Source organism: Roseovarius aestuariivivens (assembly GCF_004761875.1).
GTDB classification, from domain to species: Bacteria; Pseudomonadota; Alphaproteobacteria; order Rhodobacterales; family Rhodobacteraceae; genus Roseovarius; species Roseovarius aestuariivivens.
In genome coordinates, this window is sequence record NZ_SJEY01000004.1 from 1 (window position 1) to 221,845 (window position 221,845).

General features: G+C 63.2%; 221 protein-coding genes and 1 riboswitch (1 of these 222 cut by a window edge). Of the genes, 107 read left to right on the plus strand and 114 right to left on the minus strand.

Annotation, left to right across the window (positions count from 1 at the left end; translation table 11 throughout):
• Positions 1–317 precede the first annotated feature (317 nt).
• The 3 genes from EZV60_RS07510 to EZV60_RS07520 all read left to right on the plus strand — a co-directional run bounded on the left by EZV60_RS07510 (position 318) and on the right by EZV60_RS07520 (position 2,694).
• Positions 318–911 carry a hypothetical protein gene (locus EZV60_RS07510; protein WP_135503927.1) on the plus strand — a complete coding sequence of 198 codons (594 nt, stop codon included), beginning with the start codon at positions 318–320 and terminating at the stop codon, positions 909–911.
• Positions 912–1,015: 104 nt separating this feature from the next.
• A complete protein-coding gene (gene yghU / locus EZV60_RS07515) occupies positions 1,016–1,891 on the plus strand; it encodes a glutathione-dependent disulfide-bond oxidoreductase (protein WP_135503929.1) in 876 nt (291 codons plus the stop codon).
• 83 nt (positions 1,892–1,974) lie between these two features.
• Positions 1,975–2,694 carry an NYN domain-containing protein gene (locus EZV60_RS07520; protein WP_135503931.1) on the plus strand — a complete coding sequence of 240 codons (720 nt, stop codon included), beginning with the start codon at positions 1,975–1,977 and terminating at the stop codon, positions 2,692–2,694.
• 230 nt (positions 2,695–2,924) lie between these two features.
• Here EZV60_RS07520 and dapA read toward each other — a convergent pair whose 3' ends face one another.
• Complete coding sequence (gene dapA / locus EZV60_RS07525; RefSeq protein WP_135503933.1) at positions 2,925–3,800, minus strand: 4-hydroxy-tetrahydrodipicolinate synthase; 876 nt, start codon at positions 3,798–3,800, stop codon at positions 2,925–2,927.
• A gap of 40 nt (positions 3,801–3,840) precedes the next feature.
• Here dapA and EZV60_RS07530 point away from each other — a divergent pair, with 40 nt between their 5' ends.
• Positions 3,841–5,922, plus strand: a complete 2,082-nt coding sequence (locus EZV60_RS07530) for a lytic transglycosylase domain-containing protein (protein ID WP_342588781.1) — start codon at positions 3,841–3,843, stop codon at positions 5,920–5,922.
• 11 nt (positions 5,923–5,933) lie between these two features.
• On the opposite strand, the gene EZV60_RS07535 is transcribed toward EZV60_RS07530, so the two are convergent.
• Entirely contained in the window at positions 5,934–6,800 is an 867-nt protein-coding gene (locus tag EZV60_RS07535; RefSeq protein WP_135503935.1) for a DMT family transporter, read from the minus strand.
• A complete protein-coding gene (gene mnmC2, locus EZV60_RS07540) occupies positions 6,797–7,495 on the minus strand; it encodes a tRNA (5-methylaminomethyl-2-thiouridine)(34)-methyltransferase MnmC2 (protein WP_135503937.1) in 699 nt (232 codons plus the stop codon). Before mnmC2 ends, EZV60_RS07535 begins: the two co-directional genes overlap by 4 nt.
• A 38-nt stretch (positions 7,496–7,533) precedes the next feature.
• On the opposite strand from mnmC2, the gene EZV60_RS07545 reads away from it, so the two are divergent.
• Both EZV60_RS07545 and EZV60_RS07550 read left to right on the plus strand, forming a co-directional pair.
• Positions 7,534–8,562 (plus strand): NAD(P)/FAD-dependent oxidoreductase, encoded by a 1,029-nt coding sequence (locus tag EZV60_RS07545; protein WP_135503939.1) that lies wholly within the window; start codon positions 7,534–7,536, stop codon positions 8,560–8,562.
• Between the two features lie 4 nt (positions 8,563–8,566).
• A complete protein-coding gene (locus EZV60_RS07550; protein ID WP_135503941.1) occupies positions 8,567–9,019 on the plus strand; it encodes a hypothetical protein in 453 nt (150 codons plus the stop codon).
• A gap of 26 nt (positions 9,020–9,045) precedes the next feature.
• Here EZV60_RS07550 and amrB read toward each other — a convergent pair whose 3' ends face one another.
• Positions 9,046–10,434, minus strand: a complete 1,389-nt coding sequence (gene amrB / locus EZV60_RS07555) for an AmmeMemoRadiSam system protein B (protein ID WP_135503943.1) — start codon at positions 10,432–10,434, stop codon at positions 9,046–9,048.
• Between the two features lie 37 nt (positions 10,435–10,471).
• Between amrB and amrS the strand changes: the two genes are divergently transcribed.
• Complete coding sequence (gene amrS, locus EZV60_RS07560) at positions 10,472–11,560, plus strand: AmmeMemoRadiSam system radical SAM enzyme (protein WP_135503945.1); 1,089 nt, start codon at positions 10,472–10,474, stop codon at positions 11,558–11,560.
• On the opposite strand, the gene EZV60_RS07565 is transcribed toward amrS, so the two are convergent.
• Positions 11,557–12,096, minus strand: a complete 540-nt coding sequence (locus EZV60_RS07565) for an NADPH-dependent FMN reductase (RefSeq protein WP_135503947.1) — start codon at positions 12,094–12,096, stop codon at positions 11,557–11,559. The two genes, amrS and EZV60_RS07565, sit on opposite strands and share 4 nt — an antisense overlap.
• Positions 12,097–12,268: 172 nt before the next feature.
• Positions 12,269–13,174 (minus strand): LysR family transcriptional regulator, encoded by a 906-nt coding sequence (locus EZV60_RS07570; RefSeq protein ID WP_135503949.1) that lies wholly within the window; start codon positions 13,172–13,174, stop codon positions 12,269–12,271.
• A gap of 200 nt (positions 13,175–13,374) precedes the next feature.
• Between EZV60_RS07570 and EZV60_RS07575 the strand changes: the two genes are divergently transcribed.
• Positions 13,375–13,818 (plus strand): DUF4399 domain-containing protein, encoded by a 444-nt coding sequence (locus tag EZV60_RS07575; protein ID WP_135503951.1) that lies wholly within the window; start codon positions 13,375–13,377, stop codon positions 13,816–13,818.
• A 6-nt stretch (positions 13,819–13,824) separates the two neighbouring features.
• Here the strand turns inward: EZV60_RS07575 and EZV60_RS07580 are convergent, their stop codons facing one another.
• From EZV60_RS07580 to EZV60_RS07600, 5 genes are all read right to left on the minus strand, one after another.
• Entirely contained in the window at positions 13,825–15,852 is a 2,028-nt protein-coding gene (locus EZV60_RS07580) for an NADPH-dependent 2,4-dienoyl-CoA reductase (RefSeq protein WP_135503953.1), read from the minus strand.
• A gap of 236 nt (positions 15,853–16,088) precedes the next feature.
• Complete coding sequence (locus tag EZV60_RS07585) at positions 16,089–18,461, minus strand: trimethylamine N-oxide demethylase (RefSeq protein ID WP_135503955.1); 2,373 nt, start codon at positions 18,459–18,461, stop codon at positions 16,089–16,091.
• 63 nt (positions 18,462–18,524) lie between these two features.
• Positions 18,525–20,519 (minus strand): ABC transporter permease, encoded by a 1,995-nt coding sequence (locus EZV60_RS07590; RefSeq protein ID WP_135503958.1) that lies wholly within the window; start codon positions 20,517–20,519, stop codon positions 18,525–18,527.
• Between the two features lies 1 nt (position 20,520).
• A complete protein-coding gene (locus EZV60_RS07595) occupies positions 20,521–21,549 on the minus strand; it encodes a quaternary amine ABC transporter ATP-binding protein (protein WP_135503960.1) in 1,029 nt (342 codons plus the stop codon).
• Positions 21,550–21,674: 125 nt separating this feature from the next.
• On the minus strand, positions 21,675–22,613 hold the full coding sequence (locus EZV60_RS07600) for an ABC transporter substrate-binding protein (protein WP_245306255.1): 939 nt from the start codon (positions 22,611–22,613) through the stop codon (positions 21,675–21,677).
• Between the two features lie 205 nt (positions 22,614–22,818).
• Between EZV60_RS07600 and EZV60_RS07605 the strand changes: the two genes are divergently transcribed.
• The 4 genes from EZV60_RS07605 to EZV60_RS07620 are packed head-to-tail and all read left to right on the plus strand — an operon-like array spanning position 22,819 to position 25,368.
• Positions 22,819–23,748 carry a LysR substrate-binding domain-containing protein gene (locus EZV60_RS07605; RefSeq protein ID WP_135503964.1) on the plus strand — a complete coding sequence of 310 codons (930 nt, stop codon included), beginning with the start codon at positions 22,819–22,821 and terminating at the stop codon, positions 23,746–23,748.
• A gap of 33 nt (positions 23,749–23,781) precedes the next feature.
• Positions 23,782–24,195: a universal stress protein gene (locus EZV60_RS07610; protein WP_135503966.1), complete on the plus strand. Its 414-nt coding sequence runs from the start codon at positions 23,782–23,784 to the stop codon at positions 24,193–24,195.
• Between the two features lie 12 nt (positions 24,196–24,207).
• Entirely contained in the window at positions 24,208–24,888 is a 681-nt protein-coding gene (locus EZV60_RS07615) for a formylglycine-generating enzyme family protein (protein ID WP_210115070.1), read from the plus strand.
• Between the two features lie 45 nt (positions 24,889–24,933).
• Complete coding sequence (locus tag EZV60_RS07620; RefSeq protein ID WP_245306248.1) at positions 24,934–25,368, plus strand: ion channel; 435 nt, start codon at positions 24,934–24,936, stop codon at positions 25,366–25,368.
• Positions 25,369–25,400: 32 nt separating this feature from the next.
• Here EZV60_RS07620 and EZV60_RS07625 read toward each other — a convergent pair whose 3' ends face one another.
• Both EZV60_RS07625 and EZV60_RS07630 read right to left on the minus strand, forming a co-directional pair.
• Positions 25,401–26,309 (minus strand): PhzF family phenazine biosynthesis protein, encoded by a 909-nt coding sequence (locus EZV60_RS07625; RefSeq protein ID WP_135503970.1) that lies wholly within the window; start codon positions 26,307–26,309, stop codon positions 25,401–25,403.
• 2 nt (positions 26,310–26,311) lie between these two features.
• The gene (locus tag EZV60_RS07630; protein ID WP_135503972.1) at positions 26,312–27,238 is read right to left on the minus strand and encodes a histone deacetylase family protein; all 927 of its coding nucleotides are present in this window, start codon (positions 27,236–27,238) and stop codon (positions 26,312–26,314) included.
• A 105-nt stretch (positions 27,239–27,343) separates the two neighbouring features.
• Here EZV60_RS07630 and EZV60_RS07635 point away from each other — a divergent pair, with 105 nt between their 5' ends.
• Entirely contained in the window at positions 27,344–28,702 is a 1,359-nt protein-coding gene (locus EZV60_RS07635) for a mechanosensitive ion channel family protein (RefSeq protein WP_135503974.1), read from the plus strand.
• A 33-nt stretch (positions 28,703–28,735) separates the two neighbouring features.
• Positions 28,736–29,404, plus strand: a complete 669-nt coding sequence (locus tag EZV60_RS07640) for an FAD-binding oxidoreductase (RefSeq protein WP_135503976.1) — start codon at positions 28,736–28,738, stop codon at positions 29,402–29,404.
• A 27-nt stretch (positions 29,405–29,431) separates the two neighbouring features.
• Here the strand turns inward: EZV60_RS07640 and EZV60_RS07645 are convergent, their stop codons facing one another.
• Together EZV60_RS07645 and EZV60_RS07650 are read right to left on the minus strand one after the other, a co-directional pair.
• Positions 29,432–29,641, minus strand: coding sequence for a helix-turn-helix domain-containing protein (locus EZV60_RS07645; protein WP_135503978.1), 210 nt, complete (start codon positions 29,639–29,641; stop codon positions 29,432–29,434).
• Positions 29,641–30,165 carry a hypothetical protein gene (locus tag EZV60_RS07650; protein WP_135503980.1) on the minus strand — a complete coding sequence of 175 codons (525 nt, stop codon included), beginning with the start codon at positions 30,163–30,165 and terminating at the stop codon, positions 29,641–29,643. Before EZV60_RS07650 ends, EZV60_RS07645 begins: the two co-directional genes overlap by 1 nt.
• Positions 30,166–30,237: 72 nt before the next feature.
• Between EZV60_RS07650 and EZV60_RS07655 the strand changes: the two genes are divergently transcribed.
• The 6 genes from EZV60_RS07655 (at position 30,238) to EZV60_RS07680 (ending at position 35,856) form a co-directional block, all read left to right on the plus strand.
• Positions 30,238–30,789, plus strand: coding sequence for a hypothetical protein (locus EZV60_RS07655; RefSeq protein WP_135503983.1), 552 nt, complete (start codon positions 30,238–30,240; stop codon positions 30,787–30,789).
• A gap of 103 nt (positions 30,790–30,892) precedes the next feature.
• A complete protein-coding gene (gene rsfS, locus EZV60_RS07660) occupies positions 30,893–31,300 on the plus strand; it encodes a ribosome silencing factor (RefSeq protein ID WP_245306256.1) in 408 nt (135 codons plus the stop codon).
• Entirely contained in the window at positions 31,301–31,771 is a 471-nt protein-coding gene (rlmH, locus tag EZV60_RS07665) for a 23S rRNA (pseudouridine(1915)-N(3))-methyltransferase RlmH (protein ID WP_135503985.1), read from the plus strand.
• Between the two features lie 101 nt (positions 31,772–31,872).
• A complete protein-coding gene (gene gpmI, locus EZV60_RS07670) occupies positions 31,873–33,384 on the plus strand; it encodes a 2,3-bisphosphoglycerate-independent phosphoglycerate mutase (RefSeq protein ID WP_135503987.1) in 1,512 nt (503 codons plus the stop codon).
• Positions 33,381–34,508 (plus strand): murein hydrolase activator EnvC family protein, encoded by a 1,128-nt coding sequence (locus tag EZV60_RS07675; protein ID WP_135503989.1) that lies wholly within the window; start codon positions 33,381–33,383, stop codon positions 34,506–34,508. Before gpmI ends, EZV60_RS07675 begins: the two co-directional genes overlap by 4 nt.
• 7 nt (positions 34,509–34,515) lie before the next feature.
• The gene (locus EZV60_RS07680) at positions 34,516–35,856 is read left to right on the plus strand and encodes a S41 family peptidase (RefSeq protein WP_135503991.1); all 1,341 of its coding nucleotides are present in this window, start codon (positions 34,516–34,518) and stop codon (positions 35,854–35,856) included.
• A 136-nt stretch (positions 35,857–35,992) separates the two neighbouring features.
• Here EZV60_RS07680 and EZV60_RS07685 read toward each other — a convergent pair whose 3' ends face one another.
• Both EZV60_RS07685 and EZV60_RS07690 read right to left on the minus strand, forming a co-directional pair.
• Complete coding sequence (locus tag EZV60_RS07685) at positions 35,993–38,029, minus strand: NADH:flavin oxidoreductase (protein ID WP_135503993.1); 2,037 nt, start codon at positions 38,027–38,029, stop codon at positions 35,993–35,995.
• 4 nt (positions 38,030–38,033) lie between these two features.
• Positions 38,034–38,903 (minus strand): branched-chain amino acid aminotransferase, encoded by an 870-nt coding sequence (locus tag EZV60_RS07690; RefSeq protein ID WP_135503995.1) that lies wholly within the window; start codon positions 38,901–38,903, stop codon positions 38,034–38,036.
• A gap of 160 nt (positions 38,904–39,063) precedes the next feature.
• On the opposite strand from EZV60_RS07690, the gene EZV60_RS07695 reads away from it, so the two are divergent.
• Positions 39,064–40,089, plus strand: coding sequence for a PAS domain-containing protein (locus EZV60_RS07695; RefSeq protein ID WP_135503997.1), 1,026 nt, complete (start codon positions 39,064–39,066; stop codon positions 40,087–40,089).
• 9 nt (positions 40,090–40,098) lie between these two features.
• Here the strand turns inward: EZV60_RS07695 and EZV60_RS07700 are convergent, their stop codons facing one another.
• The 3 genes from EZV60_RS07700 to EZV60_RS07710 all read right to left on the minus strand — a co-directional run bounded on the left by EZV60_RS07700 (position 40,099) and on the right by EZV60_RS07710 (position 41,858).
• Entirely contained in the window at positions 40,099–40,584 is a 486-nt protein-coding gene (locus EZV60_RS07700) for a VOC family protein (RefSeq protein WP_135503999.1), read from the minus strand.
• Positions 40,585–40,700: 116 nt separating this feature from the next.
• Entirely contained in the window at positions 40,701–41,039 is a 339-nt protein-coding gene (locus EZV60_RS07705; protein WP_210115072.1) for an H-NS histone family protein, read from the minus strand.
• A gap of 237 nt (positions 41,040–41,276) precedes the next feature.
• Entirely contained in the window at positions 41,277–41,858 is a 582-nt protein-coding gene (locus EZV60_RS07710) for a VOC family protein (RefSeq protein WP_135504001.1), read from the minus strand.
• A 74-nt stretch (positions 41,859–41,932) separates the two neighbouring features.
• Here EZV60_RS07710 and EZV60_RS07715 point away from each other — a divergent pair, with 74 nt between their 5' ends.
• Positions 41,933–43,003 (plus strand): PLP-dependent cysteine synthase family protein, encoded by a 1,071-nt coding sequence (locus tag EZV60_RS07715; RefSeq protein ID WP_135504003.1) that lies wholly within the window; start codon positions 41,933–41,935, stop codon positions 43,001–43,003.
• A 45-nt stretch (positions 43,004–43,048) separates the two neighbouring features.
• On the opposite strand, the gene trpS is transcribed toward EZV60_RS07715, so the two are convergent.
• Positions 43,049–44,068, minus strand: coding sequence for a tryptophan--tRNA ligase (gene trpS / locus EZV60_RS07720; RefSeq protein ID WP_135504005.1), 1,020 nt, complete (start codon positions 44,066–44,068; stop codon positions 43,049–43,051).
• Positions 44,069–44,139: 71 nt separating this feature from the next.
• Here trpS and EZV60_RS07725 point away from each other — a divergent pair, with 71 nt between their 5' ends.
• Positions 44,140–44,838, plus strand: coding sequence for a rhomboid family intramembrane serine protease (locus tag EZV60_RS07725; RefSeq protein WP_135504007.1), 699 nt, complete (start codon positions 44,140–44,142; stop codon positions 44,836–44,838).
• A gap of 37 nt (positions 44,839–44,875) precedes the next feature.
• Here the strand turns inward: EZV60_RS07725 and EZV60_RS07730 are convergent, their stop codons facing one another.
• The 4 genes from EZV60_RS07730 to EZV60_RS07745 all read right to left on the minus strand — a co-directional run bounded on the left by EZV60_RS07730 (position 44,876) and on the right by EZV60_RS07745 (position 52,105).
• Complete coding sequence (locus tag EZV60_RS07730) at positions 44,876–46,393, minus strand: phospholipase D family protein (RefSeq protein ID WP_135504009.1); 1,518 nt, start codon at positions 46,391–46,393, stop codon at positions 44,876–44,878.
• Positions 46,394–46,398: 5 nt separating this feature from the next.
• The gene (gene murJ, locus EZV60_RS07735; protein WP_135504011.1) at positions 46,399–47,937 is read right to left on the minus strand and encodes a murein biosynthesis integral membrane protein MurJ; all 1,539 of its coding nucleotides are present in this window, start codon (positions 47,935–47,937) and stop codon (positions 46,399–46,401) included.
• Between the two features lie 185 nt (positions 47,938–48,122).
• Entirely contained in the window at positions 48,123–50,888 is a 2,766-nt protein-coding gene (locus EZV60_RS07740; RefSeq protein WP_135504013.1) for a [protein-PII] uridylyltransferase, read from the minus strand.
• Between the two features lie 29 nt (positions 50,889–50,917).
• Complete coding sequence (locus EZV60_RS07745) at positions 50,918–52,105, minus strand: penicillin-binding protein activator (RefSeq protein ID WP_135504682.1); 1,188 nt, start codon at positions 52,103–52,105, stop codon at positions 50,918–50,920.
• An 86-nt stretch (positions 52,106–52,191) separates the two neighbouring features.
• Here EZV60_RS07745 and rsmI point away from each other — a divergent pair, with 86 nt between their 5' ends.
• Genes rsmI through EZV60_RS07765 form a run of 4 tightly spaced genes read left to right on the plus strand, consistent with a single transcriptional unit; the run spans position 52,192 to position 55,413 of the window.
• Positions 52,192–53,055, plus strand: coding sequence for a 16S rRNA (cytidine(1402)-2'-O)-methyltransferase (rsmI, locus tag EZV60_RS07750; RefSeq protein WP_135504015.1), 864 nt, complete (start codon positions 52,192–52,194; stop codon positions 53,053–53,055).
• A gap of 52 nt (positions 53,056–53,107) precedes the next feature.
• On the plus strand, positions 53,108–53,509 hold the full coding sequence (locus EZV60_RS07755) for a YraN family protein (protein ID WP_135504017.1): 402 nt from the start codon (positions 53,108–53,110) through the stop codon (positions 53,507–53,509).
• A 60-nt stretch (positions 53,510–53,569) separates the two neighbouring features.
• On the plus strand, positions 53,570–54,505 hold the full coding sequence (gene gshB, locus EZV60_RS07760) for a glutathione synthase (protein WP_135504019.1): 936 nt from the start codon (positions 53,570–53,572) through the stop codon (positions 54,503–54,505).
• The gene (locus tag EZV60_RS07765) at positions 54,502–55,413 is read left to right on the plus strand and encodes an alpha/beta hydrolase fold domain-containing protein (RefSeq protein WP_135504021.1); all 912 of its coding nucleotides are present in this window, start codon (positions 54,502–54,504) and stop codon (positions 55,411–55,413) included. The genes gshB and EZV60_RS07765 overlap by 4 nt, the downstream gene beginning before the upstream one ends.
• On the opposite strand, the gene EZV60_RS07770 is transcribed toward EZV60_RS07765, so the two are convergent.
• The 4 genes from EZV60_RS07770 to cobU all read right to left on the minus strand — a co-directional run bounded on the left by EZV60_RS07770 (position 55,379) and on the right by cobU (position 59,044).
• A complete protein-coding gene (locus EZV60_RS07770) occupies positions 55,379–56,893 on the minus strand; it encodes a YifB family Mg chelatase-like AAA ATPase (RefSeq protein ID WP_135504684.1) in 1,515 nt (504 codons plus the stop codon). The two genes, EZV60_RS07765 and EZV60_RS07770, sit on opposite strands and share 35 nt — an antisense overlap.
• A 132-nt stretch (positions 56,894–57,025) precedes the next feature.
• On the minus strand, positions 57,026–57,904 hold the full coding sequence (locus EZV60_RS07775; RefSeq protein ID WP_135504023.1) for a glutathione S-transferase N-terminal domain-containing protein: 879 nt from the start codon (positions 57,902–57,904) through the stop codon (positions 57,026–57,028).
• Positions 57,905–57,962: 58 nt separating this feature from the next.
• On the minus strand, positions 57,963–58,535 hold the full coding sequence (locus EZV60_RS07780) for a histidine phosphatase family protein (RefSeq protein ID WP_135504025.1): 573 nt from the start codon (positions 58,533–58,535) through the stop codon (positions 57,963–57,965).
• The gene (cobU, locus tag EZV60_RS07785) at positions 58,532–59,044 is read right to left on the minus strand and encodes a bifunctional adenosylcobinamide kinase/adenosylcobinamide-phosphate guanylyltransferase (protein ID WP_245306249.1); all 513 of its coding nucleotides are present in this window, start codon (positions 59,042–59,044) and stop codon (positions 58,532–58,534) included. Before cobU ends, EZV60_RS07780 begins: the two co-directional genes overlap by 4 nt.
• Positions 59,045–59,162: 118 nt before the next feature.
• Here cobU and EZV60_RS07790 point away from each other — a divergent pair, with 118 nt between their 5' ends.
• The 9 genes from EZV60_RS07790 (at position 59,163) to EZV60_RS07830 (ending at position 69,601) form a co-directional block, all read left to right on the plus strand.
• Positions 59,163–60,041, plus strand: coding sequence for an RNA polymerase factor sigma-32 (locus tag EZV60_RS07790; protein ID WP_135504030.1), 879 nt, complete (start codon positions 59,163–59,165; stop codon positions 60,039–60,041).
• Positions 60,038–60,856 carry a ChaN family lipoprotein gene (locus tag EZV60_RS07795; RefSeq protein WP_135504032.1) on the plus strand — a complete coding sequence of 273 codons (819 nt, stop codon included), beginning with the start codon at positions 60,038–60,040 and terminating at the stop codon, positions 60,854–60,856. Before EZV60_RS07790 ends, EZV60_RS07795 begins: the two co-directional genes overlap by 4 nt.
• Before the next feature lie 69 nt (positions 60,857–60,925).
• Positions 60,926–62,119, plus strand: coding sequence for a bifunctional phosphopantothenoylcysteine decarboxylase/phosphopantothenate--cysteine ligase CoaBC (coaBC, locus tag EZV60_RS07800; RefSeq protein ID WP_135504034.1), 1,194 nt, complete (start codon positions 60,926–60,928; stop codon positions 62,117–62,119).
• Between the two features lie 46 nt (positions 62,120–62,165).
• Positions 62,166–62,621: a dUTP diphosphatase gene (gene dut, locus EZV60_RS07805; protein ID WP_135504036.1), complete on the plus strand. Its 456-nt coding sequence runs from the start codon at positions 62,166–62,168 to the stop codon at positions 62,619–62,621.
• Positions 62,621–63,685: a HesA/MoeB/ThiF family protein gene (locus tag EZV60_RS07810; RefSeq protein WP_135504038.1), complete on the plus strand. Its 1,065-nt coding sequence runs from the start codon at positions 62,621–62,623 to the stop codon at positions 63,683–63,685. Before dut ends, EZV60_RS07810 begins: the two co-directional genes overlap by 1 nt.
• Positions 63,686–63,711: 26 nt before the next feature.
• Positions 63,712–65,724: a M3 family metallopeptidase gene (locus EZV60_RS07815; protein ID WP_135504040.1), complete on the plus strand. Its 2,013-nt coding sequence runs from the start codon at positions 63,712–63,714 to the stop codon at positions 65,722–65,724.
• Positions 65,721–66,203 carry an RNA pyrophosphohydrolase gene (locus EZV60_RS07820; RefSeq protein WP_135504042.1) on the plus strand — a complete coding sequence of 161 codons (483 nt, stop codon included), beginning with the start codon at positions 65,721–65,723 and terminating at the stop codon, positions 66,201–66,203. Before EZV60_RS07815 ends, EZV60_RS07820 begins: the two co-directional genes overlap by 4 nt.
• Positions 66,200–66,676: a hypothetical protein gene (locus tag EZV60_RS07825; protein WP_135504044.1), complete on the plus strand. Its 477-nt coding sequence runs from the start codon at positions 66,200–66,202 to the stop codon at positions 66,674–66,676. Before EZV60_RS07820 ends, EZV60_RS07825 begins: the two co-directional genes overlap by 4 nt.
• A 48-nt stretch (positions 66,677–66,724) precedes the next feature.
• Entirely contained in the window at positions 66,725–69,601 is a 2,877-nt protein-coding gene (locus EZV60_RS07830) for an error-prone DNA polymerase (RefSeq protein WP_135504046.1), read from the plus strand.
• Between the two features lie 72 nt (positions 69,602–69,673).
• On the opposite strand, the gene EZV60_RS07835 is transcribed toward EZV60_RS07830, so the two are convergent.
• From EZV60_RS07835 to EZV60_RS07860, 6 genes are all read right to left on the minus strand, one after another.
• Positions 69,674–71,170: a phosphomannomutase/phosphoglucomutase gene (locus tag EZV60_RS07835; protein ID WP_135504048.1), complete on the minus strand. Its 1,497-nt coding sequence runs from the start codon at positions 71,168–71,170 to the stop codon at positions 69,674–69,676.
• A 21-nt stretch (positions 71,171–71,191) separates the two neighbouring features.
• Positions 71,192–72,025: a 3-deoxy-8-phosphooctulonate synthase gene (gene kdsA, locus EZV60_RS07840; RefSeq protein WP_135504050.1), complete on the minus strand. Its 834-nt coding sequence runs from the start codon at positions 72,023–72,025 to the stop codon at positions 71,192–71,194.
• A gap of 4 nt (positions 72,026–72,029) precedes the next feature.
• Positions 72,030–73,694 (minus strand): KpsE/RkpR family capsule polysaccharide export protein, encoded by a 1,665-nt coding sequence (locus EZV60_RS07845; protein ID WP_135504052.1) that lies wholly within the window; start codon positions 73,692–73,694, stop codon positions 72,030–72,032.
• The gene (locus tag EZV60_RS07850; RefSeq protein ID WP_135504054.1) at positions 73,672–74,331 is read right to left on the minus strand and encodes an ABC transporter ATP-binding protein; all 660 of its coding nucleotides are present in this window, start codon (positions 74,329–74,331) and stop codon (positions 73,672–73,674) included. Before EZV60_RS07850 ends, EZV60_RS07845 begins: the two co-directional genes overlap by 23 nt.
• A 201-nt stretch (positions 74,332–74,532) precedes the next feature.
• The gene (locus tag EZV60_RS07855; RefSeq protein ID WP_135504686.1) at positions 74,533–75,564 is read right to left on the minus strand and encodes a permease; all 1,032 of its coding nucleotides are present in this window, start codon (positions 75,562–75,564) and stop codon (positions 74,533–74,535) included.
• Positions 75,557–75,901: an ArsR/SmtB family transcription factor gene (locus EZV60_RS07860; protein WP_135504057.1), complete on the minus strand. Its 345-nt coding sequence runs from the start codon at positions 75,899–75,901 to the stop codon at positions 75,557–75,559. Before EZV60_RS07860 ends, EZV60_RS07855 begins: the two co-directional genes overlap by 8 nt.
• 152 nt (positions 75,902–76,053) lie before the next feature.
• Here EZV60_RS07860 and EZV60_RS07865 point away from each other — a divergent pair, with 152 nt between their 5' ends.
• The gene (locus tag EZV60_RS07865) at positions 76,054–77,076 is read left to right on the plus strand and encodes an aspartate-semialdehyde dehydrogenase (RefSeq protein ID WP_135504059.1); all 1,023 of its coding nucleotides are present in this window, start codon (positions 76,054–76,056) and stop codon (positions 77,074–77,076) included.
• A gap of 198 nt (positions 77,077–77,274) precedes the next feature.
• Entirely contained in the window at positions 77,275–78,906 is a 1,632-nt protein-coding gene (locus EZV60_RS07870; protein ID WP_135504061.1) for a DUF4139 domain-containing protein, read from the plus strand.
• A gap of 6 nt (positions 78,907–78,912) precedes the next feature.
• Here the strand turns inward: EZV60_RS07870 and EZV60_RS07875 are convergent, their stop codons facing one another.
• From EZV60_RS07875 to EZV60_RS07885, 3 genes are read right to left on the minus strand one after another with little or no spacing between them, the layout of a single operon-like run.
• Positions 78,913–79,224: a P-II family nitrogen regulator gene (locus tag EZV60_RS07875; RefSeq protein ID WP_135504063.1), complete on the minus strand. Its 312-nt coding sequence runs from the start codon at positions 79,222–79,224 to the stop codon at positions 78,913–78,915.
• 1 nt (position 79,225) lies between these two features.
• The gene (locus tag EZV60_RS07880) at positions 79,226–80,203 is read right to left on the minus strand and encodes a sodium-dependent bicarbonate transport family permease (RefSeq protein ID WP_135504065.1); all 978 of its coding nucleotides are present in this window, start codon (positions 80,201–80,203) and stop codon (positions 79,226–79,228) included.
• A 48-nt stretch (positions 80,204–80,251) separates the two neighbouring features.
• Complete coding sequence (locus EZV60_RS07885; RefSeq protein WP_135504068.1) at positions 80,252–80,902, minus strand: carbonic anhydrase; 651 nt, start codon at positions 80,900–80,902, stop codon at positions 80,252–80,254.
• 157 nt (positions 80,903–81,059) lie between these two features.
• Here EZV60_RS07885 and EZV60_RS07890 point away from each other — a divergent pair, with 157 nt between their 5' ends.
• The 5 genes from EZV60_RS07890 to EZV60_RS07910 all read left to right on the plus strand — a co-directional run bounded on the left by EZV60_RS07890 (position 81,060) and on the right by EZV60_RS07910 (position 85,566).
• Complete coding sequence (locus EZV60_RS07890; RefSeq protein ID WP_135504070.1) at positions 81,060–81,440, plus strand: hypothetical protein; 381 nt, start codon at positions 81,060–81,062, stop codon at positions 81,438–81,440.
• A gap of 76 nt (positions 81,441–81,516) precedes the next feature.
• Complete coding sequence (locus EZV60_RS07895; RefSeq protein ID WP_135504073.1) at positions 81,517–82,896, plus strand: leucyl aminopeptidase family protein; 1,380 nt, start codon at positions 81,517–81,519, stop codon at positions 82,894–82,896.
• Positions 82,893–83,747, plus strand: a complete 855-nt coding sequence (locus tag EZV60_RS07900; protein ID WP_135504075.1) for a C40 family peptidase — start codon at positions 82,893–82,895, stop codon at positions 83,745–83,747. The genes EZV60_RS07895 and EZV60_RS07900 overlap by 4 nt, the downstream gene beginning before the upstream one ends.
• A complete protein-coding gene (gene speB, locus EZV60_RS07905; RefSeq protein ID WP_135504077.1) occupies positions 83,744–84,703 on the plus strand; it encodes an agmatinase in 960 nt (319 codons plus the stop codon). The genes EZV60_RS07900 and speB overlap by 4 nt, the downstream gene beginning before the upstream one ends.
• Positions 84,700–85,566: a class I SAM-dependent methyltransferase gene (locus tag EZV60_RS07910; RefSeq protein ID WP_135504079.1), complete on the plus strand. Its 867-nt coding sequence runs from the start codon at positions 84,700–84,702 to the stop codon at positions 85,564–85,566. Before speB ends, EZV60_RS07910 begins: the two co-directional genes overlap by 4 nt.
• On the opposite strand, the gene EZV60_RS07915 is transcribed toward EZV60_RS07910, so the two are convergent.
• From EZV60_RS07915 to dapE, 4 genes are all read right to left on the minus strand, one after another.
• Positions 85,544–86,875, minus strand: coding sequence for a lytic murein transglycosylase (locus EZV60_RS07915; RefSeq protein WP_135504081.1), 1,332 nt, complete (start codon positions 86,873–86,875; stop codon positions 85,544–85,546). The genes EZV60_RS07910 and EZV60_RS07915 overlap by 23 nt on opposite strands.
• A gap of 101 nt (positions 86,876–86,976) precedes the next feature.
• Positions 86,977–89,241 carry a ribonuclease R gene (gene rnr / locus EZV60_RS07920; RefSeq protein WP_135504083.1) on the minus strand — a complete coding sequence of 755 codons (2,265 nt, stop codon included), beginning with the start codon at positions 89,239–89,241 and terminating at the stop codon, positions 86,977–86,979.
• Between the two features lie 42 nt (positions 89,242–89,283).
• Positions 89,284–89,877 (minus strand): TIGR04282 family arsenosugar biosynthesis glycosyltransferase, encoded by a 594-nt coding sequence (locus EZV60_RS07925; RefSeq protein ID WP_135504085.1) that lies wholly within the window; start codon positions 89,875–89,877, stop codon positions 89,284–89,286.
• Positions 89,874–91,031, minus strand: a complete 1,158-nt coding sequence (dapE, locus tag EZV60_RS07930; protein ID WP_135504086.1) for a succinyl-diaminopimelate desuccinylase — start codon at positions 91,029–91,031, stop codon at positions 89,874–89,876. The genes EZV60_RS07925 and dapE overlap by 4 nt, the downstream gene beginning before the upstream one ends.
• Positions 91,032–91,331: 300 nt before the next feature.
• On the opposite strand from dapE, the gene EZV60_RS07935 reads away from it, so the two are divergent.
• On the plus strand, positions 91,332–92,909 hold the full coding sequence (locus EZV60_RS07935; protein WP_135504088.1) for a Hint domain-containing protein: 1,578 nt from the start codon (positions 91,332–91,334) through the stop codon (positions 92,907–92,909).
• Positions 92,910–92,911: 2 nt separating this feature from the next.
• Positions 92,912–93,985, plus strand: coding sequence for a Hint domain-containing protein (locus tag EZV60_RS07940; RefSeq protein ID WP_135504090.1), 1,074 nt, complete (start codon positions 92,912–92,914; stop codon positions 93,983–93,985).
• 3 nt (positions 93,986–93,988) lie between these two features.
• Here EZV60_RS07940 and EZV60_RS07945 read toward each other — a convergent pair whose 3' ends face one another.
• The 4 genes from EZV60_RS07945 to dapD form a co-directional block, all read right to left on the minus strand.
• Complete coding sequence (locus tag EZV60_RS07945; protein WP_135504092.1) at positions 93,989–94,315, minus strand: hypothetical protein; 327 nt, start codon at positions 94,313–94,315, stop codon at positions 93,989–93,991.
• On the minus strand, positions 94,308–94,856 hold the full coding sequence (locus EZV60_RS07950; RefSeq protein WP_135504094.1) for a hypothetical protein: 549 nt from the start codon (positions 94,854–94,856) through the stop codon (positions 94,308–94,310). Before EZV60_RS07950 ends, EZV60_RS07945 begins: the two co-directional genes overlap by 8 nt.
• Positions 94,857–94,990: 134 nt before the next feature.
• On the minus strand, positions 94,991–96,025 hold the full coding sequence (locus EZV60_RS07955) for a sodium:calcium antiporter (RefSeq protein WP_135504096.1): 1,035 nt from the start codon (positions 96,023–96,025) through the stop codon (positions 94,991–94,993).
• Positions 96,026–96,126: 101 nt separating this feature from the next.
• Positions 96,127–96,954 (minus strand): 2,3,4,5-tetrahydropyridine-2,6-dicarboxylate N-succinyltransferase, encoded by an 828-nt coding sequence (gene dapD, locus EZV60_RS07960; protein ID WP_135504098.1) that lies wholly within the window; start codon positions 96,952–96,954, stop codon positions 96,127–96,129.
• A gap of 173 nt (positions 96,955–97,127) precedes the next feature.
• On the opposite strand from dapD, the gene EZV60_RS07965 reads away from it, so the two are divergent.
• Positions 97,128–97,955, plus strand: coding sequence for an LOG family protein (locus EZV60_RS07965; RefSeq protein ID WP_135504100.1), 828 nt, complete (start codon positions 97,128–97,130; stop codon positions 97,953–97,955).
• A 39-nt stretch (positions 97,956–97,994) separates the two neighbouring features.
• Here the strand turns inward: EZV60_RS07965 and EZV60_RS07970 are convergent, their stop codons facing one another.
• The 3 genes from EZV60_RS07970 to EZV60_RS07980 form a co-directional block, all read right to left on the minus strand.
• Positions 97,995–98,534, minus strand: coding sequence for an adenine phosphoribosyltransferase (locus EZV60_RS07970; protein ID WP_135504102.1), 540 nt, complete (start codon positions 98,532–98,534; stop codon positions 97,995–97,997).
• A 73-nt stretch (positions 98,535–98,607) separates the two neighbouring features.
• Positions 98,608–99,237: a LysE family translocator gene (locus tag EZV60_RS07975; RefSeq protein WP_135504104.1), complete on the minus strand. Its 630-nt coding sequence runs from the start codon at positions 99,235–99,237 to the stop codon at positions 98,608–98,610.
• 83 nt (positions 99,238–99,320) lie between these two features.
• Positions 99,321–100,280 carry a LysR substrate-binding domain-containing protein gene (locus tag EZV60_RS07980; protein ID WP_135504106.1) on the minus strand — a complete coding sequence of 320 codons (960 nt, stop codon included), beginning with the start codon at positions 100,278–100,280 and terminating at the stop codon, positions 99,321–99,323.
• A gap of 117 nt (positions 100,281–100,397) precedes the next feature.
• Here EZV60_RS07980 and EZV60_RS07985 point away from each other — a divergent pair, with 117 nt between their 5' ends.
• Complete coding sequence (locus EZV60_RS07985) at positions 100,398–101,039, plus strand: glutathione S-transferase family protein (protein ID WP_135504107.1); 642 nt, start codon at positions 100,398–100,400, stop codon at positions 101,037–101,039.
• Positions 101,040–101,053: 14 nt separating this feature from the next.
• On the opposite strand, the gene EZV60_RS07990 is transcribed toward EZV60_RS07985, so the two are convergent.
• On the minus strand, positions 101,054–101,926 hold the full coding sequence (locus EZV60_RS07990; protein WP_135504110.1) for an S-methyl-5'-thioadenosine phosphorylase: 873 nt from the start codon (positions 101,924–101,926) through the stop codon (positions 101,054–101,056).
• Positions 101,927–102,139: 213 nt separating this feature from the next.
• Between EZV60_RS07990 and EZV60_RS07995 the strand changes: the two genes are divergently transcribed.
• Entirely contained in the window at positions 102,140–102,793 is a 654-nt protein-coding gene (locus tag EZV60_RS07995; RefSeq protein WP_135504112.1) for a hypothetical protein, read from the plus strand.
• Between the two features lie 109 nt (positions 102,794–102,902).
• Entirely contained in the window at positions 102,903–103,721 is an 819-nt protein-coding gene (locus EZV60_RS08000; RefSeq protein WP_135504114.1) for a methyltransferase domain-containing protein, read from the plus strand.
• 5 nt (positions 103,722–103,726) lie between these two features.
• On the opposite strand, the gene EZV60_RS08005 is transcribed toward EZV60_RS08000, so the two are convergent.
• The 5 genes from EZV60_RS08005 to rlmN form a co-directional block, all read right to left on the minus strand.
• Complete coding sequence (locus EZV60_RS08005) at positions 103,727–104,680, minus strand: homocysteine S-methyltransferase family protein (RefSeq protein ID WP_135504117.1); 954 nt, start codon at positions 104,678–104,680, stop codon at positions 103,727–103,729.
• Between the two features lie 171 nt (positions 104,681–104,851).
• Entirely contained in the window at positions 104,852–105,046 is a 195-nt protein-coding gene (locus tag EZV60_RS08010; protein ID WP_135504119.1) for a hypothetical protein, read from the minus strand.
• A gap of 233 nt (positions 105,047–105,279) precedes the next feature.
• Positions 105,280–106,017, minus strand: coding sequence for a gamma-glutamyl-gamma-aminobutyrate hydrolase family protein (locus EZV60_RS08015; RefSeq protein ID WP_135504689.1), 738 nt, complete (start codon positions 106,015–106,017; stop codon positions 105,280–105,282).
• Positions 105,992–106,957, minus strand: coding sequence for an amidoligase family protein (locus EZV60_RS08020; protein ID WP_135504121.1), 966 nt, complete (start codon positions 106,955–106,957; stop codon positions 105,992–105,994). Before EZV60_RS08020 ends, EZV60_RS08015 begins: the two co-directional genes overlap by 26 nt.
• Positions 106,954–108,135 (minus strand): dual-specificity RNA methyltransferase RlmN, encoded by a 1,182-nt coding sequence (rlmN, locus tag EZV60_RS08025; RefSeq protein ID WP_135504123.1) that lies wholly within the window; start codon positions 108,133–108,135, stop codon positions 106,954–106,956. Before rlmN ends, EZV60_RS08020 begins: the two co-directional genes overlap by 4 nt.
• 265 nt (positions 108,136–108,400) lie before the next feature.
• On the opposite strand from rlmN, the gene EZV60_RS08030 reads away from it, so the two are divergent.
• The 3 genes from EZV60_RS08030 (at position 108,401) to EZV60_RS08040 (ending at position 109,601) form a co-directional block, all read left to right on the plus strand.
• Positions 108,401–108,607: a cold-shock protein gene (locus tag EZV60_RS08030; protein WP_135504125.1), complete on the plus strand. Its 207-nt coding sequence runs from the start codon at positions 108,401–108,403 to the stop codon at positions 108,605–108,607.
• 153 nt (positions 108,608–108,760) lie between these two features.
• Entirely contained in the window at positions 108,761–109,000 is a 240-nt protein-coding gene (locus tag EZV60_RS08035; RefSeq protein ID WP_135504127.1) for a hypothetical protein, read from the plus strand.
• A 169-nt stretch (positions 109,001–109,169) separates the two neighbouring features.
• Positions 109,170–109,601 carry a nuclear transport factor 2 family protein gene (locus EZV60_RS08040; RefSeq protein ID WP_135504129.1) on the plus strand — a complete coding sequence of 144 codons (432 nt, stop codon included), beginning with the start codon at positions 109,170–109,172 and terminating at the stop codon, positions 109,599–109,601.
• Between the two features lie 15 nt (positions 109,602–109,616).
• Here the strand turns inward: EZV60_RS08040 and EZV60_RS08045 are convergent, their stop codons facing one another.
• Positions 109,617–110,183: a DNA-3-methyladenine glycosylase I gene (locus tag EZV60_RS08045; RefSeq protein ID WP_135504131.1), complete on the minus strand. Its 567-nt coding sequence runs from the start codon at positions 110,181–110,183 to the stop codon at positions 109,617–109,619.
• A gap of 111 nt (positions 110,184–110,294) precedes the next feature.
• Here EZV60_RS08045 and EZV60_RS08050 point away from each other — a divergent pair, with 111 nt between their 5' ends.
• The 3 genes from EZV60_RS08050 to phbB all read left to right on the plus strand — a co-directional run bounded on the left by EZV60_RS08050 (position 110,295) and on the right by phbB (position 113,329).
• A complete protein-coding gene (locus EZV60_RS08050; RefSeq protein ID WP_135504133.1) occupies positions 110,295–111,134 on the plus strand; it encodes an EAL domain-containing protein in 840 nt (279 codons plus the stop codon).
• A 129-nt stretch (positions 111,135–111,263) separates the two neighbouring features.
• On the plus strand, positions 111,264–112,439 hold the full coding sequence (locus tag EZV60_RS08055) for an acetyl-CoA C-acetyltransferase (protein WP_135504135.1): 1,176 nt from the start codon (positions 111,264–111,266) through the stop codon (positions 112,437–112,439).
• A gap of 167 nt (positions 112,440–112,606) precedes the next feature.
• Positions 112,607–113,329, plus strand: coding sequence for an acetoacetyl-CoA reductase (phbB, locus tag EZV60_RS08060; RefSeq protein WP_135504137.1), 723 nt, complete (start codon positions 112,607–112,609; stop codon positions 113,327–113,329).
• A gap of 170 nt (positions 113,330–113,499) precedes the next feature.
• Here phbB and EZV60_RS08065 read toward each other — a convergent pair whose 3' ends face one another.
• The 3 genes from EZV60_RS08065 to EZV60_RS08075 all read right to left on the minus strand — a co-directional run bounded on the left by EZV60_RS08065 (position 113,500) and on the right by EZV60_RS08075 (position 114,762).
• Positions 113,500–113,670, minus strand: coding sequence for a YdcH family protein (locus tag EZV60_RS08065; protein WP_135504139.1), 171 nt, complete (start codon positions 113,668–113,670; stop codon positions 113,500–113,502).
• A 116-nt stretch (positions 113,671–113,786) separates the two neighbouring features.
• Positions 113,787–114,554 carry a tRNA1(Val) (adenine(37)-N6)-methyltransferase gene (locus EZV60_RS08070; protein ID WP_135504141.1) on the minus strand — a complete coding sequence of 256 codons (768 nt, stop codon included), beginning with the start codon at positions 114,552–114,554 and terminating at the stop codon, positions 113,787–113,789.
• Positions 114,544–114,762, minus strand: a complete 219-nt coding sequence (locus EZV60_RS08075) for a putative signal transducing protein (protein WP_135504143.1) — start codon at positions 114,760–114,762, stop codon at positions 114,544–114,546. Before EZV60_RS08075 ends, EZV60_RS08070 begins: the two co-directional genes overlap by 11 nt.
• Positions 114,763–114,817: 55 nt before the next feature.
• Between EZV60_RS08075 and EZV60_RS08080 the strand changes: the two genes are divergently transcribed.
• Positions 114,818–115,819, plus strand: a complete 1,002-nt coding sequence (locus EZV60_RS08080) for a polyprenyl synthetase family protein (protein ID WP_135504145.1) — start codon at positions 114,818–114,820, stop codon at positions 115,817–115,819.
• 45 nt (positions 115,820–115,864) lie between these two features.
• Here the strand turns inward: EZV60_RS08080 and EZV60_RS08085 are convergent, their stop codons facing one another.
• From EZV60_RS08085 to EZV60_RS08095, 3 genes are all read right to left on the minus strand, one after another.
• Positions 115,865–116,698 carry a 4-(cytidine 5'-diphospho)-2-C-methyl-D-erythritol kinase gene (locus EZV60_RS08085; RefSeq protein WP_135504146.1) on the minus strand — a complete coding sequence of 278 codons (834 nt, stop codon included), beginning with the start codon at positions 116,696–116,698 and terminating at the stop codon, positions 115,865–115,867.
• A complete protein-coding gene (locus tag EZV60_RS08090; RefSeq protein ID WP_245306250.1) occupies positions 116,688–118,403 on the minus strand; it encodes a tetratricopeptide repeat protein in 1,716 nt (571 codons plus the stop codon). The genes EZV60_RS08085 and EZV60_RS08090 overlap by 11 nt, the downstream gene beginning before the upstream one ends.
• A 116-nt stretch (positions 118,404–118,519) precedes the next feature.
• Entirely contained in the window at positions 118,520–120,166 is a 1,647-nt protein-coding gene (locus EZV60_RS08095; protein WP_135504151.1) for an electron transfer flavoprotein-ubiquinone oxidoreductase, read from the minus strand.
• Between the two features lie 275 nt (positions 120,167–120,441).
• Between EZV60_RS08095 and greA the strand changes: the two genes are divergently transcribed.
• Together greA and EZV60_RS08105 are read left to right on the plus strand one after the other, a co-directional pair.
• Positions 120,442–120,912, plus strand: coding sequence for a transcription elongation factor GreA (greA, locus tag EZV60_RS08100; RefSeq protein WP_135504153.1), 471 nt, complete (start codon positions 120,442–120,444; stop codon positions 120,910–120,912).
• A gap of 15 nt (positions 120,913–120,927) precedes the next feature.
• Positions 120,928–121,944, plus strand: coding sequence for a hypothetical protein (locus tag EZV60_RS08105; protein WP_135504155.1), 1,017 nt, complete (start codon positions 120,928–120,930; stop codon positions 121,942–121,944).
• 123 nt (positions 121,945–122,067) lie between these two features.
• On the opposite strand, the gene EZV60_RS08110 is transcribed toward EZV60_RS08105, so the two are convergent.
• Complete coding sequence (locus EZV60_RS08110) at positions 122,068–122,898, minus strand: class I SAM-dependent methyltransferase (RefSeq protein WP_135504157.1); 831 nt, start codon at positions 122,896–122,898, stop codon at positions 122,068–122,070.
• 393 nt (positions 122,899–123,291) lie between these two features.
• Positions 123,292–124,197, minus strand: a complete 906-nt coding sequence (locus tag EZV60_RS08115) for a LysR family transcriptional regulator (protein ID WP_135504159.1) — start codon at positions 124,195–124,197, stop codon at positions 123,292–123,294.
• Between the two features lie 113 nt (positions 124,198–124,310).
• Between EZV60_RS08115 and EZV60_RS08120 the strand changes: the two genes are divergently transcribed.
• The 7 genes from EZV60_RS08120 to EZV60_RS08150 all read left to right on the plus strand — a co-directional run bounded on the left by EZV60_RS08120 (position 124,311) and on the right by EZV60_RS08150 (position 130,599).
• Positions 124,311–125,240 (plus strand): VOC family protein, encoded by a 930-nt coding sequence (locus tag EZV60_RS08120; protein ID WP_135504161.1) that lies wholly within the window; start codon positions 124,311–124,313, stop codon positions 125,238–125,240.
• A gap of 12 nt (positions 125,241–125,252) precedes the next feature.
• The gene (locus EZV60_RS08125) at positions 125,253–125,879 is read left to right on the plus strand and encodes an alpha/beta hydrolase (protein WP_135504163.1); all 627 of its coding nucleotides are present in this window, start codon (positions 125,253–125,255) and stop codon (positions 125,877–125,879) included.
• Positions 125,876–126,127, plus strand: coding sequence for a DUF1427 family protein (locus EZV60_RS08130; RefSeq protein ID WP_135504165.1), 252 nt, complete (start codon positions 125,876–125,878; stop codon positions 126,125–126,127). The genes EZV60_RS08125 and EZV60_RS08130 overlap by 4 nt, the downstream gene beginning before the upstream one ends.
• A gap of 26 nt (positions 126,128–126,153) precedes the next feature.
• Positions 126,154–126,858, plus strand: a complete 705-nt coding sequence (locus EZV60_RS08135; RefSeq protein ID WP_135504169.1) for a hydrolase — start codon at positions 126,154–126,156, stop codon at positions 126,856–126,858.
• Positions 126,859–126,920: 62 nt separating this feature from the next.
• Positions 126,921–128,648 carry an amidohydrolase gene (locus tag EZV60_RS08140; RefSeq protein WP_135504172.1) on the plus strand — a complete coding sequence of 576 codons (1,728 nt, stop codon included), beginning with the start codon at positions 126,921–126,923 and terminating at the stop codon, positions 128,646–128,648.
• 54 nt (positions 128,649–128,702) lie between these two features.
• Positions 128,703–129,002, plus strand: coding sequence for a GNAT family N-acetyltransferase (locus tag EZV60_RS08145; protein WP_135504175.1), 300 nt, complete (start codon positions 128,703–128,705; stop codon positions 129,000–129,002).
• A complete protein-coding gene (locus EZV60_RS08150; RefSeq protein ID WP_135504178.1) occupies positions 128,986–130,599 on the plus strand; it encodes an MFS transporter in 1,614 nt (537 codons plus the stop codon). Before EZV60_RS08145 ends, EZV60_RS08150 begins: the two co-directional genes overlap by 17 nt.
• Positions 130,600–131,061: 462 nt before the next feature.
• On the opposite strand, the gene EZV60_RS08155 is transcribed toward EZV60_RS08150, so the two are convergent.
• The 3 genes from EZV60_RS08155 to EZV60_RS08165 all read right to left on the minus strand — a co-directional run bounded on the left by EZV60_RS08155 (position 131,062) and on the right by EZV60_RS08165 (position 133,589).
• Entirely contained in the window at positions 131,062–131,487 is a 426-nt protein-coding gene (locus EZV60_RS08155) for an ester cyclase (RefSeq protein ID WP_135504181.1), read from the minus strand.
• A 215-nt stretch (positions 131,488–131,702) separates the two neighbouring features.
• A complete protein-coding gene (locus EZV60_RS08160) occupies positions 131,703–132,533 on the minus strand; it encodes an alpha/beta fold hydrolase (protein WP_135504183.1) in 831 nt (276 codons plus the stop codon).
• A 354-nt stretch (positions 132,534–132,887) separates the two neighbouring features.
• Positions 132,888–133,589 (minus strand): DUF1326 domain-containing protein, encoded by a 702-nt coding sequence (locus tag EZV60_RS08165; protein WP_135504186.1) that lies wholly within the window; start codon positions 133,587–133,589, stop codon positions 132,888–132,890.
• A gap of 531 nt (positions 133,590–134,120) precedes the next feature.
• Between EZV60_RS08165 and EZV60_RS08170 the strand changes: the two genes are divergently transcribed.
• The 5 genes from EZV60_RS08170 (at position 134,121) to EZV60_RS08190 (ending at position 137,342) form a co-directional block, all read left to right on the plus strand.
• Positions 134,121–134,708 carry a VPLPA-CTERM sorting domain-containing protein gene (locus EZV60_RS08170; protein ID WP_245306251.1) on the plus strand — a complete coding sequence of 196 codons (588 nt, stop codon included), beginning with the start codon at positions 134,121–134,123 and terminating at the stop codon, positions 134,706–134,708.
• Positions 134,709–135,174: 466 nt separating this feature from the next.
• A complete protein-coding gene (locus tag EZV60_RS08175; protein WP_135504192.1) occupies positions 135,175–135,630 on the plus strand; it encodes a universal stress protein in 456 nt (151 codons plus the stop codon).
• 174 nt (positions 135,631–135,804) lie between these two features.
• Positions 135,805–136,368, plus strand: coding sequence for a NifU family protein (locus EZV60_RS08180; protein WP_135504194.1), 564 nt, complete (start codon positions 135,805–135,807; stop codon positions 136,366–136,368).
• Positions 136,355–136,936, plus strand: coding sequence for a tRNA (adenosine(37)-N6)-threonylcarbamoyltransferase complex dimerization subunit type 1 TsaB (gene tsaB / locus EZV60_RS08185; RefSeq protein ID WP_135504196.1), 582 nt, complete (start codon positions 136,355–136,357; stop codon positions 136,934–136,936). Before EZV60_RS08180 ends, tsaB begins: the two co-directional genes overlap by 14 nt.
• A complete protein-coding gene (locus tag EZV60_RS08190; RefSeq protein ID WP_135504198.1) occupies positions 136,926–137,342 on the plus strand; it encodes a GNAT family N-acetyltransferase in 417 nt (138 codons plus the stop codon). The genes tsaB and EZV60_RS08190 overlap by 11 nt, the downstream gene beginning before the upstream one ends.
• Before the next feature lie 3 nt (positions 137,343–137,345).
• Here EZV60_RS08190 and hemN read toward each other — a convergent pair whose 3' ends face one another.
• The gene (gene hemN, locus EZV60_RS08195) at positions 137,346–138,701 is read right to left on the minus strand and encodes an oxygen-independent coproporphyrinogen III oxidase (protein WP_135504200.1); all 1,356 of its coding nucleotides are present in this window, start codon (positions 138,699–138,701) and stop codon (positions 137,346–137,348) included.
• A gap of 60 nt (positions 138,702–138,761) precedes the next feature.
• Here hemN and fnrL point away from each other — a divergent pair, with 60 nt between their 5' ends.
• A complete protein-coding gene (gene fnrL / locus EZV60_RS08200; RefSeq protein WP_135504202.1) occupies positions 138,762–139,517 on the plus strand; it encodes a transcriptional regulator FnrL in 756 nt (251 codons plus the stop codon).
• Between the two features lie 49 nt (positions 139,518–139,566).
• Here the strand turns inward: fnrL and EZV60_RS08205 are convergent, their stop codons facing one another.
• Positions 139,567–140,409: a universal stress protein gene (locus EZV60_RS08205; RefSeq protein ID WP_135504207.1), complete on the minus strand. Its 843-nt coding sequence runs from the start codon at positions 140,407–140,409 to the stop codon at positions 139,567–139,569.
• Between the two features lie 218 nt (positions 140,410–140,627).
• On the opposite strand from EZV60_RS08205, the gene ccoN reads away from it, so the two are divergent.
• From ccoN to ccoP, 4 genes are read left to right on the plus strand one after another with little or no spacing between them, the layout of a single operon-like run.
• Positions 140,628–142,232, plus strand: coding sequence for a cytochrome-c oxidase, cbb3-type subunit I (ccoN, locus tag EZV60_RS08210; RefSeq protein ID WP_135504210.1), 1,605 nt, complete (start codon positions 140,628–140,630; stop codon positions 142,230–142,232).
• Positions 142,233–142,251: 19 nt separating this feature from the next.
• On the plus strand, positions 142,252–142,980 hold the full coding sequence (gene ccoO / locus EZV60_RS08215; protein ID WP_135504213.1) for a cytochrome-c oxidase, cbb3-type subunit II: 729 nt from the start codon (positions 142,252–142,254) through the stop codon (positions 142,978–142,980).
• A 15-nt stretch (positions 142,981–142,995) separates the two neighbouring features.
• Positions 142,996–143,202: a cbb3-type cytochrome c oxidase subunit 3 gene (locus tag EZV60_RS08220; protein WP_135504215.1), complete on the plus strand. Its 207-nt coding sequence runs from the start codon at positions 142,996–142,998 to the stop codon at positions 143,200–143,202.
• On the plus strand, positions 143,195–144,061 hold the full coding sequence (gene ccoP / locus EZV60_RS08225) for a cytochrome-c oxidase, cbb3-type subunit III (RefSeq protein ID WP_135504217.1): 867 nt from the start codon (positions 143,195–143,197) through the stop codon (positions 144,059–144,061). The genes EZV60_RS08220 and ccoP overlap by 8 nt, the downstream gene beginning before the upstream one ends.
• A 254-nt stretch (positions 144,062–144,315) precedes the next feature.
• On the opposite strand, the gene EZV60_RS19060 is transcribed toward ccoP, so the two are convergent.
• Complete coding sequence (locus EZV60_RS19060) at positions 144,316–144,465, minus strand: hypothetical protein (RefSeq protein WP_167853483.1); 150 nt, start codon at positions 144,463–144,465, stop codon at positions 144,316–144,318.
• A 100-nt stretch (positions 144,466–144,565) separates the two neighbouring features.
• Between EZV60_RS19060 and EZV60_RS08230 the strand changes: the two genes are divergently transcribed.
• From EZV60_RS08230 to ccoS, 5 genes are all read left to right on the plus strand, one after another.
• On the plus strand, positions 144,566–145,450 hold the full coding sequence (locus tag EZV60_RS08230; RefSeq protein ID WP_135504219.1) for a LysR family transcriptional regulator: 885 nt from the start codon (positions 144,566–144,568) through the stop codon (positions 145,448–145,450).
• A gap of 97 nt (positions 145,451–145,547) precedes the next feature.
• Entirely contained in the window at positions 145,548–147,116 is a 1,569-nt protein-coding gene (locus tag EZV60_RS08235) for an RdxA/RdxB/FixG family protein (protein ID WP_425353559.1), read from the plus strand.
• Complete coding sequence (locus EZV60_RS08240; RefSeq protein ID WP_210115073.1) at positions 147,116–147,571, plus strand: FixH family protein; 456 nt, start codon at positions 147,116–147,118, stop codon at positions 147,569–147,571. The genes EZV60_RS08235 and EZV60_RS08240 overlap by 1 nt, the downstream gene beginning before the upstream one ends.
• A 6-nt stretch (positions 147,572–147,577) precedes the next feature.
• On the plus strand, positions 147,578–149,758 hold the full coding sequence (locus EZV60_RS08245) for a heavy metal translocating P-type ATPase (protein WP_135504226.1): 2,181 nt from the start codon (positions 147,578–147,580) through the stop codon (positions 149,756–149,758).
• 6 nt (positions 149,759–149,764) lie between these two features.
• Positions 149,765–149,923, plus strand: coding sequence for a cbb3-type cytochrome oxidase assembly protein CcoS (ccoS, locus tag EZV60_RS08250; RefSeq protein ID WP_135504228.1), 159 nt, complete (start codon positions 149,765–149,767; stop codon positions 149,921–149,923).
• Positions 149,924–150,037: 114 nt separating this feature from the next.
• Here ccoS and EZV60_RS08255 read toward each other — a convergent pair whose 3' ends face one another.
• The gene (locus tag EZV60_RS08255; RefSeq protein WP_167853491.1) at positions 150,038–151,519 is read right to left on the minus strand and encodes a D-alanyl-D-alanine carboxypeptidase family protein; all 1,482 of its coding nucleotides are present in this window, start codon (positions 151,517–151,519) and stop codon (positions 150,038–150,040) included.
• Between the two features lie 289 nt (positions 151,520–151,808).
• On the opposite strand from EZV60_RS08255, the gene EZV60_RS08260 reads away from it, so the two are divergent.
• Complete coding sequence (locus tag EZV60_RS08260) at positions 151,809–152,465, plus strand: potassium channel family protein (protein ID WP_135504230.1); 657 nt, start codon at positions 151,809–151,811, stop codon at positions 152,463–152,465.
• 1 nt (position 152,466) lies between these two features.
• Positions 152,467–153,813, plus strand: a complete 1,347-nt coding sequence (locus EZV60_RS08265; protein WP_135504232.1) for a TrkH family potassium uptake protein — start codon at positions 152,467–152,469, stop codon at positions 153,811–153,813.
• Positions 153,814–153,870: 57 nt separating this feature from the next.
• On the opposite strand, the gene EZV60_RS08270 is transcribed toward EZV60_RS08265, so the two are convergent.
• The 7 genes from EZV60_RS08270 to EZV60_RS08300 all read right to left on the minus strand — a co-directional run bounded on the left by EZV60_RS08270 (position 153,871) and on the right by EZV60_RS08300 (position 160,730).
• A complete protein-coding gene (locus tag EZV60_RS08270; RefSeq protein ID WP_135504234.1) occupies positions 153,871–154,863 on the minus strand; it encodes an ABC transporter substrate-binding protein in 993 nt (330 codons plus the stop codon).
• A gap of 30 nt (positions 154,864–154,893) precedes the next feature.
• Positions 154,894–155,739 (minus strand): ABC transporter permease, encoded by an 846-nt coding sequence (locus tag EZV60_RS08275; RefSeq protein WP_135504237.1) that lies wholly within the window; start codon positions 155,737–155,739, stop codon positions 154,894–154,896.
• Positions 155,739–156,611, minus strand: a complete 873-nt coding sequence (locus EZV60_RS08280; RefSeq protein ID WP_135504239.1) for an ABC transporter permease — start codon at positions 156,609–156,611, stop codon at positions 155,739–155,741. Before EZV60_RS08280 ends, EZV60_RS08275 begins: the two co-directional genes overlap by 1 nt.
• Positions 156,612–156,650: 39 nt before the next feature.
• Positions 156,651–157,457 carry an ABC transporter ATP-binding protein gene (locus tag EZV60_RS08285; protein ID WP_135504241.1) on the minus strand — a complete coding sequence of 269 codons (807 nt, stop codon included), beginning with the start codon at positions 157,455–157,457 and terminating at the stop codon, positions 156,651–156,653.
• A 142-nt stretch (positions 157,458–157,599) separates the two neighbouring features.
• Positions 157,600–157,935, minus strand: a complete 336-nt coding sequence (locus EZV60_RS08290) for a hypothetical protein (protein ID WP_135504243.1) — start codon at positions 157,933–157,935, stop codon at positions 157,600–157,602.
• A 1-nt stretch (position 157,936) separates the two neighbouring features.
• Complete coding sequence (gene hydA, locus EZV60_RS08295; protein WP_135504245.1) at positions 157,937–159,400, minus strand: dihydropyrimidinase; 1,464 nt, start codon at positions 159,398–159,400, stop codon at positions 157,937–157,939.
• Positions 159,401–159,479: 79 nt separating this feature from the next.
• Positions 159,480–160,730, minus strand: a complete 1,251-nt coding sequence (locus EZV60_RS08300) for a Zn-dependent hydrolase (protein ID WP_135504247.1) — start codon at positions 160,728–160,730, stop codon at positions 159,480–159,482.
• Between the two features lie 219 nt (positions 160,731–160,949).
• Between EZV60_RS08300 and EZV60_RS08305 the strand changes: the two genes are divergently transcribed.
• The 3 genes from EZV60_RS08305 (at position 160,950) to EZV60_RS19065 (ending at position 162,180) form a co-directional block, all read left to right on the plus strand.
• Positions 160,950–161,576, plus strand: a complete 627-nt coding sequence (locus EZV60_RS08305) for a TetR family transcriptional regulator C-terminal domain-containing protein (protein ID WP_135504249.1) — start codon at positions 160,950–160,952, stop codon at positions 161,574–161,576.
• A 157-nt stretch (positions 161,577–161,733) separates the two neighbouring features.
• Positions 161,734–161,916 carry a hypothetical protein gene (locus EZV60_RS08310; protein ID WP_135504252.1) on the plus strand — a complete coding sequence of 61 codons (183 nt, stop codon included), beginning with the start codon at positions 161,734–161,736 and terminating at the stop codon, positions 161,914–161,916.
• A gap of 90 nt (positions 161,917–162,006) precedes the next feature.
• Positions 162,007–162,180, plus strand: coding sequence for a hypothetical protein (locus tag EZV60_RS19065; protein ID WP_167853484.1), 174 nt, complete (start codon positions 162,007–162,009; stop codon positions 162,178–162,180).
• A gap of 248 nt (positions 162,181–162,428) precedes the next feature.
• Here EZV60_RS19065 and preA read toward each other — a convergent pair whose 3' ends face one another.
• From preA to cobW, 16 genes are all read right to left on the minus strand, one after another.
• Complete coding sequence (preA, locus tag EZV60_RS08315; protein WP_135504254.1) at positions 162,429–163,733, minus strand: NAD-dependent dihydropyrimidine dehydrogenase subunit PreA; 1,305 nt, start codon at positions 163,731–163,733, stop codon at positions 162,429–162,431.
• 11 nt (positions 163,734–163,744) lie between these two features.
• Positions 163,745–164,530, minus strand: coding sequence for an Fpg/Nei family DNA glycosylase (locus tag EZV60_RS08320; protein ID WP_135504256.1), 786 nt, complete (start codon positions 164,528–164,530; stop codon positions 163,745–163,747).
• 1 nt (position 164,531) lies between these two features.
• A complete protein-coding gene (locus EZV60_RS08325) occupies positions 164,532–165,857 on the minus strand; it encodes an NAD(P)-dependent oxidoreductase (RefSeq protein ID WP_135504259.1) in 1,326 nt (441 codons plus the stop codon).
• Positions 165,858–165,964: 107 nt separating this feature from the next.
• Positions 165,965–166,732: a FadR/GntR family transcriptional regulator gene (locus tag EZV60_RS08330; RefSeq protein ID WP_135504262.1), complete on the minus strand. Its 768-nt coding sequence runs from the start codon at positions 166,730–166,732 to the stop codon at positions 165,965–165,967.
• A gap of 82 nt (positions 166,733–166,814) precedes the next feature.
• On the minus strand, positions 166,815–167,183 hold the full coding sequence (locus EZV60_RS08335) for a Lin0512 family protein (protein WP_135504264.1): 369 nt from the start codon (positions 167,181–167,183) through the stop codon (positions 166,815–166,817).
• The gene (locus tag EZV60_RS08340) at positions 167,183–167,527 is read right to left on the minus strand and encodes a Lin0512 family protein (RefSeq protein ID WP_135504266.1); all 345 of its coding nucleotides are present in this window, start codon (positions 167,525–167,527) and stop codon (positions 167,183–167,185) included. The genes EZV60_RS08335 and EZV60_RS08340 overlap by 1 nt, the downstream gene beginning before the upstream one ends.
• Before the next feature lie 77 nt (positions 167,528–167,604).
• Positions 167,605–168,258, minus strand: a complete 654-nt coding sequence (locus tag EZV60_RS08345) for a hypothetical protein (RefSeq protein ID WP_135504268.1) — start codon at positions 168,256–168,258, stop codon at positions 167,605–167,607.
• 4 nt (positions 168,259–168,262) lie between these two features.
• Complete coding sequence (locus EZV60_RS08350) at positions 168,263–169,663, minus strand: selenium-binding protein SBP56-related protein (RefSeq protein WP_135504270.1); 1,401 nt, start codon at positions 169,661–169,663, stop codon at positions 168,263–168,265.
• Between the two features lie 172 nt (positions 169,664–169,835).
• Positions 169,836–170,378: a PRC-barrel domain-containing protein gene (locus EZV60_RS08355; protein ID WP_135504272.1), complete on the minus strand. Its 543-nt coding sequence runs from the start codon at positions 170,376–170,378 to the stop codon at positions 169,836–169,838.
• A 128-nt stretch (positions 170,379–170,506) separates the two neighbouring features.
• Positions 170,507–171,115, minus strand: coding sequence for a cob(I)yrinic acid a,c-diamide adenosyltransferase (cobO, locus tag EZV60_RS08360; protein ID WP_135504274.1), 609 nt, complete (start codon positions 171,113–171,115; stop codon positions 170,507–170,509).
• A 12-nt stretch (positions 171,116–171,127) separates the two neighbouring features.
• On the minus strand, positions 171,128–171,847 hold the full coding sequence (locus EZV60_RS08365; RefSeq protein WP_135504276.1) for an LrgB family protein: 720 nt from the start codon (positions 171,845–171,847) through the stop codon (positions 171,128–171,130).
• A complete protein-coding gene (locus EZV60_RS08370; RefSeq protein WP_135504278.1) occupies positions 171,844–172,206 on the minus strand; it encodes a CidA/LrgA family protein in 363 nt (120 codons plus the stop codon). The genes EZV60_RS08365 and EZV60_RS08370 overlap by 4 nt, the downstream gene beginning before the upstream one ends.
• Before the next feature lie 510 nt (positions 172,207–172,716).
• Positions 172,717–173,100 (minus strand): GFA family protein, encoded by a 384-nt coding sequence (locus EZV60_RS08380; protein WP_135504282.1) that lies wholly within the window; start codon positions 173,098–173,100, stop codon positions 172,717–172,719.
• Complete coding sequence (gene cobN, locus EZV60_RS08385) at positions 173,097–176,822, minus strand: cobaltochelatase subunit CobN (RefSeq protein WP_135504284.1); 3,726 nt, start codon at positions 176,820–176,822, stop codon at positions 173,097–173,099. Before cobN ends, EZV60_RS08380 begins: the two co-directional genes overlap by 4 nt.
• Before the next feature lie 75 nt (positions 176,823–176,897).
• Positions 176,898–177,350 (minus strand): GNAT family N-acetyltransferase, encoded by a 453-nt coding sequence (locus EZV60_RS08390; protein WP_135504287.1) that lies wholly within the window; start codon positions 177,348–177,350, stop codon positions 176,898–176,900.
• Positions 177,350–178,438 carry a cobalamin biosynthesis protein CobW gene (gene cobW / locus EZV60_RS08395; protein ID WP_135504289.1) on the minus strand — a complete coding sequence of 363 codons (1,089 nt, stop codon included), beginning with the start codon at positions 178,436–178,438 and terminating at the stop codon, positions 177,350–177,352. The genes EZV60_RS08390 and cobW overlap by 1 nt, the downstream gene beginning before the upstream one ends.
• Before the next feature lie 71 nt (positions 178,439–178,509).
• Between cobW and EZV60_RS08400 the strand changes: the two genes are divergently transcribed.
• The gene (locus EZV60_RS08400; protein WP_135504291.1) at positions 178,510–178,836 is read left to right on the plus strand and encodes a DUF1636 family protein; all 327 of its coding nucleotides are present in this window, start codon (positions 178,510–178,512) and stop codon (positions 178,834–178,836) included.
• Positions 178,837–178,840: 4 nt separating this feature from the next.
• Here EZV60_RS08400 and EZV60_RS08405 read toward each other — a convergent pair whose 3' ends face one another.
• Genes EZV60_RS08405 through EZV60_RS08415 form a run of 3 tightly spaced genes read right to left on the minus strand, consistent with a single transcriptional unit; the run spans position 178,841 to position 180,190 of the window.
• Positions 178,841–179,335: a hypothetical protein gene (locus EZV60_RS08405; RefSeq protein WP_135504293.1), complete on the minus strand. Its 495-nt coding sequence runs from the start codon at positions 179,333–179,335 to the stop codon at positions 178,841–178,843.
• Between the two features lie 6 nt (positions 179,336–179,341).
• On the minus strand, positions 179,342–180,022 hold the full coding sequence (locus EZV60_RS08410; protein ID WP_135504295.1) for a CbtA family protein: 681 nt from the start codon (positions 180,020–180,022) through the stop codon (positions 179,342–179,344).
• A gap of 3 nt (positions 180,023–180,025) precedes the next feature.
• Complete coding sequence (locus EZV60_RS08415; protein WP_135504297.1) at positions 180,026–180,190, minus strand: CbtB domain-containing protein; 165 nt, start codon at positions 180,188–180,190, stop codon at positions 180,026–180,028.
• A 35-nt stretch (positions 180,191–180,225) separates the two neighbouring features.
• A riboswitch (cobalamin riboswitch) is annotated at positions 180,226–180,450 on the minus strand.
• Positions 180,451–180,688: 238 nt separating this feature from the next.
• Between EZV60_RS08415 and EZV60_RS08420 the strand changes: the two genes are divergently transcribed.
• Complete coding sequence (locus EZV60_RS08420; RefSeq protein ID WP_135504299.1) at positions 180,689–184,144, plus strand: chromosome segregation SMC family protein; 3,456 nt, start codon at positions 180,689–180,691, stop codon at positions 184,142–184,144.
• Between the two features lie 128 nt (positions 184,145–184,272).
• Here EZV60_RS08420 and EZV60_RS08425 read toward each other — a convergent pair whose 3' ends face one another.
• The 3 genes from EZV60_RS08425 to EZV60_RS08435 all read right to left on the minus strand — a co-directional run bounded on the left by EZV60_RS08425 (position 184,273) and on the right by EZV60_RS08435 (position 187,441).
• Entirely contained in the window at positions 184,273–185,397 is a 1,125-nt protein-coding gene (locus EZV60_RS08425) for a THUMP domain-containing class I SAM-dependent RNA methyltransferase (protein WP_135504302.1), read from the minus strand.
• Between the two features lie 106 nt (positions 185,398–185,503).
• Positions 185,504–186,670 (minus strand): lytic murein transglycosylase, encoded by a 1,167-nt coding sequence (locus tag EZV60_RS08430; RefSeq protein ID WP_135504693.1) that lies wholly within the window; start codon positions 186,668–186,670, stop codon positions 185,504–185,506.
• Positions 186,671–186,757: 87 nt separating this feature from the next.
• Positions 186,758–187,441 carry a FadR/GntR family transcriptional regulator gene (locus EZV60_RS08435; RefSeq protein WP_245306252.1) on the minus strand — a complete coding sequence of 228 codons (684 nt, stop codon included), beginning with the start codon at positions 187,439–187,441 and terminating at the stop codon, positions 186,758–186,760.
• Between the two features lie 209 nt (positions 187,442–187,650).
• Here EZV60_RS08435 and EZV60_RS08440 point away from each other — a divergent pair, with 209 nt between their 5' ends.
• The 8 genes from EZV60_RS08440 (at position 187,651) to EZV60_RS08475 (ending at position 195,569) form a co-directional block, all read left to right on the plus strand.
• Entirely contained in the window at positions 187,651–189,135 is a 1,485-nt protein-coding gene (locus EZV60_RS08440; RefSeq protein WP_167853485.1) for a glutamine synthetase family protein, read from the plus strand.
• A gap of 82 nt (positions 189,136–189,217) precedes the next feature.
• A complete protein-coding gene (locus EZV60_RS08445; protein ID WP_135504312.1) occupies positions 189,218–190,153 on the plus strand; it encodes a class II glutamine amidotransferase domain-containing protein in 936 nt (311 codons plus the stop codon).
• A complete protein-coding gene (locus tag EZV60_RS08450; RefSeq protein ID WP_135504315.1) occupies positions 190,141–191,010 on the plus strand; it encodes a GltB/FmdC/FwdC-like GXGXG domain-containing protein in 870 nt (289 codons plus the stop codon). Before EZV60_RS08445 ends, EZV60_RS08450 begins: the two co-directional genes overlap by 13 nt.
• A 57-nt stretch (positions 191,011–191,067) precedes the next feature.
• The gene (locus EZV60_RS08455) at positions 191,068–192,432 is read left to right on the plus strand and encodes an FMN-binding glutamate synthase family protein (RefSeq protein ID WP_135504318.1); all 1,365 of its coding nucleotides are present in this window, start codon (positions 191,068–191,070) and stop codon (positions 192,430–192,432) included.
• Positions 192,433–192,507: 75 nt separating this feature from the next.
• Positions 192,508–192,921, plus strand: a complete 414-nt coding sequence (locus EZV60_RS08460; RefSeq protein ID WP_135504321.1) for a hypothetical protein — start codon at positions 192,508–192,510, stop codon at positions 192,919–192,921.
• 4 nt (positions 192,922–192,925) lie between these two features.
• Complete coding sequence (locus EZV60_RS08465; protein WP_135504323.1) at positions 192,926–193,774, plus strand: carbon-nitrogen hydrolase family protein; 849 nt, start codon at positions 192,926–192,928, stop codon at positions 193,772–193,774.
• Entirely contained in the window at positions 193,771–194,361 is a 591-nt protein-coding gene (locus EZV60_RS08470; RefSeq protein ID WP_135504325.1) for a hypothetical protein, read from the plus strand. Before EZV60_RS08465 ends, EZV60_RS08470 begins: the two co-directional genes overlap by 4 nt.
• A gap of 23 nt (positions 194,362–194,384) precedes the next feature.
• Complete coding sequence (locus EZV60_RS08475; RefSeq protein ID WP_135504327.1) at positions 194,385–195,569, plus strand: cytochrome P450; 1,185 nt, start codon at positions 194,385–194,387, stop codon at positions 195,567–195,569.
• On the opposite strand, the gene cueR is transcribed toward EZV60_RS08475, so the two are convergent.
• The 5 genes from cueR to EZV60_RS08500 form a co-directional block, all read right to left on the minus strand.
• Positions 195,554–195,952, minus strand: coding sequence for a Cu(I)-responsive transcriptional regulator (cueR, locus tag EZV60_RS08480; RefSeq protein WP_135504329.1), 399 nt, complete (start codon positions 195,950–195,952; stop codon positions 195,554–195,556). The genes EZV60_RS08475 and cueR overlap by 16 nt on opposite strands.
• Positions 195,949–198,411 carry a heavy metal translocating P-type ATPase gene (locus EZV60_RS08485; RefSeq protein ID WP_135504332.1) on the minus strand — a complete coding sequence of 821 codons (2,463 nt, stop codon included), beginning with the start codon at positions 198,409–198,411 and terminating at the stop codon, positions 195,949–195,951. The genes cueR and EZV60_RS08485 overlap by 4 nt, the downstream gene beginning before the upstream one ends.
• A gap of 81 nt (positions 198,412–198,492) precedes the next feature.
• The gene (locus EZV60_RS08490; protein ID WP_135504334.1) at positions 198,493–198,924 is read right to left on the minus strand and encodes a PaaI family thioesterase; all 432 of its coding nucleotides are present in this window, start codon (positions 198,922–198,924) and stop codon (positions 198,493–198,495) included.
• Positions 198,921–199,940, minus strand: a complete 1,020-nt coding sequence (locus EZV60_RS08495) for a phosphotransferase family protein (RefSeq protein WP_135504336.1) — start codon at positions 199,938–199,940, stop codon at positions 198,921–198,923. Before EZV60_RS08495 ends, EZV60_RS08490 begins: the two co-directional genes overlap by 4 nt.
• On the minus strand, positions 199,937–201,580 hold the full coding sequence (locus tag EZV60_RS08500) for a long-chain fatty acid--CoA ligase (RefSeq protein WP_135504338.1): 1,644 nt from the start codon (positions 201,578–201,580) through the stop codon (positions 199,937–199,939). Before EZV60_RS08500 ends, EZV60_RS08495 begins: the two co-directional genes overlap by 4 nt.
• Positions 201,581–201,657: 77 nt before the next feature.
• Here EZV60_RS08500 and rpe point away from each other — a divergent pair, with 77 nt between their 5' ends.
• The 3 genes from rpe to EZV60_RS08515 all read left to right on the plus strand — a co-directional run bounded on the left by rpe (position 201,658) and on the right by EZV60_RS08515 (position 204,359).
• Complete coding sequence (rpe, locus tag EZV60_RS08505) at positions 201,658–202,359, plus strand: ribulose-phosphate 3-epimerase (protein ID WP_135504340.1); 702 nt, start codon at positions 201,658–201,660, stop codon at positions 202,357–202,359.
• Complete coding sequence (gph, locus tag EZV60_RS08510; RefSeq protein WP_135504342.1) at positions 202,356–203,012, plus strand: phosphoglycolate phosphatase; 657 nt, start codon at positions 202,356–202,358, stop codon at positions 203,010–203,012. Before rpe ends, gph begins: the two co-directional genes overlap by 4 nt.
• A gap of 63 nt (positions 203,013–203,075) precedes the next feature.
• Positions 203,076–204,359, plus strand: a complete 1,284-nt coding sequence (locus EZV60_RS08515; protein WP_135504344.1) for an acetylornithine deacetylase/succinyl-diaminopimelate desuccinylase family protein — start codon at positions 203,076–203,078, stop codon at positions 204,357–204,359.
• 80 nt (positions 204,360–204,439) lie between these two features.
• On the opposite strand, the gene panC is transcribed toward EZV60_RS08515, so the two are convergent.
• Both panC and panB read right to left on the minus strand, forming a co-directional pair.
• Complete coding sequence (gene panC, locus EZV60_RS08520) at positions 204,440–205,282, minus strand: pantoate--beta-alanine ligase (RefSeq protein WP_135504347.1); 843 nt, start codon at positions 205,280–205,282, stop codon at positions 204,440–204,442.
• Entirely contained in the window at positions 205,282–206,121 is an 840-nt protein-coding gene (gene panB / locus EZV60_RS08525; protein ID WP_135504350.1) for a 3-methyl-2-oxobutanoate hydroxymethyltransferase, read from the minus strand. Before panB ends, panC begins: the two co-directional genes overlap by 1 nt.
• A gap of 123 nt (positions 206,122–206,244) precedes the next feature.
• Between panB and EZV60_RS08530 the strand changes: the two genes are divergently transcribed.
• The 6 genes from EZV60_RS08530 (at position 206,245) to EZV60_RS08555 (ending at position 212,384) form a co-directional block, all read left to right on the plus strand.
• Positions 206,245–207,069 carry a hypothetical protein gene (locus EZV60_RS08530; RefSeq protein WP_135504353.1) on the plus strand — a complete coding sequence of 275 codons (825 nt, stop codon included), beginning with the start codon at positions 206,245–206,247 and terminating at the stop codon, positions 207,067–207,069.
• Positions 207,066–208,232, plus strand: a complete 1,167-nt coding sequence (locus EZV60_RS08535; RefSeq protein WP_210115074.1) for a winged helix-turn-helix domain-containing protein — start codon at positions 207,066–207,068, stop codon at positions 208,230–208,232. The genes EZV60_RS08530 and EZV60_RS08535 overlap by 4 nt, the downstream gene beginning before the upstream one ends.
• An 84-nt stretch (positions 208,233–208,316) precedes the next feature.
• Positions 208,317–209,057, plus strand: a complete 741-nt coding sequence (locus EZV60_RS08540) for a glucose 1-dehydrogenase (RefSeq protein WP_135504356.1) — start codon at positions 208,317–208,319, stop codon at positions 209,055–209,057.
• Between the two features lie 155 nt (positions 209,058–209,212).
• Positions 209,213–210,271: a GDP-mannose 4,6-dehydratase gene (gene gmd / locus EZV60_RS08545; RefSeq protein ID WP_135504358.1), complete on the plus strand. Its 1,059-nt coding sequence runs from the start codon at positions 209,213–209,215 to the stop codon at positions 210,269–210,271.
• Positions 210,268–211,200 carry a GDP-L-fucose synthase family protein gene (locus EZV60_RS08550; protein ID WP_135504361.1) on the plus strand — a complete coding sequence of 311 codons (933 nt, stop codon included), beginning with the start codon at positions 210,268–210,270 and terminating at the stop codon, positions 211,198–211,200. Before gmd ends, EZV60_RS08550 begins: the two co-directional genes overlap by 4 nt.
• A complete protein-coding gene (locus EZV60_RS08555; RefSeq protein ID WP_135504363.1) occupies positions 211,197–212,384 on the plus strand; it encodes a DegT/DnrJ/EryC1/StrS family aminotransferase in 1,188 nt (395 codons plus the stop codon). Before EZV60_RS08550 ends, EZV60_RS08555 begins: the two co-directional genes overlap by 4 nt.
• Here EZV60_RS08555 and EZV60_RS08560 read toward each other — a convergent pair.
• Both EZV60_RS08560 and trhO read right to left on the minus strand, forming a co-directional pair.
• Entirely contained in the window at positions 212,381–213,337 is a 957-nt protein-coding gene (locus EZV60_RS08560) for a KpsF/GutQ family sugar-phosphate isomerase (RefSeq protein ID WP_135504365.1), read from the minus strand. The genes EZV60_RS08555 and EZV60_RS08560 overlap by 4 nt on opposite strands.
• 76 nt (positions 213,338–213,413) lie before the next feature.
• Positions 213,414–214,328 carry an oxygen-dependent tRNA uridine(34) hydroxylase TrhO gene (trhO, locus tag EZV60_RS08565; RefSeq protein ID WP_135504369.1) on the minus strand — a complete coding sequence of 305 codons (915 nt, stop codon included), beginning with the start codon at positions 214,326–214,328 and terminating at the stop codon, positions 213,414–213,416.
• A gap of 98 nt (positions 214,329–214,426) precedes the next feature.
• On the opposite strand from trhO, the gene pncA reads away from it, so the two are divergent.
• Genes pncA through EZV60_RS08580 form a run of 3 tightly spaced genes read left to right on the plus strand, consistent with a single transcriptional unit; the run spans position 214,427 to position 216,384 of the window.
• Positions 214,427–215,023 (plus strand): bifunctional nicotinamidase/pyrazinamidase, encoded by a 597-nt coding sequence (pncA, locus tag EZV60_RS08570; RefSeq protein WP_135504373.1) that lies wholly within the window; start codon positions 214,427–214,429, stop codon positions 215,021–215,023.
• Positions 215,016–215,612 carry a uracil-DNA glycosylase family protein gene (locus EZV60_RS08575; protein WP_245306253.1) on the plus strand — a complete coding sequence of 199 codons (597 nt, stop codon included), beginning with the start codon at positions 215,016–215,018 and terminating at the stop codon, positions 215,610–215,612. Before pncA ends, EZV60_RS08575 begins: the two co-directional genes overlap by 8 nt.
• The gene (locus EZV60_RS08580; protein ID WP_135504378.1) at positions 215,605–216,384 is read left to right on the plus strand and encodes an SseB family protein; all 780 of its coding nucleotides are present in this window, start codon (positions 215,605–215,607) and stop codon (positions 216,382–216,384) included. The genes EZV60_RS08575 and EZV60_RS08580 overlap by 8 nt, the downstream gene beginning before the upstream one ends.
• Before the next feature lie 261 nt (positions 216,385–216,645).
• Here the strand turns inward: EZV60_RS08580 and EZV60_RS08585 are convergent, their stop codons facing one another.
• The 5 genes in view from EZV60_RS08585 to mreC are tightly spaced (at most 13 nt apart) and all read right to left on the minus strand, a layout consistent with a single transcriptional unit that may run on beyond the window.
• A complete protein-coding gene (locus EZV60_RS08585) occupies positions 216,646–217,578 on the minus strand; it encodes a 2-hydroxyacid dehydrogenase (RefSeq protein ID WP_135504380.1) in 933 nt (310 codons plus the stop codon).
• A 4-nt stretch (positions 217,579–217,582) separates the two neighbouring features.
• Positions 217,583–218,722 (minus strand): rod shape-determining protein RodA, encoded by a 1,140-nt coding sequence (rodA, locus tag EZV60_RS08590; RefSeq protein WP_135504382.1) that lies wholly within the window; start codon positions 218,720–218,722, stop codon positions 217,583–217,585.
• A gap of 13 nt (positions 218,723–218,735) precedes the next feature.
• A complete protein-coding gene (gene mrdA, locus EZV60_RS08595) occupies positions 218,736–220,679 on the minus strand; it encodes a penicillin-binding protein 2 (protein WP_135504385.1) in 1,944 nt (647 codons plus the stop codon).
• Positions 220,676–221,215: a rod shape-determining protein MreD gene (locus tag EZV60_RS08600; RefSeq protein WP_135504388.1), complete on the minus strand. Its 540-nt coding sequence runs from the start codon at positions 221,213–221,215 to the stop codon at positions 220,676–220,678. Before EZV60_RS08600 ends, mrdA begins: the two co-directional genes overlap by 4 nt.
• On the minus strand, positions 221,208–221,845 hold the 3' portion of the coding sequence (gene mreC, locus EZV60_RS08605) for a rod shape-determining protein MreC (protein WP_135504390.1). Its footprint extends 286 nt past the window's final position; only the last 638 of its 924 coding nucleotides appear in the window; its start codon lies off the right edge, out of view — the gene reads right to left on this strand; its stop codon occupies positions 221,208–221,210. The genes EZV60_RS08600 and mreC overlap by 8 nt, the downstream gene beginning before the upstream one ends.

Below are 221,845 nucleotides of genomic sequence, written 5' to 3' on the forward strand. Positions count from 1 at the left end.
GACCCGATGATCACCCACAAGCTGAAACTCGAGGAGATCAACGAGGGCTTCCACCTCATGCACGAGGGCAAATCCATCAGAGCCGTCGTGGAGTTCTGATCGCTTTCGCAGGCCGGGCATCGGCTCGGCCTGCGACCTGCACTCAAAACGCCGGAAATCTGCAGTTTTTTTGAAGAAGAGTGCACCGGATGTCCCGGTTCGTGAGAGACACGCGGCCGCCCAGTCACAAGACGGTCATCGCCGCGCCATGTGTCTCGACATTTCCGCCCTGAGACGTTAGCGGTTGGTTAATATTTTCGACTACTGCATCCGGACCCGTGACGCTTCTCAAACGCCTCGCCCTTCTGCCCATCCTTGCCCTTCTCGTTGCCTGTGGACAGCCTGTGCCGACACAGGCCCCGGACGAGGTGGCGCGGCTTGCGCAGGGCATCATGGCGCTGTCGTCCGACATCGACCCCGAGGAGGCGCGCCGCGCCGCGGATATCGCCGTCAACTATCCCAAGCACCTGCGTCGGCAATACGAGGTCGAGGACCCGCCCCTCATCCACAACATGAAGGTGAATTCCGGGCGCAAGCCGCGCGGGCTGTGCTGGCATTGGGCGCAGGACATGCAGACGCGTCTAGCGCGCGAGAACTTCCAGACGCTGGATCTACACCGCGCCATCGCCAATGCCCATACGCGCCTTCTGATCGATCATTCCACGGTGATCATCTCGGCCAAAGGCGACGACATGTTCGATGGCATGGTGCTCGATCCGTGGCGTTTCGGCGGCGTGCTTTACTGGTCGCCGACCCTGGGGGACGAGAAATACGACTGGGTGCCGCGGCAAACGGTTTTCGCCATGAAGCGCGCCTGGCGTGAAGGCCGCGACTTCGATCCCTCGTCCGAACCGGTGCCCGCCGGGCTCTGACCCCGCGCGCAGAGGCCTGTGCAGGTCTGCAGCTTGTCTCGCGCCGTCCGCCCTATAGGTAATGGTCCGAACCGCGCACATGCGCAGCAGATGACGGAGGCCGTATGACCGATCAAGACTACACCCCGCCCAAGGTCTGGACCTGGGAAAAGGAAAATGGCGGGCAGTTCGCCTCCACGAACCGGCCCATCGCCGGGCCGACCCATGACGCAGACCTGCCCGTGGGCGCGCATCCCTATCAGCTCTATTCGCTGGCCACGCCCAACGGGCAGAAGGTGTCCATCCTCTTCGAGGAATTGCTCGAGGCCGGGTATGACGCCGAATACGACGCCTGGCTCATCCGGATCGGCGACGGCGACCAGTTCGGCTCGGGCTTTACCGAGATCAACCCCAATTCCAAGATCCCCGCGATGGTGGATCGCACCGGGGACACCCCTCTGCGCGTCTTTGAGTCGGGGTCCATCCTGATGCATCTCGGGGACCGCTTCGGCGCGTTCCTGCCAGCCGACGGACCGGCGCGGACCGAAACGATCAACTGGCTGATGTGGCAGATGGGTTCCGCGCCTTATCTCGGCGGCGGATTCGGGCATTTCTACCATTATGCGCCGGAAAAGCTCGAATACCCGATCGACCGCTTCGCCATGGAAACCAAGCGCCAGCTTGACGTGCTGGAGCGCGAGTTGACGCAGAAGCCCTTTATCGCAGGGGACGATTATACCATTGCCGATATCGCGATCTGGGCCTGGTACGGCAATCTTGTTCTTGGCCGGCAATATGGCGACGCCGCCACGTTCTTGTCGGTCGACGAGTATCCGCATGTGATGGCCTGGGCCAAGAAGATCGACGCGCGCCCGGCCGTGCGTCGGGGCCGCATGGTCAACCGCGTCTCGGGGCCGCCGGAAGAGCAATTGCACGAACGCCATGCCGCATCGGATTTCGAAACGCGGACACAAGACAAGATCGGCGACACCGCCGCCTGATCGCCGCGGACGGCGCGGGCGCGACAATCGACTGTTTCGCCCGCGCGCCCGATGCGGCATACCGGTCTGCAAAGGAGACCGCCATGCCCGACGATCGAAGCCGCCTTCTGGCCGTCCTGATCGACGCCGACAATGTGCCCGCGAAATACGCAGACGCCATCCTGCAGGAGGTGACCAGCTACGGCGAGCCGGGCTTGCGGCGGGTCTATGGCGACTGGTCCAACCAGCAGCTGGCCGGCTGGACCGCGACCGCACGCAAGCTCGGCCTCGTGCAGCACCAGGAAACGGCGAACACGAAGGGCAAGAACGCGTCCGATATCGGGCTAGTCATCGACGCGATGGATATTCTGCACGCCGGGCATTTCGACGGCTTCGTGCTGGTCTCGTCGGACAGCGATTTCACCCGCCTGGCCAGCCGGATCCGCGAACAGGGCCTGACCGTGGTGGGCATCGGCGAGGCCAAGGCGCCGGACGCGCTCAAGAATGCCTGCAATCGCTTCGTGGCGATCGAGAACATCGTCGGCGAGACGGGCGCGCCATCGAAGGGCAAGGACGGGGCCAAGCTTGACACCCGCAAGGTCAGCGACGCCAAGTCGCTCATCATCACGGCGATGGAAAAGATCGACGTGGATGGCGAGTGGTACCCTCTGGGCCGCGTCGGCCAGCAGATCCAGGCGGACAAGCCCGATTTCGACACGCGCAGCTTCGGCAAGAAGAAGCTGTCGGATCTTGTGGCCGAGCTGAAGGTGTTCGAGCTCAAGCCCGGCCCGGGCAACCAGATGCTGGTGCGGCGCGTCGACTGAGCCGGTGATCCGAAGGAGCGCCTTGCGGCGCGCCTGTCATCTCGGCGTCGCGGGGCGCGCCGCCTCGGGCGTGGGGCAACGCGCCGCGTTCGATCTGGCCTTTGCGCGGATAATGCGCCCGGGCGCCTTCGGCGCGAGTGGTCATCCCAAGAAAATAGAAAGGCGCATCAGCGGCTTCTTCTTGGGTCGCAAACTCAGACTCCGGCCGTTGAAGCCGGGCAGCGCCGCTCTCAGTTCATGAGGCCCGCGTGCCGCAGCCCGTCATCCACCATCGCCTTTGTCTCGTCGCTGAGACCGGTCAGGGGCGAGCGTACCTCTTCGCTGCATAGTCCGAGACGTGACATGGCGTATTTCGCGCCCACGAGGCCCGGTTCGGTGAAGATGGCCTTGTGGAGCGGCATCAGCCGGTCCTGGATTTCCAGCGCCTTGGCGTAATCCCCCGCAAGCGTGGCGTTCTGCACCTCGGCCACCATGCGCGGCGCGACATTGCCGGTGACGGTGATGACGCCGACGCCGCCCTGCGCGTTGAAACCGTGCGCCGTGGCGTCCTCGCCCGAGATCTGCACGAACTCCTTGCCGCAGGTCATGCGCTGGTAGCTCACCCGCGCCAGATCCCCGGTGGCGTCCTTGACGCCGATGATGCGCGGCAACTTGGCCAGTTCGCCCATTGTTTCGGGCAACATGTCCACGACCGACCGGCCGGGAATGTTGTAGATGATGATCGGCAACTCGCAGCAATCGTGCAGCGCGGTGAAATGCGCGATCAGCCCGCGCTGTGTGGGCTTGTTGTAGTAGGGCGTGACCACGAGCGCCGCACTCGCGCCGACCTCTTCGGCGTGCTTCATGAAGCGGATCGATTCCAGCGTGTTGTTCGATCCCGCGCCCGCGATGACCGGGATCCGCCCGGCGGCGGCCTTAACCACCTCCGAGACGACCATCTCGTGCTCTTCATGGGTAAGCGTCGGGCTTTCGCCCGTCGTACCCACAGGCACAAGGCCATGGCTGCCTTCTTCGATATGCCACTCGACGAGGGATTTGAGCGTGTCCACATCCACCGCGCCGTTTTTCAGCGGCGTGACTAGGGCCGGAAATGATCCCTTGAACATGTGACGCTCCTTTCGTTCTTGCGCGCGGCCGGGGTGGCCGATGCGCGACGCGACCCTAGCGGCCTGCCGCCCTCCTGCCAAGCTTGTGAATGGACGCGGGGGGCTGGCCTGCGTAGGCTGGCGCCGTCTAGCCCTTCTCACCCGGGAAATGCAAGAGATGTTGCGCATCCTATGCCTTGTTTTGGCGGCTTTCGCCCTGTCGTTGCCGGATATGGCAGCCGCTGACGCGCCCCGAATCGCGCCCCGACCGATGGCGAGCGCGTTCGACGCGATGCAGGCGGGCCGCTGGGAGGTGGCCGCACGTCTGGCCGCACGGGCCGGTCCTGCGGGCCCGGCCCTCATTGAATGGCACCGCCTGCGCGCCGGGCGCGGCACGCCGCAGGAGGTGCTGGCCTTTCTTGAAACGCATGGCGACTGGCCGGGGCTCGATTACCTGCACAAGCAAAGCGAGGAGGCGATGGTCGCGGCCACGCCAGACGCGGTCATCGCCTTTTACGAGGATCGCCGCCCGCAGACCGGGCTTGGCGCGCTCAACCTGGCGCGCGCGTTGCGGGCCGTCGACCGTGCCGCGGATGCCGATATCGCGGTCGTGCTGGCCTGGCGCACACTGGATCTTTCCACCGCCGAGCACGACGCCTTCATGCAGGCGTTCCCGGATCTTCTTGCCGCGCATCACGAGGCGCGGCTGCATATGACGCTGTGGCGCGGCCTGCGCGACGTTGACCAGATGCTGCCGCTCGTCGACGCGGACACCCGCGAACGCGCCCTTGTCGCGCGGATGATCGAAACCGGCGCGGCGCAGGCCGATGCCCGGCTCGACGCGTTGCCCGAGGCGGCGCAGAGCGATCCGCATATCGCGCATGCGCTTTTCAACCGGCACATCCAAAAGGGCCGCACCGCCGAGGCAATCGAGCTGCTTTTGCGCCAGAGCCGGCTTGAAAACGGGTTGGGAGAGCCGGCGCGGTGGTCCGGCTGGCGGCGAGAGCTGACGCGGTCGCAGATGCGGGCGGGCGCGGTGCGCACGGCCTATGACATCGCAGCGGTGCACGGGCTTGTCGAGGGCTCGCACTTTGCTGATCTGGAATGGCTTTCGGGCTACCTCGCGTTGACCTATTTCAAGGATCCGGCGCTGGCGCTGATCCATTTTCAGCGTTTCCTGGCGGCTGTCGAGACGCCGATTTCGCTTGGCCGCGCGGGCTATTGGATCGGCCGCGCGCAAGAGGCGGCCGGCAATGCAGAGGCCGCCGCCATCGCCTATGAGCTGGGGGCGTTGCATCAGACCTCGTTCTACGGGCTGCTTGCGGCGGAACGTGGCGGGCTTCCGTCCGACCCGGCGTTGCGGGGCGAGGATCCCGGGCCCTGGCGGGACGCGGAGTTTGCGTCGGGCGACGTGTTTCAGGCCGGGGTGCTGGCGCTGGCCAGCGGGCGGCTGTCGCTGGCTGAACGGTTCTTCACCCACCTCGCTGAAAACCTGGACCGGGCCGACCTTGCACGGCTCGGCAAGGCGATGAAGGATCTGGGCGAGCCGCACCTGGAGGTGATGGTCGGCAAGGCCGCCGCCGGGCGAGGCATCACCCTGCCTGCGCCCTATTACGCGCTGCACCCGCTGGCCGAGATGGATCTGGCCGTGCCGCCGGAACTGGCGCTTGCCATCGCCAGGCGCGAAAGCGAGTTCGACACCAGCGTGGCAAGCGGCGCGGGCGCAATGGGACTGATGCAGCTCATGCCCGGCACCGCCGAAGAAATGGCCCGCGCCATCGGCGCCTCGGGCCACACCCGCGCCAAGGTTTTCGCCGACTGGACGTATAACGCCCGGCTGGGCGCGGCCTATCTGGCGCGCATGGCGCGGCAGTTCGACGGCAATATCGTGATGATGTCGGCGGCCTACAATGCCGGGCCCGCCCGCCCGCCGCGCTGGATGTCGGATTTCGGCGATCCGCGCACCGGTGCGGTCGATGTGGTGGACTGGATCGAACACGTCCCCTTCAACGAGACACGCAATTACATCATGCGCGTCGCCGAAAGCCTGCCAGTCTACCGCGCCCGTCTGGGGAAGGATCCCCATCCGGTGCCGTTTTCCCAGGAACTGGTAGGCGACACGTTCCGCCAACCCTCGGACTGACCGCGTCCGCCTCAGCCTTTCACCCGCTGCCGCCATAGCGTGAAAAGCCCCGCCGCCACGACAAGCCCCGCGCCGATGGCCACGTTGGGCCGGATCGTCTCGGAAAAGACGCTGATCCCGATGGCACTCGCAAAGACAAGCTGGAGATAGGCAAAGGGCTGCACCGCGCTCGCCTCAGCCACCTCGTAGCACTTGATCAAGGTGAAATGCCCGAGCGCCCCGGTAATGCACAGCGCCCCCATCCACGCCCAGTCGGAGGCCACCATCGGTTCCCAGAACCAGACGCCGACCACGGTCATCGCCACCGATCCCACCGTGCCGGTCCAGAAAAACGTCGTCGCCGCCGTGTCCTTGCGCGCCACGAACCGTGTCAAAAGGCCGTAAAGCGCGAACATCAGCGCCGCCAAAAGCGGCACCACCGCCTCGATCCGGAAGACGCCCGCGCCGGGTTCGAGAATGATGATGACGCCCACGAAGCCCACCGCGATGGCCGCCCACCGCCGCCAGCCCACATATTCGCCCAGCACAGGCCCCGACAGCGCCGCGATCAGCAGCGGGTAACAGGCGAACACCGCGTGGCTTTCCACCAGTCCCAGCAGGATGAAGCCCACGATCATCACGCAGACCTCCACCACCAGAAGCAGCGCGCGAAAGGCCTGCATCACCGGTTGTTCCGTCGCCGCCGCGGCGCGCACGCCGCCCGCCTTGCGCGTGGCCACGGTGATGACGAAGGCGGCAAAGAACCAGTAGCGGATCATCACCACCATCAGCACATTGTATTCGGCTGCCAGATGGCGAGAGATCCCGTCCTGAACGGCGAAGATAAAGGTCGTCGCCACCATGAGCAGGATGCCCAGCCTTGTGTTCTGTTCGGTCATGCGCGGGCTTTCCGGGCGGTGGTCATGTGCCGCTTGCGGCCATAACCGGGCACACGCGTCACCTCGAACCCGGCCTCGGCGAGGCCGCGCCGCACGAATCCCGCCGCCGTGTAGGTCGCCGCCGTGCCGCCCGGCGCGGTATGCCCGCCCACCTCGGCCAAAAGGTCGGCCTCCCACAGCTCGGGGTTCTTCGCGGGCGAAAACCCGTCAAGATACCAGGCGTCGGCCAGGCCATCCCAGCCCGGAAGCGTCTGCCGCGCGTCGCCGGTAATCAGCTCGAACCGAAGGTCGTCCAACTCGATCACAGACCGGCCCCACTGCGGCGACAGCTCTGCGGCGAGCGCGTTCAGCCCGGCAAATCCCGCCTGGGCGCGCACCATATCCTCCGGGGCCATCGGATAGGCCTCGAAGCTCGTGTATCGCAGCACGCCGGTCACCCCGGTTTCCCGCCACGCCTGCAGGCTTGCCAGCAAGTTCAGACCGGTGCCGAACCCAAGCTCGGCCACCTGAAACCCATCCCGATAGCGCCCCGGCAGACCGTTGCCGCCAAGAAAGACATGCCGTGTTTCCTCCAGCCCGTTCTCAAGGCTGAAATACGGGTCGTCGAAGCGCCGCGACACGGGCACATCCCCTGCGCGCCAGTCCAGCGCAGCGCGGTTCGTCTCGTCATGGGAAGCGGGTCGACTATGTGTCATAACGCGGGACAACATCGCGCCACGCCAAGGGAAAGACAATGGCCGAGATCACGATCTACGGGGCCGGCATCTTCGGCCTCTCCACCGCCTTCACCTGCCTGCGCCGTGGCGCGCGGGTGACCGTGATCGATCCCTTCGGCCCGGGTGCGGGGGCGTCGGGCGGGGTTGTCGGCGCGCTTGCGCCGCACGTGCCGGAAAACTGGAACGACAAGAAAGCGTTCCAGCTCGATAGTCTCCTGATGGCCGAACGTTTCTGGGCCGATGTGGCCGAATGCGCAGGTCAGGATCCCGGCTATGCCCGCACCGGGCGGCTGCAACCCATCGCCGACGACCGCGCCCTCGCCCTTGCCAAGGACCGCGGGGTAACCGCGCGCGACCTTTGGGGCGATCACGCCACGTGGCAGGTGGTCGAGGCGACGGCGGACTTCGCCCCGCTGACGCGGACCGGCCTTTTGATTCACGACACGCTTTCGGCGCGCCTGCATCCGCGTCGCGCCTGTGATGCGCTCGCCGCCACCGTCACGGCGCTCGGCGGCACCATCGCGCCGGAAGGCACCCCGCGCGGCATTGTGCTTTACGCCACCGGTGCGGCAGGTCTGTTGGAGATGTCGGAACATTTGCCCCGCGCCATCGGCACCGGGGTCAAAGGCCAGGCGGCGCTGCTCGATTTCGCCGCTCCGGACCAGCCACAGCTTTTCGCCGATACGCTGCATATCATTCCGCATGGCGATGGCACCACCGCCATCGGCTCCACGTCAGAGCGCGACTATGACGATCCCGCCGCCACCGACGCGCAGCTTGACGGGATCATCGCCCGCGCCCGGGTTGCCGTGCCGGCCCTCGCCGATGCGCCGGTCCTTCAACGGTGGGCGGGTCTGCGTCCGCGCGCCCGCTCCCGCGCGCCGATCCTCGGGCGTCATCCGCTTCAGAATGACGCTTTCATCGCCAATGGCGGCTTCAAGATCGGCTTCGGCATGGCGCCCAAGGTGGCCGCGGTCATGGCCGATCTGATGCTCGACGGGAAGGATCGCATTCCGAAAGATTTCCGACCGGAGGCGTCGCTCTAGATCCATGCAACCGCTTCTATCCCTTCTCTTTGTCTGCGCGTTCCCGGACTACTTCGGTGATCTCTGCGACCTCTATCTGCGCCCGGCCCCGCGCGAACTGAAGATCGAAGGGTCCGACCGCCCGCCCAGTTCGGCCATCGACCGGCAGCCGCGCGTGTGGCGGGCGCTCTCCGGCGACCGGGTCGAGCTCGATGGTACCGCCTATGATCTCAAGGGCGTCGTCTGCCCCGATCCGGGTGGGGCGGAGGGACGGCGCGCCAAGGCGCTTCTGAATACATTCCTAAGAGGCGGGTCGATCACCTGCCGGATCGAGGGCAACACAGCCACCTGCCGCAAGGAAGGTCGCGACATGGCGACCGGCCTGATCGCGAGCGGCCTGTGCTTTCCGCGCGTGCCGCAATCCGAGGCCGCGACACGTCGTCGGGACGATGTACAATTTGTACAATCGGCCTTTTGAAGATGCTGCAAATTGTACAAAACACGTCACGCAGTCTCGGCAAAGCTCTCCGCGCAGAATCGCCGGATCTCGACCGTGTCGCTCCAGTGATCCTTCGGCAGGCCGGCCTTGACCTTCAGCCCGGTCAGGAACTGATCTGCGGTGGGCAGGCTCTCCCAGACCATGGGCAGGAACACGCCGCGCTTGCCACCGTCCGACAAAATCAGGCCGTCGCGACCGGCAACAAGCTGATCCAGAAGGGACTTTTCGTCGCCAAAGGTCATGGGGGCGGACGGCGATAGCACTGCGATCTTGATCCTAAGATCCGGGATCTCGGCCGCCGTAATGGGTTTGAACCGCGGATCCTGAAAGCCGGATTTCACCGTGTTTTCAACGACATCTGCGATCAGGGGCTGATGGGCGGTCAAGGATCCGATACAGCCCCGAAGCCGTTCGTCCTGCTGCAGCGTGACGAAACTGGCCCCGAACCCGTGTAGCGCGGGGGCGAAACTCGACGTTTCGATTTGCGGGGGTTTTCCCTTTTTTGCACGGGATATCAAAGCTTTGCGCGCTACACCAAGCAGCACGTCCCGGTGCTGTGGCACGATCATGTCGTCGGCCGGCCCGAACGCGGCCCAGGCCCCGTATCCCACCGTCCGGTTTGTGTCCCCGGTCACATCGGCGCTGTTGGCCATCGCCAGTCGCTGCACCTTGCACCCCTGCCCATAGCGCGACGCGAAGAACCCCTTGATCGCCATCGCGCCACAGGCATGCGCCCCGGTCAGCCGCCCGGTCTGCGCCGTCTCGATCAGTTTCGCGGTTTCCGCATCGTGATCCCGCGCCTTATCAAGAGGAAGGAAATGACTGAGATCACTTGATAAAATGAACAACGGCGGGGTGCCGTCCCGCGCTGCGAGATGGTCGATGACGGCCGCCACCTGTGCAGGTGTGCTTTGCCCGATCACTAGCGGAACGATCCTGGCTTCGGGATGCAGGCGGTGCAGAAATGCCAGCTGCGTTTCGATACCGTGTTCCTGATCGTGGGCCGCGTCCTCGATCTTTGCGAGTTCTTCCATCACGAGGCTGTTCGTTGCGCCCCGGTCGATCCGCAGTTCGAAGCCGGGCATCGCATAGCCCCGCTGCGAGGGTAGCGCGATCCCGTCGAAGGCATGCCGGTGTGACGGCGACAAAACCACAACACTTTCTGGTCTGCCGCGCGCTGTTGCTCTCCATGATGTGCCGCTGAGCCATCCGGAAAAGGCGTAGCCCGCATGTGCCGAGATCACCGCGCGTGGCACCGATCCCTCGGGCCGCCAGCCTGCGCGCCCCTTTGTGATGCAGGCTTCGGCCTCCTGCGACAGCGCGTCAGGCTCGCCGGGAAAGAACTTTCCGGCGGTTGCAGGGTAACGCAGAGTGGTGTCGGTTTCATTTTCCATCACCCGTCACCATATCACATGCACAGGTGGCAAGATCATGAATGAAAACGGACAAAAGACGCACCGGGCACGATTTTGGCGGGCAGAAAATGATGGTCGCCTGACATGTACGCTTTGCCCAAGGTTTTGCGCGCTGCGCGACGGGCAGCGCGGCATGTGCTTTGTCCGTATGCGCCAAGGTGATCACATGGTGCTGGACACCTATGGGCGATCCACCGGCTTTTGCATTGATCCTATTGAGAAAAAACCACTCAACCACTTTCTGCCCGGCACTGCGGTGCTCAGCTTCGGCACGGCGGGGTGCAATCTTGCCTGCAAGTTTTGCCAGAACCACGAGATTTCCAAGAGCCGTGAAACCGACAGCCTTGCTCATAGCGCCAGCCCAGAGCGTATCGCCGCTGTCGCTCGCGCGGAAGGCTGTGCGTCGGTCGCATTCACCTACAATGATCCGGTGATTTTTCACGAATATGCCGTCGACACGGCGGCGGCCTGTCATGAGGTGGGTGTGAAAAGCGTCGCTGTAACAGCCGGTTATATCTGCGAAGAGCCCCGCGCCGAGTTCTTCCGGTCGATGGATGCGGCCAATATTGACCTCAAGGGTTTCACCGAGGATTTCTATCGAAAATTGACCGGTTCACGTATTGGTCCCGTTCTGGACGCAATCCGCTTCGCTGTGCAGGAGACGACCTGCTGGGTGGAACTGACAACGCTTCTGATCCCCGGTGAAAACGACAGCATCGGCGAAATCGAGGCGCTCAGCGCATGGGTCTATCACAACTGCGGACCGGATGTGCCGGTGCATTTCACCGCGTTTCATCCGGACCACCGGATGCAATCACACCAAAGAACGCCGCACGACACGCTATTGCGCGCTCGTAACATTGCCCAGGCCAATGGGCTGAACCACGTCTACATCGGCAATGTTCACGATGTCGCAGCACAGTCGAGCTATTGTACGGGGTGCGGGACACGGGTGATCGAGCGGGACTGGCATCAGCTATCCGACTGGAAACTAGACGATTTTGGCGGGTGTTTGACCTGTGGTACGCGCTTTCCCGGCGTGATCGACGGCCCCCCGGGAACGTGGGGCCGTCGTCGTCAACCTTTGCGCATGGCCGAAGTCTAGCCCAGCTCGGCGCGCAATTCGTCCATTCGGGTCTGCAGAAGCTCGCGATACGTGTCTGTGGTCAGACTGCCGTTCTCGTCGAAATGGTTCGAGGCGGCGGCGACCATCACGCCTTGACCAAGAATGAACCGAACCTGGAATTGCGAGAGGCAGTGCTGGGCCATGAAGAGCGCGGTTTCACCGCCCGTGCGCCCAGCAGATGCGGAAAGCAGAACCGTCGGCTTGCCCTTGAAGGCGGGCATGTCGACACGGCTGGCCCAGTCGAGCGCGTTCTTCAGAACACCCGTGATACCCTTGTTGTACTCTGGCGAACCGACGATCAGAGCATCCGCTTCGGCCACTTGCGCGGCTAGCGTCTTGGCTTTCTCCGGTACGCCCTCGCTTGTTTCAACATCACCGTTATAGAGCGGCAGGTTGAGATCGGCCTCGGTCACGTCCGCAGGGCCGAACATCCGGGCGGCTTCGCGCACGAGCATTCGATTGAACGAGCCTTCGCGCAGCGAGCCGGTGATCAGAAGTAGCTTGGGGTTGGACATCGGTGCCTCCGGATACGTTGTATGTGTTTCAACGCCTTATGTGCGGCTTAGACCGCGCAGGGCAAGGCGGCAGCATCGCACAGCCCCTGTGTGCGCGCGCTCAAGGCGCGAAAAAACCCCGGACAGCGTCTGTCCGGGGCAAGGTAGCCTTGGCGGCTGAGGAAATTCGTGTCTACCAGTCGGTCGGACCTTTTTCGGCGAACGCATGCACGAGGAAGTCGATGAAGGCGCGCACTTTTGGCTGGGTGAATCGGCCCGGGGGATAGACGGCGTAGATACCTTGCGTTTCAACCGGCAGATCGGGGATCACATCCACGACCTTGCCCTCTTTCAAGGCCCCCGCGTAGAGAAAGCTGGGAAGATAGGCGATGCCGAGACCCGAGATGGCAGCGTTGAGCAAGGACTGCCCGTCATTGACGGACAGGCCACCGGCGGTTCGAACCTGCCGTTTTTCGCCGGACGGCGCGGTCAGCTTCCAGACAGATCCATTCGACTGGCTGGAATAATGCAGAAGCTTATGTTCGTTCAGGTCGTCGATCTTGGTGGGCCGGCCGAATTTCTGAAGGTAGCTCGGACTGGCGATCATGCGCTTGGTGGTTTCGGTCAGCTTGCGCGCCCGAAGCGTGCTGTCTTCCAGCTCGCCAATGCGGATCGCCATGTCGAACCCTTCCGAGATAAGTTCGACATAGCGGTTGTTAAGCACCATGTTCACGGTGATGTCCGGATAGTCGTCGAGAAACTGTCCCAGGACCGGGCTCAGATGGTTAACGCCGAAATCGGTTGCCACGGAAATGCGCAAAAGGCCTGAAGGATCGGATTGCATAGAGCTGACAAGCGCGTCGGCCTCACCGGCATCGTTGAGCACGCGCAGGGCGCGGTCATAATACGCCAGACCGATTTCCGTCGGGCTGACGCGGCGTGTCGTTCGATTTAGCAGGCGGGCACCAAGGCGGGCTTCAAGTGACGAGACATGCTTGGAGACGGCAGATTTGGAGATCCCCATCTTGCGAGCAGCGTCTGTGAACCCTCCTTGGTCCACGACCGTCGCAAAGGCCTCCATTTCGGTCAGGCGGTCCATTCTCGATCCCTCTGTGCATTTCCTTCTTTCGCCGTTTATCGACGCAAAATCAGGCGCAACTTGGGCGTATGCCCGACAATATCTAGGTTTTGTGTGGGATCGTTCGTGTCGGGGAAACACGTTTACACAGCTATATGAAGTGGAATTCCGGCTTGTCCGGGTTATCGTTATTTTTTCACGTACAACCGGGAGGAGAAGAAATGAGACAAGTTTTGGGCAGCGCGATCTTCGCGCTTGGATTGATGGCCGCGCCGCTGATGGCCGGCGACACACCGGCGCCTGAAGGCGCAAAAGTTTACTTCGTCAATCTTGAGGACGGCGCCACGGTCACCAGTCCGGTCACGGTTGTCTTCGGCCTTGAGGGCATGGGCGTGGCGCCTGCCGGTGTCGAAAAGGAAAAGACAGGGCACCATCATATCTTCGTCAATCGCCCGCCCTTAGGCGAAGGACCGGACGGTGACGAGGAACTGTCCAACAGCATTCCCTCGGACGAAAACCACCGGCATTTCGGCGGCGGTCAGACGCAGGTGACGCTGGAGCTTGAGCCGGGCGAGCACACGCTGCAACTCGTGCTTGGAGACCAGAACCATGTGCCGCACGATCCGCCAGTGGCTTCGGAACAGATCACGATCACTGTTGAATAAAAGCTGTCAGAGGGACGCGGCCAGCCGCGTCCCTTGGTCTATGGCCCGCTTCGCGTCGAGTTCGGCCGCCACATCGGCGCCGCCTATGACATGCACGGTCCTACCTGCGTCCTCAAGAGCACCTGCAAGTCTGCGCTCGCTCAGCTGGCCGGCGCAAAGCACGACAGTGTCCGCCGCGACCAGCCGGGGATTTTCCCGCGCGTCGCCCTCCGTCACATGCAGGCCATCCGCGTCGATCCGTTCGTAATTGACGCCCGCGACCATCTCGACGCCCTTCATGCGAAGGGCGGCACGGTGGATCCAGCCTGTTGTTTTGCCCAGACGCTTGCCGGGGCGCTCGTTTTTGCGCTGCAGAAGGATCACCTTGCGGGCGGGCGGCTCGGGCCGGGGGCCTTCTTCGGCCAGTCCACCGGGCGTGTCCGCCGGGTCGCCCACGCCCCATTCCTCTTTCCACTCCGTAAGGTCTCCTGTGGTCGATCCGCCGTCCTGCACAAGGTATTCCGCGACGTCGAACCCGATGCCTCCGGCGCCGACGATCGCCACCCTTTTTCCGACCTCGGCCTTGCCGCGCAGCACATCGATATAGGACAGGACGTTCGGTGCGTCCTGCCCGGGAATCGCAGGGTCGCGGGGAATCACGCCGGTCGCAAGGATCACCTCGTCATAGGTCTTGAGCATGTCGACCGAGACCTCGGTGCCCAGCCGAAGCGTGATCGGAAGTTCGGCGACCATTGTCTCGAACCACTGAACGAGACCGTGAAATTCTTCCTTGCCCGGAATTTCCCGCGCCATGTTGAGCTGTCCGCCAAGCCGTGTGTCGCGGTCGAATAATGTCACGGCATGTCCCCTTTCCGCGGCGGTCATCGCAGCCGATAATCCGGCCGGTCCCGCCCCTACGACCGCAACGGTTTTCGGAGCGTCGGTTTTCGTGATCCGCAATTCGGTTTCGTGACAGGCCCGCGGGTTGACGAGGCAGCTTGAGATCTTGCCAGAGAACGTGTGGTCCAGACAGGCCTGGTTGCACGCAATGCAGGGCGCGATCGTGTCAGCCCGACCGGCCTCGGCCTTGGCCACGAAATCGGCATCCGCCAGGAAGGGCCGCGCCATCGACACCATGTCGGCGCACCCATCGGCCAGCACCTTTTCGGCCACGTCGGGCATGTTGATCCGGTTCGAGGTGATAACCGGGATTCCCACCTTGCCCATCAGCTTTTTCGTCACCCATGCGAAGGCCGCGCGCGGCACCGAGGTGGCGATGGTGGGTACCCGCGCCTCGTGCCAGCCGATACCTGTGTTGATGATCGACGCCCCCGCCTTTTCGACCGCCTGCGCCAGCTGCACGACCTCGTCATGGGTGGATCCGTCCGGCACCAGATCGATCATCGATAGGCGATAAATCATAATGAAATCAGGGCCGACGGCCTCGCGAACGCGGCGCACGATCTCGACGGGCAGGCGCATGCGGTTTTCGTAGGATCCGCCCCAACGGTCGGTGCGGTGGTTGGTATGTTTCACCAGGAACTGGTTGATGAAATACCCTTCCGACCCCATGATCTCGACCCCGTCATAGCCGGCTTCACGCGCACGCGACGCGGAGGTGACGATATCCGAGATCTGTTTTTCGATGCCATCTTCATCCAACTCCTTGGGTGGAAAAGGAGAAATCGGTGACTTGATGGGCGAGGGGGCCACGCAATCGGGGCTGTAGGCATAGCGGCCCGCATGCAGGATCTGCATCGCGATGAGCCCGCCCGCCTCGTGCACACGGTTCGTCACCACGCGGTGATTCTCGATATCCTGCACGGTGTAAAGCCCTGCGGCGCCTGGGAAAACGCCGCCTTCCTTGTTGGGGGCCATGCCGCCTGTGACCATCAGGCCAACCCCACCCCGCGCCCGGGTGGCGTAGAACTCGGCCACGCGGTTCCAGTCCTTGGTTTCCTCAAGGCCTGTGTGCATCGAGCCCATCAAAACACGGTTCTTGAGCGTTACGTGACCGAGGTCCAGCGGGCGCAGCAGGTTGGGATAGGCGGTCATCGGATCCTCCTCGTCTTTGAGGCATTGATGCCTGTTGCGCCGGGGCTTGTCACGTCGAACGCTGCGTTAGGATGTCTCCCAAACCCCCCGGTGACATCCGTACACATCCTGTACACAACCCGTACACCGGCGAAACCGTTAACGTCCCGGCTTCATCTGGCGAAAAATACCCAAGGGGGTGTAGGGGACAGCGTCCCCCATCTGACTGACATGTGCGGCGCAACCGCTCCGCCGGATCAGGTGTAGTTCCCTTTCACCCGTTCTTTCGTCGGGTCGAAATGCGGGTAGGGGACGACATGGGCGCGCAGGCGTTTTTGCAGGCCGTCAAGCTGGCCCACCTCGATCTCGGTGCCGGGCTCGGCGTGGGTCACGTCCACCCGCGCCAATGCGATGGTCTTACCGAGGATAGGAGACTTCATCGCGCTGGTTACCTCGCCGACCTGCGCCTTGCCGATGCGGACGCAATCGCCGGCGCCGGGCACCAGCCCGCCGTCGATCTCAAGCCCCACCATCTTGCGGTGCGGATGCGCCTTGCGCTCTTCCAGCGCCTTGCGGCCGATGAAATCGTCCTCTTTGGATTTGAGCGGCACGGTAAAGCCGATGCCGGCCTCGAACGGGTCGGTCTGGTCGTTGAATTCTGACCCGGCAAAGATCAGCCCCGCCTCGATGCGCACCATGTCGAGCGCGGCCAGTCCCAGCGGCACCATGCCCTTGGGTTCCCCGGCGGCCCAGATGGCGTCGAACACTTCCGGCGCATCCTTGGGGTGGCAAAAGACCTCGTAGCCGAGCTCGCCCGAATAGCCCGCGCGACCCAGCACCACCGCCGTGCCGTCGAAATCGCCGAGACGCGCGACGGTAAAGCGGAACATGCCAAGTTCCTCGACCGTCGGGGATGCAGGCGCGGTCCAGAGCACCTCTTTCAGGATGTCGCGCGACAACGGGCCTTGGACGGCCACGTTATGAAGCTGATCGGTGGAGTTGCGCACCCAGACGTTCAGGCCCAGTTTTTGCGCCTGTTCGCGCAGCCAGAGACCGGAAGTGTCATTGCCGCCGATCCAGCGGAAATTGCTCTCGCCCAGCCGGAAGAGCGTGCCGTCGTCGATCATGCCGCCATGCTCGTAGCAGATCGCGGTATAGGTCAGCTGACCCACCGCCAGTTTCTTGACGTTGCGGGTCACGCAATACTGCATCAACTCTTCGGCGTCGGGTCCCGTGACCTCGTATTTCCGCAAGGGCGACAGATCCATGATCGCGGCCTTCTCGCGGCAGGCCCAGTATTCGGCGATGGGGCCGTGATCGGTAAAGCTGTTGGGCAGCCAGTAGCCATTATACTCGGTGAAATCCCGGGTCATCTTGGCGAAACAGTCGTGAAAGCCGGTTTTCTTGGTCAGTTCCACTGGGGCCTCCGCAGATTTCCTGTATCCCATGGCGCGGTCGAACTCCTCTGTCGCGCCATAGGTGCGCACCTGAATGTCGGTGGGATTCCACCCGTTGGCCGGGTCCACGTCACAGGGACAGGCCGTCGAGATGCAGACAAGGTCGGTGAGCGCGCGCAGAAGCACGTAATCGCCCGGGCGCGACCACGGGTCATCCATGCCGATGGCGTTGGTCTCATCCAGCATGGTGTTGAAGAAGAAGTTGATCGCGGGCCAGCCCCCGCGCGGGGTGATCCCGTATTGCTGCAGGTCGGCATTCATGTTGTCCGAACAGTTCACGTGACCGGGATAGCCCAGTTCCTCGTAATATCGGGCGGTGCAGGCCAGCCCGAACGTGTCGTGCCGCCCGCAGGTGTCCTGCACGATCTCGACCAGCGGTTCATGATCCACCGTCCAGTATTTCGAGAAGATGCCCGGTTGGGGATAGAGCGTGCCCATCAGCGCGCGGGTCGTCGTCGGGTCGATCTCGCGCTCGCGGCCCTTGTCCAGCGCCCGGGTGGAAAACGCCTGAAAGTCCGAGCATTCGCGGCCCTGCACGTCGAGGATCTGGATGAATTCGCCCTTCTTCACCTGGTAGGAGATCGCCTGACCGGGCTGGATATTGATGTCCGCGATCGGGTCGGCCAGCGGATCCGGCGGGGTGTGGCCGCCCTTGGCCATGGCCGGGTCGGCACGGCGGAGATAGAGGATAAGTTCCGTGGGCGGGGATTGTTCGCCGGGGTGCATCGGACCGCCCGGCGCGGCGGCGATCAGCAGCCCGTCGCACTCGGCCACGAAATGGGTCATGTCGCCGGGACGCGAGCCGTCGCCGAGCGTACGGATCGCCTGCGCCTCTCCCAGCCGAAAGCCCGCCTTGTCGAGCGCTGCGGCCACCCGCGCGCCCGAGGGCGCGCCGCCGGCCAGCACCGAGATTATCCCGTCGGGCCGGCCCGCGCCGCGCGCGCCGAGCCGGCCCGGATCGCTTTTGCCGTCGGGGGTGAAGAAGACCAGTTCGCAGACCTGCAGCCCTTCGCGGTCCAGCACCGAGATTTCGTCGCCGCGATAGACGGGCAGGGCGCGGGAGCCGCCGCCGGGGATGGGATGGCGTTCGGTGCCGTGCGGCAGGATCGGCAGGCCCGGTGTGACGATGCCGGCGCGTTCATAGGGGGTTTCGAAGACGGGCTTGATATTCATCGGGTGTGCCTTGCGGTCAGGTCGGTCTGCGGCGGCCCGCGCCAGAGGTGTATAAATGTGCCATCAGGCCAATCCCAGCGCTTTGCGGCGGCGGTTGGCCCAGCTCATGATCGCCAGATCGAAGGTCAGCGCCATCAGCGAGACGTTGATGCCCAGCACGAAGTTCTTGCCCAGATCGGTGCCCGCCAGCGTGCGCTGCAGTTCCTGGCCCAGATCCTGGGTGCCGATGAAGGCGGCGATGATCACCATGAAGAAGGCGAACATGATGGCCTGGTTGAAGCCGATGGCGAGTGTCGGCATCGCCAGCGGCAATTGCACGGAGGTCAGCTTTTGCCAGCGGGTGCAGCCGGACATGTCGGCCGCCTCGCTCATCTCGATCGGCACTGCGCGCAGGCCCTCGATGGTGTAGCGCGTCAGCGGCACGGTGGTGAAGATCACGATCGACAGGACGACGGTGGTGTCGGTGATCCCGAAAAGCATGATCGCCGGCAGCAGGTAGATGAAGCTGGGAAAGGTCTGGGCCGTGTCGCACACGAGAAGGATGCGGTTGGCCCATTTTTCGGACCGGGCGGCGAAAATGCCCAGGGGAATGCCGATCAGCGTCGAGATGAATACCGCCGAGATTACCGAGTAGAGCGTGATGATCGCGCGGTCCCACCAGCCGGTGAGCGCCACGAGGCCGAAGAAGACGCCCGCGTAAATGGCCGGGCGCTTGCCGCCCAGTGCGTAGGCGAAGGCGATCATGAAGAGGATGAAGGCGGGGGTCGGCACCCACAAGAGCGCGTCGCGGAAGGGCACCAGCACCCAGACATTGAGAATGTAGCGGATGAAGCCGGTTGTGGCCTGCACCGCGTCGATGTTGAGGAAGCCCTTGATCACGTCGTCGATCTCGCGGCCCATCGACAGCGACTGACGGCGGCCGACCTCGTTGAAATATTCGACGAACTGGGCCAGCACGAAGAAGAAGACGAAGCCCACCACGCCGGCCAAAAGATACTTGTGCCGGATGTACCACAGCGTGCCCTTCTCGTGGTGCTGGGGCAGCTTGTGGACCCAGGCCTTGGACATCTGGTCGAGCATGATGGCGACAAGGACGATGGTGACGCCGATCTCGAAGGAACGGCCCAGCTTGAAGCTGTTCATCATCGCCAGAAGCTTACCACCCAGACCCGGCATGCCGATGAAGGCGGTGAGAACGACCATGGCGAGCGACAGCATGATCACCTGGTTCACGCCGACGAGGATCTCGGTGCGGGCCGACGGGATGTAGACCTTGGTCAGCATCTGCCAGCGGGTGCAGCCGGACATCTTGCCGGCCTCGATGATCTCCGGCGAGACCTTCTTGAGGCCCAGTGCCGTCATCAGGATCATGGGCGGCGTGGCGTAGATGGTGGTGGCGATGGCCCCCGCAGTGGGGCCCACCTTGAAGAAGATCACGGCAGGCAGGAGGTAGGTGTAGAAGGGCAGGGTCTGCATCACCGCGAGGGCGGGCTTGATCGCGGTGTCGAATGCCTTCCACTTCCAAGCGGCGATGCCCATCACCAGGCCGATGAGAAAACCCAGGGGTGCGGCCACGGCCAGCACCGAGAGCGTTTCCATCGTGATTTCCCACTGCCCCATCGCGGCGGTCCACACGAAGGTGCCGCCCGCCAGAAGCGCCATTTTCCAGCCGCCGAGATAGTAGCCGAGGACCGCGCCCACGACGGCGACGGCGGACCACGGGATCGGATCGGAAAGGAACGGCCAGCGATATTTGCCCTCGAGCAGGTTCGCGGTGAAGCCCAGCAGGAAGTCGAGCGGGCCTTCGGCGAACCAGCGGGTGAGGGTCATCAGGCCAAAGCGCCCGGTCGCCGGATCGCCCTTGATGAATTCGAAAAACGCGTCGAGCCACGCCGCAAAGGGCGGGATCCAGGCCTCGGGGAGGCGGATGAGCATGTCTGGCAGAACCGGCTTGAGCGCGGTCAGCACCACCGCCGCGACAAGCAGAACCTGCAGCACCCGGTCGCGCGGCGGGCTGGAGGGCTGTGACGGCAGGGCGGTGGTGGCGATATCGGCCATGTCACGCGCCCCCGAGCAGCACGTCGAGTGCCTTTTGCCGTTCGATCACGCCGATCACCTTGCCGGACTTGTCGGCGACGGGCAGATGCGCGCGCTCGTCATTGACCAGTTGGCGCGCGAGTTTCTGGATCGTCTCATGCGCGGCCACGGGCGGACCGTCGACCGCATGACCGTTGACCGGGGTCAGCAGCGTGCCGGCATGCACCACGCGGGCCTTGTCGATATCCTCGGTGAACTTGCGGACATATTCGGTCTGCGGGTCGAGCACGATGCGGTCGGGCGTATCGCATTGTTCGATCGCGCCGTCCTTCATGATGGCGATGCGGTCGGCGAGGCGCAGTGCCTCGTCGAAATCATGGGTGATGAAGACGATGGTCTTGCCCAGCATGCCTTGCAGCCGCAGGAATTCGTCCTGCATTTCGCGGCGAATGAGCGGGTCGAGCGCCGAGAAGGGTTCATCGAGAAACCAGATGTCGGGTTCGATGGCGAGGCTGCGGGCGATGCCGACGCGCTGCTGCTGGCCGCCTGACAATTCGCGCGGGAAATATTCCTCGCGTCCGCCGAGGCCGACCAGTTCGATCACCTCCATCGCGCGGGCGCGGCGGGCGTGCTTGTCCTGGCCGCGCATTTCCAGCGGGAAGGCCACGTTGTCGAGCACGGTGCGGTGCGGCAGAAGGCCAAAGGACTGGAACACCATGCCCATCTTGGAGCGTCTGAGTTCGATCAGGTCCTTTTCGGCGAGCGCCATGATGTCCTGGCCCTCGACCTCGATCGTGCCGCCGGTGATGTCGTGCAGGCGCGAGAGGCAGCGGACGAGAGTGGATTTGCCGGAGCCCGACAGACCCATGATCACCAGCATTTCGCCCCGCGCCACGTCGACGGTCACGTCCTTGACCCCGGCGATATAGCCGTCGGCGCGGATTTCGTCATAGCTGCGCCCCGGGGTCATGGCGGCGAGATACGCGCGCGGGTCGGGTCCGAAAAGCTTCCAGATATTGCGGCAGGAAATGACGGGCTGGTCCGTGGACATGGGGGGCGACGCTTTCATTTGTGCGGTCTGGCCGTGCGGCGCCTTGGTTTACGAAAAGCGGCCGCGGTCGTCTGGCAGGCCGCCCGGCGCGGATGGGCGCCGGGCGAACTCTTGTCGGGGTCGGATCAGGTGGCGCCGCCGGGCATCCAGCCTTTCCAGATCTCCTCGTTCTCTTCGAGCCAGATCTCGGCCGCCTCTTCGGGCTCGTAATCCTCGATATCCACGAGGCGGGCCATTTCGGCGATCTGCGCGTTGGTGAAGGAAATCTTGGTCAGCACCTCGTAGGCGTTGGGCCACTTGTCCTTCATCCCGTCCCAGGCGGCCTTTTTCAGGTAGCCGTCGGCGGGATTGCCGCAGTCATAGAGCTTGTCCGGGATCGGGCCCTTGGCCGGATCGGTGTCGCAGCCGTCTTCCCAGGCCGGGAATTCCACGAACTCGCCCGGCCAGACGGCCTCGGCGAAGTTGGGGGTCCAGTTGAACACAAGAACAGGCTTCTTGTCGGCCTCGGCCGCGCCGATATGCGCCCAGAGCGCGGCGGCAGAGCCCGCGTTTTTCACGACATAGTTCAGACCCAGCGCTTCGGCGCGTTCCTTGCCGTGCTTGAGCCAGTCGACGGGACCATCGAGGAAGAGGCCCTGATCGCCGGTCTCGGCGGTGGCGAAGAGATGCGCGCAGTCATTGAGCGCCTTCCAGTCGGGCAGGCCCGGGCAGGCGTCCTTGGTCCACATCGGGTACCACCAGTCTTCGCGGGTGACGGCGTTGTGGTCGCCCGCGTCGTGCAGGCCGCCCTTTTCGAGCGCGGTGCGGAAGGAGGCCCCGAAGGCGCCTTCCCAGACTTCGAGTTCCAGCGTCACGTCGCCGAGGCGCACCGATTCGTATACGGCCTGGCTGTCGGTGGTGACGTATTCGACGTTGTTGCCCATCATTTCGAACATCTGTCCGACGACATTGCTCATGACGATCTGGCTGGACCAGTTATGGATCGGAATGACGATCGGATCCGAGCTGTCCTCGGCGGACCAGGCGGATGTGGTGGTGGCCAGGGCCAGGGTGGCCGCGGACATCAGGTGTGACAGTTTCATGTTTTCTCCCCGTTGGAATGTTTCTGCCTGCCCTTTTGGTGGGTCAGGTCTGTCCAAGCAGGTCGAGTATGACAAAGGCGGGCCGTGGTTTTGATTATAAAGTCTTTGCGCTTTGCCCCTAAAAAAGTTTGGCAAAACCCGGGCATGTCGACTACGCTTTACGCAGGGTAAGAAGTTCAGGGGCTGGATGCTTAAAAACAGGGCGGCCTTACCACGGCTTGATTACTTGGTGGCCTTTGAAGTGGCGGCCGAGATGGAAAGCTTTGCGGCGGCGGCGCGGCAGCTCAATGTCAGCGAAACCGCCGTGAGCCGGAAGATTCGGCTGCTGGAGGAGCATTACAACTGCCAGCTTTTCGTGCGCGGGCATCGGTCGGTGACGCTGACCGATCACGGGCGCAAGCTTTTGGGGGGAATCGCGCCGGCGCTGAAATCGCTTGAGCGGGTGTCGATGGGGCTGCTGAGCGAGCAGGCGCGGGGCACGGTGCGGCTGGCGGCGACGAATTCGGTCGCCTCGCTGTGGCTGATGCCGCGGCTGCATGCCTTTCGCCGGGAAAACCGCACGATCACCATCAGCCTGCTGTCGTCGGACAGCGACGCGGAATGCCTGTCGGAGGACGTGGAGCTGACGATCCTGCGCGGCGAGGGCGACTGGCCGGGGTTCGAGGCGCAGCTTTTGTTCGGCGAGACGGTGTTCCCGGTCTGCGCGCCGGATTACCTGGACTCACAAGGCCCGATCGAGGATGTGGCCGCACTGACGCGGCACGCGCTGATCGAGGTGAGCAACATCCATACCGAGTGGCTCAACTGGCCGACCTGGCTGGCGCAGAAGGACGTGGACCCCGACCGGGTGCCGCGCTCGACGCTGGTCAACACCTATCCGCTGGCGATTCAGGCGGCGGTGGACGGGTTGGGCGTGGCGCTGGGCTGGGGGCATCTGGTGGACCGGCATCTGCAGACCGGGCGGCTGGTGCGGCCGCTGGGCCGGGCGCATGTGCGCACGCATTCGGGATATTACCTGTTGTGTCGCAAGGATGCTCCGCGGCACCCTGAGCGGGACCTGGTCGCTGTATGGCTGATGCAGGAAAGCGCGGCGCGCACCCGATACGCCGCGGAATAGACGCAAGATATACCAACCTGAAAGGAGGCCCCTTTGGCCCGTGAAACCAAACTGATCCTTTGCCCCGTCAATCTTCGCCACACCGAGGTGGACGACGCGGCCTTTCATGAGGCCGTCGCGATGGCGAAACGGCGGGGGGCGGACCTTCTGGTGACCACCGTCGCACCGGAAATGGAGCGAAACCTGAACATTCGGGACGCCAAGGGGTTCTGGGGGGATCAGCTCAAGGCGTTTCTCAAGGCACGGCCGGTCGAGGATCTGAAGATCGAGGCGGTGGTGCGCATCGGCGCGGTGCATCGCCAGATCGTCAAGCTGGCCGACGAGCGCGATGTGGATGTGATCGTGATGGAATCCGCCAACCCCAAGGTGAAAGACTATCTTCTTGGCACGACGGCCAGCCATGTGGTCACGCATGCGAAATGCTCGGTCTTCGTGGTGCGAAGCTAGGACCTGCGGCGCGTGCCGAAGGGTAAGGGACTTCTGGCCGCGCTTGCGGCGGTCTGCGCCGCGCCGGCCTTTGCGCAGCCCGTGGATTTGGGCGCGTTCCGCATCGACCCCACAGAAGTGACCGTTCAGGCCTTCGCCGCCTTTGCCGAAGAGACGGGTCTTGTCACCCAAGCGACGCGCGAGGGCGGCGGTTTCGAATGGGGTGCGGGCTGGCAGCGGCGGCCGGGCTGGACCTTTCGCACGCCCTATGGCGCGCCCGCCGCGGGAACCGAGCCCGCGGTGCATGTCAGCTGGCAGGAGGCGCGGGATTTCTGCGCCCACGCGGGCGGGCGTCTGCCCACGCGAGAGGAATGGGCGACGGCGGCCTATACCGAGACGCGGACCGATCCGCCGCAGGGGTTCGAGACCGGCAGGACCTATCTCTATCCGGTGGGCGAGACGCCCGGGGCCATGCATGTCAACGGCGCGCGGCACGTGCCCGTCGCCACCACCGATCCGGGCGTGAACGGGCTTTTCGATATGGGCGGCAATGCCTGGGAATGGCTGGCCGACCGGCGGGACGAGGACGCGCTGACCGCCGGCGGCAGCTGGTGGTACGGTCCGGCGCAGACGAAGGCCGGCGGGATGCAATGGAAGCCCGCGACGTTCTACGCGGTCTATGTCGGGTTTCGCTGCGCCTATGATCCGGGATAGGACGGGGCCGGGCGCGCCGCGCCGGGCTTTGGAAAGGCGGAACTGATGCTCGAACAGCTTTTTATGGGATCGCTTGTCACGCTCGTCTCGCTGACCGGCGGGTCGATGCTTTGGTGGGCGCTCAATGAGGTGCTCTTGCGCATCGAGCCGTGGCTGCGCCGCCCGCCGCATCCGATCAAGTTCTTCGGCGTGCTGCTGCTGGTGGTGCTGGCCACGATGTCGATCATGACCTTCGGTGTCTGGCTTTGGGCCATCACGTTTCGGGTGATCGGGGTTTTTTCGACATTCGAAGAGGCGGTGTATTATTCGCTTGTGGCCTACACCACCCTCGGCTTCGGTGACGATCTGGTGCCGCAATCGCAGCGCCTGCTGGGCGGCATGACGGGCGCGAACGGCTTTCTGATGTTCGGCCTGATGACGGCGATGATCACCGATACGCTGCGCCATACGCGCCGGGTGCAGCGCAACCTGCGCGACTGAGGCGCTCGGTCCCGTCCCCGTCGGAGGCGGGGTCAGGGCCGGCGCAGGCGACCGCTGGATATCGGCACCGCCGCGCCCTCGATCCGGACCCGGGTCACCTTGGCGCTATCGGTGGAGATGAGCGCGCGGATGCGCGAGGGGCGGCCCATTTCGACGCCTTGGTGAATATCGATCTGCGTCTGAGCCGCGCCGCACCGGCCATGATGTGCCAGCAGGCCGGCAAAGGTCACGACCGCCGAGCCTGTTGCGGGATCCTCTGGCGTGCCGCCCGCCGGGGAGAACATGCGCGCGCGAAACCCGCCCTGCCCATCGGGAACAAAACACCAGGCGCTGATGCACTCCGCGCGGCCTGTCAGGCTGGCCCAGTCTGCGCCCGAGGGCCACGCGCGTTCCAAGGCCGACAGAGAGGCGAGGGGCACCAGAATATAGTCGGGACCCGCCTGCCAGACCTCTGCCGCAGGGCAGACGGCGTTGCCGATATCGTGCATTTCGAGGCCGAGCCCGGCGGCGGTGAGGCCCATGTCGATGTCGACGGGCCGACATTGGGGCAGGACCGGTGCGGTGAAGCATGCGGACACACAAGCCCCGGTTTTGGTGACCGTGACGGGAACCGGGCCTGCCGCCTCTTCCAGGACCATGTCCATCGTGGTGTCCCCGGCAGCCGCTCGGCTTGCGTCGAGCAGGCCCGAAAGATGAATGGCACAGCCGATCGTCGGATGCCCGGCGAAGGGGATCTCGGCGGTGGGAAAAAAGATCCGCACCTTGGCGGTATGCGCCGGGTTCTCGGGCAGCATGACGAAGATCGTCTCGGAAAGGTTCATTTCCCGCGCGATGCTTTGCATTTGCGCGGTGGTCAGGTCCGCCGCGTCCAGAACGATCGCCAGTGGATTGCCCTGGTATGGCGTGTCGGTGAACACGTCGTAGGTGACGAAGTTCAGCACCGTCAGCCGTTGCGCGCGATCAGCTCGTCGAGATGCGCAGCCCCGCTGGCCGCAAGCGCGTCGAGGTCGTAGCCGCCTTCGAGATAGGAGACGAGGCGGCCCTCGCAATGCTCGGAGGCGATCTCGCAAAGCTTGCGGGTGACCCAGGCGAAATCCTCTTCCACCAGCGCGAGATTGGCGAGCGGGTCGTCGACATGGGCGTCGAACCCGGCGGACACCAGGATCAGCTCGGGCCGGAAGGCGTTGAGCGCGGGAAACACCTGCCCCTCGTATTCCTGCCGGAAAAGGGCGCCGCCGGTGCCGGGCGCAAGGGGGATGTTGAGCACGTTGTCATGCGCGCCGCGTTCCGAGGGCGCGCCCGAGCCGGGCCAGAGCGGCGACTGGTGCGAGGAGACGAAGAGCGTGCGCGCCTCGGACCAAAGAAGGTCCTGCGTGCCGTTGCCGTGGTGAACGTCGAAATCGACCACCGCGACGCGATTAAGGCCGTGGCGTTGCAGCGCGTGCTTGGCGGCGATGGCGACCACGCCGTAGATGCAAAAGCCCATGGGCGTCGCGGTTTCCGCATGGTGCCCGGGCGGGCGCATGGCGACGAAGGCGTTCCTCGCCTCGCCGCCAAGTACCATGTCCACGCCTTTGATCGTGCCGCCCACCGCGCGGTGCACGCAATCGAGCGTGCCGGGCGAAAGATAGGTGTCGCCGTCGAGCTGCACGAAGCCTTCCTCGGGCGCGGCCTTGTTGATCGCGTCGACATAGGCCTGCGGGTGGCAGAGCAGGATGTCCTCGGGCGTGCAGAAGGGCGCCTCGACCCGCGTGACGTTCTTGCCCTCAAGCGCGGGCATGAGCGCCTCGAGCCGCGCCACACGCTCGGGATGGCCGGGGGGCATGAGATGCTTGAACCCGTCCTCGTGGTGAATGAGCGCGGTGGTCATGGCGGCCCTGTCCTTTCATTCTTGTCAGGGCCCGAGCCTACGCCTTCACGCCCGGGTGTCCAGAGGCGTCTTGTACCTCCACCGGGGGTGGGGCAATCTCTTGTCATGGAAAACGAAAACCTGCCTCTTCCCGAAAGTATTCAGTCGCTGGTGCAGACCCTGCTGGAGCAGGCAGAAGTGTTTGTGACCGGGCTGATGCGGCCCTGGAACGCCTATCAGATCGGCATCGCGCTGGGCCTTTTCATCCTGGCGCATGTGGCGGCTCGGCTGATCGAGCCGCATATGAACGAATGGCTGCGCACGCGCGAGGGCTGGCCCAAGTGGCGGATGCGCTTTGCCGTGCTGATCCGGCGGCGGATGCGGCTGATCCTGTTCGTGCTGATGATCTGGCCCGTGATCTGGACCATGCAGCAGATGACCTGGCCGAGCCGGTCCTACCTTCTGGGGATATTCGGGCAGCTGGCGGTGGCGTGGCTGGTCATCGCCATTGTCACGCGGCTGATCGGCAACGCCTTCCTGCGCGGCGTGGTGCGCTATGCCGGCTGGACGTGGGTCACGCTGTCGATCCTGGGGCTGACCGAGGAGACGAAGCAGATCCTCGACAGCGCGGCGGTCGATATCGGCAGCATGCATATCTCGCTCTGGACGGTGATCCAGGCGATCACGGTCATCGCCCTTTTGATGTTCGGCGCGCGGTTCATCTCGACGACCTCGGCGGCGCGGATCCGGTCCAACACCGACATCTCGCCGTCGATGCAGGTGCTGGCGGTCAAGATCCTGCAGATCATCCTTTACGGCTCGGCCTTCTTCATCGGGCTGAAGGCGGTGGGCGTGGATCTGACCGGTCTTGCGGTGCTGTCGGGCGCGATCGGTGTGGGCCTTGGTTTCGGCCTGCAGAAGGTGGTGTCGAACCTCGTCTCGGGGGTGATCATCCTTCTGGACAAGTCGATCAAGCCCGGCGACGTGATCAGCCTTGGCGAGACCTTCGGCTGGATCAACAGCCTTGGCGCGCGCTATGTCTCGATCACAACGCGGGACGGCAAGGAATACCTCATCCCGAACGAGGATCTGATCACCGGTCAGGTGGTGAACTGGTCGCATTCCAACGATTACGTGCGGCTCGATATCTATTTCGGCACTGCCTATGGCGACGATCCGCATGTGGTGCGGCGGGTGGCCATCGACGCGGCGGCGGGTGTCACCCGCGTGCTGGCCGAGCGTCCGCCGGTCTGTCACATCGTCGGCTTCGGCGATAGCAGCGTGGACTATATCCTGCGATTCTGGATCCGGGACCCCACCGGCGGCCTGACCAATATCCGTGGCAATGTCTATCTTGCGCTTTGGGACGCATTCAACGAACACGGCATTTCCATTCCGTTCCCGCAGCGCGAGGTGAAGGTGCTCAAAGGCTCGGAACTGGACACAAGGTCGCTGGGTGCGGCCGATGCGGAACATGGCGCTTGATCCGGGCGTTACCGGGATCAAAGGAGATGTTTCATGACCCGTACCCTGATCCTGCAATCGCAGGACGCCGTGACCCACGACACGTACCGCTTTGTCTTCGACCGCCCCGAGGGGTTTGACTTTGAGCCCGGCCAAGCCGCCGAACTGGCCATGTGCCGGGAGGGCTGGAGGGACGAGGGGCGGCCCTTCACATTCACCTCCCTGCCGGACGAGGATCACCTGGAATTCGTGATCAAGAGCTATCCGTCCCATGACGGCGTGACCGAACAGTTGCCGACGTTAAAATCGGGTGAGAAGGTCACGCTTGATGGCCCGTTCGGCGCGATCACAGACAAGGGCGCCGGTGTTTTCCTTGCGGCAGGCGCAGGGGTGACGCCCTTTATCGCCATTTTGCGCGCGCGAGCGCGGCAGGGCGATCTCGCGGGTTGCCAGCTTATCTTTTCCAACAAGACCGAGGCCGACATCATTCTGCGTGATGACTGGCGCGGCATGGACGGGCTGAAGGTTGAGCATGTGTTGTCGGAGGAAAAGGCAGACGGGCTGCATCATGGGAAGGTCGACGCGGCGTTTCTTGACCGCCATGCCGATCTGTCCGGGCAGATCTATATCTGCGGGCCGCAAGGCTATGTGGACGCGATGCGAGACGCGGTGAAGGAATTGAGTGTGCCCGATGACCGCGTTCACACCGAGGACGGCTGGTAAGGCGGGGATCGTGGCAGCGGGCGCGGATTACTCGTCGGGGGCGGCCTCGAGCAGGTCGCCCGGCTGACACTCCAGAACCTCGCAAAGCTTTGCCAGTGTCTCGAACCGCACGCCTTTGACCTTGCCCGACTTCAAGAGGCTCAGGTTCTGTTCGGTGATTCCAATCTCTGCCGCCAGCTCGCGCCCCCGGATCTTTCGCCGGGCCATCATCACGTCCAATCGGACGATGATCTGCATCAGATGAATTCCCGATTCTCGGCGGCAATCCGCTGAGCCTCGGCCATTGACCAGCCGATCAGCGTGAGCAGTCCCGCGACGAGGACAAAGCCGATATCCGAGCTCCCGATGGTCAGCGAGATGAGGCGTTCGCCGGGCGGATTGGAGAGCGTCAAGAGCGGTGAGGAGACGGGTTGCAGCAGCAGGCCGAGTCCTGCCGCGCAAAGCAGGTTGGACCCGATCGACTGAATGAGTGGGCCGGTTTCGGGGGCGAGGGGATCGCCCGTGCGATACACGCCGAAAAGCCGCCGCATCGCGCCAAGCGCCTGCATCGCGAAGATGAAGGGGATCAGCACGACGCCGACGCCGACCCAGGTGTAAAGCGTCCATTCACCTTCGGGCAGGTCGCGGAACGCGCCCGGCGGTCCCGGAAAGTGCCCGGGCGCGAGCACCGCCCAGATGAGCAAGGGCGGTGTCAGCAGAAGCGTAAGAGTGGCCAGCCCTTGCAGAAAGGCGGCAAAGCGGGGCAGGCGAGAGAGCGGCATGACGGCGTCCTTATTGCAATACGATAAAATTTACTGTTTTACATTAAGAAATATTTGTCAAAGGAGAATCACATGATCCGCCGTCTTTTGTCTGCCTGCGCGTTTCTGGGGCTGTCGGCCTGCTCTGGCCTGGTGCCCGCGACCCTTATCGAGATGGCCCGTCTCGACCCGTTCAGCGCCGACCCGGCGGGGTTCGCCGTGGGTATCGATACCGCGTCGGGCATCGCGCCCGCCGCCGGTACGGCGCAACTGACCTTTACCGCCACGCACAGTCCGCGCGGCGATATCCGCCGGTTTGACGCGCGCCTGATCGAGCAGGATGCCGGGCCAGACCGCGTGATCTATCGCCTTGCGCCCGGGGATGTGGGCGCGCTGCGGGCTTATCAGCAGGAGATTGCCGGCTGGAGAGACACCTCGGACGGCAACAGCACGCTGGCCCTGACGGTCAGCGCCGAGGGCTGCCGCACGCGGGCGACCGGCCTGCCAGAAGACCCGCGGATATCGGTCTTTATCCGGCTGACGCCCGAGGGTCGGATGCGGCCGCTTTTGCGCAAGGCGCCGGCGCTGCCGTTTTTCGAGGCGCAGAGCCCGGGCGACCTGCCGCTATGTGCAGGCACGCGTTGAATTTGGGCGCGCTCGTTGCTAGATTTGTTGTATGCCCGGCACCGGGGATGATCGGTGTGCAATGAAGGAGGACTATGTCCTGTCTTTTACGGCAAATGCGGCAATGGCCGCCGATACGGGTGCGGGGGTGACCGCGACCCGAATGAACGCAGGCAGCGACGCGCAACTGGCGCGTATCCTGAGCTCTCTGGAAGAAGACAAGGCGCTTGATATCGTGCAGATCGATCTGCGCGGCAAGACGGCTATCGGCGATTACATGGTGATCTGCTCTGGTCGGTCGACACGTCAGGTGACCGCGATTTCCGAGAAGCTGGCCGAACGGCTCAAGTCCGAGCTGGGCGTGCTGGCCAAGATCGAGGGCAAGGAGACGGGCGACTGGGTGCTGATCGACACGGGCGATATCATCGTTCATGTCTTCCGCCCCGAGGTGCGCGAGTTCTATCAGCTTGAGAAGATGTGGCTGCAGGGCAAGGATGCCGCTGCCGCCGCGCCGGCGACACAGCCGAGCTGAATGCGCGTTCAGATCTGCGCGGTGGGCCGGATGAAGACCGGCCCCGAAGCCGCGCTGTTCAACGACTACCAGACCCGGTTCGACCGGACCGGACGTGCATTGGGTCTTGGTCCGCTTACGCTTCAGGAGATCGATGATCGCAAGGGGGGCGGCATGGCCGGTGAGGCCGCGCTGTTGCGGCGGGCGGTGCCGGAGGGCGCGCTGCGAGTGGTTCTGGACGAGCGGGGCCGGGTGATGTCCTCGCCGGAGTTTTCCGACAAGCTTGCGGCGTGGCGCGATGCGGGGCGCGGCGACGTGGCCTTTGTCATCGGCGGCGCGGACGGGCTTGATCCGGACGTGCGCAACGAGGCGGAGGAGGCGCTGTCTTTCGGCAGGATGGTCTGGCCGCACATGCTTGTCCGGGTGATGCTGGCCGAGCAGCTGTACCGCGCGGCGTCGATCCTGGCGGGCAGCCCCTATCACCGGGTATGACGGGCCGGGTGCGGGGAATGCCGGGGCGCGGCAAAAAGGCGGTTCACGTCCCCGGCCGAAGGGGCTAAACCGCCCCTCAAGACAGGCAGGAGGCAAGACCGATGCCCAAACCCGTGGTGCTGTGTATTCTCGATGGCTGGGGCCTGAGCGAAGAGCACGTGGCCAATGCGCCCTTTCTGGCCGAGACCCCGAATTTCGACCGGCTGATGTCGAACTGTCCGCATGCGACGCTGGTCACCCATGGCACCGATGTGGGCCTGCCCGCCGGGCAGATGGGCAATTCCGAGGTGGGACATCTCAATATCGGCGCGGGCCGGGTGGTGGAGATGGATCTGCGCCGGATCGACCGGGCCATCGAGACCGGCACCTTCGCCGAGTTGCCGGGACTGGTGCGGTTCATCGAGAAGATGAAGGCCTCGGGCGGGACAGCGCATCTTTTGGGGATTCTGTCGGACGGCGGCGTGCATAGCCATATCGGTCACATGATCGCCACCGCGAAGGCGCTGACCGATGCGGGCATTCCGGTGGCGATCCATGCCTTCACCGACGGGCGCGACGTGGCGCCGGTGTCGGCGCGGATCTATCTTGAGGCGCTGGGCGCGGCCCTGCCCGCCGGCGCGCGGATCGCGACGGTGTCGGGGCGCTATTACGCGATGGACCGCGACAACCGGTGGGACCGGGTGCAGCTGGCCTATGAGGCCCTGGCGCAGGGCAAGGGCTATACCGCGCGCACCGCCCCCGAGGCGATCGACAATGCCTATGCCAAAGGCCGCACGGATGAATTCATCAAGCCGCGCGTGCTGGGCGATTACAAAGGGATGCAGGACGGCGACGGGGTCCTGTGCCTTAATTTCCGCGCCGACCGCGCGCGCGAGATCCTCGCCAGCTTCGCCGATCCGGAGTTTTCGCATTTCCCCACCGGCGACCGGCCCCGCTTTGCGGTCGTGAGCGGTTTCACCGAATATTCCGAGCGTCATTCGAACTACATGGACTGCATCTTTCCCGACGAGCAGCCCGAGAACACGCTGTCGGCCTGGGTCGCCGCAAAGGGCCTGCGGCAGTTCCATGTCGCCGAGACCGAGAAATACCCGCATGTCACGTTCTTTCTTGCCGGCGGGCGCGAGGCCCCAGAAGAGCGTGAGGAGCGGTACATGGCGCAATCGCCCGACGTGCCGACCTATGACCTGCAGCCCGAGATGTCGGCCGAAGAGGTCACCGACAAGCTGATCTGGGCGATCGAGCACTGGTTCGACCTGATCGTCGTGAACTACGCCAATCCGGACATGGTCGGCCATACTGGCGACCTGCAAGCGGCCATCGCCGCCTGCGAGGCGGTGGACAAGGGGCTGGGCCGCGTGATCGCCAAGGTCCGCGAGATGGGCGGCGCGCTGGTGGTGACGGCGGATCACGGCAATTGCGAGACGATGATCGATCCGGTGTCGGGCGGGCCGCACACGGCGCACACGACGAACCCGGTGCCGGTGATCGTGATGGGCGCGCCTGAGGGCACTGCGCTGCGTTCTGGCCGGCTGGCCGATCTGGCGCCCACCGTGCTGGAGCTCATGGGGCTCGACCAGCCGCCCGAGATGACCGGACAGAGTTTGCTGGCATGAGGGCGCTTTGTCTTGCGCTGGGGCTGGGCCTTGCGACACCGGGTCTTGCCGCCGAGGACCCGGCCTCCGCCGCGCAGGCCGCCGCCGCGCGGCTGTCCGAGGCCAGCGCGCAGCTTGACCGGGCCGAGGGCGCGCGCAACCGGGTGCGCGCGCTGACCGAGACGATCCTTGCCTTCGAGGACGGGCTAGAGGCGATGCGCGACGGGCTGCGTCGCGCCGCGATCCGGCAGGAAACGCTGGCCGGCGAACTGGCCGCGCGCGAGACCGAGATCGCCCGCCTTCTGGGCGCCCTGCAGACCATCGGTCAGAGCGAGGGGCCGACGCTTCTGCTGCATCCGGCGGGGCCGTTGGGCACGGCGCGCTCGGGCATGATTCTGGCAGACGTGACGCCCGCGCTGGAGACGCGCGCGGCGGCGCTGCGCGAGACGCTGGACGAGGTGAAGGTGCTGCGCGCGTTGCAGGAAAGCGCGGCGGACACGCTGCGCGAAGGCCTGCGGGGCGCGCAGGCCGCACGCAGCGCGCTGAGCCAGGCCATCGCCGACCGTACCGATCTGCCGCGCCGCTTCACCGAGGACCCGGTGAAGACCGCGCTGCTTCTGGCGTCGACAGAGACGCTGGAAGGCTTTGCCAGCGGGCTGAGCCAGATCGCGGTGGACGAGGCGCCGGGGTCCTTGCCGGGGATCCGCGCGCGCAAGGGCACGCTGCCGCTGCCGGTCGAGGGGCGGATCCTGCGGCGCGCCGGCGAAGCGGATGCCGCGGGCATCGCGCGGCCCGGCCTGGTGATGGCCACGCGGGCGCGCGCGCTGGTGACCACGCCCGCCGCCGCGACGGTGCGCTACCGTGGTCCCTTGCTCGATTACGGTAATGTGATCATTCTCGAACCCGAGGCGGGAATTCTGCTGGTCTTGGCGGGGCTCGATGTGGTCTATGGAACTACCGGTCAGGTCCTGCCTGGCGGCAGCCCTGTCGGCCTGATGGGCGGCACGGCACCGGGCGCCGACGGGCTCTTGACCGGGAATTCGCCAAGCCCGGGTGCAGAGCGCAGCGAGACACTCTATATAGAAGTCCGAGAGACCAATACGCCCGTCGATCCCGAGACGTGGTTCCAGACAGACGAAGGATGACGATCATATGAAGAAATTTCTGATGGCCGCCGCCGTGGGCACGCTGACAGGCGCGATCGTGACCACCCAGGTCGCCGCGCCCCTTTTGGCGCAGGAACAGGCGCGGACCACCAATGTCTATGAGCAGCTCGATCTTTTCGGTGACATTTTCGAGCGGATCCGGTCGCAATATGTCGAAGAGGTGGACGAATCCGAGCTGATCGAGGCCGCGATCAACGGCATGCTGACCTCGCTCGATCCGCATTCGAGTTACCTGTCGCCCGAGGATGCCGCCGATATGCGCGTGCAGACGCGCGGCGAGTTCGGGGGTCTGGGCATCGAGGTCACGCAGGAAGAGGGCTTCGTCAAGGTGGTGTCGCCCATCGATGGCACCCCTGCCGACACCGCCGGCATCGAGGCGGGCGATTTCATCACCCATGTGGATGGCGAAAGCGTTCTGGGCCTGACGCTCAACGACGCGGTGGAAATGATGCGCGGGCCGGTGGGTTCGGAAATCGTGATCACCGTGGTGCGCGAGGGCGAGCCCGAGCCGTTCGACGTCTCGATCATCCGCGACACGATCAAGCTGACGGCGGTGCGCGCGCGCACCGAGCAGGAAACCGTGGTGCTGCGGGTGACGACCTTCAACGACCAGACCTTCAAGAATCTCGAGGCCGGCTTGGCCGAAGAGGTCGAGGCCGCGGGCGGTATGGACGCGGTGCGGGGCATCGTGCTCGACCTGCGCAACAATCCAGGTGGCCTCCTGACGCAGGCGATCAAGGTGTCGGATGCGTTCCTTGAAAAGGGCGAGATCGTCAGCACTCGGGGCCGGGAGCCCGAAGATGGCGAACGCTTCAACGCCACGCCGGGCGACATGGCCAATGGCAAGCCCATCGTGGTGCTGATCAACGGCGGGTCGGCGTCGGCGTCGGAAATCGTGGCGGGCGCGCTGCAGGATCACCGCCGTGCCATCGTGGTGGGCACCAAGAGCTTCGGCAAGGGGTCGGTGCAGACGGTCATGCCGTTGCGCGGGGATGGCGCGATGCGTCTGACGACGGCGCGCTACTACACGCCGTCGGGCCGCTCGATCCAGGCGCTGGGCGTGAGCCCTGACATCGTGGTCGAACAGCCCCGCCGCGCACAGGAGGAAGAGGACGAGACGGATGTCTCGGCGCGCCCGACCCGGTCCGAGGCCGACCTGCGTGGACGTCTCGATAATGACAGCCTCTCCGAGGACGAGATCCGCCAGATCGAGGAAGAACAGGCCGAGGCGGAAGAGGCCGCCAAGCTGCGCGAGGATGACTACCAGCTGGCCTATGCCATCGACATCCTCAAGGGCCTGACGGCGCTGCAGCCCGGCGAGCAGTAAGCAAGCTCACAGCAAAATCTGAAAGGCCGCCCCCTGACCCGGGCGGCCTTTTTCATCTGGCGAAAAATACCTCAGGGGGCATGGGGGACAGCGTCCCCCACCTGACTGATATGCGCGGCGCAGCCGCTCTGCCGGATCAGAGATCCTTCACCAGCCTGAGCGCGTCGAAAATCGCCGCGTGGGTGTTGCGCGACGACACCGCGTCGCCGATCCGAAAAAGCTGAAAGCCGTCGGGGCCGCCGCGCGTGGTTTGCGGGCGGCCCGCGATCAGATCGTCGTAATCCATCGCGCCGAGGTTCGAGGAGGCGGGCTTCAGCTCGAAATAGAGATCGTCGAGCGGCAGGGTGCCGTGATTGACCACGACCTGGTCGACGAGCCGCGCGCGCCGCTCGTCGCGGGCGTAATCCGAGCCGAGCACCGCGCGCAGACGGTTGCCCTCGCGGTGCACCTCGGTCACGCGCCAGGTCACGGTGAAGCGTACGTCGCGCGCCTGCAGCTTGCGCATGAAGGGCACCAGCGTGATGCCCGAGACATCCGTGCTCGCCCCGGAATAGGGCGTCACGATCTCGACCTCGGCGCCCGCGTCGGTCAGCTTCTCGGCGGCCTGCAGCGCGGCGTAATCGCCGGTCTCGTCGTGGATCAGCACCTGCTCGCCCGGTTTCACGTCGCCCGACAGGATGTCCCAGGGCGTGACCGCAAGGTCGTTGCCGGCCTCCAGCGTTTCGGTGTTGGGCAGCCCGCCGGTGGCGATGATCACCACGTCGGGGTCCGTGCCGGTCACGTCCGAGGCGTCGGCGAATGTGTTGAAGTGAAAGGTGACGCCCATCGCCTGGCATTGCGCCATGCGCCAGTCGATGATGCCGATCATGTCGGTGCGCAGCGTCGTCTGAGCCGAAAGCCGCACCTGTCCGCCGGGCTGATCGGCCGCCTCGAAGACCGTCACATTATGACCGCGCTCGGCGGCCACGCGTGCGGCTTCGAGACCTGCGGGGCCAGCACCCACCACAGTCACCCGGCGGGGCGTGTCGGCGCGGGCGATCTTGTGGGGCATGGTCTCTTCACGGCCCGTCGCCGGGTTGTGGATGCAAAGCGCGGCCTTGCCGTAATAAATTCGCCCCAGACAGTAGGTCGCGCCCACGCAGGGGCGGATCTCGTCCTCGCGCCCCTCGCTGAGCTTCTCGACGATATGGGGATCGGCGATATGGGCGCGGGTCATGCCCACCATGTCGAGTTGCCCCGTGGCCACGGCATGGCGCGCGGTGGCCACATCGGCGATCTTGGAGGCATGGAAGGTGGGCAGGCCCACCTCGGTGCGCACGCGGCCCGCGAAATCGAGATGCGGCGCCGAGCGCATGCCCTGCACCGGGATCACGTCGGCCAGCGCCGCATCGGTGTGGATGCGCCCGCGAATGACGTTGATGAAATCGATGAGGTCCGCGTCCTTGAGGTGCCGCGCGAAGGCCACGCCTTCTTCCAGCGTTGTGCCGCCTGGCTCGTCCTCGTCGGCCACGAACCGCATCCCGATGATGAACTTTGGACCTGCGCGTTTGCGGCAGGCCGCCAGCACCTCGGTGGCAAAGCGCATGCGGTTGGAAAAGTCGCCGCCCCAAGGCGCGGGCTGCGTGTTGGTCAGCGGGCTGAGGAACTGGTCGAGCAGGTGGCCGTAGCATTCGATCTCGACGCCGTCGAGACCGGCGGCCTGCATGCGCTCGGTGGCGTCGGCGAAATCCGTGATGATCCGCTCGATATCCCAGTCCTCGGCGACCTTGGGAAAGGCCCGGTGCGCGGTTTCGCGGAAAGGCCCGGGCGCCACGGAGGGCAGCCAGTCGCCGCCGTCCCAGACCGACCGGCGCCCGAGATGCGTGAGCTGGATCATCACCGCGCAACCATGTTCGTGACAGTCATCCGCGAGCTTGCGCATCCACGGCACGACCTCGTCGGTATAGGCCAGGATATTGCCGAAGACCGGCGGGCTGTCGCGCGACACCACCGCCGAGCCGGCGGTCATGGTCATGGCAAGCCCGCCCTTGGCGCGTTCAAGGTGATAGAGGCGATAGCGGTCCTTTGGCATGCCGTCCTCGGTATAGGACGGCTCATGGCTCGACATCATCAGGCGGTTCTTCAGCGTCAGGTGCTTGAGCTGGAATGGCTGCAGCAGCGGATCTTTGGACATGGGCCTACCCCTTGGCGCTGGCGGCCCAGTCCCAGTACATGTCGCGGATGCGGCGGGTCATGGGGCCGATCTGATAGTTGGTGTCGTCAAAGGCGGTGACGGGGATCACCTTCATCATGTTGCCGGACAGGAAAACCTCGTCGGCATCGTGAAAATCATCGTAGGACATCACGCATTCATGCACCGTCACGCCGTCGGCGCGCAGGTTGGTGATGTGGCGCGCGCGGGTGATGCCGGCCAGAAACGTGCCGTTGGGCATGGGCGTGAAAACCTCGCCGTCGCGCACGGCAAAGATATTGGCGGTCGCGGCCTCGGCCACATTGCCGAGCGCGTCGGCGACGATGGCGTTGGTGAAGCCCTTGGCGCGCGCCTCGGCCAGCATGCGGGCGTTGTTGGGATAAAGGCACGCGGCCTTGGCGTTGACCACCGCATCCTCGAGCACCGGACGGCGAAAGCGTGTGCGGGTGATCGTCGCGGAATGCTCAGGCGGGGCCATGGGCATTTCCTCGAGGCAGATGGCGAAGCCGGTCTCACCGTTCTCTTTCGGCACGATCGCGGACATGCCGCCTTCGATCGCCCAGTACATGGGCCGGATATAGACGGCGGCGTCGGGCCCGTAGGGTTCCAGACCCTCGCGGATGATCTCGACCATATCCTCGGCGGGAACGGTGGGCGTGACCATAAGCGCGCGCGCCGAGGCGTTGAGCCGTTCACAGTGCCGGTCGAGATCCGGGGTGAGGCCGTAGGCGAGGCGCGCCCCGTCAAACACGTTGGAGCCGAGCCACATGCCGTGATCCGCGGCGCGCATCACGGGCGTATCGCCTTCGTGCCAGGACCCGTTGTGATAGGTGCGGATATTGGTGCCGGTGGCCATCTCTGGTCCTTCGCCTTGATCCAGTGCGGCGAGCCTAGGGCGACGGGCTTGGGGCGTCCAGAGGCGATAGACGCCCGGCCGCGCGCGAAGGTGTTCCAATCCGGACACCGTGTGTTTATTATAAAGGTACAATCATAAGGGTCCGGAGCTGGTTTGAACCTTGGACAGAAGCACATCTTTAAAACCCGGTGACATCAGCGACGAAGACGCCGCCGCCATTTTCAGCGATTCCGGGGTCTCTATGGTGCTGACCAATCCGCGCCTTGAGGACAATCCGATTGTTTACGTCAATCGTGCGTTCGAAAAGCTGACGGGGTATTCCTCGGAGGTGGCGCTGGGTCAGAATTGCCGCTTTTTGCAGGGTGAGAACCGCGATCAAGCGCCCCTCAAACCGCTGCGGGAGGCCATTGAGAAGCAGGAGGAAATCGCCGTTGTTCTGGAGAATTACCGGGCAAATGGCGATGCGTTTCTCAACGCGCTTTTGATTTCGCCGGTTTTCGACGAACAGAGCGGCGAAATTGCCTATTTCATTGGGCTGCAAAGCGAGATCGAGAAGGATCATCAGACCGAAAAGCTTGAGCAGTTCGAAAAAGTGGTGGCCGAGCTTCAGCACCGGGTAAAAAACCACCTGTCGATGATCATCGGGCTTATCCGTATCAAGGCGCGCGAAAGCGGCGACACAGACAGCATGCGCGATCTGTCGCGGCGAATCGAAAGCCTTCAATTGCTTTACGAGGAAATGGCCTCCGCCCGGGCGGAAACCAACGAGGATAAAATCCAGCTGGGGTCCTATCTGGGCCGTGTTGCCAATGCGATCGCGCATCTGGACGGACGGCCCGGGGTGCGCATGAATGTGAGCGTCGAGCCACTTATGGTGCGGACGGAAACGGCAGTGCGCATCGGGCTGATCGTGTCGGAGGTTCTGACGAATGCGATGCAGCACGCCTTCAAGGATCAGAATTCCGGCCTTGTCGAATTGCGCGTGACGCGGACCGATGGCGGAGGCATGCGCGCGATCATCACCGACGATGGCATGGGGCTGCCCGAGGGTGTCGACTGGCCCGATGAGAGCGGCCTGGGCGGACGCATCGTATCGGGCCTGTGCGAGGGTTTGGGGGCCACGCTGCACGTCGCGCGGGGTGCGGTGGGCACCATCGTTTCGCTGGACGTGCCAGACGCGGGCTGACGCAATCTGTTACGGCGCCTCGGCCAGAAGCGCGTGCAGGTCGAGCGGTTTGTTGACCATTGCCAGATCACCGTTGGCATCGCGGGGCCATTCGGTCGACGGGCGGTCGCGGTAAAGCTCGACCCCGTTGCCGTCTGGATCGGTCAGGTAGATCGCCTCTGACACGCCATGATCGGCGGCGCCGTCGATCTCGATCCCGGCCTCGACCACGCGGCGCAGCGCATCGGCGAGCTGCGTGCGGTCGGGATAGAGGAATGCGGTGTGATAGAGGCCGGTATGGCCCGGTGGAGGTGGTGTGCCGCCCTGCGACTCCCACGTGTTCAGGCCGATATGGTGGTGGTAGCCCCCCGCCGACAGGAACGCCGCGCGGCTACCGTATTTCTGCTGTAGCTCGAAGCCGAGCACATCCTGATAAAAAGCGATCGCGCGATCGAGATCGGCGACCTTCAGATGAACGTGGCCGATGGTGACGGCGGGATGAACGGGATGGGTCATGGCATATCGTCCGGAGTTTCTGCGTGTCCCGAACATATGAGACGCAAAAAGAAAAGCGCAACTCGATGAGAATTGCGCCCTTCTGTGCGATTTTGCACGATACCGCGTTAGCGGGTTTACTTGATCAGGAAGTCGTCCAGCGACTTGCCGGCGGCAAGGCCGTCCTTGATCCATTTGGGCTGACGTCCGCGGCCGGTCCAGGTGACGGTCGGATCGTCGGGATGCTGATATTTCGGGGCGGCCTTGCTGCGGGGACCAGAGGATTTGCGCCCGCCGGATTTGAGCGACAGAAGCTCTGCCAGCGTAAAGCCGAGTTTCTTGGCCTCCGATTCCAGCTTGTCCAATGCTTCCTTGCGTTCGCGTTTCTCCGCGCGGTCGATGGCCTTCGCGACATCTTTCTCAAGGGTCTTCAATTCCGAAAGACTCAGCGCATCGAGATTCATTTTCTTCGCCATGGTCTGTCCTTTTGAGCCGGTTACCGAATTTTCGTTCCGGTCGTTTTTTCGTTACGACTTTGTTTAACTGAATACCCCACTAGCAGGACCACTTAGACGATTAATTGACGAAGATTGATATCCCTTTTTGTGTCACGCGGATAAAAAATACGGAAATCTGGGTAAACCGGCTACAAAATACACCGTATCGGCAATTCGGAAAAAGAAATTCGCATTCTGCGTGTGCTTGGATTTACCTCAATATGGATCTTTTGCCGCCCGATCTGATGACAGGCTTTTCTGAGTTGCGTGCACGAGTTCCTCTATGGCATCGGCCAGATGAATTTCGGCGATATTGTAATCGCCGCGTTCCACGCGAAGGCGGTGCGCGGTTATCATGACATCGGCATGGCTGCATCCCATTGGCGGCTCGAACCGGTAGCAGGCCAATTCAATCAGTAAACCGAGCGGATCGGTGAAATAAATCGAATCCATGAATCCGCGGTCTTTTGGCCCCGAATGAGAAATGCCGCGTTCATCGAGACGTGCAACGGCCTGTGAAAAAGTCGCCTTGCTGACATTGATGGCAAGATGATGCACGCAGCCGGGATCCGTGGGCGTGCGGTCATGGACCGGCTTTCGCTTTTCATTGGTGAATATTGTGATCAGCCGTCCGTCGCCGGGATCGAAATAAAGATGCCCTTCATCCGGATCATCAAGATTGGGCTGATCGAAAATGAACGGCATGCCCAGAACGCCTTCCCAGAAATCAATGCTGGTCTGGCGGTCGGCCCCGGTGAGGGTGATGTGATGGATACCCTGAGCTTGAAGTTTGCGCATGAAAGACCTCTGTTGCGACGGCTGTGCCGTGTTAGGGTAAGGCGAAATCCGCATTTGCACAGGGGGAGAGACTCATGGCCGGACGAACGACGCAAGGGCGCGGCAAGCGGTACGACAGCGTGCTGGACACGATTGGCGATACGCCGGTCATTCGCGTGAACAACCTCGCGCCAGACGGGGTGGAGGTTTACGTCAAGGCCGAGGCGTTCAACCCGGCGGCGTCGGTCAAGGACCGGCTGGCGGTGTCGATCATCGAAACGGCGGAGGCGAACGGCACGCTCAAGCCCGGGCAGACGGTGGTCGAGGCGACATCCGGCAACACCGGGATCGGCCTTGCCATGGTGTGCGCGCAGAAAGGCTATCCGCTTGTGGTGACGATGGCCGATAGCTTTTCCATTGAGCGGCGGCGGCTGATGCGCATGCTGGGCGCGAAGGTGGTTCTGACGCCCAAGGCCGAGAAGGGCTTTGGCATGTACAAGAAAGCGGTGGAACTGGCCGAAAAGCATGGCTGGTTCCTGGCGCATCAGTTCGAGACCGAGGCCAACGCGGCCATTCACGAGGCCACCACCGGCCCTGAGATCGTGGCGGATTTCAAGGATCACAGGCTGGATTACGTGGTGACGGGCTATGGCACGGGCGGCACGGTGACGGGGATCGGCCGGGTTTTGCGGAAAGAGAGGCCCGACACCAAGATCATTCTGTCCGAGCCCGCGAACGCGCAGCTGATCGGCAGCGGCCATAGCCAAAAGCGCAACGACAAGGGTGAGCCTGATGAGAGCCACCCGGCGTTCGAGCCGCACCCGATCCAGGGCTGGACGCCGGATTTCATTCCTCTGGTGCTGCAGGAAGCCATCGACAAGGCGCTTTACGACGACCTGATTCCGGTCGCGGGGGCGGACGGTATCGCCTGGGCCAAGCGGCTGGCGGCGGAAGAGGGGATTTTCACGGGTGTTTCCGGTGGCTCGACCTTTGCGGTGTCGATGGAGCTGGCCAAGACCGCGCCGCAGGGCACGGTGATCCTGTGCATGCTGCCAGATACCGGCGAGAGATATCTGAGCACGCCGCTGTTCGAGGGGATCGAAGAGGGGATGAACGCCGAGGAACAGGAAATCTCGGCCTCGACCCCGGGCTATCAGGTGGAATAAGGCGCGTCTGCCCGGCGCGGCCGTTGATGCCGCGCCGGGCGGGTCTCAGGCGCCGACCATGCCGACGATGCGATAGGTTTCCTGCAGGATCGGCGTGGCGATAGCGCGGGCGCGCTGGGCGCCATCGGCGAGGATGCGGTCGATCTCGGCTGGGTCCTGCATCAGGCGGGACATCTCGGACGAGATCGGCGCGAGTTTTTCCACCGCGAGATCGGCCAGCATCGGCTTGAACTCGGAAAACGGCTTGCCGCCCATCTCGTCCATGACCTGCGCCACCGTCCGATCCGAGAGCGCGGCGTAGATGTTGACGAGGTTGCGGGCCTCGGGGCGCTCTTCAAGGCCATCGACGCTCTCGGGCAGCGGCTCGGGGTCGGTCTTGGCCTTGCGGATCTTCTTGGCAATGGTGTCGGCATCGTCGGTGAGGTTGATGCGGCTCATGTCCGAGGGATCGGATTTCGACATCTTCTTGGACCCGTCGCGCAGGCTCATGACACGGGTGGCCGCACCTTCGATCACCGGGGCGGTGACGGGGAAGAACTCGACGCCGTAGTCGTTGTTGAATTTGATCGCGATGTCGCGCGTCAGCTCGATATGCTGTTTCTGATCCTCGCCCACCGGCACATGCGTGGCGTGGTAGGTGAGGATGTCGGCGGCCATGAGGGCGGGATAGGCGAACAGGCCAAGCGAGGCGTTCTGCGCGTTCTTGCCGGCCTTGTCCTTGAACTGGGTCATGCGCTGCATCCAGCCCATGCGGGCCACGCAGTTGAAGATCCAGGCCATCTGGGTGTGCTCGGGCACCTGGGATTGGTTGAAGAGGATGGACTTTTTCGGATCGAGGCCGGAGGCGATGAAACCCGCGCACAGCTCGCGCGTGGCGTTGGCCAGTTTCGCGGGGTCCTGCCAGACGGTGATGGCGTGCAGATCGACCATGCAATAGATCGACTCGATGCCGTTCTCCTGCGCCTCGGCAAAGCGTTTCAGCGCACCGAGATAGTTGCCGAGCGTCAGGTTGCCCGAGGGCTGAATGCCCGAGAAAACGCGAGGTGTGTGGACCGCCTCACTCATGGCTCTCTCCGTCTGGATTTCCGTCGACGCCTCGCTTACTGGTGGGCCGCAGCGCCGTCAAGGAGAGCCGCATGAGCGACGATCAGGACTATATCCGCGAGCCGAGCCCGTTCAACGCGGTGCCGCCCCTGGTCGTGGTCGTGGCGCTGGCGATCTTCGTCATCGAATGCCTGTTCGCGCTGGGCGCACGGGGCATGGTGGGCGGCCCGCAGGCGGTGGGATGGCGGCTGGAGGCGATCCAGGATTTCGCCTTTTCCAACCGCGCGCAGGCCTGGATGATAGAGAACGGGGTGCTGCGGGTCGACTTCCTGTGGCGGTACCTGACCTATCCCTTTGTCCATGGCAGTTTCCTGCATGCCGGGTTCGCCGCCGCGATGGTGCTGGCGCTTGGCAAGTTCGTGGGCGAACGGATGGCCGGATGGGCGGTGATGGCGGTCTTTTTCGGCGCGTCGATGCTGGGCGTGGCGATCTACGGGCTGCTCTTTCCCGATGGGCCCGGCTATTACGGGGCCTATCCCGGGGTCTATGGCCTGATCGGTGGCTTTACCTATCTGGTGTGGCTGCGGCTGGGGCAGATGGGCGAGAACCAGATCCGGGCCTTCACGATGATCGGCTTTCTGCTGGCGATCCAGCTTGTCTTTGGCCTGATGTATGGCGGCGGCAGTGGCTGGGTGGCAGACGTGGCGGGCTTTGCGGCGGGCTTTGGCCTGTCCTTCGTTCTGGCGCCGGGCGGCTGGGCCAAGATCCGCGACCGGTTGCGCCAGCGCTGAGTCCTGGGGCGCGCCTCTCGCCACGCCGGAACGCGTTTCAGAACATGTCGGCGGGCAGAACCGGCAGATAGGCGGAAAACTTGCGCGTGGCCTTTTCCGGGTAGGGCATGAGAAAGCCCTTGCGCGCGTCATGCGCGCGGTCCGCATTGCGCTGTGCGGCGCGGTTCCATGTCTCGGCAAGGGTGATCTCGCCCTCGGGCGCCTCGGCCCCGAACCAGACCTGGGCAAGGCGCGTGCGCAGGTCGGTCACGGTCCCGGGGTCCGTGAACACAAGCGACGCCTCGGTATCCCAGTGCATCGACCGGCCGTTGAGATTGGCCGAGCCGACCATGCCCCAATGGTCGTCGATCAGCGAGACCTTGGAATGCACATAGACGATGGGATCGTGCGTCACGTGGTCGGTCGTTTCGCCCGGGACCGGCGCGCGCGGCTGCACCGGCGACACGAGCGCCAGGCGGGATCCGAACGCGCGGTCGAGATGCGCCAGGCAGCGCAGCTGCAGCGCCTGGGCGTGACGCACGTCGAAGCCGGACTGCCCCTCAAACGCGACGCGTTCGGGCGTCGCGGGCATGAGCAGAATGAGGTTCAGATCCGGATGATCGCGCCCGGCCTGCGCCAGCGCGCGGGCGAGCGGCAGATGCCGGAAGAACTGTGTCTCGAGATAGATCGACCGGCGTGCGGTCATCAGCGCCTCGGTCAGCGCCTCGAGGTGCTCGGTGACATGCCGGCGGGGCGCCAACGCGCCCGGCCAGTGGCGCGGCATCGATACCGTGCGCTTGAGCGCCGGGCCGCTGCCGGGTCGGTGGGGCAGCAGGCCGCCGGGCTCGTCCAGCTTCGTTCCCTCGCCCAGAACGGCGGGCGCGCCATAGCTGAGCGCGGTGTTCCAGGTGTCGATGAAATGCGCCCGCACCGCCTTGCAGACGGGGCCATGGGCGGCCAGGCTGACATCGTGCCAGGTGTCGTTGGCGGGCCGGTCGTGATCGGGGTCGTCCCAGCGACGCTCGTCGACATCGAGCCCGCCCAAGACGGTCTGCGCGCCATCGGCGACGGCGAATTTCTGATGGATCGTGACCGGCCGCAGGATCGGCAAATGACGCAGCAGCTGCGCCTGGACCGGTGTCAGCGCCTCGGCGGGGTCGGTGCGCAACCGGGCCAGGATCCGCCGGATGCGCCGCCGCATCGCAAGGTGCCAGAGCCTGCCGGCCAGTTGCCCGTGCGGGGCGCAGAGAATCTGTGCGTCGGGCGCGCCGGTCATCGCCTCGGTAAATCCGCGTGCGGCGCGCCATGCGCCACGGTGCAGGTCGCTGGTGAACAGGGGATCGAAATCCGAAATGATCAGGCGCAAGCGCACACCGCGCGACGCCACATCGGCCAGAAGATCGGCCCAGCTTTGCAGGCCGCGCGACCGCAGCGCCGCGCCGCGCAGGCGGGTGCGGGGGTCGAAAATGCGAAAGCAAAGGAACAGCTCTTCCTGCGCGCTGTCACACAGGGTTTCGAGTTCGGGAAAGATTTCCGCCGCGGTGATGAGCGGCCTGAGATCGGTCGATGCTGGCATGCCCGTCACCGTCGAAAGCTTTCGCGCAGTTCGCGCATCCGGAAGGCGCCCAGGATCTGCCCGGCCAGACCGTAGACAAGCGTTCCGGAGAGGATCAGTACCAGCAGCGCCAGCCAGCGCCAGCCGCCCATGCCGAAGAACGGCGTGAGCAGGACCGACAGGCCCCAAAGTGCGGCACCCATGATGGCCGAGGCCAGCAGGATCCGCCACAGCCGGGCGCGGAACCGGGCGTCGAACCGCGCGGCGTCGCCGAAACCCCGCGCGCCGCGCGTCAGTTGCCAGACCATCACCCAGGCCGCGAGCGTGGTCGCGATGGCGGCGGCGATCCAGCCGATGGCATAGGCCAATCCCACCGCGATCACGGCGTTGATCGCCATCGCCACAAGCGCATACTGGAACGGGCGGCGGGTGTCCTCGCGGGCGAAGAACAGCGGTTGCTGGATCTTCTGCAGGACAAAGGCCGGCAGACCCAGCCCGTAGATGGCCACGGCCAGCGCCGTGGCCGCGGTGTCGTCGGTGCCGAAGGCGCCACGCTCGAACAGGACCGAGACGAGCGGCAGCGGGATGACGACGAGCGCCACCGCGCAGGGCACGGTCAGCGCCAGCGCCACCTCGCCGGCGCGCGACAGTGCCAGCCGTGCGCCCGCGTCGTCCCCGGATTTCAGGCGGCGCGACAGATCGGGCAGAAGCACGATACCCACCGCGATGCCGACCACACCGAGCGGTAGCTGGTAAAGCCGGTCGGCGGCGTAAAGCCAGCTGACCGCGCCTTCGGTGTTGGAGGCGACGAGCTGTCCCACCAGCAGGTTGACCTGCACCACGCCCCCCGCGAGGGCCGCGGGGACCGCCACGCGCACCAGCCGTGCCATCGCTGGCGTCCAGCGCGGGCGGGTCGGGCGGATGCGCAGGCCCGCGCGGTCGGCGGCCGCCCAAACGAGCGCGAGCTGCGCCACCCCGGCCGCCGGGATCGTCCAGACCAGTGCGGCGGCCACGTCGCCGCCCAGCCACCAGGCCAGCGACATGGCGCTGACGAGCAGCACGTTGAGCAGCACCGGCGCGGCGGCGGCGGCGGCGAACCGGCCCGCGGCGTTAAGCACCCCGGAAAAGAGCGCCGCCAGCGAAATGAAGAGAACGTAGGGAAAGACGATGCGCCCGTACTCGACGGTCAGATCGAAGCGGGGATCGCCGTAAAACCCCTCGGCCGTGGCCCAGACCAGCGCGGGCATGAAGACCATCGCGAGCCCGGTCAGCGTCAGAAGCACCAGCGCCAGCCCCGACAGCGCCAGACGGGCGAACCCGATGGGATCGTCGTCTGCCTCCAGCCGCTTGGAGAACATCGGCACGAAGGCGGCGTTAAAGGCCCCTTCGGCGAAGAAGCGGCGGAACATGTTGGGCAGGCGGAACGCGGCGACGAAGGCGTCCATCAGAAGGCCGGGGCCGAGGAATCCGGCGATGAGCACGTCGCGCACGAAACCCAGAACGCGGCTCAGAAGTGTCCAGCCGCCAACGGTCAGGATCCCGGAAAGCAAGCGGACAGGTCTCATTCGGACAAGAACTCCAACAGGATGCGCTGCGAGCAGTAGCTGAAAGACCCTTCTTGGAAAAGGTCTGACGGTGCGGGCGCCGTTCCGTCGGCAAATGCCGGGCATTGAACCGCCGACCGGACGCGGCACGGTCGTCCTCTGGCCGAAAATATCTGGGGGGGCCGGGGGTAGAGCCCCCGCCCGGATCAGCTTGTCGCGCGCTCCACGCCCTTCTCGATCGCCTCGCGCAGCTTGCGCTCCAGCGCCTTCTGCTTGGACTGCGAATAGAATTTCAGCCCGAACATGTCCTTGACATAGAAGGTGTCGACCACCTGCTCGCCATAGGTCGCGATCACTGCCGAGTTGATATAGACATGCTGGCTGGCGAGGGTGCGCGTCAGGTCGTAAAGCAGGCCGGGCCGGTCGCGGGTGTCGACCTCGATGATCGTGTAGATCTCTGACCCGGTGTTGTCGAAGGTGATATGGGTGGGCACGCGGAAGGCGCGTTCGCGTTTCTTGACCTTGTCGCGCGACTTGATCGCCTCGGTCGCTTTCACCTCGCCCTTCAGCGTCTTGTTGATCATCTGGCTGAGACGCGGCAGGCGCGCGGCCTCGAACGGGCTGCCGTCGGCATCCTGGATCCAGAAGGCCGCCGTGGCGAAGCCGTCTTTCGTGGTGTAGGTCCGCGCGTCGACCACGTTGGCCCCCACCAGTGCCAGCGCGCCCGCAAGCCGCGAGAAGATGCCCGGATGATCGGCCAGCGCGAAACAGGCGCGCGTGGCGTCACGGTCCTCGTCGATGGCCAGATCAATGGCGATGTCGTCATCCTTCAGGTCGCGCAGCAGCCGGGCAAAAACCACATGCGCGGTCACGTGCAGACCCTGCCAATAGGGCGGGTAGTGCCGGGTCGTTTCGGCCTTGAGCGCCTTTTGATCCCAGTCCGACAGCGCCTCGCGCAGATTGCGCTTGGCGTCTGTGCCGCGCTGCTCGCGGTTGAGCGCCTCGAGCCCGCCTTCCATGGCGCGCCGGGTTTGCCGGTAAAGCGCGCGGATCAGCGAGGCTTTCCAGTTGTTCCACGTGGTCGGCCCCACGCCGCGGATGTCGCAGACGGTGAGCACGCAAAGCAGGTCGAGCCGCTCGCGCGTCTGCACCGCCTTGGCGAAGTCACGAACCGTGCGCGGATCGGCGATGTCGCGTTTCTGCGCCATGTCCGACATCAGCAGGTGATAGCGCACCAGCCATTCCACCGTGTCGCATTCGGCCTGCTTCAGGCCGAGGCGCGGGGCCACGACACGCGCGATCTGCGCCCCCAGAATCGAATGGTCCTCGTCGCGTCCCTTGCCGATGTCGTGCACCAGCAGCGCCACGTAAAGCACCCGGCGGTTCACGCCCTTGTCGAGGATTGACGAGGCCACCGGCAGATCCTCGGTCAATTCACGCCGCTCGATCTTCGAGAGCTGGCTGATGCACTGGATGATATGCTCGTCCACGGTGTAGCTGTGATACATGTTGAATTGCATCATCGCGCGGATCGGCTCGAATTCGGGGATGAAGGCCGACAGGACGCCCAGCTCGTTCATCCGCCGCAACGCGCGTTCAGGATTGCCGTGCTTGAGCAGCAGGTCGAGAAAGAGCTTGCGCGCGGCGGGCAGATTGCGGAACCGCTCGTCTATGAGGTTCAGGTTGGCGGTGACCAGCCGCATCGCGTCGGGATGGATCAGCAGCCCGGTGCGCAGACCTTCCTCGAAAAGCCGCAAAAGGTTGAGCGGATCGGACAGGAAGGCGGTGTCGTCCTCGATCGCCAACCGGCCATGCACCTCGACATAGCCCGGCTTGAGCTTGCGCTTGCGTCCGAACAGCCGTTGCAGCAGGGGCTCGGATTTCACGTGATCCGCTTCGAGCTTGGTCAGGAGGATCCGCGTGAGATCGCCGACGGCGGTGGCGTGGCGGAAATAGTCCTGCATGAAAACCTCGACGGCGCGCTGTCCGGAGCTGTCGGCATAGCCCATGCGCTCGGCCACCTCGACCTGCATGTCGAAGGTCAGCTGTTCCGTCGCCCGTCCGCTGGCCAAGTGCAGATGACAGCGCGTCGCCCAGAGAAAGGTCTCGGCCTTGGCGAAAGTGGCGAATTCCTCTTTCGTGAACAGCCCGCGTCCGACGAGTTCCTGCACGTCGTCCACATGGTAGACGTATTTGGCGATCCAGAAGAGCGATTGCAGGTCGCGCAGACCGCCTTTGCCTTCCTTGATGTTGGGTTCGACCACATAGCGTTCGCCGTACTTCTCGTGGCGGCCGTCGCGTTCTTCAAGCTTGGCCTCGACAAAGGCCTTTTCGGTACCGGTGAAAAGCTCCTTGCGCAGCTTGCTGTCGAGCTCTTCGGCCAAGGCCGCGTCGCCGAAGAGAAACCGTTTTTCCAGAAGCGCGGTGCGGATGGTGAAATCCTCTCCGGCCAGACGCAGGCAATCGCGGATCGTGCGGCTGGAATGCCCGACCTTCAGCTTGACGTCCCAAAGAACGTAAAGCGTGCTTTCGATCACGCTTTCGGCCCAGGCGGTCAGCTTGTACGGGGTGAGAAACAGCAGGTCGACATCCGAAAAAGGCGCCATTTCGCCCCGGCCGTAGCCGCCGACCGCCAGAACCGAAATCCGCTCGGACTCGGTTGGGTTGGGCCGCGGATGCAGGTAGCGGCACGCGAGATCCAGCGCCGTGATGACCACCTGATCGGTAAGCCAGGTATAGGCGCGGGTCGCCGGGCGGGCTTCGAACGGGCGTTCGCCAAGGCCCTGCGCGATGGCCGCGCGCCCGTCGCGCATCGCCTCGCTCAGGATCGCGACGACTGCCTTACGCAGCGCCATGGCTTCGCCACCGGCGGCGGTGTTCGCCGTCTCGACGGCCTGCGCGACGGCGGAGGCATCGAAAATGCGTTCTGCCGGGCAGATCAGGTTGTCCGGGAGAGGGGGGTGGTCTTTCATCGGATCCTTTGCACGGGACGGGCCGGCGATCAGAAGCCGGCGCCGCCGAAGCTTTGCGGGGCGGGCGAAAGCAGGACCACCTGCTTGTTGCGGATCGTGGCCACGGCAAGCCCACGCTCGGCCGTACCTTCGGCAGTGAGGCGGAAGATGCCGCCGACACCCTGGAACCCCGCGCTTTGCGTCAGCGCCGCGCGCGACAGCGGGTCGTTGCGCCGGGACGACGCCAGCGCGCCGATCGCGGCGATGCCGTCATAGGCCAGTCCGGCCAGCGCGTGGGGGCTGTTGCCGTTTGCGGCCTCGAAACGACTGCGGAACTGCGCGGCGCGGGCCGGATCGGGCAGCGCGAACCAGCCGCCCTGCACGCCCGGCAAATCAAGGGTTTGGGGCGGCGTATCCCAGCGGGCCAAACCGATATACTGCATCTGCTCAGGGGTGAGCCCCGCCTCGGGCAGCATCTGGCTGAAGAGCGGCAGCGCGCCCGCGGCATTCGCGGTCATGAAGATCGCGTTGGCGCCGTTGGTTTCCGCCGCGGTCTTGATCTGCGGGACGGCCGCGACGACGCCCTGTTGGGAAAACTCGTAGCCGACGCTGCCCGCGGCGGTGGCGCCGTTGGCGGCGATGGCGCTTTCGATGGCCTGCCGGCCCACCTGACCCGCGAGATTGTCGGAATAGACCGTTAGGATCCGGTCGCGGCCCTGGCCGACGGCGTAGCGTGTCAGACGGTCGGCGGTGTTTCGGAACGTCTGTCCCAGCACGAAAAGATTGCCGCCCGCGATGGTGGGATTGTTGGAAAAGGCGAGTACGTTGATGTTGCGCGGCGCCATGGCGACGGCCACGGCATTGGCGGATTCCGCGTGCAGCGGGCCGACGATGATCTTGGCGCCCTCGTTGGCGGCATTGAGCGCGGCCTGCTGGGCCTGCGCCGCGTTGCCGGCGGTGCCGTAGACCCGCAGGTCGATCCGCACTCCGCTGAGATCCGCCGCGGCAAGCCGGGCGGCGTTTTCCAGATCGCGCGCGAGTTTCTGTTCGTTCGGGCTTGCCGAGCCGTGCGGCACCAGAAGCGCCACCTGAAGCGGCTGTCCGGGGGTGACGCGCTGACCGGCGCCGCCGCCTGTACCGGCGGGCATTACGGTGTCGCAGGCGGCCAGGGCCACCACGGTGGCAAGCAGGGCAAGCGCCCGCAGCGGCTTGCGGAGGGCGGCAAAAACGGCAAACATCGTCAAGATCACTCCCTTTTCGGCGCGGCGCGGGACGGTCGCGCGCGTCAGGGCAATCATAAACGTCCAGAGAGGCGGGTCCAGAGATGATTCCTCAGAAGCGCGAACTTGCGCCGGGGCTGTACCTCGTGGCGACGCCCATCGGCACGGCGCGCGACATCACGCTGCGCGCGCTCGATCTTCTGGCTTCGGCCGATCTGCTTGCCGCCGAAGACACGCGCAGTCTGCGCCGGCTCATGGAGATCCACGGCGTGAGCCTCGAGGGGCGCGAACTGCTGGCCTATCACGACCATAACGGCGCGCGGGCGCGGCCGCGGATCCTGGCGGCGCTGGAGGCGGGAAAATCAGTGGTTTACGCCTCAGAAGCCGGCACGCCGATGGTGGCCGATCCCGGATACGACCTCGCGCGGGCGGTGGTCGAGGCGGGGTATCCGCTGATCTCGGCGCCCGGTCCGTCGGCGGTGATCACCGCGCTCACGCTTTCGGGGCTGCCCACCGACCGGTTCTTTTTCGCAGGTTTCCTGCCGGCGACCGCGGCCAAGCGGAAAACCGCGCTGCGCGAGATCGCCGGCGTGCCGGGCACGCTGGTGTTCTACGAATCGCCCAAGCGCGTGGCGGCGATGCTGGCGGACGCGGCGGAGGTGCTCGGCGGGGCGCGGCAGGCGGTGCTCTGCCGTGAGCTGACCAAAAAATTCGAGGAAGTCCTGCGCGCGCCCCTGTCGGAGCTCGCGGACCTGGCGGCGGCACGGTCCTTCAAGGGCGAGATCGTGGTGCTGGTCGACAGGGGAGATTCGGAAAATCTTAAGGAATTCGACTTAGACAGGGCGTTGCTGACGGCGCTAGAAAGCCATTCCGTCCGTGATGCAACGGATCTTGTGACCGGGGCGTCGGGGCTCAAACGACGGCAGGTCTACCAGCGGGCGCTCGCGCTTGCGAAGAGCGCTCCCTGAGCGATGGCCTTGCCGCGACAGGGGCGGCCCTGTCGAGACAAGGAGGATCGTCATGCTGGATTTAATCGACACTGGCGCAGTGGCCGAGCGGCGGCGTGAGCGTGGACAGCGTGCCTGTCTGAGCGGTGCGGCGGCGGAAAGATCGGTGATTGCGCATTACGCCCAGCACGGTGCCGGTCTGCGCGACCAACGCTGGCGGGGCGGGGGCGGTGAGATCGACCTTGTTCTCGACACTGGCGACGAAGTGGTCTTTTGCGAGGTGAAGCGCGGTGCCACCCACGCGGCGGCGGCGGAACGGCTGCGCCCCGCCCAGATTCGCAGGATCATTGCGGCGGCATCGGCCTACATGGACAGCCTGCCGGCAGGTCAGCTCAGCGCGGTGCGCTTCGACCTGGCCACCGTAGACGCCCGCGGGCATGTCGAGGTGCTGGAGGCGGCTTTCGGGCATTTCTGATTTGCGCTCGCCCCGGTCATGCCGCATGTAGAAGCGTGACGCAGCCCGCGGGGGAATTCGATGAAGATTGCTTTTCAGATGGACCCGATCGGGCCTATCGACATCAACGGCGACAGCACCTTTCGTCTGGCCGAAGAGGCGCAGGCGCGTGGACATACGCTATTTTATTACACGCCGGATCGCCTGGCCTACGATCAGGGGCGCATCACCGCGCGCGGCTGGCCTCTCGAGGTGCGGCGGGTCAAGGGCGACCATTACAGCCTCGGCGCCGAGACGACCGTCGATCTGGGAGAGTTCGACGTGGTCTGGCTCCGGCAGGATCCCCCCTTTGACATGTTCTACATCACCACCACGCACCTGCTGCAGCGGCTCAGCCCCGGCACGCTGGTGGTGAATGATCCGTTCTGGGTGCGCAATTACCCCGAAAAGCTGCTCATCCTCGATTTTCCGGAATTGATGCCGCCCACCGCCATCGCGCGCGACCTCGATACGATCAAGGCGTTCCGCGCCCGGCACGGCGACGTGATCCTCAAACCGCTCTACGGCAATGGAGGCGCGGGCGTTTTTCACCTGCCCGAGGATGACCGCAATCTCAGCAGCCTGCACGAGCTCTTCACCGGGTTCAGCCGCGAGCCGCTGATCGTGCAGAAATACCTGCCCGAGATCAAGGATGGCGACAAGCGGGTGATCCTTGTCGACGGAGAGCCCGTCGGCGCGATCAACCGCATGCCCGGCGCCGGCGAGGTGCGGTCCAACATGCATGTGGGGGGCAAGCCGGAGAAGGTGGCGCTGAGTGCGCGGGACCGCGAGATCTGCGCCAAGATCGGTCCGCTTTTGCGCGAGAAAGGTCAGATCTTCGTCGGCATCGACGTGATCGGGCAGTACCTGACCGAGATCAACGTGACCTCGCCCACCGGGATCCAGGAGCTGGAGCGGTTCGACGGCACAAATGCCGCTGGCCTGATCTGGGATGCAATCGAGACGCGCCGGGCATGAGCCTGATGCGGCCCATCCTCAACGCATATCTGCGGCTGACGGAAAAACCCTATCTGGCGCGGGTTGCCCGCCCCATCTCGTTACGTCAGTCGTTCGAGGCCAAGGCGCGGCTTTTCTTTCATCCCCCGCTCGGCACCCGATTCCGTCAGGGCGAGATCGCAGGCGTGCCGGTCACCTCGGTGCGCGCACCCTGGGTGGCCGAGGCTGACGGTCCGCTGATCCTTTACTTTCACGGCGGCGGCTATGTCTTCGGCTCGCCGCGCACGCACCGGGCGATGCTGGCCTGGCTGTCACGCGCCGCTCAAGCGCCCGCTTGCCTGCCAGATTACGCCAAGGCACCAGAACACGCCTTTCCGGCTGCCGTCGAGGATGCGCTGGCAATCTACCGGGCGGTGATGGACCGCCCCGGCGGGGTCGTTCTGGGCGGGGACAGCGCGGGCGGCGGTCTGGCGCTGGCACTTCTGGGCGAGATCTGCCGGTTGAATCTGCCGCGGCCTCTGGGATGCTTTGGCCTGTCGCCCCTCACCGATCTGGGACACGGCGGCGAAAGCCTGATGCGCAACGCGCAGGCCGAAGTCCTCCTGCCCGCCGCGCGGGCGGCGGAGCTTGCGGAGATGTATCTGCAGGGCGCAGATCCCGACGACCCGCGGGCCTCGCCCTTGCGCGCAGGTTTCGATGGCGCGGGCCCGGTCTGGTTGACCGCGGGGGATACCGAGATCCTGCTCGACGACACCCGTCGGATGACGTCGCATCTGCGCGATCAGGGCATCGAGGTGACCGAGGTCATAGAACGCGACCTGCCGCATGTCTGGCCGATCTTCCACAACACCCTGCCAGAGGCGCGCGAGACGCTGACGGCGATCGCGGCCTGGATCAGTTCTCTTTCGCCAGTGACAGACGATAGCTGACCGCCTCGGCGACATGCGGGCGGCGCAGATCCGTCGACCCGTCGAGATCGGCGATGGTCCGTGCCACCCGCAGGATACGGTGATACCCGCGCGCCGAAAGGCCGAAACGGTCCGCGACCCGCGCCAGAAGCTCGCGCCCCTCGGCATCGGGCGTCGCGATTTCTTCGAGCGTCTCGCCCTCGGCATCGGCGTTGAGACGCATGTCCGGCCGCTGCGTAAAGCGTTCCGCCTGCACCTCGCGCGCCGCCGCCACCCGTGCGGCAACCTCGGCCGAGCTGTCGCCCGAGGGCGGCAGGTCGAGATCGGTGAAGGCCACGGGTGGCACTTCGATGCGCAGATCGAAGCGGTCCATCAGCGGCCCCGAGATGCGGCCCATATACTCCTCACCGCAGTGGGGCACGCGCGCGCAGGCGCGGGCGGGATCAGGCAGGTAGCCGCATTTGCAGGGGTTCGCGGCGGCCACCAGCATGAAACGGCAGGGATATTTCACATGCGCATTGGCCCGCGCGACGACGACCTCACCGGTCTCGATGGGCTGGCGCAGAGTTTCGAGCACCGCGCGGGGATATTCGGGGAACTCGTCCATGAAGAGAACACCGTTATGGGCAAGGCTGATCTCGCCCGGGCCAGCCCGCCGGCCCCCGCCGACGATGGCGGCCATGGAGGCGGTGTGATGCGGCTCGCGGAAGGGCCGCGTGCGGTTGATGCCGCCCTCGTCCAGAAGTCCCGCGAGGGAATGGATCATCGAGGTCTCCAGCGCCTCGGGGGCGGTGAGGGGCGGCAGGATGCCGGGCAGGCGCGCGGCGAGCATGGATTTGCCCGAGCCCGGCGTGCCCACCATCATCAGGTGATGCCGCCCCGCGGCGGCGATTTCCAGTGCGCGCTTGGCGCGTTCCTGTCCCTTCACATCGCGCAGGCAACGGCCTGGACTGTCCGACAGAACCTCGCCGGGTTCCGCCGGCGGCAGAGGCGACTGCCCGGTATAGTGTCGCACCACATCGGCGAGTGTAGTGGCGCCTATCACCTGCGTCGCCCCGACCCAGGCGGCCTCGGCGCCTGAGCCCTTGGGGCAAAGCAGCGTGCGCTCGGCGCGCGCGGCGGCCATGGCGGCGGGCAGTGCGCCGATTACCGGGATCAGCGTGCCGTCGAGGGACAGCTCGCCGAGGCTGCAGGTGCCTTCCACGGCGTCGCGCGGAATGATGTCGAGGGCGGCCAGCAGGGCCAGTGCGATCGGCAGGTCGAAATGGCTGCCCACCTTGGGCAGGTCGGCGGGCGACAGGTTGATCGTGATGCGCTTCGAAGGCAGTGCGATGGCCATGGAACTGAGCGCGGTGCGGACCCGGTCGCGCGCCTCCGAGACGGCCTTGTCCGGCAGGCCCACGAGGGAAAAGGCGGGCAGGCCGGGGGTGACGGCGCATTGCACCTCCACGCTGCGCGCCTCGACCCCTTCGAAGGCAACGGTATAGGCGCGCGCGACCATGGTTTCGTTCCTCACGTTAAGCTCGGTTAACCAGTATCGCGCGCGAGGTTAGGAAATGGTTAACCGGCCCGGGCGGGTTCGGCGGGGTCACATGAGTGTTCTGGGCAGGAAGAAGACGGGGCGCGGGTGGTTTCAGGCCGCTGTGCGCAGGGCGGTGAAGGCGGGCCAGGCATCCGGATCGGCCATGGTCTTGTCCCGGCAGAACGCGTTGCAAAAGCCGAAGACGCGCCCGTCGGTTTCAAGATAATGCGTGACCGGCTCGCCCGAGTAGGGACAGGCCGCGTTCTCTGCCGGGCCGTGATCCACCGCGCGGGCCGGGCGCGGCGCAGGGCCGGGCCAGGCAACCGTGGCGTAATCCCGGGCGTAACGTGCGAGCGTGGCGCCGCGGGCGAGGCCCATGGCGCGAAACCGGCGGAAGGCGGGATCGGCCAGATGCGCCGCCACATAGGCCGCCGCGCTGTCGGCAACCGCGAGGTCATAGCCCGCGATACGGGCCGCGACGGGGGCGAAGAACGCGTCAGCCACCGAGTAGTGCCCGCAAAGCCAGGGCGTGTCGCTGCCCGTGACGGCGCGCGCGTGATCCCAGATCGTCTCGAGCCGCCGCAGGTCGGCGATCACGGGCTCGGGCACCGGCACGTCGCGATAGGCCGTGCGCAGGTTCATCGGGCAATGGTCGCGCAGCGGCCCGAAGCCCGCGTGCATTTCCGAGGCGAGGCTGCGCGCGGTGGCGCGGGCCGCGGGATTGGCGGGCCAGAGGCCGGCCTCGGGATGGCGGCTGGCCAGTTCTTCGGCGATGGCGAGGCTTTCGGAAACGATCGCGCCCTCTGGCGTCACCAGCGTGGGAACGGTGCGCGCCGGGACGAGAGACGCCAGTTGCTGCGCCACCGGCACGGGATCGTCGAAATCCAGCAGATGCAGCCGGCGGGGCAGGCCGGCGCGTTCGAAAAGCATCCAGGCCCGCAGGGACCAGGAAGAATAGCTGTAATCGCCGAGATAGAGATCGTAGGTCATGGCCGCAGCATAGAGCCGTGCCGGCGCGCCGCGAAATTCTGTTTTGGCGGCAGGATCATCACGGGCGGTGATTGATCGCTGCCGCCCGCCACACGTCGCCATGCCGGTGCAGTTCCGTCACCGAGAGGTTGTCGATGCGATGGGCGAAAGTGTCATAGGCCGAAAGCCCGAGCGCCTTTTGCACCTGTGTCAGGATCACGCCCATATGCGCCACGACGACAAGGTCGCGCCGGGGATGCGCCGCGACCAGGCGGGCCACGGCACGGTCAACGCGGGTCGATACCTCGTGCCAGCTTTCGCCGCCCGGCGGGCGGATATCGCCGGGATCTTCCCAGAAGGCGCGCAGATGCTCCTGATCCTCGATCGTGTCGAAGCCCTGCAGCTCCCATTTGCCGAAATGGATCTCGCGCAGGTCAGGGTCATGCGGCAGGCGCGGGCGCGCGCCGGCGATGGCATCGGCAGTGGCCGCCGCACGGCTGAGGTCGGAGGAGACGACCGCCGCCGTGTCGGGCAGGTGCGCATGTAGCCGCGTGAGCGCGGCGGTATCGGACAGATCGGCGGGCAGGTCCGACCAGCCGACCATGGATTTCGCGTGGGTCGGTCCGTGACGCACCCAGAAGAGGCGGCTCATGCCGGCAACTCTCCCTTGAGCGCCTGCGGCAGACCGGCGACGACATTGACGACGAGGCCCGCCTTGGCCGCGAGTTTCTGGTTGAGCGTGCCCTGCGCGTCGCGAAACCGACGGGCAAGCGCGTTCTCTGGCACTACCGACAAACCCACCTCGTTGGTCACAAGGACGACCGGCGCGGCGCAGAGCGCGAGCCCGGCCATCAGTTCGGCCTGTGCCTCTTCGGGATCGGTTTCGGCCAGAAGGTGATTGCTGAGCCACATGGTGATGCAATCCACCAGCACCGCCGTGTCGCCGCCGATGGCAGCCAGCGTGCGCCCCAGATCGAGCGGCTCCTCGATGGTGCGCCAGTCCGGGCCGCGCCGCGCGCGGTGCCGATCCAGCTTCTGGCGCATTTCCTCGTCAAAGGCCTGAGCGGTGGCCAGATACACGAGCGGCCGTCCCATCCGGCGGACAAGGTCCTCTGCGTAAAGCGATTTTCCGGAAGCAGCGCCGCCGATCACGAGGGTCATTGCGGGCAACATTATTTCACGTGTGCATTTTTTTTGGATCCAAACTTAGGCATCGCGCGTATCTCCCACATAATTACCTCGCAAAGAGCATATAACACGTTGGCCAGGGGGATAACGTATGGCACTGGACGGAAGTTACAACACGGATATGTCGCGTGCCGCCATGCAGGCGGAACTCTTGGATGCGGAGACCGAGCGGACGCTCGCCTACGCATGGCGCGACCAGAGGTGCGAGCAGTCCCTGCACCGCCTGATCACCGCATATATGCGTCTCGCGATATCGATGGCGGCCAAGTACCGCCGCTATGGCGCGCCGATGAACGACCTCATCCAAGAGGCCGGTCTTGGGTTGATGAAAGCCGCCGACAAGTTCGATCCCGACCGGGGCGTGCGTTTTTCCACCTACGCGGTCTGGTGGATCAAGGCGAGCATTCAGGATTACGTGATGCGCAACTGGTCGATGGTGCGCACAGGCTCCACCAGCAGTCAGAAGTCCCTCTTTTTCAACATGCGCCGTGTGCAGGCCAGGCTGGAGCGCGAGGCGATGTCGCGCGGCGAAGAGCTTGACCGTCACCAGCTGCGCGAGATGATCGCCATCGAGGTCGGCGTGCCGTTGCGCGACGTTGAGATGATGGAAGGCCGGCTGTCTGGCACGGACTTTTCGCTCAATGCCACGCAGGCCGCGGACGAGGACGGGCGCGAGTGGATCGACACGATCGAGGACGAGGGCAAGCGCGGCGACGAGCTTGTCGAGGATGACCGTGATCGCACCACGCTGCGCAACTGGCTGGCCGGCGCTATGTCGAACCTCAACGAACGCGAACGCTTTATCGTCGCCGAGCGCAAGCTGCGGGATGAGGCGCGCACCCTGGAAAGCCTCGGCGAAGAGCTGAGCCTGTCCAAGGAGCGGGTCCGGCAGATCGAAGCGGCGGCATTCCAGAAGATGCGGAAGTTTCTCGAAAAGCAGGGCGGCGAGGTGCAAAGCCTCTTGGCATGATGCGCCTGCTGTCGTTGTGTCTGGCCATTCTGGCCTGTGGCCGCGCCCTTGCCGGGGACGCGGCCAATACTTTTGAGGCCGACGATCTGGCGCGCCTCGACGCGGCGCAGGTTGTCATCGTGGGCGAGGTGCATGACAACCCGGCCCATCATCAGGTTCAGGCGGAACTTGCGCAGCGGCTGTCGCCGGCGGCGATCGTCTTTGAGATGTTGAGCGAGAAGCAGGTGACGGCGATCACGCCCGAAATCCGTACGGACGAAGCGCGCTTGCGTGCCGCGTTGGACTGGGAAGATTCCGGCTGGCCGGATTTCGCGATGTACTATCCGATCCTCGCGGCGGCTCCGGACGCAAAAATCTATCCGGGCCTGATGGATCGGGCACAGGCGCGTGCCGCGATGGAAGACGGGCTTGCCGCTGCGTTCGGGTCAGAGGCGGGTGCCTATGGTCTCGACACCGCGCTTGCGGCGACTGAACAAAATGCGCGCGAGAGGCTGCAGGCCGATGCCCATTGCGGCGCCCTGCCAGAGGAGATGTTGCCGACGATGGTGGCCATACAACGACTCCGCGACGCGGTTTTGGCCCGCGCGACGCTACAGGCGCTCGAAGAAACCGGAGGGCCGGTTCTTGTGATCACCGGAAACGGTCATGCGCGGGCGGATTGGGGCATGCCGGTCTTCCTGGACAAGCAGCGCCCGGATCTGCGGGTCGTCGTCGTGGGGCAGGGCGAAGACGGGCGCGCGCCGGATGGCGGGTTCGACATCGTGCTGGACGCCCCCGCGCCAGAGCGGGGCGACCCGTGCGAGGCGTTCCGATAGGCGCATCACGCGGCCTTGTCTCTGTGCGACGGGACGCCTAGGCTCGCCGCGGTCAAGAAAGAGACGGATATGCTGGCATCGACGCGGATATTGCTGATCATCGGCGGCGGGATCGCGGCCTACAAGGCGCTCGACCTGATCCGTCGTTTGCGCGAACGGGGTGCTGCGGTGACACCAGTGCTCACGCGGGCGGGCGCAGAGTTCGTGACGCCGCTGTCGGTGTCGGCGCTGGCGGGGCAGAAGGTCTATGGTGATCTCTTCGATCTGACCGATGAGGCCGAGATGGGCCATATCGAGCTGAGTCGCAGTGCCGATCTGATCGTCGTGGCACCGGCCACCGCCGATCTGATGGCCAAGATGGCGACGGGTCAGGCCGATGATCTTGCCTCTACCCTCCTTCTGGCCACCGACACAGACGTGCTGCTCGCACCGGCGATGAACGTGCGCATGTGGGAGCATCCCGCGACCCAGCGCAATATCGCGGTCCTGCGCGCCGACGGGATCGGCATGGTCGGGCCCAATTCGGGCGACATGGCCTGCGGCGAGTACGGCCCGGGCCGCATGGCCGAACCGCTGGAAATCGTCGCGGCGGTCGAGGACAAGCTGGCGGCGGGGCCACTGGCGGGCAAGCGGATCGTCGTCACGTCCGGTCCCACGCACGAACCGATCGACCCGGTGCGATACATCGCCAACCGATCTTCGGGCGCGCAGGGGACGGCGATTGCCCGGGCACTGGCCGCGCTGGGGGCCGAGGTGGTGTTCGTCAGCGGCCCGGCGGACACGCCGCCGCCCGGCGGGGTCGAGGTGGTTCGGGTGCAAAGCGCGCGCGACATGTTGGCCGCGGTCGAGGGCGCTCTGCCCGTCGATGCAGCGGTCTTTGCGGCCGCCGTGGCGGACTGGCGCGTGAAATCCGCCTCCGACCGCAAGCTGAAAAAGACGCAAGGCGCCTTGCCGGTTCTGGAATTCGAGGAAAATCCCGACATCCTTGCCACCGTGGCGCAAAGAGAGACGCACCGGCCCCGGCTTGTCGTGGGCTTCGCAGCCGAGACCGATGATGTGATTGACAACGCCACCGCCAAGCGCGCGCGAAAGGGCTGCGACTGGATCGTGGCCAATGACGTGCGTCCCGAGACCGGGATTATGGGCGGCACGGACAACGCAGTGACGCTGATCACGGCCGATGGCGCCGAGGCATGGCCGCGCATGACCAAGGTCGAAGTGGCGGCCCGCCTCGCGCAGCGCGTGGCCGAGGCGCTGGCCTGAGGCGTTGCATGGTGGGAAGGTCCGGAACGGGGAAAGAGCGCGGCGCATGGTGACCATCAGCCTGACCTGGGATGAGGGCGCGGATCGCGATCTTGGCCTGCCCGCCTATGAAAGCGCGGGCGCGGCGGGGGCGGATCTGCGGGCGAATTTCCCGGATCGCGCGGCGGTGACGGTCGCGCCGGGTGACCGAGTGCTGGTGCCGACCGGCCTTCGCATGGCGGTGCCGGAGGGCTACGAGGTGCAGTTGCGGCCCCGTTCCGGCCTCGCGCTCAAACATGGGATCACCTTGCCGAACAGTCCCGGCACGATTGACTCGGATTACCGCGGACCGGTCGGCGTGATCGTGATGAACGCCGGATCCGAGCCTTTCGTGATCGACCATGGCGCGCGCATCGCGCAGATGGTGGTTGCGCCGGTCTTGCAGGCGCGGTTCGACGTGGTCGACACCCTGGACACGACGGCGCGCGGCGCGGGCGGCTTCGGCTCCACGGGGGTGTCCTGATGCTGCTGGTTCTGGTCCTTGCCGCCGCTCTCTGGGGGCTTGGTGCGCTGATGGGCACGCCGCGCCGGATGCGCTGGACCATGATCGGTGTGCTGTGGCTGGGTGTCGTGCTTTTGCACCTGATCCTGCCGGTGGGCCATCCGCTGCGCCTCGCCACCGGCGAGGCGGCGGCGCCCTGGCTTTTGCTGGGCGGGTTCGCGGCCCTTTTCATGGGGTATCGCGCGGTGCTGCGGCGGGTCAGGCACCGGATCGATGCGAAACGCGACGTGCCCGAGACCGGCGGCGGCCCCTTCCGCCCGGCCGAGCTTGAGCGGTACGCCCGGCATATCGTGCTGCGCGAGATCGGCGGGCCGGGGCAAAAGCGGTTGAAGGACGCGGGCGTGCTGGTGATCGGCGCGGGCGGGCTTGGCTCTCCGGCGATCCTGTACCTCGCGGCGGCGGGTGTGGGTCGGATCGGCATCGTGGACGATGACGTGGTCGACAATTCCAATCTGCAGCGCCAGGTGATTCATACCGATGCGCGGATCGGTATGCCCAAGGTCTTTTCCGCCAAGGACGCGGTCACCGCGCAGAACCCTTATGCCGAGGTGCTGCCCTACAAGCGGCGCCTTGATGAAGAAACCGCCGAGGGGCTCTTCCCGGATTATGACGTGATCCTCGACGGCACCGACAATTTCGAAACGCGATATCTGGCCAACCGCGTGGCGGCCCGCCTGGGCAAGCCGCTGATCTCGGGCGCCCTGTCGCAATGGGAAGGGCAGCTGAGCGTCTTTGATCCCGCGCGCGGCACGCCCTGCTATCAATGCGTCTTCCCCGAAGCGCCGGCCGACGGCCTTGCGCCCAGCTGTGCCGAGGCGGGCGTACTGGGGCCGCTGCCGGGTGTGGTCGGCGCCATGATGGCGGTCGAGACGATCAAGGTTATCACCGGTGCCGGCGCGGTTCTGCGTGGCGAAATGCTGATCTACGACGCGCTTTACGGCGAAAGCCGCAAGATCGCGCTGACACGGCGCGCCGAGTGCCCGGTCTGCGGCGACGCCATTGCCGGGAGCCGAACCGACGCTTAGGTAAGGGTCAAAGGAAAGTTGCCCCCATGACGAACCCGCTTCTGACCGATTGGTCCACGCCTTTCGACATCGCCCCCTTCGACCAGATCACCGACGCCCATTTCGAGCCCGCGCTGGAAGAGGCGCTGACCGAGGCCCGGGCCGAGATCGCCGCCATCGGCGCCAACGACGCCCCGCCCAGTTTCGGCAACACCATCGAAGCGCTGGAGGCGGCGGGCAAGACGCTGGACCGGGTGCTGTCGGTTTTCTTCACCGTGGCGGGCGCGGACAGCAACCCCAAGCGACAGGAACTGCAGCGGGCCTTTTCCCCCAGGCTCGCGGCCTATTCCTCGGAAATCTACGGCAACAAGGCGCTGTTTGCGCGCATCGAGTCGCTCTGGCAGAACCGCGAGGCGCTGGACCTCACACCGGAACAGGACCGGCTCTTGCTGCTCACGCGGCGGTCCTTCGTGCGGGCGGGGGCCGCGCTGGAAGGCGAGGCGGATACGCGCATGCGCGAGATCCGCTCGCGGCTGGCCGAACTTGGCACGGCCTTCACGCAGAACCTGCTGGCCGACGAATCCGACTGGTTCATGGAGCTGTCCGAGGAGGATTTGACCGGTCTGCCTGATTTCCTGATCCGCTCGGCTCGCGCGGCGGGCGAAGAGAAAGGCGCGGACGGTCCTGTGATCACGCTGTCGCGCTCGCTCATCGTGCCGTTCCTGCAATTCTCGCCCCGCCGGGATCTGCGCGAAATAGCGTTCCGCGCCTGGACCTCGCGCGGGGCCAATGGCGGCAAGACAGACAATCGCGAGATCGCCGCCGAGATCCTGGCCCTGCGCGAAGAGCGCGCGAAACTGCTGGGCTACGAGAATTTCGCGGCCTTCAAGCTGGAAACCGAGATGGCCAAGACGCCCGAGGCGGTGCGCAAACTGCTGTATGACGTGTGGACCCCGGCCAAGGCGCAGGCCGAGGCGGATGCCGCCAAGATGACCGAGATGATGCAGGCCGATGGCGTCAACGGCCCGCTCGAGGCGTGGGATTGGCGCTATTACGCGGAAAAGCGGCGCAAGGCCGAGCATGATCTGGATGAGGCGGGCTTGAAGCCATACTTGCAGCTTGAGCGCATGATCGAGGCGGCTTTTGCTTGCGCCAATCGTCTCTTCGGGCTCGAATTCACGCCCATCGACGTATCGCTTTACCACGCGGACTGCCGCGCCTGGGAGGTCACCCGTAACGGACAGCACGTCGCGGTTTTCATCGGCGACTATTTCGCGCGCGGTTCCAAGCGTTCGGGGGCGTGGTGCAGCGCGATGCGCCAGCAGGCCAGGTTCCCCAAGGTCCAGGGGCCGATCGTTATCAATGTCTGCAACTTCGCCAAGGGTGATCCGGCCCTTTTGAGCTATGACGATGCGCGCACCCTGTTCCACGAATTTGGCCATGCCCTGCATCAGATGCTGTCCGACGTGACATATGAATCCATGTCCGGCACCAGCGTGGCGCGCGATTTCGTGGAACTGCCCAGCCAGCTTTACGAGCATTGGCTGGAAGTGCCAGAAGTCCTGGCCGAATTCGCCACCCATGCCGAGACCGGCGAGGCGATGCCCAAGGACATGCTGGACAAGGTGCTGGGGGCCGCGAATTTCGACATGGGCTTCCAGACGGTGGAATACGTCGCCTCGGCGCTTGTCGATCTGGAATTCCACGACGGCGCGCCTCCCGCCGACCCGATGGCGAAACAGGCCGAGGTACTGGACAGTCTGGGCATGCCCCGCGCCATCGTGATGCGCCACGCCACGCCGCATTTCGCGCATGTGTTTTCCGGCGACGGATATTCCTCGGGCTATTACAGCTACATGTGGTCGGAAGTGATGGATGCGGATGCCTTCGCCTCGTTCGAGGAAGCCGGCGGTGCATTTGACGCGGAGCGCGCGAAGGCGCTGGAGGAGAATATTCTCTCCACCGGCGGCAGCCGCGAGGCGCAGGATCTCTATCTCGCGTTCCGGGGCAAGATGCCCGGCGTCGAGGCGTTGCTGAAGGGCCGGGGGCTGGCGGCGTGACACCCGAAGAGATCGCAAAGCTGCCCTATCGGCCCTGCGTCGGCGTGATGCTCGCCAACGAGGCGGGTCACGTCTTTGTCGGGCAACGCATCGATACCGACGCGCCCGCCTGGCAAATGCCGCAAGGGGGCGTGGACGAGGGCGAAGACGCCAGAACCGCCGCTTTACGCGAGCTTTGGGAGGAAACAAGCGTCCCCGCCGATCTGGTCACGGTCGAGGCCGAGACCGAGGGGTGGGTGACCTACGACCTGCCGCACGATCTTGTGCCGAAGGTCTGGAAGGGCCGGTTTCGCGGGCAAAAGCAGAAATGGTTCCTGCTGCGGTTTCACGGCACCGATGACCAGGTGAACATCCAGACCGACCAACCGGAGTTTTCCGAATGGCGCTGGTTGCCGCCGGCGGACCTGCCCGCGGCCATCGTGCCTTTCAAGCGCGCGGTCTACGAGGCCGTGCTGGACGAGTTGGGAGAGCGGATATGAAGGCGCTTTTCGCCGCCGCGCTTGTTCTCTGCGCCGGCCCGGCGCTGGCGCTCTCGTGCATGCGCCCGACCGTGGCCGGCAGCTTTGTCCGTGCGGACGCAGCCGAGCAGATCTATGTGGTCGTGCACGGCCGGCTGCAATTCGACGAGGCTCTGATCCCGGAGCCCGACTTTTCCCGGCAGGACCCGCCCGACACGCTGATCCCGGCGCGCCTGACCGGCACCGTTTTGTCGCGGGCCGGCTTTGAGACGGCGTTCGACCGTGACGTCACGCTAAAGCTGCAGTGCTTCGGCCCGTGGTGCGGCGGCGCGTCCGCGGGCACGGACTATCTTGTTTTCGTGGAAAAGACCGGCACGGAGTATGTCGTGCCCGCCGATCCCTGCGGCAGCATGATTTTTGCCGATCCGACGCCGGCGCAGCTGGATCAGGCTCTGGCCTGTCTGCGGGGCGAGGCGTGCGAGCCTGCGTTCTGATCTTTCGACTCGAAATAGAACAAAACGTGAATATAATGATGACTCGCCATGTTTGCCGAGTTGTCCATCACCTCCAACTTCACTTTCCTCACCGGGGCGTCCCACCCCGAGGAGTATGCCGAGCGTGCCGCGTGGCTTGGCCTGGGCGCTTTCGCCATCGCCGATGACAACACCGTGGCGGGCATCGTGCGGGCGCATACCCGGGTGCGCGAGATCGCCCGCCAGGTCAAAGAGCGGCAGGACTGGGAGGCCGCGCATGGCCCCGTGGGCCCGCCCGCGCCGGACCCGCAGCCGCCCGCCTGGGCGCATGTGCCGAAATTCCTGCCCGCCGCGCGTCTTGTTTTGACCGAGGGCGTGCGGCTGACCGCGCTGCCGCGCAGCCGCACGGGCTGGGGGCGGCTGTGCCGGTTGCTCAGCACCGGGCGGCTGCGTGCCGAGAAAGGCGACTGCCAGCTGGGCGTTGCGGACATGCTGACCGGCGCCAGTGAGATCACGCTCTTGCTGCATCCGCCCGCTCGGGTGACGCGCGCCTGGCGCGATCAGGCCGCGCGCCTCGTGGACAGGCTGGGCCGCGACATGCATCTGCTCATGGCGCCACGCTATGACGGGCGCGATGCGCCGCGGTTCGACCGGCTGGCGGGGTTGGCGGACGATCTCGGCCTGCCTACCGTCGCCTCGGCCTGCCCGATGATGCACCATGCGCGCCGCCGCCGCCTGGCCGATGTTCTGAGTGCCATCCGCCTTGGGTGCCGGGTCGAGGAGCTGGGCCGCGCCGCGTTGGCCAATGGCGAATGCCGCCTGCGCGCCGAGGTCGAAATGCGCCGGCTCTTTCAGGGCCACGAGGCCGCGGTCGACCGGGCCGCTGCGCTGGCCGCGGATCTCGACTTTTCGCTCGACGCGCTGCGGTATGAATACCCGTCCGAGGTGGCGGAGGGTGAAAGCCCCACCGACCGGCTGCGACGACTGGCGCAGGAGGGGCTCAAATGGCGCTACCCGGGCGGCGCCAGCGACCGGGTGCAGAAGATGATGGCGCATGAGCTCGACCTTATCGCCCGGCTGAACTACGAACCCTACTTCCTGACCGTGCGGGACGTTGTGCATTTCGCGCGCTCGCGCGGTATCCTCTGCCAGGGGCGCGGCTCGGCCGCCAACTCGGTCGTGTGCTATTGTCTGGGCGTCACCAGCGTCAGCCCCGAGATGGGCACCATGGTCTTTGAACGTTTCGTCAGCGAGGCCCGCGACGAGCCGCCCGATATCGATGTGGATTTCGAACACGAACGCCGCGAGGAGGTGATCCAGCATATCTACGAGCGTTACGGGCGGCATCGCGCGGGCCTCTGCGCGACGGTGATCCATTATCGCGGCAAGCGGGCCATCCGCGAAGTGGGCGCGGCGATGGGCCTGAGCCAGGACACGATCGGCGCGCTCAGCTCTCAACTTTGGGGGTTTTTCTCGTCCGGGCAGGTGGTGCGCAAGCGCCTGCGCGAGATCGGGCTCGACCCGGATGACCGGCGGCTGCAGCAGGTGCTGGATTTGGTGGCCGAGATCGAGGGCTTTCCGAGACACCTGTCGCAGCATGTGGGCGGGTTCGTCATCACCGAGGGGCGGCTTGACGAGCTGGTGCCGATCGAGAACGCCACGATGGAAGGGCGTACGGTCATCTGCTGGGACAAGGACGATATCGACAGTCTTGGTATTCTCAAGGTCGACGTGCTGGCGCTGGGCATGCTGAGCTGCCTGCGCAAGGGGTTCGACCTTCTGGCGCAGCACCACGGTATTCGTCATACGCTGGCCAGCCTGCCGCCCGAGGATCCGAAGGTTTACGACATGCTCTGCCGCGCCGACAGCGTGGGCGTTTTCCAGGTGGAAAGCCGGGCCCAGATGAACTTCCTGCCGCGGATGCGCCCGCGCACCTTCTACGACCTGGTGATCGAGGTGGCGATCATCCGGCCCGGGCCCATTCAGGGCGACATGGTGCACCCCTATATCCGGCGGCGCAACGGCGAGGAACCGGTAGAGTTTCCGTCGGACGAGCTGGGCCGGGTTCTGGGCAAGACGCTGGGCGTGCCGCTGTTTCAGGAACAGGCGATGCAGATCGCCATCATTGGGGCGGGCTTCACCCCCGAGGAGGCCGACCGCCTGCGTCGGGCGCTGGCCACATTCAAGAAGCTCGGGCATGTGGGCGAATTCCGCACGCGCTTCCTGCGCGGCATGGCCAGGAACGGCTATGATGCGGCGTTCGCCGAGCGGTGCTTTTCCCAGATCGAGGGCTTCGGCAGCTACGGCTTTCCGGAAAGCCACGCGGCGTCCTTCGCGCTCTTGGTCTATGCAAGTGCATGGATCAAGTGCCATCACCCCGGCATCTTCGCCTGCGCGCTGCTGAATTCGCAACCGATGGGCTTTTACGCGCCGGCCCAGATCGTGCGCGACGCGCGCGAGCACGGGGTCGAGGTGCGGCTCGTCTGCATCAACGCCAGCTTCTGGGACAACGTGATGGAACCCGACGAGCAGGGCGGTCTGGCGCTACGGCTGGGCTTTCGGCAGGTCAAGGGCATGAGCGAGGAAGACGCCAGCTGGATCGCGGCGGCGCGCGGCAACGGCTATCGGGCGGTGCGCGACGTCTGGCGGCGCGCCGGCCTGTCGCCCCCGGCGGTGGCGTGCCTGGCCGAGGCGGACGCGTTTGCCGGGCTGGGTCTCACGCGCCGCGCGGCGCTGTGGGAGGCGCGCGCGCTGGAGGGCGACACGCCGTTGCCGCTCTTCTCCGGCGACATGGAGGGCGAGGGGGTCGCAGAGCCCGCCGTGCATCTGCCCGAGATGACGCTGGGCGAGGAGGTGGTGGAGGATTACGTCGCCACCCGCCTCTCGCTCAAGGCGCATCCGCTGGCGCTCTTGCGCGATGTGCTGACGCCGCCCCCGGCGCGGTGAGGGCCGCACACACCGCGGATGTCAGATGCCTCCGGTGGAAGTATTTTCGCCAAGAAGAAGCTGGGCGCGCCTTCAGATCTTTTGGTCGTATTCCCCCACCGACGGCTCGGTCCGGATGACCGCGTCCAGTTCGGCGAAGATCGTCCGCATCTCGTCCTCGGAGGTCGCACTTTCGCAGACCACCACAAGGTTCGGCGTATTCGACGACGCCCGCACCAGACCCCAGGAGCCGTTTTCGAGAATGACGCGCGCACCGTTCACGGTGACCACCTCCTTAATGGGCTGCCCCGCAAAGTTCTCGCCCGCGTCATGCTTGGCCACCAGCTTGTCCACCAACCGGGCCAGCACGTCGTATTTCTCTTCATCCGCGCAATGGGGCGACATGGTGGGGGTCGACCACGTGGTGGGCAGGGCGCGGCGCAGGTCAGACATCGACTGATCCGGGTTGCGGTCCATCAGCTTGCAGATCTCGACCGCCACGCGCATGCCGCAGTCATAGCCTCGGCCCACCGGTTCGGCGAGAAAGTAGTGCCCCGACTTCTCGAACCCGGCCAGTGCGCCGATTTCCTTGACCCGGCGCTTCATGTGGGAATGCCCGGTTTTCCAGTAATCCGCCGTGACGCCGTTCTTCTGCAATTCGGGGTCGGCCGCGAAAAGCCCGGTCGATTTCACGTCGGCCACAAAGGTGGAGTTCGGGTAAAGCTTGGACAGATCGCGCGCCATGATGACGCCCACCTTGTCGGCGAAAATCTCCTCGCCCTCGTCATCCACCACGCCGCAGCGGTCGCCGTCGCCGTCGAACCCAAGCGCAAGATCCGCGCCGCTCGCTTTGACGCTGGCGGCCATGTCATGCAGCATTTCCATGGCTTCGGGGTTCGGGTTGTAATTGGGAAAGGTATAGTCGAGCGCATTATGGGACGGCACGATCTCGACGCCGATCCGCTTGAAAAGCTCGGGCGCAAAGGCCGAGGCAGTGCCGTTGCCGGTGGCGCAGACGACCTTGAGTGGGCGGGTCATTTTGAAATCGCCCACGAGGTCGTCGAGATAGGCCTCCTTGACCCCGTCGACGAACTCATACGAGCCGCCATCGCGGGTCTCGCCTTCGCCGTTCAGCACGATATCCTTCAGCTCGCCCATTTCGTCGGGGCCGTGGGTGAGCGGGCGCTCGAACCCCATCTTGACGCCGGTCCACCCATTGGGATTGTGCGACGCGGTCACCATCGCCACCGCCGGCGCATCCAAGTGGAACTGCGCGAAATAGGCCATGGGCGAGAGGGCGGGGCCGATATCCTTGACCTGGATGCCCGCCTGCATCAGCCCGAGAATGAGCGCGTTCTTGATCGCAAGCGAATAGTCGCGGTAATCGTTGCCGACCGCGATCACCGGCGCAATGCCCCGGCGATGCATCTGCGTGCCCAGGCCCAGACCGAGCGCCGTCATGCCCGGCAGGTTGATCTCTTCGGGATATTTCCAGCGCGCGTCGTATTCGCGAAAGCCCGTGGGCTTGATCATCGGGTCTCGCAGAAAGGACCAGGTGTTAGGCGTCACGTCGGCGGCGGGTTTCGTCACGAATAAGTCCTCTTGTTCACGTCAAAGTCTGATCGGATCGGTCTTGGCCAGTCTATCAAAGGCCATCAGCGTGTCGATCAGGGCTGGCATATCGGTCAAGGCAATCATATTGGGCCCGTCCGAGGGCGCGGTGTCGGGCGCCTCGTGGGTTTCAATGAAAACGGCCGCGATGCCAAGGCTGACGGCGGCGCGGGCCATGACGGGGGCGAATTCGCGCTGTCCGCCGCTGCTGCCGCCCTGTCCGCCGGGCTGCTGCACCGAATGGGTGGCGTCCATCACCACCGGATATCCCGTGGCCGCCATCTGCGGCAGGCTGCGCATATCGGCGACAAGCGTGTTGTAGCCAAAGGACGTACCGCGCTCGGTCAGAAGCAGGCGCGTGTTGCCGGTGCTTTCCAGCTTGGCCACCACGTTCGGCATATCCCACGGCGCCAGGAACTGGCCCTTTTTGACATTGATCGCGGCGCCGGTCGCACCGGCGGCCAGCAACAGGTCGGTTTGCCGACACAGGAAGGCGGGGATCTGCAGCACGTCCACCACCTCGGCCACCGGGGCGCATTGCTCGGGCAGATGCACGTCCGTCAACACCGGAAGGCCAAGCGTGTCCTTGACCGATTGCATGACCTTGAGACCCTCGTCGATGCCCAGCCCACGCTTGCCCGACAGCGAGGTGCGGTTTGCCTTGTCGAAGGATCCCTTGAAGACAAGCTGCGCGCCCGCGCCGGCGCAGATTTCCTGCAGGCGGCCGGCGATCATCTGCGCGTGATCCGCGCTTTCAAGCTGGCACGGACCGGCAATCAGCGTGAGGGGCTGATCGTTGCCGACCTGCAGACCGGAGATGTTGACGGTTTTCATCTGTTCAGGACGAGACCTGTTCCTTGAGCACGGACGCGGTGAGCGACAGGAGAAGGTAGATACCCGCGAAGATCAGAAACGCAAGCAATGTATTCTCGAAGGCCCGGGGATAAGAGGGATCCTGCGAGGCCACGGGTTTGACCGAGACAGTCAGATATCGCACCTGCTTGTTGGCCTCGATCTCGGATTGGCGCTTGGTCTCCAGCGCGGCCTGCAGCACCATGTCGGCGGTGGCCAGATCGGCCTGCGCCATCTGAATCTCGGCGGCTTGGCTGGCCAGCGAATCTGAGCTTTCCGTCGCGCGATTGAGCCGCGCGTTCTGCTTGTCGAGCTCGTTTTGCAGGATCGACATCTCACTGCGCAGCGCCGCCACCCGGGCCTGATTGGGCCGCGAATTGCTCAGCAGCGTCTGCAGCGCGATCTGCTTTTCCTGCAGCTGGATTTCGACATTGCCGATCAGCTGGCGGATATTGGCGACCTCGCCCTCGGGATCGAGGATCGAGTTCTCCTGCAGCTCCACAAGCCGCAACTGCGCCGCGCGGCGCTCGTCCTTGGCGTCCTGAAGGCTTTCCGCGGCGGTCTTCACCGCGTCCTGCCGCTTTTCCTGGCTCAGCTGGTCCACCCGCTCTTCCGCGTAATCGATCAGCTTTTCGGAGAAGATCCGGCTAGTTTCCGGATCGGCGGTCGACAGCTCCATCCGGATGACGCCCTCGGTCGGGTCGTAGCCCAGCTTCACGTATTTCTTGTAGACCTTATAGGCGGCCTCGTTCGTGGCGTCGGGATCAAGCCGCTGGATCGGGTCGATCCGGTCCTGGCTGAAATGGTCGCGAAACCCCACGTCCTTGTCGAGCCGCAGCATCGCGTCCTTGGATTGCAGGTAGGATTGCGTGGCGATCGAATCCTGCCCCGTGGCGAACTGGCTGGGAATGAGCCCGCCCAGACCGCCGCCGCCCCCGCCCCCGCCATCGGCGGTCAGGATCAGGAATTCCGACTTGGTTGCGTACATCGGCGTCGCCACGGCGTAAAAGTAGTAGCCCGCCACAAGCGTCGGCAAAAAGACAAACGCCGCCAGCCGTGAAATCAGCAGGAAGATCTTGCGCCGGCGGCGCGCGGCGATGTCGCGCTGGATGGCCTGGATTTCGCGCGCGCGGCGGTCGGCCGGGCTCATCTCGGTCGCGGGCAGGGCGACCCGGCTGACCGGCACCGTTTGCGGTAACTGCACCTTGTCCTGGGCGTCCTCGTCGGTCATGCCCGCGCCCTGGCTTTTGCCCGAGGACACCAGTTCGACGATGTTCGAGCGCTGGAACGGGTCGATGCCGCGCGCCCGCAACAGACGCATGGCGTCAAAATCCGAGGTCGGCGCCAGCCCGTGTTTCTGCGCCATGCGCCGCGCCATGCGAAGCTGCCGCCCGGTCAATCCCTCGCGGCGGATGCCGTCGATATCCTGCGAGGCGGTCATTTCGCGGGCCGAGCTGACCTCGCCGTCGCGCGGCGTCTCGCGGGGCGTGTCCTGCGCGCCGTCCGATCCGGCCTGCGCCGCGGCGTCGGTGCGGTGCATCTGCGGCGTCTCCGTTTCCGTGCCGGGACGTGCGGTTTCTGCGCCCGGTGCCGTGCTTGTCGGGCTCGTGCGGCGGATGCGGAATTTTCTAGCCTTGGGTTTCGTAGTCATAAAGCTCTCTCGCCTCTTCCAAGGTGTCGAACATATACAATTGGCCGTTCATCAGAACGGCCGCCTCGCGCACAAATTTTTCCAGCACCTGCGCCTGATGAGAGACGATGATCACCGTCGTCGTGCGCAACCGCTCTTTCAGGATATCGCCGGCCCGGCGGTTGAACTCCACGTCGGTCGAATTCGGCATGCCCTCGTCGATGAGATACATATCGAAATCAAGCGCCAGCATCAGCGAAAAGGTAAAGCGTGACCGCATGCCCGAGGAGTAGGTGCCGAGCGGCTGGTCGAAATATTCCCCCAGATTGCACACATAGCGGCAATAGGCCTCGACGTAGTCCGGGTCGAGCCCGTAAAGCCGCGCGATGTATCGGGCGTTTTCCTTGGCCGAGATCCGCGGCACCACGCCCCCCATGAAGCCCAGGGGAAAGCTGATGCGGCAGCCGCGCCGGATCTCGCCCTCGTCGGGTTTCTCCAGCCCTGCCATCATCTTGATCAGCGTCGTCTTGCCGGTGCCGTTGGGGGCGAGAATGCCAAGTGAGCGACCCAGTTCGACGCGAAACGACACCCGATCAAGAATGACCTTGCGCTGCGTTCCGGTCCAGAACGACTTGCTCACATTGTCGAACTCGAGCATCGAAAAGGCTCCAGGGCTGCTCTGTTCTACCCTCTTTAGCGGGGCATCTTTAAGACTGTATTAGCCGTGTTTCCCGGCATTATCCTCAATTCCCCGATCTTGTCACAGTAAAACAGGGCGATTTTATGCCCCTTTTCAATAAATTTCCGAAAATCCCGGACATTGACGTGCCCGCGTCGCGCCAATCCAGCCGGTCCCGGTTCAGGCGACGGCCTGCCAGACCAGACCGGCCAGCACCGCCCCGGCGAAGCCGAAGGCGAAATAGGCGGCGAAGATGCGCGGCTTCACCAGCGCCCAGACCGCGACCGCAGCGGGAATGCAGCTGACCCCGCCCGCGATGACAAAGCTCATCGCGGCGCCCTGGCTCATGCCCTGCGCCAACAGCGCGTCGATCAGCGGGACTGCGGCATAGCCGTTGAGATAGGCCGGCGCGCCCACCAGCGCACCAAGCAGGATCGTCCCGATCCCTTGCCCCCCAAGCACGGCGCCCACAGCCTCTGCCGGCACATAGTGCAGCATCAGCGCCTCGATGAGATAGGCCAGCGCAAGCCATTTGAGCAGGAAATGCCCGTTCTGCAGGCTGGTCGCGCGGAACGTGCTCAGCCTGTCCGCGTCCTGCCAGAAGCGCCAGACCGGCTTGCCCTCGAAGGGGCGCTTGGCGCTGCAACAGCCGCCACAGCCCTGCGGCGCGGTGCGCAGCGGATCCGCGAAAAGCGGACCGCGCGCGAAAAGCATGGTGATGCTCCCGCCCAGAATGCCGATCGACACTGCGGCGACGGCCTTGGCGATGGCGAAATCCCAGCCCAGCGTGCCCGAGGTGATGGCGAACATGGCCGGGTCCATCAACGGCGAAGCCAGCCAGAACGCCATGACCGCGCCCAGCGGTGCCCCGATCGCCAGCATCGCGGCGATGAAGGGGATCACCTCGCAACTGCAAAAGGGCGACAGCCCGCCCAGCAGGGCTGCCACGACGATCATCCGGCCCTGCGGTCCCTCAAAGGCCCTCGCCAGCAGGGATTCCGCCCCGGTCGCCTTGAGATAGGCCACCGCCAGAACGGCGAAGAGGATGAAGGGGGCGGTGTGCCACAACGCCTCGGCAGTGAAACGCAACATCGGCCAGACCTGCCCGGGGTCGAACAGCGCCAGAATAACGAGGATCGCCGCGAAGGCCGCCCACGCCTTGTCGAGGCGCCGCCACAGCTCGCGGGATTGCGGGATCGGGATCTCAACCATGGTCATGGCCCTCGTGCGGGGTGGAGGCGTCGGCGCAGCATTCGCGCAGCAGAAACTGCGACAGCGCCTGCAATTCGTCAAAGGCGACGGCGGCACACAGGATGCTGCGCCCCTGCCTTTGCTGCCGTACAAGACCGGCCTGCGACAGGATCTTCATGTGATGCGTCAGCGTAGAGCCGGTCACCCCGGCGCGTGCGCCAAGCTCTCCGATCCGCAGCCCTTCGGGCCCGGCACGCACCAGCGTGCGCAGCACCTCGAGGCGCTGTTCGCTGCCAAGCGCGGCGAATGTCGAAGCGGCCTGTTCGAGGCTCAGGCTGGGGTTGGTAATATTTTTCATATTTCTATAATTCTAGAAATATAGCCGAGTCGCAAGTATAATTTCGAAAGATCTCGAAATATCATGGATCGGGATCTTCGGCAGCCCTTTCATCTCTTCCGGCGCTGGGGTAAGGACGCGCCGTCGAAACCTTTACGGAAGGATTCCTTGAGATGGGGTACAAAGTTGTCATCGCCGGCGCCACGGGCAATGTGGGCCGCGAAATGCTGAACATCCTGGCCGAACGCCAGTTCCCGGTCGACGAGATCGCGGTGCTCGCCAGCCGCCGGTCGCTGGGCACCGAGGTCAGCTTTGGCGACAAGACCCTCAAGACCAAGGATCTCGACGCGTTCGATTTCACTGGCTGGGATATCGCGCTTTTCGCCATCGGCTCTGACGCGACGAAGAAATACGCACCCATCGCGGCCAAGGCGGGCTGTATCGTGATCGATAACTCCTCGCTCTATCGCTACGATTCCGAAGTTCCGCTGGTGGTTCCGGAAGTGAACCCCGAGGCGGTCGACGGCTATTCTAAGAAAAACATCATCGCCAACCCCAACTGCTCGACCGCGCAGATGGTCGTGGCGCTGAAACCGCTGCATGACCGCGCGAAGATCAAGCGCGTCGTCGTCTCGACCTACCAATCGGTGTCGGGCGCGGGCAAGGAAGGCATGGACGAGCTCTGGGAGCAGACCAAGTCGGTCTACAACCCCACCTCCGACGTGCCGCCGAAGAAATTCCAGAAAGAGATCGCCTTCAACGTGATCCCGCATATCGACGTCTTCATGGAAGACGGCTCCACCAAGGAAGAGTGGAAGATGGTGGCGGAGACCAAGAAGATCGTGGATCCCAAGATCAAGCTGACCGCGACCTGCGTGCGCGTGCCGGTCTTCGTGGGGCACGCCGAGGCGATCAATATCGAGTTCGAGGAGTTCCTCGACGAGGACGAGGCGCGCGATATCCTGCGCGAAGCGCCGGGTCTGATGGTGGTCGACAAGCGCGAGGACGGCGGATACGTCACGCCCAAGGAATGCGTTGGCGATTACGCCACCTTCATCAGCCGGATCCGCCAGGATGCCACCATCGAGAACGGCCTCAACCTCTGGTGCGTCAGCGACAATTTGCGCAAGGGTGCCGCGCTTAACGCGGTGCAGATCGCCGAAACACTTGGCAATCGCGTGCTCAAAAAAGGCTGATCCCGCCGCTTTTGACGCGACCAGTCGCATCGGTCTTTCAGGTTCGCGCCGTCCAATCCATTGGGCGGCGCGTTTTTCTGGGCGGCGCGTGACGGGCGATGCGCGGGTCACGACGTTTTCAACCTGCGCGGCAATGCCGGGCTTGGCGTTCCGCGCCCGATCCCGCATCATTCCCGGACCGCTGCAGGAGACATGCCCATGCGATCCCTCGCCCTCATTCTTTTCGCCATGCCGTTCGCGGCGCTGGCCGACGACATCCCTCTGACAAGTCAGGTCACCGCCGTCACGCTCTTTCCGCAGGGCGCTACGGTCACCCGCAATGTTCCCTTCGACATGCCTGCGGGGCAGCATCGGCTTATCCTGCGCGATCTGCCCCGGTCCACCCCGCTGGAACAGGTCCGGGTCGAGGTTACCGGCGCGACGCTTGGCGGCGTGACGGCCCGGCGCGATGACGTGCCGCCGCGCGACGCGCCCGAACGCCCGGATATCGCCGAGGCCCGCGACGAGCTTGAGCGGCATGAGGTGGCCCTGCGCGAGGCGCAGGGCGCGGTAGAGGCGATCCGGCTTGAGGCCGAGGCCGCGCAGGCGCGCGTGCGCTTTCTTGATCGGCTCGGCGACAACGACGGCGCCGCGCAGATGGATGTCGGCGCGCTCAGGGCGTTGACCGAGATGATCGGGGACGAGACGCTTCAGGCGCTGCAACAGGCACAGGCGGCAACACGCCGCGCCGAAGAGTCCAGTCGCGATCTGGCACCCTTGATAGAGGCCCGCGACAGCGCCGAACAGGCGTTGAACGCTCTTCTGACCGAGGAACAGACGCGCGCCTCGCTGGCGGTCGAGGTGACGTCGGACACCGCCGCGCAAGGCACGCTGACAATTACTTATGTGACGCCTGCCGCCTCGTGGACGCCAGTTTACGATCTGCGTCTGGTCCGGGATACCGGCGCGCTGACGGTCGCGCGCGGGGCGTTCGTCGCGCAATCCACCGGCGAAGACTGGCGTGATGTCGCCGTCACGCTGTCGACCGTGCGTCCCGCGGGACAGATGGCGCCAAGCGTGCTGTCTCCGCGTGGCCTGCGCATCTACGAGGAAGACAAGATGCCCCGGCCTCTGACCCTGCAACGCCGTTCGGGCCTGGAAATGGCCGATGCGGCAGCCGCGGCGCCGATGGCGGAAGAGGTCCGCGTGACCACCGCCGCCGCCGCGTTCGATGGGATCGCCGTCACCTATACGTACCCCGCCGCCGTCACCATCGCCACCGGCGCCGACCGGGTTCGCCTCGCGCTCGGCACGCTCGATCTCGCGACCGATCTGCGCGCCCGGGCGGTGCCCTTTTACGATGATACCGCCTATCTCGTGGCCGAGATCACAAACGACACGGGCGAGCTGATCCTGCCCAGCGACGAGGCAAGCTTTTATCTCGACGGGCGCTATATCGGGCAACGGTATCTAGACCTAATCCCGTCGGGCGCCACGGCGGCGCTGTCCTTTGGGCCTGTCGACGGGCTGCAGGTGACGCGCGTGGTGCTCGACCGTTCGGGCGGCGACCGTGGCGTGATCAGCCGCTCCAACGCGCTGGAAGAGACCGTGCGCATCACGGTCGAGAACCTGACCCAGAGCACCTGGCCCCTCGTAGTGATCGACCGCGTGCCCTTCACCGAGCAGGAAGATCTGGAGATCGACTGGCGCGCCACGCCCGCCCCGGCAGAGCAGAATATCGATGATCAGCGCGGAATCCTGGCCTGGCGGTTCGATCTCGCCCCCGGCGCCACGCAGGAGATCCGCCTGTCCAAGACGATCACCTGGCCGGACGGCTGGGTGCTGCAGTAAGGAGGGTCAGAAGCGTTCGGCGCGCAGCACTTCGCAATCGGTCACGCACACGACGCCGATATGGCGTTCGACGACGGCGAAAGCCGCCTCGAGCAGGGTATCGAGCCGATCGGGCCTGATGATGCAGACAACCTGCACCATGCCTTCGGCGCGGCTGATCTGACCCGACCGGGACCATTCCCCGGACCGGCCCGATCCGGCCCGGACCGGCAGCACGGTATAGCCCGTCACGCCCGCGCCGCGCAGGGTGCGCGTCAGCCGGGTCTGCATGACCTGCTCGATGGTGATTTCGACGCGCTTGGCCTTGTGGGTTTGCATGTCAGCCTCCTGTCACGGTTTGCGCCGCCGCCAGATAGATCGGAATGCCCAGCGTCAGGTTGAAGGGGAACGTCACGCCAAGCGAAAGGGTCAGGTAGATCGACGGGTTCGCCTCGGGCAAGGCCACGCGCATGGCGGCGGGTACGGCGATATAGCTCGCCGAGGCCGATAGCGTCATCAGCAGGACGGCGCCGCCCGTGGACAGGCCCAGCAACAGCGCGGTCAACAGTCCCGCCGTGGCACCCAGAAGTGGCATCAACAGCCCGAAGGCCACCGCACCAATCCCCAGCGCGCCGCGCCCCTTTTGCATGCCGCGCCCCGCCACCAGCCCCATATCCAGAAGAAAGAGGCACAGCACGCCTTTGAAGGGCGCGACGATGAAGCTGCTGATCTCTTCCAGGCCTTCGGGTCCGGTTATGAACCCGATCAGAAACGCGCCCACCAGAAGCACGATCGACCCGTTGAGCAGGATTTCGCGCCACAGCCCCGAATCCATCCGCGCGTTCTTTTCCCCGCGCGATACCAGCCACAGCGCCGACAGGATCGCGGGCGCCTCCATCGCCGCGGCGACGGCCACCATGTAGCCCTCTGCGGCGATCCCGCTGCTTTCCAGCACGGATGTGGCCGCGACGAAAGTCACGATCGAGATCGAGCCGTAATGCCCGGCCACCGCGGCGGCGTTGAGCCGGTCCATCGGCGACATCATCCGCAACAGCATGAAGGCCAGCAGCGGCAACAGCGCCGAGAGCGCGACGCCCCCCAGAAGCGACAGGCCCAGCTTCAGGTCGATGCCGTGATCGGCCACGCTCACCCCGCCCTTGAAGCCGATGGCGAACAGCAGATAGATCGACAGCGCCTTGGCCGCCGCCTCGGGCACCGACAGGTCCGAACGCGCCAGCGCGGCGGCAAGTCCGAGCGCGAACGACAGCACGATAGGCGAAATCAGGTTGTCAGCGGCCAGCGCCAGGATGTCTGTCATGGTCGTTCTTACCTCGGAACCGCGCGCAAAGGCGGAAAAAACTCGGCCTCAGACCGGGACGAACGTGTCTGTTTCGGCATTGTAATGCTCGATGACGCCTTCGCCGATATCGTGCCAAAGCCCGTGCACGGTCAGATTGCCATCGGCGATGGCGTCCTTGACGAAGGGAAACGACATCAGGTTTTCGAGGCTCACCACCACGGCCTGACGTTCCAGCGCGGTGACGCGCGCCTCCTTGTCCTTGATATCCTTCACCCGCTCATAGCCGGGGCGCAGGATATCCATCCAGCGGCCCACGAAGCTCGTCTTGTCCTCAAGTTGGGGCGCGTCGCCCGAACACATCTCCTCGCATCCCCGCACGCCACCGCAATTGGAATGCCCGAGGATCAGCACATGCGCCACCTTCAGGGCGGTCACCGCGTATTCGACCGCCGCCGAGGTGCCGTGCTGCTGCCCGTCGGGATTGAAAGGCGGCACGAGGTTGGCGATGTTGCGATGCAAGAAGAACTCGCCCTGGTCGGCGCCGAAGATGGCGGTGACATGCACGCGGCTGTCACAGCAGCAGATGATCATCGCGCGCGGATGCTGCCCTTCCTGTGCCAGGTGCCGGTACCACGCCTGGTTGTCCTTGTAGCTCGTCGCCTTCCAGCCCCGATAGCGCTGGACGAGATAGCTGGGAAGCGGGCGCACCCTTTTCATCGGAAAGCCTCGTATGACATTCGTGTCGCGCAAGCGTGATAGTCGGAATTCTCCGAGAATTCGAGACAGAAAATCAAATCCGCGCAACCGATTGGAAAGGACGGGGGGCAATAGTGCGTCAGAGCCGCATGGTGGGCGCATCGAAGTGGGTGAGAGAGTGGAACGTATAACGCTTTTGAAACAGACCGAGGCTGTGAAGCTGGATTCCGCCCGGCTGGAACAGCTTTATCTGCAGTTGGGCACCGCCGGGGCCGAGGACGTGGTGTGCCGCGCGCTCGAGGATCTGGCCGCGCGCCTGTCGCATACTGAACGCTGCTACCGCGAGGGGCGTTTGTCGGATTTGCGCAAAAGCGCGCGCAGCCTCATCGCGATCGCCGAGCAGGTCGGCATGGCGGCCGTGGCGCATGTTGCGCGCGACGTGACCCGCTGCATCGACGATCACGACCGGGTGGCGCTTGCCGCGACGCTGTCGCGGCTTCTGCGGATCGGGGAACAGTCGCTGGAAGAGATCTGGGATCTGCAGGATTATTCGCTCTAGGGCCGGTCTGAACGCTTGCAGGTGACGCTGGGCAAGGTACGCTGCCGGCGACACAGAACACAAGCCGGAGATCCCGATGCCCCCCGTATTCGCGCCCGCCGAAACACAGGCCGTGCCGCTGCATATAGTCGAGCAATCCGCCTGCGAGGCCTGGCTCGACTCGCAGGACGCTGCGGTCGCGCGCTGGGTGCGCGGCACTGGCTTCACGGGTGCGCTGGGGCAGGTGACACTGGTACCGGACGACACCTGCGGCATCGCCATGGCGGTGGCGGGCTATGGCACAGGTGAGACCCGTGCGCGCGGGCGCTTTCACGTGGCTGGTGCGGCCGCGCAATTGCCAGAGGGCGACTGGCGGATCGAGGGCCTGACCGGCACGGATCTCGCCATCGAGGCGCTGGGCTGGCTTTTCGCGGGCTACTGCTTTGACCGCTACAAGGATCAGAAACCGCTCAAGGCCCGGCTGGTCGCTCCCGCCGGTGTCGATGCCGCGCGGCTCGAGGCGCTGGCCGCCGGAGAGGCGCTGACCCGCGATCTGATCAACACGCCTGCCTCCGACATGGGCCCGGTAGAGCTTGAGGCCGCCTGCTCCAGCCTCGCCGAGACCTGTGGCGCGCAGATCGAGGTCATCCGAGGTGAGGCGCTGCTCGACCGGAATTTCCCGATGATCCACACCGTGGGTCGCGCCGCCGCGCAGGCCCCGCGCCTCATTGACATGCGCTGGGGCGACGAGGGGCCCAACCTTACGCTGGTGGGCAAGGGGGTCTGCTTCGATACCGGCGGTCTCAACCTCAAGCTAGGGGCGAGCATGGGGCTGATGAAAAAGGACATGGGCGGCGCGGCGACTGTTCTGGGCCTTGCGCGGATGATCATGACGCTGGGCCTGAAGGTCCGGCTGCGCGTTCTGATCCCCGCCGTGGAAAACGCCGTGTCCGGCAACGCCTTTCGCCCTGGCGATATCCTGACGGCGCGCAATGGCAAGACCGTCGAAATCAACAACACCGACGCCGAAGGGCGCCTCGTGCTGGCCGACGCGCTGGCCTACGGGGCCGAGGATACGCCCGATCTCATGGTCTCGATGGCCACCCTCACCGGGGCCGCGCGTGTCGCGGTGGGGGCCGATATCGCGCCCTATTTCACCGATGACGCGGCCCTTGCCGCCGCGCTCGACGCAGGCGGCGCGGCAATGGCCGATCCGGTCTGGCGTCTGCCCTTCCACACCGCCTACGAGACGCTGATCGAACCGGGCATCGCCGATCTGGACAACGCGCCCAAGGGTGGCTTTGCGGGGGCGATCACCGCCGCGCTCTTCCTGCGCCGCTTCGTCGGCCAGACACGCTATGCGCATTTCGACATTTACGCCTGGAGCACCGGCAACGGCCCCGCCCGCGCCAAGGGCGGTTTCGGCATGGGTGCGCGCGCCCTTTTGGACGCGCTTCCCAAGGTGCTTGACCTGTGACCGACCCGCGCCGCCTGCATGCCAACGGTCGCGTGGCGCACGCGTCGCTGATCGGCCGGGTCGATGCGGCGCTCTTTGTCGAGGGCGAGGACCGGCAGGTGGTCGTGCCGGTCACGACGCTCTGGAACAAGCCCGCTGGCCGTCGGGAACGTGAATTGCTGCTGGGTGACGGCTTTTGCCTCTTGGAAGAGCGGGACGGCCATGTCTTTGGCTACGCCCTGCGCGACAACCACGCGGGATATATCGAATCCGCCCATCTTGCCGCGCCGGCCCGTCCCGTCACCCATGTGGTCCACGCCCGGCTCACCCACGCGCTGCCCGCCCCGGATTTCAAGACCCAAGGCGCGCATCTGCCGCTCAGCCTGGGGTCCCGCGTCACGGTCACCGGGAAGACGGGCAAATGGGCCGAGGTTTTGATCGCGGGTGATACGCTCTACCTGCCGGCCTGTCACCTCAGACCGGAAGACACGTCCGAGACCGACCCCGTTGCGGTGGCCGAGCGTCTGATCGGCACGCCCTATGTCTGGGGCGGCAACTCGGCGATGGGCATCGATTGTTCCGGCCTCGTCACCGCCGCCTGTCTTGCATGCGGCGTCCCGTGTCCCGGCGACAGCGACCTGCAAGAGGAAGAACTTGGCCATGCCTTGCCGATGGACGCGCCCCTGCAGCGGGGCGATCTTCTCTTCTGGAAGGGCCATGTTGCGTGGGTCGCCGACCCTGACACATTAATCCATGCAAATGCATATCACATGGCCGTGGCCTACGAGCCTTTGCAGAACGCCATAGCCCGGATCAAGGCGCAAGGCGATGGCCTCGTCACCGCCCGCAAAAGACTGGAGTTCCGCCAATGACCGACAGTTTCTTTCACCCTGTTTCGGGCTTCGACCTGCCGCGCTTCGCGGGCGTACCGACCTTCATGCGCCTGCCGCTGGTCACGCCCGAGCATCCCCGCTTCGCCGAGGTTGACGTGGGCCTGATAGGCGTGCCGTGGGATTCGGGAACCACCAACCGCCCCGGCCCGCGCCACGGCCCGCGCCAGTTGCGCGATGCGTCTACCATGATCCGCGCGCAGCACGCGACCAGCGGCATGCGCCCCTTCGAAGCGCTCAACTGCGCCGATCTGGGCGATGTGGGCCCGAACCCGGCGGATATTCCCGACAGCATGGCGCGTATCACCGCCTTCTACGATGGCGTGAAGGCGGCGGGCATCCGGCCCCTGACGGCGGGGGGCGATCACCTCACTTCGCTGCCGGTGCTGCGCGCGTTGGCCAAGGACGCGCCCCTTGGCATGGTGCATTTCGACAGCCATACGGATCTCTTTCACAGTTACTTCAACGGCACGATGTATACCCACGGCACCCCCTTCCGCCGCGCGGTGGAGGAGGGGCTTCTCGACCCAAAGCGCGTCGTGCAGATCGGCATTCGCGGCACGATGTACGACGCGGAAGATCGCGATTTCGCCGCCGCCAACGGCATCCGCCTGATCCTGATCGAAGAGTTTCACGCCCGTGGGCCCGAGGATGTCATGGCCGAGGCGCGCGAGATCGTGGGCACGCAGCCCATCTATGTCAGCTATGACATCGACTTCGTCGATCCCACCTTCGCGCCGGGCACCGGCACGCCCGAGGTGGGTGGACCGACCTCCTACCAGGCGCTGCAGGTTTGCAGGGAATTGAGCGGTCTCAATATCGTGGGCGCCGATATGGTCGAGGTCTCGCCACCCTTTGATCCCTCCGGCGGAACCGCCTTTCTGGGTGTCTCGATCCTCTTCGAGATCCTTTGCATCATGGCGGAGAAAGGCCAGTGACCGACGCGGCACCCGACGCGCCCAACGCCGATCAGGCCGAGTTCTGGTCCGGCACGACCGGGCAGGCCTGGGTCGCGCGGCAGGCGCAGTTCGACGCGATGATGACGCCCGTGCTTGACCTGCTGATGGATCACGCGCAGCCCGCACCGGGCGAGGCCGTGCTCGATATCGGCTGCGGCACCGGTGCCAGCCTTCTGCGCGTGGCCACGGCGGTGGGGCCGGACGGCCATGTCACCGGCGTCGACATCTCGCCGCCGATGCTGGATCTCGCCCGCCGACGCGTGGCGCAGGCGGGGCTGGACCATATCGAGACCTATCTGGCCGACGCCCAGACACACGCGTTCACGCCGCGCTTCCACGCAGCGCTATCGCGGTTCGGGGTGATGTTTTTCGACGATCCCGTCGCGGCCTTCGCCAATATCCGCACCGCGATGCGCCCCGGCGGGCGGCTCACCTTCGTCAGCTGGGCCGGCATGCCCGACAATCCGTGGTTCCGCTTTCCCTCCAAGGTGGCACAGGCGCGGCTTGGCTCCGTGCCGCGCCCCGACCCGCGCGCGCCGGGTCCGATGGCCTTTTCCGAACAGGATTACGTTCTGGATATCCTCCAAAGCGCCGGATGGGACCGCCCGCGCGCCGAAATCGCCACGCTCGATCTCACGCCCCCCGGCACTGTCGCCGAGGTGGCCGAGTTCATGGGCCGCGAAGGCCCCGCAAGCCGCGTTGTCGCCCATCACGAAGGGACCGAGGCGGATATCCAGGCCATCATCGCAGGCATCGCGACGCTCATCGAGGATTGCAAGACGCCCGAAGGCGTCCGCATTCCCGCGCGGCTCAATGTCTTCAGCGCTGCCGCAGCTGGTTGAGCAGCGTGCGCGACGGATACCCGTCGGGCTTCACGCCGATGCTCTGCTGAAATCCCATGATCGAGCGTTGGGTGTTCGGGCCGATGATCCCGTCGATCTTCTCCAGCGGATAGCCCTTGCGCTTCAGCCGGCGCTGGATTTCCTTGCGCTCGTCGAAGCTGACCGGCTCGTAGCCGCGCGGCCAGCTGGCCTGAATCGGCGGGCCGCCCCCGATCCGGTCGGCGAGATGCCCGACGCCGATCGCATAGGCGTCGGCGTTGTTGTAGCGTTTGATCACATCGAAATTGGCGAACACCATGAAAGAGGCGCCCGACGGTCCCGCCGGCTGCAGGATCCGCGCCGAGCCATAGTTGCGCACCGGCCGCCCGTCGACGCCCACGACGCCGCGCTGCGCCCAGTCCGACGGCATGCGCGAGCCGCCGGTGGACACCCCGCGCGGCACCCGCACCTCGACGCCCCAGGGCATGCCCCTGCGCCAGCCGAACCGCTTGAGATAGGCCGCCGTCGAGGCCAGCGCATCGGTGGGATCTTTCGACCAGATATCGCGTTTGCCGTCACCGGTGAAATCCACCGCGTAGGCCTCGTAAGAGGTGGGGATGAACTGCGTATGGCCCATCGCCCCGGCCCAAGAGCCAAGAAAGTTGCGCGGGGTCACATCGCCATTCTGTAGAATTTTCAGCGCCGCGATCAGCTGTTTTTCGAAAAACGGCCCGCGCCGCCCGTCGAAGGCCAGCGTGGACAGCGCCTCGATCACCGGGATGTCGCCCATCCGGGTGCCATATTTGCTTTCCAGCCCCCAGACGGCGGTCACAACCTCTTTTTCGACGCCGTAATACTGCTCGATCCGGTTGAGCGCGCGATTGTGCCGGCGCAGCGCGCGCTGGCCCATCTGCACCCGTTCTGGTGAGGCGGCGCTGTCGAGGTAATCCCAGATCTGGCGCTTGAACTCGGCCTGGTTGCGGTCCTTGTTGACGACCTCGGGGTTGTACCCGATCCCCTGAAAGGCCCGGTCATAAATCGCGCCGCTGATCCCGTTGGCGGCCGCCCGGCTGCGAAAGCCGCGCACCCAGCGGTCATAGGCGGGGTTCGACACCCGCGCCGGTGTGATCTTTTCAGGCGCGTCAACCGAAAGCCCTTCGGGCCGAAGTTGCGGGCGCAGCGACCGCGACGTCGCCGTCATCACCTCAAGCGGCGCGGTGACGGCGGCGGCGGGCCGGATCTTGGGTCGCAGCGACGTGTCGGGCGACACGGCCCCGGCCATGCCGGACACCGAAAGACTGCAAATGGCAAGGATGGTTGCGCGGATCATGAGTGCTCGGCCCCTTATGGTGGGTTTTGCCCGAGTCTAGCGCGAAACCGTGCCGTTCGGAAGCGCCATCCTGCGCACCCGCGACGCCTTGCCGATCACATTCAGCGGCGCTGGCGTTTTACCTTGCGCTTCACCTTGTCCGCCTTTTTCTTCGCCTTGGTCAGCTTGCGTTTGACCGGCTTGCCGCCGCGCCCGCGCTTGCCCGAATGCCCCGCGGGCATGGCCTTGCCGTCGATGCTGACCAGATCAAGCGCGAGCCCCCCGGTCACCGGCGCCGCCTCGGCCAGACGCACGGTCACGCGCTGGCCCAGCCCGATCACCGTGCCTGTCTCGGCGCCCATCAGGGTCGCGTTGTCGCGGTCGAAATGGAAATATTCCCGCCCGATGGCGCGCATCGGGATAAGGCCGTCCGCGCCGGTCTCGTCCAGCCGCACGAAGGCGCCGAACCGTGCGACGCCGCTGATCCGCCCAGTAAATTCCTCGCCCACGCGCTCGGACAGGAACGACGCGAGATAGCGGTCGTTTGTGTCTCGTTCGGCGGTCATCGACCGGCGTTCGGTCTCGGAAATATGCTCGGCCGTGCCATCGAGCCGCGCCTCGTCATCCTTCGACAGGCCATCATCGCCCCAGCCATGCGCCGAGATAAGGGCGCGATGCACGATCAGATCGGCATAGCGCCGGATCGGCGAGGTGAAATGCGCATAGGCCTGCAGCGCAAGGCCGAAATGCCCAAAGTTTGCCGGCGCGTAGTAGGCCTGCGTCATCGACCGCAGGGTCGCCATGTTGATGACCTCGGCATGATCCGTTCCCGCCGCGCCATGCAACAGCTGGTTAAGATGCGCGGTCTTCAGAACCTGTCCCTTGGCCAGCGTCAGACCGGCGGTCTCGGCCACGTCGCGCAGAGTATCAAGCTTTTCGGGCGGTGGTTCCTCGTGCACCCGGAAGAGAAGCGGGGATTTCTTCGCGATCAGCGTCTCGGCGGCCGCCACATTGGCCAGCACCATGAAGTCCTCGATCAGCCGGTGCGCCTGCAGCCGGTCGGCGAAATTGACCGACAGCACCTTGCCTTCCTCCGAGAGCACGACCTTGCGCTCGGGCAGGTCCAGGTCCAGCGGCTGTCGCCGCGCGCGCGCCTGGGTCAGCGCGTCATGCGCGGCATAAAGCGGCGCGATCACCTCTTCCATCAGCGGGCCGGTCTTGTCATCCGGCTGTCCGTCCTGCGCCGCCTGTACCTGCTGGTAGGTCAGCGAGGCCGCTGACCGCATCAGCCCGCGCACAAAGCGATGCCCGACCTTCTCGCCATGGGCATTGATCTGCATCCGCACCGCGATACACGCACGCGGCACGCCTTCGTGCAGCGAACACAGATCGCCCGACAGGCGGTCGGGCAGCATCGGCACCACGCGGTCGGGGAAATAGCTTGAATTGCCGCGCTTGCGCGCCTCGGTATCGAGCGCCGAGCCCGACCGCACATAGGCCGCCACATCGGCGATCGCGACCCAGATCACGTGGCCACCCTCGTTCTTGGGGTCGTCATCCGGATGCGCCCAGACCGCATCGTCATGGTCGCGCGCATCCGCCGGGTCGATCGTGACCAGCGGCAGGTCGCGCAGGTCCTCGCGCCCCTTGAGGCCCGCGGGCTTCTGCCTGTCGGCCTCGGCGATCACCTCGTCGGGGAAATCATCCGGGATCCCGTGCTGGTGAATGGCGATGAGCGACACCGCCTTGGGCGCGCTCGGATCGCCTAGACGGTCCAGAACCCGCGCGCGGGGCAGGCCCATCCGGTCCTTGGGCCCGGCCTGTTCAGCCTCGACCAGTTCGCCGTCCTTCGCGCCGCCCGTAGCTTTTTCGGCCACCAGCCATTCCTTGCCGTCGCCCTTGTCGATGGGCACGATCCGCCCGCCCTCGGCGGTCTTGCGGAAGATGCCCAGCACCTTGCGCGGGTTCGTCCCGATCCGCCGGATCAGCCGTGCCTCATAGTGATGCGTCTCGCCCTTCACCTCCTGCAGACGCGCGAGGATCCGGTCGCCTTCGCCCATCGCCGGGTCAGAGGCGCGCGGCATCACCATCACCACCGGTTCCTTGCCCTCGCCCTGCCATTCCATCGGCCGGGCCAGCAGCTCGCCATCCGGCGTCTGGCCGCTGATTTGCAGCACGCTCACGGGCGGCAGCTTGTCAGGATCGCGATAAGTCTTCTTGCGCTTTTCCAGATGCCCCTCGGCCTCGAGCTCCTTGAGCATACGCTTGAGGTCGATCCGCGCCGCGCCCTTGATACCAAAGGCCTTGGCGATATCGCGTTTCGAGGTCAGGGTCGGGTTGTCCTCGATCCATTGCAGGATCTCGGCTTTCTGGGGCAGCTGGCTCATGGCCCTTGGCTAACACGAAGCCGGGAGAGGCACCATCGCGATTCAGCGGCGCGCAAGCCGGGCCAGATCCTGCGCCGTGTCCACGTCATTTAGCGTGTCGATCCGCGCCACGGACAGGCCGGGCAGGGTGGCCAGACTGTCGGAGAGCGCGTGTTCGGTCGACCACCGCACGCCCTCGAAAAGACCCACCGGCAGCGCCCGTATCCGCTTCAGCCCCACCAGCCAGAAGCCCCCGTCAGACGCCGGGCCAAAGACCGCGTCATGACGCCCCAGCGCCTCAAACGCCCGCGCGACCTGCGCCTTTCCGATCCCCGGAATGTCCGCGCCGATCACGCAGACTGGACCGGTCGGCGCGGCCCGCAGAAGTCGCGCCATCCGCGCGCCCAGATCGCCTGAACCTTGCGCGACGCGTGGCAGGTGCGCGGGCCAGGCACGGCTTTGCAGTCCTTCGCAGTCGGGCGACACCGCCAGCCACAGCCGCCAGCGCGGATCCTCCAGCCGACGCAAGAGCCGCGCCGCCTGATGCCGGAACCACCATGCCGCCGCGACAGGCCCGATGCCCCGCGCCAGCCGGGTCTTCACCCGGCCCGGGCGCGGCTCCTTGACCATCACGATCAGGTGCCGCTGGCGCGTCATCCGTTGAAATAGTCGCGCAGGATCCGGGCGTAGATCGCCTTGAGCTGGCCGATCTGGGCCACCTCCACATGCTCGTTCACCTGGTGCATGCTTTGCCCCACCAGCCCCACCTCGACCACCGGGCAGTGATCCTTGACAAAGCGCGCGTCGGACGTCCCTCCCGAGGTCGACATAACCGGTCGCACCCCGGTTTCCGCCTCGACCGCGCGCACCACCATGTCCGACAGGTCTCCCGGCGGCGTCAGGAAACTTTCGCCGGAGTTCTTCACGGTCATCTCGGCTTTCACCCCGAACTGCTCGGCCACGAGGTCCAGCGCGCCCCGCAGCCACTCGGTCAGGCTCTGACCGCTATGGGCGTCGTTGTAGCGGATATTGACCGTCGCGCGGCAGCTGGCCGGGATCACGTTGGTCGTGGGGTTTCCGGTGTCGATCGTCACCACCGCCAGCGTCGAAGGATCGAAATGCTCGGTGCCGCGATCAAGATCGTGACTCGACAGCCGGTCGATCAGCCGCGCCATGGCGGGCAGGGGGTTCACCGCGCGATGCGGATAGGCCGAATGGCCCTGCACCCCGGTCAGCGTGATCCAGGCCGACAGCGATCCGCGCCGTCCGATCTTGATCATCTCGCCCATGGTCTCGGGGCAGGTCGGCTCGCCCACAAGGCAGACATCCATCGCCTCGTCGGTCTCTTCCATCCAGTCCAGCAGCGCGCGCGTGCCGTCGACCGCGTCGCCCTCCTCGTCGCCGGTGATGGCCAGGATCACCGCGCCGTCCGCGGGCGGGGTTTCGGTCACGAAATCGATGGCGGCGGCGGCAAAGGCCGCCACGCCCGATTTCATGTCGACCGCGCCGCGCCCCCAAAGCGTGCCATCGCGCGTGACCGCGGCAAAGGGCGGATCGGTCCATTGCGCCTCGTCGCCCACCGGCACCACATCGGTATGCCCGTTGAAGCCGAACCGCCGGCCAGCGTCCTTCGCCCCCCAGCGGGCATAGAGATTGGCGATGCCGTTGCGGTCCACCCGGGTGCAGTCAAAGCCCGCCGCGCTCAGCCGGTCGCGCAAAAGCCCCAGCGCGCCGCCCTCTTCGGGCGTGACGGACGGACAGCGGATCAGGTCTTCGGTCAGGGCGACGGGATCGGTCGGAAACGGGGGCATGGGGCAAACCTCGATGGCGATGTCCGCTCAGGTAGCGCGGACGCAAGCCGGACGCAAATGCCCTCGCGCGGAAGTTGACGGCGCATCACCCCACACAGGCGTTAATAGTAGTTAACAAGTCGTGAAACTTCTGGTACAGATATCCTAAATAAATGACCTGAGGCAGGGCAGAACGTACAGACAGGTCTCCGACAGCCGCCGCGCGGCATCGGCACATTTCCATGAGGATCAGGCCCTCATGTCGCCGGACGACCCACCTTGCGCGACTCTCCCTCGGTATAATGACAGGGCAGAGCGGGTATGGTTGCAGGCGTCGAACTTCCCATCAATAGATTTGCGTCCGCCACTCAGATGGCGCAGACGATTTTCGGCGACGGCGTTTCGGTGGTCGGCGCCTCCTATACCGGGGATCGGGACTCTTCGGGGATCTACACCAATGGCGACGCGATCGCGCCGGGCGTGACGCCCTCGGACACCGGTGTGATGTTCTCCACCGGTGATCTGCGCGGCTTTACCAACAACAATCCGTTTCAGTCGAACCAGTCCGCCAGCACCACGACCGGGTCGAGCGGGCCGAACAACCAGGCCGATTTCAACGCCGCGGCGGGCACGAACACCTATGACGCGGCCTATCTCGACGTCGACTTCATTCCCACCGGCGACGTGATGACCCTGCGCTTTGTCTTCGCCTCCGAGGAATTCCCCGAATACGCCACCGGCGCATTTCAGGATTTCGTCGGCGTCTGGATCAATGGGGCCCTCGTGCCGATGTCGGTCGGGGACGGCGATATCGACCCCAACAACCTCCATGCGGGCGCGGCGCCGAACCTCTTTGTCGATAACACGGCCGATCAATACAACACCGAGATGGATGGCTTCACCGTCACCGTGACGCTGACCATTCCGGTGAATGCCGGCACGGTCAATTCCATCCGCATCGGCATCGCGGACGTGACCGACAACCGCTACGATTCCACCCTGCTGATCGCGGGCGACAGCGTGCATACCACGCTGATTGCCACAGATGACAGCTCAACCCTCTTTCCAACCGGCTCCCGTACGCTCGATCTGCTGGCCAATGACATCAACAGCACCGGCGGCACGCTGAGCATTACGGCGATCAACGGCCAGCCGGTCGTCGCCGGAAGCACGGTCGTGCTCAATTCCGGCCAGACGATCACGCTCAACCCCGACGGCACCATCACCGTGCTGGGCGATGGTGATCAAGAGACCGTCAGCTTCACCTACGATATCGCCAGCAGCACCGGCGCCACCGACACCGGGTTTGTCACGCTCGATTCCATCCCGTGCTTTACCAAAGGCACCCGGATCGAAACCGATGCCGGTCCCGTCGAAGTCCAACATCTGCAACCGGGCATGCGTATCCTGACGCGCGATAACGGGCCGCAGCCGCTGCGCTGGATTGGCAACCGCGAGGTCGCGGGTCAGGGCGATTTAGCCCCGATCCGCATCCGCGCGGGCACGTTCGGCGATCACGGCGCCCTCTGCCTGTCCCCGCTGCACCGGATCCTGATCAATGACCCCGTGTCCGAGCTTTTCTTCGGCGAGCCCGAGGTGCTGGTCGCGGCGCGTGATCTTGTCGACGGGGCGCGGGTGACCCGCGCGCCCTGCGACACGGTAGAGTATTTTCACCTGCTCTTTGACCGCCACCAGATCGTTTATTCCGAGGGCCTCGCCACCGAAAGCTTTCTGCCCGGTCCGCAGATCAGCCACAGCTTCGAGGCCGAGATCCTGAGAGAGATCTGTGCCCTCTTCCCCGAAATTGACCCCACGACCGGCACGGGCTACAGCGCGGCGGCGCGCCCGATGCTCAAGCGGTTCGAGGCGCATGTGCTGATGCGCAGGAAGGTGGCGTAACGATGGCCTGGCTCGGAACCAAGCAGAAAACCACGGGCTGGACCGATCTTCCGGCCGCCTCGGGGCATCGCTCCGATCCCGCGCGCATTCTGCGGCGCGGGACAATCGTGGCGGAAACCCGTCTCTCGGCCAACCGCCGCCCGCAGATCCTTGTCGATTTCATACGCCGCGCGCCGGTGTCCGGGCGCTTCAGCCTGCAGGCCGTGCCCGGCGGCGGGATCGTGCTGGTCGATGCGCTGGGCGACGACATGCGGCACGCGACGCTGCCGCATGCCGCCGAAAGCCGGCTCGACCTTGTGCGGCTCAGCTACGCGTGGGACGCCGACAGCGGCTGGGCGCGGCTGACGCTCGAAGATCCCACAAGCCCGGTGACAGAAACCATTCCGGTCGCGGATCCTCTGCCGATCGCCCTCGATGATGTTGTGCAGGGTTTGCGCCACGGCTTGGGCTGCGACCCGCTTGGCGATCGGGATTTCATCGCGCTCTCCGACGAGATCGAGCCGGTGGGCCCGATGCCGACCCTGACCGCGCAGGTGCCCGTGCTGACGACCAAGGGTGAGATCCCCGCCAGCGAGGTGCGCCGCGGCGATATCGTCATCACCGACGAGGACCAGCACGTACCGGTCCTGCAGGTCGTGTCGCGCGCCGTGCCCGCGCTGGGCAGTTTCCAGCCCATCCGCCTGCGCGCGCCCTATTTCTCGCTCAAGCGCGATATCGTCGTCGCCCCGGCCCAGCGGCTCGTGATGCGCGGCAGCCAGGTCGAATACATGTTCGGCCGGGAAGCGGTGCTCGTGCCCGCGCGCCACCTGATCAACGACCGCTCCGCGTTCTTTGCCAAAGGGCCCGATCTCGTCACCTATTACCACCTGCTGCTGCCCGGGCACGAAAGCCTTCTGGCCAGCGGTTCCCCGATCGAAAGCCTGTATCTGGGGCGGCTGCGTCGCAATGCCGACGCGCTCTGTCACAGCGTGCTGGCCGGACTCGACCGCACCCGGCTGCCCGAACACGCCCGGCCGATCTGGCCGGTGCTCAAACCTTTCGAGGCTGTGACTCTGGCGACAAGCCGCGCCGCCTGAGCGTCATTCGAAGAACGGCGTCATCTGAGCGACGATCACGGCGTTTTCGTCGAGGGCGCGCTGCATCAGCGCCCGGTCTTCCGGGCCGATATCGTGGCCTTCCGCCTCGCGTTCGTCCAGCGTGCCGTAGCCGGTCACGTCCAGCGGCGCGGTATCCGCCTGCTTGAGGATCGCCACGGTCTCGCGCACCGCCTCGGCCTCGTCCACGCCCGAGGCGTAGACAACCAGCGCCGCCCCGGTCGCACCTTTAGGCAGGCCATCGCCGGACTTACGCCCGATTTCCACGAGAAGGGTAAAGACCTTCTGGCTCGACTTCTTCTTCTCAGCCATCCCCTGTGTCCTTTGCGCCGAGCACCCGCCGCGCGACCGTTTTGACTTTGTCTCGCAGCCGTTGCATCACTGTTTCCCTCTGCCAGAACTGCCATTCAAGCTCGGACATGTCCGCATGCAACGCCTCGAAACCGTCCAGCAGCGGGTCCCTGAACCCGTCCGGCAAGGCACGAAACCAGGCCTCTCCGGGGGTTTTGAACCAGCGAAACGCCATGTGGCCCTGCGCGTCATCCTCCAATTCGGCGATCATCAACAGCGCGTTGCACACCACTTGCGACGTGCGACTGTGGCCGTCCGAAGCATAAGAGATCAGTTCGATCGGTTCGCGCGGATACCAGCTGTTGTCCGATTGACGTGTCAGGCGACAGTCGTAGGTGTCGATCAGGTCATTCAGCGCAGCGAGATGCTTGCGATCATCCCCTGCGGCGGCTTGGCTGTCGCCTTCCGCGATTTCAGTCCGCAGATCCGGTGTCGCCGCGTCACGAACCAACCTGACAAGCGTTTCCGTCGTCGCCCTGCGCCGTGGATCGCGTTCAGCCACGCAAGAACCCTCCAGGACCGGTGCCGATGCGGCACCCGGTCCCGGCCAGACGCAAGGCTGCGTTATGTATGTATGCGCGGCAAGGCATGACGGCCTGATGCCCGCCGCCGCCGTGGAAGTCAATCTGTCCGGCCTCAGCCCCGCAGCCAGACTTCGACGCTAACGGCGGTGGCATAGACAAGCATCATAAGCACCGATTCCACGCCGATCCGCGCCGGTCCCTCGCGCTGCCGCAAAATCAGCCCCGACAGCAGGATCACGGTCATCAAAAGCCCCGTCGCCATCCAGAATAGATCGGTCGGCCCCGCCGCGTGGTAGATCGATCCGTCGCGATAGGCGATATCGGAAAAGACCAGGAACAGCGTGTCGAATGTGTTGCCGCCGATGATGCCGCCCACCGCCAGCTGCAGCGCCCCGCGCCGGACCGCGGTCAGCGTGGTCACCAGCTCGGGCAGCGACGTCACCACCGCCGTGCCAAGCGCGCCCACAAGGCTCGACGACAGACCGAACCGCGCGATGAAGACGGCGCCAGACTGGCTGATCACCCAGCCGCTCAGCCCCATCAGCGCCACCAGCCCGGCGAATTGCAGCGCGGCGCGGCCCACCGGCTTGCCCGCCTCGGTCTCGTCCTCTGGCGCATCCTCGCGCGTGGCCGAGGTTTTGACAGGGCGCCACATCGGCTGGTCTCGCATCGCCGTGGTCAGTTTGATGCCCACGACATAGGCGACCGCCATCACGACAGAGACGGGATGCACGCCCCAGACCGCCGCCTCGGGTCCGGCCATCGCGGCGATGGGCAGGCTCAGGAACCCGATCAGAAGCACGGTCTGGAACAGGTTGGCAGGCTCGGCGGCGGCATGTTCAAGGTTCGGCCCGCGATAGAACAGATCCGCCACCGCCAGAAACAGCGTCTGCGCCGCGATCCCGCCCACCGCGTTCGACACCGCATAGCTGGCGTCGCCCTGCGACGCCGCGCTGACCGAAACAACGATCCCGGCAAGAGAGGTCGCCGCCCCCAACACGATGGCCCCGGCCACCGCCTCGCCCATGCGGGTGCGATCGGCGATGATATCGGCCAGTTCCGTCGCCTTGATCGACGCCAACACAACGACGCTGGCCGCGCCCAGCGACACGACAATAAGCCAGAAAGTGGACAGCGTGGCTAGCATCTCAGCCGGGCCCGCCCCGTGTGTCGGTCCGATTCATGCGCGCCCCTTTCGCATCGCCGGGTTCAGGTCGGAAACGCCGCGACGGCGGGGCGGTTCCGCGCTCAGTCGCGCAACAATTCGTTGATCCCGGTCTTCGAACGTGTCTGCGCGTCCACGCGCTTGACGATCACCGCGCAATAAAGATTGAGGTTGTTCTTTGTGGGCATCGATCCCGAAACCACGACCGAATAGGGCGGCACCTCGCCCATGAAGACCTCGCCGGTCTCGCGGTCGACGATCTTGGTGGACTTGCCGATATAGACCCCCATGCCGAGAACCGAGCCCTCGCGCACGATGCAGCCCTCGACCACTTCCGAGCGCGCGCCGATGAAACAATTATCCTCGATGATCGTCGGGCCCGCCTGCATCGGCTCCAGCACGCCGCCAATGCCAACGCCGCCCGACAGGTGCACGCCCTTGCCGATCTGCGCGCAGCTGCCGACCGTCGCCCAGGTATCCACCATGGTGCCCTCGTCCACATAGGCGCCGAGGTTCACAAAAGACGGCATGAGAACGACGCCCGGCGCGATATAGGCCGATTTGCGCACGACGCAGTTGGGCACGGCCCGGAACCCGGCGGCTTTCCAATCGGTCTCGCCCCAGCCCTTGAACTTGCTGTCGACCTTGTCCCACCAGCCAGCGCCCTGCGGGCCGCCATCCTGCAATTCCATATCCTTGATGCGAAAGCCCAGAAGCACGGCCTTCTTGGCCCACTGGTTGACGTGCCAGTCACCGTTCTCCTGCCGTTCGGCCACGCGAAGCTGGCCGCTGTCCAGCGCCTCCAGCGTGGCCTCGATGGCCTCGCGCGTCTCGCCGCCGGTGGTGGGGGTGATCTGGTCGCGGGTCTCCCACGCGGCCTCGATGGCGGTTTCAAGCTGTGCGTTCGACATGGCATTCTCCCAAGGGCTCGTTGCGGCGTTCACTGGCCTATAAAAGCCCGCGCGAGCGCGCGCAAGCGAGCCGCGTGGCCAAGAGAGCGGCGCGCTCCCCGTGCAACTCGCGCTGGTCAAGCCGGTCGCGACCCATTACGGCTTTGAAAAAGACCAGCAAGGATCGCACCCGCATGAAAGACGACCGCCACAGCCGGTTCCGCGACGCCGGCACGGATCGCAGCACCGCCGAACAGGTGCCCGACACGCCCCAGACCCGCGCGCCCGCCTACCGCCTCGCGTTCGCCGATCCTGAGTTTCTTTGCCGGGACGAACTGCGGCCGGTGCGGCTGCAGCTCGAACTGCTCAAGCCCGAGATGCTTCTCAACGAGGCCGGCATCGAAAGCACCGTGGTGCTTTTCGGCGGCGCGCGCATCCCCGAGCCCGCGCAGAAGGACAGCGCGGCGACCGAAACGCTCAAGAGCCTGTCGCGCTACTATGACGAGGCGCGCAAATTCGCCCAACTCATGACCGAACGATCAAATCAAAGCGGCGGCCGTGATTTCGTCGTCGCCACGGGCGGCGGTCCGGGCGTGATGGAGGCCGGCAATCGCGGCGCGGCCGAGGCCGGCGGCACGTCCATCGGGCTCAACATCGTGCTGCCCCACGAACAGGCCCCGAACGCCTATGTCACGCCGGGGCTCTGCTTCAACTTCCACTATTTCGCCATCCGCAAGATGCATTTCCTGATGCGCGCCAAGGCGATCTGCTGCTTCCCCGGCGGCTTCGGCACGCTCGACGAGCTCTTCGAGTCGCTCACACTGGTTCAGACCGACCGGATGAACCGCATGCCCTTCCTGCTCTTCGGGGCCGAGTTCTGGCACCGCATCATCAACTGGGAGGCGCTGGCCGATGCCGGCACGATCTCGCCCGAGGATCTCGAGCTTTTCCAGTTCGTCGAAACGGCGGAAGAGGCTGTCGCGATCATCGACTCCTTCTACGAAAAGGCAGAGCCGGAATAGGGAGAAAGCCTGGCGCCCTGCCGCGCGCGGGGCCTTGCCTTACGCGCCCCCGAAGGCACAGAGGGCGTGCACGTCCATGCCCAGCTTTTCAAGCCGTGCGCGCCCGCCCAAATCCGGCAGATCCACCACGAAGGCGCAGCCGACGATCTCGCCGCCCAGCCGTTCGACAAGCCGGATGCCCGCCTCTGCCGTGCCGCCGGTGGCCAAAAGGTCGTCGACGATCAGGATCTTCTCGCCGGCTGTGATCGCGTCGTCATGCACCTCGACCACCGCCTCGCCGTATTCCAGCGTGTATTCCTCGGAAATCACCGCGCCGGGCAACTTGCCCTTCTTGCGCACCGGGACAAATCCCACCGACAACTGGTGCGCCACCGCGCCGCCCAGGATGAAACCCCGCGCCTCCAGCCCGACCACCTTGTCGATGCGCAGACCCGCATAGGGGTTCAGCAGCTGGTCGATCGCCATCCGGAACCCGCGCGGATCGGCGAAAAGCGTGGTCACATCGCGGAACATGATCCCCTCATGGGGAAAGTCCACGATGGTGCGGATGTAATCCTTGACGGTCTTCGGCTCTGGCATGGCGGGACCTTTCGCGGCTTGGATCTCACTCTATGACTGTGTGGCGCATGCCCGGTTTCTTGGCAAGCGCGGCTCAGCCCGCGCGGCGCAGGCTGGCCGTCATGACCCCCATTGCGATCAATGTGCCGCCGCCCGCCCGCGTCAGCCACGCGACGACCCCGGGCCGTGTGATCGTGCGGCGCAGCCTGTCGGCCAAAAGCGCGTAGGCCAGCGCATTGACCGTCGCAAGTCCAACGAAGGTCACAACGAGGATCGTGAATTGCGGCAAAAGCGGCGCCGAGGGGGTCACGAATTGCGGCACGAAGGCGATGAAGAAGGCGATGGATTTGGGATTGAGCGCGGTGACCGCCGCATTATGGGCAAAGACGCTGCGCGCGGTAACATCCCCGACGATCCGTGCGTCGCTCAGGCCCGCGGACGGCGCCGAGAGGATGAGCTTGATCCCCAGCCAGACGAGATAGACCGCGCCCGCCCACTTGAGCACCGTAAAGGCCGTGGCCGAGGCCAGAACCAGCGCCCCCAGACCGGCCAGCGAGGCGCTCATCGCGATGAAATCCCCAAGCGCCACGCCCGCGGCACTTGCCACGGCGACGCTGCGCCCTTTCGACAGCGCATAGCTCAGCACCAGAAGGACAGTGGGTCCCGGGATCAGCAACAGCGCGGTAGAGGCAGCGACGAAGGTTAGCCAAAGATCAAGGTTCATGCGGTCATCTCCGGCTGGCCCGGCCCATCAGCGGACCGCGCCCCATAGTGCCAATGCCGGCCCGCTGTGCAAGGGGCCTTGTGTCAGGCGCGTGATGCATCCCGGTCATCGGCCTCGAAAAGCTGGTCCACCGATGCCCGGAACCGCGCGGCCTCTTCGGTCAGCCAGTCGATGAACCCCTCCTGCACCGCGCTGCGCCGTGTGCGCGCCGGCCAAACTAGGCGGTAGCGAAAGGAGGTGGGGCAGCTTCGCGACAACCCGAACGGCGCCACAAGCTCGCCCCCGAGAAGTGCGTCATGCGCCTCGACGAGACCCGCCAGAACCAGCCCCTGTTCGAGCCGGGCCGCACTCAGGCCCGAATTGACCTCCTGATAGCGCAGGTCGCCCCCGGCATTGGCCGTCGACACGCCAAAGGCGCTGGCCCATTTGGGCCAGTCGGCCCACCTGTCGTCCGGGGTGCGATCGTCCAGATGCACGAGCGGTACACCGTCCAGCGTGACACGGTCGGACGCCAGGCCATGGCGCTGGGCAAGGCGCGGGGTGCAGACCGGCAGGACGAAATCCCCGAAAAGGTCGACCGTGTCCACCTCGCCACCCTGCGGGCCGCAAAAGCGAAGGGCGAAATCGAACGCTTCTTTCTGAAGGTCAATCATCCGGTTCGACGCGTTCAGTCGCAGGTCGATATCGCGATGCGCCTGCCAGAAAGCGGGCAGGCGCCGCGTGAACCAGTTTTCCGCAAAGGACGCCGGCAAAGTCAGGCTCAGCCGCGCCTCATCGGTGGCGTCCTGCAAATCGGCCAGAACATCGGCAAGGCCCGCCATGTGAAAGCTTAGCCGTTCGCGCACGCGCTGGGCGGCGTGCGTGGCTTCCACGCCGGTCTTGCCGCGGTCGAAAAGGGCCGTGTCCACCCGCGCCTCCAGGGCACGAACCTGCTGGCCCACGGCGGCAGGCGTAACGCCAAGTTCCTCGGCCGCCTTCGTGAAACTGCCAAGGCGCAAGGTGGCCTCCAGCGCCTTGAGCGCGTTCAGATGGGAAAGTCGCATGAAACAAGTAAAGAAAAACTATGAAGATAATCAAGATAATCCCGCGTGACAGAACGGATCGAGGGCCGAAGGATAACAGCGACCGGACCACACCTTCAGCCATCGGAGATAAACGGGATGTACAGGCTTTACTGGGAAAAACTTTCGGGCTCCATCGGCCCGCATGTCATGCTGGAAGAGATCGGCGCCAATTACGAGCTTAAGTATATAGATATGGGAAATTTCGAGCATCGCAGCCAAGCTTACAAGGCCATCTGTCCCAGCATGCGAATTCCCGCGCTGGAGCTTGAAGACGGCCCCGTGATCGGCGAAACCGCCGCGATCATGCTGACCCTCGGGGACCGGCATCCGGACGCGGGTCTGGTGCCTGCGCTCGACGATCACGACAGGCCAGAATTTCTTTACTGGCTCTTACACATGGCGACGCAGGGCTATCCCGTTTTCTCGCGCACGTGGCATCCCGAGCAATTCACCGACGACCCGACTGCCGAGGCCGGGATCAAGCGGATCGCCGAGCAGAATCTCGCAACCATCTTCGCCTCTTTCGAGGCTGGGATCAAAGGCAGAACCAGCTTTCTGAAGCGTGGGTTTTCCTGTCTCGATATCTACCTGACGATGCTCACCCTCTGGATCCCGGACAGGCCGGCGTTCCTGTCTCGGCATCCGCGGATCGCGGCCGTCTGCCACGCCGTCGCGGGGCGGCCCTCCTTTGAAAAGGTGGTTCGGATGCACGGGTTGCTTGATCCGGCCGAGGCTTGAGGGGCGGCTCGGCCTCAGCCCAGAACGCGCCCCGCCACCGCGTCAAGCCGCGCCACGAGTTCCGCGTTGCGGGCCTCGGGTGCGGTCAGGATGGCGTGCTCCAGCGCCCGGTCGCAGCCATGCCGGCAGGGCTCGCGGTCGGCGCCAAGCAGGGCCGGCAGGCGGCGGACAAGATCGCGGGCCTTGTCGGCATTGCCCAGAAGGGTGGCGACGATTTGCGTCACATCCACCTCGCCATGCTCGGGGTGCCAGCTGTCGTAATCGGTGACCATGGCGACGGAGGCATAGCAAAGCTCGGCCTCGCGGGCGAGCTTGGCCTCGGGCATGTTGGTCATGCCGATCACATCGGCGCCCCAGCTTTGGCGGTACATCTTCGACTCCGCCAGCGTGCTGAATTGCGGACCTTCCATGGCGAGATACGTGCCGCCCTCGTGCACCGTCACCTGCGCATCCCGCGCCGCCGTGGCGCAGGCCGCGCCGAGGCGCGGGCAGGTCGGGTGCGCAACGCTTACATGCGCGACACAGCCGGGGCCGAAAAAGGATTTGTCGCGTGCAAAGGTGCGGTCGATGAACTGGTCCACGATCACGAAATCGCCCGGCGCTATCTCTTCGCGGAAGGATCCGCAGGCCGAAAGGCTGATCACGTCCGTCACGCCGAGGCGCTTGAGCGCGTCGATATTGGCGCGATAGGGCACCGAGGTGGGCGTATGCACATGGCCCCGGCCATGGCGCGGCAGAAAGGCAATGGGCATCCCCTCCAGCCGCCCGGTCAGGATCGCGTCCGACGGGGCGCCGAAGGGGCCTTTGACCTCCACCCATTCGGTCTTTTCCAGCCCGTCGATCTCGTAAAGCCCCGATCCGCCGATAATGCCCAGATAGCTGTCCATGCGCCTCGCCCCTATTGCTGCGCCCGAAGCCAAGCGCGACAGCGCCGGGATTGCAAGCCTTCCCGCGCACAGGGATACTCGGCGGCTCGAAAACCCGGTGAGATGCGGCGCGCGATTGATCTGCATCATGGGTCAGGTGGCCGCCACGGGCTTTCATGACCTCCGGCCGGGGCCTCGCCTCGGCAAACTTAGCAAGGGCGGACGACAAAGGACATGCTCACGCTTCTGACCCTCGTTATCGGCGGCTTCTTCGCCGTCTGCCTTTTGATGCATCAGCCGCTCTATTTGCTCTGGCCGCCGCCGCTTCTTCTGGTTTTCGCAGGCGGGCTGATCGTGGCGTATTGCCTCAAGTGGCGGGGATGGGCTGCCTATCTGGCTCCGCGCGTCACCGTGTTGCAGGGCGGGCTGGCCGTTCTGGCGGCGCTTGTCGCGCCGGTTCTGATCGGGATGGCGCTAACCTTCGGTGCGCTGCAGCGCCTCGACCTGCCCGAGGACCGCGTGGACCTGTCCCGCTCGATCGGTCCGGACATCTTTCACATCACATTTCTGTCGCCCATGGGCATTGATGCCCTAAGGGCGCATTTCGCTGCGCATCACGACATCCGATACTGGCGCGACGTGCCCACGCCGGACAACTCCGACGACCCGGCGGCGCTTTTGCAAAGCGTGACCCCGTCGCAATCTCAGGCCTATTGGATCCTGCTCAGCAAGCGCGACGAGGAGACATTCGTGGAGATCGGCGGACCCTATGACCGGCCCGCACCTGTGCTCCTCATCGCCTTGGCGGGGGGGCTCGTCCTGGCCGTAATGCTCCTTCTCGGGCCGCCCCGCAGCCATGCGCCCGGCCAAAGGCACGACGGTCCGTGATCCGGTTGCCGGGCGCGGCCCGAGCGACATCGTGGCCGATATCTGCTATCGATGAGAGGAAAGCCCGACGGCGTGACGCGGTGCGTCCAGCGGGGAAGGAGGCGCGCTCATGGCCGATGATCCATACCGGATGACCGATCAGGTCGATGAAGAGATGCTTGGCATGATGATCTCGCGCCTGGAAGAACGCGGGCGGGATGCGCGGTTCGCAGGTATGATCGACGACTACCTGCGCGCGGTCTCCATCGACAAGGCGAAAGAGGTGCTCGATCTGGGCTGCGGCACCGGTGTTGTGGCCCGGAAAATTGCCAGTCTGCCGGATTTTCAGGGCAGGGTCACGGGCATCGACCTCAGCCCTGCCTTGATTGCCGAGGCGCGCGAACGGGCGCGCGCAGAGGGGTGCGCGGAGAAACTGCGCTTCGACACGGGCGATATCCGCGCGCTCGGGGTGGAAGACAGCCGTTTCGACGTGACCATCCTGCACACCCTTGTCAGCCATCTCGAGGATCCGGCCGCGGCCCTCGCCGAGGCTGCGCGCGTGACGACCCCCGGCGGCGCGATTGTTGTGTTCGACGGGGATTACGCCTCTTCCACGCTTGAGACGGCCGATCCGGACCGCGCCGCCGAAATCGACTTGGCGATGATCGAGGCCACGGTGACGCAGCCCCGGGTCATGCGGCGCCTGCCGCGCATGGCGAAGGCGGCCGGCCTCAAGGTGGAGCGGTGTTTTTCATACCTCATCGCCGAGGCCGGACGCCCCGATTTCTTCGCCGGGCTGCTCGACTCGATCGGTCCGATGCTCGTCAGCGCGGGCGTTGCGTCCGAAGACGCCGCCGCCGCAATTGCCGACGATCTCAGGGCGGCGGCGGCGGACGGCACGTTTTTCGGCGCGTGCAACTACTACGGCTACGTCCTGCGCAAGGGATGAGGCGGTCAAACCTTGGCGGCCCCGCGGCAGGCGTTGACGTTCTTGGCAATTTCGCCCAGGTGCCGCTCATCCGTGCCACAGCATCCGCCAAGGATGTCGGCGCGGGGAAACCGGCGCGCGACATCGCCCATCTGCCTACCCAGTTCGACAGGATCGCCGTCTTCAAGATGGCCCAGTTTGCACAGCGCGATCTGATCCATCTGCACGGCATTCGGGCGGATATACCGAAGCCGGTCCAGCCACGGGCCGTCGTCGGCCAGTGCGGTCGCGAATTCCAGGGGGTGCGCGCAGTTCGTGCCGAACCACGCCGCAGCCCCGTTGGTTTTTTCGTCGATTTCCTCGATGGCCTCGCGCAGGCTTGGTCCCGACCGCAATCGTCCCTCGGTCGTCAGGGTCAGGCTGATGCCGATGGGGATGCCGATGGCCGCGGCCGCGCGCACGATGCCAATGGCCTCGGGGATGTTGTTGAGCGTCAGTGAGATTGCCATATCGGCCGAGGTGCTCTTGAGCGTGCTAAGCTGAACCGCGTGATAGTCTTCCGCCTCGCTCTCCGTGATCCCGCCGCCGGTGCCATAGGCATCGCCACGCGGGCCCACGCACCCGGCGATATAGACGTCCGAGACCCGGCCCTCGTATTCGCGACGCAGATCTTCGAGAAAGCCGATGGTGCGCCGTTCCATCTCGGCCAGGCCCTCGGGGGTATAGCCAAGCTTGGCGCCCCAATCCGGGCTGGCCCGGTAGTCATGCCCGAGGACGAGCATCCCGGTCTGGTGTTTTTCCGCCACGTCAAAATAGCGGCGATAGAGATCCCGGATCACCTTGTCCGCTTCCGGGTCGTCCAGCAGCGGAAACATGGCGAACTCTGGAAGCTCGAAACCGTAATTGTAGAGCACGTCCGTTTCCGTCCCGCCCTCGGTCAGGTAGAACTTGTTTTCCAACCGCGGCGGAAACTCCGGCATGGCACTCTCCCGTTTTGCCCCAAGGTATCACGGGTCCGGCCACGCCCCAAATCCGGGCCATTTTTTTGGCTCAGGCGATCTCGAATTCATCGAGCGTGCCGCTGCCTCCGGGGTGCGGCCATGCGCCGAACCCGCAAGGTGTCGGTCGTTGATTTCGATCGCGAAGTCGGATCAGGCGTGCTGTGCGCTCAGCCGGCAGATCTCACGCCCGCCCAGAAGCGAGGTCACGATCCGGCCCTCCTGCGTGTCGCGGATTCCGTAGCCATAGCCGCGCAGGCGGAATTTCCACTCCCGCTCCGAGACGGCGCGGCTGCGCTCGCGAATCACGAAGTCCCGGATCTCGAGTGCTGTGCTGTTGCGTTCCATTGTTTCCTTCCTTCCCACACTGTGTCTTTGGATCCGGGATAATTTACGTCTATGGCAGCAATCTGCCCGAACCGGGGCGGGCAAAAGAACATTTGGCGGCAGGCCCGGGCGGCAGACCGGGGTTTCGCCGCGCTGTGCGCGCCGACCGGCCGGGGGCTTTGCCCCCAAACCCCCAGAGAAATTTTGACTAAGAAGAAACCAGGGCCGGGTCGCCACCCGGGGCCGGGCGCGCCTCAGGCGTCGCGGTCCACCCGCGCAAGCTGTGGCGCCCTGTCGCGGCGGGCGCCTGCGGCGGTGACCAGCGCGCGGAACAGCTGTTGCTGGCGATGCGCGTAAAAGAGATGTTCGGGATGCCACTGCACCCCGATCGCAAACGGGTCCCACATCCGCTCGATGGCCTGCACCATGCCACCGGGATCGCGCGCGGCGACGCGCAGGCCCTCGCCCAGGGTCGCCACCGCCTGCGAATGCAGCGCATTGACCCGCATCTCGTCCTCGCCCACCAGCCCGGCCAGCCGCGTGCACGGCTCGATATGGATTGTCTTGCGCGGCAGGATGGTGCGGTATTTCCGGCTGGCCTCGTGTGTGGCATAGGCATCCTGATCGAGCGTGCCGCCCAAGGCCACGTTGAGCATCTGGCTGCCACGGCAGATCCCAAGCACCGGCGTGTCGCGGGCAAAGGCCTCTTCGACAATCGCCCGCTCCATGGCGTCGCGGTCGGGGTCGAGCCGGGCCGAGCGCGTGATCTGCCCGCCGTAGAGATCGGGCGAGATATCGTCGCCACCGCCGATGATCACCCCGTCGATCGCGCCCATGTCGATGTCTCGGGCCGTGTCCCATCGCAGCGCGCTGGCGCCGGCCAGCCACAGGTTCAGCCGGACCAGCGGAAAGATCCGCCAGCCCGACCGGCGCGAGACCGTGACCGCGATGCGCGGGCGGCCCGGCTCAGGATCCGGCGTCGTCAAGGTCATGATGGGCAAGTAGCGCGCCCGCGGCGCGGGCCCAGTGCCCGCGCGTCAGCGTCACCGGCCCGTGCTCTTCCGTCCAGGCAGTGGCGAGTTCCGACAGAAGGGCCGGCCGCGCCGCCACCCGCTCCACCGTGCGCCAGCGCCGCCATTCATGGTCGAGCGACCAGTCTGCCGCGTCGATCCGGCAATCGGGCAGGCGGAAATGAAAGGCGGGCCGCGCCGTGGTCGCCTCGCTGAGGGCGGGCGCGATCATGTCGGGATGCAGATGTGCGAAGATCGGCAGCATGTCGAGGCCATGGTTCCGGCTGGCCGCATGTTCGAGATAGGCGTCCATCACCGCCGGCAGTCCCGCCTCCGGTCCCAGCACGATGAGCGCGCGCACCAGCGCCGTGGCGTAGGGCGCGGTGAAGGGCAGCACGCGGCGCGTCTGGTCGATCGGATTGGCCTCGCGCAGCCAGTCTTCGAGAAGCGCGTAGGACAGAAGCGGGCGCACAACGTCCGCCGCCGCGTCCGAGGCGATTTCTATGTTGAGATGCACGCCGAAGCCGAAGAAAAGCCCCCCGCCCGAGCCGACCGCGCCGGCCGCCCGCAGCGCCGCGCGGAGCCCGTCGAGCGCGATCAGACCGTCACGGTCGAGCGGCTCCGTCACGATCTCGACGGGGATCACCTCGCGCCCCAGCTTGAGCGCGGCATCGCGAAGCGCTGTCTTGTCGGCCTCGCGCAGGGCGGTGTCGAGATAGACCTTGAGAGGCCCGAGCGGCGTGCCCGTCACCGCCCAGATCGCGCTGTCCTTCTGGGCGGCGGTGCCGCCGAGGTGACCGGCGCAGATCTCCGCAACCTGCGCTTCGCTGAGGCCGCCCAGCTCAATCTCCACTCCGGTGCGACGGGGGCGGCCTTCGGCGGTCAAAGGCGTCGGAAGCGGCGCAAACGCGCGCCCGCTCACAGACCCGCCTCGGCCTCGATCTCCTTGCGGGATTTGCGCGCGCGTTGGGTCGCGGATTTGAGCTGACCGCAGGCAGCCATGATATCCTCGCCGCGGGGCGTGCGGATAGGCGAGGCATAGCCCGCCTTGTAGACGATATCGGCAAAGCGCTCGATCCGCTCCCAGTCGCTGCGCTGATGCGGGGCGCCGGGCCATTCGTTGAAGGGGATCAGGTTGATCTTGGCCGGGATGCCCTTGATCAGCTGCACGAGACGGCGGGCGTCCTCGTCGCTGTCGTTGACGTCCTTGAGCATCACGTACTCAAAAGTGATCCGCTCGGAATTGGAGGCCTTGGGATAGGCCTTGAGCGCGTCGAGAAGCGTGGCGATATTCCATTTCTTGTTGATCGGCACCAGCTTGTCGCGCACCTCGTCGGTGGTGGCGTGGAACGACACGGCGAGCATGCAGCCGATCTCCTCGGCGGTCTTGGCGATTTCGGGCACGACGCCCGAGGTCGAAAGCGTGATGCGGCGGCGGGAAAGCGCGATCCCCTCGCCATCCATGGCGATCTTCATGGCATCCCGCACATTGTCGAAATTATAAAGCGGCTCGCCCATGCCCATCAGCACGATATTGGACAGAAGGCGCGGCCCGTCCGTGCCCATGCCGACGCCGGGTTTGGGCCATTCGTCCAGATCGTCGCGCGCCAGCATCACCTGGCCGATGATCTCTCCGGCGGTGAGGTTGCGCACCAGCTTCTGCGTGCCGGTATGACAGAACGAACAGGTCAGCGTGCAACCGACCTGGGACGAGATGCACAGCGTGCCGCGATCCGTCTCGGGGATATAAACGGTCTCCACCTCGTGCCCGTCCGCGATCCGCACCAGGTATTTGCGGGTGCCGTCGGCGCTGATCTCCCGGTTCACGATTTCCGGGATCTCGATCACGAAATGCTCGGCCAGCTCCGCGCGATAGGCCTTCGACAGGTTCGTCATCGCGTCGAAATCCCGCACGCCCCAACCATAGATCCACTGCCAGATCTGGATGACGCGCATCTTGGCCTGCTTTTCCGGCGTGCCATGCGCGATCAGCACCTCGCGTAGCGCGGTCCGCGTGAGACCGACAAGGTTGATCGGCCCCTCCGGCAGCTTGCGGGGGATCGTGACAAGGTCTTGCGTGATCGGCGCGGTATCAGTCATGGGGCTCACAATCGGTTGGCTGATTGCGGCTCATATAGGAGATGCGCCGCGATTCCAAAACATTCGTCGGGTGGACGTGGCGGCGCGCCGCCGCACCGGGCCTTCGGAAAGATAAGCCTTGTAAAGCGGCGCGCAAAGCCCCATGTACGTCTGGCGACGTTACCGCTATCGGCCTCACTGCTCCTCACGGCTCAGTTTTTTCGATTTTGCAAAAACTTAGCCGACATGCCGCATTTCGCGGGCATCACAGACAGGAGACAATGACATGGCCACTGGCACAGTCAAATGGTTCAACGCAACTAAAGGTTTCGGCTTCATCGCCCCCGATGGCGGCAGCAAAGATGTGTTCGTACACATCTCGGCCGTCGAACAGGCGGGCCTGACCGGTCTTGCCGATGATCAGAAGGTGACCTTCGACATCGAAGCAGGCCGCGACGGGCGCGAAAGCGCCGCCAACCTCGCGCTGGCCTAAGCCTTCGGTCCCCCGACGAGGGGACCTTTTACAGCATATCGGACGGGCGTCTCGGAAACGAAGCGCCCGTTTTTCTTGCCGGGTCCCGCGTTGGCGCCCTGCTGCAAGACCCGGCGCGACCGGCGCCGGACGTCCAGTTTAAGGAGTATTTCCATGGCACGACCGACCAAAGAAACACTTTTCAAGGCGCAGCCGCCGCGCGCCGAAACCGCGATGGAAAAGACCACGCGCGTCGTGCGGGGCATGCTCGACGAAGAAACCGAAAAGCGGCAGCTCAAGATGAAGCGCCTGCGCGCCGCGCGACTGGAGCGTGAGGCCAACACCCCGGCCGAGCCGCCGAAAGCCGCCAAAAGCCGCAAGAAAGCCCCCACCAAGACGACGGCAAAAACCTAAGACCACCGAAGCGCGAACGTCATTTCAGCCGCGCCACCGCAGCGTGACAGCGGCAAGGAAACGAGATCTCGGGTGACCGGCGCGGGCCATCAGGCCGTGCCTGCCTGCCATTTTGGGCAGAGCACCAGACGGTGTATGATGATGCATCGTTTGGGGAGAGGGGGACACCATGGATGACGAAAGCCAGATCCGCGATCTGATCGGCAACCATTTCGAGCCCATGCGCTGGAGCGCCGACAGCGAGCCTGACTGGGACAGTTTCCGCGAGGATTTTCTTGAGGGAGCTGTGGTTTGCGGTGCGGCCCGTCCGGCGCAGCCGCGCGGGCTCGAGCCGTTCATCGAACGCATGGAAACCGTGGCGCGGCAGAATCTCAACAGTTTCGAGGAACATACGCGCGGCATGAAGATCCTGCGTTTCGGTAATATCGCCGTGGTTCTCGCAATGTCGGAGCTTCTCGAAAACGGAACGGATGTGTGCCACGACATCAGCGGCTACCTGCTTGTGAAATCAGAGGGGCGCTGGTCGATCCTCGCGCATGCGTGGGATCAGGCCTCTGACGCGAACCCGGTTCCCGGGGACCTGCAGCCACCGGCCGCCTGAAATTGGCGGCCTGCGCTAGCCCAGCCGTGCCACAGGAACATGGCAGGGGCAGGTCACAAGATGGTCGTTGACCATGCCCACCGCCTGCATGAAGGCGTAGACGATGGTGGGGCCGCAGAACTTGAATCCGCGTTTCTTCAAATCCTTCGAAATTTCGCGCGAGATTTCCGTCTCGGTCGGCACCTCGGCCAGCGTGCGCCACGCGTTCTGGATGGGCCGTCCGCCGACGTGGTCCCAGAGATAACTGTCAAAGCCCTGCTCGGCCTCGATCGACTGCCAGACGCGGGCGTTACCGATCGTGGCCTCTATCTTGCCGCGGTGGCGGATGATACCGGGATCGGCCAGCAGGCGCGTCACCTCTGCCTCGCCCCATGTGGCGATGATATCGGGGTCAAACCCTTGAAATGCCGCGCGAAAGTTCTCGCGCTTGCGCAGGATGGTGATCCAGCTCAGACCGGCCTGAAACCCGTCGAGAACAAGCTTTTCCCACAGCGCGCGGCTGTCGTAATCGGGGACGCCCCACTCGGTATCGTGATAGGCAAGGTAGATCGGATCCTGCCCCGCCCAGCCGCATCTTTCCATCCTCGGGCCTCCCGTTTTCCGCCAATCCGCGCAATCTGACTCAACTGCGCTGTTTAACAAATAATTAGCAGCCGTGGCCGACCTTCGCCATCAAAGCGAGCGGAGATTTTCATGGGGCAGAAACTGAACAAATGGGCGGATGTCGAAGCGGGTCATCACAACCCGCTGGCCTATGCCGTAACGGCGCGGGACCAGTCGATCATCAACATGGTCGACACCGCGGTCCGCCACAAGGACGTGATGCTGGCCTACCAGGCGGTGGTGCCCGCCGGGCGCCAGACCCGGCCCGCCTTCTATGAGGGGCTGGTGCGGGTGCTCGACGAGACCGGGCGCATCATCCCCGCGCGCGATTTCATTCACGCCATCGAAACGACCGAGACGGGCCGCATCATCGACTGCCTCGCGCTGGAAAAGGGCCTGCGCGCATTGCACAAGTTCCCGGGTCTGCGGCTCTCGATCAACATGTCGGCGCGCTCTATCGGTTACGGGCGCTGGATGCGCTCGCTCAAACGCGGGCTGGGGCAGGATCCCACCATCGCCGAACGGCTGATCCTCGAGATCACGGAAAGCTCGGCCATGCTGGTGCCGGAACTGGTGGTCAGCTTCATGACCGACCTGCAGCGCAAGGGGATCAGCTTTGCACTCGACGATTTCGGCGCGGGCTTCACCTCTTTCCGGTATCTGCGCGATTTCTACTTCGACATCCTCAAGATCGACGGGCAGTTCATTCGCGGCATCGCCAACGATCCCGATAATCAGGTGCTGACCCGGGCGCTGGTGGGCATCGCCGAACAGTTCGACCTCGTCACAGTCGCCGAAAGCGTCGAACGGCCCTGCGACGCGGCCTATCTGGAACGGATCGGTGTCGATTGCCTGCAGGGCTATTTCTTCGGCGCGCCCACGGTTCATCCGCCGTGGGAGGAAATCAGCGAACAGGTCGCCTTCGCCTAATGTGACAACGCATCGTTGCCGCCCGTCTCTGCCTGAGGTAAACCCTCGGGCAACGGCGGGAATCCGAACGCCGCGCCCCGGCGTGGCCGCTCTGCCCCGCCATGAATGGAACTTATGGTGGAGGATACCATGACCAACGTAGTTATCGCATCGGCAGCGCGCACCGCTGTCGGCTCCTTCTCTGGCGCATTCGCCAGCACGCCCGCCCACGACCTGGGCTCGGCCGTGCTCGAGGCCATCGTCGACCGCGCGGGCATCGAAAAATCAGAGGTGTCCGAAACCATCCTCGGTCAGGTCCTGACCGCCGCGCAGGGCCAGAACCCCGCGCGTCAGGCCCATATCAATGCTGGCCTGCCCATCGAAAGCGCCGCCTGGGGCATCAACCAGGTCTGCGGCTCGGGCCTGCGTGCAGTGGCGCTGGGCGCGCAGCACATCCAGCTGGGCGATGCCGATGTCGTCGCCGCCGGCGGTCAGGAGAACATGTCGCTCTCGACCCATGCAGCGCATCTGCGCGCCGGCCACAAGATGGGCGATGTGAAATATATCGACACCATGATCCGCGACGGCCTGTGGGACGCCTTCAACGGCTACCACATGGGCCAGACCGCCGAGAACGTCGCCGAAAAGTGGCAGATCAGCCGCGAGGCGCAGGACGAATTCGCGCTCGCCAGCCAGAACAAGGCCGAGGCCGCGCAAAAGGCCGGCCGCTTCGATGACGAGGTGATCCCCTTCACCGTCTCGACCCGCAAGGGCGACATCGTCGTCGACAAGGACGAATATATCCGCCACGGCGCGACCATCGACAACATGACCAAGCTGCGCCCGGCCTTCACCAAGGACGGCTCGGTCACCGCGGGCAACGCGTCGGGCATCAATGACGGCGCCGCCGCCGTTCTTCTGATGAGCGCCGAGAACGCCGAGAAGCGGGGCATCACGCCGCTCGCGCGCATCGTCTCCTACGCCACCGCCGGTCTCGATCCGTCGATCATGGGCGTCGGCCCCATCCACGCCAGCCGCAAGGCGCTGGAAAAGGCCGGCTGGAAGGCCGAGGATCTCGACCTTGTCGAGGCCAACGAGGCCTTCGCCGCGCAGGCCTGTGCGGTGAACAAGGACATGGGCTGGGATCCGGAGATCGTGAATGTGAACGGTGGCGCCATCGCCATCGGTCACCCGATCGGCGCCTCGGGCTGCCGGATCCTCAACACGCTCCTGTTCGAGATGCAGCGCCGCGACGCCAAGAAGGGCCTCGCCACGCTCTGCATCGGCGGCGGCATGGGTGTCGCCATGTGCCTCGAGCGTCCGTAACCGAACCAGGGCACAGGCGGGGCGCATGCCCCGCCTTGGTCCCTTGATCCAGCGGACCGGACACAGCTTTCCGCAGACACCTGTAATGTGATTGCGCAATAAAGTTGCGCATCTGGACGGTGGACTGTAACAGACTTTCAAACATATTCAGCCAATCGGAGGATTTCATGGCACGAACAGCACTTGTTACCGGCGGGACCCGGGGCATCGGCGAGGCGATTTCAAAGGCGCTCAAGGCCGAGGGCTACACCGTGGCCGCCACCTATGCCGGCAACGACGAAAAGGCCGCGGCCTTCACCGAGGCGACCGGCATCAAGACTTACAAGTGGAACGCCGCCGATTACGACGCCTCCAAAGAAGGTATCGCATCGGTCGAGGCCGATCTCGGCCCGATCGACGTGGTCGTCGCCAACGCGGGCATCACCCGTGACGCGCCCTTCCACAAGATGACCCCGGACCAGTGGAAAGAGGTCATCGACACCAACCTCACCGGCGTCTTCAACACCGTGCACCCGGTCTGGCCGGGCATGCGCGAGCGCGGCTTTGGCCGGGTCGTGGTGATCAGCTCGGTCAACGGCCAAAAGGGCCAGTTCGCCCAGGCCAACTATGCCGCCACCAAGGCGGGTGATCTCGGCTTCGTGCGCAGCCTCGCGCAGGAAGGCGCCTCCAAAGGCATCACCGTCAACGCCGTGTGCCCGGGTTATATCGCCACCGAAATGGTCATGGCGGTGCCGGAAAAGGTCCGCGAATCGATCATCGGTATGATTCCGACGGGCCGTCTGGGCGAGCCGGAAGAGATCGCGCGCTGCGTGACCTTCCTCGTGTCCGACGACGCGGCCTTCATCAACGGCTCGACGATCTCGGCCAATGGCGGTCAGTTCTTCTCCTGATCGGGGTTTGACGACCAAATCGACAAGGGCCGGTCCGCGCGACCGGCCCTTTTTCGTGCCCCCTTCAGGATCTCGCGCGCGGGACTTTTCGCCCCAAAGAAAAGGGGCTGGTCATGCGACCAACCCCGTCTTTCCGTTTGCTGCGGGAAGGCACCCAAGCGCCCTCGGTATCAGGCCGATACGGACAGCTTTTCGATCTCTTCCTTCAGCCGCAGCTTTTGTTTCTTGAGTTCGGCGATTTCAAAGTCACTGGAACCTGGCGACCTTTGGGCCGTTTCAACCTGTTCCGAGAGGGATTTGTGTTTCTTCTTCAGTTCCTCGACATGTGAACTCAAGCTCATTAGATGCGTCTCCTCTCATGATGTTGAATGACATCTTCGAGTGCAGCACAAAAAATGGATTCTGTCACGCCGCACGCGCACGGTCGGCGATCCTTTAATCCGGACAAGTTGAAATTTCAGGCAGGAAAGGGCAGGGCGGCCCCAAGACGAAGCACCGCCGTCGTCGCCATCGTATAGCTGTCGCCGTCCTTTTCGTGCCGGTCGCCCGCGTGCAAAACCCACCCGTTATGAAGCTTGAAAGCCGCCCGCCCGCCGCGCCGCCCGCGCAGCAGGACCAGGCGCGCCGGCTGCCCCGCGCGTGGGACAAGCGGCAAAACTTCAAGACTTCCAAGGTGTTGCGCGGCGTGGCCCAAAAGCTCGGGTAGGCGCTCGGCGCGCTGGATAAAGGTGACGGTGCCGCGCGGGGCCGTGCGTTTCGCTGCCGCCGCGACCCAGGCGGCAAGCGGCGTCGATTCGCCAAGCGCGGTTTCCCGACCCGAATCCGTGGCCGGGGTCGAGGCCGCGCGGTCGAAATAGGGCGGGTTCGCCATCACGTGATCGAAATGCCGCGTGCGCAGGTCAGCGGGCAGATTGGCAAGGTCGCCGGTGATCACCTCCAGATCGATGCGATTGCATGTTGCGTTGTCCCGCGCCAGATCGGCGTAACCGGGCTGGATCTCCAGACCCGTCAGATGCACCCCCTGCACCCGGCGCCCAAGGCACAGCGCCGCCACGCCCGCACCACAGCCCAGCTCCAGCACCCGCTCTCCGGGTCTCGCGGGCAGGCTCGCGGCGAGCAGAACCGGGTCGATGCCCGCGCGATAGCCCGCCTTCGGCTGTGCGATCTGCAAGGCCCCGCCAAGAAAGGCGTCGCGCGTGACATCGGCGTCCGCGCTATCGCTCATTCACTGAGATCCCGTTGTCGGTCATCACCTGTTGCGCGTCTTCCAGATCGTCGTCGACAACCATCAGGCGGCGCGGAAAAATTCCGATCCCGCCTTCGAGGATGCTCATATTTACGTCCATTTCAAAGCAGTCTATACCCTCGCCCTGAAGCAGGGCCTTGGCAAAGGCGATCACGGTCGGGTCGGTGGTGCTGAGAAGCTGTTTCATGGGGATGACTTAAGGACACAGGGCTTTATTTGTCGAGCCATGTGACAGGAGTTAGATGGGATTGGATCACGCCGCCACCAAGCCGCACGAGGCCTTGGCCGCGCATCTTGAGGCCAAGATGCGGGACGTGAACGCGCTCATTCGCGATCGCATGGCCTCGCGCCATGCCCCGCGCATCCCACAGGTCACCGCACATCTGGTCGAGGCCGGCGGCAAGCGCCTGCGCCCGATGCTGACCCTCGCAGCAGCCGATCTTTGCGGCTACGACGGCACCTTCGACGTGCATCTCGCCGCGACGGTGGAATTCATTCACACCGCCACGCTTCTGCACGACGATGTCGTCGACGAAAGCGCGCAACGCCGCGGACGGCCCACCGCCAACCTGCTCTTCGACAACAAGTCGAGCGTGCTGACCGGCGATTATCTCTTCGCCCGCGCCTTTCAGCTGATGGTCGAAACCGGCTCGCTCCGGGTGCTCGATATCCTCGCCAACGCCTCCGCCACCATCGCCGAGGGCGAGGTGCTGCAGCTGACCGCGGCGCGCAACCTCAAGACGGACGAGGCCATCTACCTGCAGGTGGTGCGTGGCAAGACCGCCGCGCTCTTTTCCGCGGCGACCGAAGTGGGCGGCGTGATCGCCGGGGCCGATCAGGCCCAGATCGGCGCGCTTTTTTCCTATGGCGACGCGCTCGGTATCGCCTTCCAGATCGTCGACGACCTGCTCGATTATCAGGGCGACACCAAGGCGACCGGCAAGAATGTCGGCGACGACTTCCGCGAACGCAAGCTGACCCTGCCGGTGATCAAGGCGGTTGCGGCGGCAACCGAATCCGAGCGCGCCTTCTGGGCGCGCACCATCGAAAAGGGCGATCAGCGCGACGGCGATCTCGAAGAGGCGCTGCACCTGCTGGACAAGCACGGCGCGCTCGACGCGACGCGTCAGGATGCGCTCAGCTGGTCGGCCAAGGCCCGCGCGCAAATGGCGGCGCTGCCCGATCATCCGGTGCGCGACATGCTCGACGATCTGGCCGATTACGTGGTGGCCCGCGTCACCTGACGCGCGGCGCTATTCCCTCGATGCAAGATAACCTGCCGACCTGGCTCAGACCGGCGCGTTGAGCTTGGCTTTCTTGACCCACCAGGCCGGAAAGCCCTCGCGCAGGCGCCCCGCCGCCGATCCGGCGGTTTCGGCGTTGCGATAAAGCCCGAAACAGGTTCCCCCGGACCCCGACATGCGCGCAAGGCGGCAGCCCCCGGTGACCTCGATCGCGTTCAGCACCTGCGCAATGCGCGGCTGCAGCTCGATGGCGGCCTCTTCGAGATCGTTGCGCATACCCCGGATCCACTCGGCCAGTTCGGCGCCGCTCATCTTCTCCGGGATCGCCTCGGGCATCGGTGGGTTTTCCCGCGATTTCAGACGCGCGAACACCTCTTTCGTAGGCACCGCGAGGCCGGGATTGACCAGCACGGCATAAAGCGCGGGCAGTTCGCGCATCGGCGTGATCTCGTCGCCGATATTGCGCATCCGCGCCGCTCGGTTGCCAAGGCAGACCGGCACATCGGCCCCAATTTCGGTCAGATCGTCGGGAATGGGCTTGCCCGTCAGCCGGCTGATCAGGCGCAGCGTCGCGGCGGCATCTGCCGATCCCCCGCCAAGTCCGGCGGCATGCGGCAGGATCTTCTTCAGCGCGATCTTCGCATCCGTGTCCATCATCTGTGCGGCCTTCCAGACGAGGTTGCTCTCGTCCGTGGGCACGCCCTTGGCCATCGGGCCGGTCACCTGCAAGCTGGTTTTATCGGCCAGGCTCACGCGCACCGTGTCGCCCACATTGGCGAACATCACCAGCGAATCAAGCAGGTGATAGCCATCCTCGCGCTGACCCGTGACATGCAGGGTCAGGTTGACCTTGGCCTGTGCCAGCGCCTCAGCCGTCATCGTCTGCGACCTTCAGCGGCGGCGCGCCCTCTTCGGCCAGAACCTCGTCCAGCCCGACCTCAAGCTTGCGGCGGATTCGGTCCGGGTCGATATCGGGCGACGGGTCGTCCTCGTCCACGAAGGACAGCGCGCGTTTCCACTGAAACCGCGCCTCGGTCTTGCGTCCCACGGCCCAGAGCACGTCGCCCAGGTGATCGTTCACCACCGGATCCACCGGCATCAGTTCGGCGGCGCGCTCCATGTGGCCGATGGCCTCGTCATAGCGGCCCAGCCGGTAGAGAACCCAGCCGAGGCTGTCGACGATATAGCCGCTGTCGGGCTGCCGCTCGACCGCCTCCTCGATCATCGCCAGCGCCTCGTCGAGCTTGATCTGCTTTTCCACCAGCGAATAGCCGAGATAGTTGAGCACCTGCGGATGTCCGGGGTTCAGCTCCAGCGCCTTGCGGAAATCCGCCTCGGCCTCCTGCCAATTGCCCTGCCGCTCGTGGCTGATGGCGCGGGCGTAGCGCACGAACCACTGGTCGCTCTCCAGCGCCGTGTACCGTTCCAGCGCCGCGTCATAGGCGGCGACGGCGGCGGCGAAATCCTCGGTCTGGCGATAAAGATCGCCGGCGGCGACATGCACCAGGGGCAGGTCGGGATTGGTCTCGCGCAGCTGCGCCAGAACCTCGATGGCCGCGTCGGTCTTCTCCGCCCGGCGCAGCGATTCCGCGCGGCCCATCTCGGCCGCGGCAAAGGACGGATGATCGCGCGGCACGCGCTTGTAGGTCTCGACCGCAAGCTCGTAGCGTTCCAGCGATTCCAGCAGTTCGGCCGCCATGATGATCGCGTCCACATGTCCCGGATGCAGGTACTCGGCCATGCGTGCATAAAGCAGCACGTAATCCTCGCTCGCATCGTTCAACAGCGCCTGACCGATGGAGTAATACACCTCCGCCAGCCCCTCCTTGGCCCCCGTGATCAGGCGGAAGGGCACCGGCAGGCCGCTTTCCAGCTCTGCGCGCAGCGCCGCGATCTCGGGGTCGAGCGTCGTGCCAAAAGCATCGTCGAGCACCGCGACCGCTTCGTCGTTGCGCTCCAGCTGGCTCAGAACCTCGGCCCAGGCGATGGTGCCCCGCCGCGTGCGCTGCAGCGGCGCTTCGCCATTGCCGGAAAAGATCGCCTCTGCGGCCTCGAAATCCCCGACCGAGGCCAGCGCGAGGGCCTTGTGATAAAGCGCGAAACTGCGCAGCCCGCGTTCCTCGGCGACAGCATCGAAGGCGACAAGGGCCGCGTCCACATCGCCCCGGCCCAGTTGGACCCAGGCCCGGGTCAGCCCGTCGGCCAGCTGCCCGATGCCGCGCCCCGCCTCCAGCCGCTCCAGCACCGCGTCATAATTGCCGGCTTCGATGTCCTCGACGATCAGCGCCATGAAGGCGACCTGGCTTTGCAGGCCTTCCGCATCGATCTTCTGCGCCACCGTCGCGGCCCGGTCGATATCGCCCAGCGCCATATAGGCGATGACGGCGTTTTCCAGCAGGGCGGGGTTGGAACTGTCCCGCGTGATCGCCTCGCTCAGATACCGCGCGGCGGCGGAAAAGTCATTGGCATAGCTTGCCTGCCGCGCCGCCAGATAGGCGCCCACGTCTTCGGTCGCCGTGGCGGGGATCGCGGTCGCGGCGAGGGTGGCCGTAACGGCCCCGGCTTTCAGGAATCTGATGGTCACGGTCTGCCTGCCTGTGTTCTGAAGATTTGGCGCAGAGCCTAGTATGCAGCGCCGCCCAACGCAATGAGGGCGGCCCATTTGCCGCCCTCCTGTAAACCCTAAACGGATCTGCCGCGTCACATGTTGGGGTAATTCGGCCCATCCCCGCCCTGCGGCGTGGTCCAGTTGATGTTCTGGCTCGGATCCTTGATGTCGCAGGTCTTGCAATGCACGCAGTTCTGGAAGTTGATGACGAACTGCTGTTCCCCGTCCTTTTCCACGAACTCATAGACCCCCGCCGGGCAGTACCGCGCCGACGGTCCGGCATATTTCGGCAGGTTGACGCTGACCGGGATGCTCTCATCCTTGAGCTTGAGATGCGCGGGCTGGCTTTCCTCGTGATTGGTCATCGAGAAGCTCACGTTGGTAAGCCGGTCGAAGCTCAGCTTGCCATCGGGCTTGGGGTACTGGATTTCCTTGTGGTTCTTCGCCGGTTCGGTCGCCTCGGCGTCCGACTTGCCGTGGCTCATAGTGCCGAAGGCCGAAAAGCCCAGCGTGTTGGTCCACATGTCGAATCCGCCCAGCGTCAGCGACGCCGCCAGGCCGTATTTCGACCACATCGGCTTGACGTTGCGCACCTTCATCAGGTCCTTGCCGATGGCGCCCTCGCGCACCTCTTTTTCGTAGGCGCTCAGCTCGTCGCTGGCGCGGCCCGCCTCGATGGCGGCATGCGCGGCCTCGGCCGCTGCCTTGCCCGACAGCATCGCGTTGTGGTTGCCCTTGATGCGCGGCACGTTGACCATGCCGACCGAACAGCCCAGAAGCGCCACACCGGGCGCGACCATCTTGGGCATCGACTGATAGCCGCCCTCGCTGATCGCCCGCGCGCCATAGGCGACGCGCTTGCCGCCCTTCAGAAGCTCGGCCACCATGGGGTGATGCTTGAACTGCTGGAACTCCATATAGGGGTAAAGATGCGGGTTCTTGTAGTTCAGGTGGACGACGAAACCGACATAGACCTGATTGTTCTCAAGGTGATAGATGAACGATCCGCCCCCGGCCTTCTTGCCCAAGGGCCAGCCCATCGTGTGCGTGACCGTGCCCTCGCGGTGCTTGGCCGGGTCGATTTCCCAGATCTCTTTCATGCCAAGGCCGAATTTCTGCGGCTCCTTGCCCTTCGACAGGTCGAATTTCGCGATCACCTCTTTCGACAGGCTCCCGCGCACGCCCTCGCTCAGGAACACGTACTTGCCATGCAGCTCCATCCCCGGCTCATAGCTCGGCCCGGGCGTGCCATCGGGGTTGCGCCCGAACTCACCTGCCACAACGCCCTTCACCTCGCCGTTCTCGCCATAGACGATCTCGGAACACGCCATGCCGGGAAAGATCTCGACCCCCAGCTCTTCGGCCTGCTCGGCCATCCAGCGGCACACATTGCCCATCGACACGATGTAATTGCCGTGATTGTTCATCAGCGGCGGCATCGGCCAGTTCGGCACGCGCAACTTGCCGGCCTCGCCCAGCATGTAGAAATTGTCTTCCTTCACCGGCACGTTCAGCGGCGCGCCCTTTTTCTTCCAGTCCGGGATCAGCGCATTTAGGCCGCAGGGGTCAAGCACCGCGCCCGACAGGATATGCGCCCCCACTTCCGAACCCTTTTCCAGCACCACGACCTCGCGGGACGGGTCAAGCTGCTTGAGCCGGATCGCCGCCGAAAGGCCCGCCGGGCCCGCGCCGACGATGACGACGTCGTATTCCATGGTTTCGCGCTCTGTGTCGGACATGCTGTCCTCCTTCGTTCGGGTCCACCGGGGGCGTCGCCCGGACATCAAATTTCGCATCTGGTTAGCGTGAGGTCTTGCGCGCCGTCAATTGGAACACGACGTTACACCCGCGCAACAGCGGCAAAATTACGCGCTCTGCCCGGCCATTGTGCCCCCGGAGGGCCGCGCGCCACTTGCAATCGTCGCGCGGCTCGGGGCACTCTGCCGCGCAGTTCGATGACCATGACAGACGGGGCCGTGATGCGCGGCCCCGCATTGACGAAGGGACACGCGGGATGGAAAAGATTCCCATGACCAAGGAAGGCTTCACCGCGCTCGAGGCGGAGCTGAAGCACCTCAAATCGGAAGAACGGCCCGCCATCATCCGCGCGATTTCCGAGGCGCGCGAACATGGCGACCTGTCGGAGAACGCCGAATACCACTCGGCCAAGGAAAAACAGTCCTTCATCGAGGGCCGCATCAAAGAGCTCGAGGGCGCCATCAGCCTCGCCGACGTGATCGATCCGAAAAAACTCAACGGTTCGATCAAGTTCGGCGCTACCGTCACGCTCGTGGACGAAGACACCGACGAGGAAAAAACCTATCAGATCGTCGGCGAATACGAGGCCAATATCGAAAAGGGCCTGCTGAACATAAAGTCGCCGATCGCCCGCGCGCTTATTGGCAAGGAAGAGGGCGATAGCGTAGAGGTGCGCACGCCGGGCGGCGAAAAGTCCTACGAAGTGCTGAAAGTCGCCTACATCTGATCGGGTCCCGCGCTCATGTCCGACCGTCCCAAGACGTCGCCTCCGCAGCCGCCGCTTTACGACAAGGGGCAAAAGGCGCGGGTCACGTCCGTTGAAATCATCGCGCTGTCGCTCTCCGTGCTGTGGCTGGCGGGCACGGCGGTGTTTTTCGTCGTGCTGGCGCCTTCCGGCATGTTCGCCGAGAGCGGCGGCGCGCTGCAGTTCATCATTGTTCTGCTGGCGATCTTCATGCCGGTGGCGGTGATCTGGGTCGCCGCCGTGGCCGCCCGCGCCGCCCGTGTGATGCGAGAGGAAAGCCAGCGCCTGCAGACCGCGATCGACGCGATTCGCCACGCTTATGTGCAACAGGCTCAGGCCGGCAGCGCCGCGGTGACCGAACCTTCGGTGGCCAAGAAGCTTGACGAGATCGCGGCGGCGCAGCGCAAGACTGAAACGGCGCTCGCGACCTTCTCCACGTCGCGAGAGCCGATCCGCCCCCGCTTGGCGCCGACCCCGGCGCCGGTCGCCACCGGCGATCAGGTCGTGCTGCCCCTCGGCACCTCCGCCGAGGATATGGCCCCGCCGCTCGAAACCGCCGATTTCATCAAGGCGCTGAACTTCCCCGAGAACGCCGAGGACAAGGCCGGGTTCGCCGCGCTGCGCCGCGCGCTGAAACACCGGCCCACCGCGCAGCTGGTGCAGGCCTCGCAGGATATCCTCACGCTGATGTCGCAGGATGGCATCTACATGGACGACCTGCGCCCCGACATGGCCCGCCCCGAGGTCTGGCGCCGCTTCGCCGCTGGCGAGCGGGGCCGCGCTATCGCGCCCCTGGGCGGTATCCGCGACCGGTCCTCGCTGGCGCTGACGGCGGCACGGATGAAAAAGGACACGATCTTCCGCGACGCGGCGCATCACTTCCTTAGGCTCTTCGACCGCACGATCTCCGGCTTCTGCGAGACGGCGACCGACGCCGAGATCTCCGAGTTCTCCGACACCCGCACGGCCCGCGCCTTCATGCTTCTGGGCCGCGTGGCGGGCACGTTTCACTAGCGACGGGGTGGGGGGCTGCCATCGCCCCAGATCACGGTCCGGTCACAGATGTCGACACACCGGCGGCGCGACCGGGTGAACGTGTGCGAAGGCGGACCTTCAGTTCGACGTTCGGAAGCCAACCTAGCCGGGCTTGAAACAGACAATTTGAACAGGGTGTGTTCTGCGTTCTTCGATGTTCCGCGCCGCATTTCGCACAATCTGCGGCGTCAGGTCACCCAGCAGAATGTGCGTGCCGAATGCCGGAACCTCACCCTTCTCGGCGAGGTCGATGGCACGTTTGTAACCCTGTAGATATCTTTCGCCTGTGTCTCTGACCTCGATGTCGGCGAAACCTGCCTTTTTCAGCGCGGCAACCGTATCGGACGGTCGCATCAGGTAGGCGCCGGTTCCATCCTCTGACCACGGCACGGGATGATGGGGGTCGCCCAGCTCTCCCAGTCCGTGCTCAGTCAGCGCAAAAAATGCACCGGGTTTCAGCACCCGGAAGGCTTCACCGAAAAACACGTCTCGGTCCGGGACGTTCATCGTGACGTGCTGCGTGTAGCCGCCATCGAATGTTTCACCTTGATAAGGGAGTTTTTGGCCATCTCCGTGCTGGCACTTCACGGCATCTTCCATCCCCACGAGCACACTCAGCTTGTTGGCGGCATCTACGAACGGGGCCGTTATGTCGATGCCGTCAACATGGCACTTGAAACGTTTCGCAAGATACCGGGCGGGGCCGCCAAGACCACAGCCGATGTCGACAAGGCGATCACCTTCTTTGATGGGAAGAACGTCAGCAAGCTCAACGGTTGCCGGGAAACTTCTGGCATGGAAATGATCCACAGGTGCGAGCTGCTCGACCGTGACAGAAGTGGGATCGAGGCCCGCCGTTTCCATCGCGTCCAGGATCCGGGAATATACGTCTCCCTTGCCCCAATGATCCGAAATAGCCTGGGCATCTGTCATCTGAGCGACTCCTACCTTCGAGGCCAAGGTATCACACCACCGAGCAACTTGTTGTACAGGTTCATTCTGTCAGCTTCGGGTTTCCGGTCATCAGCTGCAACAAGCGCCACGTTTTGCTCCGCGGACCTATCAGTCATTCAAAAAAGCCCGTTGATTGGCGACACTTTACTGGATAGCGGCCGTTTGACGGAGGCCACGGGACTGACTTCCAACCGTCTCCTCACAGACATCTATCACTGACTGTAATGTACAGCGAACTCAACATTGAGGTTGAACTGTTGTAAGTTGAGACTTGGTTGGCACACCTTCCGGAGATGATGGTCGCCTTTAGCGCCGGAGCGGCTCTACAAAAACCTATCAGCCATTGGCCATGGCCAGTTGCGGCCATACGGTTTAAAATTCAAAGCCATCAAGATCCTTGAGGTACGCTTCGAAAAAGTCCGTAAAGGTGGCTACCAGCGGTGGCAAGGCTTCATAGGGTGGGTAAAAGAGTGATAACCAGAGTGGCGGTAGTGACCAATCCTCAAGTACTTGAATGACCTCTCCGGACGTGATCCCGCGAGCAACATGGAATTCCGGCAACATAACCATGCCAGCACCTGATCGCGCAAACTGGTATAGAAGATCACCGTTGTTGGTGTGGATAGATCGACCAGCGGTAAACGGTCGTTTCAAAGCGCCTTTCTCGAACCGCCAGACCTCTGGAATATCTTCCACGCCGTATGAAAGGCAAATATCCTGGTTAAGGTCCTCGGGTGTCCTTGGAATCGGGTGACTATCGAACAGCGATGGTGCCGCCACAATCTGCATTGGCACCTCGCATATCTTTCGCCAAATTGTCGATTTGTCAGTCGGAGCGCTAGACACACGTATGGCGAGATCGCACGACTCCGAAACGATGTCGACAAGCCGATCCGTCAGGCGGATATTCAAATCGACATTTGGATAGGCCAACCGAAAACTCTCAACGAATCTCGGCATGATCCTCAGGCCAAAGGACATGGGCGCGTTGATCGACAACCTTCCCCGGTGAGGTTGTATCTCTCGCTCTAGGTCCTGTTCGACCTTGTCAAAAGCTTCCACCAGCGGACGGTACCGAGCGGCAACGAGCGCTCCGGTTGACGTGAGCGATACTTGTCGTGTCGTGCGTAGCAAGATTTGCTGACCGAGATCTTCCTCGAGTTTGGCGACGATGCGGGTCACGGTCGCAGGCGTCATCCTTAAGGATTTTGCCGCTGCAGCAAAGCTTTGGAGACGTGCGACTTCGAGGAATACGCGGACTGATTTGAGATCTTGCATGCCGAAATCGTTATCATAAATGCAATAAAATATGCAATTCAGTTATTATAGTTTTTGATAACCGCATCGCTATCTTTATCCCAATGCAAACAACAACGGCCTGGAGGCGGACCATGGAAAAGCTGATCAAAGGCTTGCATCACGTCACTTCGATGGCGGCGGATGCCAAGGAAAACAACCAGTTCTTCACGCAGGCGCTTGGGCTACGCCGGGTCAAGAAGACCGTGAACTTCGACGCGCCTGAGGTCTACCACCTCTACTATGGTGACGAAGTCGGGACGCCCGGATCGGTGATGACATACTTCCCATTAGGCCGGATGCCGCGCGGCAAGCGTGGCGTCGGCGAGGTTGGAGTGACGGAGTTCGCCGTCCCCAAGGGTACACTTGATTTCTGGCAAGAGCACCTCGCCGAGAAGAGTGTCATTGGCCTAAAGGCCGACAGCTTCCTTGGCGAAAATCGTATGGAATTTGATGGCCCCGATGGCGAAAGTTTTGCGCTGGTCGAAGCCGATCCTGAAGGTCGCACTGCCTGGACCGGCGATGGCATCGGCAGCGGTGAGGCCATTCTGGGCTTACACGGCGCGCGGTTCCGGCTGCGCGATGCGGCGGCGACGGGCGAGCTCCTCCAATTCATGGGCTATGAAAAGGAGGACACGGCAGGTTCAGTCATCCGCTACCGGATCGATGGCGGCAATGCGGCCCGGACCGTGGATCTGGAAGAGCTTCCAGACGCGCGCCACGCCAATCAAGGCGCCGGTTCGGTCCACCACATCGCGTTTGCGGTAGAGGATCGCGTCGCGCAACTGGAGGTGCGCGAAGCGCTCATGGACACCGGCTATCAGGTCACACCTGTGATCGACCGCGATTACTTCTGGGCGATCTACTTCCGCACGCCGGGTGGTGTGCTTTTCGAGATCGCCACCAACGAACCTGGATTCGACCGCGACGAGGACACCGCGCATCTCGGCGAAGCCCTGAAGCTTCCCGAGCGCTATCGCCCCTGCCGCGATCAGATCGAAAAACGTCTGCCTGAAATCGCCTGAGGAGGGCCGAATATGTCAGTCGAAAGCTACAAAGCCCTGACAAAAGTACCAGAACGCGATGCGCCGCTCGTCTTTGCCTTCCACGGCACTGGCGGAGATGAACAACAGTTCTTTGGTCTTGCGCAAGAGCTGGTCCCCGGCGCGGGCGTGATTTCGCCCCGGGGCGACGTTTCGGAAATGGGTGCTGCGCGTTTCTTTCGCCGCACGGGCGAGGGTGTCTACGACATGCACGATCTTGCCCGGGCGACGGCCAAGATGGCGAGCTTCGTAGAGGCTTGGAAAGAAAGATATCCTGACCGGCCCGTTTATGGGTTTGGGTATTCCAACGGCGCGAATATCCTTGCGTCCGTGATGATGGCACGCCCGGATCTTTTTGATCGCGTGGCCTTGCTGCATCCTCTTGTTCCTTGGGAGCCCGCATCGGTATCGGGGCTGAAGGGTCGTCAAGTTCTGATCACCGCTGGGCGACACGATCCGATCTGTCCCTGGCCGATGACCGAACGCCTCGTGTCCTGGTTCAAGGCACAAGGCGCGCAACTGGCCACCAGCTATCACGATGGTGGCCACGAGATGCGCCGGGAAGAGCTGGCCGCCATGGCGCAGCTTCTGCGGGCCCACCCTCGGGCGGATGCAGCATGAACTGGGCGCCGTATCTGCTCTCACTGGGCGTCGGTGTCGGCGTGGGTGTGATCTACGGGCTTGTGTCCTTGCGGTCTCCTGCGCCGCCGATCATCGCATTGCTCGGCCTCCTGGGCATGCTCGCCGGAGAGGCCGCCGTGCACTGGCTGAAAGGCCATGCCCAACCAATCGCCCATGCGCTGCACCTGAAATCCTTCGAGGTTGGTCAGCAAAAGCCACCCTCGGACACCACCAAAAGCGAAACCTGAACCCGAACCAAGGAGCAACCAACCCGATGTCCAAACTTGACGTTCTCACCCCCGAAAACAGCCAGGTGATCTTCATTGATCATCAGCCTCAGATGGCATTCGGCGTGCAGTCGATTGACCGGCAAACGCTGAAGAACAACACCGTGGCGCTGGCCAAGGCAGCCAAGATCTTTGGCATCCCGACCATAATCACAACGGTCGAGACCGAAAGCTTTTCCGGCCACACCTATCCCGAACTGCTGGACGTGCATCCCGACGCTCCGCTGCTGGAGCGTACATCAATGAACTCGTGGGATGACCAGAAGGTGCGTGATGCCCTGGCCAAGGGGGCCGCCGAAGGCCGCAATAAGATCGTTGTCTCAGGGCTTTGGACCGAGGTGTGTAACCTAACCTTTGCGCTCAGCTGCATGGCCGATACGGAGTACGAGATCTACATGGTCGCCGATGCGTCCGGCGGCACGTCCGAGGACGCACACAACTATGCCATGGATCGCATGGTGCAAGCGGGTGTCGTACCCGTGACCTGGCAGCAGGTGCTGCTGGAATGGCAGCGTGACTGGGCCCGCAAGGAAACCTATGACGCGGTCATCGCGCTGGTACAGGAGCATTCCGGCGCCTACGGCATGGGCGTCGATTACGCGTACACCATGGTGCATAAGTCGCCTTCGCGAACCCAGCACACCGGGAAAACGCTGGAAGCTGTGCCCGCCGCGCCCCTCGCAATCGAGTAGGCACACCGCCGCGCCCGTCAGCCGGGCGCGGCCCCTGTCCCCTTTGCATAACGGAGGCTGCCATGGCCGATACCATCCTTTTCAACGGGAATATCACCACGATGGACCCCGACGCGCCCGAAGTGACGGCCGTCGCCCTGTCCGGTGGCCTCATTCAGGAAGTCGGTTCCGATGGAGACATCCTGCGCCTCAAGACGACCGAAACCGATGTCATCGACCTTGGCGGCCAGCGCGTCATTCCGGGCCTGATCGACAGCCACACCCATATCATCCGGCAGGGCAACAACTTTGCCATGGAGTTGCGCTGGGACATTGTGCCGTCGCTGTCTGACGGTCTTCGCATGTTGAAGCAGCAGGCCGAACGGACGCCTGCGGGCCAATGGATCCGCGTGGTGGGCGGCTGGTCCGCCGATCAATTCGCCGAACGCCGTCTGCCGACGATCGACGAGATCAATGCTGTCGCCCCTGACGTTCCGGTTTACGTGCTGCACCTCTATGATCGTGCCTGGCTGAACAAGGCGGCCCTGCGCGCCCTTGGGATCGATAAGCATTTCTATGAACCCTTCGTCTCTGGCCGTCTTGAACGTGACGACAAGGGTAATCCGACCGGCCTTGCGATGGCACGCCCGAATGCGCAACCGCTGTATGCGCTTTTGGATATGGCGCCAAAGCTCGATTTTGAGGAGCAGGTCATATCGACCAAGCACTATTTTCGTGCGCTCAACGGCCTTGGTCTGACCTCTGCGCTCGACTGTGCGGGCGGGTTCCTTAACTACCCTGACGATTACGGCGTCATCTCCGAGCTCAATAAGCGCGGCGAGCAAACCGTCCGCATCGGCTATCAGCTGTTTGCGCAGCGCCCGCTGTTCGAGCTCGACGATTTCAAGCGCTGGAATGACATTGTGAAGCCGGACGCGGGGGATGACTACCTGAAATGCGTTGGCGCGGGCGAGATGCTGGTGGCTTCAGCCTACGACTTCGAGGATTTCAGTTATCCGCGCCCCGAGCTGCCAAAGCGGATGGAGGGTGACCTCCGCCCAGTGCTCGAGTTTCTGTTCGATAATCGCTGGCCGATCCGTTTCCATTGCACCTACGAGGAAAGCGCGCACCGGTTGCTCGACGTTGTTGAGGAGGTGGGTCGTGATCGGGGGCTCGATGAGCTGAACTGGATTTTCGACCACGGAGAGACGATTACCGAGGCCACGATGGAGCGTGTCGCGCGCCTCGGTGGCGGGATCAGCTACCAGAACCGCATCGCGTTTCAGGCCACGGCCTATGAGGACCGTTATGGCGAGGCCGCATTGAACGATGTGATGCCGGTCAAGAAGATAATGGCCTCCGGCGCGCCACTGGCCGCGGGGACAGATGCCACGCGTGTCTCGTCTTACAATCCGTGGCTCGCCATCCATTGGGCGGTCTCGGGCAAGGGCCGTGGCGGCGATGTAATATGGCAGGCGGCCAACCGTCTGGACCGGCACGACGCGCTACGCCACTGGACGGCGGCAGGCGCCTGGTTCAGCCGCGAGCAGGGGAAGAAGGGTCAGATCAAGGCAGGCCAGTTCGCTGATCTTGCCGTGCTCGACCGAGACTACTTTGCGGTGCCCGAGGACGACATCGTCAACATCGAGGCCGACCTGACCTTCACCGGCGGCAAGGTCGTGCACGCCAACGGGGCCTTCGCGGCCCGTGCACCTGCGCCCCTGCCGGGACTGCCCGACTGGTCTCCTGTGCCCGTCTTTGGCGCACCCGGGGCGACCATAAACCAGAAGACGTCGCAGGTTGCGGAATGATACCAAGCGGACCGGGCCGAACCTGGCTCGCACCTTACCTTCAGAGAGACGACAATGGCTGACGTTACGATCACTCGCACCGATACAGGGACCAAGGCGCGCTATGTCGCGACCATCGAGGGCGTCGAAGGAGAGGGCGAGCTGACCTTGTCCAAGGTGTCCGATACCCTGATCATCGCCGATCACACTGGTGTGCCGGACACTATGCGCCGGATGGGCGTGGCGGGCACCCTGGCCGAGCGCTTGTTCGCGGATGCACGCGCTGCAGGTCAGCGGATCGTTCCCCTGTGTCCGTTCGTTCGCGGCTATGCGCAAAAGCGCAAAGAGGAGACCTCTGATGTCACCCAGTGGTAATCCGGCCGCCGACCCGGCCCCCATTGCTCCAACCGGGCCGTTTTCGCCCTTCATGCACCGCGCCTTTGCGCTTTTGTGGACGGCCACGCTGATTTCTAATGTGGGCACCTGGATGCACGATGTCGGCGCGGGCTGGTTGATGATCACTCTCAACTCGTCCCCTGCCGTTGTGTCACTGGTGCAGGCTGCAACTACGTTACCTGTGTTCTTGTTTGCGCTTTACGCAGGCACTCTCGCGGATCGGCTGGACAAACGCAGGATGCTCATAACAGTCAATGTTGTCTTACTTGTGCTCATCTCGTTACTCACGCTTCTTGTCCATTTCGAGTTGGTCACACCGGTCATTCTGATCCTCTTCACGCTCGCCATCGGCACAGGTACGGCCTTCATGGCGCCGGCATGGCAGGCGATCGTTCCCGCGCTCGTTCCGCGTGACGCGTTACAGCCCGCGATCGCACTCAATTCCATGGGCATCAACATCAGCCGTGCGATCGGCCCGGCCCTTGCTGGGGTTCTGATTGCATCTGTAAGTCTGTCTGCCCCGTTTGCGGTAAATGCCGCCAGCCATGTGGTGATCATCATTGCGCTGGTGCTCTGGCGATACGATGGAACGGTTACCAAGACCTCGCAGCCGGTGGCCAATGCTATGCTCACGGGCCTCCGGCATGTTGCACATAACGCACCGCTCAAGGCGACGTTGATGCGGTCATTTGCCTTTTTCATCTTTGCGTCGGCGTATTGGGCACTGTTACCACTGGTCGTGCAGGGCATCGAGGGTGGCGGCGCGGAGTTGTACGGACTGCTCCTGACCCTGATCGGCACGGGCGCAGTGGCTGGCGCTCTCACAATGCCGAAGTTCCGCGCCAGGGTAGACGGCAGCACGATGGCTCTGCTTGGAACCCTGGGCACCGCAGCCGCCATGGTAATTCTGGCGACCGCCGCGGTGCCCTATCTTGCCGCCGCGGCCGCGTTGCTTGGCGGTTTCAGTTGGATCGCTGTGCTGACGACGTTCAATGTTTCTGCACAAACTGCCCTGCCCAACTGGGTGCGTGCACGGGGTCTTGCGATAAACCTGATGGTCTTCTTTGGCTCAATGGCCTTGGGATCCACCGCATGGGGGCAAGTGGCGACAGCCACATCAACGACGACAACAATGTTGATTGCCGCCGCGGGGCTGATCGTAGGAGCCGTTTTGACCCGCAACGTCAAATTGGGTCAGGGCGAACAGCTTGATCTGACACCGTCTATGCACTGGCCCGCACCTGAGGTCGCCCTGCCCGAAGATGGCCTGGCAGCGCGCGGCCCTGTGATGGTTACCGTTGAATATGTCATCGATCCTTCACAGGCCGAAGCCTTCCTTGCTGCATTGATGGACCTGTCTCAGGAACGCTGGCGGGATGGCGCGTTTGAATGGCGGTCCTATCAAAATGTCGAGGAGCCAGAGCTGTGGATTGAAGCCTTCAGCATCTCAAGCTGGGAAGAGCATCTGGCGCAGCATGCTCGGGTTTCGAACGCCGACAAGGTGGTTCAGGACAGGGTAAGAGCTTTCGACAAGCGAGAGAACGGGCCGATAGTCAAGCACTTTATCGCGCCATGATGGAACGGCATGAACACATACGAGCGTAGGCCCTGAAAACGCTCGTCGTCGCAGGGTTGCTGCTGCCTACCCATCTGTCGACAGCCTGGTCGGCTGGAAAGTACCCATTCTGCGCGCGGAAATACCCTTGAAGTTCAACGGAATGACGGGAGGTGTGCGCGGCGATTGTGGGGAGCCAGAGCCAAGTTTCTCGGGAAGCGTGCGCACCGCTGATCTCGCCAGCCGCTCAGCCAGATCGTCACGAGAACCGCGCACCGTGCCGCTGTGAAGTATTGCGAGCAAAAGGTCCGAAGTGGCGAGCAAACCGGTCCATTCCGGCTGCTGCGAGTTGGTCCGCCTTGGGCTCGTTCCGGTCGTTAGCTGCACAATGCGCTAAGGTCTAGTGTGCGGACTTAATGTATCCCGCCCGATGCTTGGCTTGCCACCTGTGAAACTCACGCTGCGACAGGGTTATCTCTTTGGTCAGCTGATTAGTCCCAGCTGCCGAGCGATGGTTGCGCTGTCGTAATAATCCCGGCCCTCGACCACCATGCCGTCTTTGACGCGCATCACTGAACAATACCGGACTTCAGCTTTCTTGCCGGTTGGCTGAAAATTTCCAAGGCTGGAGCGCAGAACGCCGGTATGTGTGCCAGTGTTCCGAAACTCGACCGTAGCCCATTGCCCGTCTTGGCTGACAATGACGTTTTCGACTTTGCAAAGCCCGTCAGGGAATGCCTCTCGCCAGCGATAGTAGTCAGATTTGTAGGCTTCCTTGCCGGGAAGCTTCTCGCCTCGGGCAATATCCTCAAAAGCACAGTCTTCAGCGATGACCTCCGCGCCGCGATCTGGATCGCGCATATCCCACGACTCGTGAAATTGTCGAACTACCTTTTCAGTAGGGTGCATGTTCCTGGCCCCTTATGGGTGTTGGTTCGGCGAGATTAGCAGCCGGCCTTCACAAGTCCACTGGAATGGCTATTCGGGGCTCTTTCCGGTCATCAGCTGCAACAAGAGCCAAGGTCCGCTCCGCGGGCACAGAAGTCTTTCACTGCGGTGCCGCGCTCGAAAGCTCATTGAAGGATCGCGCCGAGGAAAATGCTATCACCGGCCAGTTCAATGCATCAGTTAAGAACCGATCTGGAAAACGCAGCGAGTTCGTCATTAAAACGGTTAGCATCCTCACAAAACGGAGCGTGCCCCACACCCTTGTACTCCGAAGATTGGCCATATGGTACATGCGCGATGATCGTTTCAGCCATCTTGGGCAAAACGATGCTGTCTCTGTCGCCGAAGGATACCAGAGAGGGTTTTTGCAAACGCTCCAATTCAGGGGTGAAGTCATCTTCGCGTTGAATGAGACTGGCGCGCACAAAGGGCTGCACAAGCATGTTCCATCCCATCGCCAATTCCATGTCTTTGGCGTCTAAGGGTTGTTCGAAGCAGACGTGCAGAAATCTCTGGATTGCTTGGAGCGCGACCACCTGATCATCCGAACAGGCCGGCGGTGCGTTCTCCAAAAAGCCAGGCCCTATATGTGAACCAAACCACTTTGGACCTATGCCAACAGCCGCTCCGACAAAATTGATGCCGCTGATGTCCTCGTCACCGTAACGTCGAAGGTAATCGCTTATTACCAAGCCGCCATACGACCATCCAACCAGGACCGGCCTTTCTAGTTCGAGCGTTTTTATAATGCTGTTGATGTCTTCGGCCCAAAGATCGCCGTGCGAGTAGCTCTCAGCGTCCTTTGGTGTATCAGACTGGCCATGGCCTCGAAGGTCGACCGCGACCAGCCTGTGGCTGTCAGCAAGCGCGCTCTCGAATTGCTTTGCCCAACACATATGATGTTGTGACCAACCATGAATGAACAGTATTGGCATACCCGTGGAGAGACCAGTTTCCCGCGCGTGAATCTTTATGCCACCGCCACCTTCAACAAAATGCGCGTCCATTTTCTGGCCTTTCTCAAGTCTTCAGGATGGAGCCGAGCATATCACAGATCGCTCGGTATTTCTGAACTGCACGAGAGGAAGCCCATCAATCGTTTGCACTTGCATGCCCGCTGCCTACTCCTCGCAAACGGTGCTGCCCAATTCCCAACGAAGAAGGCCGTAAGCGGTTGTTCGTCCCGCTTGGCGCGAAGGTCCGCGATGCGGACTAATCGGTCTTTCGCCCGAATGGGTCATGCCGGCGCTATCGGCCCAAACCTGCCGTTAACAGTCGCATGTCCCTGCCGCGTTGCAGTCAGTCAAGGCCGCCATTCGACACGCGCCTGAAACGAAGAGGCCATGCTCATAACGCAGCTGTCAAAAAACGTCTGACCCGCGCCAGTCAAACGGGCAATGCTTGGAAGAACTTACATTCCACTCGAACTCAAGGCCGAAGGCGTTCACCTTGCAAACCGTGGATTTCCCCCAGGTGACAATCTGACCGGGGCCGACCTCGCAGCCAGGCGCGCTGCTCAGTCTTGGCGGTTCGTCAGGGGCGCTTGTGGGACCGATAAGTGCGTTCGCCCACGCTTTGACTTTGCCAGGGATATCGACCCCCCATCGAGACTGGTTGGGCGCAATCTCGAAGGAAAATGCACCACGTTCAGACCCAAGAGATTCTCTTCCGCGCCCACCGCACTTGGCAAACTCCTGCGGCCAGCCGCCCACATTGCCGGAAAATATTCTTGTAATCGCTTCTGCTTGAGCATCGCTGGCCCGGGCATCGATAATGGAACCGCCACGGACGAATGCTTCGTAATCCCAAAGATTTCCCTCAAAGTATCCCACCCGGACAAGGCAGAGATCATCAAGTTTGACAGTCTCGAAGTGACCTTCCCGGATATGGTAAAACAGCACGAACTCGCAAAGATTTTTGTCCGGTGACTGACCGAACGTGCAGGGGCAGGCGACTTTGCAACTGCAGTTGTCAAACCAGTCGCCGATGACGTGCCAGTCAGGAAAAGCAGGCATTTCATGCACTCTTTTTTTAGTCACCTGGGCACTCAGGCCGCGCCCCATCCGATCCGCATTCACAGGGGCCGAGAGTATGGTGACGACAACATCTTATCACGAAACGGCAAGAAAGTCGCTTTTGGGCTCGAAGCCGCCACCATAGGCCTCTCCGCATCTGTCAAAGCCCACCCCTTCCATTTCTCTGGCGTCCGAGTGACGGCGACAGACGTCGCCGGCGCTGCCATTCACGGTCAAGATGCGCGGAAAGCTGGGGCACAGAACCCGGAACCGGAGACGGTCGCCTGCGGCGGCGCCAGGCGTTCAGAAAAGTCTGCGAAACAGGCCCCGAACCGAAAAACTTGCCAAAAAGCGATGCGTAAACCATAGTTGTCGGCACGTCTCCCAGCGAAAACTCGCTGGGATAACAAGATTGAACGCGATGATCTCATCGCATCGTCTGGCCAAATACCGTGGTCGTTTGAAGAAAATAATTTTGGGGAAGATAGAATGAAAACAAGATCTCAATTCAGGACATGCTTGGCGGCTGCTGCTGCGGCTCTCGTCCTTTCGACATCAGCCAATGCGACAAGTCTGACCGTGTTCACTGACCGGACCACGTTCGATGCAGCGACGAGCAACCTGTCGCTTGAGACCTTCAACGGCGTGAGCGGCCAGCCGAACTTCGTGAACACACCTCTGGTCGTGAACGATCTGACGCTGGAGACATCCGGCACGAGCGTTTTGGGCGGCGAACGCAACGCCATTGATCAGCCCCCGGCGCAATTCGTCCCTGACTTCGACATTGACGGCACGGCGTCTGCGAACATTCTTCTGAGCGCTGCAGATCATGTCTTCTCGGTCACCTTTGCGTCGGCCGTGACAGCCTTTTTCGCTGATTTTGCGGCTCTTAACGATAATCAATTGCGCACGCAGATCTCCGTGAACGGCACGGTCGTGACGCCTGCGACCACAAGCGGCAACATCGTCCGGGGCTTCGGCTTCACAAGCGACACTGCCTTTACCTCGGTGCGGTTCACTTATGTCGACAATGACGGTTTCACTATGGACAACGTGGCCTATGGTGGCGTGGCGCCGATCCCGCTTCCGGCCTCGCTGCCCCTGCTTCTTGCAGGTGTCGGGGCGTTCGGATTGCTGCGCCGGCGTCGCGGGCAGGTTGCGGCCTGAAGAAACGAGATCGCGCGCGCTGTCCGGACCGGGCCGTGCGCGCGCTACACGCTTCATGTGTGAAGCCCGAAAATGGCGGTCAGGACGCTCGACATGGTCTTTCGGCCAGAGATGAGCCCCATGACCTGGGTTGAGATTTGACCGACACTGGTTCGTCACCGGCCATTTAGGCGCACTCAACCCCGATAGACACAGTTCTGCTTTCGCCTCGGGAGAGGTGGAAATCTGCTTCTTTTCTGTCTTGGTCGATTTCGCTCAAGAGATCGGGAAATGGCTGCTTCCGCCGTCTTCCCAGACAACCATTCTCCAGTTTGGGCTCAAAGCCGTGATCCCGTAAGATTTGCGGATCTTTGGAATTCCAGCCGGTCAGGCCTCGGCTCGATGCGATGCGTTCCGATCGCACGACGTCCTGTTGCCGTGTCCCCAATTCCGCGCCAATATGAGACCCTGAGAAGGAAGAACCGCCATGCGCAAATTTCTCGTGGTCCTCGACGACAGCAGGGAATGCCTCAACGCAATGCGCTTCGCCGCCATGCGCGCGGCCAAGACCAAGGCAGGGGTCGAAATCCTCGCCGTGATCCCGCCGGAAGAATTCAACCACTGGATTGGCGTCGGTGACATCATGCGCGAAGAGGCTCGTGAACGCATTCATGCCCATTTCGAGGTTTTCGCGAAATGGATGCGCGACCGGCAGGGCGTCGACCCCGAGCTTGTCATCCGCGAGGGCGAACCGATCGCCCAGATCATCGCGCAGGTCAGGGAGGATTCCGATATCGGCGTTCTCGTCCTTGGTGCGGGGACCGACAAGAAGGGCCCCGGTCCGCTGGTCACCCAGCTGTCGCGCAGCTCCGGCACGCTGCCCATCCCGGTCACCATCGTGCCCGGCGATCTGAGCAAGGAGCGGCTCGAAGAGATCACCTGAGACGGGTGGAAAGTTTTGTACAATTTGTACAAAGGGCCGTCTGGAGTTGCTGCATTTCGTACAAAAGCGGGGTGTATACAAACCCCGCCCCAATAGTTTAGAACGGTTCCAATCCTTGACTCGGCACCGGCGGATACGCATATCCGCCTAAGGCATTACAGGAAAGCGCGACACATGTTCATTCAGACGGAATCGACCCCGAACCCCGCAACGTTGAAATTCTTGCCCGGGCAGACCGTGCTCGAGGCCGGCACTGCCGATTTCCCGTCTTCCGAAGGCGCAGAGAAGTCGCCACTTGCCGAAAAAATATTTCGTGTTCAGGGTGTTACCGGTGTGTTTTTCGGGAATGACTTTGTCACCGTCACCAAGGAAGACGCCGTCGAATGGGACCATGTAAAGCCCGCCATCCTCGGCGCGATCATGGAGCATTTCCAGTCCGGTCAGCCCGTCATGCTGGGCGAGGCCCAAGCCTCCGGCCATGCGGATCATGACGGTGAGAACTCCGAAATCGTGGGACAAATCAAAGAGTTGCTCGATACTCGCGTACGCCCGGCCGTGGCGCAGGATGGTGGCGACATCACGTTCCACGGGTTCGAGCGGGGCGTTGTTTACCTGCATATGCAAGGCGCCTGCGCGGGATGCCCGTCCTCGACGATCACCCTCAAGATGGGTATCGAGAACCTTCTGCGCCACTATATCCCCGAGGTGACCGAGGTCCGTCCCGTTGGCGTCCTCTGATCAGACGATCCTGGCTTTCGACACATCGGCCGCGCATTGCGCGGCCGCTTTGCTGTGCGGCGGCGGCGTTGTCACCAAGGTCGAGGAAATGGGAAGGGGTCAGGCGGAAAGGCTGATGCCGCTGATCCAGGAACTTCTTGATTCAAAAGGTATAAAGCTCAAGGATCTTACGCGCATCGGGGTCGGGATTGGGCCGGGTAACTTCACCGGCATCCGCATCTCCGTCTCGCTGGCGCGCGGTCTGGCGCTCGGTCTGGGCACCCAAGCGGTGGGGGTCTCGACCTTCGCGGCCCTGCGCCACGCCACCGGTCTGGACGCAGCCGCCGTGCCCGCCCCGCGCGATACCGCCTACCTGCTGGGCCGGGACGGCGCACCGGTGATTGTGCCCGCCGCCGAAGTGCCCGCCAGCACTGCATGGCCCGACACCCCCGCCGCGCTGGTCGCCGCCATCGCTGAACTGGCCGCGCTCGCCCCGCCGGACAGCCCGTCACCCGCGCCGCTTTACGTCCGTCCCGCCGACGCCGCCCCGTCGCGCGAGACCCCACCGAGGATTCTCGATGACGCCTGAGGCGATGGCTGATCTGCATGCCCGCGCCTTTGCGGGGCGGTCCCGAAGCTGGACCGCAGACGAATTTGTGCAGCTTCTTCAGAGCGGGCCGGTCTTTGTGGTCACAGGTGATCAGGCCTTCGCGATGGGCCGCGTCGTGGCCGGTGAAGCCGAACTTCTGACCATCGCACGCGCGCCGGAAAAACGCGGCCAAGGCGTTGGCTCCAAAGTACTTTCCGACTTTGAGGTAGAGGCGTGCAAGCGCGGCGCGGTGCGTCTTTTCCTTGAGGTGGGACAGGACAACACCACCGCGATCCGGCTTTATTCCGGCTCTGGCTACGCCGAGGTTGCGCGCCGCGCGGCCTATTACACGAGGCCAGATGGCGCCCGCGAGGACGCCATCGTGATGGAGAAACGCTCGCTCTGAGGATCAGATCGCGTGGCTGTGGCCGGCGCGGCTCAGGTCATACGTGTCAAAGGACCGCGCGATCATGCGGGTCAGCGGTCGTGCGGCTTCGGGCACGCAAAGCCCGTCCTCGTTTAGGGTCACATGCGCCCCGAAATCTTCGACAACGGGAGCAAGTATCGCTTCGAACTCCGTCCCGCTGAGGCCGAACTGCCCGCAGATCTCAGCCTTATCGATACGGAAGTCGCACATCACGGCCTCGATCAGGCGGCCGCGCAAAAGATCCTGCCCGGCGAAGATATGCCCACGTGCCGTGGCGAAATGCCCCTCACGGATCGCCTTGGTATAGGCCCCCGTCGCCGGTGCGTTTTGCGCATATCCCTGAGGGAATCTTGAGATTGCCGAGGCGCCCAGACCCACGAGAATGTCAGCCGTATCGTCGGTATAGCCCTGGAAATTCCGACGCAGACGGCCCGCGCGCAGGGCCGTGCTCAGGCCGTCTTCGGGTCGTGCGAAATGGTCGATGCCGATCTCGTCATAGCCGTCCCAGCTGAAAAGCCGCCGGGCGGTCTCAAAAAGATCAAGCCGTTCTTCGGGCGTAGGCAGGGCGTCGGACGGGATCAGTTGCTGGCGCTTGGCCATCCACGGGACGTGCGCATATCCGTAAAGGGCGACTCGGTCCGGGGCCAGAGACAAGAGCTTTTGTACGCTTTCGGTGATGCGCGCCTTAGTCTGGTGGGGCAGGCCATAGAGTATGTCGGCGTTGAGGCTGTCGATGCCGCGCGCGCGGATCGCGTCGACCGCGTCGCGAGTGATATCGAAGCCCTGAATGCGTCCGATGGTTTTCTGGATCGCATCGTCGAAATCCTGCACGCCGATCGAGGCGCGCGTCATGCCCGCCTCGGCCAACGCGTCAAGCCGGGCATCGTCGATCTCATTGGGGTCGATCTCCACCGAGAATTCGGTGTCGGGACCGAAAGGCACGGCCGTGCGGATCGCGCCGGACAGATCGCGCATCATCGACGCAGTCAGAAGCGTCGGCGTGCCCCCGCCCCAATGCAGCCGCGACAGCGTGACGCCCTCGGGCAAAGCGCCCGCCAATAGCGCGATCTCGGCCTTCAGCGTCTCGAGATATGCCGCGACCGGCGCCTCGGACTGTGTGCCTTGCGTGCGGCAGGCGCAGAACCAGCAGAGCCTGCGGCAAAAGGGGACGTGGATATAGAGCGAGATCTGACCGCCCGGTGTGATCTGGCCAAGCCAGTCGGTGAAGGCCGTGCTGCCCACGTCCGCCGAGAAATGCGGCGCGGTTGGGTAGCTGGTGTAGCGTGGCAGCTTTGCGTCAAAGAGACCCAAGCGGCCTAGTTGTGCTTTGTTCATCATACGCGTAGCTTGATCACGGGTAAGGGCTCCGCACCTTGACGCAGATCAACATGAGGGCGCATGAGCATCACACTGAAACAGCCGGAGGGCGCAACGCCGCGCGATTGCGGCGAGTGTCCGATCAGGCACCGCGCGGTTTGCGCGCGGTGTGAAGCCGATGAACTCGAAGCGCTTGACCGGATTAAGTATTATCGAAGCTTCGAGGCAGGGCGGACCGTGATCTGGGCCGGCGACCGGATGGATTTCGTGGGCTCTGTGGTGTCCGGTATTGCGACGCTGACCCAAACGATGGAGGACGGACGCCGGCAGATGGTCGGACTGCTCCTACCGAGCGATTTCGTCGGTCGCCCCGGACGCGAGGCCGCGGCCTACGACGTCGTCGCGACCACGGACATGGTGATGTGTTGTTTTCGTAAAGCCCCTTTCGAAGAGATGATGCTGCGTACGCCTCATATCTCGCAGCGCTTGCTGGAGATGACGCTGGACGAGCTTGATGCGGCGCGGGAATGGATGCTGGTACTCGGTCGCAAGACCGCGCGCGAGAAGATCGCGAGCCTGTTGTCGATCATCGCACGGCGCGACGCGACCCTCAAGCTTGGCAGCCTTCAGGGTCCGATTGTCTTCGACCTTCCGCTCACGCGCGAAGCGATGGCCGATTATCTCGGTCTCACGCTGGAAACGGTCAGCCGTCAGATCTCGGCGCTACGCAAGGACGGGGTGATCTCTCTGGAAGGAAAGCGGCACGTCACCATCCCCGATTTCCACCGCTTGCTCGAAGAGGCGGCGGACGACGGGGACGGCGGTTTGTTGACCTAGTAGGCAGGTGTATAACAGCTTTGGCGTCCTGCTGGGGAAGCTTGCAAGATCAATGCGCCATCAGCAACGGCAGCGGGCATTGTTCCAGCATGGCGCGGCTTGCACCGCCGAACACTGCTTCGCGGAACCTTGAATGCCCGTAAGCGCCCATCACGATCATATCGGCATCGGTATCCCGGCTGTGCCGGATCAGGACATCGGCCACGCGTGGCAGGCTTTTTGACAGGATATCGATCTCGACGCGCAGGCCGTGGCGGACCAGAAATTGTGACAGGGCGCCGCCTGGATCTGACCGGCCCGGTTCATGTGCCGGGGGATCCACCACCACGACCTTGACCCTGTCGGCCTCTTTCAGCAGGGGAAGGGCAGCGCGGATCGCGGTCAGGGCTTCCGGGCTTTCGTTCCATGCCACCATGACTTGCCTGGGCGTATGCATGCCCGACATCCCCGCTGGAAGGATGAGGGTGGGCGCGCGTCCTTCGAAGAGGATCGACTCTGTGAGAGGCTCCATCTCAGCTCCGCGACCTTCCCCATACGGCGTGGGCTGGATCGCGGCATCGCAAAAGCGTGCACGGGCCGCGACCACCCGGCCGAGATCGGCCATGTGGGCAACGTGAGGCTCGCAGGACCATGCCAGATCCGGCAGGGCCGACAACGCCTCACGGGCTGCTTTTGCGATGGCCTCGGCCTCCTCGGTGCATTGATCAAGCGTGGACTGCACGGATATCGCGGAGGCGCCGGCGAAATACATATCCGTCGGTGTGCGATTTACCCCAAGGGCCATAACGTCGAGATGCGCGTCGAGACGGGATCCCATCGCCATCGCGGTCTCAAGCGTGGGCTGGACGAGAGCGGGGTCCGACAAAGCGCAGAAAAGACTTTTCCAGGCCATGGGATTTTCCTTTCCGAGATGAAACTTGATGCCACTGTAAACACGGCGTTTGCTTGAACGCATTGATGCGTGTCAAAGTGATTTGACAGGTTTCATGGTCGAAGGTTGCTTGATGCAGATCAATGCGGTCCATGTTGCAGCGCAGCAAAAGGGGCGCAGCTAATCGCGCCTGCAGGCGGTATTCGCGTCGCCTGCAGACAGAGACGAAGGGAACAAGTATGCAGAATTACGTCAAACTGATCGTGCTGGGTTTGATCACGTTCTTTGCGCTGATTTGCGCCAATTACGCGCGCGATCTGGCTTATCTGGTCAATGCGCTGACCATTGCGCTGGTCGCATTCGGTCTTTTCATCTGGGTGTTGCGCCGTACAGACGAACCGGTCTATGCGCCTGACTTATCTGGTGAATATATGGACGGCGTCATCCGGGCGGGCGTGATCGCCACGGCGCTCTGGGGCGTTGTGGGCTTTCTTGCCGGCACTTTCATCGCGTTTCAGCTGGCCTTTCCACAGCTCAATTTCGAGTGGTCGCAGGGCTTTTTGAACTTCGGACGCCTGCGACCGCTTCATACATCGGCTGTGATCTTTGCCTTCGGCGGCAACGCCCTGATCGCTACGTCCTTTTACGTGGTGCAACGCACCACCGCCGCGCGTCTTTGGGGCGGAAACCTGGCGTGGTTCGTATTCTGGGGGTTCCAACTGGTGATCGTTCTGGCGGCGACCGGCTATCTGCTTGGCGCGACGCAGGGCAAGGAATATGCCGAGCCGGAATGGTATGTGGACTGGTGGCTGACCATCGTTTGGCTCGCCTATCTTGCTATCTTCGTCGGCACACTGGTTAAACGGAAAGAGCCGCATATCTACGTGGCCAACTGGTTTTACCTGTCGTTCATTATCACGGTCGCGATGCTGCATGTGTTCAACAACCTCAGCATCCCGGTTAGCGTTTTTGGCTCCAAATCCGTGCAGGTCTTCTCGGGCGTGCAGGATGCCATGACGCAGTGGTGGTACGGCCACAATGCCGTGGGCTTTTTCTTGACCGCCGGCTTCCTCGGCATGATGTACTACTTCGTGCCCAAGCAGGCCGAGCGGCCGGTCTACAGCTACAAGCTGTCGATCATCCACTTCTGGGCGTTGATCTTTATCTATATCTGGGCGGGTCCGCACCACCTGCACTACACCGCTCTCCCGGACTGGGCCTCGACCCTTGGCATGGTGTTCTCGATCGTGCTCTGGATGCCCAGCTGGGGCGGCATGATCAACGGCCTGATGACACTCTCGGGCGCATGGGACAAGCTGCGCACTGATCCGGTGATCCGGATGATGGTCATCTCCATCGGCTTTTACGGAATGTCCACCTTCGAGGGTCCGATGATGTCGATCCGCGCGGTGAACTCTCTGTCGCACTACACCGACTGGACCATCGGGCACGTGCATTCCGGCGCGCTCGGCTGGAACGGCATGATCACCTTTGGCGCGCTCTACTTCCTCGTGCCGAAACTGTGGAACCGCGAGCGGCTCTATAGCCTCAGCATGGTCTCCTGGCACTTCTGGCTCGCCACCATCGGCATCATCCTCTACGCGGCATCCATGTGGGTGACCGGCATCATGGAGGGGCTGATGTGGCGCGAAGTGGATGCCAACGGCTTCCTCGTGAACTCCTTTGCCGACACTGTGGCTGCGAAGTTCCCGATGTATGTCGTGCGGGGTCTGGGCGGCGTGCTCTACATCACCGGCGCAATCATCATGTGCTACAACCTTTACATGACCGTCCGGCGGAGCCCGGCTGTGCAAAGCAGCCATTCCGCGGTCCCGGCCGAATAAGAGAGAGGAGGGACGGACAATGGCAATTCTCGACAAACACGTCATTCTCGAACGCAATGTCACGCTTCTGGCGGTCTTCGCCTTCCTCGTGGTGACGATCGGTGGCCTCGTGCAGATCGCACCGCTCTTCTGGCTGGAGAACACGATCGAGGATGTGGAGGGCATGCGCCCCTACACCCCGCTCGAACTGGCCGGGCGCGACATCTACATCCGCGAAGGATGCTATGTCTGCCACAGCCAGATGGTGCGCCCGATGCGGGACGAGGTGGAACGTTACGGCCACTACAGCCTTGCGGCTGAGAGCCAGTACGACCATCCGTTCCAGTGGGGTTCCAAGCGGACCGGGCCGGATCTGGCGCGCGTCGGCGGGCGTTACTCGGACGAGTGGCATGTCGACCACCTGCGCGACCCGCAATCGGTGGTGCCGGAATCGGTGATGCCCAAATACGGCTATCTCGAGGATCGGCTGATCGACGGGCGCTACGTGGGAGACCTTCTGGGGACGCACAAGCTGGTCGGCGTGCCCTACTCCGAAGAGATGGTGGAGAACGCGCGCGCGGATTTCGCCGCGCAGGCAGATCCCGACAGCGACTATGACGGGCTCATCGAGCGCTACGGCGACAAGGTGCAGGTGCGCAATTTCGACGGCGCGCCGGGCATCTCCGAGGCGGACGCGCTGATTGCTTATCTGCAAATGCTGGGCACGCTGGTGGATTTCTCGACCTTCACGCCCGTGGCCAGCCGGTAAGGGGAGGGCAGACAAATGGAAACCTATTCCCTGCTGCGGCAGTTCGCGGATAGCTGGATGCTTCTGGCGCTCTTCGCCTTCTTTATCGGGGTGGTGATCTGGGTGATGCGACCCGGATCCTCCAAGACCTACGCGGATGTGGCTGATATTCCCTTCCGCAATGAAGATACGCCCGCGAAAGAGCGGCGCAAGACCTCTCAAGAGGATGTGAAAAATGGCTAAGCAACCCAATGACAAGCAGGAAATCGGCACCACCGGGCACGAGTGGGACGGGATCGAGGAACTCAACAACCCTTTGCCGCGCTGGTGGCTGTGGATCTTTTACGCCACCATTCTCTGGGGTCTTTGGTACACCTTGGCCTATCCTGCCTGGCCTATGATTTCGGGCGCAACACAAGGCTACATGGGTTGGTCCACGCGCGAAAACGTGGCGGAGGCCATTGCCGAAGCCGAGGCTGCAAATGCCGAGATCAACGCGCAGCTTGTGGCCGCGGATCTGAGCGCCATACCTGGCGACGATCAGCTTGCGGTCTATGCACGCCAGGCCGGTGAGGCTGTGTTCAACACCTGGTGCGTGCAGTGTCATGGGCGCGAGGGTGGCGGCTTTGTCGGGTATCCCACATTGTCAGATGATGCCTGGCTGTGGGGCGGAACGATGGAGGCTATCCATACGACGATCGCGCATGGCATTCGCAACGACGAAGATCCAGATGCGCGTTGGTCTCAGATGCCGGCCTTTGGTCAGGACGGGCTTTTGTCCGAGGAAGAGGTTGATCAGGTGGTGAACTACGTCATGTCGCTGTCCGGAGAGCCGCAGGACGCGTCCGTGGTCGACGCGGGTGCCGAACTCTTTGCGATTAACTGCGCAGCCTGCCATGGCGAGAATGCGATGGGCATGCAAGAGCAGGGCGCCCCGAATCTGAGCGATGCGATCTGGCTATATGGCGGAAGCTACGACGCGCTTTACGAGACGGTCTGGAATTCGCGGTTCGGCGTCATGCCGCCGTGGAACCAGAGGCTGAGCGAGGCAGAGGTGCGTGCGGTTACGGCCTACGTCCATCAACTTGGCGGGGGCGAGTAACACTGGCAAGAATTCTCGGCCCGGCAGCAACGCCGGACCGGGATGCTGCGCCGGTCCTTCCTTCCTGTTCGCGCGTTTTAAGAAGGACCGGCGTTTTAATTTTCCCACTTTCCGTGAGAACTCAAGATTCTGTTCCGTGTCGCGATTGTTCCAGTGGCTGCCGCGCCACGGCCAGGGCCGCACCGGTTATAGGGTGCAAGCGCCGCACCGAGCCTGAGACGCGCGTTGAGTGGCGCCATGTGCAAATGACACGATCAGAACCTCCGGCGCGCGATCTGGTGCGCTTCGAGTTCGGCGCGGTCGCGGGTCGCGAACCGTTCATCGCCGGACCAGTGGCTTCCCGTGTCCCAGCGGTTGTTCTGGCGGGTGGCGGTGTGGAAGGTACGTGAAAGAATGTTGAACATGTTAGGGCCTTTCCTGAGCTGGTTTCTGACCTGAATATTGCATTCAGAGCGCATTCATGCGACTCAGGAAAAATCAGGAAATGTAAGGAAAACTTACGAAATGGAGTGGCTCGATCTTCCGCCGCTGACTGCGCTTCGCGCGTTCTCCGCGCTTGCCGAGACAGGATCGGCAAGCGCGGCCGGGACGGCCTTGAACGTGAGCCATGCCGCGATAAGCCAACAGATCAAGGCGCTCGAAGCGCATATGGACGTGGCTCTGGTCCGACGTGGTGGGCGGCGGCTGGAATTGACGGCTGAGGGGGCGCAGTTGGCAGAGGCGCTGAAGCTTGGCTTTGGGTCCATCGCGCGCTGCATCGAGCAACTTACCGGTGCCGACGCCAGTCGCCCGCTGCAAATCTCGACGACGCCGGGTTTTGCGGCGCAGTGGTTGATGCCGCGTCTGCTTGATTTCCGACAGCGCCATCCGGATGTCGATGTAATGATCAACCCGACGCCGGAGAACGTCGTGCTCGAGCCTGGCGGCATCGACATCGCGATCCGCCACGGCAGCGGGCATTGGTCGGGACTCGAGGCGGAGCTTTTATTCGAAAGCCCCCTAGTGGTCGTCGCCGCGCCAAGCCTTGTCGGCCAGCGACAGGTCAGCCGTCCAGAGGACCTTCTGGATCTTCCATGGCTACAGGAATACGGCACGACGGAATCGACCAACTGGTTGAAGCGCAAGGGCCTGGCCGATGCTCGCGTTGCCGGTATCACCCAGGTGCCCGGGAACTTGCTGCTTGAGGGAGTGCGACAGGGGCAGGGCGTATCTTTGACTGTGCGCCAATGGGTCGACGACGATATCGCTGCAGGTCGACTGCGACTCTTGTTCGAGGAAGCCGAAACGGCTGGGTACTACGTCGTGTACCGGCCAGGTATCCTGCGCCAGCCCGCTAAGGCATTTGCCGCTTGGCTGCGCCGGCAAGCGAAAGAAGCCGCCGCCGCATAGCGGCGTTGCGTCACGTTTGCTGTTGATACAGGTCAAAGTTCTGGACGCGTCCGCGTGAAAAAAGCACCCTAGCGAACAGAACCGTTTATCGGAGTTTTTGCCCGTGCCCGCAGATCAGCCAGAGGCGCCGCCTAGCCTTTACGCCGCTCGAGAGCCAATCTTTCCCAAGCGCGTCAGCGGCAACTTTCGTAACCTGAAGTGGGGTCTCATGGCCGTCACGCTTGGGATCTATTATCTGACGCCGTGGATCCGCTGGGACCGAGGACCAAACCTGCCGGACCAGGCGGTACTTGTGGACATGGCGAACCGCCGGTTCTTCTTCTTTTGGATCGAGATATGGCCGCACGAGTTCTATTTCGTTGCCGGCCTTCTGGTGATGGCGGGCCTCGGACTTTTCCTGTTCACGTCCGCGCTTGGCCGTGTCTGGTGCGGCTACGCATGCCCACAAACCGTCTGGACCGATCTTTTCATTCTCGTAGAGCGATGGATCGAAGGCGACCGCAATGCCCGTTTGCGCCTTCATCGGCAAAAGAAGTGGGATTTCAGAAAAGTTCGGCTGCGGCTAACCAAATGGCTTGTTTGGCTCATCATTGCGATTGCGACAGGCGGGGCGTGGGTGTTCTATTTCACAGATGCCCCGACGCTTTTGAGCGATCTGTTCACTCTAGATGCGCATCCCATCGCCTATACGACTATCGCCATTCTGACAGGCACCACCTTTTTCTTCGGTGGCTTCGCGCGTGAACAGATCTGTATTTATGCCTGTCCTTGGCCCCGAATCCAGGCCGCGATGATGGACGAGGATACGCTGACTGTCGGCTATCGGTATTGGCGGGGCGAGCCACGCGGAAAAGGTAATGTGCGGCGCCGGAACAGCAAAGAAGCAATGGCGGCCGAGGCGGCTTCTCATGCAGCCGGTCCCACGGCCGGAGGCAGTTATGCCCGCACGCCCATGCCGAATGAAAATACGGACCTTGTCGCCCCAGAGGATACGTCAGAGACGGCCTATGGAGACTGCATTGATTGCCTGGCTTGCGTGAATGTCTGTCCCATGGGGATCGATATCCGCGATGGTCAACAGCTGGAATGCATTACCTGCGCGCTGTGCATCGACGCCTGCGATGATATAATGGCCAAGGTCGGGAAGCCGCGTGGTCTTATCGATTACATGGCGCTGACCGACGAGATCCGCGAACGGGAGGGTAAGCCGCCCAAGCCGATCATGAGCCATATCCTGCGTCCACGCACGATCATGTACACGGCGCTGTGGTCGCTGGTGGGCGTCGGTCTGGTCTTTGCGCTGTTCATTCGTCCGGAGGTCGACATCACAGTCGCACCTGTTCGCAACCCGACCTACGTAACTCTGTCGGACGGCTCTATCCGAAACACCTATGAGGTTCGCCTGCGCAACAAGCAGGGCGAGGCGCGGCCGTATCGGATTTCCGTGACCGGCGATCCTGCCGTGCGTGCACAGCTTGAAGGCACACCCTATCAAACCGTGGAGGTGCCTGCCGATACAACGCATCTTCAACGCGTCTACCTGATCGCACCGCCGGGATCCGTTCCGGCGCAATCCGAACGGATCGATGTCCGACTCTGGGTGGAAGACATCTCGAATGGCGACCGGGCTTACAAGGACACGATTTTCAACGGAAAGGCGAATTGATGGCGGAGCGAGAGATCACGGGAAAGCACGTCCTGATCGGCTTCGTGGCTGCGTTTGGCGTGATTGTCGCGGTTAATCTCGCCTTAGCAGTATCGGCGGTGAAGACCTTTCCGGGCCTCGAAGTCAAGAATTCCTATGTGGCGAGTCAGACTTTTGACGATCGTCGTGAGGCGCAGGAGGCCTTGGGCTGGACGGTGTCAGCCCACCACAAGGACGGGGTTTTGAAACTCTCGATCCGTGACGCGGCCGGACGCGCCGTTCAAGCGGCACAGCTGGCCGCCACGGTGGGTCGCGCGACACACGTCAAGGATGACGTCACGCCAGAATTTCGTTTCGATGGGGTGAATTACAGCGCGCCCGTGCCCTTGGGCGACGGGAACTGGAATATCCGGATGCGTGCGCTTGCCCAGGACGGGACGGAGTTTCGCCAGCGTGTCGTCTTGATAAAGGAGTAGAGGTCGATGACGGTTGCGATGCGCCCCTCTGCCTGCCCGGCATGTGCCGCCGCCCCGGCCGCCGAAGAGATTGCCGTACGGGGCAAGGTCGCGCCGGGGCAGATCGCGCTTTCGTTGCCGGGTATTCATTGCGCGGCCTGTATCTCCAAGATCGAGAATGGGCTGGCGCGGCACGAGGGCGTGCGGCGCGCGCGCGTCAACCTGACTCTCAAGCGCGTTCAGATCGACGCCGCGCAGGAGGTGACCGTCGCGGACCTGATCGCCGCCGTGGAGGTGCTCGGCTATGAGGCGCACGAGCTTGATGCGGGCAGCCTGAACATAGCCGGCGCGGACCGCGCAGGTCGCGAGCTTCTGATGCGGCTGGCGATTGCGGGCTTTGCGATGATGAACGTGATGCTGCTTTCTGTGTCGGTCTGGTCAGGGGCAGAGGACGCAACCCGCGATCTGTTCCACTGGATCTCAGCGGCTATCGCCTTGCCCGCGATCGCCTTCTCCGGTCAGCCGTTCTTTCGCAACGCGTGGGCCGCGCTGCGGCAGGGGCGGCTGAACATGGATGTGCCAATCTCGTTGGCGATCCTGCTGGCCGTCGTTACATCGCTTTGGGAAACGGCGCTGTCGGGCCACCATGCGTATTTCGACGCCGCCATCGCGTTGACGTTTTTTCTTCTGGCAGGACGTTACCTTGATCACCGTACGCGTGCCGTCGCGCGTTCCGCCGCGCAAGAGCTGACCGCGCTTGAGGTGCCTCGCGCCACGGTGTTGCGAGACGGAGACGAGACCGAAGTGGGCGTCGCGGACTTGCGCGTGGGCGACCTGGTACGGGTCCGTCCTGGGGGGCGGATGCCCGTTGACGGTGAGATCATAGAGGGTCGGTCCGAGATCGACCGCTCACTTTTGACGGGGGAAACGCTGCCTGTCTTCGCCGAACCGGGCCAGGCCGTAAGCGCCGGCGAGGTTAATCTTTCCGGGCCACTGACCCTGAGGGCGAGCGCTGTCGGGCAGGATACCTCGCTGCATCGCATGGCCGATCTGGTTGCGATCGCGGAATCCGGTCGGTCGCGCTATACCTCGCTTGCCGACAAGGCGGCCAAGCTTTACGCGCCGGGCGTCCACATCCTTTCGGCTTTGGCGTTTCTGGGATGGTATCTCTATACTTTTGACATGCGCACCGCGCTCAATATCGCGGCTGCGGTCCTCATTATTACCTGTCCATGTGCCCTTGGGCTCGCTGTACCGGCCGTGACGACAGCGGCCAGCGGGCGACTGTTTCGGCGCGGTATGCTTATCAAGCACGAAACCGCGCTGGAGCGTCTGGCCGAGGTTGATACTGTGGTGTTCGACAAGACCGGAACCCTGACCGCAGGCGCGCCGGAACTGACCAATCTTGACGCTTTATCGCGCCGGGACCTCGGGATCGCCCGCGCGCTTGCCGAGGGATCCGCGCATCCGCTGGCGCAGGCGATCCTGCGTGTAACGCGCGCCGCAGACGTCGCACCGGCAGAGGTTGCGAATCTGTGCGAAGTACCGGGTTTTGGCACCGAAGGCGTGTTTGATGGACGTCCGGTCCGATTGGGTCGTGCGGCGTGGGTCGGGGCCGAGGGGCTGCCGCAGACGGCCAGTTTTCTGAAAGTCGGCGATGCCGCGCCAGTGGCATTCGTTTTCGCCGACGCGCTGCGCAACGGGGCAGAGGACGCGGTGCGCGCGCTGCGGGAGAGTGGCCGTAATGTGATCGTGATGTCGGGCGACGCGGCCCCTGCGGTTTCCGCTCTGGCGACACGCCTCGGCGTGACAGACTGGATCGCCGAAGCGCTACCCGGGGACAAGGTGGCGCGGATAGAAGCGCTTCAGCGGGACGGGCACCGCGTACTCATGATCGGGGACGGGTTGAACGATACCGCTGCGCTCGTCGCGGCTCATGTATCGATCTCACCGGCGTCCGCGCTGGATGCCGCGCGGGCGGCCAGCGACATCGTCCTTCTGGGCGGTGACCTGTCACCGGTACCTTTGGCATGCGACACGGCGCAAAAGGCAACGCGACGGATTCGGGAAAACTTCCGCATCGCCACGCTTTACAACGTGATCGCGGTCCCCTTGGCGGTGGCCGGATTAGCCACGCCCTTGATCGCCGCCTTGGCGATGTCGGCAAGTTCGGTTACCGTCTCCCTTAACGCCTTGCGACTGAGGTAACAAACGATGACGATGTTGGCCTATCTCATCCCGATTTCGCTTGTTCTCGGCGGGTTCGGGCTTGGTTTTTTCATCTGGACAGTGAAAACCAACCAGTATGATGATCCCGATGGCGATGCCCGCCGTATTCTGAGTGGAGACTACGACGACCGTCCAAAGACTTGAGTCAGGTACACACGCGTGCGGTGCAATCTTCAGCAGGCTGCAATTGGATTCGGGAGTTTGAGGGGCTATGCCCCTCATCAATAAAAACCCGTTTGGCGCAGCAACGCTTTCGGATCAGGCTCCGCCACCCGGCTCTATCATGAAACAGGTGACTTGCTTGGCCTGCAGTCGGCGACAGGCCAGATCCGCCGTTTCACGTGTCATTCCCATGAAATTGGCGTCGAAGCCTGTGGGCCGCTTGATGACCTTGCGCAGGCTGCCGTCGAGCGTTTCCATTTCGTTGAGCGCCGTTTTAAGCAAAACCTTGCGCGCTTTGTACTGGCTGGGATAACGGCCGACGTTGATGCCCCAATGCCGTCCGCCCGACGTTGAGATGCGATTGACCACCTGCTGTACAGGATCGCCTGCGGGTTCGACCCGCGGACTGGGGGCCGTGCTGCCCATCGCGCGGGCGCTGGTGAGAACAAGGTCTTCCGGACGTGCTTTGGGTGTCACCGCTGCCACCTCAGGCGTTGCTGCTGTTGGTTCGGTTGCCGCGGCAAGCGCTTTCTCGATATCCGCTTTGCTGGCGACCAGAACCGGCGCCGGAGTCTCGTGGCCGGGACGCAGCTTTGGTCGCAGGCTTGATCGGACAGCGGCGGCGGAGGCAAGGCGCACGGTCTTCCCGTAGGCCCCGTCCGGCGCCTTTCCGGATTTCGCAACAACAATCGGGGCAGTGGTACCTGATTTGCCAAGATAGGGCGGCTTCACGGGTTGACGCACCGCGACCCGCGAAGGCGCCCGATTGAATCCGAGGTCCAGCAATTCGGCGACCTTGGCATTTCGCGATGCCGTCGAACGGCCGCCAAAGACAGTGGCGATAATCCGTTCGCCGCCGCGCTCCGCCGAGGCTGTCAGATTAAAGCCCGCTGCTCGCGTGTAACCGGTCTTGATACCGTCAGCGCCGCGGTAGCTGCCAAGAAGCTTGCGGTTCGTGTGGTAGACCTTGCGGACACCTGCATCGGCCGTGATGCGGGAAAAAAGATTGTAGTACTCGGGGTAGTCGTAAAACAGGTGGCGACCGAGAATGGTCATGTCGCGCGCGGTCGAAAGATGACCCGCTTCGGTCAACCCATGCGCATTCTTGAAGGTGGTGCGGGTCATGCCAAGCGCCTTGGCGGTGCGGTTCATCCTGCGGGCAAAAGCCGCCTCGGATCCTTCGATCGCCTCTGCAAGTGCCGTGGCCGCATCATTTGCCGATTTAACGGCGGCTGCGCGGATGAGATAGCGCAGACGGATGCTTTGCCCGGCTTTAAGCCCCAGTTTCGACGGCGGCTCGGAGGCCGCGTGTCGCGAGATCTTCACCTTGGTGTCCAAGTCAATCTCGCCGTGCTCGACCGCTTCGAAAACAATGTAAAGCGTCATCATCTTGGTCAGCGATGCCGGGTGCAGTCGCGTATCCGCGTTTCGCGAGTGAAGGACCTCGCCCGATCGGGCGTCCATCACCAGGGCTGCATAAGGGGCCGCTGCCGCGCTCAATGGCACGATCACCAGCATCCAGATCGTCGCCAAAGCGACGAGACCCCACCTGATGGGGTGTCGGTTCCGAGCCTTCATGGAACTGCTCTTTCTCTGCCTCGTTCGCCGCCGGTTTTCCGACTGGCTTGATTTATAGAACAACACTACCACAGGGCCCGATATCGATAAAGTCCGAATTTTACGCAATTTTCCGGCGCTTCGAGGTCTTGTGGGATCACATGTAGTGGCCAGTGCAGGACCGTGCGCAAGACCTGCCAATGTGGCAGGAATGTGGCGACGAGTATGCACCGGGCTGGGGCCCCTTGAAGTTGCCGGGCGCGGCTTCACTTCTTTGTCTGATGACACATGACGGCAAGGAGGTTGGCCGATGCTAGGGCGAAGTTTCGGCATCATCGGACTCGGCAATTTCGGAAGCACGATCGCAACCGATCTCGAGCGGTTCGGTGATTACGTGATCGGTATCGATATCGACAAGCAACGCGTGAGTCGCCATGTCGATCAACTGAGCCAAGCCCTGATTGTTGACGCCACCGACGAGGAGGCTTTGCGCGAGGCCGGGGTTGGAGAATGCGATGTGGCGCTCGTGGCCATCGGTGAAGATCTCGAAGCGAGCTTGCTCGCCGCAGTCAACTGCAAGCTCGTCGGTGCGGGGGAAGTTTGGGCCAAAGCGTTCAGCCGTACACATCACCGCATCCTGTCGCGCATCGGTGTAGATCGGGTGATCCATCCCGAGGTGGAGATCGGACAGCGCATCGCACAGGTCCTGCACAACCCGCTTGTGCGCGACTACGTGAGCCTGGGAAACGGATATCACGTCGTGCGGTTCCGCATGCCGGAATCCCTGGAGGGCAAAGCATTGTCCGAACTTGCCCACACGGAAGAACACGAACTGCGGTGTGTCGGCGTGATGCGCGGGACCGAGTTTATAGGGCGCGACGGAATGGATTGCGAACTGGCTGCCGATGACTTGCTCTTGTTGCTTGGCAAGCGTGACGATCTGCGGGACTTCGCGGCAAAGCTCTGAAATGGCGGGACGCACCTACATGAAAATCGGCTCGTCACGCCTGCGCCTGTCACCACCCGCCGTGCTCGCGCTGCTTTATGTGTCCATGATCCTGGCGGGTGCCTTCCTTTTATGGCTGCCCATGTCGCAAACCGGTGCGATGCGCTTCGCCGATGCGCTTTTCACCGCGACCTCTGCGGTCACCGTGACCGGACTGGTGGTGGTCGATACAGGGGCGGACTTTACGGTACTGGGACAGGGGATCATTGCCGCTCTGATCCAGTTCGGTGGCTTGGGACTTATGGTTTTTGCCGTTCTGGTCCTATCTGCATTCGGTATTCCGCTCGGTATGCCGCACAAGGTGATGTTGCGAGAAGACCTCAATCAAGCGACCGTCAGCGATCTGGGCAAGCTCGTACGGCTGATCCTGCTGGTGGCGTTAGCCTGCGAAGCGGTCGGAGCCGTGATTCTCGCTTTTGTATTCATTCCAGAGTTCGGCTGGGCCCATGGAAGTTGGAGCGCGGTCTTCCACGCGATCTCGGCTTTCAACAATGCAGGGTTTTCGCTTTATCCCGATAGCCTGTCGGCGTGGGTGGCGCATCCGGTGGTCAACCTCGTCGTGCCTCTCATGTTCATCCTCGGCGGACTGGGCTTCATCGTGGTGGGCGACGTGTATCAGAAACGGCGCTGGCGCACGCTGACGCTTCATTCCAAGCTGATGATATTCGGGACGTTTCTACTGATCGTGATCGGAACCGCCCTTTTCGGCGTTCTGGAATGGCACAATCCCGTGACATTGGGTGGGCTGGAAGACACGGGCGCCCGGCTTTGGGCAAGCTGGTTTCAGGGCGTGACACCGCGAACGGCGGGTTTCAACACGATCGACACGTCCGGCATGGGAGAAGCGGCGTCGCTCATGACCATGGTCCTGATGGTGGTCGGCGGCGGATCGACATCGACCGCGGGCGGCGTGAAGGTGACGACGCTGATCGTGATGATCCTTGCCACCATCGCCTTTTTCCGGCGTCAGCCGACTTTGCACGTTTTCGGGCGTTCTTTGGGGCTTGAAGAGGTGCTCAAGGTTATGGCGCTGGGGACCATAAGTGTGGTCGTGATGTTTACGGGTTTGTTCGTGATGTCGCTCACGCAGGAAGGGCCGTTTCTCGACACCTGTTTCGAGGTTGTATCGGCTTTTGGCACAGTGGGCCTGTCGCGTGGCCAGACAGGCGAGCTTGACGGTTTGGGCCGGGCCGTGATCATGGTGATCATGTTCTTGGGCCGCGTCGGTCCGCTCTCTTTGGGCTTTTTCCTTGCGGCGCGTACCGCGCCCCGCGTGCGATACCCCGAGGCGAAAGTTTACCTTGGCTAAGAAATACCCCGGGCGCGTGAACGCCCGGGGTTCATTGGTACTCACACTCAGTGCAGATCAGTTCAGCGCGGCATCCGTAATGTCGTGGGTCCAGGCAGAGTCCCCGGGATGTTCGGTGATCACCGGATCCGACCCGCCAGAAAGAAGTGACTCAACCGTGCGCTCGAAATCTGCCGGGTCAAGCGCGCCGTTCGAACCTGCCGTCAGCTTGGCGATCTCGCCCATCATGCGGATCTGGTGCTCTTCGGTCTGCGCGCCGGTTGCATCGTTATCGAGCACGATCATCGCGGCCTCTTCCGGGTTCTCCTCGGCCCATTTCCAGCCCTTCATCGAGGCGCGCACAAACCGGGTCATCTTGTCGACAAAGGCCGCGTCTTCGAGGTTTTCCTCCAGCACGTAGAGGCCGTCCTCCAACGTGGCGACACCCTGATCCTCGTATTTGAAGACAACGAGGTCATCCGGGCTTAGACCTGCGTCGATCACTTGCCAGTACTCGTTGTAGGTCATAGTCGAAATGCAGGCGGCTTGCTCTTGCAAAAGGGGATCGACGTTGAAGCCCTGTTTGAGAACGGTCACGCCGCCGTCGCTGCCATCGGTGGGAATGCCCAGTTGACTCATCCAGCTCAGGAACGGGTACTCATTTCCGAAAAACCAAACCCCCAAGGTCTTGCCCGGAAAATCCTCAGGCGTTTCGACGCCGGCATCCTTGCGGCAGGTGAGCATCATGCCAGAGGATTTGAAGGGTTGCGCGATATTCACAAGTGGAAGGCCTTTTTCGCGCGAGGCGAGAGCGGACGGCATCCAGTCGATAACCACATCCGCGCCGCCCCCGGCGATTACCTGTGCCGGGGCAATGTCCGGGCCGCCGGGCTTGATCGTCACATCCAGGTTTTCTTCTTCGTAAAAGCCCTGGTCCTGTGCCACGTAGTAGCCCGCGAACTGGGCCTGCGTGACCCATTTAAGCTGAAGCGTGACCTCGTCGGCGGCCTGGCCAAGGCCCCCCCAGAGGGTTGCGGCCGTAAGAGCCGCGGCAGTGGTGAGATGTTTCATGGCAGTCTCCCTTGGTTGGTTTTCTTTGGTTCATATACGGCTCCGTTGCGACGGATGCCAAAAGGTGATACGGCGCTCGATCAAGGCGACGAGCCCGTAAAAGCCAGAGCCCGCAAGCGCGGCGACCACGATCTCAGCCCAGACCAGATCGAGGGCGAGCTGCCCCACAGAGGTGGAAATCCGAAAGCCCATACCCTTGACGGGCGAGCCAAAGAATTCGGCCACGATGGCGCCGATAAGCGCCAGCGTCGTGGCAATCTTTAGCCCGTTGAAGATGAAGGGCATTGCGGCAGGCAGGCGGAGTTTGAGCAGAGTGGTCATGTATCCGGCCGCATAAGTGCGCATCAGATCGCGCTGCATCGCATCGGCTTCGGCCAATCCCTGCACGGTGTTCACCAGCATGGGAAAGAAGACCATCACAACGACCACGGCCGCCTTCGATTGCCAGTCGAAGCCGAACCACATGACCAGGATCGGGGCCATACCGATAATTGGTAGCGCCGCCACGAAATTTCCCACGGGCAACAGGCCGCGTTGGAGGAAAGGCGAACGGTCGATAGCGATAGCAGTCAGGAAAGCTGCGCCGCACCCGATGATATATCCGGTCAGTGCACCCTTGAGGGCCGTCTGCACAAAGTCTTCCCACAGGATCGCGGTCGAGGTGGCGAAGCGAGCGGCAATCTGGCTGGGCGGCGGCAACAGCACGGGTGAGATGCCGAGGCCGCGTACGAGGCATTCCCAGATGGCAATGACCGTCAGACCGAAAATGATCGGCACGGCCAAGCGCGTTGCGGTCGTACGTGGGCGGTGCGCAAGGAGGTGATTGATCCACCACCCGAGTGCCCAAAACAAGAGCCCTGCCGCAAGCCATGCCATCACGCCATCCCCATCCGTCTGAGCGTCAGCCTCTGCAAGACTCCGATGAGCCCAACAAGCAAAGCGGCGAGGGTTGCGGCCATCAACAACGCCGACCAGATTTGAATTGTTTGACCGTAGTAGCTTCCGGCCAGCAGGCGCGCGCCAAGCCCGGCGACGGCGCCAGTCGGCAATTCCCCGACGATTGCGCCCACGAGACTAGCCGCCATCGCGATCTTGAGAGAGGTAAAGAAATACGGCATCGACGAGGGCAGCCGCAGCCGCCAAAAGGTCTGGGACGGGCTGGCGTTCCAAGTGCGCATTTGATCAAGCTGCATGGCCGAGGGGCTGCGCAGGCCTTTCACCATCCCCACCACGACAGGGAAGAACGACAGGTACATCGAGATCATCGCCTTGGGCAGTAGCCCCGAGATACCCACGGCATTGAGTACGACGATGATCATTGGCGCAATTGCGAGGATCGGAATGGTTTGGCTCGCGATCACCCAAGGCATTACGGACATGTCCATCGTACGGTTGTAGACAATCCCGATGGCGAGGGCGACTCCGAGCGCCGTTCCCAGAAGAAAGCCGAGTGCGGTCGAAGAAAAGGTAATCCAGCTATGGTAGATCAGTGAGCGCTTGGAAAAGGCGCGTCCATTGAGAGCCATTTCGCCGGTCGTTTTCCAGATCTCTGCCGCGACCTGATGCGGGGCGGGCAGCTTAGGCTTGTCCTGGCTCCATGTGTCGGTGACAAGTTCCGAGATGGACAACGTTCTTTCGGCTCGCTCCGCTTTGTCATAGGCCCATGCCGCGTTGAGCCAGACGGCGGCGGCGTACCACAACGCAAAGATCGCGACGACCACCGTGAGGATGGGCAGAACGCGTTTCATGAAAGAACCCGCATCATGGTTTCGCTTGTGCCACCCTGTTCACGTGTCATCGCCGTGCCCCGAACGAAGTCCTTCGCGGACGCGATGCGCCACGTCGAGAAACGCTTGTGTGTCGCGAATATCGAGAGGTCGCTCCTTTGGCAGTGGGCTTTCGATCACATCCGTGATCCGGCCTGGCCGCGGCGACATTACGACGATCTTGGTGGACAGATAGACCGCTTCGGGGATCGAGTGGGTAACGAAGCAGATCGTCTTCTCCGTACGGGCCCATAGTTCCAGAAGCTGTTCGTTCAGGTGGTCGCGCACGATTTCGTCCAAGGCGCCGAAGGGTTCGTCCATCAGCAAAATGTCGGCGTCAAAAGCAAGGGCGCGTGCGATGGAGGCGCGTTGCTGCATGCCCCCTGAAAGCTGCCAGGGGAATTTCTTTTCGAAACCTGATAAATCCACCAGATCCAGAACGCGGCGCACGCGGTCTGCCTGCTCGGCTTTGTCGTAGCCCATGATTTCCAGCGGAAGCCTGATATTGCCGCCAATTGTGCGCCAAGGGTAAAGTCCTGCCGCCTGAAAGACATAACCGTAGGCGCGTGCGCGGCGGGCTTCCTCGGGCGTAACGGCATTGACGGTCATCGAGCCACCAGTGGGATGCTCTAGATCAGCCATGCAGCGTAGGAAGGTGGTCTTTCCACAGCCCGATGGACCGATGAAGGACACAAAATCCCCCTTCTCGATGTCGAGCGAAACGTTCTTGAGTGCATGCACGGGTCCATCCCCGGTCTGAAACGTCAAAGACAGGTCGCGGGCCGAGATGACAGCGGGTGTCGGGGCGTTGGTCTGTATCGTGGTCATGCGTTCCAGTTCTGGGTGGAGGGCAGAAAACCTGCGCACCGACCGGGCCCGAGCGCGCCGCCGGTGTCAAGCCGGATGCTCGCAAAACCCAAGGTCAAAAGATGCCTTGCGATTATTTCGCAGGCATAGTGTCCGTTTGGGTCTAGTTGCATGGACGCAGTTCTTCGATGCGGCCGTCGTCGAGGGTCAGGGTTACCCCGTCTCCGTCGGCGGTGCGGGTGATGCCAAAGACCTTCTTGCGGCTGTCCTTCTCGCCGGGACAGGTTGCCATTAGTGTATTTGTCTGGATTGCCGTAATCATGCAGATATTGCCGTAGAGGTTCAGATGTCCGGCGATGATCGCCATCTCGCGCTCTTTCTCCACGCTTTCACCTGTGTTGATTTTCGTACAGCCTTCGGGGTTGCCAAGGCTAAGGCCAAGCTGCGCAGACGCCGGGCCTGCGCAGAAGAGCAAAAAACCAATCAGCAATTGGCGCATCTCAGATGCCCGCCGGAATGTTGAGCGGGTCGCGTTTGATCATCTTCGGCGCATTCAGTTCCTTCCACCTAGACAACGCAGTGTGCGCCGAGGGGAAGGCAGGGCGCGGCACGAAGCGGCCTCGACCGGGCTGGGGCTGCGAGTTCTGCCCCCAGGCCCAGATCACCTCGCCGCGCGACAGGGTGTAACGCGCGTTGGCCGTGACCTCGAAGCCCTCGAAGACGTTGTAATCGAGGATCGAGTGGTGGTTCGACGCGGAGATCGTCTTGGTGATCTTCGGATCCCAGACAACGATATCGGCATCCGCGCCTTCCACGAGCGCACCCTTTTTGGGATAGATGTTGAGGATCTTGGCGACGTTGGTCGAGGTCACGGCAACGAACTCCTGCGGGGTCAGCCGCCCGGTTTCTACCCCATGGGTCCATAGCACCGGCATGCGTTCCTCCAGCCCGTTGGAGCCATTGGGAATGATCCGGAAATCCTCGCGTCCGCGCCGCTTCTGCTCGGTGGAAAACGCTGCGTGATCGGTTGCCACGACCTGCAACGATCCCGCCTGGAGCCCGGCCCAGAGGCTGTCCTGATGGGATTTGTCGCGGAAGGGTGGCGACATCACGCGGCGCGCGGCATGATCCCAGTCCTTGTTGAAATACTCGCTTTCATCTAGCGTCAGGAATTGCGCCAGAGGCTCGCCATAGACGCGCATCCCCTTCTGCCGTGCCCGCCGGATCGCCTCATGCGCCTGCTCGCAGGACACGTGCACGATATAAAGCGGTACTCCGGCTGTGTCGGCGATGGTGATGGCGCGGTTCGCGGCCTCGCCCTCCAACTCTGGCGGACGGGAATAGGCGTGCCCCTCCGGCCCGGTGATGCCCTGGTTGAAATACTTCTCCTGCAGTTCCGCCACGAGATCGCCGTTCTCGGCATGGACCATCGGCAGCGCGCCCAGTTCGGCGCAGCGCTTGAACGAGGCGAACATCTCGTCATCCTCGATCATCAGGGCGCCCTTGTAGGCCATGAAGTGCTTGAACGAATTGACGCCCATATCGACGGCGTCCTTCATCTCATTGAAGATCGTCTCGTTCCAGCCCGTGACGGCCATGTGGTAGCCGATATCGGCACAGATCTGCGGCGCGGACTTCCGGTGCCATTCATTGATTGCGTTCTTAATCGAGCCGTCCTCGCCGGGAAGACAGAAATCCACCAACATCGTTGTGCCGCCGCAGGCCGCCGCCCATGTGCCGGTCTCGAAGGTTTCCGCCGCCGTGGTGCCCATGAAGGGCATTTCGAGATGTGTATGCGGGTCAATGCCGCCAGGGATCACATAGGCGCCTTCCGCATCGATATACTCGTCGCCTTTCAGATCCTCGCCGATCTGTTTGATGGTTTCGCCCTCGATCAAGACATCGGTTTTCCACGCGCGGTCGGCGGTGCAGACGGTGCCGTTCTTGATGACTTTGGTGGTCATGATAGGTCTCCCTGCTTGTCTTCGGGTCGCGTTTTCATCGTTTTGAAAATACGCGCCGATCTGGTGGGCTGGTTCTCAATCACTCGACGATCTCCGCCGTTTCGACCACCGCGTGCATCAGCACATCCGCGCCCGCCGTCGCCCATTCCTTGGAAATCTCCTCGGCCTCGTTATGCGACAGGCCATCGACGCAGGGGCACATCACCATGGCCGTCGGTGCCACGCGGTTGATCCAGCACGCATCGTGCCCTGCGCCCGAGACGATGTTCATGTGGCTATAGCCCAGCCGTTCAGCCGCGTTGCGCACTGCGGTCACGCAGCTTTCGTCGAATTCGACGGGGTCAAAGCCGCCGGCCACCTCGAAAGCCACTTCAAGCCCCATGTCGTCGCAAATCGCCTGAGCTGCGGTCTTCATGCGGGTGACCATATCTTCGATCACTGCTTTGTCTGGCGAGCGGAAATCAATTGTAAAGACTGCCTTGCCAGGGATCACGTTGCGTGAATTGGGATAGACGTCGATATGCCCCGCGGCTCCTACCGCGTGGGGCGCGTGCGACCAGGCGATTTCTTCGACTTTTTCCAAAACCCGCGCCATGGCAAGGCCTGCGTTCTTGCGCATCGGCATTGGAGTGGAGCCTGTATGGCTGTCCTTGCCGGTGATGGTCACCTGCGTCCAGCTCAGGCCCTGACCATGTGTGACGACCCCGATATCTTTACCCTCGGCTTCAAGGATCGGGCCTTGTTCGATGTGAAGCTCGAAGAAGGCGTGCATCTTGCGGTCACCAACAGGTTCTTCACCGCGCCAGCCTATGCGGTCCAACTCGTCACCGAATTTCTTGCCCGCCGCGTCCTCGCGCGCCTCCGCCCAGGCCTGATCGTGGATGCCCGCAAACACGCCCGACGCCAGCATCGCGGGCGCAAACCGTGTGCCCTCCTCGTTGGTCCAGTTTGTCACCACGATCGGATGCTTCGTCTTGATTCCCAGATCGTTGAGCGTACGGATCAGTTCGAGTCCGCCAAGAACGCCAAGCACGCCGTCGTATTTTCCGCCGGTGGGCTGGGTATCCAGATGGCTGCCCACATAAACCGGAAGCGCGTCGGGGTCGGTGCCCTCGCGGCGGGCGAACATGTTGCCCATGGTATCAAGGCCCATCGTCAGACCGGCCACTTCGCACCAGGATTGAAACAGCGCGCGCCCCTCGGCATCCTCATCTGTCAGAGTCTGGCGGTTATTGCCGCCCGCCACGCCAGGGCCGATCTTGGCCATTTCCATCAGGCTATCCCAAAGCCGGTCGCCGTTGATCTTGAGGTTTTCGCCGGGTGCGGCCATGGCATCCCCCTGTCTGAGCGTCGGTTCGGACCAAGCCTGCCGCATGCGCCTGCTTTGCGCAAATTGTACAGCTTTTCCCGCACCTTTTTTACCAAATGGTAAAAGTACGATTGCGAAGCGGGCCGGAACTGTCAAGCGCTCGTGCGGAGCGGGCTTTCGCTTATGGTCAGCGCCGGGCAGATGGTGCTAAGCTTTTGAGCATATGACGGAAGGGCGAGCATGGCGCAAATCGGGACAGATGAGGTGGAGACCAAGCCAAGCCGCATCCAGTTGCGTAATCGACGCAAGATCCTGGACGCCGCACTCGAAGTTTTTTCCGCGCATGGATTCCGGGGCGCAACCCTCGATCAGATTGCAAGGGCGGCGGGCCTGTCCAAGCCCAATATCCTGTATTACTTCGCCGGCAAGGAAGAAATCCACGTGACGCTTTTGACCGCTCTCATGGACACGTGGCTTGCCCCGATGCGCGAGATCGATCCAGATGGTGAGCCTCTGGAAGAGTTGTTGCGCTATGTGAAGCGCAAGCTGGAAATGAGCCGCGCCTATCCGAGAGAAAGCCGGCTATTTGCCAATGAGATCCTGCAGGGCGCACCGATGATTGGTGAGGGTCTCAAGGCAGACCTCAAGCCGTTGGTCGACCGTACAGCGCAGTTGATCGAACGATGGGCATCCGAGGGCCGCCTGAAGCCGGTGGATGGTCGACACCTAATTTTCTCGATCTGGGCGACGACTCAGCATTACGCGGATTTCGATGCGCAGGTACAGGTTTTGATGTCTGGCCGAGACGTACACGGCGATGCGGTGAGCTTTCTCGATACGCTTTACCGGCGAATGCTTGCGGTGTGAAAGCCCTCAGGCGACATCGGAAAACCACTAAAAATCTAGATACTTCGCGCTCGTTTCAGACCGCGTCATTTGATACTGTACCTATGGATGCGGGCTCTGGATCGTGAGATCCTCAGAGTTCGGAGTGCTCGCTATGAACATCACAGGACCGGCTCCGATGCCTATCCTGACGCCGATGGCAGCCGAGTCGGCACCTGTCATTCAGGCCGTTGCCGTGACCGGCGCATCGGCTGGGCCGGAAACGGGGGCCAGCGGCAGCTATGCGGACCGTCGCGCCGGTGACAGGGCTACCATGACCAATCGCACTACCGAAAAACAAGACGATCAGACCGACGAATAAACGCCGGCGCCATCGCGTGCCACCGGGGAAAGCTTGCTTGGCGCGCAGGTTCAGCGCGAGGAAACTCCCAAAGAACGACTAGCAGCGGCTATGGCGGAGCTTTCCGCGCAAAAGCAAGGTAAGCTGCGCGCTGAAACTGCGGCCGAACATGCTCGAAAAGAACAGCAAATCGCGTCCTTGAAGGAAATGATCGCCTCGCTAAAGACCGAGTTGCAAATCTCCGAAACTGAAATTGCTCGCCCGACGACCGGCGGGGACAGCTAGGAAACAGGCGAACTTTTGTTCGACCGTGTGCTTATCCTTGGCACTTTCTGATCCGGCCTTGTCTCATTAAGCAACCGTTGATGCCTGTGCAAAAAAGAAATCGCGCGGAACGCCATTCATTTAAGGGTGGTAGGTTCAGTCAGTCGGCCTGACCGCGTTCTGTGGGAATAAAGCACGTCTGCCAATCCCACGTCGACGCGGCACGGTTCTGGACAAACCGTTTTGCGGTTTATCCTGCTAGACCGGGCCTACTCTGCCGCGCATCGCCCCGGATTGTTTGGATGGGTCGTCCAGTTGGCATAGTCTTTCTGCACGACTTCACCAGTCCTGGGATCGACCGAACCGGGTTGCATTTGTTCCATCGTGATGCAGTCTTCGACAGGACAGACATTGACGCATAGATTGCAAGCCACGCATTCGGCGTCGATCACCTCGAATGTCCTGTCGGAGGACATCGATATGGCCTGATGCGACGTGTCCTCGCAGGCGGCGAAACATCTTCCACACTTGATACAAAGATCCTGGTCGATACGCGCTTTCGTGACGTAGTTGAGGTTCAGGTGCTGCCAGTCGACTACGTTGGGGACAGCGCGACCGACGAGATCGGCCGTGGTCGCGAAACCTTTTTCATCCATATACTGAGACAGGCCCGAGATCATTTCCTGAACGATCTTGAAGCCATAGGTCATCGCCGCGGTGCAAACCTGTACGTTGCCTGCGCCAAGTGCCATGAATTCAGCCGCGTCGCGCCATGTGGTCACACCGCCAATTCCTGAAATCGGCAGGCCGGAAAGTGACGGCGTGCGAGCGATCTCGGCCACCATGTTGAGCGCGATCGGTTTGACCGCCGGCCCGCAATAGCCGCCATGCGCCCCCTTTCCGTCGATGGTGGGTTCCGGCGCAAAACTGTCGAGATCGACGGCGGTGATGGAATTGATCGTGTTGATCAGGCTGACCGCATCGGCGCCGCCGTCTTTGGCCGCTTGTGCGGGCTTTCGGATATCGGTGATGTTCGGCGTCAGTTTTACGATCACCGGCAGGTTAGAATGCATCTTGCACCATTCCGTGACCTGCTGGACGTATTCCGGCACCTGGCCAACTGCCGAGCCCATGCCACGCTCGCTCATCCCGTGGGGACAGCCGAAATTGAGTTCAACCCCGTCGCAGCCGGTGTCGATCACCCGCGCGAGGATATTTTTCCAGCTGTCCTCGTCCACGGGGACCATGAGCGATGCAATGAGTGCGCGGTCGGGATAGTCACGCTTTACGCGCGTCATTTCATCAAGATTTGTCTGCAGGGGCCGATCAGTGATCAATTCGATGTTGTTCAATCCCAAAAGGCGCCGGTCCGCGCCCCATATCGCGCCGTAGCGGGGGCCGTTGACGTTGACCACGGGCGGCCCTTCTTCGCCCAATGTCTTCCAGACCACGCCACCCCAGCCGGCGTCGAAGGCGCGGCGGACATTGTATTCCTTGTCCGTAGGTGGCGCGGACGCCAGCCAGAACGGGTTGGGCGATGTGATGCCGATGAATGTCGTGGTCAGGTCTGCCATGGGAAATCTCCTCAGGTACGGGGCTGACAGCCGGGGCAATAATAGGCGGAGCGCCCGCCAACACGTTTGCGTGCAATCGTGCCGCCGCATCGTGGACAAGATGCGCCCTCGTCACGATGCGGGAAAATCCAACTGTTGGGAATGTGGTTGTAATCGGCATTGGCGTCGAGGAGGAGGCCGAGAACCTCGCGCATCTTGTCGAAAAGCAGGTCGAGTTGAGTCTGCGACAGGCGATCGGCCCGCACGTCCGGCGCGATACCGGCGTGAAACAGCGCCTCGTCCGACCAAAGGTTGCCAATGCCCGCGATCTTTTTCTGCGCCATGAGCGCCGATTTTACCGCACCGCGAGTGCCACCGATCACCGACCTGAAGTTTTCGCGGTCGATGTCCATCGCGTCGGGGCCAAGGCCCGTTTTGGCGATCCAATCGTCCGGGTCGTCGATCATACGAATCCAGCCAAGCTTGCGCGGACAGCGGAATGCCAAGCGCCGGTCTCCCTCGAAAACAAAGGTCATACGCGCGTAATCGGGCGCGGCCTCGCCGGCATCATATGGCCGTAGCGACCCTGTCATGCCAAGAGATACGGTTATCCACGGCCCGGTTTTCGAGCCCGCAAAGATCTCCTTGCCGTGCCGCCGCGTTTCGGTGAATTGCCGACCCATCAATTGCCCGCGCGCATTGTCGCCGGGCAGATCCATGTGCGATGTCTCGCCCATCTCTATGGCCTCGATCGTCCGATTGAGACAATGATCCTCGACCCGGCGGCGGTTGGCTTCGCATTCGGGCAGTTCCGGCATCTCAGTCGCCAGTAAGATGTGCGTCGATATCCTCGGCGGCGTCGCGTCCTTCGGCCACAGCCGTCACGGTCAGATCGTCGCCGCCTGCCGCACAATCGCCCCCGGCCCACACGCCGGCAAGCGAGGTTCGACCTGCACCGGTGACCTTTATCTTGCGGCCTTCCAGATCAGGCAGATCTTTTCCAGAGATGGTTTGTCCAATGGCTTTGAACACCTGATCGGCGGCAATACGAAACGCCTCGCCCGTTGGCGTCAGATCATCATCGGTGTATTCGAATTCCACTTCGCGTACGGCGCCGTTGCCGTGCACAGCCTTCGGCATCGCATTGCAGATAATCCGCACGCCTTTGGAGGCCGCGAGATCCTGCTCGAACCGGCTGGCGTTCATCCGGTCCCGTCTCCGACGGTAGACCAGCGTCACGTTGAGTGCACCCAACGCCTTGGCCTGCACCGCCGCGTCGATGGCTGTCATGCCGCCACCGATCACAACCACATCACGTCCAACGGGCAGGGCGGTCAGATCCTCGGCCTGACGCAATCCGGCGATAAAATCGACCGCATCGGATATCCCGTCCTTTTCCTCGTCGCCTAAGCCAAGCGCGTTCACGCCGCCAAGCCCGATCCCGAGGAATACCGCTTTATACTGGGATTTGAGCGCTTCAAGCGTGATGTCCCGGCCAAGCACCTTGCCTGTCTCGACGGTAATTCCACCAATTTTCAGAAGCCAGTCGACTTCCGCTTGTGCAAAGCCATCCACTGTCTTGTAGGCGGCGATGCCGAATTCGTTCAGGCCGCCGGGCTTGGACCGCGCATCAAAAAGCGTCACGTCGTGGCCGTGCATGGCCAATCGGTGCGCACAGGCAAGACCCGCAGGGCCGGCGCCGACCACGGCGATGGATTTTCCGGTTGGTGCGGCGCGGGTGAAAGGGTGCTTGCCTGCTTGCATCAATGTGTCGGTGGCATAGCGCTGCAAGCGGCCGATCTGTACCGGTTTGCCTTCGGCGGCCTCACGCACGCAAGCCTCTTCGCACAGGGTCTCTGTCGGGCAGACGCGGGCGCACATACCGCCAAGAATATTCTGCGACAGGATGGTCTCCGCCGCGGCTTCGGGCGTGCCGGTCGCAATTTGGCGAATGAAAAGGGGAATATCTATATCGGTCGGGCACGCTGTTATGCAGGGTGCATCGTGGCAGAAATAGCATCGGTCTGCGGCGACAAATGCTTCATGCGCATCCAGCGGCGGGTGAAGATCGGAGAAGTTCTCGGCCAGCGTTTCGGCATCGAGGCGGCCGGCGGCTATTCCGGGGGTCAGCGTGGTCTGGCTCATGGCGCGGATCTCCGATGTCTCGCGGCTGTCGGGATCACTATCTCACAGAAATATTTTTTATCAAATGGTAAAATTTAGGCAGCTTGGAAATACAAATATGCCCGGGATCACCGGGTCTTTTCATGCTCAAGACGTTGGCGCGCGATGGCTTCGTGCCGATCGGTGTCTTTCTGATCCTGCAGGCATCGACGTACGAAATCGAGATGCGCGATCACCGCGTCGCGCGCGGCTGATGCATCGCGGGCCTGCAGCGCCGTGTTGATATCGCGGTGCTGATCCAAAAGGGCCGATCGCGTCATGCGTTGCCGGAACATGACCTGCCGATTATAGAAAACGCCTTCCTGTAGAAGCTGAAACATAGACCGCATCATGTGCAGCATGATCACGTTGTGGCTTGCTTCGATAATAGCCATATGAAACTCCGCATCGAGCCGCGCTTCACGCTCCGGATTGGTCAGCTTGTGGGCCTGTTCCATCTTTTCGAAGAGAGTTGCGATCACCTGAAGATCGGTGTCCGAGCCAAGCCGCGCAGCGCGCTCTGCGGCCAATCCCTCCATGTCGCGGCGAAAGGCGATGTAGTCAAAGACCGCCTCGTCATGTTCGGCAAACAGCCGGATCAGTCCCTTCGAGAATGCATTTCCAAGGACGTCAGCCACGAAAATCCCCGAACCCGCACGTGTGCTCAACAGGCCTTTTTGCTGCAAATCAGCAATCGCTTCGCGCAGGGAGGGGCGTGAAACGCCGAGGCGATCTGCCAACTCGCGTTCGGACGGCAGGCGCTCTCCGGGACGCAGAATACCGCGCAGGATCAGCTTTTCTATCTGACGCGTGACTGCCGAGGACAGCTTTTCGGGAGTAACTTTTTCAAAGGGCATTAGGCCGGCCGCCGTCGCATGAACTGGTCAAATCATATGACCGGTGCCGTCCGGCTGGCAAGCTTGACGGGCGGTATGTCGTTCAGGACGAGCGTGCGCGCCAATGTGCGGACTGGTCCGGCAGAAAGGCCTCGACTGCAGCGGTCGCAACGACGATTGTCTCACCTGTCTCCGGGTTCAGAAGGTTCTGCCCCCCTTCGACAGCCGTCACTTGCGCCCGACCGCGCGGCATCATGGCCGACAGCGCGTCGGTGTCGAGCTTGTCGGGTTCCCGTACGCCGACAGTGACTTGAACACGCATCTGGGTATGTTCCAGCGGTGTGGTTTCAAACATCGGGATTGTCGAGCGGCGAAACGCGGATTCGATCGCACGGGCGGCGGCCTTTTGATAGCTCATGCCGTGCAGGTCGTTGCCCATGCCCATTTCGAGAATGAAGCGACGTTCGGTCATCATTTTGGCTCCAAATCCAGGCTGACATGGATCGCGGCGTTGGCGATCACCGTCGGTGGGCCGTCCGGTCGCGGAACGTCAAGGCCGCCTGTGTCGGCCGTGACGGTCACCTGACCGTACGGGAAAACAGCAGCCACCTGGGCGGTGTCGACCGCTCGGGGATCTTGCACAGCGATCTCCACGTCGATCAGCATGGCTTCCTTGGGCTGGCCAAAAAGTTCGGCAAGATTGATGGAATTCCGCCAAAGCGCGTCCTCGACCGCGCGTTGGGCGGCGGCGGTGTAGTCCTGACGGCGCAAAGACGTGCCGATGCCGAATTCGGTTAGAAGCCGGTGTTTGGGCATCGTTTCGCTGGTCCTTTCTGAACGTGTCCTGCGATAGACGCTGGACTTGGGTGTGCCGACCCGGATGTAAGCGCAAGTCAGTGCAAGGTGACAAGGGCGAAGAGGCCGACAGCGATAAGGCTCAATGCCCAGACAAGATCCAGATTGAACCAGGTCTTCGAGAGGAATTTCAGTCCGAGCCAATGGTAGACCCCTAAAGCAAGCGCGCCTCCGGCGGTCGTCATCGCAAGCGTATGGGCAAGGGCCACGACAAGGGCCACAGCGAAATTGCTGCTCATCAGCGTTCCGGCGGCGAGATGACCCGCGCCTGTAGTCTGGCAAATGCCCAGGTAAATCGGGACCAGCATCAGGCCCGCACCGTGCGCCATGGCGGCAAGAAAGGACCATAAAAGAAGCTTGGACGGCGGCACCCGGGCCAGAAAACGAGGGTGACGTCGGTTGATCAGAAGGTACAGACCCATTGCGATCACCAGCACCGCGGCTCCGATCTGTAGCGCGCGCTGCCATTCCGCCAGCCACATCAGGGCCGAAAAGGGGAAAAGTATCGCCATCATGGCGATAAGGTGGCCGGCCGCCAGTGCTGCCAGAGCGCGATACAGGCTTCCGCGTTTGCGATCCATCAGGGCCGCGGACACAGCTAGCGGCCAGCCCATTCCGGGATTGAGCCCGTGATAAAGACCCGAGGCGACAACGGCCCACCACAGGGCCGTCGTCGTGGTTATCTCTTCCAAGGCTTCAGACGGAGGGGTAGCAGAAGCTGTCGGTGGAGCAATCGCCGCCTTCTAGCCTGATCTGGTGGCTGCGGTAGCCTTTCGGAAATTCAAGGTAGAAGTCCTTGTCGAGCTCCAGACCGCCGTTTTCGCCGACATTGGCCATGACCATCTGACCTCCCTCGTCATCGGGATAGAACTGATCGTCCCAGGTCGAATAGAGCGAGTTGGTCCAGTAGACGCGTTTGCCGTCTCTGCTGATCTCAACCATTTGCGGGCCGTAGGCGAAATCCTTGCCATTGGGGTGCTTGGTGCCACGGGCGATGCCGCCTAGTTCGACCTTGCCGGCGAGCTTGGGGTTCATCGGGTCGGAGACATCATACTGGTGCATCTCGCCCATGCCCCAGCAGGCAACATAGAGATACTTGTCATCGAGGCTGAGGTCGATGTCGGTGACCAGCGGCGGTACGGCCTCGAACCCCTGCAGAAGAGGCGGCAGGTTTTCCGGCTTTTCGGGACGCGGGTCAATGGTGATGGTCTTCTTGGCCTCGAATGTGCCGTCGTCCTTTTGCCACCAGGTGAAGATCGCGCCTTGAAGGTTTGTCGTGTCCACGACGACCCCGCAGAAGCCATAGTCCTTGGCCGGATCATGGGCGGGACGGATTTCCAGTGCCATCTGGTGGTTTTCGCCAAGATCGATGGTCTGCACGTTCTTGCGCTCGCGCAGGTTCCAGAAATGGATCGAGTGGCCGTATTTGTTCGACAGCAGATCTTCGGCGACGATGCCGTTCTCGAATTGCGGCGGCAGACCCCATTCCGAGCTGACCATGTAGTCGCGCGGCAGGTTCCACCAGAAATCGTAGTGCTTGTCCTGCTTGCCGCGATCCATCTCGTAGCGGCCGAGAATGTCGAAGGTTTCGCAATCCATGATGAAGATGCCCGGAGGGCCGTCGGTGCCGTCCTCGCCGCCGCCGCCAAGGGTCGAGACGTAAATTCCTTCGGGGCCACAATGGATGGTGTGGGGGCGCGAATAGCCGGTTTTGGCGAAGACTTCCTCGGGCTCGATGATCTTGTGGATCTTGGCCTTCAGCGGTTCTTTGACGTCGATGACGTAAATGCGCGAGGACCGGATGCCGGGAATGATCAGGTAACGGCGTTCCAGAAAGGCGTGACCGCTCAGCGGGGACAACGACGAAGAACAGGCGTTCCAGCCGAAATGGTGAAACTCATCGCCCTTGTTGGGCATGATGACCTGATGAACGATCTGGCTGTAGGTTTTGGAACTAGGATCGACATCGACAACCGCAAGTCCGTCCGGCTGAGAGCCATCGGGGCTTAGCATCAGCGTAAAGGCCAGCTTTTCGGCGGGGGCCTCCATCGCGATCTTTGGTGTCGGATAAAATGTGGGGTCCGGTCTTAGGTTCATTGAAATTCCTCCCTGTGCGGCGCCGTTGTTTTTCTGTCCGCGTCGGAAAGCCTGCCACAGAATGAATTGTCGGACAATTGATAGTTGAACGCATGCAAGCCCTTGCCAATTAAAAAGCCGCCGTTCCAAATAACGGCGGCTGATGGACCGGGGGAAAGGTCCTGCTGACCGATTAGTACCAGCCGGCTTCATGGACCTCGTCGAGATCTTCGAGGTCTTCTTCATTGTATTTGGTCACGATCACGTAGCCGGCCTGATCGACGGGCACGAGCTTGACGTCTTCGATGGGCAGCATGACATGCTTGTCCGCGATGTCGAGGAAGCCGCCGACTTCGGCGACGACGCCGGTCATCTTGCCGTTGCGTGACAGGACGATGTCTTCGATTTCGCCGATCTCGTTCCAGTCGCTGCCGACCTCTTCGTACATCATGGTCTCGTCCCAGCCTTCGTCGCTGGCTTCGTTCATGGTGTAGATGGCGCCGCCAGTGATGTCGCGGGTGCGGATCAGCTCTTCAGACGCTTTGTTCATGCCGTTAGTGTCTTTGTTGCCGCTGACGCTCGCCGCAGTGACGCCATTTTCCGAGCTTTCGGCTTTTGCGTCATCTTTGTTCTTCATTTTCGACGAGTTTTTCATATCGCCGGAAGAATGGTTGTCCGCAACAGCAGTGCCAGCCGCGAGAATGGCCGCGAGTGCGGTAGTGTTAATGAGTTTCATACGTAGCCTCCTTCCGTTTGGCTTGTGCCATTTCAACGGAAAGATGGCGGGCACGTTCCTGAACGGATGAGAAAAAGATCACCCTTTTTGAACGGAACACTTTGCAGCAGTTTGCGTTCGCGTGGGCCTCAGAATTCGACCCCGATCTGCGCTTTAACGCCCGAGCGAAAAGGATGCTTCACGAGCTCCATTTCCGTGACAAGATCGGCGATCTCGATCAAATCGTCCTTGGCGTTGCGACCTGTCAGCACGACATGTGTCATGTGCGGTTTTTCCTCGGCCAGGAACTGCACGACCTCATTGATGTCGAGATAGTCGTAGCGCAGCGCGATATTGATCTCGTCCAGAAGGACCATCTTGTTGGTCTCGTCGCGAATGAGCTCCTTGGCCTTTTCCCAGGCAGCCTGTGCCATCTCAGTGTCGCGGGTCTTATCCTGGGTTTCCCAGGTAAAGCCTTCGCCCATGGTGTGAAACGCGCAGATCTCCGAGAACTTCGACAGGATCAGGTCACGTTCTCCGGTGCTCATGCCGCCCTTGATGAACTGAACAACGGCGCATTTCATGTCATGGGCGATGCAGCGAAAGATCATGCCGAACGCGGCAGAGGATTTGCCTTTGCCCTTGCCGGTATGAACGATGATCAAACCTTTCTGATCGGTCTTGGTGGCCATGATCTTGTCGCGGGCGGCCTTTTTCTTGGCCATCTTCACGGCGTGTCGGTCGGCGTCATCGGTCATTTTTGCGGTCTCCTAGCCTTGCAGCAAGTACAACACATAGGGGGCAAGTAGGGCGGTTAGCAAGGCGTTGAAGCCCATGCCGATCCCAGCAAAGGCACCGGCGGTCTCATTGACCTGAAAGGCACGCGCCGTGCCGATCCCGTGCGCCGCGACCCCTACGGCGAATCCCCGCGCGCGGTAGTCCCTCAATCCCATGGCGTTCATCAGTGGCGTGACCACCACTGCGCCAATGATGCCGGTGATGATCACAAGGGCAGCGGTCAGCGTCGGCAGGCCGCCAAGCTTTTCGGAGATACCGATCGCCACCGGGGCTGTGGTGGATTTCGGGGCCAGAGAGGCCAGTGTCGCCCCTTCGACACCCATGGCCTGCGCGATCAGAAGTGCCGAAACGATGGCGGTCAGCGAGCCCACGATCAGCGCGCCGGCCATTGGCAAAAGCGTGCGCCGCACGTGATGCAGGTTTTTGAAAAGCGGGCCGGCCAGGGCGACCGTGGCGGGGCCGAGCATGAAGTGCACAAACTGTGCGCCCTCGAAATAGGTGCCGTACTCGGTGCCGGTCCCCCAAAGTATGGCGGCGAGCAACAGCATCGCCACCAGGACGGGATTGACCAGCGGATTGCGACCCGAAGCGCGCGAGGCGGCGTCGCCGACAAGATAGGCCGCAAGCGTTGCGGTCAGCCAAAGCAGAGGACCCTCGCGCAGATAGGACCAGATATCCGGAAGGTCGGTCATTCCGCGCGCTCCGCTGTTGTTCCGGTGAGACGCGCAAGACCGATGAACGTCAGCACACCGGCGCCGAGTGCAAGAACCGTGCTGAGAAACAGCGCTGCGAAAAGCGCGAGACCATCTTGTCCCAGCACCTCAACGTGACTGATTACACCGACCCCGGCAGGCACGAAAAGCAGGGATAAATGCGTCAGGATGTTTTGCGCCGTCGGCACCACCCTGTTCGCCAGTTTCGGTGCCAGAACGAAGGCGATCAGCAACAGGCCCATACCGATGACCGGCCCTGGAACCGGTATGGCGAAAAGGCGCGCCATGACTTCGCCGGCTAGCTGAAACACGAGAATTAGCGTGATGTTGAAGATCATGGCGAAGATACCCTTCTTGATTACTTGTCAGGATCATAAGGCGCAGAAGCCTCGAGGGAACTCCTATCGCGTACCGGCGGCAAGGGATTGTTAACCAAAAGACGTGAAAGCATCGGTCGATGCGAGGCCTGATCGTCTTTTTGTTCCTCATCCTGCCCGCCTGTGGCGGGCCAAGCCCGGAATTTCGCGGCATAGCACCTGTGCGCGTGATGATGGGCGGGCACGCGTTCGACATCCGCTTGAAAGGACTGCGCGCCGAAGCTGTTCGGCGGAGCTCAGGATGGGCGCCCCATCTGTCTTCTGTCGGTGTGCCAGCGGTTCTGGCCATCGAAAAGATGAGCGGCTGCAGGGTAGCGCAATTGGTCGGGGATCAGGCGGTGATGCGTGCGACGTTGGATTGCGGGACAGGCGCGCCTTTGCCACGGTATCCCCGGCCATGTCTTGAATGCGATGCCTTCGATTTGAAGGGGGATGTCGGGGAATTGTTGTGCTACCCGTTCTGACGGCGTGTCAGCGGTGCTTGCAGCCGGGCATGTCCTGCGGCATCGAGGGCAGTCGCTCGTGCGAGTGAAAGACGTGCCTTGGCGTGACAGCGGCTGGGTCCTCCAGCAGAACTGCGTGAAAATGGATTTCGTCGGCATACCGCTCGGAGGCGTAAGCGACGGATGACCCGCAGATCGCGCAGAAATAGCGGGTCTGACCGGGGGAGGACGCGTACTGCGCAGGCTCTGTTCCGGTCCAGCGCCACTGTCCGTTGGGGCGGGCCACGAAGGTCACGAGGGCCGCGCCCGCGTTCCGGCGGCACGAGTCGCAGTGACAATGCCCGACCCAGTTATGCTTGCCGGTCATCTCGAACGCGACGGCGCGGCAAAGGCAGTGGCCTTTGAGGGTCATGGCGTGCTCCGATATTTCGCGATCCGGTCGCGGGCCGAGTTGGATCGCGGTGTCCAGAGACCGCGAGCCATGGCCTCGGCCAGCCGCTCGGCAATTTCGATCAAAGCGGGGGCGTTGTGGTCCGCGATAAAGTCACGCGTGTCGTCGTTTTCCAGAAACGCCTCTTCCACGAGATCGAAGTGGTGACTGCGCACAGCCCCCGTGGTTGCCGCAAAAGCGAAAAGGTAGTCGACCGTCGCAGCGATCTCGAATGCACCCTTGTAACCATGCCGTTTCACGCCTTCGATCCATTTCGGATTGACAACGCGAGAGCGCACGACGCGGCCAATCTCGTCTTCGAGGGTGCGGATGACCGGTCTTTCAGGGCGGGAATGGTCGTTGTGGTAGATCGGGCGATCCTGCCCTTGTAACGTGCTGACCGCCGCTGCGGCGCCGCCTTCGAATTGGTAATAGTCATCGGAATCGAGCAGATCGTGCTCGCGGTTGTCCTGATTCTGCACGATGGCTTCGGTCTGTTTCAACCGGCTTTCGAAGCCCGTTCGATCGGGCCGCCCTTCGTCTTTTACGCCATAGGCGTAGCTACCCCAGGTCAGATAGGCTTCTGCGAGGTCCGCCTTATTGGCCCAAAGCCTTTCGTCGATCATCGCCTGAAGACCCGCACCGTAGGCGCCGGGCTTGGACCCGTAGATTCGTGGGCCCGCTCCTTCGCTTCGCGCGCGGGCCGCCGCAGGGTTTTCATCCTCTGGTTCGTCAAGAGCCTGCACGGCGCGCGCGGCGGAGTCGAAAAGTGCAATCAGTTGCGGGAAGGCATCGCGGAAAAATCCCGAGATGCGCAGCGTGACATCGACCCTCGGACGTCCAAGCACGCCCTGCGGCAGGATCTCAAAGCCAGTTACGCGGCGGTTCGCGGCATCCCATTTGGGTTTCACGCCCATGAGCGCGAGCGCCTGCGCGATGTCGTCCCCGCCCGTGCGCATATTGGCTGTGCCCCAAGCGGTTATAAGCAGACTGCGCGGCCAGTCGCCATGGGTCTGCAGATGCTTCTCGATCAGAAGGTTGGCTGATTTCCACCCCAGCGCCCAGGCCGTGGGGGTGGGTACGGCGCGACTGTCGACGGAAAAGAAATTCCGCCCGGTTGGCAGCGTGTCGAGCCGTCCCCGCGTGGGCGCGCCGGACGGACCTGGCGCAACTGCCCGCCCGTCGAGCGCGTTCAAAAGGGCCTGTCCTTCGGACGGGCCACAGGCCGCGATAGCGGGTCGGATGCGTGTGGCTATCTCGTCGAGGACTGGAGACGCTTTTGCCAGAGGCAAGGCGCCCCGCCCGCCCTCCCGCAAGAGCTTTTGCGCAAGGAGTTCGAGACGTTCGACGGTATCGCCGTTGGAGCGCCACGGATCGTCCGAGAGTGCGAAGAGCGGCGTGGGTTTTTCTCGTGCCGGTGCCGCCATATCGCAATCGAGCGGATCGATGGAAAGACCGAGATCGGAGGCCAGCGCGCGCAGGAGGGAGGCGTCGTGGTTCTTTCCCTGCCCACGGGGCACGCGGGCAAGGGCGATGGCGAGATCGCGTTCCTGTTGGCCGGTCGGGGATTGGCCAAAGATATGCAGCCCGTCACGGATCTGCGCCTCTTTCAGCTCGCAGAGATACGCGTCCAGTTTGGCCAGGTCGCTGTCTTCGTCATCTCCCGAAAGACCGGCGTCCCGGTCGAGACCCGTCGCAGATGTGAGCGTCAGGATTTCTCGGCGCAGATGCGCGATGCGACGCGGATCGACGCCGGCGGCCTCGTAATACTCGTCGACAAGCGCCTCGAGATCGCGCAGCGGCCCGTAGATTTCGGCGCGTGTCAGGGGCGGTGTAAGATGATCGACGATCACCGCTTGCGTCCGGCGCTTGGCCTGCGTGCCTTCTCCGGGATCGTTGACGATGAAAGGATAAAGATGCGGCATCGGCCCCAGGATGGCCTCGGGCCAGCAAGTGTCGGAGAGGGCGAGCGCCTTTCCAGGGAGCCATTCAAGATTGCCGTGTTTGCCCATGTGGACAATCGCGCAGGCGCCGAATTGATGGCGAAGCCAGATGTAGAACGCGATGTAGTTATGCGGCGGGACGAGGTCGGGCGAATGATAAGTTTCAGTTGGATCTATATTGTAACCGCGGGCCGGCTGTAGGCCGATAACGACGCCGCCGTGGTGCAGAATGGACAGCTTAAAGCCGCCCTTGACGGCTGAATCGGTCGCATTTCCCCCTAGCACAAAGAAAGGATCATCCTCGGGCGCGCCCCAGCGGGTTGTCACCGCCTCCTTAAGCTCCCAGGGCAGGGTGTCGAAATGCTGCAGGTACGTGGACAGAGGCAGGGTCTCGCCCCCCTCTTTATCTGCCCGGTCGGTCAGCCAATTTGTGGGGCCCGCAAGGATCGACCGCATGAGAGCATCGCTGTCTTTTGGAAGGTTATCGACGCGGTAGCCGGCCTGCTTCATCAGGTTCAGCGCTAAAACCGTACCTGCCGGAGTATCGAGCCCGACGCCATTTGCAAGCCGGCCGTCTTTGTTTGGATAGTTGGCGAGGACCAGTGCGACCCGGCGGTCTTTAGGGCTTGTGCGGCGCAAGCGCGCCCAATTCACCGCGAGGCGCGCCACGAACGCAATCCGGTCGCCCTGTGCGCGGTAGGTGGCGATTGGACACTCGGTCGCTTCGTCAAAAAACGCTTCACCCTTGAAACTGATGGCGCGAGCCAGGATGCGCCCGTCGACCTCGGGCAAGGCCACGTTCATCGCGATGTCCCGCGCCGTCAGCCCGGAAAGGCCGGTCGCCCAGCTTTCCTCGGTTGACCCGGCAAGCACACACTGAAAGACCGGTGCGTCGTTGGCCGAGGGTAGCGTGAAGGGGTTTTGCGGCCCATTGTCGCCGTCATGCGGGCTGCCTACCGCGAACGAGGTGGCGTTCAGGATCACATCGGGTGGCGCGGCAGAAAAGAGGTGGTCCAGCGTAGCCGTTGAAACCGGGTCCTTGAGCGACGCGACGAAAATCGGGAGCGGATTGAGCCCTTCGCGCGCCAGCGAACGGACCAGCCGGTTGATCGGATTGAGCCCGGCCCCTTGGACCAACGCTCGGTAGAACACGATCGGTACGACGGGCTGTTCGTCGCGCCAGTCCGCTTTCACAGTGGCAAGATCGGCAACACCGGCGCCGGGCCAATAGAGACCGGCGCGCAAAAGCGGACTGGCCGCGGCGGGTTTTTCGCCGCCGTCAAGCATCGCGCGCGCATAGACGAGGAATGCCCGGGCGTTGCCCGCGCCGCCTTCGACAAGATAGGCCCAAAGCGCATCGTAATCTTCGTCGGGTACGGTCGAGAGTTGGCGCAGATCGTCATCCGGCTTGTCGTCGCCCGGCAGTAGCGCGAAGGGAACGCCGGCCTCGTGCAGGCGCGCGGCGAACTGTTCGGCGCCATAGCGCCAGTAACCGGTTCCGCCTAGAACCCGGGCGACGACAAGCCGGGACTTCGTTGCGCACGCATCGAGATGCAGATCGACCGACATGGGATGCTGCAGATGCGTGAGGTTCGCCAATCGCAGAGTCGGTGGTTCCACCATCTCGGAACGGGCCTCGGACAGCAGCGCAAGCTCTGTGTCGGCGGCGGATATAAAGACGAGATCGGCAGGCGTCTGGCCCAGATCGACGGGTTCCTTACCGTCGTCTATCGCGCCGGGGGTGGCGGCAAGCAGGTGCATTTCCTTGGGCCTTTCGCCAATGGGTTTGATCGCAGCCTTGAGTATTTTTGGAATGACAAAAGCGCAAGGCTCGCGTCAGATCAGCCGCTTCTCCATGTAGAGGCTGGTTTCATTCGGTCTGTAATCGCCGAAAATCTCACATTTGGCGAAGCCTGCGCCTTCGTAAAGTCGAACCGCAGCCTCGAGACGGGCAGCGGTTTCCAGCCGCAGGACTGGCAGGGAAAGGGCGCGCGCTTCGTCCTCGATCTGACGCAGAAGCGCGCGCCCGACCCCTTTGCCGCGTGCTTCGGGCGCCGTGAACATGGATTTGACCTCGCCATATCCCGGACGGAGCGCGAGCGCACCTGTCCCAAGGGTTTTGTCACCTTCTCGTGCGGCGAAAAACCGGATATCGGGTGCGCGAAGCGCGTTAATGTCGAGGAAATAATTATCCTCGGGTGGGAATAGGTCGCGCATCAGCGCGTGGCTTTGCTCCAGCAGGGTGCGGGACCCAGGCGCGGCTGGATCCGCCGGTTCGACAATAAGCATCAGGCGGTGAGGGCGGCTTCGATGGCGGCGCGGTCGAGTCCCGCCTGGCCGATTACCACAAGCCGCGTGTCGCGTGGCGTACCCCCAAAGGGACGGTCGAAATATGTGTCGACGCGTGGGCCGACAGCCTGGATCGTCAAACGCATGGGTTTACCCGTCACGGCGGCGAAACCCTTGAGCCGCAGAATGTCGTGGGTGCGGATTACTTCGCTTACCTGTGCGACGAACGCCTTCGGGTCGGAGATCTCGGGTCTTGATACGACGAAGGATTCGAAAGCGTCGTGGTCGTGGTCGTGGTCGTGGTCGTGGTCGTGGTCGTGGACTTCGTGTACGTGATCCGGACCGTCCTCGTCATGGTGATGATGGTGGTGATGTTCGTGGCGTGCGTCCATGTCGGCCTCGGCTTTTGCGCCTTGGCCCAAAAGCACGTCGAGCGGCAGAGCGCCCATTGTGGCGCGCACGACCCTTACGCCATCGCGCGCTTCGGTCTGCAGTTTCGTGCTCAGGGTCTTCGCCTCTTGCTGTGTCAAAAGATCGGACTTGTTGACAACGATCATGTCCGCGCAGGCGATCTGATCCTCGAAGAGTTCAGACAAGGGTGTTTCGTGGTCGAGGTTTTCATCGCGCGCGCGCTGCGCGTCTACCGCGGCCACATCGTGGGCGAAGCGCCCTTCCGACACGGCCTTGCCGTCCACGACGGTTACCACGCCGTCCACGGTGACACGCGTCGAGATCTCGGGCCAATTGAAGGCGCGCACCAGAGGTTGTGGCAGGGCGAGGCCTGAGGTTTCGATTACGATGTGATCAGGCGCATTTTCACGGTCGAGAAGCTTTTGCAGGGTTGGGATGAAATCCTCTGCAACAGTGCAGCAGATACAGCCGTTCGAGAGTTCCATCACGTCTTCCTCGGCGCAGTTCTCGATACCGCAGCCCTTGAGGATGCCGCCATCCACCCCGAGATCGCCGAACTCGTTGATGATGAGCGCGATCCGTCGGCCATTGGCGTTTTCAAGCATATGACGGATCAAGGTTGTCTTGCCGGCGCCGAGAAAGCCGGTGACGACGGTGGCGGGGATCTTGGCGTTCATGGATGGTCTCCTATGAAGGGCTTGTCAGCGGTGCGGGCTTGGCCTAGGCCGCTCAAAAAGGAAAGGGTCGGATGCACCGGATCGTGGTCTGTTCAACATGCGAAGGCGTCGACGGCAAGGGCTTTGCGGCACGGTTGCGCGACGGGATCGCGGCGCGGGGCCTCGATGTGACGGTGCAGGAGCATGACTGCCTATCGAACTGCGCCCGGCCCCTTTCATTGGCCTTCAGCGCGCCGGGCAAGGCGACATATCTTTTTGCGGACATAGACCCAAAGATCGATCTCGAGGACACGCTGGCGTTTGCTGCGCTGTTCGCCGCCAGCGAGAATGGCTGGATCGAGGACGCGCGCCCGGCTGGCAGGCTGCGCTTTTGCTTGCTGGGTCGCGTGCCGGCGTAAGCGGTCATTCGATCACCAGCGTTGTCTGAGCCTCGATCGGCTGCCCGTCCTTTGCCAGCGCGCTATGGTCGTTGGCATTCAGCGTCACGCGGATGTCATGAGTGCCATTGGGCAGCGCATGCAGCTGCATCCAAGGGCCATAGGCGCGTGGCTGCTTGATGCCATTTACATAGACATGCGCATGGCCGTGTCCCGGCACATGCGGGCCATTCACTCCCTCGGGGTCGAAGGTGAAGTGCGTCACGCCGATGTGCAGGTTACGGCTTTGCGCACCATCCGGATGGACTGTCAGCATGAGCGCGGGCGCTGGTCCTTCGACTTCGGTCATGGTGTCGTGCGCGGACCCGCCTAAGCCATGATCATGGGCTGAATGATCATGCGCGGCATCGCCCTCATGGGCATGACCCTCGACCTTCATACCACTGGCGGCCGCCACCAGAAAACCGGCGCCGAAGCCGAAGAAAAGGCCGATGAATAGAAAGATGAAAACCTTGGGCATCGTCGCTTAGCCGCTGCTCAGGTCTTTTTGCCATGCATAGCCCGCGAAAAGGCCCATCAGCGCCCAGGCGGCAAGGCCCACACCAAGCGCGCGGCTGGCGAAGAGTGCTGCGAGTTCAGGCGGAACCGGCCCCGCAAACCCATCGGTATGCGGCGCGCCCCAGAGATGCGGCGCGAGGATCAGGATGGCACCGATCACCACCATCGGCCAGCCTCGTCCGAACACGGCAAGGGCTATTCCGGCTGCTGTCGCAATGACTGTCGACCACCACCAGATCTGACGCGCGGTGATATCGGCCGCGGCAACGCCCGGCACTTCCGGCGGAAGTGAGAAGGCCGGGGCGAAATGAAGTGCCACGAAGCCTGCGATGCCCCAAAGCACACCGCGACCCGGATCGACCTCGACACCCTTTTCGTGGCCTATAGCCATCGCCGTCACAAGCAGCAGGGCGTAGCCCACGTAAATGAGTGCCGAGAACAACAAAGAGAGACCGTCGCGAACGAGGTCCAGGCCTGGCCAGACCGGCGTGCCGCCAACAGCATCATCACCGAAATGGACGAGTTGCCCGCTTTCATACAGCTCGGCATGAAGCAGCACTGGCTGTACGAACAAAAGTTGGAGCGCGGCGGCAATTAGCCCCGCGCAAAACCCAGCAAGCAACGCGCTGGTCGCGATTTTCTGAAACATGGCTTAGTGGCAGGGAAAGCCAGTTGCGTGGCGCACGTCATGGGCCGCGTCATGCAACGCAGACGCCTGCACGTGACCGGCGAGTGTCACGATGCCTATGCCGAGAAACAGCGTTGCCGCGAAGGGCAGGATGGAAGATTTTGCAGCGGTTTGAACCAGTGCGGACATGTCGTTCTCCTTCTTCGCCTCTCACCCGAGGCGTTGATATTTGTCACGCAGAGGCCGGTCTCCTGGCTTGCGGGTCACGGCCCATCTGCCGCCTTCCCGGGCCGAGTCCGGCCCAGTGGCATTTGGCAGGGGGCTCACCGCTCACAGTCGCGGGGGCGGCTGACGATTGGGCTCCCGGCATGGGTCCGCCGTCACATCATTCCCAGTTTCATCCCCGATGCTTTGCACCATGTTGGGGAACCTTGCCCTTCCGGTATGGAACCGGTGCGGCATTCCGTCAAGCGCGTTTCCGACCTTCGGGACAACAGGGGCGGCTTCGGAGGGAAGGATTCATGTTCTCTACGTCGTGCGTAGCATCAATATCTTGTGGATAACCGAGCCTGAGCATCCACATGCAGGGGTTTTTCATTGACAGCTATACAGCGTAGGCGTTCCATTGGTTCTCAGGGGCGGGAATCGTCAGGCCCCGAGCAGAGATCAATCCAGACGGGGGCGCGTGTGCAGTTCACAAAACTCAGACTGACCGGGTTCAAAAGCTTCGTGGATCCAACGGATCTTTACATCCACGAAGGTTTGACCGGCGTCGTCGGACCCAATGGGTGTGGCAAATCCAATCTGCTTGAGGCGCTGCGTTGGGTGATGGGAGAGAACAGGCCAACATCCATGCGTGGCTCGGGGATGGAGGATGTGATCTTTGCCGGGGCCGCCACCCGGCCCGCCCGCAATTTCGCAGAAGTCGCGATGCATATCGACAATTCCGACCGGCTTGCCCCAGCTGGATTTAACGAGTCCGATCACCTGGAGATTATTCGCCGGATCACCCGCGATGTGGGCAGCGCCTACAAGGTTAACGGCAAGGATGTGCGTGCCCGCGACGTCCAGATGCTGTTTGCCGATGCCTCGACCGGAGCACATTCTCCGGCTCTTGTTCGTCAGGGCCAGATTTCCGAACTGATCAACGCAAAGCCGACGGCCCGTCGCCGTATTCTCGAAGAAGCGGCCGGTATTTCCGGGCTTTACCAGCGGCGTCACGAGGCCGAGTTGAAACTGCGGGGGGCCGAAACAAACCTCACGCGGGTCGATGACGTCATCGAACAACTGTCCAGCCAGTTGGCACAGCTTGCACGCCAGGCCAAGCAGGCCGCGCGTTACCGCCAGATTGGCGAAGAGCTCCGCCGCACCGAGGGGTTGCTGCTATATCGCCGTTGGAAGGATGCCGAAGCGGCCTGCGCGGAGGCTGAAGCACTTTTGACAAACAGGACGACAGAGGCCGCCCGGGCGGAGGCTGCGTCGCGCGAGGCCGCGCGTCTTCGTGCGAAAGCGGATGAGGCCTTGCCGCCGCTTCGCGAGGAAGAAGCTATTGCGGCTGCGGTACTGCAGCGGCTGCAGGTTAGCCGTGACACCCTTGCCGAGCAGGAGCAGGCCGCGCAGACCCGGATCGAGACATTGCAGTCGCGTATCGGGCAGCTTGCGCACGATATCGAGCGCGAGGCAGGACTCAACCGTGACGCCGGCCAGACGATCGAGCGCCTGGAATGGGAAGCGCAAGAGTTGCAGAAGGCCGCCGAAGGACATGGGGCCAAGCTCGAAGTGGCCGCCGAGGAAGCCCGTGAGGCGGCGCGCATTCTGCAATCGCGTGAGACGGACCTGAGCCAGTTGACCGAGGACATGGCTCGTCTCTCAGCGCGCCATCAGTCGGCCCAGAGGCTGGTCGAGGATTACCGCAAAACATTGGCGAAGTCCGAAAGTGAAGCAGAGCGGGCCCGCAGTACCGCCGCACAGGCGCAAGAAGCCCTGGACCGCGCCGGACGGGATTTTGAGGCCGCACAAATTGCCGAGGCGCAGGCTACAGCCACGGCAAGGAAAGCGGAGGAAACACTTGTCGAGGCGGACGAGGCCCGCGCCGAGGCGCAGAGCCGAGAAGCCGATGCGCGGGCTGAACGCTCCGAGGCCGAAGGAGAACTAAGCGCGCTGTCTGCGGAAACCTCCGCTCTCTCTCGGCTGTTGGACCGTGACACCGCCGAGGGCGGACAGATCCTGGATGCAGTTCAGGTCGATCCTGGTTTCGAAAAGGCGCTCGGCGCGGCCTTGGCTGACGATTTGCGCGCACCAGAGGTTGAGGTCAATGGCCCGTCGGGTTGGACCCAATTGCCGGGCTACACCGAGCTTCAAAACCTTCCCGACGGCGTCGTTGCTCTGTCTGCTCACGTCAACGTTCCGGGCGTTCTTGCCCGCCGCATGTCGCAGATCGGTTTGGTGGACCCGGATGAAGGTGCACGGTTACAGCCACTCCTGAAACCCGGGCAGCGTCTGGTCAGCGCCGAAGGTGATCTTTGGCGGTGGGATGGTTACAGGGCCTGGGCCGAGGACGCACCTTCCGCGGCTGCCCTGCGCCTTCAGCAACTCAATCGCCTGGAAGAACTAAAGCAACAGCTTGCCCATACGACGGCCCGCGCCGAAGGCTCTACCCGGGCGCATGAGACTCTCAAGACGCGGCTTGCCGACCTGACGGAGGCCGATCGCATGGCCCGTCAGGCGCGTCGGGCGGCAGATGCCGCGGTGACGGAGGCCAATCGCGCCCTGTCGCGCGCCGAGGCGGAGCGAAACCTGAGCCAATCGAGGTTGGAGTCGGCTTCCATGGCCTTGAGCCGTCATGAAGAGGAGGCACTCGGCGCGCGCAAATCGCTCTCTGCTTCGGAAAAGACTCTGTCCGAGCTACCTGATCTTGAGGTGGCGCGCGCCGAGGTCGAGGACGTAAAGCTCACCGTCGAGGCGGCGCGCATGACGATGATGTCAAAGCGGTCGGCCCATGATGAACTGCGCCGCGAAGGCGAAGCTCGAACGCGGCGGGCGCAGGAGGTGACCAAGGAGCTGTCTGGATGGCGGCACCGGCTGGAGACAGCCAAAACCCGGAGTGCCGAACTGGCCGAGCGCAAGGCCACGTCGGAAGCCGAGTTGTCCGAGGCCGAGGCGCGGCCCAATGAGTTGGCGGCAAAGCGCGCCGATCTGAGCGCAGAGATCGACAAGGCCGAAGCGCGCCGCGCGGCTGCGGAAGACGCCCGTTCGAAAGCAGAAGGCACCGCTCGCGAAGCCGTTGCGCAGGAACGAGAAGCCGAACGTCTTGCCGGCGAAGCGCGTGAGGCGCGCGCTCGGGCCGAAGCACGGACCGAAGGCGCCCGCGAGGCACAAGAACAGGCCGCTTTGCGCATCGAAGACGAAATGGAGACATCACCAGAGCAACTTTTCGAACGCCTTGACGTCGATCCCGACGCAATGCCCGCCTCAGACCAGATCGAGGCGGATGTCAGTCGTCTGAAACGACAACGTGACGCGCTTGGCGCGGTCAACCTGCGCGCCGAAGAGGACGCGCGAGAAGTCACAGAAGAACATACCACCCTCGTGCGCGAAAAGGCCGATCTGGAGGAGGCCATTCGAACATTGCGCAACGGGATCGCGTCGCTCAACAAGGAAGGCCGAGAGCGTCTCTTGACAGCTTTTGAGCAGGTGAATGCCAATTTTTCAATGCTGTTCCGCCATCTCTTTGCTGGCGGCGAGGCCAATCTGGTGATGGTCGAAAGCGACGACCCGCTTGAGGCAGGACTCGAGATCATGTGTCAACCGCCGGGCAAGAAGCTTGCGACGCTGTCTCTTTTGTCGGGCGGCGAACAGACGCTGACCGCGCTTGCACTTATCTTTGCGGTCTTTCTGGCCAACCCGGCTCCCATCTGTGTACTCGACGAGGTCGACGCGCCGCTCGACGATGCCAATGTAGGCCGCTTTTGTGATCTGCTGGACGAAATGTGCCGCCGGACTGAGACGCGGTTTCTCATCATCACGCACCATGCCGTCACGATGAGTCGGATGGACCGGCTTTTCGGTGTTACGATGGGAGAACAAGGCGTCAGCCAACTGGTGTCGGTCGATCTCAAGAAGGCGGAGCAGATGGTGGCTTAAGCATTCACTTTGCATCGTGCGGATCCGGGTCGCTAAGGCGATGCTGAAGCTCAGACCTCGACGGTCTGTTTCGCGTTCATTCTGCAAGCGAAGATCGCGAGACGAATGGCGAAGAGGCTGTAGAAGGGTCAGGGCAGGATACCCGTTTGCCATAATCTGATCTTGAGCCCGCCATGCGGAATCGGCGGCCCGGGCGGCGCAAAGGGTAAGCCCGTGGCGCGAGCCAATCCGGCCTCGCTGGTGACAAGTCCTACGCGCCACCCGGAAAACCTCGCATGCAGGGTTTTGCCAAGTGCACCGTAGAGTCCGAACAAGAGCTTCTTGTTGCCGATCCGACTGCCATAAGGCGGGTTGACCATAACAAGGCCCGGTGGCCCCTCGGGACGCTGCAGGTCGCTGATTGCAAACTGCGAAAAATTGCAAATCTTGGCGACCCCGGCGCGCTCTGCATTCGAAATCGCCCCTTGGATCGCGCCCGCGTCGCGGTCGCTGCCGTAAAAGGCCAAGTCTGTTTCTAGCGGTAATGTCGTCTGCAACTGCTGCCATGCCTGCGTGTTGAATGAAGCGAGCTTTTCAAAAGCGAAACTACGTCCGCGCCCCGGACACAGCCCGGCGGCAATTTCAGCAGCCTCGATCACAAAACTTCCCGAACCGCACATTGGGTCAAGGACCGATTCTTTGCCGCGATAGCCGCATTGCCGCAGAAAGAGCGATGCCAGTGTTTCGCGTAGCGGAGCCTTGCCGACGAACTGCTTGTGGCCCCTCCGATGAAGCAGCTCGCCTGAGCTGTCGACACTGATCGTGCAGAGGTCATCCTCGATCCGTACCATGATACGCAAGGCTGCGCCTTTCGAGACCGACGCCCCCAGTTCTTCTGTTATCGCACGTTCGACGCGCTGTGCGGCAGCGCCGGCGTGGTAGATCTTTGATCGCGTACAGGAAGCCTCGACACGAACGGGCACATCGGCTCGCAATACGCCCGCCCAGTCCACCTTGCGCGCCCGCTTGTCGAGTTGTGCGGGATGCATTGCACGGAATTCCGCCACCCGGACCAAAACCCGGCTCGCGCCACGCAGGCACAGGTTGGCCCGCCAGACCTCGGGCCATCCGCCCCTGATGCTCACGCCACCAGGCGTAGGCTCAGGTGCCTCAAACCCGGCCTCGCGAACCTCGTCGCACAAGATCGCCTCCAACCCCGGGGGGGCGGTCAAAAATATCTCAAGTTTCCTGTCCCGTTGCGTTGTCCCCGGCATCATCCATTACTTTCTTCTTGCCCGGAGCAACCCGGTGGGTTCGCCGGGCCATGCCCGATACATTGATGATCCGCACGGCGTGGCTTAACCGGGTGGTGCTTTGCGGTCACAACCGGTTTAGCAGATCCGGCGTAGGCCACGCATCGGCCGGCAGGCCGAGTTCCTTTTGCACGTCCTGAACCGCTGCACGCGTGGCCGATCCGAGAATGCCGTCGGCCCCGCCGACGTCATAGCCACGTGCCTGCAGTTTTCGCTGAAGCGCCACCATCTGTTCACCGTTTAAAGCGGGCTCGGGATTGCCCGCCTCAAAGATCGGTGCCCCTTCGAGCCGATTTGCGAAATAGGCCGCGGTGAGGACGTAGACATAGCTTTGGTTCCAGGCGAAATAGACATCGAAGTTTGGATAGGCGAGGAACGCTGGCCCAAAACGTCCCTGCGGCATCAGCAGGTGGGCAGGCAGAGCGTCGGCAATTTCGCCATGTCGTGGACGAACGCCGAGCGCGGCCCATTCCGCGCCGGTCTTGCTGCTGCGTAATCCCGTTTCGGACCAGGTGATGTCCTGTGGCACGGTGACCTCCTGAAGCCAAGGCTCGCCGGGTCGCCAGCCGAGGTGGCTGAGCATCTTGGCGCCTGACAAAAGGGCATCGGGTGCCGAGCTTTTAAGTTCAACGCGCCCGTCGCCATCGCCATCGACGCCATTCTCAAGAATGTCCTGAGGAAGCATCTGCACCATACCGATCTCGCCCGCCCAGGCGCCGGTTGTGCCCGTGGGGCTGAAGGCGCCCTGCTCGTAAAGCTTTAGCGCGGCGAAGACCTGTGGGCGAAAAAGATCGGGTCGCCGGCAGTCATGGCTGAGGGTTACGAGCGCGTTGAGCGTGTTGAAATCACCTTGAAAGCCCCCAAAATCCGTCTCGAACGCCCAAAAGGCCAGAAGGACGCCGCGGCTGACGCCGTACTCGCGTTCGATCCGGTCGAAGATCGCATTGTACTCCTGTGCTTTTGCCCGTCCGGTATTGAGTCGGTTGGCGCTGATGAGACGACGCGCGAACTCGGTGAAAGGCTTCTGAAACACGCCTTGTCGACGGTCGGCACGAATGACGCTCTCATCCCGGCGTACGGATGAAAAGAAGCGCTCAACAGTGGCCGGATCGTGCCCGCGCGCGACGGCTTCGCGTTTCAGGCTATCGACAAAACTGCCGAAACTTCCGCCGCAGCTTTGCGCCGAGACGCTTCCAGCGAATAGGCTGAGCATCACCGCACCGATCAATCGCATCATTTCACGTTCCTTTCGCGCCGGTCGCGCGGACTTTAGTACAACCATTCGAGGGGGAAAACCCGCGCGGGTACGCCGCGCGGATGATCAGGTTTCCGATGCGCGGGTCAGTGACAGGCGGGCGAATTCCAGATGATCCTTCATCCGATTTGCGGCCTTTTCAGGCTCGCGAGCGCGTATGGCCTCCAGGATCTGCCGATGCTGCAAATTGTATTCACTTATCGTGGCGGTATCGAGCGTCAGGTGACGCATCCGTGTCCAATCATCCTGCACACGCACCGAGGAAATCTGACCGATGATCCAGATCAAGAGCCCGTTGCCGGTGCTTTCTGCAAGCGCCCGGTGCCACGCCGTGTCGGCCTCGGAAAAGGCTATAGGGTCATCGAGGCACTCCTCCATTCGCGCGCAGAGTTCATCGAGCCGTTCGAAATCGGCGCGCCTTCCGTGCAGCACGGAGAGACGACAGATATGTGGTTCAAGCGCAAATCGGGTGTCGATCAATTCAAGCGGGGTCGCGTTCTCGATCGGATTTGGCCCGATGCCTTCGGGTGCATGAACCACGTAGGTGCCACTGCCGGGTCTGATCTCGACGATTCCCTCCTCCTCAAGACTGGTCAGAGCGCGCCGAACCGTGCCCCGAGCCGCACCGAAGGTTTCCGACAGAAGCCGTTCTGGCGGCAACCGGTCGTGCAGCTGCAAAGCGCCGTCAGAGATATCCCGTCTTATGCGTGCGGCAATGTCCGCCGCGCTCATTCTTTTGGCATCACTCACTGTAGACCTCTTCATGAACATACCAAATATATACCAGTTTAGGGCTTTGGGAAGCTAATTCGTCCAATTTGGATCAATTTCGGTTGACTTTTTTGCGAGCCCCCGGAATCGTTGAGACATGTTCCGCTGCGGAAGGCTTGGCCTCGCGGAACCAACCCAGCCGCCGCAAGCGGGCGTCAGACCTGAACGCGGCCAGACATCAGGGAGTTATGACAGTGGCTGAAATGGATATTGAAAGATTTGTCGAGGCTCCGGGCCGCGATGAGAAAATTAAAGAAGTGCGCAAGAAGATCGATGAGCTTGGCATCGAGTATCTTTATCTTCAATTCGTGTCTGTTACCGGCAAGATCATGGGCAAGGGCATTCCGGCGGATCACTGGGAGCAGGTTGCGAAAAAAGGATTTCAGCTTGTCTACGGCGCCACGGTCAACCTCTTCCTGAATCGCGCCGGTGATTACCTTGGCTACGGGCCGGAAGCCGCAGAATTGATCGGCATTCCCGAACCGGAAACATTCATGCAGCTTCCCTGGGCGCCCGAAATCGGCCGCTTCTACTGCACACTGTTCCGCAATCGCGAGGAAAAGGAAAATCCGGGCGGCTATCTCACCGCGGATTCGCGCGGCAACCTGCGCCGCCTGCACGAGGAATTCACGAAAAAGCATGGCACCAAACTACGCATCGGCACCGAACCGGAGATGATGTGGCTCAAGTTTGACGAAAACGGCAAGCCGGGGCCGGGCTATTCCAAGCCGTATTGCTATCACATTGATCAGTTCGAGAGCCTGCGGCCCGTGTCGCTTCAGGTGATCCGCTATGCGCGCAAGATGGGTCTCGACATGATCCAGGGCGATCACGAGGATGCGCCAGGCCAGCTGGAGCTGAACTGGATGTTCGACGACGTGCTGCGCAATGCCGACCGTCTGACCACATACCGCCAAATCTGTGCACAGGTGGCGCGTGAGAACGGCATTTTCGCTTGTTTTATGACCAAGCCGTTCATGGGCGTGTCGGCGTCGGGCTGTCACCACAACATGAGCCTTTGGCATGGCGGTGAGGACGAGTTCGTCAAATGCGGCAACGATCCAGACAACCTGCCGGGCATGGCCGACAACTATATGTACGTGAAGGGCGGTGAGAATACCTTCATGCCGGACACGGACGACCCGCAGATGCCTGGCAAGGAAGGCTTGAAGGCCATCGGCGGTGTGGTGCATCACTTGCAGGCGCTGACAGCCATCGGCTGCTCGACCGTGAACTCCTACCGCCGGTTGTGGGACACGGGATTCTGGGCGCCGGTCTTCTCTGACTGGGGCTTTCAGAACCGTACGACCGGCCTGCGGGTCTCGGCGCCGGGACGTTTCGAATACCGCTCGGTTGACTCGATGGTGAACCCCTACATCATGGGTGCCACACTGTTAGCGGCAATGGATGACGGGCTGGAGAACAACTTGGATCCCGGCGAGCCAGAAGAGCGCAACATCTACGAGGCGATGAAGGCCGGTAAGGATGTCAAGAAGCTTCCGATGAGCCTTGGAGAGGCCCTCGACAAGCTCGCTGAGGACGAGGTCGTGCAGCGCGGTATGCCTGGCGAAATGTATCGGCTTTATGAGGAATACAAGCGTGACGAGGTCGCCCGCTTCATGTCCACCGTGACCGAGTGGGACAACGAAATGTACATGGAATGCCTTCCCTGAGGCAGACCGTGGCAAGGGCGGCGGTCAGAGATGTCCGCCGCCTGTCTGGACAAACAGCTAGACCCAGAGGAGGCACACGCGAATGTGTGGAATTGCTGGACTGATTCACAAGGGCAAGAGCAGCTCGGTCGGGTCGGAGATGACCGCGATGCTGCAGGCCCTGAAGCATCGCGGGCCGGATAGCACCGGTTACGCGGTTTACGGTCAACCCACAGAGGGCGATTACATCATGCGCCTCATGGTGGCCGAGGCCGAGGACATGCACAAGGGCCGGGGCATTCACAAGATCATCGAGGACCGGATCAAGGCGGTCGAGGATGTGCTGGTGGAACATGACGTCCGTATCAAGGACCGCCAGGCGCCGACTGAGTACTCTCTGCGCTACGTGCTGAGCGGCGGCGGCGACATGGCCGAGATGGCCGCGCATATCGAAGAGGCCGAGGGCGTCGAGATCCTGTCCATGGGCAACGGGCTCGAACTGATCAAAGACTTGGGCGACGCGACGGTGGTGTCCGAACAGTATGGCTTGAACAGCTTCCAGGGCACACATGCCATCGGCCATACACGCATGGCCACTGAATCGGATGTGGATATCAAGTCCGCTCACCCGTATTGGGCTTTCCCATATAATGACGTCAGCGTGGTGCATAACGGCCAGATCACGAATTACTGGATCATGCGCCGCGAAATGGAGCGGAAAGGTCACCGCTTCATGTCGAACTGCGACAGCGAATTGTTGGCGGTCTACACCGCGCATAACCTCGCCAGTGGGATGACGCTCGAGGAGAGCCTGCGCAAGTCCATCGACGAGATCGACGGCGTCTTCACCTATCTTGTCGCCACCAAGGATCAGCTGGGCATGGCCAAGGACACAATGGCTGCCAAGCCGCTGGTTCTCTACGAATCCGACGATCTAATCGCGATGGCCAGCGAAGAGGTCGCCATCCGGGCGATCCTGCCCGAGGAAATCGACACGTATGACCCTTACGATGAGGAGGTCCGGGTATGGCAAGCGTAACCGACGAAGAACTCAAGCAAATGACCCAGGAAGAGCGGGTCACCGCCTTGGGCATGCGCACCGAGGCCCTGACCGGCAAATCGCTGTATGTCGAATTCGACCCCGACGCCGAAGAGCGGTTCACTTATCCTTGGGCGCCCGACGTGGATTTCAACAAGCGCACAGAACTCGACACCGACAAGATGACGACGACCGAGGTGAACTCGTCGATCCGAGAGCTCATGCGTGAAGGCTATGGCACGATCGTTCTGAAGAACCCGCGCGGCAAGCACTCGCTGGGTGTGGGCATCCTGAGCCGTCTGAACCTGATCATCGAAGGTTCGACGGGCTATTTCGGTGTGGGCCTCATTGACGGTCCGAACGTGCGCATTTCGGGCCGCGTCGGTTGGTCCTGCGCCGAGAACATGATGTCGGGCACCGTGGTGATCGAAAAGAATGCCGGTTCGACCTTTGGCGCAGCAATCCGCGGGGGTGATCTTGTCTGCAAGGGCTCGGTCGGCTCACGAACGGGCATCGACATGAAGGGCGGCACGATCATCGTCGGGGGCGACACCGGCGCGCTGTCGGGGTTCATGATGCAACGCGGGCGCATGGTCGTGTGTGGCAATGCCGGCAAAAACCTCGGCGACTCGATGTATGACGGCACGATTTTCGTCGGCGGCGAAATCAAGTCGCTTGGCGTGGATGCTGTCACGGCCGAATTGACCGACCTCGACAAGGCGTGGCTCACACGGAAGCTCAAGCAGTACGGTCTGTTGCCGGACAAGGGTGTGGATCACTTCACTAAGGTCGTCGCAGGCAAGCAGCTGTGGAACTACGACAACCTCGAGCCCAACGAGAAGAAACTCATTCTGTGATTTCGGCCCCAGCCCCGATCGGGGCTGTGCCATTCCCTCAAGGAAAGGATATGACATATGGCTGATGGTGATCTGCCGCAGAAAAAGCCGCTCAATCGCGATGTGAACCGCATCGGCGACAGCTTTATTTTCCCACCGCGCGTGATGGATGACATCCACATCAAGTCCGAGCTTGGCCGCTACCGGATGCGGGGCTTCTCGCTTTTCAAGAAGATCCCGCATTGGGACGACCTGACCTTCCTGCCTGGCACGTTGACGCGTTTCGTGATCGAAGGTTACCGCGAGAAATGCGAGACCAAGACGGTGATCGGGCCCCGGGCCAAGAAACCGCTGGAACTGGATATTCCGGTCTACATAACCGGCATGTCTTTTGGCGCGCTAAGCTATGAGGCCAAAACGGCACTGGCGCGGGGCGCCACGATGGCCGGCACCGCGACCTGCTCCGGTGAGGGCGGCATGATCCCTGACGAACGGCGCTTTAGCTCCAAGTGGTTCTACCAGTGCATCCAGTCACGCTACGGCTTCAACCCCAACCACCTCGTACTCGCCGATGGCTGTGAGTTCTTCATCGGGCAGGGCTGTAAAGTGGGTCTTGGCGGGCACCTGATGGGCCAGAAGGTGACCGATCAGGTCGCCGAGATGCGTTCGCTTCCTGCTGGCATCGACCAGCGCTCGCCGGCGCGTCACCCCGACTGGCTTGGCCCGGATGACCTGGCGCTCAAGATCCAAGAGATCCGCGAAGCGACGGATTGGCAGATCCCGATCCAGCTCAAGCTTGGCGCGGCGCGGGTCTATGACGACGTGCGCATGGCCGTGAAATGCGATCCGGACTCGATCTATATCGACGGGATGGAAGGCGGCACCGGCGCGGGTCCGCACCTTGCCACCGAAGACACCGGCGTTCCGGGCATGGCCGCGATCCGTCAGGCGCGCAAGGCCATCGACGACCTGGGCAAGCGCGGCGAGATCAGCCTTGTCTATGCCGGCGGCATCCGGAACGGCGCGGACGTGGCCAAGGCCATCGCCCTTGGGGCGGACGCCATAGCGATTGGTCACTCGGCGATGATGGCGCTCAACTGCAACAAGGACATCCCCGAGGCGAACTATCCCGAAGAGATCGGAGCGGAGCCGGGCTATTGCTACCATTGCCATACCGGCCGTTGCCCGGTCGGCGTGGCGACGCAAGACCCCAAGCTGCGAGAGCGTCTGGACCCGGATGAGGCAGCGGAACGCGTCTACAACTTCCTGCATACGCTCACTATCGAGGCGCAGCTTTTCGCACGCGCCTGCGGTAAAACCTATCTCCACAGCCTGGAGCCCGAGGACCTTGCGGCGTTGACGATGGAGGCCTCGGCTATGGCGGGCGTGCCGCTGGCCGGGACCAACCACACCGTGGGCGTCGAGGATTATCACCACCTGTAATGGTGCGCTGAAGCACACCCTACGGAACCTCGTAGGGTGTGCAATCCGCACACCTTGCCGAGAAGGAGAACACACATGGCTGGAACTCAATACCGCGGCTCCGAGATCAAGGATGTCGACCAATTCCTGAAAGACGCCGCAGGGCTCGAGTCCGAGCGCGAAAAAGAAATCGGCCAGCATATCGGCTATCGCTACGACGTGAACCTTGTGCCGGACTATTCCCGGATCACGCCCTACCTTGAGAAATACATGGAGGTTATGGGCTGGGACGATCTGAACTGGCTCGAAGACGTCCATATGGGCTATGAAGAGGGCAAGCCGGCGGTCTTTGACCGCAACAACAACGGCTGGATCCGTGTGCCGGACACGATCGACTTGCCCGACAATCAGCAGGACCGCGACATGATCGCCCGCGAACTACTTCTGAAGTTCCAGATGAGCGATCGCCACCCGTTGGTTGCGTTGCGCAAGGCTTATATGAAATTCTAAACCCATGCCGCGCCCGCTCAATATCGCCTGCCTGCAGACGCGTCCCATGCCCGACATGGTCTCGGCGCTTGAAGAGGCGTTGCCGCTTGCCCGGCAAGCGGTCGAGGCGGGCGCGGAAATGCTTTTCTTGCCGGAATACTGCGGCGGGCTGCATACGGATGGCCCCGCCGTGGCCCCGCCTTCCGCGCCCGCGGGCGCGCACATATTTCTTGACCAGATGCGCCTTTTTGCCCGGCGTCACGGTGTCTGGATCAACCTAGGCTCTATCGCTGTCGACGGTCCCGACGGGCGGATAATCAACCGGGGCTACATGATCGACGATCAGGGCAATATCGCCGGGCAGTACGACAAGATCCACATGTTCGACATCCAGCTGAGCGAGACCGAGGTCTTTCGCGAAAGCGCTCATGTCAGCCCCGGCGATTGCGCTGTGATCCACGACACGCCCAAGGCCCGCATCGGCCACACGATCTGCTATGACCTGCGCTTTCCCGAGCTCTTCCGCGATCTGGCGCAGGCCGGGGCGGACATCCTCATCTGCCCCGCTGCCTTCACCCGTAAGACGGGGGAAGCGCATTGGCACGTCCTTACCCGTGCGCGGGCCATTGAATGCACGCGGTTCGTGGTATCCGCTTGCGCTGTCGGCCCGGTGCCCGGAGGTGGCGAGACGTTCGGGCATTCGCTGATCGTCAGTCCTTGGGGCGAGGTGGTGGCCGATGGCGGCACCGAACCCGGTGTGGTGCAGGCCACCATCGACCTGGATGACGTGGCAACCGCTGCGGACCGCATCCCCAGCCTGACCGCCGACCGCCCCTTCACCCTTGTGACCGACCGCGAAAGGACCGTGGCATGAGCTCGCTAGCCGCCTCGCTTGGCCAAAGTTATTCCGATCACCCGCTGCGTCTGGCATTTCTCAAATGGCAGTGTCATGTGCGCCAGTTCGCCATGCGCGACCGGGACGGGCGACCCGACGAAGCAATCATGCCCGATGTAATCCCGGCAGGCATGTCCGAACCGCTTGGCGCGATCATCACGGTTTTGAACAAGGCGCCCGGCTATTCCGTCACGCCAGAGCTGCAGCATATCGCGGCAAAGACCAATGACCCCGCGCAGATCCGTGACCAGGCGATCCGGTTCCTGTCAGCCACTTACTATCAGAAAGCACGCGAGTTTTCAGACATTCTGACCGCGACCTTCCCGCCTGGCAGTGCCGGGGCGAAGACCTTGCATGATGCGGGCCGGGCGATGTTGGTTTTCGATCATTACGGCCAACGTTTCGAATTGGATTGCAAGGTTTGGCGGCTGGCCCCCCACAATCTTCTGCACCAGGCGACGATGGCACATAACATCCTTTTCAATCCTGCGCTTCCCCCAACGACAGAAGTGCTTGGGTTCGAGCCGGATTGGAACGCCAGCCACGCGGACCCGGCCGTGCGCTGACCCAAGAGAAGGTGGGCTCAGGGATGGACGACCTGCCATTTCTAGACGTTTCGGATCCCGCCTTTTCCACGCGCGGTCCCCAGATGCGTGTGGCGCGCGACGCTCATTGGTGCGCACGCACGCCGTACGGCCTAGCGGTTCTGCGGTACAGAGAGGTTGGTCGTATCTTGCGTGACCGGCGGTTCCGGCAAGGCAGTCACAACTGGCCGGAAACGGTCGGTATTTCCGGCAGTTTTGCTGACTTCTGGCGTGACTCGGTCATCGGGCGTGAAGGGCCGGAGCATCAAAGGCTTCGCGCACTGGCTGTGCCAGCTTTGAGCGAGGACTACGTTCTCGGTTTGAAACCTGCGTTCGACGAGATCGCAATGAACTTGTGCAACGATCTGCGGAAATCGGACCATTGCGAGTTTCAATCTGCCTTTTGCGAACCTTTTGCAGGTCGTGCGATCACAACTCTACTGGGAATGGAGCGAGATGCGTGGCCGCTCGTGGCGCATAATGCCGCTGACCTGGGCCTTGCGATGGGGATCAATGCCCGAAAATATGAGGCGCGATTCAACAAGGCATGCGAGACCCTTTTTCGACTGGCCGAAGATCTTGTGGTGAAGGTGCGCAACGGCCAAGATTCCGAAAGCTACGTCGCGCGAATGGTGGCGCAATTTGACCGGAACGGAGATTGTACGCAGGAAGAACTGCTCAACACCATTGTGATTTCGATCTTTGGCGGGGTCGATACGACCCGCGCGCTGTTAGGCCTCGGTCTGTCGCTCTTCATTGAGGCGCCCGATCAATGGGAGGCGCTGCGCGCCGATCCCGGTCTCATCCCGAACGCGGTCGAGGAATTCATTCGAGCCCGTCCGACCACCACATGGGCCACGCGAGAGGCGCTTGAGGATGTAGAGATGAACGGGCAAGTGATCGAAAAGGGTACGGTCGTCCATCTTTTTGTTCATGCCAGTGCGCGTGATCCGTCGATCTGCGAAGATCCGCGGTTCGACATCACGCTCAAGCGACGCAAGCATTTCGGTTTCGGTGGCGGCGCGCATCACTGTATCGGGCATTTCGTGGCACGGACCGATACCGCCTCGGCGCTAGCAGGCTTACGGGAGACGTTTCGAAAGATCGCCTATGACGGGACCCCCGAATGGCTTCCCGACAGTGGGAATACCGGCGCGCTGCGCCTTCCCATTCGTTATGAACTCGCCTGACCTTGCGCGAGGTCGTTCAGGATTGGACAATCGGGTCGCGTGTCGCCGGCGCAGGACGTGATAAGATGCTGAAGAGTCGTCCGCATCTGTTGAAGTTGTGCGATCTTCGCGTCAATCTCGTCCAGGTGTTCGAGCGCGACCTGTTTCACGTCGGCGCTTGCCCGGCTTTTGTCACCGTAAAGCGACAAAAGTGTTCGGCAGTCTTCAATGGAAAAGCCGAGCGCGCGGGCGCGACCGATGAAGGCGAGTTGATGTAAGTGCGTTTCTGAAAAGAGCCGATACCCATTCGCACCACGATCTGGCTGGATCAGGCCGATTTCTTCGTAGTACCGGATGGTTTTGGGCGGCAAACCGGTCTTTCTTGCAACGTCCGAAATGTTCATGAATCACCTTCCAGCGGGGCGGCGATACGGCGCAGACGCAAGGCATTGCTCAACACGAAAACGGAGCTGAGCGCCATGGCGCCGGCGGCCAGCATCGGCGACAGAAGCATTCCGGTCACCGGGTAGATCACGCCAGCGGCCACAGGGATCAGGGCGATGTTGTAGGCAAAAGCCCAGAAGAGGTTCTGCCGGATGTTGCGCATGGTCTGGCGCGAAACATACACCGCGGTCACGACCCCTCGGGGATCGCCGGAAACAAGCACGATATCGGCGGCCTCGATCGCCACATCGGTGCCCGTTCCCATGGCGACACCCACATCCGCCTCTGCCAAGGCGGGCGCGTCGTTGATCCCGTCACCAACAAAGGCTACCGGACCGAAAGCCTCGCGCAGCCGGCGCACGGCGTCACGTTTTTCGCCCGGCAGAACCTCGGCCTCGACATGATCAATTCCAAGCTCAGCCGCAATCGTCTTCGCGGTGGCGCTTGTGTCGCCGGTAATGACCGCCGTCTTGAACCCGTCACGGTGCAAGGCGTCGATTGCGGCCTTGGCATGTGGCTTGATCGGGTCCGAAACGGCGATCAATCCTTTAATTTCCCCGTCGACGGCTATCAGCACAGGCGTTTCGCCACGACCGGTCAGCTTTGCGAGAGCGTCCTGCACAAGCGCCGTGTCGATATTTTCCTGCGCCATCAGGCGAGCCGTGCCGATGACCAATGAGTGTCCTGCAACCTTCGCGGTCAAACCGTGTCCGCCGATTGCCTGAACGTTAGAAGGTTTTACAACGGACAGCCCGGCCTCTTGCGCGGCGGTCTCTATAGCGCGGGCAATGGGATGCTCGGACTGCGCTTCGGCGGAGGCCGCAAGGTGCAGCAACTCATTCCGCGTGGCTTCGTTCACGGATGTTACATCGACCACCGTCGGGGCGCCCTTTGTCAGGGTGCCGGTCTTGTCGAAGGCCACGACGCGTGCGCCGTCCAGACGCTGCAAGGCGTCGCCCTTGCGAAAGAGTGTCCCGAGTTCGGCCGCGCGACCGGTTCCAACCATGATCGATGTCGGGGTAGCCAGACCCATGGCACAGGGGCAGGCGATAATCAGCACCGACACGCCCGCAACAAGCGCGAGGCCGAGCGCGGGCTCTGGGCCGAAAAGCAACCACACGGCAACGGTGACAAGGGCGGTAAATATGACCGCGGGCACGAACAGGCGCACGACCCGGTCGGCCATGGCCTGTATCGGAAGCTTGGCACCTTGTGCTTCTTCGACCATGGCAATGATCCGCGACAGCATCGTATCGCGCCCGACGGCTGTGGCGCGGAACGTAAGTGCGCCCTGGCCGTTGATCGTGCCGCCAACCACCGGATCTCCAGGCGTTTTCGCAACAGGTTTAGGTTCGCCCGTGATCATCGATTCGTCGATGTAGGATTGACCGTCGGTGACCTCGCCATCCACGGCAACGCGCTCACCCGGGCGAAGATGCAGGATGTCGCCCTCGACGATCGTTTCGATCGAAACATCGGTTATCTCCCTGTCACGCTCGACCCGGGCAGTTCGCGGTTGCAGGCCGATCAACCGGCGTATCGCGCTACCCGTGCGACCTCGCGCTCGCGCTTCGAGCCAACGACCGAGAAGGATCAGGGTAACGATGACGGCGGCGGCCTCGAAATAGACCGCGCGCGTGCCTTCGGGGAGGAGTTCCGGCGCGAAAAGTGCGACGGAGGAAAAAATCCAGGCGGCTGCAGTTCCCAAGGCCACGAGGCTGTTCATGTCCGGAGCGCCGCGCAGGAGTACAGGCAGACCCCGCGCAAAGAAGGTGCGGCCCGGCCAGGCCAAGACCAGCGTGGTCAGACCGAATTGCACAAGCCAGATCGTCTCTTTGCCACGGCTGCCGTGCAAAGCGTCTCGAAAGGCGGGAAACAGGTGGCCGCCCATTTCCATCACGAAAACCGGAAGGGTGAGCACCGCCGCGATGACCGCCATGCGACGGGCGTCGCGGATTTCAGCGTCGCGTCGTTCGCCGACATCGTCTTCGTTCTGAGCTTCGACAGGTCTCGCTGGGTATCCCAGATCCGTGACGATCCGCGCGAGGTCCTCAGGCGTGATCGCGCCACGCAGAAACCGCAGCTTCGCCTGCTGACTGGCGAGATTGACCCGTGCTGAGACAACGCCGGACTTGGCGTTGAGCGCATCTTCAATTCGCGCGGTGCACGAAGCGCAGTGCATGCCCTCGATTGACAGCACCGCGTCTTCCTCGCTTGCAGAATAGCCAACCTCACGAAGCGCCGCGGTCACCTCTGAAAGACGTGCCGTGCCGAGGTCCATCTGAGCGCTGCCCGTGGCGAAATTCACGCTCGCTTCCTGCAGGCCCGGTACCGCCTGCAAGGCACGTTCCGCCCGCCCGGCGCAGCCGGCGCAGGTCATCCCTTCTATATCAAGGCGCAGTTTTTCCATCTTGGTCATCGCCCTTTCCGACTGCGGTGACCCTTCAGATAAGGGTTCCAGTTGCTGGAAGGTCAAGGGTGTGGGGCGCAGAAGGTCGACCTATTTCGTAACGGTCGTCGTTTTGCTGGACCGCAGCTTGAAAACCCCGGTTGCCTCGGCAATCCGGGCACCCGTGTCGTCCTGTACTTCCGCCCGGGCGAAGAAGGTGCTGCGCCCGCCTCCGGTGACACGTGCTTCGGCGATAAGCCGGCTTCCCGTGGCGCGGGACAGAAAATTCACCGTCATTGATAAGGTCAGCGCGTTCTGACGGATCTCCGGATCACCCGTGTAACAGCCGCAGAACCCCATCGCGGTGTCCAGCATCGCGGCATAAACACCGCCATGCGGCAGACCCTGTCGGTTCATCAGTTGATCCGCAAGCGGAGCTTCGATCCGCGCATAGCCGTCCGACCAGCCGGTCATCTCGAATCCGAGCGTTTCCGAAAGCGGTGAAGGCGCCTCGCGCAGGCGGGGGTCGAGATCGCCATTCATTGACTGGTGGCCTTCAGCCCGGCCCTGGCAAATTCCGGCACGAACGCCCCGAGGCGCAGGGCCCGGTCCGGATCAGCGGCATTGCCGTCGAGCGCGCGTTTTTTTACGCCCTGCAGGATCGCGGCCATCCGGAAAAAGCAGAAGGCGAGATAGAAATTGAAATCGTCAATGCCCGGCAACCCGCGCCGCGTGCAGTAGACCTCGATGAAGCGCGCGTCTGACCAGAGGCCCAACGCGTCGCGGTCGACGCCGGCAAGACCTCGCCCCTCGGTCGTGGCGGGCATCGACCATTGCATGATAACTCCGGCCAGATCGGCGTAGGGATGGCCCAACGTGGACAGTTCCCAATCGAGCACGGCCACGATCTCGCACCGGTCTTTGGCGAAGAGAAGATTATCAAGTCTGTAGTCGCCGTGCACGAGGCACCGCTGGTCATCGTGCTTGGGCATGTGGTCCTGCAGCCAGCCCATCAGCGCAGTCATGTCTGGCAAATCTTCTGTCTGGGTTGCCGCATATTGCTTTGACCAGCGGTCCGTCTGGCGTTGGCAATAGTGTCCCGGCGGACCAAAATCCGAAAGCCCCGTCGCTTTGATGTCGATTTCGTGGATCGCTGCGAGCACGCGGTTCATTTCGTCGATCACCTTGCCGCGCATCTCTTTCGGAAGTTCCGGCAAAGTCGGCTGATCGAAGCTTCGGCCTTCGACTAAATCCATGATGTAGAAGGCCGAGCCGATCACATGCTCGTCCTCGCAAAGCGCGCCCATAACGGCCACCGGCACACTCGTATTGGCCAGGGCCTTCTGGACGCGGTACTCCCGATCCACTGCGTGGGCGGATTTCAAAAGGGTTCCGGGTGGTTTGCGGCGCAGGACGTAGGCGCCGGCATCTGTGTCGAGGCGATAGGTCGGGTTCGACTGCCCGCCTGAGAATTTCTTCGCTTTGATTGGTCCGTCGAATCCCGGCAGCCGGTCCTTTGCCCATAGCGCCACCGCCTCTGTGTCGAGCGTACCGCTCACGCGCGGGTCTCGCGTAGGTCGGGATGCACGTAATCCTCGAAGTGCTGGCGCAAGGTCAGCTTGGAGATCTTTCCCGTCGCCGTCAGCGGCAATTCGTCCACGAACAGGATGTCGTCGGGCAATTGCCAGCGGGCGAACTCCGGCGACAGGTGAGTGTGTAACTCCTCAAGATCGGGCTTTGCTTCGCCCGAGGGCACAGCAACGAGCACGGGGCGCTCGTCCCACTTCGGATGTGGGATGGCGATCACCGCGCAGGCGGCGATTGCCGGGTGCGAAACGGCGGCGTTCTCAAGGTCGATGGAACTGATCCATTCGCCGCCGGACTTGACCAGATCCTTGGCGCGATCGCGTACGATCAAGCGTCCATTCGCGTCGACCGTGGCCACATCGCCGGTGCCGAACCAGCCGTCCGCGTCCATAGCGGCCTCTGTCGCCGGGGCGTTCTCGAAATATCCCGATATCACGGTGTTTCCGCGCACGAAAAGCTCGCCGGGCGTTTCGCCGTCATGCGGCACGATATTGCCATCGTCGTCGACCAACTTGTATTCCACGCCGAAAAGCCGACGGCCCGCGCCGACCTTGGCGTCAACACGTGCATCGAAAGGTGCGTCATCGAGAGCGGCGGGCAAGATGCCACGGGTGCCGATGGGGCTCATTTCCGTCATGCCCCAAGCCTGGTTGACGTTAATGCCCATCTCTTCGAATGCGGCGATCATGGAACGCGGCGCGGCCGAGCCGCCGACCACCAGATCGGCGAAGCCCGCAGGCGGGCGACCGCGTTCTTCGATTTCTTTAAGCAGGCCGGCCCAGACTGTCGGCACACCCCAGGCGGTAAAGACCTGCTCGGCCTCCATCAGATCGAACAGGCTCGCTCCGTCGAGGTTCGCCCCGGGCATTACCATGCTCATGCCCGCCAGCGGTGCGGTGTAGGGCATCCCCCAGGCATTGACGTGAAACAGCGGTACGACGGGAAGCGCCCGTTTGCCGTGCCTTAGGCTGCCGGGATGGCCAGCGATGACCATCAGAGCGTGGAGCACGGTGGAGCGGTGGGAATAAAGGGCCCCTTTGGGATTGCCTGTGGTGCCAGAGGTATAGCACAACCCCGCCGCGGTCTCTTCCGAGAAGACCGGCCAGTCAATGGTGGGCTTGGCCTTAGATAACAGGTCTTCGTAGCATTGCGTTTCAAGGACGTTGTCGGGCATATGGTCGGGGTCGGCCAAGACAATCACGCGTAGATCGGATGGCAGGTCGTTGCCCAAGCCCTCCAGCACCGGTAGCAGGCTCGGATCGACACAAACAACGCGGTCGCCTGCATGGTGCAGGATATAGCTCATCTGCTCGGCCGAAAGACGTGGATTGATCGTATGACATACGGCGCCGATGCCGGATACGCCGTAGTAAAGTTCGAAGTGGCGGTACCCGTTCCATGCCAGCGTTGCGACGCGATCGCCAGGTTGCACTCCCAGATCCAGAAGGGCGTTGGCCAGGCGCGCCACGCGGGTCAACGTCTCTGAATAGGTGATGCGATGCACGTCGCTTTCTTCGCGCACCGAAACGATCCCCTGCTCGGGAAAGGCCTCGGCGGCGTAGGTCAGGATGTCGATGATCCTGAGCGGCTGTGTCTGCATCATCGCGCGCATCGGTCGTCTTATCTTCTCTGGACGCGGGGCTTCATTGGTTGCACAAAGCGCCCACCGGATCAATCAGGAGACGCCCAATGTCCTTCGACCGCAGCCTTAAGATCGCGCCATCGATTCTATCCGCGGATTTCGCGAATTTCGGGGCCGAGATTCGTGCGATCGAGGACCAGGGCGCAGACTGGGTGCATGTTGATGTGATGGACGGGCATTTCGTACCAAACCTCACCTTCGGGCCGCCCGCGGTCAAGGCGTTTCGCCCGCACGTGACAACCTTCATGGACGTGCATTTGATGATCGCGCCGGTCGATCCCTATATCGAAGCCTACGCCGAGGCAGGTGCGGACATGATCAGTGCCCATGTCGAAGCCGGTCCGCATATTCACCGCACGTTGCAGGCTATTCGTGGGTCAGGGTGCAAGGCCGGGGTCTGCGTCAATCCCGGCACCCCGCTGGCCAGTATCGAACATGTTCTCGATCTGGTGGATATGGTCGTGCTGATGACGGTAAATCCGGGCTTCGGGGGGCAGAAATTCATCCACTCCGGCATCGAAAAGACCCGCCTTCTTCGCGAGATGATCGGGGAGCGAGAGGTGCACATTCAGATCGATGGCGGCGTCACACCTGAAACCGCACCGCTTGTGGTCGAGGCCGGCGCCGATGTTCTCGTTGCCGGCTCGGCTGTCTTCAAAGGGGGCAGCGTGGCGGCACCGGATGTGTACGGCGCGAACATGCGGGCAATCCGAGACTCGGTCAGCCCGGTTCTTTCCTCAACCGCATGACCCGGGCCGTCATCTTCGACCTCGACGGCACGTTGATTGACAGCGCCCCGGACATCCATGCGGCCGCAAACAAGGTTATGGCACGCCACGGACTGGCGCCTTTCACGCAGCAGGAAGCGCGCGGTTTTGTCGGGCATGGCGCAGGTATCTTCATCGAGCGGTGCCTTGCAGCGCGAAACGCTGGCGACCGGCCCGGACTACAGGCGCAAGCGCTGAGCGATTTTTTGGAAATCTACGAGACGGCGTTCGACCACACTGTGACCTACTCGGGTGTAACGGAGGCCCTCGAAAACCTGATCGAGCAGGGCCTTGTTTTGGGTCTTTGCACGAACAAACCGGAAAGCCCGGCACGGGCTGTTTTGAGACACCTCGATCTCGCCCGCTTTTTTCCGGTGATCATAGGGGGTGACAGCCTTAGCCAGCGCAAGCCCGATCCCGCCCCGCTGCATGCGGCGATTTCTGCCTCTGGCGCGCGCGACGCCGTCTTTGTGGGCGACAGCGAAGTCGATGCGGAGACATCGCACCGTGCCGGAATTCCGTTCGCGCTTTTTACCGAAGGGTATCGAAAAATCCCGGTCGAAGAGCTTACGCACAGGGTCGCGTTCTCGGATTTTGCGCATTTGCCCGATATCACGCGCACGATCCTTGGCTGAGAGCGATGGCACCCTTTAAGACCGGATGCTAGGGTTGCCGCGTTGCCCGGACTGGAGAAGTCGATGCGTTTCCACGGCCGTTTGAAAGGTGAGCTTGCAGCGCGCGAAAGCGATCTGATCGCGCTGACACAGGATCTGATCCGGATCCCCACGCGCAATCCTCCTGGCGAAAATTATCGCGAGATTTGCGAGTTTCTTGACCGGCGCTTGTCCGGCGCGGGGTTCAAGACCGAGATGATCCGCGCCGAGGGTGCTTTGGGCGACAGCGACAAGCATCCGCGCTGGAACATCGTTGCCCGAAGAGAGGGTGACCGAGCTGGGCAATGCGTGCATTTCAACAGTCATATCGACGTTGTCGAGGTCGGTCATGGCTGGACAACAGATCCTTTCGGCGGGGAACTGCGCGACGGTCGAATTTATGGACGCGGCGCCTGTGACATGAAGGGCGGACTTGCCGCCAGCATTGTTGCCGTCGAAGCGTTCCTGACGCTTTGCCCCGATTTCGCCGGTGCGATTGAAATCAGTGGTACGGCGGACGAGGAATCCGGCGGCTTCGGTGGCGTCGCTTACCTGGCGGAAAAGGGATATTTTTCTCCCGAGCGCGTACAGCACGTGATCATACCCGAACCGCTCAACAAGGACCGGATTTGTCTTGGACATCGTGGTGTCTGGTGGGCCGAGATCGAAACCAAAGGTGAGATCGCGCATGGCTCCATGCCGTTTCTGGGTGATTGCGCCGTGCGGCACATGGGGGCGGTGATGGCCGAGATGGAGACGAGCCTTTTTCCATCACTTGCGGAGAAGCGCACCGAAATGCCGGTCGTGCCCGAAGGGGCGCGGCAATCGACGCTGAATATTAACTCGATTCACGGTGGTGAGCCCGAACAAGCGGCGGATTATACCGGCCTGCCAAGCCCGTGCGTGCCAGACCGGTGTCGCATGGTGATCGACCGCCGTTTTCTGATCGAGGAAGACATTGCCGATGTCGAGGCAGAGATCCGCGAAGTGCTCGAAACTGTGCGGCGCGGTCGCCCGGGGTTTGACTTCGAAATCCGCGAATTGCATCGCGTTCTACCGACCATGACCGAACAGGATGCGCCTGTCGTTGGGGCTGTTTCGCGTGCGGTCGAGACGGTTTTTGCGCGACCCGCCGATTACGTGGTCAGTCCCGGGACCTATGACCAGAAACACATCGACCGGATCGGACGCTTGAAGAACTGCATCGCTTATGGTCCGGGCATCCTTGATCTGGCACATAAGCCGGATGAATACGTGGGTGTCGAGGATATGCGCCAGTCGGCTGAAGTCATGGCCCTGGCGCTTTACGAGCTTCTTGGCGGGACCTGATCGCTTCAAGCCTCTGTCAACGACGACCTTTCGGTGCCCGCGCTATGGGGTGGCGAATGGGCTGTCGGGACGGCTGTACTTCAGATCGACATATTGTCGATAAGGCGAACGCCGGCGAGGGTCGCTGCTGCAAAAAGCCTTGCCGGTGCGCGTGTGTCCACGGCTGGTGAGAGATCGCTTTGACGGCGCAGGTCTAGATAGTCCACAGATGTGAAGCCTGCCTTTTCCAACCGGGTGATCGCGGCGGTCTGGAGCGAAGTGAAGGGCCTGTCGCCTTTCAGACCCTCGGCGATTTCCTGCATTTCCTCATGCAAACGTGGCGCGACGGTGCGGGCGCGGTCGGACAAAAGCAGATTTCGCGAGCTAAGCGCCAGGCCGTCGATATCGCGGATCGTGGGACAGCCGTGCACCGTGACAGGCAGGTCCAGATCCGCCGCCATGCGACGCACTACGAGAAGCTGCTGAAAATCCTTTTCGCCGAAGAACGCATCAGTTGCCGAGGTTTGGGTGAAAAGCTTGGCGACGACGGTGGCAACCCCATCGAAATGGCCGGGCCGATGCGCGCCTTCCATCACGTCGGTCAGACCAGCAACGGACACGTTCGTGGCAAAAGATTCGGGATACATCTGGTCGCCATCCGGAACCCAGAGTGCATCCACATCGAAGCGCGCCAGTTTGCGTGCGTCGCTTTCCTCGGTGCGGGGATAGTTTTCAAGATCCTTGGCATTGTTGAACTGTTTGGGATTCACGAAAATCGTTACGACCACATGCTCGCACGCGGCTTTGGCGGCGGCCACAAGCGACAGGTGACCGTCATGCAGCGCACCCATGGTCGGCACCACACCGATGCGGGTCCCGGCGCGTTGCCAGGGCGCCGTGGTTGCGCGCAGGTCGTCCAGCCTCCGCAGGATCGGCGCTGTCATTACGGCGCGCCTTTCTTGGCCGGTGCGGTGTCTGCGAAAGTGTGTTCTTCGGCTGGAAAGCTGCGCGCTCGTACCTCGTCTGCATACGCCTTGACAGCCGCCATCGCGTCTTCGCCCAAATTGGCATAACGCTTGACGAATTTCGGCTTGAACGCAGTGAAAAGGCCAAGCATGTCGTAGTGTACGAGGATCTGCCCATCGCAACCGGACGAGGCGCCAATGCCGATTGTCGGTATCGGGATCTCCTGTGTCACGCGGTCGGAAAGAGTCGCAGGTATTTTCTCGAGCACAACCGAAAATGCGCCGGCCTCGGCCACCGCGCGCGCGTCGGCCAAAAGCGCCTCAGCCTTGTCTTCCCGTCCCTGAACCTTGTAACCGCCGAGCGTATTGATGGATTGCGGTGTCAGACCGATATGGGCCATCACAGGCACGCCGCGCGCCACGAGAAAGGCGATCGTTTCGGCCATGGCGACGCCGCCTTCGAGCTTAACCGCCGCCGCACCGGTTTCGGCCATGACGCGCGAGGCGTTGCGAAAGGCCTGAGCCGGGCTTTCCTCGTAGGATCCGAAGGGCATGTCCACAACCAGCATCGCTGTCTTGAGGCCTCGTGCGACCGCCTGACCGTGGAGGATCATCATCTCGAGCGTCACGCCGAGCGTGTTCTGCATACCGTGCAGCACCATGCCAACACTGTCACCCACCAGAACGAAATCGCAATGCTCGTCCATGATCTGGGCCATCGGTGTCGTGTAGGCCGTGAGCGAGACTATGGGCGTGCCACCCTTCATCGCGCGAATGTCATCTGGCATCGGGGCGGATTTGCCGGCTGTTGCGCTCATGACGGGCCTCACATTGATCGAAACTGTGCGCCGGATTAGCAGGTCTGACCCGTCAAATCCATATAAGATACATCCTGCACAAACGCGTCTTTCCAATCCGGGTAAAACCGTTAGGCTCGGATCATGACCTCTTCACGCCTCTTTTGGCTTGCGCCCACTCTGTCGCGCTTGGCGATTGTCCTGACGGTACTTATTTGCCTTTCGTTGGTTGCGCCCTTACAGGCGCAAGAGAGCGATGCGCCGCGCGCAACCCGCGCCGATGTGATCCGGCTTCTCGGAGAGTTGCCCGATTACGCCGATTTCCGCGCTGAGATGTACGCGCTCGGGTTTCGCGGTGAAAAACTCGATCTTGCGGTGGCGCAGGCCGAACTTGTGTATCGCGACCCGGTGATCGCGGGCTATGTGGCGGACCGGGTGATGGCGGCCTTTGACGCGCCCGAGACGGTGACCGAAGCGCGCGGACTTGTGTGGCCTTTGATCCAGCGGGGCCTGCCGCATCTGTCCACCCGGGAATTACGGTATTACCATCAGGTCGAAAAGGTGATGATGGAGGCGCTGTCGGCGCGCGAGTGCGGTCTGATCGTGCGGGACCGGATGCCACCGCGCCAGTTCGCGAGGGTAATGTCCCGGACAGCCGCGCGGCTCAACACAGAAGGCCTGCGAAATTACTATCGCATTCAGGCCAAGGCGGCCCGGCTCGGCGTGACGCGCAAGCCGGTGCAGATGAGCGCGGCGCGCATCGACGGTGTCGAGACCCGGATGGCCGAGGCTTTGTCGAAACGGATCGGCGAAGCGGACAATCCCCGCGCCCTTCTGCGTGCGATCGACAATCTGCCGCGTGCGGGCAACGCCCAGGCCTGTGCGATCGGGCGCATGTTCATGGACATCGTGATGGACCTCGAAGGCCAGGAGCTGCGCGACGCGCTGATCTACATGAACCTGCCGTGACAGCCCCGCTTGAGATCGACAACCGGCGGGCAAGAGCCCTTTGGCTGACGGTCAACGGGTTGGCAGGCGCGCAGGTCGGATCACCCGACGTGATGGCGATCATTCGCATGCTAGGATTCGTGCAGATCGACACCGTGCGCAATGTGACCCGCGCGCACCATCACATTCTGTGGTCCCGCAACATGTCCTATCGCGAGCACATGCTCTGGCCGCGTCTCGAATCGCGGGATCTCTTCGAACATTTCACCCATGACGCTTCTCTCATCCCGATGGAGATCCTGCCGATGTGGTCGCGCCAGTTTCGCCGGCTTGGAGAGCGTACGGCCCGGGCGCCATGGTATCAGTCCGGTCTTGGACAAGAAGAGATCGCCCGGATCCGCGCCCGTATCGCACGCGAGGGCGCGCTTTCGACGCATGCATTCGACACGAAGGCGGACCGGCGCGAGATATGGGCGCGCCCGCCGCATAAACGCGCGCTGGACCAGATGTGGTACGCGGGCGATCTGGCCACCAGCCACCGGCGCAGCTTTGTCAAATTCTACGATCTGGGTGAACGGGTTTTTCCGTTTCATCCCCTTGAAGGTCCGCCTGAACATGAGGCGGCGGACTGGCTTTGTGATGCGGCGCTCGGCAAGTTGGCTATGGCCAGCTGTGGTGAGATTCAACGCTTCTGGGATGCGATGACCGCGGATGAAGCCCGGACATGGATGGAGCGGCGCAGGCTCGTGCCGCTTCGCATCGAAAGCGCCGATGGCACGTGGCGCGAGGCCTGGGGCTGCGCGGATATCGAGGCGCGGCTTGCCCAGTTGCCGGAGCTTTCGGAGCGTATCCGGTTGCTCAACCCATTCGATCCCGCGATCCGAGATCGGTCGAGGCTGCAAAGGCTTTTCGGTTTCGAGTACCGGAACGAGATGTTTGTGCCGAAGCACAAGCGCCGCTGGGGCTATTATGTCTATCCGCTGCTGGAAAGGGACCGTTTCGTCGGGCGCATCGAGCTTTGCGCGGACCGTAAGGCTGGTTGGATGAAGGTAAGTGGTTTCTGGCCGGAACCGGGTGTTCGCTGGGGAGTGGGCCGCAGCGGACGTCTTGACGCGGAACTGCGCCGCTTCGCCCGGCTTGCCGGTGTTAAGGATATTCTCTGGCACGTCCCGGAGCCCGCCTGACAGGTGTCCTTGCATCGAAATTTTCTTGGTCGCCTCGTCGACTTGAAACGATACTCGGCGTGAGCGCCGCAAAGGGAGGATCAGATGCGTCTTGAGGGGAAAACCGCCATTGTCACGGGCGGAGCCAGCGGCTTTGGCGAAGGGATCGTGCGAAAGTTTCTCGCCGAGGGCGCCAAGGTGATGATTGCCGATATCAATGCGGAGGCCGCGCTTGAACTGGCTGACGCTTTGGGCGCATCCGCCTGTCCGGTCGACGTGTCCGACGCGGCCAGCATGGCGGCCCTTGCGAAAGCGGCGCACAAGACCTTCGGCGTTCCGGATATCATGGTCAACAATGCCGGGATCACGCATCTGCCGATGCCGGCGGAAACGGTCGACGAAGCGGAGTTCGACCGCGTGTTCGCTGTGAACTGCAAATCGGTTTACCATGCCGTGCGCGTATTCGTGCCGGAGATGAAGGCGCGGGGAACGGGAGTGATGCTCAACATGGCCTCGACCGCCGGGGTGAGTCCGAGGCCCAACCTCAACTGGTACAATGCCTCGAAGGGCTGGATGATCACGGCGACACGTGCACTGGCGGTGGAATTGGCCCCGGCTGGCATCCGGGTCAACGCGCTTAACCCAGTTGCTGGCGAGACGCCGCTTTTGGCGTCTTTCATGGGAGAAGACACGCCGGAGATGCGGGCGAAGTTTCTCTCGACCATCCCTCTGGGACGGTTTTCCACGCCGCAGGATCTTGGTAATGCGGCAGCCTTTCTTTGCAGCGACGAGGCGGCGATGATCACCGGCGTCTGCATGGAGGTCGATGGCGGAAGATGCATTTGAGGAGTACGGATTTCGAGAAAACCGTATCGGAAAATCGTATCCTCCGGCCCAGAGATATTGAAAAATTCCGCCGGGTGCCGATGGCATAGGCCTGTTCTTTTGACGGCTGACGCAGTATCGGAGGGACCAAGTACACGACTGCGGGGGCCGAGCCCATGAAGAAAGCACTGATTACCGGCGTGACGGGACAGGACGGCGCCTATCTGTCGGAATACCTGCTCGAAAAAGGCTATGAGGTGCACGGCATCAAGCGGCGCACCTCGCTTTTCAACACTGCGCGAATTGATCACCTGTTCGAGGGGGAGCCTGGCCGCACTGGCCAGTTCCAGCTGCATCACGGCGATATGACAGACAGCTCCTCGCTGACGCGTATATTGCAATCGGTACGCCCCGATGAGGTTTATAACCTCGCTGCGCAAAGTCACGTAGCCGTCAGCTTCGAGGAGCCCGAGTATACGGCCAACTCTGACGCCATGGGCGCGCTGCGCCTGCTGGAGGCAATCCGCTTTCTCGGAATGGGAGAAACGACGCGGTATTATCAGGCCTCCACGTCAGAGCTATATGGTCTCGTGCAGGAAACGCCGCAGCGCGAGACGACGCCGTTCTACCCGCGCTCGCCTTATGCCGTCGCAAAGCTATACGCCTATTGGATCACGGTGAATTACCGCGAAGCCTATGACATCTACGCCTGCAACGGGATTCTTTTTAATCACGAAAGCCCCATTCGCGGGGAAACCTTCGTAACTCGCAAGATCACCCGTGCGCTCGCCCGGATCAAGTTGGGCATGCAGGACGAGCTGCGGCTTGGCAACATGGATGCGCTGCGCGACTGGGGGCATGCGCGCGACTACGTAAAGATGATGTGGCTAATGCTGCAGCAGGACAGTCCGGAGGATTACGTGATTGCCACTGGTCAGCAGTATTCCGTGCGCGACTTCGTGCAGCGTGCGGCAGAGGTTCTGGGCATGTCCATCACCTTCGAAGATGAAGGTCCGGATGAGGTGGGACGCGATGCGGAGGGCCGCGTGATCGTCCGGGTCGATCCGATGTATTTCCGACCTGCCGAAGTCGAAACCCTTTTGGGCGACGCGAGCAAGGCACGTGAAAAACTCGGCTGGCAGCCTGAGACCAGTTTCGAAACATTGGTGAAGGAAATGGCCCTTTCGGATTTCGAAGAGGCGGCGGCCCTCAAGCGGGCGCAGGCCGAGGCATGAAAGTCTTACTGACTGGCGGAAGCGGCATGGTTGGCCGTGCGATCCTGGCACATGATGCGGCGCGCGAAATGCAGATCGTGGCGCCCACCAGTGCTGAGCTCGATCTGACCGACCGGTCTGCGGTCATGGCGGCGTTAGCGGCCGAAAAGCCGGATGTAATTATTCATTCAGCGGGCCGTGTGGGCGGCATTCAGGCCAACATTGCGCATCCTGCTGCGTTTCTATCCGAAAACATGGACATGGGCTTCAATCTCGTGCTCGCCGCGCGCGAGGCCGATGTGCCGCGCCTTCTGAACCTCGGGTCAAGCTGCATGTATCCGCATGACGCGCCCAACCCGCTGCAAGAAGACAGTCTTGGCAAGGGTGAGCTTGAACCGACCAACGAAGGCTATGGGCTCGCTAAGGTCGCCGTGGCACGGCTTTGCGCCTTTACCACGCGTGAGCGCCCGGATCTGGCCTACAAGACGATCATTCCCTGCAACCTCTACGGTTTGTATGACAAGTTTGATCCCGCCGTGTCGCATCTTGTGCCGGCCATCATCCGCAAACTGCACGAGGCGCGCGAGAACAGGGCGGAGACGGTGGAGATCTGGGGCGACGGGACCGCACGTCGCGAGTTCATGTATTCAGGTGATCTGGCAGATGGTGTCTGGACCGCGGTCAAGCGGTTCGATGATCTGCCCGGCTGCATGAACATGGGGCTCGGCTATGACTATTCGATCAACGAGTATTACGAGGAAGCGGCCAAGGTGATTGGGTTTAACGGTGGCTTCACCCACGATCTGAGCCGTCCAACCGGAATGAAGCAGAAGCTTCTCGCGGTCGAGAGCCAGACTGCGTTCGGCTGGCAGCCACAAACCTTGCTGCGCGACGGGATTGCGCGGACGTATGAATTCTTTCTCGACGTGGTCGAAAGGGGCGCGGCATGAGTGACAACGCGGGATTTCCTCTGGCAACGACAAGCTGGGATGCGGCCGAATACGCGGCTATCGATCGTGTCGTGCGATCCGGCATGTTCTCTATGGGCGCGGAAGTGGCAAAGTTCGAGAAAGACTTCGCCAGAGCCATGGGCGCGAAACATGCGATCATGGTAAATTCGGGCTCGTCGGCCAACCTGATCATGGTCGCTGCCCTGCGTTATCACAAAATGCGCAATCTGCCTGCGGGGGCAGAGGTAATCGTGCCCGCGGTGAGTTGGTCCACGACGTATTATCCTTTGCACCAGTACGGGCTGCGAATGAAATTCGTCGATATCGACCCGGCAACGATGAATTTCGACCTCGACGCCCTCGCCCAGGCCATCGGTCCCGAGACCCGTGCAATCATGGCGGTCAACCTTCTGGGCAACCCCAATGATTTTGACCGGATCACCGCAATTATCGGCGATCGGGATATCCTGCTTTTCGAGGACAATTGCGAAAGCCTAGGCGCGACGTTCCATGGCCGGCAGGCGGGTACTTTTGGCATCGCTGGCAGCTATTCGTCCTTTTTTTCACACCACATCGCCACCATGGAAGGCGGGCTTGTGGTGACCGACGACGAAGAGCTTTATCACATAATGCTATCACTCAGGTCTCACGGCTGGACCCGGCATTTGCCGAAGTTCAACCGCGTGACCGGAGAGAAAAGCGATGACCCGTTCGAAGAGAGCTTCAAGTTCGTGCTGCCGGGCTACAACCTGCGCCCGCTTGAGATGAGCGGCGCCATCGGGCAGGAGCAGATCGCCAAGCTGCCGATGATCGTATCCGAACGGCGCAAGAACGCGGAAAGCTTTCGCGCACTGATGCAGGGCTATCCGCAGATCCGGATCCAGCAGGAGACCGGCGAGAGCAGCTGGTTCGGCTTTGCCATGGTGGTGCAGCCCGATGCCGATTTTTCCCGCGCCGATTTGATCGCGGCCTTCGGGCGGCACGGGATCGAATGCCGGCCCGTGGTGGCCGGGAATTTCGCCAAGAACGAAGTGGTGACGCGCCACATGGATCACGTGATCCACGGCGAGTTGCGAAATGCCGACGAGGTGGACGCCAACGGGCTGTTCATCGGCAACCATCACTATCCGCTGGACGACAAGTGGCCTTTGCTGCGCGCGGCGCTGGATGAGGTGGCGGGTTAAGCCACGCCTGCCCGAAGCGCGTCGTGTATATGCACCAGCCCTTTGAGCCGACCTTCGTCGTCCACGGCGAAAAGCGCGCTGATCTTGTTGGCGTTCATCAGCCCGAGAGCTTCGGTCAACAGCGCGTCCGGAGCGATGCTGCGCGGGCTTCGGGTGGCGACCTCTCCGGCGGTGCGTGACATAAGGCTGTCGAGGTTTCGTCGCAAGTCACCGTCTGTGATCACGCCTTCCAGCCGCCCGTCCTTGACCAGCGCCGCCACGCCGAATCCTTTCGCCGTCATCTCCAACAGAGTGTCGCCCATCGCCGTATCCTCGGCCACGATGGGCAGATCGTCACCGGTATGCATGACCGCCGATACCTTGAGCAGCTGCGCACCAAGCGTGCCGCCGGGATGGAAAGCGAGAAAGTTCTCGCGATCAAACCCTCGTAGCTTCATCAGGGCCACGGCCAGTGCGTCACCAAGCGCCATGGCGCAGGTCGTCGAGGTTGTCGGCGCCATGCCGATGGCGCAGGCCTCTGGCGCGTCAGGCAGCAGGAGGTGATTGTCGCCTTGGCGGGCAAGGGTGCTGTCGGACTTCTTGGTGATGCCGATCAGCGGAATGGAAAAACGCGCACAGTGTGCGATGATATCGGCCAGTTCGCGCGTCTCTCCTGAATTGGAAATCAGGATCACCGCGTCATGGCCGGTAATCATACCGAGATCGCCGTGGCTTGCCTCTCCCGGGTGGACGTATTGCGCGGGCGTGCCGGTGCTGGCCATGGTCGCCGCGATCTTGGCAGCGACATGGCCCGATTTACCCATGCCGGAGACGATGACCCGTCCCTTGACTGAAAGAAGCAGTTCAACCACCGCGTCGAACTCGTCCGGCAGCCCGTCACGAAAGGCGAGTAGCGCGTTGCCCTCGATGCCAAGCACGTCGCGGGCGATGTCGGAAGGGCTTTGAGATGTCATCAGTAGGGTCCTGCGCGGTTTTCCCGCCAGCCATAGCGCGCCGTCGTGCCGGGGCCAAGCCCCTGCGACCGAGAGCTTATTTCTCGTGGACGATCCGGATATGCCGTTCGCCGCGCGTCTCGGCCAGAGCCATCTGCTTTTGCCGTTCGCGAAACCGCGCCTTGTCGTCCTCGCCTGTCTCGTCGATGCAGTGGTGGCAGGACACGCCTTCCTCATATTCCGGGCGTGCCATATCCTGTGGCAGGATCGGACGCCGGCAGGCGTGGCAAAGCCGGTGCGGCCCTTCCCGAAGCCCGTGGCCGACCGACACGCGCCCGTCGAAGACGAAACATTCGCCCTGCCAGGTACTTTGGTCCTCGGGCACTTCTTCGAGGTATTTCAGGATGCCGCCCTTGAGGTGATAGACCTCATCAACGCCCTGTCCCAGAAGATAATTTGTTGATTTCTCACAACGGATTCCGCCGGTGCAGAACATCGCGATGCGCTTGTTGTGAAAGCGGTGCTTGTTTTCTTCCCACCATGCGGGGAAGTCACGGAAGCTTTCGGTCTCGGGGTCGACCGCGCCCTGAAACGTGCCGATGGCGACCTCGTAATCGTTGCGCGTGTCGATCACGGCCACGTCCGGGTTTTGGATCAGCGCGTTCCAATCCTTGGGATCCACGTAACGGCCCACCCGCGCTTTCGGATCTACGTCGGGCTGACCCATGGTGACGATCTCTTTCTTCACCCGGACTTTCAGCCGGCGAAAGGGCTGCTCGGCGCTCTCGCTTTCCTTCCACTCCAGATCGGCGCAACCGGGTAAGGCGCGGATATGGGCAAGCACGGCGTCGATGCCCGCGCGAGGTCCCGCGATGGTGCCGTTGATCCCCTCTCGCGCCAGAAGGAGCGAACCCGAGACCTTTTCCATCTCGCACAGCTTAAGCAGCGGCGCACGAAGCGCATAGGGGTCGTCGAAACGGGTAAAGTGATAGAGCGCTGCGATGGTGTACATGGCCCGGCTCTTTACGCGCCTCGCCGGACTTGAGCAAGCGTCAGGCATTGACGCCTCCGGGGTCCGGACCTACCCATTGAGAACAAAGGAGACATGCCATGACCCATGCCCTTCTGGTGATCGATGTTCAAAATGATTTCTGCCCCGGTGGCGCCCTCGCCGTGCCGGGCGGGGACGAAATCGTGCCGGGGATCAACGCGCTGATGGAAACGGCCGAGGCGGTCATCCTGACGCAGGACTGGCATCCGGCGGGACATTCCTCGTTCGCGTCAAGCCATGACGGAAAGGCTCCGCTTCAGATGATCGATATGCCCTATGGGCCGCAGGTCCTTTGGCCCGATCACTGCGTGCAGGGCAGCGAGGGCGCGGCGTTTCATCCAGGGATGAACACGACTCGCGCGGACCTGATTATCCGCAAGGGGTACAACCCCTTGATCGACAGCTATTCCGCCTTTTTCGAGAACGATCACAAGACACCCACTGGTCTGCACGGCTATCTGCAGACACGCGGCATCGACCGGCTGATCATGGTCGGTCTCGCAACCGATTTCTGCGTGAATTTCTCCGCCGTTGACGCGGCGCAACTGGGCTACGACGTCACGCTCGACCCCGCGCTTTGCCGGGCCATAGATCTGGATGGATCGCTTGGAAAGGCGATGGAGGGGATGCGCGAGGCAGGCGTGCGGCTTGCCTGATTTCCCAAATCTTGCCAATGACATAGCCGCCTGCCGCCTGTGTGCCGCGCGGTTCGCGGCCACCGCCACGGGCCACAGGCCGCGTCCGGTCGTCTGGTTCCGACCCACCGCGCGGATCCTGATCGCGGGGCAGGCGCCGGGGATGCGAGTGCACAAGTCCGGCAAGCCCTTCGACGACCCGTCGGGCGACCGGCTGCGCTATTGGCTGGGCCTGCCGACGGAGGTTTTCTACGATACCTCGCGCGTGGCGATCGTGCCGATGGCCTTTTGCTTTCCGGGTTATGACGCCAAGGGATCCGACCTGCCGCCACCACCCGTCTGCCGGAAAACGTGGCATGACGCGGTGACACAAAGCCTTGAAAACCTGCAGCTTTCCGTAATCGTCGGCGGCTATGCGCACAAGTATCACTTGGGCGCCAAGGCGGGTGTGACCGACACCGTACGGGCCTGGCGCGACCATGCGCCTCGCGCCTTTCCCTTGCCTCATCCGTCCTGGCGCAATACGGGCTGGCTGAAGAAAAACCCGTGGTTCGAGGCAGAGGTCCTTCCGACCTTACGGGCCCGGGTGCAAGAGGTGCTGAATGTCTGAGACACATCTGGATCGGGCCCATGCCGCGATGGAGCAAGGCGGTGAGGCCGAGCGTCTGCGCTTCTACGAGGCGCTTGCGGCTTCCGAGCTTTTCCTTTTGCTGGAGAGTGAGGCGGAGGACGATCAAATTGTGCCGCAAGCCTTTGAAGTCGAGGGGAAAAATTTCATCCTCGCCTTCGACGCCGAGGAGCGGTTGGCCGGTTTTGCAGGGGCTGAAGCGGCCTATGTGGGCCTGTCGGGGCGGGCCCTGGCGGAGATGCTGGCAGAGGCGGGGCTGGGGCTGGGCCTGAACCTGGAACAGGGGCCGTCGGCGATGCTTTTGCCGCCCGAGGCGATGGTCTGGCTGAACGAGACGCTGGCCGAGGCGCCAGAAGAGGTGGAAACCAAAGTACGCGAATTCCAGCCGCCCAAGGGCCTGCCGGAGACGCTTTTGACCGCGCTCGACACGCGGCTCGCCAGCGCCGAAGGCATGGCGGATATGGCCTATCTTGTTGGTGTCGTTTACGAAAATGGCGCGCAGGGGCATATGCTGGGCGTGATCGATGCGGTGCCGGGGGCCGAGGATGCACTGGCGCGCGCGGTCTCTCAGGTGCTCACCTTTTCGGGTCTGGAAGCGGCGATGCTCGACGTGGGCTTCTTCCGCGCCTCCGACCCGGCGGCGGCGCGTATGGCGCTGGTCGGTCTGCGCTTTGACCTGCCAAAGCCCGAAACCCCGCGCCAGCCGGGTGAAAATCCCGGCCTTGATCCGGACCGCCCGCCGAAACTGCGCTGACGCAACGCCCGGTTCGTTTATCAGTGTGGCAGGCCGGAAATCCGGCGTACGATTTCCGTACACAAGCTGTACACAGCCCGTACACCGGCAAACCGCCGGCAAGATCGTTAACGCGGCCCGCGTCTTTCTAGGAAAAACACTCGAATCCGACCTTGGCCCTAGGCGTCCCCTTAAGACCTGACGCGCCGCGCCCATCATCCGCGCGGCCCGAGGCCCCACGGGGGGCCGAGACACTCAGCGCGCGCGGCACGCGCGCACCGCTTAATAACCGAGGTCGCGATCCACGAGGTGCAGGAAGGACTCGCCCGCCTCACCGCGCCGAACGTTTTCGGCGATCACGCGCGCGGCGCTTTCCGGTCGGGTCTCGGAGGCCTTGTGGGGGGTGACCGTCACTTTTGGGTGCGCCCAGAACGGGTGTTCGGGTGGCAAGGGTTCGGTGCGGAAGACATCGAGCGTGGCGTGGGCGATGTGGCCCTTGTCGAGCGCGGCCAGAAGCGCGTCATCGTCGATAAGCCGTCCGCGCCCGGGATTGAGGATCACGGCCCCGTCGGGCAGGCGCGCCAGCGCCGCCGTATCCAGCGTGTTTTCCGTCTCGGGCGTATGTGGCAACAGCAGGATCAGGATCTGCGCGGTCGAGAGCGCCTTGTGCAGGCCGTCCTTGCCAGACAGGCAGGTGAGGCCCGGCAGGTCCTTTTGCGTGCGCGACCAGCCGGTGACGGGAAACCCGAGCTGGCCGAGCGCCTCGCCGCAGGCCTGGCCCAGTGCGCCGAGGCCCAGAATGGTCACGGGCCTGTCGCAGGCCAGCGGGGGCACATACTCCCGCCAGACGCCATCCTGTCCCAGCACATGCAGGTCGGTGTTCAGATGATGGCGCAGCGTGTGGCCGGTGACCCATTCGACCATGCCGCGCGTCAGACCCTCGTCGACCATGCGGGCGAGCGGCTGGGTGAGGGTCTTGTTGCCGACGATGTTTTCCACCCCGGCCCAGAGGTTCAGCACCGCCTTCGTGCGGGTGTAGGGGGTGAAATCCGTCAGCCCGCTTTGTGGGGCGTAGACGATGTAATCGACCTCTTCGGGGGCAAATTCCTGTCGCAGGTCGACATCGAGGTCTTTCTCGGCGAAGGCGTCGCTTAGCGGTGTCTGGTACTGAGCCCACCGCGAGGGCGCGGCGGCGAAGAGGACGTTCACGGGCATGGGCTTACCTTGGTCTGTGGATATGCGCGCTTTGGACAAGGCCGAAGCCCAGCATCAGGATGAGCATGGCCGAGCCGCCGTAGCTGACGAGCGGCAGGGGCACGCCCACCACTGGCGCGAGGCCCATCACCATCGACATGTTCACCGCGAAGAAGAGGAAGAAGGTCACCGCGATGCCAAGCGTCAGCAGCGACGAGAACCGGTCCTTGTTGGCAAGCGCCGAGGCCACGCAGAAGACGATGATGAGCGCATAGAGGATCAGAAGCGAGAACGCCCCGATGAAGCCGAACTCCTCGGCCAGCGTGGTAAAGATGAAATCGGTATGTTTTTCCGGCAGGAAGTTCAGCCGCGATTGCGTGCCCTGCATGAAACCGCGCCCGGTCCAGCCGCCAGAGCCAAGCGCGATCTTCGACTGGGTGATGTGATAGCCTGCCCCCAGCGGGTCGGAGGCGGGATCGAGGAAGGTGTCGATGCGGCGGAACTGGTAATCCGCCAGAAGCTGCCAGTCGGTGCCGCGGCTTTTGAAGACCGCCGCGATGAGCCCCACGCCCGCCGCGATCACGGCGGCGAAATAGGCCCAGTGGACACCTGCGAGAAACATGATCAGACCGCCCCCGGTGATGAGCAGAATCGACGTGCCGAGGTCGGGCTGGCGCAGCACGAGCGCCACCGGCAGCAGGATCAGCACCACGGGCAGGAAAACCCAGATCGGCCGGGACGTCTTGTTCAGCGGCAGCCAGTCGTAGTAGGCCGCCAGCAGCATCACCAGAGTGATCTTCATCAGCTCGGATGGCTGCAGCCGCATGAAGCCCAGGTCGATCCAGCGCTGCGCGCCCTTGCCTTCGGTGCCGATCAGTTCCACCGCGACCAGCAGAAGGATCGACACGGTGTAGGCCAGCACCGACATGTTGCGCCAGAACCAGATTGGAACCATGGCCACGAAGAACATCGCGGCCAGCCCCAGCGCGTAGCGTTTCATCTGCGGTTCGGCCCAGGGCGTGAAGGACCCGCCGGCCACGGAGTAAAGCATCAGGAATCCGACGCTGGCCACCGCCGTCAGCAAGAGCGCCAGACCCCAGTTGAGGTAGAGCACCTTGCGAAGGCCGGTGGGCGTTTGCTTGACGGTATATTCGAGATAGCTCATGCCGCGCGTCCCCTCAGGCCCGGTCCGAGCCGTCGCGGCCCGATCCGGGGCGGGCGCGGCGCAGCTCTTCTTGTTGCGTGCGGATGCGGTCGCGGTCCTTGGCGGGATAGGCCTCGAGCGGGGGATCCCCGCCGTAGAGCGCCTGCAGGGTGATGTCGCGCGCGACGGGCGCTGCGGCGCGCGAGCCGCCGCCGCCATGTTCGACGATCACCGCGACGGCGACCTTGGGATTCTCGACGGGCGCGAAATCGACATAGAGCGCGTGGTCGCGGCGTTCCCAGGGCAGGTCCTCGTTGCGGAAAACGCCGCGCGCGCGTTCGGCGGCGGTGATGTTGCGGACCTGGCTGGTGCCGGTCTTGCCGGCCATGCGGAAGGCGTCCTCGATGATGCGGCTGCCATAGGCGGTGCCGCGCCGGTTGTTGGAGACCGCGTACATCGCCTGCCGGATCTGGCGCAGGTGGTTTTCGTTAAGGCCCATCGGCTCGCCGTGGCCGGTGGGCTGTTCGACCCCGTCGATGGATTTCACGAGGCGCGGCGTCACGCTGCGCCCGGTGGCGAGGCGCGCGGTCATCACCGCCAGCTGCAGGGGCGAGGCCAGCACGAAACCCTGGCCGATGGCGGCGTTGACGCTGTCGCCCACAAGCCAGGCCTCGCCGCGATTCACCAGCTTCCAGTCCTTGGTTGGGGTCAGCCCGCCGGCCACGGAGGTCAGCGGCAGGTCGTGGGCGATGCCGAGGCCGAGGCGGCGGGCCATGGCGGAGATCTTTTCGATGCCGACGCGCGTGGCCATCTCGTAGTAGTAGACGTCGCAGCTGTCGCGCAGCGAGCGGTGCAGGTCCACGTTGCCGTGGCCGACGCGTTTCCAGCAATGAAAGCGGCGGCCCGAGACCTCCATGTGGCCGGGGCAATAGACGGTCTCGTTGGGGTCGACCTGCCCGTCCTCGAGCGCGGCGAGGGCCGTGACCATCTTGAAGGTGGAGCCGGGCGGGTAGATCCCCTGCACCGCCTTGTTGGGCAGCGGGCGGTATTTGTTGTCGAGAAGCGCGCGGTAATCGGCCACGGAAATGCCGCGCACGAAGAGATTGGGATCGAAGCTGGGCGCCGAGGCGCAGGCCAGAAGATCGCCCGAGTCGCAGTCGATCACCACAGCCGCCGCACTTTCGCCCGAGAGCCGGGCGTGCACGTAGGATTGCAGGGCGTTGTCCACCGAAAGCTGGATGTCGCGGCCCGCCTCGCCCTCGACGCGGTCGATCTCGCGCATGACGCGGCCCGCGGCGTTGACCTCGACCCGCTTGGTGCCGGCGGTGCCGCGCAGCGTTTCCTCGAGCTGGGATTCGACCCCGATCTTGCCGATCTGGAAGCGGGGCAGCAGCAAGAGCGCGTCCGGCGCGTCGATCCGGTCGAGATCGCGTTCGTTCACCGGGCCGACATAGCCAACGAGATGGGCGTAGTCGTCCTCCATCGGGTAGTGGCGGGACAGGCCCACCTCGGGGGTCACGCCGGGCAGGGCAGGGGTGTTGACGGCGACCCGGCTGATGTCCTCCCACGTCACCCGGTCGGCCACGGTGACGGGTGTGTCGCCGCGCAGCTTGGAGAGATCCTCGCGCGCCTTCGCCAGCTCTTCGGGATCAAGCCGGACGAGCCGCGACAGGCGTTCGATCACCTCGTCCACATCGCCGGCCTCTTCGCGGACGATGTTGATGCGGTAGGAGGGGATGTTTTCGGCCACGATGCGCCCTTCGCGGTCGAAAATACGCCCGCGTGCAGGCGGAATAAGCCGGATGTTGATCCGGTTCTCATCGGCCAGAAGCCGGAACTGATCGGCCTGATCGACCTGCAGGTGCCGCATCCGCAGCGCCAGAAGGCCCATGAACCCGGCCATCGCCCCGCCCAGCACCAGACCGCGGCGGGTGATCTTGCGCTGGCTTTCCGCGCTGTCCTTGGTGGGGCGTCTCATGTGCGGCCCCCCAGCGCGTCAAGATCCCCCGGTGCGAGCTTGCGCACGCCGAGAAGCGTTTGCGACAGGATCACCACGACCGGATAGACCAGAAGCGTCATAACCATCTGCATGAGGCTGAGCCCGAGCGGCGCCTGATCGACCAGCAGCACGGCGAGGATCACCCGGTAGCCCAGCGTGATCGCCACCAGCGTCGTGGCGACCGACACCCATTCGACGGCGAAGGTCAGGTCGCGCAGCCCGATATGGCGGGCGCGCAGGGTTTCGGCCCCGACAAGCACCAGCGCGGCCCAGAGACCCGGCGGGCGGTGGAACATCAGATCGGCCAGCAGCAGCACCGCCGCCACCAGCCAGGGCGGCACGAATTCGGGACGGCGGAGCACCCAGGCGAAGGTGATCGCGACGATGAAATCCGGCCCGGCCCAGCCGCGCGGGAGGGTCTGCAGCGGCAGCAGGCTCAGGAACACGATCAGAAGCGCGAGCCCCAGATAAGTGGCGCGCATGGCCCACATGTGCAGCGTGGCGTTGTCACCCATCGGCGGCCTCGCTGGTCTGGTCGGTCTCCGGCTCGGGGTCGGGTGCGGGCAGGGGGGCGTCCGGCGCGATCAGCGCGCCGGGGTCGGTGATGCGTTCGTGGCCGTAGTTGCGCAGCACGCGCAGGAATTCGAGACGTTCGTAATCGGCGGCGAGACGCACGCGCATCCGCCCGCCGGGATCTTCGGCCACCTGCCCGATCAGAAGGCCTGCGGGAAACACACCGCCATCGCCCGATGTCATCACCCGGTCGCCCGGGCGTACCTGGTCGGGGGCCTCGATGAAATCGATGGGCGGGGCGGCGGAGTTGTCGCCGATGACCAGTGCCTGCTGGCCCGAGGGCTGGATGGTGACGGGTATGCGGCTGCTGGTGTCGGTGAGCAGGATCACCCGCGCGGTGTTGTCGCCCACGCCGGAGATGCGCCCGACAAGGCCGAGCCCGTCCATCGCCGCCCAGCCGTCGACGATGCCGTCGCGCCCGCCCACGTTGATCAGCACCGATTGCCGGAAGGGCGAACCGCTGTCGGCCAGCACCACGCCGGTCACGAAGGTCAGGCGCGGATCGAGCTGCACGTTGTTGAGGTCGAGCAGGCGGGCGTTTTCCTGTTCAAGCTGCAGCGCGGCCTCTTTCC

What these genes read in the sequence shown, in the direction of transcription:
- yghU (WP_135503929.1), top strand. Translation starts at nt 1,016, where the DNA reads ATGACCGATCAAGACTACACCCCGCCCAAGGTCTGGACCTGGGAAAAG.
- EZV60_RS07520 (WP_135503931.1), top strand. Translation starts at nt 1,975, where the DNA reads ATGCCCGACGATCGAAGCCGCCTTCTGGCCGTCCTGATCGACGCCGAC.
- dapA (WP_135503933.1), bottom strand. Translation starts at nt 3,800, where the DNA reads ATGTTCAAGGGATCATTTCCGGCCCTAGTCACGCCGCTGAAAAACGGC.
- EZV60_RS07530 (WP_342588781.1), top strand. Translation starts at nt 3,841, where the DNA reads ATGCGCGACGCGACCCTAGCGGCCTGCCGCCCTCCTGCCAAGCTTGTG.
- EZV60_RS07535 (WP_135503935.1), bottom strand. Translation starts at nt 6,800, where the DNA reads ATGACCGAACAGAACACAAGGCTGGGCATCCTGCTCATGGTGGCGACG.
- mnmC2 (WP_135503937.1), bottom strand. Translation starts at nt 7,495, where the DNA reads ATGACACATAGTCGACCCGCTTCCCATGACGAGACGAACCGCGCTGCG.
- EZV60_RS07545 (WP_135503939.1), top strand. Translation starts at nt 7,534, where the DNA reads ATGGCCGAGATCACGATCTACGGGGCCGGCATCTTCGGCCTCTCCACC.
- EZV60_RS07550 (WP_135503941.1), top strand. Translation starts at nt 8,567, where the DNA reads ATGCAACCGCTTCTATCCCTTCTCTTTGTCTGCGCGTTCCCGGACTAC.
- amrB (WP_135503943.1), bottom strand. Translation starts at nt 10,434, where the DNA reads ATGGAAAATGAAACCGACACCACTCTGCGTTACCCTGCAACCGCCGGA.
- amrS (WP_135503945.1), top strand. Translation starts at nt 10,472, where the DNA reads ATGAATGAAAACGGACAAAAGACGCACCGGGCACGATTTTGGCGGGCA.
- EZV60_RS07565 (WP_135503947.1), bottom strand. Translation starts at nt 12,096, where the DNA reads ATGTCCAACCCCAAGCTACTTCTGATCACCGGCTCGCTGCGCGAAGGC.
- EZV60_RS07570 (WP_135503949.1), bottom strand. Translation starts at nt 13,174, where the DNA reads ATGGACCGCCTGACCGAAATGGAGGCCTTTGCGACGGTCGTGGACCAA.
- EZV60_RS07575 (WP_135503951.1), top strand. Translation starts at nt 13,375, where the DNA reads ATGAGACAAGTTTTGGGCAGCGCGATCTTCGCGCTTGGATTGATGGCC.
- EZV60_RS07580 (WP_135503953.1), bottom strand. Translation starts at nt 15,852, where the DNA reads ATGACCGCCTATCCCAACCTGCTGCGCCCGCTGGACCTCGGTCACGTA.
- EZV60_RS07585 (WP_135503955.1), bottom strand. Translation starts at nt 18,461, where the DNA reads ATGAATATCAAGCCCGTCTTCGAAACCCCCTATGAACGCGCCGGCATC.
- EZV60_RS07590 (WP_135503958.1), bottom strand. Translation starts at nt 20,519, where the DNA reads ATGGCCGATATCGCCACCACCGCCCTGCCGTCACAGCCCTCCAGCCCG.
- EZV60_RS07595 (WP_135503960.1), bottom strand. Translation starts at nt 21,549, where the DNA reads ATGTCCACGGACCAGCCCGTCATTTCCTGCCGCAATATCTGGAAGCTT.
- EZV60_RS07600 (WP_245306255.1), bottom strand. Translation starts at nt 22,613, where the DNA reads ATGTCCGCGGCCACCCTGGCCCTGGCCACCACCACATCCGCCTGGTCC.
- EZV60_RS07605 (WP_135503964.1), top strand. Translation starts at nt 22,819, where the DNA reads ATGCTTAAAAACAGGGCGGCCTTACCACGGCTTGATTACTTGGTGGCC.
- EZV60_RS07620 (WP_245306248.1), top strand. Translation starts at nt 24,934, where the DNA reads ATGCTCGAACAGCTTTTTATGGGATCGCTTGTCACGCTCGTCTCGCTG.
- EZV60_RS07630 (WP_135503972.1), bottom strand. Translation starts at nt 27,238, where the DNA reads ATGACCACCGCGCTCATTCACCACGAGGACGGGTTCAAGCATCTCATG.
- EZV60_RS07635 (WP_135503974.1), top strand. Translation starts at nt 27,344, where the DNA reads ATGGAAAACGAAAACCTGCCTCTTCCCGAAAGTATTCAGTCGCTGGTG.
- EZV60_RS07640 (WP_135503976.1), top strand. Translation starts at nt 28,736, where the DNA reads ATGACCCGTACCCTGATCCTGCAATCGCAGGACGCCGTGACCCACGAC.
- EZV60_RS07645 (WP_135503978.1), bottom strand. Translation starts at nt 29,641, where the DNA reads ATGCAGATCATCGTCCGATTGGACGTGATGATGGCCCGGCGAAAGATC.
- EZV60_RS07650 (WP_135503980.1), bottom strand. Translation starts at nt 30,165, where the DNA reads ATGCCGCTCTCTCGCCTGCCCCGCTTTGCCGCCTTTCTGCAAGGGCTG.
- EZV60_RS07655 (WP_135503983.1), top strand. Translation starts at nt 30,238, where the DNA reads ATGATCCGCCGTCTTTTGTCTGCCTGCGCGTTTCTGGGGCTGTCGGCC.
- rsfS (WP_245306256.1), top strand. Translation starts at nt 30,893, where the DNA reads ATGGCCGCCGATACGGGTGCGGGGGTGACCGCGACCCGAATGAACGCA.
- rlmH (WP_135503985.1), top strand. Translation starts at nt 31,301, where the DNA reads ATGCGCGTTCAGATCTGCGCGGTGGGCCGGATGAAGACCGGCCCCGAA.
- gpmI (WP_135503987.1), top strand. Translation starts at nt 31,873, where the DNA reads ATGCCCAAACCCGTGGTGCTGTGTATTCTCGATGGCTGGGGCCTGAGC.
- EZV60_RS07675 (WP_135503989.1), top strand. Translation starts at nt 33,381, where the DNA reads ATGAGGGCGCTTTGTCTTGCGCTGGGGCTGGGCCTTGCGACACCGGGT.
- EZV60_RS07680 (WP_135503991.1), top strand. Translation starts at nt 34,516, where the DNA reads ATGAAGAAATTTCTGATGGCCGCCGCCGTGGGCACGCTGACAGGCGCG.
- EZV60_RS07685 (WP_135503993.1), bottom strand. Translation starts at nt 38,029, where the DNA reads ATGTCCAAAGATCCGCTGCTGCAGCCATTCCAGCTCAAGCACCTGACG.
- EZV60_RS07690 (WP_135503995.1), bottom strand. Translation starts at nt 38,903, where the DNA reads ATGGCCACCGGCACCAATATCCGCACCTATCACAACGGGTCCTGGCAC.
- EZV60_RS07700 (WP_135503999.1), bottom strand. Translation starts at nt 40,584, where the DNA reads ATGACCCATCCCGTTCATCCCGCCGTCACCATCGGCCACGTTCATCTG.
- EZV60_RS07705 (WP_210115072.1), bottom strand. Translation starts at nt 41,039, where the DNA reads ATGGCGAAGAAAATGAATCTCGATGCGCTGAGTCTTTCGGAATTGAAG.
- EZV60_RS07710 (WP_135504001.1), bottom strand. Translation starts at nt 41,858, where the DNA reads ATGCGCAAACTTCAAGCTCAGGGTATCCATCACATCACCCTCACCGGG.
- EZV60_RS07715 (WP_135504003.1), top strand. Translation starts at nt 41,933, where the DNA reads ATGGCCGGACGAACGACGCAAGGGCGCGGCAAGCGGTACGACAGCGTG.
- trpS (WP_135504005.1), bottom strand. Translation starts at nt 44,068, where the DNA reads ATGAGTGAGGCGGTCCACACACCTCGCGTTTTCTCGGGCATTCAGCCC.
- EZV60_RS07725 (WP_135504007.1), top strand. Translation starts at nt 44,140, where the DNA reads ATGAGCGACGATCAGGACTATATCCGCGAGCCGAGCCCGTTCAACGCG.
- EZV60_RS07730 (WP_135504009.1), bottom strand. Translation starts at nt 46,393, where the DNA reads ATGCCAGCATCGACCGATCTCAGGCCGCTCATCACCGCGGCGGAAATC.
- murJ (WP_135504011.1), bottom strand. Translation starts at nt 47,937, where the DNA reads ATGAGACCTGTCCGCTTGCTTTCCGGGATCCTGACCGTTGGCGGCTGG.
- EZV60_RS07740 (WP_135504013.1), bottom strand. Translation starts at nt 50,888, where the DNA reads ATGAAAGACCACCCCCCTCTCCCGGACAACCTGATCTGCCCGGCAGAA.
- EZV60_RS07745 (WP_135504682.1), bottom strand. Translation starts at nt 52,105, where the DNA reads ATGTTTGCCGTTTTTGCCGCCCTCCGCAAGCCGCTGCGGGCGCTTGCC.
- rsmI (WP_135504015.1), top strand. Translation starts at nt 52,192, where the DNA reads ATGATTCCTCAGAAGCGCGAACTTGCGCCGGGGCTGTACCTCGTGGCG.
- EZV60_RS07755 (WP_135504017.1), top strand. Translation starts at nt 53,108, where the DNA reads ATGCTGGATTTAATCGACACTGGCGCAGTGGCCGAGCGGCGGCGTGAG.
- gshB (WP_135504019.1), top strand. Translation starts at nt 53,570, where the DNA reads ATGAAGATTGCTTTTCAGATGGACCCGATCGGGCCTATCGACATCAAC.
- EZV60_RS07765 (WP_135504021.1), top strand. Translation starts at nt 54,502, where the DNA reads ATGAGCCTGATGCGGCCCATCCTCAACGCATATCTGCGGCTGACGGAA.
- EZV60_RS07770 (WP_135504684.1), bottom strand. Translation starts at nt 56,893, where the DNA reads ATGGTCGCGCGCGCCTATACCGTTGCCTTCGAAGGGGTCGAGGCGCGC.
- EZV60_RS07775 (WP_135504023.1), bottom strand. Translation starts at nt 57,904, where the DNA reads ATGACCTACGATCTCTATCTCGGCGATTACAGCTATTCTTCCTGGTCC.
- EZV60_RS07780 (WP_135504025.1), bottom strand. Translation starts at nt 58,535, where the DNA reads ATGAGCCGCCTCTTCTGGGTGCGTCACGGACCGACCCACGCGAAATCC.
- cobU (WP_245306249.1), bottom strand. Translation starts at nt 59,044, where the DNA reads ATGACCCTCGTGATCGGCGGCGCTGCTTCCGGAAAATCGCTTTACGCA.
- EZV60_RS07790 (WP_135504030.1), top strand. Translation starts at nt 59,163, where the DNA reads ATGGCACTGGACGGAAGTTACAACACGGATATGTCGCGTGCCGCCATG.
- EZV60_RS07795 (WP_135504032.1), top strand. Translation starts at nt 60,038, where the DNA reads ATGATGCGCCTGCTGTCGTTGTGTCTGGCCATTCTGGCCTGTGGCCGC.
- coaBC (WP_135504034.1), top strand. Translation starts at nt 60,926, where the DNA reads ATGCTGGCATCGACGCGGATATTGCTGATCATCGGCGGCGGGATCGCG.
- dut (WP_135504036.1), top strand. Translation starts at nt 62,166, where the DNA reads ATGGTGACCATCAGCCTGACCTGGGATGAGGGCGCGGATCGCGATCTT.
- EZV60_RS07810 (WP_135504038.1), top strand. Translation starts at nt 62,621, where the DNA reads ATGCTGCTGGTTCTGGTCCTTGCCGCCGCTCTCTGGGGGCTTGGTGCG.
- EZV60_RS07815 (WP_135504040.1), top strand. Translation starts at nt 63,712, where the DNA reads ATGACGAACCCGCTTCTGACCGATTGGTCCACGCCTTTCGACATCGCC.
- EZV60_RS07825 (WP_135504044.1), top strand. Translation starts at nt 66,200, where the DNA reads ATGAAGGCGCTTTTCGCCGCCGCGCTTGTTCTCTGCGCCGGCCCGGCG.
- EZV60_RS07830 (WP_135504046.1), top strand. Translation starts at nt 66,725, where the DNA reads ATGTTTGCCGAGTTGTCCATCACCTCCAACTTCACTTTCCTCACCGGG.
- kdsA (WP_135504050.1), bottom strand. Translation starts at nt 72,025, where the DNA reads ATGAAAACCGTCAACATCTCCGGTCTGCAGGTCGGCAACGATCAGCCC.
- EZV60_RS07845 (WP_135504052.1), bottom strand. Translation starts at nt 73,694, where the DNA reads ATGACTACGAAACCCAAGGCTAGAAAATTCCGCATCCGCCGCACGAGC.
- EZV60_RS07850 (WP_135504054.1), bottom strand. Translation starts at nt 74,331, where the DNA reads ATGCTCGAGTTCGACAATGTGAGCAAGTCGTTCTGGACCGGAACGCAG.
- EZV60_RS07855 (WP_135504686.1), bottom strand. Translation starts at nt 75,564, where the DNA reads ATGGTTGAGATCCCGATCCCGCAATCCCGCGAGCTGTGGCGGCGCCTC.
- EZV60_RS07860 (WP_135504057.1), bottom strand. Translation starts at nt 75,901, where the DNA reads ATGAAAAATATTACCAACCCCAGCCTGAGCCTCGAACAGGCCGCTTCG.
- EZV60_RS07865 (WP_135504059.1), top strand. Translation starts at nt 76,054, where the DNA reads ATGGGGTACAAAGTTGTCATCGCCGGCGCCACGGGCAATGTGGGCCGC.
- EZV60_RS07870 (WP_135504061.1), top strand. Translation starts at nt 77,275, where the DNA reads ATGCGATCCCTCGCCCTCATTCTTTTCGCCATGCCGTTCGCGGCGCTG.
- EZV60_RS07875 (WP_135504063.1), bottom strand. Translation starts at nt 79,224, where the DNA reads ATGCAAACCCACAAGGCCAAGCGCGTCGAAATCACCATCGAGCAGGTC.
- EZV60_RS07880 (WP_135504065.1), bottom strand. Translation starts at nt 80,203, where the DNA reads ATGACAGACATCCTGGCGCTGGCCGCTGACAACCTGATTTCGCCTATC.
- EZV60_RS07885 (WP_135504068.1), bottom strand. Translation starts at nt 80,902, where the DNA reads ATGAAAAGGGTGCGCCCGCTTCCCAGCTATCTCGTCCAGCGCTATCGG.
- EZV60_RS07895 (WP_135504073.1), top strand. Translation starts at nt 81,517, where the DNA reads ATGCCCCCCGTATTCGCGCCCGCCGAAACACAGGCCGTGCCGCTGCAT.
- speB (WP_135504077.1), top strand. Translation starts at nt 83,744, where the DNA reads ATGACCGACAGTTTCTTTCACCCTGTTTCGGGCTTCGACCTGCCGCGC.
- EZV60_RS07915 (WP_135504081.1), bottom strand. Translation starts at nt 86,875, where the DNA reads ATGATCCGCGCAACCATCCTTGCCATTTGCAGTCTTTCGGTGTCCGGC.
- rnr (WP_135504083.1), bottom strand. Translation starts at nt 89,241, where the DNA reads ATGAGCCAGCTGCCCCAGAAAGCCGAGATCCTGCAATGGATCGAGGAC.
- EZV60_RS07925 (WP_135504085.1), bottom strand. Translation starts at nt 89,877, where the DNA reads ATGACGCGCCAGCGGCACCTGATCGTGATGGTCAAGGAGCCGCGCCCG.
- dapE (WP_135504086.1), bottom strand. Translation starts at nt 91,031, where the DNA reads ATGCCCCCGTTTCCGACCGATCCCGTCGCCCTGACCGAAGACCTGATC.
- EZV60_RS07935 (WP_135504088.1), top strand. Translation starts at nt 91,332, where the DNA reads ATGGTTGCAGGCGTCGAACTTCCCATCAATAGATTTGCGTCCGCCACT.
- EZV60_RS07940 (WP_135504090.1), top strand. Translation starts at nt 92,912, where the DNA reads ATGGCCTGGCTCGGAACCAAGCAGAAAACCACGGGCTGGACCGATCTT.
- EZV60_RS07945 (WP_135504092.1), bottom strand. Translation starts at nt 94,315, where the DNA reads ATGGCTGAGAAGAAGAAGTCGAGCCAGAAGGTCTTTACCCTTCTCGTG.
- EZV60_RS07955 (WP_135504096.1), bottom strand. Translation starts at nt 96,025, where the DNA reads ATGCTAGCCACGCTGTCCACTTTCTGGCTTATTGTCGTGTCGCTGGGC.
- dapD (WP_135504098.1), bottom strand. Translation starts at nt 96,954, where the DNA reads ATGTCGAACGCACAGCTTGAAACCGCCATCGAGGCCGCGTGGGAGACC.
- EZV60_RS07965 (WP_135504100.1), top strand. Translation starts at nt 97,128, where the DNA reads ATGAAAGACGACCGCCACAGCCGGTTCCGCGACGCCGGCACGGATCGC.
- EZV60_RS07970 (WP_135504102.1), bottom strand. Translation starts at nt 98,534, where the DNA reads ATGCCAGAGCCGAAGACCGTCAAGGATTACATCCGCACCATCGTGGAC.
- EZV60_RS07975 (WP_135504104.1), bottom strand. Translation starts at nt 99,237, where the DNA reads ATGAACCTTGATCTTTGGCTAACCTTCGTCGCTGCCTCTACCGCGCTG.
- EZV60_RS07980 (WP_135504106.1), bottom strand. Translation starts at nt 100,280, where the DNA reads ATGCGACTTTCCCATCTGAACGCGCTCAAGGCGCTGGAGGCCACCTTG.
- EZV60_RS07985 (WP_135504107.1), top strand. Translation starts at nt 100,398, where the DNA reads ATGTACAGGCTTTACTGGGAAAAACTTTCGGGCTCCATCGGCCCGCAT.
- EZV60_RS07990 (WP_135504110.1), bottom strand. Translation starts at nt 101,926, where the DNA reads ATGGACAGCTATCTGGGCATTATCGGCGGATCGGGGCTTTACGAGATC.
- EZV60_RS07995 (WP_135504112.1), top strand. Translation starts at nt 102,140, where the DNA reads ATGCTCACGCTTCTGACCCTCGTTATCGGCGGCTTCTTCGCCGTCTGC.
- EZV60_RS08000 (WP_135504114.1), top strand. Translation starts at nt 102,903, where the DNA reads ATGGCCGATGATCCATACCGGATGACCGATCAGGTCGATGAAGAGATG.
- EZV60_RS08005 (WP_135504117.1), bottom strand. Translation starts at nt 104,680, where the DNA reads ATGCCGGAGTTTCCGCCGCGGTTGGAAAACAAGTTCTACCTGACCGAG.
- EZV60_RS08010 (WP_135504119.1), bottom strand. Translation starts at nt 105,046, where the DNA reads ATGGAACGCAACAGCACAGCACTCGAGATCCGGGACTTCGTGATTCGC.
- EZV60_RS08015 (WP_135504689.1), bottom strand. Translation starts at nt 106,017, where the DNA reads ATGACCTTGACGACGCCGGATCCTGAGCCGGGCCGCCCGCGCATCGCG.
- rlmN (WP_135504123.1), bottom strand. Translation starts at nt 108,135, where the DNA reads ATGACTGATACCGCGCCGATCACGCAAGACCTTGTCACGATCCCCCGC.
- EZV60_RS08030 (WP_135504125.1), top strand. Translation starts at nt 108,401, where the DNA reads ATGGCCACTGGCACAGTCAAATGGTTCAACGCAACTAAAGGTTTCGGC.
- EZV60_RS08035 (WP_135504127.1), top strand. Translation starts at nt 108,761, where the DNA reads ATGGCACGACCGACCAAAGAAACACTTTTCAAGGCGCAGCCGCCGCGC.
- EZV60_RS08040 (WP_135504129.1), top strand. Translation starts at nt 109,170, where the DNA reads ATGGATGACGAAAGCCAGATCCGCGATCTGATCGGCAACCATTTCGAG.
- EZV60_RS08045 (WP_135504131.1), bottom strand. Translation starts at nt 110,183, where the DNA reads ATGGAAAGATGCGGCTGGGCGGGGCAGGATCCGATCTACCTTGCCTAT.
- EZV60_RS08050 (WP_135504133.1), top strand. Translation starts at nt 110,295, where the DNA reads ATGGGGCAGAAACTGAACAAATGGGCGGATGTCGAAGCGGGTCATCAC.
- EZV60_RS08055 (WP_135504135.1), top strand. Translation starts at nt 111,264, where the DNA reads ATGACCAACGTAGTTATCGCATCGGCAGCGCGCACCGCTGTCGGCTCC.
- phbB (WP_135504137.1), top strand. Translation starts at nt 112,607, where the DNA reads ATGGCACGAACAGCACTTGTTACCGGCGGGACCCGGGGCATCGGCGAG.
- EZV60_RS08065 (WP_135504139.1), bottom strand. Translation starts at nt 113,670, where the DNA reads ATGAGCTTGAGTTCACATGTCGAGGAACTGAAGAAGAAACACAAATCC.
- EZV60_RS08070 (WP_135504141.1), bottom strand. Translation starts at nt 114,554, where the DNA reads ATGAGCGATAGCGCGGACGCCGATGTCACGCGCGACGCCTTTCTTGGC.
- EZV60_RS08075 (WP_135504143.1), bottom strand. Translation starts at nt 114,762, where the DNA reads ATGAAACAGCTTCTCAGCACCACCGACCCGACCGTGATCGCCTTTGCC.
- EZV60_RS08080 (WP_135504145.1), top strand. Translation starts at nt 114,818, where the DNA reads ATGGGATTGGATCACGCCGCCACCAAGCCGCACGAGGCCTTGGCCGCG.
- EZV60_RS08085 (WP_135504146.1), bottom strand. Translation starts at nt 116,698, where the DNA reads ATGACGGCTGAGGCGCTGGCACAGGCCAAGGTCAACCTGACCCTGCAT.
- EZV60_RS08095 (WP_135504151.1), bottom strand. Translation starts at nt 120,166, where the DNA reads ATGTCCGACACAGAGCGCGAAACCATGGAATACGACGTCGTCATCGTC.
- greA (WP_135504153.1), top strand. Translation starts at nt 120,442, where the DNA reads ATGGAAAAGATTCCCATGACCAAGGAAGGCTTCACCGCGCTCGAGGCG.
- EZV60_RS08105 (WP_135504155.1), top strand. Translation starts at nt 120,928, where the DNA reads ATGTCCGACCGTCCCAAGACGTCGCCTCCGCAGCCGCCGCTTTACGAC.
- EZV60_RS08110 (WP_135504157.1), bottom strand. Translation starts at nt 122,898, where the DNA reads ATGACAGATGCCCAGGCTATTTCGGATCATTGGGGCAAGGGAGACGTA.
- EZV60_RS08115 (WP_135504159.1), bottom strand. Translation starts at nt 124,197, where the DNA reads ATGCAAGATCTCAAATCAGTCCGCGTATTCCTCGAAGTCGCACGTCTC.
- EZV60_RS08120 (WP_135504161.1), top strand. Translation starts at nt 124,311, where the DNA reads ATGGAAAAGCTGATCAAAGGCTTGCATCACGTCACTTCGATGGCGGCG.
- EZV60_RS08125 (WP_135504163.1), top strand. Translation starts at nt 125,253, where the DNA reads ATGTCAGTCGAAAGCTACAAAGCCCTGACAAAAGTACCAGAACGCGAT.
- EZV60_RS08130 (WP_135504165.1), top strand. Translation starts at nt 125,876, where the DNA reads ATGAACTGGGCGCCGTATCTGCTCTCACTGGGCGTCGGTGTCGGCGTG.
- EZV60_RS08135 (WP_135504169.1), top strand. Translation starts at nt 126,154, where the DNA reads ATGTCCAAACTTGACGTTCTCACCCCCGAAAACAGCCAGGTGATCTTC.
- EZV60_RS08140 (WP_135504172.1), top strand. Translation starts at nt 126,921, where the DNA reads ATGGCCGATACCATCCTTTTCAACGGGAATATCACCACGATGGACCCC.
- EZV60_RS08145 (WP_135504175.1), top strand. Translation starts at nt 128,703, where the DNA reads ATGGCTGACGTTACGATCACTCGCACCGATACAGGGACCAAGGCGCGC.
- EZV60_RS08150 (WP_135504178.1), top strand. Translation starts at nt 128,986, where the DNA reads ATGTCACCCAGTGGTAATCCGGCCGCCGACCCGGCCCCCATTGCTCCA.
- EZV60_RS08155 (WP_135504181.1), bottom strand. Translation starts at nt 131,487, where the DNA reads ATGCACCCTACTGAAAAGGTAGTTCGACAATTTCACGAGTCGTGGGAT.
- EZV60_RS08160 (WP_135504183.1), bottom strand. Translation starts at nt 132,533, where the DNA reads ATGGACGCGCATTTTGTTGAAGGTGGCGGTGGCATAAAGATTCACGCG.
- EZV60_RS08165 (WP_135504186.1), bottom strand. Translation starts at nt 133,589, where the DNA reads ATGGGGCGCGGCCTGAGTGCCCAGGTGACTAAAAAAAGAGTGCATGAA.
- EZV60_RS08175 (WP_135504192.1), top strand. Translation starts at nt 135,175, where the DNA reads ATGCGCAAATTTCTCGTGGTCCTCGACGACAGCAGGGAATGCCTCAAC.
- EZV60_RS08180 (WP_135504194.1), top strand. Translation starts at nt 135,805, where the DNA reads ATGTTCATTCAGACGGAATCGACCCCGAACCCCGCAACGTTGAAATTC.
- EZV60_RS08190 (WP_135504198.1), top strand. Translation starts at nt 136,926, where the DNA reads ATGACGCCTGAGGCGATGGCTGATCTGCATGCCCGCGCCTTTGCGGGG.
- hemN (WP_135504200.1), bottom strand. Translation starts at nt 138,701, where the DNA reads ATGATGAACAAAGCACAACTAGGCCGCTTGGGTCTCTTTGACGCAAAG.
- fnrL (WP_135504202.1), top strand. Translation starts at nt 138,762, where the DNA reads ATGAGCATCACACTGAAACAGCCGGAGGGCGCAACGCCGCGCGATTGC.
- EZV60_RS08205 (WP_135504207.1), bottom strand. Translation starts at nt 140,409, where the DNA reads ATGGCCTGGAAAAGTCTTTTCTGCGCTTTGTCGGACCCCGCTCTCGTC.
- ccoN (WP_135504210.1), top strand. Translation starts at nt 140,628, where the DNA reads ATGCAGAATTACGTCAAACTGATCGTGCTGGGTTTGATCACGTTCTTT.
- ccoO (WP_135504213.1), top strand. Translation starts at nt 142,252, where the DNA reads ATGGCAATTCTCGACAAACACGTCATTCTCGAACGCAATGTCACGCTT.
- EZV60_RS08220 (WP_135504215.1), top strand. Translation starts at nt 142,996, where the DNA reads ATGGAAACCTATTCCCTGCTGCGGCAGTTCGCGGATAGCTGGATGCTT.
- ccoP (WP_135504217.1), top strand. Translation starts at nt 143,195, where the DNA reads ATGGCTAAGCAACCCAATGACAAGCAGGAAATCGGCACCACCGGGCAC.
- EZV60_RS19060 (WP_167853483.1), bottom strand. Translation starts at nt 144,465, where the DNA reads ATGTTCAACATTCTTTCACGTACCTTCCACACCGCCACCCGCCAGAAC.
- EZV60_RS08230 (WP_135504219.1), top strand. Translation starts at nt 144,566, where the DNA reads ATGGAGTGGCTCGATCTTCCGCCGCTGACTGCGCTTCGCGCGTTCTCC.
- EZV60_RS08240 (WP_210115073.1), top strand. Translation starts at nt 147,116, where the DNA reads ATGGCGGAGCGAGAGATCACGGGAAAGCACGTCCTGATCGGCTTCGTG.
- EZV60_RS08245 (WP_135504226.1), top strand. Translation starts at nt 147,578, where the DNA reads ATGACGGTTGCGATGCGCCCCTCTGCCTGCCCGGCATGTGCCGCCGCC.
- ccoS (WP_135504228.1), top strand. Translation starts at nt 149,765, where the DNA reads ATGACGATGTTGGCCTATCTCATCCCGATTTCGCTTGTTCTCGGCGGG.
- EZV60_RS08255 (WP_167853491.1), bottom strand. Translation starts at nt 151,519, where the DNA reads ATGAAGGCTCGGAACCGACACCCCATCAGGTGGGGTCTCGTCGCTTTG.
- EZV60_RS08260 (WP_135504230.1), top strand. Translation starts at nt 151,809, where the DNA reads ATGCTAGGGCGAAGTTTCGGCATCATCGGACTCGGCAATTTCGGAAGC.
- EZV60_RS08265 (WP_135504232.1), top strand. Translation starts at nt 152,467, where the DNA reads ATGGCGGGACGCACCTACATGAAAATCGGCTCGTCACGCCTGCGCCTG.
- EZV60_RS08270 (WP_135504234.1), bottom strand. Translation starts at nt 154,863, where the DNA reads ATGAAACATCTCACCACTGCCGCGGCTCTTACGGCCGCAACCCTCTGG.
- EZV60_RS08275 (WP_135504237.1), bottom strand. Translation starts at nt 155,739, where the DNA reads ATGGCATGGCTTGCGGCAGGGCTCTTGTTTTGGGCACTCGGGTGGTGG.
- EZV60_RS08280 (WP_135504239.1), bottom strand. Translation starts at nt 156,611, where the DNA reads ATGAAACGCGTTCTGCCCATCCTCACGGTGGTCGTCGCGATCTTTGCG.
- EZV60_RS08285 (WP_135504241.1), bottom strand. Translation starts at nt 157,457, where the DNA reads ATGACCACGATACAGACCAACGCCCCGACACCCGCTGTCATCTCGGCC.
- EZV60_RS08290 (WP_135504243.1), bottom strand. Translation starts at nt 157,935, where the DNA reads ATGCGCCAATTGCTGATTGGTTTTTTGCTCTTCTGCGCAGGCCCGGCG.
- hydA (WP_135504245.1), bottom strand. Translation starts at nt 159,400, where the DNA reads ATGACCACCAAAGTCATCAAGAACGGCACCGTCTGCACCGCCGACCGC.
- EZV60_RS08300 (WP_135504247.1), bottom strand. Translation starts at nt 160,730, where the DNA reads ATGGCCGCACCCGGCGAAAACCTCAAGATCAACGGCGACCGGCTTTGG.
- EZV60_RS08305 (WP_135504249.1), top strand. Translation starts at nt 160,950, where the DNA reads ATGGCGCAAATCGGGACAGATGAGGTGGAGACCAAGCCAAGCCGCATC.
- EZV60_RS08310 (WP_135504252.1), top strand. Translation starts at nt 161,734, where the DNA reads ATGCCTATCCTGACGCCGATGGCAGCCGAGTCGGCACCTGTCATTCAG.
- EZV60_RS19065 (WP_167853484.1), top strand. Translation starts at nt 162,007, where the DNA reads ATGGCGGAGCTTTCCGCGCAAAAGCAAGGTAAGCTGCGCGCTGAAACT.
- preA (WP_135504254.1), bottom strand. Translation starts at nt 163,733, where the DNA reads ATGGCAGACCTGACCACGACATTCATCGGCATCACATCGCCCAACCCG.
- EZV60_RS08320 (WP_135504256.1), bottom strand. Translation starts at nt 164,530, where the DNA reads ATGCCGGAACTGCCCGAATGCGAAGCCAACCGCCGCCGGGTCGAGGAT.
- EZV60_RS08325 (WP_135504259.1), bottom strand. Translation starts at nt 165,857, where the DNA reads ATGAGCCAGACCACGCTGACCCCCGGAATAGCCGCCGGCCGCCTCGAT.
- EZV60_RS08330 (WP_135504262.1), bottom strand. Translation starts at nt 166,732, where the DNA reads ATGCCCTTTGAAAAAGTTACTCCCGAAAAGCTGTCCTCGGCAGTCACG.
- EZV60_RS08335 (WP_135504264.1), bottom strand. Translation starts at nt 167,183, where the DNA reads ATGACCGAACGTCGCTTCATTCTCGAAATGGGCATGGGCAACGACCTG.
- EZV60_RS08340 (WP_135504266.1), bottom strand. Translation starts at nt 167,527, where the DNA reads ATGCCCAAACACCGGCTTCTAACCGAATTCGGCATCGGCACGTCTTTG.
- EZV60_RS08350 (WP_135504270.1), bottom strand. Translation starts at nt 169,663, where the DNA reads ATGAACCTAAGACCGGACCCCACATTTTATCCGACACCAAAGATCGCG.
- EZV60_RS08355 (WP_135504272.1), bottom strand. Translation starts at nt 170,378, where the DNA reads ATGAAACTCATTAACACTACCGCACTCGCGGCCATTCTCGCGGCTGGC.
- cobO (WP_135504274.1), bottom strand. Translation starts at nt 171,115, where the DNA reads ATGACCGATGACGCCGACCGACACGCCGTGAAGATGGCCAAGAAAAAG.
- EZV60_RS08365 (WP_135504276.1), bottom strand. Translation starts at nt 171,847, where the DNA reads ATGACCGACCTTCCGGATATCTGGTCCTATCTGCGCGAGGGTCCTCTG.
- EZV60_RS08370 (WP_135504278.1), bottom strand. Translation starts at nt 172,206, where the DNA reads ATGATCTTCAACATCACGCTAATTCTCGTGTTTCAGCTAGCCGGCGAA.
- EZV60_RS08380 (WP_135504282.1), bottom strand. Translation starts at nt 173,100, where the DNA reads ATGACCCTCAAAGGCCACTGCCTTTGCCGCGCCGTCGCGTTCGAGATG.
- cobN (WP_135504284.1), bottom strand. Translation starts at nt 176,822, where the DNA reads ATGCACCTGCTTGCCGCCACCCCCGGCGCGATAGACGACGGTAAGGAA.
- EZV60_RS08390 (WP_135504287.1), bottom strand. Translation starts at nt 177,350, where the DNA reads ATGCTTATTGTCGAACCGGCGGATCCAGCCGCGCCTGGGTCCCGCACC.
- cobW (WP_135504289.1), bottom strand. Translation starts at nt 178,438, where the DNA reads ATGAACGCCAAGATCCCCGCCACCGTCGTCACCGGCTTTCTCGGCGCC.
- EZV60_RS08400 (WP_135504291.1), top strand. Translation starts at nt 178,510, where the DNA reads ATGCACCGGATCGTGGTCTGTTCAACATGCGAAGGCGTCGACGGCAAG.
- EZV60_RS08405 (WP_135504293.1), bottom strand. Translation starts at nt 179,335, where the DNA reads ATGCCCAAGGTTTTCATCTTTCTATTCATCGGCCTTTTCTTCGGCTTC.
- EZV60_RS08410 (WP_135504295.1), bottom strand. Translation starts at nt 180,022, where the DNA reads ATGTTTCAGAAAATCGCGACCAGCGCGTTGCTTGCTGGGTTTTGCGCG.
- EZV60_RS08415 (WP_135504297.1), bottom strand. Translation starts at nt 180,190, where the DNA reads ATGTCCGCACTGGTTCAAACCGCTGCAAAATCTTCCATCCTGCCCTTC.
- EZV60_RS08425 (WP_135504302.1), bottom strand. Translation starts at nt 185,397, where the DNA reads ATGCCGGGGACAACGCAACGGGACAGGAAACTTGAGATATTTTTGACC.
- EZV60_RS08430 (WP_135504693.1), bottom strand. Translation starts at nt 186,670, where the DNA reads ATGCGATTGATCGGTGCGGTGATGCTCAGCCTATTCGCTGGAAGCGTC.
- EZV60_RS08440 (WP_167853485.1), top strand. Translation starts at nt 187,651, where the DNA reads ATGACAGTGGCTGAAATGGATATTGAAAGATTTGTCGAGGCTCCGGGC.
- EZV60_RS08445 (WP_135504312.1), top strand. Translation starts at nt 189,218, where the DNA reads ATGTGTGGAATTGCTGGACTGATTCACAAGGGCAAGAGCAGCTCGGTC.
- EZV60_RS08450 (WP_135504315.1), top strand. Translation starts at nt 190,141, where the DNA reads ATGGCAAGCGTAACCGACGAAGAACTCAAGCAAATGACCCAGGAAGAG.
- EZV60_RS08455 (WP_135504318.1), top strand. Translation starts at nt 191,068, where the DNA reads ATGGCTGATGGTGATCTGCCGCAGAAAAAGCCGCTCAATCGCGATGTG.
- EZV60_RS08460 (WP_135504321.1), top strand. Translation starts at nt 192,508, where the DNA reads ATGGCTGGAACTCAATACCGCGGCTCCGAGATCAAGGATGTCGACCAA.
- EZV60_RS08465 (WP_135504323.1), top strand. Translation starts at nt 192,926, where the DNA reads ATGCCGCGCCCGCTCAATATCGCCTGCCTGCAGACGCGTCCCATGCCC.
- EZV60_RS08470 (WP_135504325.1), top strand. Translation starts at nt 193,771, where the DNA reads ATGAGCTCGCTAGCCGCCTCGCTTGGCCAAAGTTATTCCGATCACCCG.
- EZV60_RS08475 (WP_135504327.1), top strand. Translation starts at nt 194,385, where the DNA reads ATGGACGACCTGCCATTTCTAGACGTTTCGGATCCCGCCTTTTCCACG.
- cueR (WP_135504329.1), bottom strand. Translation starts at nt 195,952, where the DNA reads ATGAACATTTCGGACGTTGCAAGAAAGACCGGTTTGCCGCCCAAAACC.
- EZV60_RS08485 (WP_135504332.1), bottom strand. Translation starts at nt 198,411, where the DNA reads ATGACCAAGATGGAAAAACTGCGCCTTGATATAGAAGGGATGACCTGC.
- EZV60_RS08490 (WP_135504334.1), bottom strand. Translation starts at nt 198,924, where the DNA reads ATGAATGGCGATCTCGACCCCCGCCTGCGCGAGGCGCCTTCACCGCTT.
- EZV60_RS08500 (WP_135504338.1), bottom strand. Translation starts at nt 201,580, where the DNA reads ATGCGCGCGATGATGCAGACACAGCCGCTCAGGATCATCGACATCCTG.
- rpe (WP_135504340.1), top strand. Translation starts at nt 201,658, where the DNA reads ATGTCCTTCGACCGCAGCCTTAAGATCGCGCCATCGATTCTATCCGCG.
- gph (WP_135504342.1), top strand. Translation starts at nt 202,356, where the DNA reads ATGACCCGGGCCGTCATCTTCGACCTCGACGGCACGTTGATTGACAGC.
- EZV60_RS08515 (WP_135504344.1), top strand. Translation starts at nt 203,076, where the DNA reads ATGCGTTTCCACGGCCGTTTGAAAGGTGAGCTTGCAGCGCGCGAAAGC.
- panC (WP_135504347.1), bottom strand. Translation starts at nt 205,282, where the DNA reads ATGACAGCGCCGATCCTGCGGAGGCTGGACGACCTGCGCGCAACCACG.
- panB (WP_135504350.1), bottom strand. Translation starts at nt 206,121, where the DNA reads ATGAGCGCAACAGCCGGCAAATCCGCCCCGATGCCAGATGACATTCGC.
- EZV60_RS08530 (WP_135504353.1), top strand. Translation starts at nt 206,245, where the DNA reads ATGACCTCTTCACGCCTCTTTTGGCTTGCGCCCACTCTGTCGCGCTTG.
- EZV60_RS08540 (WP_135504356.1), top strand. Translation starts at nt 208,317, where the DNA reads ATGCGTCTTGAGGGGAAAACCGCCATTGTCACGGGCGGAGCCAGCGGC.
- gmd (WP_135504358.1), top strand. Translation starts at nt 209,213, where the DNA reads ATGAAGAAAGCACTGATTACCGGCGTGACGGGACAGGACGGCGCCTAT.
- EZV60_RS08550 (WP_135504361.1), top strand. Translation starts at nt 210,268, where the DNA reads ATGAAAGTCTTACTGACTGGCGGAAGCGGCATGGTTGGCCGTGCGATC.
- EZV60_RS08555 (WP_135504363.1), top strand. Translation starts at nt 211,197, where the DNA reads ATGAGTGACAACGCGGGATTTCCTCTGGCAACGACAAGCTGGGATGCG.
- EZV60_RS08560 (WP_135504365.1), bottom strand. Translation starts at nt 213,337, where the DNA reads ATGACATCTCAAAGCCCTTCCGACATCGCCCGCGACGTGCTTGGCATC.
- trhO (WP_135504369.1), bottom strand. Translation starts at nt 214,328, where the DNA reads ATGTACACCATCGCAGCGCTCTATCACTTTACCCGTTTCGACGACCCC.
- pncA (WP_135504373.1), top strand. Translation starts at nt 214,427, where the DNA reads ATGACCCATGCCCTTCTGGTGATCGATGTTCAAAATGATTTCTGCCCC.
- EZV60_RS08580 (WP_135504378.1), top strand. Translation starts at nt 215,605, where the DNA reads ATGTCTGAGACACATCTGGATCGGGCCCATGCCGCGATGGAGCAAGGC.
- EZV60_RS08585 (WP_135504380.1), bottom strand. Translation starts at nt 217,578, where the DNA reads ATGCCCGTGAACGTCCTCTTCGCCGCCGCGCCCTCGCGGTGGGCTCAG.
- rodA (WP_135504382.1), bottom strand. Translation starts at nt 218,722, where the DNA reads ATGAGCTATCTCGAATATACCGTCAAGCAAACGCCCACCGGCCTTCGC.
- mrdA (WP_135504385.1), bottom strand. Translation starts at nt 220,679, where the DNA reads ATGAGACGCCCCACCAAGGACAGCGCGGAAAGCCAGCGCAAGATCACC.
- EZV60_RS08600 (WP_135504388.1), bottom strand. Translation starts at nt 221,215, where the DNA reads ATGGGTGACAACGCCACGCTGCACATGTGGGCCATGCGCGCCACTTAT.